Source organism: Paenibacillus sp. BIC5C1, assembly GCF_032399705.1.
Classification (GTDB): domain Bacteria; phylum Bacillota; class Bacilli; order Paenibacillales; family Paenibacillaceae; genus Paenibacillus; species Paenibacillus taichungensis_A.
Window position 1 is genome coordinate 4,267,695 of record NZ_CP135922.1, and the last position, 230,686, is coordinate 4,498,380.

At 45.0% G+C, this 230,686-nt stretch carries 206 protein-coding genes, 2 pseudogenes, 1 riboswitch and 1 other annotated feature (2 of these 210 only partly in view); of the genes and pseudogenes, 29 read left to right on the forward strand and 179 right to left on the reverse strand.

Annotated elements, in window-relative coordinates; genetic code table 11:
- Positions 1–608 carry the 3' portion of an HAD family hydrolase gene (locus RS891_RS18905; protein ID WP_113054501.1) on the forward strand. 160 nt of this gene lie to the left of the window's left edge, so the window shows 608 of its 768 coding nt (coding positions 161–768); its start codon lies off the left edge, out of view; the stop codon is at positions 606–608.
- A 91-nt stretch (positions 609–699) separates the two neighbouring features.
- On the opposite strand, the gene RS891_RS18910 is transcribed toward RS891_RS18905, so the two are convergent.
- The 9 genes from RS891_RS18910 to pdhA all read right to left on the reverse strand — a co-directional run bounded on the left by RS891_RS18910 (position 700) and on the right by pdhA (position 12,921).
- On the reverse strand, positions 700–3,051 hold the full coding sequence (locus tag RS891_RS18910; protein WP_315792867.1) for a type IA DNA topoisomerase: 2,352 nt from the start codon (positions 3,049–3,051) through the stop codon (positions 700–702).
- Between the two features lie 125 nt (positions 3,052–3,176).
- On the reverse strand, positions 3,177–3,644 hold the full coding sequence (locus RS891_RS18915; protein ID WP_024633997.1) for a ferric iron uptake transcriptional regulator: 468 nt from the start codon (positions 3,642–3,644) through the stop codon (positions 3,177–3,179).
- Between the two features lie 305 nt (positions 3,645–3,949).
- Entirely contained in the window at positions 3,950–5,437 is a 1,488-nt protein-coding gene (locus tag RS891_RS18920; RefSeq protein WP_315792868.1) for a glutamate synthase subunit beta, read from the reverse strand.
- A gap of 625 nt (positions 5,438–6,062) precedes the next feature.
- Complete coding sequence (locus RS891_RS18925; protein ID WP_315792869.1) at positions 6,063–6,551, reverse strand: dihydrofolate reductase; 489 nt, start codon at positions 6,549–6,551, stop codon at positions 6,063–6,065.
- A 25-nt stretch (positions 6,552–6,576) separates the two neighbouring features.
- On the reverse strand, positions 6,577–7,371 hold the full coding sequence (gene thyA, locus RS891_RS18930; protein ID WP_113054504.1) for a thymidylate synthase: 795 nt from the start codon (positions 7,369–7,371) through the stop codon (positions 6,577–6,579).
- A 491-nt stretch (positions 7,372–7,862) separates the two neighbouring features.
- Positions 7,863–9,278, reverse strand: coding sequence for a dihydrolipoyl dehydrogenase (gene lpdA, locus RS891_RS18935; RefSeq protein WP_024630356.1), 1,416 nt, complete (start codon positions 9,276–9,278; stop codon positions 7,863–7,865).
- 3 nt (positions 9,279–9,281) lie between these two features.
- Positions 9,282–10,595 (reverse strand): dihydrolipoamide acetyltransferase family protein, encoded by a 1,314-nt coding sequence (locus RS891_RS18940; RefSeq protein ID WP_163759972.1) that lies wholly within the window; start codon positions 10,593–10,595, stop codon positions 9,282–9,284.
- Between the two features lie 175 nt (positions 10,596–10,770).
- Complete coding sequence (locus RS891_RS18945) at positions 10,771–11,748, reverse strand: alpha-ketoacid dehydrogenase subunit beta (protein ID WP_062325380.1); 978 nt, start codon at positions 11,746–11,748, stop codon at positions 10,771–10,773.
- Between the two features lie 105 nt (positions 11,749–11,853).
- The gene (pdhA, locus tag RS891_RS18950; protein WP_062325382.1) at positions 11,854–12,921 is read right to left on the reverse strand and encodes a pyruvate dehydrogenase (acetyl-transferring) E1 component subunit alpha; all 1,068 of its coding nucleotides are present in this window, start codon (positions 12,919–12,921) and stop codon (positions 11,854–11,856) included.
- A gap of 255 nt (positions 12,922–13,176) precedes the next feature.
- On the opposite strand from pdhA, the gene RS891_RS18955 reads away from it, so the two are divergent.
- Positions 13,177–13,911, forward strand: coding sequence for an alpha/beta hydrolase (locus RS891_RS18955; RefSeq protein WP_113054506.1), 735 nt, complete (start codon positions 13,177–13,179; stop codon positions 13,909–13,911).
- 156 nt (positions 13,912–14,067) lie between these two features.
- Here the strand turns inward: RS891_RS18955 and RS891_RS18960 are convergent, their stop codons facing one another.
- Both RS891_RS18960 and RS891_RS18965 read right to left on the reverse strand, forming a co-directional pair.
- Positions 14,068–14,538, reverse strand: coding sequence for a low molecular weight protein-tyrosine-phosphatase (locus RS891_RS18960; RefSeq protein ID WP_113054507.1), 471 nt, complete (start codon positions 14,536–14,538; stop codon positions 14,068–14,070).
- A 1-nt stretch (position 14,539) separates the two neighbouring features.
- Positions 14,540–15,208 (reverse strand): trimeric intracellular cation channel family protein, encoded by a 669-nt coding sequence (locus tag RS891_RS18965; RefSeq protein WP_113054565.1) that lies wholly within the window; start codon positions 15,206–15,208, stop codon positions 14,540–14,542.
- A gap of 187 nt (positions 15,209–15,395) precedes the next feature.
- On the opposite strand from RS891_RS18965, the gene RS891_RS18970 reads away from it, so the two are divergent.
- Together RS891_RS18970 and RS891_RS18975 are read left to right on the forward strand one after the other, a co-directional pair.
- Positions 15,396–16,037 carry a thiamine diphosphokinase gene (locus tag RS891_RS18970; RefSeq protein WP_315792870.1) on the forward strand — a complete coding sequence of 214 codons (642 nt, stop codon included), beginning with the start codon at positions 15,396–15,398 and terminating at the stop codon, positions 16,035–16,037.
- 282 nt (positions 16,038–16,319) lie between these two features.
- Complete coding sequence (locus RS891_RS18975) at positions 16,320–16,820, forward strand: C40 family peptidase (protein WP_113054509.1); 501 nt, start codon at positions 16,320–16,322, stop codon at positions 16,818–16,820.
- 139 nt (positions 16,821–16,959) lie between these two features.
- On the opposite strand, the gene RS891_RS18980 is transcribed toward RS891_RS18975, so the two are convergent.
- The 26 genes from RS891_RS18980 to metH form a co-directional block, all read right to left on the reverse strand.
- A complete protein-coding gene (locus RS891_RS18980; protein ID WP_258530722.1) occupies positions 16,960–17,649 on the reverse strand; it encodes a winged helix-turn-helix domain-containing protein in 690 nt (229 codons plus the stop codon).
- A gap of 161 nt (positions 17,650–17,810) precedes the next feature.
- The gene (locus RS891_RS18985; RefSeq protein ID WP_315792871.1) at positions 17,811–18,860 is read right to left on the reverse strand and encodes a MoeB/ThiF family adenylyltransferase; all 1,050 of its coding nucleotides are present in this window, start codon (positions 18,858–18,860) and stop codon (positions 17,811–17,813) included.
- On the reverse strand, positions 18,857–19,624 hold the full coding sequence (locus RS891_RS18990; protein WP_315792872.1) for a thiazole synthase: 768 nt from the start codon (positions 19,622–19,624) through the stop codon (positions 18,857–18,859). The genes RS891_RS18985 and RS891_RS18990 overlap by 4 nt, the downstream gene beginning before the upstream one ends.
- A 3-nt stretch (positions 19,625–19,627) precedes the next feature.
- Positions 19,628–19,831, reverse strand: a complete 204-nt coding sequence (thiS, locus tag RS891_RS18995) for a sulfur carrier protein ThiS (protein ID WP_113054512.1) — start codon at positions 19,829–19,831, stop codon at positions 19,628–19,630.
- A complete protein-coding gene (gene thiO, locus RS891_RS19000) occupies positions 19,828–21,057 on the reverse strand; it encodes a glycine oxidase ThiO (RefSeq protein WP_315792873.1) in 1,230 nt (409 codons plus the stop codon). Before thiO ends, thiS begins: the two co-directional genes overlap by 4 nt.
- 4 nt (positions 21,058–21,061) lie before the next feature.
- On the reverse strand, positions 21,062–21,748 hold the full coding sequence (locus tag RS891_RS19005; RefSeq protein ID WP_315792874.1) for a thiamine phosphate synthase: 687 nt from the start codon (positions 21,746–21,748) through the stop codon (positions 21,062–21,064).
- 223 nt (positions 21,749–21,971) lie between these two features.
- Positions 21,972–22,081: riboswitch (TPP riboswitch) on the reverse strand.
- A 65-nt stretch (positions 22,082–22,146) separates the two neighbouring features.
- Positions 22,147–23,697 carry an ABC-F family ATP-binding cassette domain-containing protein gene (locus tag RS891_RS19010; protein ID WP_113054515.1) on the reverse strand — a complete coding sequence of 517 codons (1,551 nt, stop codon included), beginning with the start codon at positions 23,695–23,697 and terminating at the stop codon, positions 22,147–22,149.
- A 132-nt stretch (positions 23,698–23,829) separates the two neighbouring features.
- Entirely contained in the window at positions 23,830–24,813 is a 984-nt protein-coding gene (locus RS891_RS19015) for a hypothetical protein (protein ID WP_315792875.1), read from the reverse strand.
- Complete coding sequence (locus RS891_RS19020; RefSeq protein ID WP_315792876.1) at positions 24,800–25,351, reverse strand: hypothetical protein; 552 nt, start codon at positions 25,349–25,351, stop codon at positions 24,800–24,802. The genes RS891_RS19015 and RS891_RS19020 overlap by 14 nt, the downstream gene beginning before the upstream one ends.
- Positions 25,348–25,746: a hypothetical protein gene (locus RS891_RS19025; RefSeq protein WP_113054518.1), complete on the reverse strand. Its 399-nt coding sequence runs from the start codon at positions 25,744–25,746 to the stop codon at positions 25,348–25,350. Before RS891_RS19025 ends, RS891_RS19020 begins: the two co-directional genes overlap by 4 nt.
- Before the next feature lie 16 nt (positions 25,747–25,762).
- The gene (locus RS891_RS19030; RefSeq protein ID WP_111619553.1) at positions 25,763–26,248 is read right to left on the reverse strand and encodes an ABC transporter permease; all 486 of its coding nucleotides are present in this window, start codon (positions 26,246–26,248) and stop codon (positions 25,763–25,765) included.
- A 55-nt stretch (positions 26,249–26,303) separates the two neighbouring features.
- Entirely contained in the window at positions 26,304–28,370 is a 2,067-nt protein-coding gene (locus tag RS891_RS19035) for a hypothetical protein (protein WP_315792877.1), read from the reverse strand.
- Positions 28,360–30,186: an ATPase, T2SS/T4P/T4SS family gene (locus RS891_RS19040; protein ID WP_315792878.1), complete on the reverse strand. Its 1,827-nt coding sequence runs from the start codon at positions 30,184–30,186 to the stop codon at positions 28,360–28,362. The genes RS891_RS19035 and RS891_RS19040 overlap by 11 nt, the downstream gene beginning before the upstream one ends.
- A gap of 6 nt (positions 30,187–30,192) precedes the next feature.
- Positions 30,193–31,023, reverse strand: a complete 831-nt coding sequence (locus tag RS891_RS19045) for a CpaE/TadZ family protein (protein WP_315792879.1) — start codon at positions 31,021–31,023, stop codon at positions 30,193–30,195.
- Entirely contained in the window at positions 31,020–31,733 is a 714-nt protein-coding gene (locus tag RS891_RS19050) for a hypothetical protein (RefSeq protein ID WP_113052117.1), read from the reverse strand. The genes RS891_RS19045 and RS891_RS19050 overlap by 4 nt, the downstream gene beginning before the upstream one ends.
- A 67-nt stretch (positions 31,734–31,800) precedes the next feature.
- A complete protein-coding gene (locus RS891_RS19055; protein ID WP_113052116.1) occupies positions 31,801–32,823 on the reverse strand; it encodes an SAF domain-containing protein in 1,023 nt (340 codons plus the stop codon).
- 26 nt (positions 32,824–32,849) lie between these two features.
- Positions 32,850–34,328, reverse strand: coding sequence for a serine/threonine protein kinase (locus RS891_RS19060; RefSeq protein WP_315792880.1), 1,479 nt, complete (start codon positions 34,326–34,328; stop codon positions 32,850–32,852).
- Between the two features lie 179 nt (positions 34,329–34,507).
- Positions 34,508–35,557: an SAM-dependent methyltransferase gene (locus RS891_RS19065; RefSeq protein ID WP_315792881.1), complete on the reverse strand. Its 1,050-nt coding sequence runs from the start codon at positions 35,555–35,557 to the stop codon at positions 34,508–34,510.
- Between the two features lie 6 nt (positions 35,558–35,563).
- A complete protein-coding gene (locus RS891_RS19070) occupies positions 35,564–36,343 on the reverse strand; it encodes an ABC transporter ATP-binding protein (RefSeq protein ID WP_315792882.1) in 780 nt (259 codons plus the stop codon).
- Positions 36,340–36,657 (reverse strand): thioredoxin domain-containing protein, encoded by a 318-nt coding sequence (locus tag RS891_RS19075; RefSeq protein WP_315792883.1) that lies wholly within the window; start codon positions 36,655–36,657, stop codon positions 36,340–36,342. Before RS891_RS19075 ends, RS891_RS19070 begins: the two co-directional genes overlap by 4 nt.
- A complete protein-coding gene (locus RS891_RS19080) occupies positions 36,657–36,995 on the reverse strand; it encodes a cyclic-phosphate processing receiver domain-containing protein (protein ID WP_113052112.1) in 339 nt (112 codons plus the stop codon). The genes RS891_RS19075 and RS891_RS19080 overlap by 1 nt, the downstream gene beginning before the upstream one ends.
- A gap of 21 nt (positions 36,996–37,016) precedes the next feature.
- Positions 37,017–37,865, reverse strand: a complete 849-nt coding sequence (locus RS891_RS19085; RefSeq protein WP_315792884.1) for a deoxyribonuclease IV — start codon at positions 37,863–37,865, stop codon at positions 37,017–37,019.
- Positions 37,855–38,676, reverse strand: a complete 822-nt coding sequence (locus RS891_RS19090; RefSeq protein ID WP_113052110.1) for an Fpg/Nei family DNA glycosylase — start codon at positions 38,674–38,676, stop codon at positions 37,855–37,857. Before RS891_RS19090 ends, RS891_RS19085 begins: the two co-directional genes overlap by 11 nt.
- A 7-nt stretch (positions 38,677–38,683) precedes the next feature.
- The gene (locus RS891_RS19095) at positions 38,684–39,493 is read right to left on the reverse strand and encodes a TIGR01457 family HAD-type hydrolase (RefSeq protein WP_315792885.1); all 810 of its coding nucleotides are present in this window, start codon (positions 39,491–39,493) and stop codon (positions 38,684–38,686) included.
- A 354-nt stretch (positions 39,494–39,847) separates the two neighbouring features.
- A complete protein-coding gene (gene rnz, locus RS891_RS19100) occupies positions 39,848–40,786 on the reverse strand; it encodes a ribonuclease Z (protein ID WP_113052177.1) in 939 nt (312 codons plus the stop codon).
- A gap of 73 nt (positions 40,787–40,859) precedes the next feature.
- Entirely contained in the window at positions 40,860–44,300 is a 3,441-nt protein-coding gene (gene metH, locus RS891_RS19105) for a methionine synthase (protein ID WP_315792886.1), read from the reverse strand.
- A 178-nt stretch (positions 44,301–44,478) separates the two neighbouring features.
- On the opposite strand from metH, the gene RS891_RS19110 reads away from it, so the two are divergent.
- Positions 44,479–45,024, forward strand: coding sequence for an acireductone dioxygenase (locus tag RS891_RS19110; protein WP_315792887.1), 546 nt, complete (start codon positions 44,479–44,481; stop codon positions 45,022–45,024).
- A gap of 89 nt (positions 45,025–45,113) precedes the next feature.
- On the opposite strand, the gene RS891_RS19115 is transcribed toward RS891_RS19110, so the two are convergent.
- The 8 genes from RS891_RS19115 to RS891_RS19150 form a co-directional block, all read right to left on the reverse strand.
- On the reverse strand, positions 45,114–45,788 hold the full coding sequence (locus RS891_RS19115) for a GntR family transcriptional regulator (protein WP_076289099.1): 675 nt from the start codon (positions 45,786–45,788) through the stop codon (positions 45,114–45,116).
- Between the two features lie 104 nt (positions 45,789–45,892).
- Positions 45,893–47,524, reverse strand: coding sequence for an ABC transporter substrate-binding protein (locus RS891_RS19120; protein ID WP_113052106.1), 1,632 nt, complete (start codon positions 47,522–47,524; stop codon positions 45,893–45,895).
- Positions 47,525–47,593: 69 nt separating this feature from the next.
- Positions 47,594–48,463, reverse strand: coding sequence for a carbohydrate ABC transporter permease (locus RS891_RS19125; RefSeq protein WP_024630394.1), 870 nt, complete (start codon positions 48,461–48,463; stop codon positions 47,594–47,596).
- A gap of 12 nt (positions 48,464–48,475) precedes the next feature.
- Positions 48,476–49,405, reverse strand: coding sequence for an ABC transporter permease (locus RS891_RS19130; RefSeq protein ID WP_371121626.1), 930 nt, complete (start codon positions 49,403–49,405; stop codon positions 48,476–48,478).
- Between the two features lie 583 nt (positions 49,406–49,988).
- Positions 49,989–50,795: an HAD family hydrolase gene (locus RS891_RS19135; protein WP_113052105.1), complete on the reverse strand. Its 807-nt coding sequence runs from the start codon at positions 50,793–50,795 to the stop codon at positions 49,989–49,991.
- Between the two features lie 28 nt (positions 50,796–50,823).
- Positions 50,824–51,336, reverse strand: coding sequence for a hypothetical protein (locus tag RS891_RS19140; RefSeq protein ID WP_113052104.1), 513 nt, complete (start codon positions 51,334–51,336; stop codon positions 50,824–50,826).
- A gap of 126 nt (positions 51,337–51,462) precedes the next feature.
- Positions 51,463–51,672 (reverse strand): DUF896 domain-containing protein, encoded by a 210-nt coding sequence (locus tag RS891_RS19145; protein WP_062325454.1) that lies wholly within the window; start codon positions 51,670–51,672, stop codon positions 51,463–51,465.
- 96 nt (positions 51,673–51,768) lie between these two features.
- Positions 51,769–52,146, reverse strand: coding sequence for a LysM peptidoglycan-binding domain-containing protein (locus RS891_RS19150; RefSeq protein ID WP_113052103.1), 378 nt, complete (start codon positions 52,144–52,146; stop codon positions 51,769–51,771).
- 305 nt (positions 52,147–52,451) lie between these two features.
- Here RS891_RS19150 and lexA point away from each other — a divergent pair, with 305 nt between their 5' ends.
- Complete coding sequence (lexA, locus tag RS891_RS19155; RefSeq protein WP_024630400.1) at positions 52,452–53,078, forward strand: transcriptional repressor LexA; 627 nt, start codon at positions 52,452–52,454, stop codon at positions 53,076–53,078.
- A 112-nt stretch (positions 53,079–53,190) separates the two neighbouring features.
- Here lexA and RS891_RS19160 read toward each other — a convergent pair whose 3' ends face one another.
- Positions 53,191–54,492, reverse strand: a complete 1,302-nt coding sequence (locus RS891_RS19160; RefSeq protein ID WP_315792888.1) for an aldehyde dehydrogenase — start codon at positions 54,490–54,492, stop codon at positions 53,191–53,193.
- A 540-nt stretch (positions 54,493–55,032) separates the two neighbouring features.
- Between RS891_RS19160 and RS891_RS19165 the strand changes: the two genes are divergently transcribed.
- Positions 55,033–55,692 carry a CatB-related O-acetyltransferase gene (locus RS891_RS19165; protein ID WP_113052101.1) on the forward strand — a complete coding sequence of 220 codons (660 nt, stop codon included), beginning with the start codon at positions 55,033–55,035 and terminating at the stop codon, positions 55,690–55,692.
- 103 nt (positions 55,693–55,795) lie between these two features.
- Here the strand turns inward: RS891_RS19165 and RS891_RS19170 are convergent, their stop codons facing one another.
- The 77 genes and pseudogenes from RS891_RS19170 to RS891_RS19540 all read right to left on the reverse strand — a co-directional run bounded on the left by RS891_RS19170 (position 55,796) and on the right by RS891_RS19540 (position 150,858).
- Positions 55,796–56,815 carry an IS3 family transposase gene (locus tag RS891_RS19170; RefSeq protein ID WP_315792889.1) on the reverse strand — a complete coding sequence of 340 codons (1,020 nt, stop codon included), beginning with the start codon at positions 56,813–56,815 and terminating at the stop codon, positions 55,796–55,798.
- A 192-nt stretch (positions 56,816–57,007) separates the two neighbouring features.
- Positions 57,008–57,439: pseudogene (gene tnpA / locus RS891_RS19175) on the reverse strand (IS200/IS605 family transposase).
- Positions 57,440–57,771: 332 nt separating this feature from the next.
- The gene (locus tag RS891_RS31720) at positions 57,772–58,041 is read right to left on the reverse strand and encodes a thioredoxin family protein (protein WP_397386851.1); all 270 of its coding nucleotides are present in this window, start codon (positions 58,039–58,041) and stop codon (positions 57,772–57,774) included.
- A 288-nt stretch (positions 58,042–58,329) separates the two neighbouring features.
- Positions 58,330–58,500, reverse strand: coding sequence for a thioredoxin domain-containing protein (locus RS891_RS31725; RefSeq protein WP_397386852.1), 171 nt, complete (start codon positions 58,498–58,500; stop codon positions 58,330–58,332).
- 326 nt (positions 58,501–58,826) lie between these two features.
- The gene (locus RS891_RS19180; protein ID WP_315792890.1) at positions 58,827–59,069 is read right to left on the reverse strand and encodes a hypothetical protein; all 243 of its coding nucleotides are present in this window, start codon (positions 59,067–59,069) and stop codon (positions 58,827–58,829) included.
- Positions 59,070–59,171: 102 nt separating this feature from the next.
- Positions 59,172–60,035, reverse strand: a complete 864-nt coding sequence (locus tag RS891_RS19185) for a sigma-70 family RNA polymerase sigma factor (RefSeq protein WP_315792891.1) — start codon at positions 60,033–60,035, stop codon at positions 59,172–59,174.
- Positions 60,036–60,133: 98 nt separating this feature from the next.
- Entirely contained in the window at positions 60,134–60,415 is a 282-nt protein-coding gene (locus tag RS891_RS19190; protein WP_315792892.1) for a hypothetical protein, read from the reverse strand.
- Positions 60,416–60,790: 375 nt separating this feature from the next.
- Entirely contained in the window at positions 60,791–61,033 is a 243-nt protein-coding gene (locus tag RS891_RS19195; RefSeq protein ID WP_315792893.1) for a hypothetical protein, read from the reverse strand.
- A gap of 138 nt (positions 61,034–61,171) precedes the next feature.
- The gene (locus RS891_RS19200) at positions 61,172–61,414 is read right to left on the reverse strand and encodes a hypothetical protein (RefSeq protein WP_090807139.1); all 243 of its coding nucleotides are present in this window, start codon (positions 61,412–61,414) and stop codon (positions 61,172–61,174) included.
- On the reverse strand, positions 61,411–61,704 hold the full coding sequence (locus RS891_RS19205) for a hypothetical protein (RefSeq protein WP_315792894.1): 294 nt from the start codon (positions 61,702–61,704) through the stop codon (positions 61,411–61,413). The genes RS891_RS19200 and RS891_RS19205 overlap by 4 nt, the downstream gene beginning before the upstream one ends.
- Positions 61,705–61,868: 164 nt before the next feature.
- Positions 61,869–62,051 carry a hypothetical protein gene (locus tag RS891_RS19210; RefSeq protein WP_315792895.1) on the reverse strand — a complete coding sequence of 61 codons (183 nt, stop codon included), beginning with the start codon at positions 62,049–62,051 and terminating at the stop codon, positions 61,869–61,871.
- A gap of 214 nt (positions 62,052–62,265) precedes the next feature.
- Entirely contained in the window at positions 62,266–62,763 is a 498-nt protein-coding gene (locus RS891_RS19215; protein ID WP_315792896.1) for a hypothetical protein, read from the reverse strand.
- 101 nt (positions 62,764–62,864) lie between these two features.
- A complete protein-coding gene (locus tag RS891_RS19220) occupies positions 62,865–63,194 on the reverse strand; it encodes a hypothetical protein (protein ID WP_315792897.1) in 330 nt (109 codons plus the stop codon).
- Entirely contained in the window at positions 63,172–63,528 is a 357-nt protein-coding gene (locus RS891_RS19225; RefSeq protein WP_315792898.1) for a hypothetical protein, read from the reverse strand. The genes RS891_RS19220 and RS891_RS19225 overlap by 23 nt, the downstream gene beginning before the upstream one ends.
- Before the next feature lie 33 nt (positions 63,529–63,561).
- Entirely contained in the window at positions 63,562–63,927 is a 366-nt protein-coding gene (locus RS891_RS19230) for a hypothetical protein (protein ID WP_315792899.1), read from the reverse strand.
- A 410-nt stretch (positions 63,928–64,337) separates the two neighbouring features.
- The gene (locus RS891_RS19235) at positions 64,338–65,456 is read right to left on the reverse strand and encodes a hypothetical protein (protein WP_315792900.1); all 1,119 of its coding nucleotides are present in this window, start codon (positions 65,454–65,456) and stop codon (positions 64,338–64,340) included.
- Positions 65,456–65,950, reverse strand: coding sequence for a hypothetical protein (locus tag RS891_RS19240; RefSeq protein WP_315792901.1), 495 nt, complete (start codon positions 65,948–65,950; stop codon positions 65,456–65,458). The genes RS891_RS19235 and RS891_RS19240 overlap by 1 nt, the downstream gene beginning before the upstream one ends.
- Before the next feature lie 279 nt (positions 65,951–66,229).
- On the reverse strand, positions 66,230–66,433 hold the full coding sequence (locus tag RS891_RS19245; protein WP_315792902.1) for a hypothetical protein: 204 nt from the start codon (positions 66,431–66,433) through the stop codon (positions 66,230–66,232).
- 69 nt (positions 66,434–66,502) lie between these two features.
- On the reverse strand, positions 66,503–66,931 hold the full coding sequence (locus RS891_RS19250; RefSeq protein ID WP_315792903.1) for a hypothetical protein: 429 nt from the start codon (positions 66,929–66,931) through the stop codon (positions 66,503–66,505).
- Positions 66,932–66,992: 61 nt separating this feature from the next.
- Positions 66,993–67,427 carry a hypothetical protein gene (locus RS891_RS19255; protein ID WP_315792904.1) on the reverse strand — a complete coding sequence of 145 codons (435 nt, stop codon included), beginning with the start codon at positions 67,425–67,427 and terminating at the stop codon, positions 66,993–66,995.
- Positions 67,428–67,506: 79 nt separating this feature from the next.
- Positions 67,507–70,092 (reverse strand): DNA polymerase, encoded by a 2,586-nt coding sequence (locus tag RS891_RS19260; RefSeq protein WP_315792905.1) that lies wholly within the window; start codon positions 70,090–70,092, stop codon positions 67,507–67,509.
- Positions 70,093–70,203: 111 nt separating this feature from the next.
- The gene (locus tag RS891_RS19265) at positions 70,204–70,860 is read right to left on the reverse strand and encodes a hypothetical protein (protein ID WP_315792906.1); all 657 of its coding nucleotides are present in this window, start codon (positions 70,858–70,860) and stop codon (positions 70,204–70,206) included.
- A gap of 488 nt (positions 70,861–71,348) precedes the next feature.
- Positions 71,349–71,879: a sigma-70 family RNA polymerase sigma factor gene (locus tag RS891_RS19270; RefSeq protein ID WP_315792907.1), complete on the reverse strand. Its 531-nt coding sequence runs from the start codon at positions 71,877–71,879 to the stop codon at positions 71,349–71,351.
- 104 nt (positions 71,880–71,983) lie between these two features.
- Positions 71,984–73,072: a toprim domain-containing protein gene (locus RS891_RS19275; protein ID WP_315792908.1), complete on the reverse strand. Its 1,089-nt coding sequence runs from the start codon at positions 73,070–73,072 to the stop codon at positions 71,984–71,986.
- A gap of 191 nt (positions 73,073–73,263) precedes the next feature.
- Positions 73,264–74,547 carry a DnaB-like helicase C-terminal domain-containing protein gene (locus RS891_RS19280; RefSeq protein ID WP_315792909.1) on the reverse strand — a complete coding sequence of 428 codons (1,284 nt, stop codon included), beginning with the start codon at positions 74,545–74,547 and terminating at the stop codon, positions 73,264–73,266.
- A gap of 525 nt (positions 74,548–75,072) precedes the next feature.
- Positions 75,073–75,849, reverse strand: a complete 777-nt coding sequence (locus tag RS891_RS19285) for an ATP-binding protein (RefSeq protein WP_315792910.1) — start codon at positions 75,847–75,849, stop codon at positions 75,073–75,075.
- On the reverse strand, positions 75,849–76,931 hold the full coding sequence (locus RS891_RS19290) for a helix-turn-helix domain-containing protein (protein ID WP_315792911.1): 1,083 nt from the start codon (positions 76,929–76,931) through the stop codon (positions 75,849–75,851). Before RS891_RS19290 ends, RS891_RS19285 begins: the two co-directional genes overlap by 1 nt.
- A gap of 481 nt (positions 76,932–77,412) precedes the next feature.
- Positions 77,413–77,661, reverse strand: a complete 249-nt coding sequence (locus tag RS891_RS19295) for a DUF3846 domain-containing protein (protein ID WP_397386853.1) — start codon at positions 77,659–77,661, stop codon at positions 77,413–77,415.
- Between the two features lie 77 nt (positions 77,662–77,738).
- Positions 77,739–78,041 (reverse strand): hypothetical protein, encoded by a 303-nt coding sequence (locus RS891_RS19300; protein WP_315792913.1) that lies wholly within the window; start codon positions 78,039–78,041, stop codon positions 77,739–77,741.
- Positions 78,041–78,820, reverse strand: coding sequence for a peptidoglycan recognition protein family protein (locus RS891_RS19305; RefSeq protein WP_315792914.1), 780 nt, complete (start codon positions 78,818–78,820; stop codon positions 78,041–78,043). Before RS891_RS19305 ends, RS891_RS19300 begins: the two co-directional genes overlap by 1 nt.
- A gap of 17 nt (positions 78,821–78,837) precedes the next feature.
- Positions 78,838–79,179 (reverse strand): hypothetical protein, encoded by a 342-nt coding sequence (locus tag RS891_RS19310; protein WP_315792915.1) that lies wholly within the window; start codon positions 79,177–79,179, stop codon positions 78,838–78,840.
- A 1-nt stretch (position 79,180) separates the two neighbouring features.
- Positions 79,181–79,492: a hypothetical protein gene (locus tag RS891_RS19315; protein WP_109998317.1), complete on the reverse strand. Its 312-nt coding sequence runs from the start codon at positions 79,490–79,492 to the stop codon at positions 79,181–79,183.
- A gap of 409 nt (positions 79,493–79,901) precedes the next feature.
- Entirely contained in the window at positions 79,902–86,591 is a 6,690-nt protein-coding gene (locus tag RS891_RS19320; protein ID WP_315792916.1) for a DNRLRE domain-containing protein, read from the reverse strand.
- Positions 86,592–86,682: 91 nt separating this feature from the next.
- Entirely contained in the window at positions 86,683–89,001 is a 2,319-nt protein-coding gene (locus tag RS891_RS19325) for an RCC1 domain-containing protein (RefSeq protein WP_315792917.1), read from the reverse strand.
- A gap of 25 nt (positions 89,002–89,026) precedes the next feature.
- A complete protein-coding gene (locus RS891_RS19330) occupies positions 89,027–91,945 on the reverse strand; it encodes a LamG domain-containing protein (RefSeq protein WP_315792918.1) in 2,919 nt (972 codons plus the stop codon).
- A 17-nt stretch (positions 91,946–91,962) separates the two neighbouring features.
- A complete protein-coding gene (locus RS891_RS19335) occupies positions 91,963–94,002 on the reverse strand; it encodes a hypothetical protein (protein WP_315792919.1) in 2,040 nt (679 codons plus the stop codon).
- Between the two features lie 33 nt (positions 94,003–94,035).
- Positions 94,036–94,650 (reverse strand): hypothetical protein, encoded by a 615-nt coding sequence (locus RS891_RS19340; protein ID WP_315792920.1) that lies wholly within the window; start codon positions 94,648–94,650, stop codon positions 94,036–94,038.
- A 38-nt stretch (positions 94,651–94,688) separates the two neighbouring features.
- Positions 94,689–95,162 carry a hypothetical protein gene (locus tag RS891_RS19345; protein ID WP_315792921.1) on the reverse strand — a complete coding sequence of 158 codons (474 nt, stop codon included), beginning with the start codon at positions 95,160–95,162 and terminating at the stop codon, positions 94,689–94,691.
- A 175-nt stretch (positions 95,163–95,337) separates the two neighbouring features.
- Positions 95,338–96,570 (reverse strand): hypothetical protein, encoded by a 1,233-nt coding sequence (locus RS891_RS19350; RefSeq protein ID WP_315792922.1) that lies wholly within the window; start codon positions 96,568–96,570, stop codon positions 95,338–95,340.
- A 104-nt stretch (positions 96,571–96,674) separates the two neighbouring features.
- Entirely contained in the window at positions 96,675–97,514 is an 840-nt protein-coding gene (locus tag RS891_RS19355) for a hypothetical protein (protein WP_315792923.1), read from the reverse strand.
- Between the two features lie 14 nt (positions 97,515–97,528).
- The gene (locus RS891_RS19360; RefSeq protein WP_315792924.1) at positions 97,529–98,611 is read right to left on the reverse strand and encodes a cell adhesion protein; all 1,083 of its coding nucleotides are present in this window, start codon (positions 98,609–98,611) and stop codon (positions 97,529–97,531) included.
- A 10-nt stretch (positions 98,612–98,621) separates the two neighbouring features.
- A complete protein-coding gene (locus RS891_RS19365; RefSeq protein ID WP_315792925.1) occupies positions 98,622–102,488 on the reverse strand; it encodes a hypothetical protein in 3,867 nt (1,288 codons plus the stop codon).
- Positions 102,489–102,513: 25 nt separating this feature from the next.
- Positions 102,514–104,334 carry a hypothetical protein gene (locus RS891_RS19370; RefSeq protein WP_315792926.1) on the reverse strand — a complete coding sequence of 607 codons (1,821 nt, stop codon included), beginning with the start codon at positions 104,332–104,334 and terminating at the stop codon, positions 102,514–102,516.
- An 88-nt stretch (positions 104,335–104,422) separates the two neighbouring features.
- A complete protein-coding gene (locus RS891_RS19375; RefSeq protein ID WP_315792927.1) occupies positions 104,423–105,901 on the reverse strand; it encodes a hypothetical protein in 1,479 nt (492 codons plus the stop codon).
- Between the two features lie 48 nt (positions 105,902–105,949).
- A complete protein-coding gene (locus RS891_RS19380) occupies positions 105,950–108,610 on the reverse strand; it encodes a PKD domain-containing protein (RefSeq protein WP_315792928.1) in 2,661 nt (886 codons plus the stop codon).
- A 15-nt stretch (positions 108,611–108,625) separates the two neighbouring features.
- Positions 108,626–109,012: a hypothetical protein gene (locus RS891_RS19385; RefSeq protein WP_024630450.1), complete on the reverse strand. Its 387-nt coding sequence runs from the start codon at positions 109,010–109,012 to the stop codon at positions 108,626–108,628.
- Positions 109,013–109,015: 3 nt separating this feature from the next.
- On the reverse strand, positions 109,016–109,432 hold the full coding sequence (locus RS891_RS19390) for a hypothetical protein (protein ID WP_315792929.1): 417 nt from the start codon (positions 109,430–109,432) through the stop codon (positions 109,016–109,018).
- 85 nt (positions 109,433–109,517) lie between these two features.
- On the reverse strand, positions 109,518–113,006 hold the full coding sequence (locus tag RS891_RS19395; protein ID WP_315792930.1) for a peptidoglycan DD-metalloendopeptidase family protein: 3,489 nt from the start codon (positions 113,004–113,006) through the stop codon (positions 109,518–109,520).
- A gap of 14 nt (positions 113,007–113,020) precedes the next feature.
- Positions 113,021–114,064 carry an S-layer homology domain-containing protein gene (locus tag RS891_RS19400; protein WP_315792931.1) on the reverse strand — a complete coding sequence of 348 codons (1,044 nt, stop codon included), beginning with the start codon at positions 114,062–114,064 and terminating at the stop codon, positions 113,021–113,023.
- Between the two features lie 3 nt (positions 114,065–114,067).
- A complete protein-coding gene (locus RS891_RS19405) occupies positions 114,068–114,688 on the reverse strand; it encodes an S-layer homology domain-containing protein (protein ID WP_315792932.1) in 621 nt (206 codons plus the stop codon).
- A gap of 58 nt (positions 114,689–114,746) precedes the next feature.
- A complete protein-coding gene (locus RS891_RS19410; protein WP_315792933.1) occupies positions 114,747–119,942 on the reverse strand; it encodes a hypothetical protein in 5,196 nt (1,731 codons plus the stop codon).
- A gap of 64 nt (positions 119,943–120,006) precedes the next feature.
- A complete protein-coding gene (locus RS891_RS19415) occupies positions 120,007–120,375 on the reverse strand; it encodes a hypothetical protein (protein ID WP_315792934.1) in 369 nt (122 codons plus the stop codon).
- Positions 120,336–120,794 (reverse strand): DNA polymerase III subunit gamma/tau, encoded by a 459-nt coding sequence (locus RS891_RS19420; RefSeq protein ID WP_254790253.1) that lies wholly within the window; start codon positions 120,792–120,794, stop codon positions 120,336–120,338. The genes RS891_RS19415 and RS891_RS19420 overlap by 40 nt, the downstream gene beginning before the upstream one ends.
- A 159-nt stretch (positions 120,795–120,953) precedes the next feature.
- Positions 120,954–122,012, reverse strand: a complete 1,059-nt coding sequence (locus RS891_RS19425) for a hypothetical protein (RefSeq protein WP_315792935.1) — start codon at positions 122,010–122,012, stop codon at positions 120,954–120,956.
- Positions 122,013–122,474, reverse strand: a complete 462-nt coding sequence (locus RS891_RS19430) for a hypothetical protein (protein ID WP_315792936.1) — start codon at positions 122,472–122,474, stop codon at positions 122,013–122,015. It abuts the gene before it with no gap.
- 296 nt (positions 122,475–122,770) lie between these two features.
- Complete coding sequence (locus RS891_RS19435; protein WP_315792937.1) at positions 122,771–123,109, reverse strand: hypothetical protein; 339 nt, start codon at positions 123,107–123,109, stop codon at positions 122,771–122,773.
- Between the two features lie 1,202 nt (positions 123,110–124,311).
- Positions 124,312–124,836 carry a hypothetical protein gene (locus RS891_RS19440; RefSeq protein ID WP_315792938.1) on the reverse strand — a complete coding sequence of 175 codons (525 nt, stop codon included), beginning with the start codon at positions 124,834–124,836 and terminating at the stop codon, positions 124,312–124,314.
- A gap of 901 nt (positions 124,837–125,737) precedes the next feature.
- Positions 125,738–127,066: a type I glutamate--ammonia ligase gene (gene glnA, locus RS891_RS19445; protein WP_113052100.1), complete on the reverse strand. Its 1,329-nt coding sequence runs from the start codon at positions 127,064–127,066 to the stop codon at positions 125,738–125,740.
- A 129-nt stretch (positions 127,067–127,195) separates the two neighbouring features.
- Positions 127,196–127,609 carry a MerR family transcriptional regulator gene (locus RS891_RS19450; RefSeq protein ID WP_063563200.1) on the reverse strand — a complete coding sequence of 138 codons (414 nt, stop codon included), beginning with the start codon at positions 127,607–127,609 and terminating at the stop codon, positions 127,196–127,198.
- A gap of 83 nt (positions 127,610–127,692) precedes the next feature.
- On the reverse strand, positions 127,693–128,946 hold the full coding sequence (locus RS891_RS19455) for a methionine gamma-lyase family protein (RefSeq protein WP_315792939.1): 1,254 nt from the start codon (positions 128,944–128,946) through the stop codon (positions 127,693–127,695).
- Positions 128,947–129,030: 84 nt separating this feature from the next.
- Positions 129,031–130,317 carry a GTPase HflX gene (gene hflX, locus RS891_RS19460; RefSeq protein ID WP_315792940.1) on the reverse strand — a complete coding sequence of 429 codons (1,287 nt, stop codon included), beginning with the start codon at positions 130,315–130,317 and terminating at the stop codon, positions 129,031–129,033.
- Between the two features lie 119 nt (positions 130,318–130,436).
- Positions 130,437–131,408 (reverse strand): AAA family ATPase, encoded by a 972-nt coding sequence (locus RS891_RS19465; RefSeq protein WP_076289088.1) that lies wholly within the window; start codon positions 131,406–131,408, stop codon positions 130,437–130,439.
- A gap of 109 nt (positions 131,409–131,517) precedes the next feature.
- Positions 131,518–132,081, reverse strand: coding sequence for a ribonuclease FAU-1 family protein (locus tag RS891_RS19470; RefSeq protein WP_076289087.1), 564 nt, complete (start codon positions 132,079–132,081; stop codon positions 131,518–131,520).
- Positions 132,082–132,364: 283 nt separating this feature from the next.
- Positions 132,365–135,031 (reverse strand): transglycosylase domain-containing protein, encoded by a 2,667-nt coding sequence (locus RS891_RS19475; RefSeq protein WP_315792941.1) that lies wholly within the window; start codon positions 135,029–135,031, stop codon positions 132,365–132,367.
- A 168-nt stretch (positions 135,032–135,199) separates the two neighbouring features.
- Entirely contained in the window at positions 135,200–135,442 is a 243-nt protein-coding gene (gene hfq / locus RS891_RS19480) for an RNA chaperone Hfq (protein WP_017687918.1), read from the reverse strand.
- 234 nt (positions 135,443–135,676) lie between these two features.
- Positions 135,677–135,898 (reverse strand): hypothetical protein, encoded by a 222-nt coding sequence (locus RS891_RS19485; protein ID WP_315792942.1) that lies wholly within the window; start codon positions 135,896–135,898, stop codon positions 135,677–135,679.
- A 232-nt stretch (positions 135,899–136,130) separates the two neighbouring features.
- Positions 136,131–137,078: a tRNA (adenosine(37)-N6)-dimethylallyltransferase MiaA gene (miaA, locus tag RS891_RS19490; RefSeq protein ID WP_113052176.1), complete on the reverse strand. Its 948-nt coding sequence runs from the start codon at positions 137,076–137,078 to the stop codon at positions 136,131–136,133.
- Positions 137,062–137,847, reverse strand: a complete 786-nt coding sequence (locus RS891_RS19495) for a class I SAM-dependent methyltransferase (protein WP_315792943.1) — start codon at positions 137,845–137,847, stop codon at positions 137,062–137,064. The genes miaA and RS891_RS19495 overlap by 17 nt, the downstream gene beginning before the upstream one ends.
- 17 nt (positions 137,848–137,864) lie before the next feature.
- Entirely contained in the window at positions 137,865–140,087 is a 2,223-nt protein-coding gene (mutL, locus tag RS891_RS19500; protein ID WP_315792944.1) for a DNA mismatch repair endonuclease MutL, read from the reverse strand.
- A 21-nt stretch (positions 140,088–140,108) separates the two neighbouring features.
- Entirely contained in the window at positions 140,109–142,910 is a 2,802-nt protein-coding gene (mutS, locus tag RS891_RS19505; protein WP_315792945.1) for a DNA mismatch repair protein MutS, read from the reverse strand.
- Between the two features lie 199 nt (positions 142,911–143,109).
- A complete protein-coding gene (locus tag RS891_RS19510; RefSeq protein ID WP_315792946.1) occupies positions 143,110–144,360 on the reverse strand; it encodes a putative amidoligase domain-containing protein in 1,251 nt (416 codons plus the stop codon).
- Positions 144,361–144,473: 113 nt separating this feature from the next.
- On the reverse strand, positions 144,474–145,034 hold the full coding sequence (locus RS891_RS19515; protein ID WP_076289080.1) for an outer spore coat protein CotE: 561 nt from the start codon (positions 145,032–145,034) through the stop codon (positions 144,474–144,476).
- Between the two features lie 75 nt (positions 145,035–145,109).
- Complete coding sequence (locus tag RS891_RS19520; protein WP_113052092.1) at positions 145,110–146,087, reverse strand: aromatic acid exporter family protein; 978 nt, start codon at positions 146,085–146,087, stop codon at positions 145,110–145,112.
- Positions 146,088–146,539: 452 nt separating this feature from the next.
- Positions 146,540–147,331 (reverse strand): ABC transporter permease, encoded by a 792-nt coding sequence (locus RS891_RS19525; RefSeq protein ID WP_371121628.1) that lies wholly within the window; start codon positions 147,329–147,331, stop codon positions 146,540–146,542.
- Between the two features lie 38 nt (positions 147,332–147,369).
- Entirely contained in the window at positions 147,370–148,164 is a 795-nt protein-coding gene (locus RS891_RS19530) for an ABC transporter ATP-binding protein (RefSeq protein ID WP_113052091.1), read from the reverse strand.
- 30 nt (positions 148,165–148,194) lie between these two features.
- Positions 148,195–149,196 carry an ABC transporter substrate-binding protein gene (locus RS891_RS19535; protein WP_113052090.1) on the reverse strand — a complete coding sequence of 334 codons (1,002 nt, stop codon included), beginning with the start codon at positions 149,194–149,196 and terminating at the stop codon, positions 148,195–148,197.
- Between the two features lie 147 nt (positions 149,197–149,343).
- The gene (locus RS891_RS19540) at positions 149,344–150,858 is read right to left on the reverse strand and encodes a carboxypeptidase M32 (protein ID WP_315792947.1); all 1,515 of its coding nucleotides are present in this window, start codon (positions 150,856–150,858) and stop codon (positions 149,344–149,346) included.
- A gap of 225 nt (positions 150,859–151,083) precedes the next feature.
- Between RS891_RS19540 and RS891_RS19545 the strand changes: the two genes are divergently transcribed.
- The 4 genes from RS891_RS19545 to RS891_RS19560 all read left to right on the forward strand — a co-directional run bounded on the left by RS891_RS19545 (position 151,084) and on the right by RS891_RS19560 (position 153,290).
- Positions 151,084–151,647: a beta-class carbonic anhydrase gene (locus tag RS891_RS19545; protein WP_113052088.1), complete on the forward strand. Its 564-nt coding sequence runs from the start codon at positions 151,084–151,086 to the stop codon at positions 151,645–151,647.
- A 186-nt stretch (positions 151,648–151,833) separates the two neighbouring features.
- Positions 151,834–152,400, forward strand: a complete 567-nt coding sequence (locus RS891_RS19550) for a PadR family transcriptional regulator (protein ID WP_113052087.1) — start codon at positions 151,834–151,836, stop codon at positions 152,398–152,400.
- A 99-nt stretch (positions 152,401–152,499) separates the two neighbouring features.
- Positions 152,500–153,006, forward strand: a complete 507-nt coding sequence (locus RS891_RS19555; RefSeq protein WP_315792948.1) for a hypothetical protein — start codon at positions 152,500–152,502, stop codon at positions 153,004–153,006.
- A 5-nt stretch (positions 153,007–153,011) separates the two neighbouring features.
- Positions 153,012–153,290, forward strand: coding sequence for a YxcD family protein (locus tag RS891_RS19560; RefSeq protein ID WP_024630486.1), 279 nt, complete (start codon positions 153,012–153,014; stop codon positions 153,288–153,290).
- Positions 153,291–153,444: 154 nt separating this feature from the next.
- Here RS891_RS19560 and tyrS read toward each other — a convergent pair whose 3' ends face one another.
- The 8 genes from tyrS to RS891_RS19600 all read right to left on the reverse strand — a co-directional run bounded on the left by tyrS (position 153,445) and on the right by RS891_RS19600 (position 161,355).
- Positions 153,445–154,704 carry a tyrosine--tRNA ligase gene (tyrS, locus tag RS891_RS19565; RefSeq protein ID WP_315792949.1) on the reverse strand — a complete coding sequence of 420 codons (1,260 nt, stop codon included), beginning with the start codon at positions 154,702–154,704 and terminating at the stop codon, positions 153,445–153,447.
- Positions 154,705–154,824: 120 nt separating this feature from the next.
- Positions 154,825–155,046 (reverse strand) — a binding site (T-box leader).
- A gap of 60 nt (positions 155,047–155,106) precedes the next feature.
- Positions 155,107–155,565: an Imm63 family immunity protein gene (locus RS891_RS19570; RefSeq protein WP_315792950.1), complete on the reverse strand. Its 459-nt coding sequence runs from the start codon at positions 155,563–155,565 to the stop codon at positions 155,107–155,109.
- 67 nt (positions 155,566–155,632) lie between these two features.
- A complete protein-coding gene (locus RS891_RS19575) occupies positions 155,633–157,102 on the reverse strand; it encodes a protein adenylyltransferase SelO (protein WP_315792951.1) in 1,470 nt (489 codons plus the stop codon).
- A gap of 480 nt (positions 157,103–157,582) precedes the next feature.
- Positions 157,583–158,899 (reverse strand): nucleobase:cation symporter-2 family protein, encoded by a 1,317-nt coding sequence (locus tag RS891_RS19580; RefSeq protein WP_113052083.1) that lies wholly within the window; start codon positions 158,897–158,899, stop codon positions 157,583–157,585.
- Positions 158,900–159,248: 349 nt separating this feature from the next.
- Positions 159,249–159,548 carry a Dabb family protein gene (locus tag RS891_RS19585; RefSeq protein ID WP_315792952.1) on the reverse strand — a complete coding sequence of 100 codons (300 nt, stop codon included), beginning with the start codon at positions 159,546–159,548 and terminating at the stop codon, positions 159,249–159,251.
- Positions 159,549–159,581: 33 nt separating this feature from the next.
- Positions 159,582–160,127: a PadR family transcriptional regulator gene (locus RS891_RS19590; protein WP_315792953.1), complete on the reverse strand. Its 546-nt coding sequence runs from the start codon at positions 160,125–160,127 to the stop codon at positions 159,582–159,584.
- Positions 160,128–160,198: 71 nt separating this feature from the next.
- Positions 160,199–160,579, reverse strand: a complete 381-nt coding sequence (locus RS891_RS19595) for a hypothetical protein (protein WP_315792954.1) — start codon at positions 160,577–160,579, stop codon at positions 160,199–160,201.
- On the reverse strand, positions 160,576–161,355 hold the full coding sequence (locus RS891_RS19600; protein ID WP_315792955.1) for a YhgE/Pip domain-containing protein: 780 nt from the start codon (positions 161,353–161,355) through the stop codon (positions 160,576–160,578). The genes RS891_RS19595 and RS891_RS19600 overlap by 4 nt, the downstream gene beginning before the upstream one ends.
- 97 nt (positions 161,356–161,452) lie before the next feature.
- Here RS891_RS19600 and RS891_RS19605 point away from each other — a divergent pair, with 97 nt between their 5' ends.
- The 3 genes from RS891_RS19605 to RS891_RS19615 all read left to right on the forward strand — a co-directional run bounded on the left by RS891_RS19605 (position 161,453) and on the right by RS891_RS19615 (position 164,711).
- Positions 161,453–162,706 carry a cytochrome P450 gene (locus RS891_RS19605; RefSeq protein ID WP_315792956.1) on the forward strand — a complete coding sequence of 418 codons (1,254 nt, stop codon included), beginning with the start codon at positions 161,453–161,455 and terminating at the stop codon, positions 162,704–162,706.
- A 230-nt stretch (positions 162,707–162,936) separates the two neighbouring features.
- Positions 162,937–163,788, forward strand: coding sequence for an AraC family ligand binding domain-containing protein (locus RS891_RS19610; protein WP_315792957.1), 852 nt, complete (start codon positions 162,937–162,939; stop codon positions 163,786–163,788).
- A complete protein-coding gene (locus RS891_RS19615) occupies positions 163,785–164,711 on the forward strand; it encodes a DMT family transporter (protein WP_315792958.1) in 927 nt (308 codons plus the stop codon). The genes RS891_RS19610 and RS891_RS19615 overlap by 4 nt, the downstream gene beginning before the upstream one ends.
- Before the next feature lie 107 nt (positions 164,712–164,818).
- Here the strand turns inward: RS891_RS19615 and RS891_RS19620 are convergent, their stop codons facing one another.
- Positions 164,819–165,511: a pseudouridine synthase gene (locus RS891_RS19620; protein ID WP_113052076.1), complete on the reverse strand. Its 693-nt coding sequence runs from the start codon at positions 165,509–165,511 to the stop codon at positions 164,819–164,821.
- Positions 165,512–165,711: 200 nt separating this feature from the next.
- On the opposite strand from RS891_RS19620, the gene RS891_RS19625 reads away from it, so the two are divergent.
- The 6 genes from RS891_RS19625 to RS891_RS19650 all read left to right on the forward strand — a co-directional run bounded on the left by RS891_RS19625 (position 165,712) and on the right by RS891_RS19650 (position 172,240).
- Entirely contained in the window at positions 165,712–166,596 is an 885-nt protein-coding gene (locus RS891_RS19625) for a hypothetical protein (RefSeq protein ID WP_113052075.1), read from the forward strand.
- Positions 166,597–166,670: 74 nt separating this feature from the next.
- Positions 166,671–167,303, forward strand: coding sequence for a DUF1963 domain-containing protein (locus RS891_RS19630; protein ID WP_315792959.1), 633 nt, complete (start codon positions 166,671–166,673; stop codon positions 167,301–167,303).
- 262 nt (positions 167,304–167,565) lie between these two features.
- The gene (locus RS891_RS19635) at positions 167,566–168,774 is read left to right on the forward strand and encodes an MFS transporter (RefSeq protein ID WP_315792960.1); all 1,209 of its coding nucleotides are present in this window, start codon (positions 167,566–167,568) and stop codon (positions 168,772–168,774) included.
- A 90-nt stretch (positions 168,775–168,864) separates the two neighbouring features.
- Positions 168,865–170,103 (forward strand): aspartate aminotransferase family protein, encoded by a 1,239-nt coding sequence (locus tag RS891_RS19640; RefSeq protein ID WP_024630502.1) that lies wholly within the window; start codon positions 168,865–168,867, stop codon positions 170,101–170,103.
- 278 nt (positions 170,104–170,381) lie between these two features.
- Entirely contained in the window at positions 170,382–171,431 is a 1,050-nt protein-coding gene (locus RS891_RS19645) for a zinc-dependent alcohol dehydrogenase (RefSeq protein ID WP_315792961.1), read from the forward strand.
- Between the two features lie 71 nt (positions 171,432–171,502).
- Positions 171,503–172,240, forward strand: coding sequence for an HAD family hydrolase (locus RS891_RS19650; RefSeq protein ID WP_315792962.1), 738 nt, complete (start codon positions 171,503–171,505; stop codon positions 172,238–172,240).
- A gap of 102 nt (positions 172,241–172,342) precedes the next feature.
- Here RS891_RS19650 and RS891_RS19655 read toward each other — a convergent pair whose 3' ends face one another.
- From RS891_RS19655 to RS891_RS19675, 5 genes are all read right to left on the reverse strand, one after another.
- Entirely contained in the window at positions 172,343–172,525 is a 183-nt protein-coding gene (locus RS891_RS19655) for a YjfB family protein (RefSeq protein WP_315792963.1), read from the reverse strand.
- Positions 172,526–172,840: 315 nt separating this feature from the next.
- Complete coding sequence (locus RS891_RS19660) at positions 172,841–173,101, reverse strand: hypothetical protein (protein WP_113052070.1); 261 nt, start codon at positions 173,099–173,101, stop codon at positions 172,841–172,843.
- A 31-nt stretch (positions 173,102–173,132) separates the two neighbouring features.
- Positions 173,133–173,993, reverse strand: a complete 861-nt coding sequence (locus RS891_RS19665) for a Cof-type HAD-IIB family hydrolase (RefSeq protein WP_113052069.1) — start codon at positions 173,991–173,993, stop codon at positions 173,133–173,135.
- 210 nt (positions 173,994–174,203) lie between these two features.
- On the reverse strand, positions 174,204–174,659 hold the full coding sequence (locus RS891_RS19670; protein ID WP_113052068.1) for an SMI1/KNR4 family protein: 456 nt from the start codon (positions 174,657–174,659) through the stop codon (positions 174,204–174,206).
- Positions 174,660–174,758: 99 nt separating this feature from the next.
- A complete protein-coding gene (locus RS891_RS19675; protein WP_315792964.1) occupies positions 174,759–175,289 on the reverse strand; it encodes a GNAT family N-acetyltransferase in 531 nt (176 codons plus the stop codon).
- Positions 175,290–175,499: 210 nt separating this feature from the next.
- Here RS891_RS19675 and RS891_RS19680 point away from each other — a divergent pair, with 210 nt between their 5' ends.
- Positions 175,500–176,660, forward strand: a complete 1,161-nt coding sequence (locus RS891_RS19680; RefSeq protein WP_113052067.1) for a S8 family peptidase — start codon at positions 175,500–175,502, stop codon at positions 176,658–176,660.
- 121 nt (positions 176,661–176,781) lie between these two features.
- On the opposite strand, the gene RS891_RS19685 is transcribed toward RS891_RS19680, so the two are convergent.
- From RS891_RS19685 to RS891_RS19730, 10 genes are all read right to left on the reverse strand, one after another.
- Positions 176,782–177,180 (reverse strand): RidA family protein, encoded by a 399-nt coding sequence (locus tag RS891_RS19685; protein WP_113052066.1) that lies wholly within the window; start codon positions 177,178–177,180, stop codon positions 176,782–176,784.
- Between the two features lie 312 nt (positions 177,181–177,492).
- Complete coding sequence (locus tag RS891_RS19690) at positions 177,493–178,935, reverse strand: 6-phospho-beta-glucosidase (RefSeq protein WP_315792965.1); 1,443 nt, start codon at positions 178,933–178,935, stop codon at positions 177,493–177,495.
- A gap of 34 nt (positions 178,936–178,969) precedes the next feature.
- On the reverse strand, positions 178,970–180,880 hold the full coding sequence (locus tag RS891_RS19695) for a beta-glucoside-specific PTS transporter subunit IIABC (protein WP_315792966.1): 1,911 nt from the start codon (positions 180,878–180,880) through the stop codon (positions 178,970–178,972).
- A gap of 367 nt (positions 180,881–181,247) precedes the next feature.
- Positions 181,248–182,087: a BglG family transcription antiterminator LicT gene (licT, locus tag RS891_RS19700; RefSeq protein ID WP_315792967.1), complete on the reverse strand. Its 840-nt coding sequence runs from the start codon at positions 182,085–182,087 to the stop codon at positions 181,248–181,250.
- 698 nt (positions 182,088–182,785) lie between these two features.
- Entirely contained in the window at positions 182,786–183,091 is a 306-nt protein-coding gene (locus tag RS891_RS19705) for a DUF456 domain-containing protein (RefSeq protein WP_113052062.1), read from the reverse strand.
- 21 nt (positions 183,092–183,112) lie between these two features.
- Positions 183,113–183,673 carry a DEAD/DEAH box helicase family protein gene (locus RS891_RS19710; protein ID WP_113052061.1) on the reverse strand — a complete coding sequence of 187 codons (561 nt, stop codon included), beginning with the start codon at positions 183,671–183,673 and terminating at the stop codon, positions 183,113–183,115.
- Between the two features lie 178 nt (positions 183,674–183,851).
- Positions 183,852–184,940, reverse strand: a complete 1,089-nt coding sequence (locus RS891_RS19715; protein ID WP_113052060.1) for an acyltransferase — start codon at positions 184,938–184,940, stop codon at positions 183,852–183,854.
- Positions 184,941–185,078: 138 nt separating this feature from the next.
- Complete coding sequence (locus RS891_RS19720; RefSeq protein ID WP_113052059.1) at positions 185,079–185,612, reverse strand: GNAT family N-acetyltransferase; 534 nt, start codon at positions 185,610–185,612, stop codon at positions 185,079–185,081.
- 49 nt (positions 185,613–185,661) lie between these two features.
- Positions 185,662–186,057, reverse strand: coding sequence for a VOC family protein (locus RS891_RS19725; protein WP_315792968.1), 396 nt, complete (start codon positions 186,055–186,057; stop codon positions 185,662–185,664).
- Positions 186,058–186,235: 178 nt separating this feature from the next.
- A complete protein-coding gene (locus tag RS891_RS19730; protein WP_315792969.1) occupies positions 186,236–188,947 on the reverse strand; it encodes a family 78 glycoside hydrolase catalytic domain in 2,712 nt (903 codons plus the stop codon).
- A 137-nt stretch (positions 188,948–189,084) separates the two neighbouring features.
- On the opposite strand from RS891_RS19730, the gene RS891_RS19735 reads away from it, so the two are divergent.
- Positions 189,085–189,966 (forward strand): AraC family transcriptional regulator, encoded by an 882-nt coding sequence (locus RS891_RS19735; protein WP_315792970.1) that lies wholly within the window; start codon positions 189,085–189,087, stop codon positions 189,964–189,966.
- Positions 189,967–189,997: 31 nt separating this feature from the next.
- Here RS891_RS19735 and RS891_RS19740 read toward each other — a convergent pair whose 3' ends face one another.
- From RS891_RS19740 to licT (RS891_RS19755), 4 genes are all read right to left on the reverse strand, one after another.
- On the reverse strand, positions 189,998–190,591 hold the full coding sequence (locus RS891_RS19740; RefSeq protein ID WP_315792971.1) for a 5' nucleotidase, NT5C type: 594 nt from the start codon (positions 190,589–190,591) through the stop codon (positions 189,998–190,000).
- 124 nt (positions 190,592–190,715) lie between these two features.
- Entirely contained in the window at positions 190,716–192,179 is a 1,464-nt protein-coding gene (locus RS891_RS19745; RefSeq protein WP_315792972.1) for a glycoside hydrolase family 1 protein, read from the reverse strand.
- Between the two features lie 52 nt (positions 192,180–192,231).
- Complete coding sequence (locus RS891_RS19750) at positions 192,232–194,151, reverse strand: beta-glucoside-specific PTS transporter subunit IIABC (RefSeq protein WP_315792973.1); 1,920 nt, start codon at positions 194,149–194,151, stop codon at positions 192,232–192,234.
- 144 nt (positions 194,152–194,295) lie between these two features.
- Complete coding sequence (licT, locus tag RS891_RS19755; RefSeq protein WP_113052052.1) at positions 194,296–195,138, reverse strand: BglG family transcription antiterminator LicT; 843 nt, start codon at positions 195,136–195,138, stop codon at positions 194,296–194,298.
- 392 nt (positions 195,139–195,530) lie between these two features.
- On the opposite strand from licT (RS891_RS19755), the gene RS891_RS19760 reads away from it, so the two are divergent.
- Positions 195,531–196,028: a stalk domain-containing protein gene (locus tag RS891_RS19760; protein ID WP_315792974.1), complete on the forward strand. Its 498-nt coding sequence runs from the start codon at positions 195,531–195,533 to the stop codon at positions 196,026–196,028.
- Positions 196,029–196,062: 34 nt separating this feature from the next.
- Here the strand turns inward: RS891_RS19760 and RS891_RS19765 are convergent, their stop codons facing one another.
- The 4 genes from RS891_RS19765 to zwf form a co-directional block, all read right to left on the reverse strand.
- Positions 196,063–197,166, reverse strand: coding sequence for a metallophosphoesterase (locus tag RS891_RS19765; RefSeq protein WP_113052050.1), 1,104 nt, complete (start codon positions 197,164–197,166; stop codon positions 196,063–196,065).
- A gap of 285 nt (positions 197,167–197,451) precedes the next feature.
- Positions 197,452–198,870: an NADP-dependent phosphogluconate dehydrogenase gene (gndA, locus tag RS891_RS19770; protein WP_315792975.1), complete on the reverse strand. Its 1,419-nt coding sequence runs from the start codon at positions 198,868–198,870 to the stop codon at positions 197,452–197,454.
- A 58-nt stretch (positions 198,871–198,928) separates the two neighbouring features.
- Entirely contained in the window at positions 198,929–199,594 is a 666-nt protein-coding gene (gene fsa / locus RS891_RS19775) for a fructose-6-phosphate aldolase (protein WP_063563123.1), read from the reverse strand.
- A 43-nt stretch (positions 199,595–199,637) separates the two neighbouring features.
- A complete protein-coding gene (gene zwf, locus RS891_RS19780; RefSeq protein ID WP_113052048.1) occupies positions 199,638–201,155 on the reverse strand; it encodes a glucose-6-phosphate dehydrogenase in 1,518 nt (505 codons plus the stop codon).
- Positions 201,156–201,267: 112 nt separating this feature from the next.
- Here zwf and RS891_RS19785 point away from each other — a divergent pair, with 112 nt between their 5' ends.
- Positions 201,268–202,155, forward strand: coding sequence for a LysR family transcriptional regulator (locus RS891_RS19785; protein WP_113052047.1), 888 nt, complete (start codon positions 201,268–201,270; stop codon positions 202,153–202,155).
- 104 nt (positions 202,156–202,259) lie between these two features.
- Here the strand turns inward: RS891_RS19785 and RS891_RS19790 are convergent, their stop codons facing one another.
- The 7 genes and pseudogenes from RS891_RS19790 to RS891_RS19820 form a co-directional block, all read right to left on the reverse strand.
- A complete protein-coding gene (locus RS891_RS19790) occupies positions 202,260–202,931 on the reverse strand; it encodes a hypothetical protein (protein WP_113052046.1) in 672 nt (223 codons plus the stop codon).
- Positions 202,932–203,101: 170 nt separating this feature from the next.
- Positions 203,102–203,686: a cupin domain-containing protein gene (locus RS891_RS19795; RefSeq protein ID WP_063563127.1), complete on the reverse strand. Its 585-nt coding sequence runs from the start codon at positions 203,684–203,686 to the stop codon at positions 203,102–203,104.
- A gap of 95 nt (positions 203,687–203,781) precedes the next feature.
- Positions 203,782–204,324: pseudogene (locus RS891_RS19800) on the reverse strand (aldo/keto reductase); the annotation flags it as partial.
- Positions 204,325–204,392: 68 nt separating this feature from the next.
- The gene (locus RS891_RS19805; protein WP_315792976.1) at positions 204,393–205,466 is read right to left on the reverse strand and encodes an ankyrin repeat domain-containing protein; all 1,074 of its coding nucleotides are present in this window, start codon (positions 205,464–205,466) and stop codon (positions 204,393–204,395) included.
- Positions 205,467–205,670: 204 nt separating this feature from the next.
- Positions 205,671–206,996, reverse strand: a complete 1,326-nt coding sequence (locus tag RS891_RS19810) for an MFS transporter (RefSeq protein WP_315792977.1) — start codon at positions 206,994–206,996, stop codon at positions 205,671–205,673.
- Between the two features lie 28 nt (positions 206,997–207,024).
- Positions 207,025–207,789: an ABC transporter ATP-binding protein gene (locus tag RS891_RS19815; RefSeq protein ID WP_113052042.1), complete on the reverse strand. Its 765-nt coding sequence runs from the start codon at positions 207,787–207,789 to the stop codon at positions 207,025–207,027.
- 10 nt (positions 207,790–207,799) lie between these two features.
- Complete coding sequence (locus RS891_RS19820; protein WP_315792978.1) at positions 207,800–210,136, reverse strand: ABC transporter permease; 2,337 nt, start codon at positions 210,134–210,136, stop codon at positions 207,800–207,802.
- Between the two features lie 322 nt (positions 210,137–210,458).
- Between RS891_RS19820 and RS891_RS19825 the strand changes: the two genes are divergently transcribed.
- Positions 210,459–211,433 (forward strand): serine hydrolase domain-containing protein, encoded by a 975-nt coding sequence (locus tag RS891_RS19825; protein WP_113052040.1) that lies wholly within the window; start codon positions 210,459–210,461, stop codon positions 211,431–211,433.
- A 104-nt stretch (positions 211,434–211,537) separates the two neighbouring features.
- Here the strand turns inward: RS891_RS19825 and RS891_RS19830 are convergent, their stop codons facing one another.
- The 3 genes from RS891_RS19830 to RS891_RS19840 form a co-directional block, all read right to left on the reverse strand.
- Positions 211,538–212,566, reverse strand: a complete 1,029-nt coding sequence (locus tag RS891_RS19830; protein WP_113052039.1) for a serine hydrolase domain-containing protein — start codon at positions 212,564–212,566, stop codon at positions 211,538–211,540.
- Positions 212,567–212,647: 81 nt separating this feature from the next.
- On the reverse strand, positions 212,648–213,370 hold the full coding sequence (locus RS891_RS19835; protein WP_113052038.1) for a DUF1361 domain-containing protein: 723 nt from the start codon (positions 213,368–213,370) through the stop codon (positions 212,648–212,650).
- A 34-nt stretch (positions 213,371–213,404) separates the two neighbouring features.
- Complete coding sequence (locus RS891_RS19840; RefSeq protein ID WP_315792979.1) at positions 213,405–213,938, reverse strand: hypothetical protein; 534 nt, start codon at positions 213,936–213,938, stop codon at positions 213,405–213,407.
- A gap of 150 nt (positions 213,939–214,088) precedes the next feature.
- Here RS891_RS19840 and RS891_RS19845 point away from each other — a divergent pair, with 150 nt between their 5' ends.
- Both RS891_RS19845 and RS891_RS19850 read left to right on the forward strand, forming a co-directional pair.
- Positions 214,089–214,715, forward strand: coding sequence for a spore coat protein (locus RS891_RS19845; RefSeq protein ID WP_315796376.1), 627 nt, complete (start codon positions 214,089–214,091; stop codon positions 214,713–214,715).
- A 216-nt stretch (positions 214,716–214,931) separates the two neighbouring features.
- Positions 214,932–215,888 (forward strand): hypothetical protein, encoded by a 957-nt coding sequence (locus tag RS891_RS19850; protein ID WP_315792980.1) that lies wholly within the window; start codon positions 214,932–214,934, stop codon positions 215,886–215,888.
- Between the two features lie 147 nt (positions 215,889–216,035).
- Here the strand turns inward: RS891_RS19850 and RS891_RS19855 are convergent, their stop codons facing one another.
- Together RS891_RS19855 and RS891_RS19860 are read right to left on the reverse strand one after the other, a co-directional pair.
- Positions 216,036–216,962, reverse strand: a complete 927-nt coding sequence (locus RS891_RS19855; RefSeq protein WP_113052034.1) for a sigma-70 family RNA polymerase sigma factor — start codon at positions 216,960–216,962, stop codon at positions 216,036–216,038.
- Positions 216,963–216,995: 33 nt separating this feature from the next.
- Positions 216,996–217,445 carry a carboxymuconolactone decarboxylase family protein gene (locus tag RS891_RS19860; protein WP_315792981.1) on the reverse strand — a complete coding sequence of 150 codons (450 nt, stop codon included), beginning with the start codon at positions 217,443–217,445 and terminating at the stop codon, positions 216,996–216,998.
- 361 nt (positions 217,446–217,806) lie between these two features.
- Here RS891_RS19860 and RS891_RS19865 point away from each other — a divergent pair, with 361 nt between their 5' ends.
- A complete protein-coding gene (locus RS891_RS19865; RefSeq protein ID WP_113052032.1) occupies positions 217,807–218,853 on the forward strand; it encodes an aromatic ring-hydroxylating oxygenase subunit alpha in 1,047 nt (348 codons plus the stop codon).
- Between the two features lie 109 nt (positions 218,854–218,962).
- On the opposite strand, the gene RS891_RS19870 is transcribed toward RS891_RS19865, so the two are convergent.
- Complete coding sequence (locus tag RS891_RS19870) at positions 218,963–219,667, reverse strand: cupin domain-containing protein (protein WP_113052031.1); 705 nt, start codon at positions 219,665–219,667, stop codon at positions 218,963–218,965.
- 201 nt (positions 219,668–219,868) lie between these two features.
- The gene (locus RS891_RS19875) at positions 219,869–220,873 is read right to left on the reverse strand and encodes a leucine-rich repeat domain-containing protein (RefSeq protein ID WP_315792982.1); all 1,005 of its coding nucleotides are present in this window, start codon (positions 220,871–220,873) and stop codon (positions 219,869–219,871) included.
- Between the two features lie 104 nt (positions 220,874–220,977).
- Between RS891_RS19875 and RS891_RS19880 the strand changes: the two genes are divergently transcribed.
- A complete protein-coding gene (locus RS891_RS19880; RefSeq protein WP_146752104.1) occupies positions 220,978–221,280 on the forward strand; it encodes a hypothetical protein in 303 nt (100 codons plus the stop codon).
- Positions 221,281–221,377: 97 nt separating this feature from the next.
- Here the strand turns inward: RS891_RS19880 and RS891_RS19885 are convergent, their stop codons facing one another.
- From RS891_RS19885 to RS891_RS19930, 10 genes are all read right to left on the reverse strand, one after another.
- On the reverse strand, positions 221,378–221,989 hold the full coding sequence (locus RS891_RS19885) for an SMI1/KNR4 family protein (protein WP_315792983.1): 612 nt from the start codon (positions 221,987–221,989) through the stop codon (positions 221,378–221,380).
- A gap of 131 nt (positions 221,990–222,120) precedes the next feature.
- Positions 222,121–223,422: a hypothetical protein gene (locus tag RS891_RS19890; protein ID WP_315792984.1), complete on the reverse strand. Its 1,302-nt coding sequence runs from the start codon at positions 223,420–223,422 to the stop codon at positions 222,121–222,123.
- Between the two features lie 3 nt (positions 223,423–223,425).
- A complete protein-coding gene (locus RS891_RS19895; RefSeq protein ID WP_315792985.1) occupies positions 223,426–224,103 on the reverse strand; it encodes a hypothetical protein in 678 nt (225 codons plus the stop codon).
- Positions 224,104–224,181: 78 nt separating this feature from the next.
- Positions 224,182–224,739 carry a hypothetical protein gene (locus RS891_RS19900; protein ID WP_113052026.1) on the reverse strand — a complete coding sequence of 186 codons (558 nt, stop codon included), beginning with the start codon at positions 224,737–224,739 and terminating at the stop codon, positions 224,182–224,184.
- Positions 224,736–225,389, reverse strand: coding sequence for a hypothetical protein (locus RS891_RS19905; protein ID WP_113052025.1), 654 nt, complete (start codon positions 225,387–225,389; stop codon positions 224,736–224,738). Before RS891_RS19905 ends, RS891_RS19900 begins: the two co-directional genes overlap by 4 nt.
- A 34-nt stretch (positions 225,390–225,423) precedes the next feature.
- On the reverse strand, positions 225,424–226,032 hold the full coding sequence (locus tag RS891_RS19910; protein WP_315792986.1) for a hypothetical protein: 609 nt from the start codon (positions 226,030–226,032) through the stop codon (positions 225,424–225,426).
- Between the two features lie 187 nt (positions 226,033–226,219).
- The gene (locus RS891_RS19915) at positions 226,220–226,951 is read right to left on the reverse strand and encodes a ZIP family metal transporter (protein ID WP_113052023.1); all 732 of its coding nucleotides are present in this window, start codon (positions 226,949–226,951) and stop codon (positions 226,220–226,222) included.
- 105 nt (positions 226,952–227,056) lie between these two features.
- A complete protein-coding gene (locus RS891_RS19920; RefSeq protein WP_315792987.1) occupies positions 227,057–229,006 on the reverse strand; it encodes an FtsX-like permease family protein in 1,950 nt (649 codons plus the stop codon).
- The gene (locus tag RS891_RS19925; protein ID WP_113052021.1) at positions 228,981–229,751 is read right to left on the reverse strand and encodes an ABC transporter ATP-binding protein; all 771 of its coding nucleotides are present in this window, start codon (positions 229,749–229,751) and stop codon (positions 228,981–228,983) included. The genes RS891_RS19920 and RS891_RS19925 overlap by 26 nt, the downstream gene beginning before the upstream one ends.
- A 173-nt stretch (positions 229,752–229,924) precedes the next feature.
- Positions 229,925–230,686, reverse strand: the 3' portion of a protein-coding gene (locus RS891_RS19930) for a sensor histidine kinase (protein ID WP_315792988.1). It continues 231 nt past the right edge of the window; 762 of the gene's 993 nt are visible here — the last part of the coding sequence; the start codon falls outside the window, past its right edge — the gene reads right to left on this strand; the stop codon is at positions 229,925–229,927.

Below are 230,686 nucleotides of genomic sequence, written 5' to 3' on the forward strand. Positions count from 1 at the left end.
AGATTGATGTAACCGGGGTCAACAAACTGGGATTTGCAAGTCACCATTTCCCGCAGTCCCTAATTGATACCTACCGTTACTTCTCCCAGAAGTTCTCAAAACCCACCTCTCAACAAGAAGAATCTTACCTCACCAAATTGGGAATGAGTGTATACGACCAAGAGGTTGAGCCTTATCCTCATATGGTCGAAACGCTGGAGAATCTCAAATCAGCTGGACATGCCCTCTACCTGTACACAGGTGGAGAAACCGTAATTCAGCAGCGGAAGATTGACCAGATGAAGCTCTCGGCTTATTTCGATGACCGGATCTACATTCGGCAACATAAGAACATCGAAGCCCTTGAAGGTATTCTCTCTACTGGACCGTTTGAGCGTCGTGCGACTTGGATGATTGGAAACTCACTGCGTACAGACATTATGCCAGCAGTGACGGCCGGCATCCATAGCATATATATCAAACAGCCGAACGAATGGCAATACAATATGGTAGAGCTTCAACCTAATCCCGAGACATCGATGTATACCATTACTGCCCTGGAAGAGGTACCGAAGGTCATCCATGAAAATATACAACAACAGCAGCAACAAAAAAGGACCCTTGGATAGGGTCCTTTTCTTATTGGTGTAATTATCCTTTAAATGGAGGCTCGTATATCAGGCTTCACGTTCTTCTTACCACGGTTTGGAACAAATAAGCTTATGCTTCCTGCCTTTCCGCAGAAAGTTTGCCTGTTGCCTTATCTTGCAAAATAATACGCGCCTTCACCGTACTTCCGTCTTTTCGTTTAAAAGCGAGTACCTGGGTACTGCCCTTTTCAATCAACGCTTTTAACATCGTACTTGTAATTTTTTTGCCGACGTACTCTTTCCAAATGACAAACCCGCAGCCTTCCTTGAAACGTGTGCAGCCATAACCCTTCTTGCCTTCAATAATCTGACCGCTACAACCCGGTGACGGACAGGATGCCAACGTTTCACGAATAGCAGGCTGGCCCGAATTCGAAGATTGCTTTTGCGCCGCTGTCGCATTCGCAGCACTGGCCGTTCTGGATGAAGCTCCCGACGTTTGATGCGAAGTCTTCGAACCTGCACTGGTACCCGAGCCAGTACCTGATGTCTTGGCAGAAGTTGTTCTGGTGCTGGTTTTCTGGGTTTTGGCTCCCTTGTTTTTACCCCGCCCCCCACGTGTATCTTCCCCAAAAGCATCCGCTGGTGCCGGTGCCTGCACACGTACTTTATCAATAATGGACATCGTAAATTTTTTGACGTTCTCCATGAATTTGTCCTGACCCGCTTCACCTTTGGAAATTTGGTACAATCTTCTTTCCCACTGGCCTGTCATTTCAGGCGAGGTCAACAGGTCAACGCCTGCCTTACGGATCAACTCGATGGCTGTCCGACCCTTCAACGTCAGTTGCATCTTTTTGCCCTGCATCGTAATGTAACCCACGTTTTTGAGTCGTTCAATCGTTGCCGCACGAGTCGCCGGTGTACCCAGTCCACTGTCTTTCATTGCATCACGCAGCTCTTCATTTTCGATCTGTTTCCCTGCACTCTCCATTGCTTTTAGCAACGTTCCCTCAGTAAAACTCTTGGGAGGCTGTGTCGCCTTCTCCTTGAATTCACTCTTGGTACATTGAACAGGCAATTCAGGTTGAACAGCAAATGCCTTGTCTGTCCATTCCTCTGCTTCCTCTTCTTCGTTGCTATTTTTCTTTGTCTTTTTCTTGCCTGTCTGCTCCTGATCTGAAGATCCCAGCACCACCTTCCACCCCAGTGACAGCAGTTCTTTCACAGATGTCTTGAACTGGTGCTTCTCAACGTCAGTGAGCACGGTATGCTGTTTATACTCTGCTGGCGGATAGAAATGCGATAAGAAACGTCTTACGATCAGATCATAGATATTCTGTTCATCCTTAGATAACGTACCCGGTCGTTTCAATGTAGGTAAAATCGCATGGTGATCCTCAACTCTGGACGGGTTACATACACCCTTATTACCTTTATGAACAAGTTCGGGTTTCGCTCCTTGCGCCAGTTCACTATAGGGTCCATTTTTAAGCAGATTCAGCGTTTTGTGCATACCTTCAATATTCTGTTCCGTAACATAGTTTGAATTGGTCCGTGGATAAGAGATCACCTTATGTTTCTCGTAAAGCGCCTGTGCAATATCCAACGTTTTCTTCGCCCCATATCCATACTTGGCATTTGCTTCACGTTGCAATAGGGTCAAATCATACAACCGATATGGATACTCCTTGGTCTGTTTTGCTTCATACTTGGTAATCTGTCCTGTCTTCCCCTTCACGCTGGTAGCAATCGATTCAGCAACGACCGGGTCTGTCAGCTTGTCCCCTTGACGTAAACCTCTGTACTCCACTCCTTCTTGACGAAACCATGCGGCTACTTCATAAAAGGTTTGGGACTGGAACGCTTCAATCTCGATTTCCCGATCATAGATCAAGGCCAATACAGGAGTCTGCACCCTGCCTACAGATAGCAAGGCATTGTGCCGGGTAGTGAAAGCCCGGGACGCATTCATGCCAATTAGCCAATCCGCTTCGCTACGAGCTCTGGCAGCATGGGTCAAATTTTCGAATTCCGAGGCATCTTTCAAACCGTCAAAACCACGTTTAATACTCTCAGCGGTCAGATCCGATATCCACAGACGTTTGACAGGCTGACGCAGCTTCAACTGTTGTTGAATTAAGGCAAAAATATACTGCCCTTCACGCCCTGCATCACAAGCATTAACGATGGCCGATGCCCTTTTCGCAAGTTCTCCGATCATTTTCAGTTGATCTTTTGTTCTGGGATTGGGTACAATCTTGAACTGATCCGGAATGATCGGCAGGTCGCCGATATTCCAGCGCTTGTACTTTGAATCATAGGCATCCGGTTCAGCAAGTCCCAATAGATGACCAATCGCCCAGGTGATAATGTAATGCTCACCTTCCAAATAATTGCGATTGTTCTTGGCTCTTGGTTCTATGACGGCGGCAATGGTTCGGCCCATGTCGGGCTTTTCCGCAATAACCAGTGTCTTCATCCGTCCATCTCTCCTCCTTCACCGTCCAGATGACGGCAAAAAGGGGCCTTCCGCCCACGGAAGCCCCTTGCTTCTGAAACTTATTATATCAGATTTTGGTTGCGGGAGCATCCTCCCCATTGGATTTACCCTGCTGCCTGTTCATTCAAAGCCTGCTTCGCTCTGCACTCTTTGCATACGCCCTGAAAATCAAGCCGATGGTCTGTAACGGCAAAGCCATACTGACGCTCAATTTGTTGTTCCAAACGAAGCAAACCATCCTCCATAATCTCTTCTACAGTGCCACACTCTGTGCAGATCAAATGATGATGGTGATGTGAGCCATCCGTACTTCGCAGGTCGAAACGCGCGGCACCGTCCCCAAAGTTAATCTTTTCTACGACCTGAAGATCACTAAGCAGTTCAAGCGTACGATATACGGTAGCCAAGCCGATCTCAGGGAATTGCTCCTTCACCAGCAGAAATACTTCCTCTGCGCTAAAATGATCTTTCTCATGCTCAAGTAAAACACGTACTGTAACTTCTCGTTGCTGTGTCAGCTTATAACCTTTTGCAACCAACTGTTTTTTAATGTCATCGATCTGTTCTGAAATGGACTTGTCCCGGTAACTTGCCATAAAGATTGCACCTCCGGATATTATAATTTCACAATTTGTGTAGTTTTCAATTAAGTGTCATTACATTTCTCTTATTTATAATTATTATAATGTAATAATAAATCTTTATGAGATAAAAAGCAATGCTATACCTCACAGTTGTCTAAAATAATTGTAGCTGAACGTCTCATGTTATCATAAAAAACAACAAAAACCCCCGCTAATTGCGAGAGTTTTGCTGTATCAGTTATATATTTTATTCAAAATTGCAAATTCACATGCATATGCGGCTTATTAACTCGTTATACGAGAACTGTAGAACCCATCAAGTATTTGTCCACTTCACGGGCAGCTTCACGGCCTTCATTAATTGCCCATACAACCAAACTTTGACCACGACGCATGTCACCTGCTGCAAATACTTTATCCACATTGGTATTGTATTTGCCGTAACGTGCCTTTACGTTGGTACGACGGTCTGTTGCAAGTCCAAGTTGTTCCACCAAAGTCTGTTCCGGTCCGTCAAAACCGATAGCAATCATGGCCATTTGAGCTGGGAAGACACGCTCTGTACCCGGAATCGGCTGATAGATCTTACGTCCCGTCTCATCTACAATACGCTCGATTTGAACGGTGTGAAGTTCTTCGAGGTTCCCCTCGTCATCACCCACAAATTTGGTCGTCATGATGGAGAACTCACGCGGGTCGTCACCGAACAATGCTTTCGCTTCTTCCTGTGCATAATCAAGAGTATATACGTTCGGGAATTGCGGCCAAGGGTTGTTAATACGATCCCGTTCCATAGGAGCCTGAGTATGTGTACCAAATTGTGTAATGCTCCGACAACCATGACGAAGCGATGTAGCTACACAGTCGGAACCTGTATCCCCGCCACCGATGACAATAACATCCTTGTCCTGTGCTGACAGGTAATTACCATCCTCCAGATTGGAGTCCAGGTAACTTTTGATGCTACCATTCAGGAAATCCATAGCGTAATGTACGCCTTTCAAGTCACTGCCTTCAATATTGAACTCACGTGGTTTGGTTGCACCGCCGCACAGGACAACAGCATCATAATCATCCACCAGTTGCTGTGCAGCAATATCTTTACCGATCTCGGTGTTTGTTACAAATTGAATGCCTTCTGCTTCCAACAAATCAACACGACGCTGAACGACGTTTTTGTCCAATTTCATCGTAGGGATACCATACATCAGCAAACCGCCGACACGGTCGGAGCGCTCATATACCGTTACCGAGTGACCTGCTTTGTTCAACTGAGCTGCCGTAGCCAGTCCCGCAGGACCTGAACCAACAACTGCTACACGTTTACCCGTACGTTTCTCCGGAGGCTGGGGAACCACCCATCCTTCTTCAAAACCCTTTTCAATAATCGCTTCTTCAATCGTTTTGATGGTTACTGGTTCACCGATAAGTCCCACTGTACATGACCCTTCACAAGGAGCTGGACAGACACGACCTGTAAACTCAGGGAAATTATTCGTTTTGTGCAGACGATCAAGCGCTTCTCTCCACAAACCACGATACACCAGATTATTCCATTCTGGAATCAGGTTATGCACAGGGCAGCCCGACGTTCCGCCAGTCATATCTATACCTGTATGGCAATACGGGGTACCACAATCCATGCATCGTGCACCTTGTGTTCTGAGCTCTTCTTCAGCCATATGTTTATGAAACTCTTCCCAATCCTTAACCCGCTCCGCTGGTTGGCGGTCCGCAGGCAGCTGCCGTTTGTATTCCATAAATCCAGTAGGTGTAGACATCTTACGTTTTCCCCCATCCGTTCTTGTCTTAATCCCTTCATCTGCATGGTTCTATATGAAATGGATTACTCATGTTTGAGTTTTTGTATATTGTATCACAAAATCTTCTCGAAGATATTTCAATTATAGTAGCACTTTGCATGCTGAATATTAAATGGATTATCCGAATAATTATTTGTATTTTATACATCATATCGTCCAAGTCTCCCCATGGTCAATACCCTTAAAATGGTTATTTCTAAGGTGTGGCTACATGAAACCAGGCGTTTAATTAAAGAAAAAACGGACGAAACGTCATTTAAATGTGAGGTAATTTGTCATTAAAAACAACAATTTTTGTTGTTTTAGGCTTCCAAATCCGAACAATGACTGATTTTAGGGCTTTACAACGGTGAAACCCCACAATTTTTATACTTTTTTACCACAGAGTGTTTTAGAGGCTATGTATTTCATTCATTTTTCTGTTAATATAGCGTCACATTCATGTTATTTGTATGTCATTTCATAATTATTTCTTTTAAATTTTAAAAGGAAAGACGCTGTTCACGAATATTTCGTAAATCAGCGCCCTTATATTTCGTTTATAGCGTAAGTTTGGGCTCTCCTACTTCATCTTATGTCCCACTTACCGTTTTCGTTCGTAGAACTCAAACGTATATGCATAAACATTTTTTTCATCTTGCTCGCCTTCGATCTGTTCTGTTAGCTCCCACTCCGACCAATCCACTTCCGGGAAAAAGGTGTCCCCCTCAAAATTCTCATGGATTTTGGTCACCACCAGACGATCTGCGAGCGGCAAAAACTCACGATAGACCTGAGAACCGCCAATAACGCAAAGCTCTTCGCCTTTTGTCACTTCCAGACCCTCTTCAATCGTATGCACCACTTCAGCCTGATTTGCTTTGTAGTTTAGATCTCTTGTTACAACAATATTTCGACGTTGCGGAAGCGGCTTGCCCCCAAAGGACTCCCATGTATTGCGTCCCATAATAATCGTTTTGTTTAGCGTACGTTGCTTGAAAAAGGCCATATCTTTAGGCAAACGCCACGGAATGGAATTATTCAATCCAATGACACCATTCTCGCCCATCGCCCATACAAGTTCAATACTCAAAGATTACACACTCCTTCAATCCGTGTTATACCGCAATTGGGGCTTTAATACCCGGATGATGCTGATAGTTCTCAAACTCAAAATCATCAAACGTATAATCGAAAATGGAATCCGGCTTGCGCTTGATAACTAACTTAGGCAATGCGAATGGCTCACGCTCCAATTGGGTTTTCACTTGTTCCACATGGTTTGAGTAGATGTGTACATCCCCACCGGACCAAATAAACTCCCCAACTTCTAGATCACACTGTTGGGCAATCATATGTGTCAGCAGCGCATAGCTGGCAATGTTAAATGGCAGCCCGAGGAACGTATCTACAGAACGCATGGTGAGCATACACGATAGTTTACCCTCAGCCACGTAGAACTGAAACGCGAAATGACAAGGAGGTAATTTCATGTTGTTAATCTCTGCCACATTCCAAGCGCTAACGAGGTGGCGCCGCGAATCCGGATTATTTTTAATCGAATCAATAACAGCAGCAATCTGATCGATCTTGTCCCCGTTAGGTGCTTCCCAGGTACGCCATTGCGATCCATATACCGGGCCTAGGTCGCCATTCTCGTCTGCCCAATCGTCCCAGATCTTCACGCCGTTTTCCTTCAGATAGGATATATTTGTATCCCCGCTCAAAAACCACAACAACTCATGAATGACTGATTTCAGATGGATTCTTTTGGTTGTTACCAGTGGAAACCCTTCGGATAGGTCGTATCTGAGCTGTCTTCCAAATACCGATTGTGTTCCAGTTCCGGTGCGATCTCCCTTATGCACGCCTGTATCCAGAATATCCTGTAATAAATCGAGATAGTTTTTCAAATTATATTCCCCTCACTAAAGAATATTTACACTTACCACTCCGATGACAGAACAACCTTCCGATCGCTGTTATCCCCATATTTTTTAGATTTCCTTTTTCAAAAGTATAAAATCCGGGGATAAAGGCGAAGCGTATGCTTCCGATGCAGCTTTCCTTCAGAAAGCTTTTAGCTCCGCTTCTTCAGGTTTTTTCTGTCCTCTACGTTCTCGTGTAAAGGTTTAGTTTAACTAAATTAAACACTAAATAAATAGACCGTGATTGGCTTGGAGCCACATCATAACTGATCATTACTACAGTGTACCACAATTGAGTTGTTGGATAAAATCAATTCACTAAAACTTTTGAGTGTGTAACTTTTCATCACATCATATACACTCGTATCTTGAATTTCTCGGCTTTTGCTCAGAAAAAAGAGACGAACAACGCGTTAACGTCATTCGTCTCTTCTGATTTACGTATAATGCCGGACGAATCCGAAGCTTAGACGATATTAGCGGGAAATGATGTGGATCGGGTGACCCATAACCAGTTCCGCAGCTTCCATCACGATTTCGCCCAAAGTAGGGTGAGCGTGAATAGTCAGCGCCAAATCTTCCAGAGTAGCACCCATTTCAATTGCGAGACCAAGCTCAGCAATCAGGTTGGAAGCTTCCAGACCTACGATTTGGCAACCCAATACGAGGCCGCTTTCTTCGTCAGCTACGATTTTCACGAAGCCTTCAGCGTGGTTCAAAGATACAGCACGGCCATTACCCGCATAAGGGAATTTGCCAGCTTTTACTTTGTAACCTTTTTCTTTAGCTTCTTTCTCCGTGTAACCTACGCTGGAGCACTCAGGATCTGTGAACACAACTGCAGGCATACATTTGTAGTCAACTACAGATGGTTGTCCTGCGATCGCTTCAGCAGCCACTTTACCTTCATAAGAAGCTTTGTGGGCAAGTGCCAGACCGGATACGATATCACCGATTGCAAAGATGTGAGGAATGCTAGTACGGCCTTGGTGATCAACTTTAACGAATCCACGCTCGTCAACGTCTACGCCAATCAGGTCCAAACCAAGCTCTCCGTCTGTATTTGGACGACGTCCAACAGTAACCAGCAGGTAATCTGCAGTTACTTCTTTGGATTCACCATTTACGGAATATTTAACAGTTACATCTTTATCCGTTTGCTCAGCACTTTCAGCTTTTGCACCCGTTACGATTTCGATGCCTGTTTTCTTCATGTTTTTAGCTACGAGGCTAGTCATGTCTTTATCGAAACCTGGCAGTACAGTATCCAAACCTTCGATGATTGTTACTTTAGCACCGAATTTAGAGTACATTTGGCCAAGCTCAGCACCGATATAACCGCCACCGATAACGATCATGCTTTTTGGAACTTCAGGCAAGTTCAGAGCTTCTGTAGAAGACAGAATGCGTCCGCCAAACGGGAAAGGTTTCAACTCGATTGGACGGGAACCTGTTGCAATGATTGCATTTTTAAATTTGTAACGTGGAGACTCGTGATCGTTGAATACACGAGCTTCGTTTTCGTTGATGAACATGCACTCACCGTTGAAAACTTCAACTTTGTTGCCTTTGAGCAAACCAGCTACGCCGCCAGTCATTTTCTTAACAACGCCGTTTTTGAATTCTTGAGTTTTGCTGAAATCCACTTTTACGTTCTCAGCAGAGATACCAAAAGCTTCGCCGTGCAATGCAGACTCATATTGGTGTGCAGCCGAGATCAGGGCTTTGGATGGAATACATCCGCGGTTCAAACAAACGCCACCCAGTTCGGATTTGTCTACGATCAATACGCTTTGGCCCAGTTGAGCAGCACGGATGGCAGCTACATAGCCACCAGGACCCGCACCAATTACTAATGTGTCGATATTGAGAGAAGCGTCGCCTACTACCATATCTTACACCTCCATAACAAGCAGCTCAGGGTTAGCGAGCAGCTGTTTAATGTAGTTCATAAAGTTTTGTGCTGTTGCGCCATCGATGATACGGTGGTCGAAGCTCAAGGAAAGAGCCATTACAGGTGCTGCAACAACTTCGCCATTTTTGATAACGGCTTTTTCGCTGATGCGTCCAGTTCCAAGAATTGCAACTTCAGGGAAGTTGATGATCGGAGTGAAGAACATACCGCCAGCAGAACCGATGTTACTGATGGAGATTGTGCTTCCTCTCATTTCGTTCGCGCTCAATTTGCCATCGCGGCCACGAGCTGCCAGATCACGAATGGAATCAGCGATCATCCAGATGGATTTACGATCAGCATCTTTGATAACAGGAACGATCAAGCCGTTGTCTGTATCTGTAGCGATACCGATGTTGTAGTATTTTTTGTATACAATTTCATTAGCTTCTTCATCGATCATAGCGTTCAATGCTGGGAACTCACGGGAAGCTGCAACCAGAGCTTTAACGATGAATGGCAGATAAGTTACTTTTGTACCTTTTTTCTCAGCGATAGGTTTCATGCGAGTACGGAAAGCAACCAGTTCAGTTACGTCCACTTCGTCCATGATTGTAACGTGAGGTGCTGTGTAAGCCGATTTAACCATCGCATTGGAGATCGCTTTACGGATACCTTTGAATGGTACGCGCTCTTCTTCCACACGTTGATCAGCTGCAGCTGCTGCTGGTGCTGCGGATTTTTTCTCTTCTTGAGCCGGAGCTTCGGAAGATGCCGCTGCGGAAGAACCGCCACCGTTTTTGAAGGATTCAACATCTTCTTTAGTAACTTTACCGTTGTTGCCAGTACCGTTAACTTGAGCGATGTCTACGCCTTGTTCACGAGCAAATTTACGCACGCTTGGTGTTGCCAGAACGTCTTTGGCAGGTACTGCCGGAACGCTGTTGTTTCCGCCTTCTTTAGCTGCATCCGAGCTGGAAGCTGCTGCGGAAGAACCGCTTGTGTCAGCTCCGCCTTGAGCTGCATCTTTTTCTTGATCGTCTGCAGGAGCGTCGTCTTGCTCAGGAAGCTCGCCTTCAGCATCGATGATTGCAACAACTTCGCCAACGTGGCAAACTTGGCCATCTTTTGCGAATACTTCTGTTACTGTGCCGTTAACCGGGCAAGGTACTTCAACGACCGCTTTGTCATTCTGTACTTCCATGATGATGTCGTCGTCAGTTACTTTGTCACCGACTTTGATGTGCATCTTGATGATTTCGCCTTCGTGAAGGCCTTCGCCCAGTTCAGGGAATTTGTATTCAAATTTAGCCAACTGAAAAACCTCCTTGATTATGTCTCAATCCTGAAAACAACCCTTAACTCCAAGAAACAACCGTTACTGCTAGTGCAATAAACTGTTACTCAAGGGGCTAATGGCTGTTTACAGTGCAGCTTGCGCTGCGGTGTGGATCACCATACTGCGCCTTGCGGCATGTCAGATGATTAAATTAGAAATTTACGACTTTGTTAACCGCAGCAACGATACGTGCTGGGTTAGGAAGCCATGTATCTTCGATTTGTGCAAATGGATATACAGTATCCGGACCAGCTACACGCAGAACCGGTGCTTCCAAGTGCAGGATTGCTTTTTCATTGATTTGGGCAATGACTTCAGCTGCAACACCTGCGCTCTTTTGAGCTTCCTGTACAACAATTGCACGGTTTGTTTTCTTAATGGAAGCAACGATAGTATCGATGTCGATCGGGCTAACCGTACGAAGGTCGATAACTTCAACTTTGATTCCTTGTTTCTCGAGTTCTTCTGCTGCTTTCACAGATGTGTGAACCATCATACCGTAAGTAATGATAGTTACATCAGAACCTTCACGAACAACGTTCGCTTTGCCCAGCTCAACTGTGTAATCTTCTTCAGGTACTTCTGCACGGAATGCATGGTACAAGTTCAAGTGCTCCATGAAGAATACAGGGTCGTTGTCGCGAATAGAAGCGATCATCAGACCTTTTGCATCATAAGGGTTAGAAGGTACTACCACTTTGATACCCGGAGTTTGCGTAAGCAAACCTTCAAGGGAATCTGTGTGCAATTCTGCCGCTTTTACACCGCCACCGAATGGTGTACGGAATACGATTGGAGAATTATATTTACCGCCGGAGCGGAAACGCATACGAGCTGCTTGAACTACCATTTGGTCAAGGGCTTCGAAGATAAAACCAACGAATTGGATCTCGGCAACCGGACGGAAACCTTGAACACCCAAACCTACAGCCAGACCGCCAATAGCGGACTCAGCGAGTGGAGTATCAAATACACGCTCTTCGCCAAACTCTTTTTGCAGACCTTCCGTTACACGGAAAACGCCGCCTACATTACCTACGTCTTCACCGAAAAGCAGAACGTTAGGATCACGTTTCAACTCCACGCGAAGCGCATCACGGATTGCTTCTTTCATGTTCATTTGTGCCATTTGCTTCATTTCCTCCTTAAACATTGACAGTTCACATTTGAATTCATACATGTATACCGGGACACCGGAACCCGTCCCGGATGTTTATGCTTTATCGGAAAAAACTTATTGGAAATCAGCTTTTTGCTCTTCCAAGTGCTTAGGCGTTTGTTCGAACATGCTGTCGATCAAGCCTGAAATCGTCATTTTCTCGGTTTTTTCCGCTTTTTTGATCTCTTCGTTCACTTTTGCTTTTGCTTCTTCTTTCACACGTGCTGTATCTTCTTCAGTCCAAAGACCTTTTTTCTCCAGATATTTAGCAAAACGCGCGATTGGATCTTTAGCATTCCACTCAGCCTCTTCTTCTTTTGTACGATACTTGGAAGCATCGTCAGAAAGGGAGTGAGGACGGAAACGGTAAGTTACTGCTTCGATCAGAGTTGCGCCTTCGCCGTTACGACCACGTTCAGCAGCTTCCTGAACCGCTTTGATAACTGCAAAGATGTCCATACCGTCAACTTTAACACCTTTGATACCTGCCGCTACCGCTTTGTGAGCGATAGACAGAGCTGCCGTTTGTTTGGCAAAAGGAGTTGTGATGGCATAACCATTGTTTTGTACGAAGAAAATAACAGGCAATTTGTAAACACCAGCGTAGTTCAGACCTTCATAGAAGTCACCTTCTGAAGAACCACCATCACCTGTGTACGTAATTACAACTTGTTTTTGTTTCTTCAATTTGTAACCCATAGCAATACCCATTGCGTGCAGAATTTGTGCACCAATGATGATTTGCGGCATCAATACATTAACGCCATCCGGGATTTGTCCACCATGTTGGTGTCCACGGGAGTACAGGAACGCTTGATAAAGAGGAAGTCCATGCCACACGAGTTGCGGAATGTCACGATAGCCAGGACATACAAAGTCTTCTTTTTCAATTGCAAATTCACTACCAACCATTGTAGCTTCTTGACCAGATACTGGAGCATAGAAACCAAGACGACCTTGACGGCCCAGGTTTACTGCACGGTCATCCCAAGTACGGGTAAATACCATGCGGTACATAATTTCTTTTAATTGATCGTCGGAAAGTTTAGGCATCATGTCTTTGTTAACGATTTCGCCGTCAGGAGACAGCACGGACAGAGCTTCTACATCCTCCGTATATACTTCATAAGGAACCTTGCTCATTTTTTTCTTCACCTCAACAAAAAATTTGAATATCAAGTTCCGCTGTTATAATATTATTATACACCTGTTTCACTGCATACGTCAAAGATATCCGTAATTTTTTTATGTTTCCTTCCGGATTGTATGTATAACAGGGGCTTAATATTGGTATAACAGCATAATACATGTTTGCGTATTTGACCTATCCCCGCACAAGGTTAATCTTACCGTATTGCGCGGTCGAATGCAAAAATTAACCGAGAAAGGTGACGTTTTATGACGGATTCCCGCTATTTGAAACGCACGATTGTGAAGGAAGAGATTGAGAGCCGCTATCTCGGAGAGAAGCGCACACTACGAATTTATCTTCCCCCTGGCTATAACGAATTGTTATCCTACCCTGTCGTTTATTGTCAGGATGGTGAAGAATTTTTCAACTTTGGACGTATCGCCACCACTGCCAACCGTATCATTCTCGACGAAGGAGCCGAACCTTTCATTATAGTAGGAGTTCAGGTGGACGTGTCGGTAAGAACTCAGGAATATGCCCCTTTCGGGGATCGGTTCAAGGCATATACATCATGCTTCGCTGAAGAGATTATTCCCTATGTAGAAGAGAAATATCCTGTTCGCCGCTCTCCGCAGGAACGTGTTCTTGCCGGAGACTCGCTGGGTGGCAGCGTTTCGCTTCATCTTGCTCTGCTTTATCCGGACCTGTTCACACGTGTCATCAGCATGTCTGGAGCTTACTACTCCGCTTCCCAGGAGATCTACGCTGCAGCTGAAGACTTGTCCTGGTTGTCGATCTGGATGATTGTTGGTTTGCAGGAGACTGCATTTGAAGCCGACACCGGCACGTATGACTTTGTTCAATTAAACCGGGATACCCGTGATTTGCTGGAAAAACGAGGTGCGCTTGTCTCCTATCAGGAGAAAGATGGGCATCACCAATGGGGATTCTGGCAAAAGGAACTGCCGGAAGCATTGCTATACTTTCTTCAGGAAAATTAATATCATTGAACACGGCGGCTGAAATGCCGCTTTTGTTTTACAACTTTATGATACCGCTTACATTAACACTCAAAAAAGAAGCAGGTTCTCCTGCTTGTCCGTTCCAGCTTCTTCTCTTATAGCACACTTGTCATTCCAAGCAAATATAACTGATTGTTACATCAATGAATATTCCTTTTCAATCCGATCCAGCAAGACGTCGCAACCTGCATCAACCAGCCTGTAGACTTCTTCAAAATTGCCCGTATAATACGGGTCGGGTACTTCACGAAGCGTCTCGTCTGGCAGCAGATCCATCATTTTGATAATTTCCGCATCTTCACCGCCCGTTACACTTCTTACATTAGCTGCGTTGGAATCATCCATGCATATAATGTAATTAAATTGTGTGAAGTCTGCACTTTCAAATTGTCTTGCTGCCATATTGGCATAAGAAATTTGATATGAATCCAGCAAGGATCGAGTCCCCTCATGCGGAGGTTTGCCAACATGCCAATCTCCTGTTCCTGCCGAGTCCACAGAAATCTGATGGTCAAGCCCTCTTTCACTCACTTTATGACGGAGAACAGCCTCAGCCATCGGTGAGCGACAAATGTTACCCAAACATACAAATAAAACGTTAATCATGTTATTCCCCCTTACTCAAAGTGCGGTTAAGTGGCGCCGGTGCTGTCTGAGGTTTAACATTCTCCGTTTGTACCAGGGAACGACGGGGCAGCTTCCATTTATAATGAACAGAACACATCCGGAAGAATACAACTGCTGCGAAACATATTAACAGTCCGGCGTTAGTTGTAAACCATCCCATACCTATGGCAAAACCAGCTGTTATTGCCCACACGGCATAAATTTCATCGCGCAGCACCAATGGTTTCCTGCCAGCAAGCAGGTCACGAATGATACCTCCGCCTATACCGGTCATCACAGCAGCTACAATAACTGCACTAATGGGATGTCCCATATTGGTCGCATATAACGCCCCTTGAATCGCAAATGCTGCAAGTCCGATCGCATCGAACAGCGCTTCTGTCCGCTTCCAGTGACTAATCCACTTAAGAGGTAGTACAAATGCAATCGCTACAGAAATAAGGGCGAGCATAATCAGCATTCCCTGGCTCCACAGCATGGTTACGGGTACACCAATGAGTACATTACGAATGACTCCACCTCCAAATGCAGTCACGAGACCCAGCACAAGCACGCCCAAAATGTCATACTCCTCTTCCATTGCCACGAAAGCTCCGGACATTGCAAATGCGATGGTACCTATAATGCTGAATACTTCAAAAATGTGCAAGTCCAACCTGTTCAAACCTCACTTTTCAAGTCATCTCCATGTCGCTCTACCCATTGTATCCGCGCATGCCGAAATTGTGCAACCACATTTTGTAGATTATACTGGTTTTGTGAATGATTTTTGCATCATTCTAACACCTCATATAGAAGTGAATTGTTTCTTTATTGATTAGGAAGGATGAAATAGAATGACGAAGAAGCGAATTGTTATTTTTACAGGCGGGCACCTCTCTCCCCGATTTCTAAAAGAAATCGGTAAGGATGACATCATTATCGCAGCAGATCGCGGGGCATTATTCTTAATAGAAAACGGAATTCAGCCACACATCGCAGTAGGAGATTTTGATTCCATTACCGAGCAGGAACGGGAACGTGTACAAGATAACAGCGAACGGATAATCACCTGCGATCCTGTACATAAGGATTTGACAGATACCGAGATGGCATTTGAAACAGCATTGGATCTTGAGCCTACTGACATTCTTATGCTGGGCGCAACGGGCACTCGCATGGATCATACACTGGCTAACGTACATATTATGGTCCGCGCTATGCAGCATCATATTTCCTGTACTTTGCAGGATGAACACAATTATATGATGCTAACGACCTCCCAAGCTTTTGTGGAAGACCGTGGATATGAGTACATCTCTCTCCTCCCACTCACTAATGAAGTAACAGGTATTACACTGGAAGGTTTCATGTACCCGCTAGATCACGCAACTATACGCATGGGACAATCTTTGGGGATTAGCAACAAACTGCTCGGCAAATCTGGCACCGTCTCGATCGATAGTGGGTTATTACTCATTATTCAGAGCAAAGATTAACCTTTCGTCTAAACTTATTACGTTTTTGTAACCAATAATTTAGCCTGATAATAAACGTATAAAACAACAAATACCCTTGATATATCAAGGGTATTTTCTATGGTTGTAACAATAAAGATTCGTCAATGATTAATTTTTTGACATTTTTAATGGTATTTTAATAAACAAACCCAAACCATTGAGGCCCTAAGGATGATGAGGTTTCATCCAATTTCTAGGCTGTTACAAAGCTGTTATACTCGCTCTAGCAACTAAACGAAAACGAATTTTGGAGGTACTCACATGAAAACAAACATCTTTGTCCAAAAGGCCGTAACCGTCGGGTTGTGCGCTACACTAGGTTTTGGAGCTGTATTAATGACAAATGCACCTGTTGCACAGGCAGCAAGCGCTTCTGTATCCACAGGACAACAAATCGTGAATTATGGTAAAACCTTTACAGGAACTCCATATAAATTTGGCGCGTCAACTTCTACAACCAAAAATTTTGACTGCTCTTCTTTTATGAAATACATCTTTAAAAAGTATGGTGTTGATTTGCCGCGTACATCCGTTCAGCAATCCAAAGAAGGCGTAGCTGTGTCTAAAGCAAATCTACGCGTTGGAGATCTGGTCTTCTTTTCTAGCGGTAGTCGCTCTACAGGCTCCAATATTACTCACGTAGGCGTATATGCAGGCGACGGAAAAGTGCTGCACACGTACGGATCACCAGGTGTTACTCTTTCCGACTTGAACTCGGGCAACTGGAAAAAAACATATATTAAAGCTCGCCGCGTACTGTAGCTCATATTTTGAATACAACAAAGCGATTGGGGCCGGATCTAGTGATCCGGTCCTTTTATATTTACCCCATAAATTTCTCTGTCCAAACTGGAATTATATGGAGGAAGGGCAAGCGTTAGGCACAGCGATACAACCTCTTTTATTGGGTATGAAGCATATAACCGATGCCACGGACGGTATGAATTAATTTGATACTCCTCCCCTTATCCACCTTCACCCGTAAATGTTTGATATACACATCCACCACATTGGTATCCATTGCAAAATCATATCCCCATACTTCCCTTAAAATAACGCTCCGGGGACATGCCTCGTTCACATGACGGGCCAAAAATTCCAGCAATTCGTATTCTTTCGGAGTCAATATCAGATATTCGCCTGCACGACTTACACGACGTGAACGCAGATTGACCTTGAGATCATGCACTACAATGACTTCTTCGTCTTCTTGTGAAACATGCGAGAACACGCGTAATAAATTTCGAATTCTGGCCATCATCACATTACCGTGAATAGGTGCTTCCATCACATCATTAGCGCCGTAATCGAGTAATTCCACAATTAATTCAGGCGATATCTTGGGAGTTATCACAAGTAAAGGAGAAGTGACTCCTATGTGCACAAAAGACTCTAGTCCATGTTTCAGGGTATCTTCATGACATCCTTCATTCATTAAAATGATCATATTGAGATTCGTGAGCGTTAATTCAGAAAGACGGTTCAGATCTGCCCACTCCATTTGCTCGACCTGATACCCTTCAGCACACAATATGCCTTGAATAAAAGAAACCAGATCTCCCTTGCCAACCAGTAATATGGAAGTTTTCATTTTTTCACCCGGCCTGTCTCATACGCTGCTACATTTATTGGTTTAAACTACTTTTAATCCCCACATGTGCATCGCAGCATTGTTGTATGTTTATCATGCCGTAAAATGAAAAAGTCCATTCCCGGAAGGAACGGACTCAGAACACTCATTTGTTTTTTTCTTTAACCAAAGTACCGGTGAACCAGCGTACGCGCCTCTGCCGTGTCTTTTGTTCCATGAACAAGGACGCGCCCATCCTGAAAAATGACCATCCTGTGACCCCCAGTTGTAAAAGAAACCAAAAACGGATTAGCCTCCACGTGGCCTTCATCCAGCTTACCGAGGCGATCAGCCGTATGCTGTAGATCCAGATTCATTCGCCGTGAAGGGCGAATCTGTACCGTATCTCTACCGCATAACACGTCTGTTTTTTCCAAGTTTGAAGAAGAGAGGTACGGATAGCTAGCCTTTACTCCGCAGGAAGGACAGTCTTCTTTTCGGGCACCGTCGACGTTAATGGCTATGTATTCGTTTCTCCACACATCGAATGATAACAACTTGCGTCTCAGTGCACCTGCATTGCCACTAAGTAACTTCATCGCTTCCGCAGTCTGATTAGCCGTAACCATCTGCACTGCCTGAGGGATAATGCCTGACGTATCACATGTATCCCCACCTAAAGGAACCTCACCCAACAAACAGTTTAAACAAGGTGTTTCTCCAGGCAGAAACGTGTAGGTAATTCCATAACTGCCCACACATCCGCCGTAAATCCACGGAATACGATACTTTTGAGACATATCATTTATTAATAGCCGGGTATCAAAATTATCTGTGGCATCCATGATCAAGTCTGCGTTCTGAACCAGTTCCTCCAGCTCGTCTACTCTGACGTCCATCACTTTACCTACAACCTCAACGGTAGAATTAATGTCAGAAAGGCGCTTTTTTGCAGCCATCGCTTTGGGCATTCGCTGAATGGCGTCTTCCTCTATATATAATTGTTGTCGCTGTAGATTGCTCCATTCCACATAGTCACGATCTGCAATGGTAATATGGCCAATTCCTGAACGTACCAGTGTTTCAGCAATGCCCGTACCAAGCGCGCCCGCTCCAACAATTAATACTCTGCTGTTATTCAATCTATGCTGACCTTCCTTACCAATAGGTGCATACCGTTCCTGTCTGGAATAGCGGTCTCCCTGTTCAGAAGATTGTGTCTGATTAGTCATGTATGAACCATTCCTTCCGCGGGACTGCTCGCTGCTGCATAGCGCTTAACTGGAATCATGCCTGCCTCATAAGCCAGTCTGCCTGCTTCAACCCCCATCCGCATTGCCTTCGCCATCTTCACCGGATCTCCAGATCCAGAAACAGCCGTATTCAACAATACACCGTCAGCTCCCAGCTCCAGCGCATGAGCAGCATCTTTAGGTGCACGAAGTCCTGCATCCACAATAACAGGAACAACGGCTTGTTCAATAATGATCTCCAGGTTATAGGGATTAATAATCCCTCTTCCCGCCCCTATCGGTGAAGCCCCAGGCATAACAGCGTGTACGCCGAGTAGTTGTAATCGCTTGGCCAAAATAACATCGTCTGAAATATAAGGCAGTACCGTAAAGCCCTTTTCAAGCAGGATCTCGCAAGCTTTATATGTTTCAATCGGGTCAGGAAGCAGTGTGATTCCATCGCCGATAACTTCTACTTTTATCATATCACAAAGTCCTGATGCTCGAGCAAGCTCTGCGATTCGCACAGCTTCCTCTGCTGTTGAAGCACCCGCTGTATTGGGAAGCAGGGTATACTTTTTCAAATCCAGTGTGTCCAGAAAGTGCTGTTTGTGACGATCTTCCAGATTCAATCGCCGAACTGCAAACGTTAAAACTTCCGTGCCTGAGGCCTCAACCGCCTTGCTCTGCACTTCCAAGTCCGAAAATTTGCCCGTACCCAACAGCAATCTAGATTCAAACGCATAATTTCCAATCCTCAACATAATTCAACCGCCTCCCACAAAATGTACAATTTCAATTCGGTCTCCGTCTCTTAACGCCGTCGTTTCATGATATTCCCGCGTTAAAATTTGACGATTCAATTCAACCACGACGGTTTTTACTTGCAAATTAAATGAATGTAGCAATTTGTCCACACGATCTAAGCTATCTTCAATTTGCATGGTTTGTCCGTTGACAATGATGTTCACTGCAACATCTCCTTTCTGTTCAAACGTTCTGGACAAAGGTCCTGAATCCCCAGTTCTTCCGAGGTTTTGCCATAAATCAAGTCAGCCATGAGGCTGGCTGTAATCGCACTAAGCAATATTCCGTTACGATAATGTCCAAAAGCAGCGAATAAACCCGGAACACTTTCACAAGCGCCCACATACGGCAATCTATCCGGAGTCGAGGGACGAACACCAGCCCACGCTCGGATAAAATGCGCATCCTTCATGCCAGGCACCCAATTTGTCGCAGCTGTAAGCAGCTTCTGAATACCTTGCACCGAAACATTCATGTCTGTTCTTCCAGGCAGGCTTGTTGCACCGATCCACACTTCTCCATTGGCTTTAGGAACAATATATATATCCTCTGCATACACCGTTTTGTCAGGTCTGTAACCGACATAGTCGGGTGAAAACTGCACCGCTGCAATCTCCCCTTTCACAGGCAAAATAGGCGATTTCAGGCCAACATGTCTCATCAATTCATCACCTTGTAACCCTGAAGCAATAATCACATTTCTCGATGTCATTGTTCCTATTGAAGTCTCGATTCCTTGTACACCGTTTACATTCGTATGCAAACGGACATCCTGTACACCTTCCATCACCCTCGCACCCATAGCTTGAGCCGATCTGATATAAGCCTGTGTTAGATTGACGGGAAGGACCTCGCTCTCGGAGGGTCTGTAATATGCTCCATACGTATCCCTGTTTAACCATGAAGCTTCCTGTTGGACAGCGACACGATCCCACCAAATATGTTCTGTAGATAAGGTAGACGATCGATTATTTTTGTAACTGGTGACCTCACAGTATGAACGAAAAGGAGTAATAAAACCATGCTGTTGCAGTCCCATCTCCACTCCGCTAAGCGAACTGATTCGTTCCTTCTGCTCATGAAGCAAAGCTCTACTCTTCCGTGCAAGCTTCGCCATTACAGCATGAGTGAATGCCTCACTGTCAGCAGCAAGCATCCCGGCGGCTGCACAGGAAGTTCCCCCAGCAATTCGCGCCCGCTCAACCAGAAGAACATCATGTCCTCGGGTAGCGAGTTCATATGCGATGGCACAACCGATAACGCCTCCGCCTACAATAATGGTTTCTGCATGAATCTTGCCTCGAACTTCCGCTCCAACTTTACTTCCCGATACGATTCCTGGATGATAGCCTGAACGATTCCTGCTTCGACTTCTTGCTTCCTCTCTCATGATCTCATCTCCCTGGTTCGGCGTACTTCTCTGAATCTGTGATTGCCTGCCGTAATGATGCCGCGGCTAGTTTCGGCTCATCGTTCGCCCAAATCGTTGAAATCACAGCGGCCCCTCTGGCACCAGCAGTTCGAATGGCAGCAATATTATCAGCTCTAATCCCGCCAATTGCGATTATCGGAATCGAAACATTGGAGCATACCTCGGCCAATGCACTAAGCCCTTTGGGTTCGCAATTTGGTTTGCTATTTGAAGCATAGACATGCCCATAAAAGAGATAATCCGCTCCACGTTCTTCTGCAACTTTTGCTTCTTCCGGAGAATGAACCGATATGCCTACGCGCAGCCGCTCGACTCTCTTCAACTCATCCTTATCGTAACTGCGAATAACTGTTTGCCCCCAATGCACACCACCAAGCAACGTATGTTGATCCAGCCGATCTAAGCCATTCATAATGATTTGGTTAGATGGAACACCTTGTGTGTTCAGACTTTGCGCCCAATACATCTGTTGCTCAAAGGACAGCCTTTTTTCCCGAATGTGAATATAATCAACCCACTGCCATATATACTTAGCAATATTCAGAAAAGAGTCCATGTCTCCTGTACCTGGTGAAACCACATGCAGTTCGAAAGCTTTTGTTGTTACATGTTCGTGGAAGATTGCCGTCCTGTCCGCCTCCTCTTGCATGATATAAGCTGATATAAAACAAAAAAAAAGCCACTCCCGTAGGGGAGTGGCCACGAATTTAAAAATTCATGGATCAACTGAATGACTGCCGCATGCAATTATTCTATACATAACGGATAACAACTATAGAAACCATCCATAATCGCAACGCTGTATACATAGAGATGCATGATTCATCTTGCAGGCAATATCGCAAAAGTCATCGATAACGCTCTTTGTCATTAGTTGAAACGCGCCACTTCCCTACGCTGGTATGATCCAGATCAGGTACAAAGGGTCCGGAATCGCATTCTTCCATCTCAGCCGCATCGTGCGGCCCCCCTAGTGTTCATATGAAGCTGTAGCCTATGTTACCATAGACACCCTTTTTTGTCACCGTACAATTTCCATTTATTACGTTATTGTTTCTCGGACCAAGCTTCAACATCCCATGTTTTGGTAACCCAATCTTCATAAAAATCAGGTTCATGGGATACGAGCAGCACGGTACCCTTGAATTCTTGCAAGGCACGTTTCAGCTCTGCTTTAGCCGTAACATCCAAATGGTTTGTAGGCTCATCGAACAAAATCCAATTACTTTCACGCATCAGAAGTTTACATAAACGAACTTTGGCTTGTTCACCACCACTAAGCGCATTAAGCGGACGAGTGATATGCTCATTTTTCAATCCACAACGTGCGAGATGGCCCCGGACTTCATTCTGTGTCAGATGAGAAAATTCATTCCACACATCTTCAATCGGGGTAATGTTTCCTGCACGTACTTCCTGTTCGAAATAAGCTGTTTCCAGATAGTCACCCAGGAAAGTCTTACCGCTGATTGGTGGGATTTTTCCCAAGATAGTCTTAAGCAATGTGGATTTACCTACACCATTACAACCAACAATGGCAATTTTCTCCCCACGCTCAATCGTCATCGTCATCTTGGGCAATAATGCATATGAATATCCAATTTCAAAATCAATGCCTTCAAAGACGGTTTTACTACTCGCCCGGGCATCCTTGAATTTGAATGTGGGTTTGGCCGCTTCGTCTGGACGATCGATCCGTTCAATCTTACCGAGCTGCTTCTCTCGGCTCTTGGCACGACCAGAAGTAGAAGCACGGGCTTTGTTCCGTTGAATAAAATCTTCCTGCTTCTTGATATACTCCTGCTGTTTCTCATAAGCATCAATATGCTGCGCCTTATTCATATCAGCCATTTCAAGGAATTTGTTATAGTTTGCTGCGTAACGCGTCAATTTGGCAAATTCCAGATGATAAATAACGTTAACGACCTCATTCATAAATTCCGTATCATGCGAAATCAGAATGAATGCATACGGGTAGTCCTTCAAGTAACGCGTCAGCCATTCGATGTGTTCCACATCGAGATAGTTCGTCGGCTCATCCAACAGAAGAGCAGTTGGTTTCTCCAGTAAGAGCTTGGCAAGCAATACCTTCGTACGTTGACCACCACTAAGCGCGGCCACGTCACGATCCAGACCGATGGCGGACAAGCCCAGTCCATTTGCCATCTCTTCCACTTTCACATCAATCAGATAAAAATCACCTTGCTCCAATTGCTCTTGAATGTCTCCCATTTCTTCCAGCAACAATTCGAGCTTGTCCGGATCGGCGTCTGCCATCTGATCTGTGATGGACATCATTTCTTTTTCCAACTCAAGCAAGGGCAGGAACGCATCCTTAAGCACATCACGAATCGTTTTTCCAGGTGTGAGCTTGGTATGCTGGTCCAGATATCCATAACGAACTTTGGGGGTCCATTCGACCTTCCCTTCGTCCTTTAACAATTTCCCGGTAAGAATGTTCATCAGTGTGGACTTGCCCACACCATTTGCACCAACAAGACCTACACGCTCTCCGGCAAGTAAACGAAAAGATACATTTTTAAATAACGTGCGGTCTCCGAAATTGTGACTCACGTTCTCTACTGACAATAAACTCATAAGATGAGGTTGCTCCTATCTATTGGACATTACTATCGTTCCGAAACCCTATTTTAGCACAGGTGTCGCCTTTTCTGAAAGTAATGTAAACATCTCATGCAACCTCGCTTTTTTATTACAAACAAACCGCCTTTAATTTATGGAACAGTTATACTCAAAATAACCTTGTGCTGCCGCTTGTTTGGCATTTGTAAATACCTCTTCCGCTCTGTAACCATTGTTACATGTGGAAGGATAATAGTATTTAATTCCACTTACCGGATCAACTCCACCAACGATCGCTGTTTTCTTCACCAGTCTGCCACCACCAATGGCATAATTGTTTATCTTTTGGTTACCTACAGGTATTCCCTGAATAAAAGCCATAAGCCCCGTGTCATTAATCGAATTGTACCAATCTTCCTGAGAAATCAATGGCATGGTAAAGGTATAGGAAACACCATTCCTTCTTGCAAACTCATTATGCCGGTTAATAACATCTGCCAATTCTTCCTGCACACTTGTCACGATACGACTTCGTCTGATCTGCTCAAATGTTTCGGTATTCTGAAGCAGAGGGATTTGTGTGCTGGAGGCCAGTTCTTTCTGGAACCCTTCAACCCACATACCCAAGCCTGCATCGTAGGCATATATATACCCATCGAGTGTAAAATTAATACTGCTACCATTTGAATCAGAATATGTATAGGGCTTTTTGGGACTCCAAACTTGCCGGAATGAATCTTCAAGATTTCCGGTCACTTCTGTTTCGTTCGCCAAAATATAGTAACCATCATAATCCAGCACGACCACTGCAGGAATGTAATTAAACATGGCCCGTATAGCCGCAAGATCATCCTGAATCCCCATATTTAGCGCCATTGTTTGAGTAAACGTAGCTAAGGCAAGCTCTTTGTCCGCTTTAACAAATTTGGTCGAATCATACCCTGCTTCATCGTTTTGCTTCTCATTTTGATGCATCACGGCCCCTGCATCCAGTACAGCAGTCTGAAGTGCCATCTTATATCGATTGCTTAAATATTGAGCCTCCTGGGCATTGTCTGTATTGTGAGAAATAACCCAGAATATAGGTAAAAAGATAAGCACAAACACAATGGAAAGATCAGTAATCTTCATTGAGCACCATACCCCCATATGTGGTAAACACAGCTGCAGCTTGCGCAGACCCGTTTAACCACTCACGAATCAGCATGGCAGGTGTGCGATTGGTGTTTTTGACGGTTACTGTGAAGAAATCCCCCATTGCCAGTGTATATCTGCGCCCAGGATCGTCTAAAGCCAGCACACCAGACGAAGGAAACAACTTTGCTTTAATCTGGGCTGAATAATAACCATCCTGCACAGTTTCATAAGTACCAGAAAATGTGCTCTGATCCATCGGATCCGAGTAATGAGGAACATATTTTTTGTGCAAATGTTCCATAGAAATCTCATAGGCATTCCCCGTTCGGGCCATCTGTTCTTCGAACTCTGCATACATGGCAGGGGAAATGTATCCCTTTGTTCTGATTGCATCGACAAAACGGGTAACCGTCTGAACAACAGTCATGCGTGCCATGTCATCCTGTCGATTAGCAGTCTCTGCTGCCGGGTATACATAAAGCAAAATCACTGCCAGCAAAACAGAAAGCAGCTTGGATGCAGCATTAATCAAGGTGTACTGGCCTCCTTCCAAAATGCAATCTTTAGCAGTGCGCCAGCTTCACTTCTTATGAACTCAGGTCTATACGAAGCTGCAAGTTGCACAGGTATGGTTCCTCTTCTGTTTACAAGAGGATCAATGACATATGCAATCCCGTCCACCTCCACGCTGACCGTTGTCCCTGTCATTTGCCTCACAGTGTGTAAGACTTCAGCACCACTATAACGGATTGGCTGGCTTATACGTAGCGTGGTATTCACCCGTCCTTCCATGTCTGCTGTCGTCTTCACCAAATGATTTAATGCGTCTGATAGAACCCGAACATTCTGCTGCCCGTACAGGCAGGCTGTCACAAATAAGACAACCGCCGTACAGAACAACATAAGCTGCTGTGTATTCTGGGACATGTTAAACCAACTCCTGTCAGGATTGCTGGAAAATAAGCCCTCTTACCACATTAGATCTGTCTTTTACGATAATTGCTTTGAATTTACCACTTGGATTGACATATTGATTGTCTTTTTCACTCATGGTCTGGTTGATAACGCCCACTTTCTCGTCAGGTGTAATAACCGAACCATAATCTGCATTATTGAGATCCTGGGAGATGTTCAACTGATTACCGTACCATTGACCTCCCTTGTTTTTACCTGTTATAACTTGAATACCGAACTGATCCTTGTCCGCATATTTACGCAACGCGTTTGTAACCTGTGATCCACTAATGGTTGTTCCGTCATACACGGTAAATGCAGCTTGAGACAATTCGGTCTGGATATCGGCAAAATTGTTCTGTGCCGTTTTGGTCGCCTCCTGAGCCGAAATAAACAATAGAACTACAATCGTAATAAGGGCGATGGTCAGAAAGATGCCTGCTGCCACCTTTAAAGCGCTTGATGCATTGTTCATGATAAATCCTCCTATATTGTTTTTAATTTATTTCAGACTGTGACGTACATGGTCGTTACAGTTTCTGAATCTGTTCATAATAAATGTTCATTTGTAGGAAACTCATGCCTACCAGCGGAATGACCAGATAGAGGAAGATCAGGGCATACATCGGTGTAAACCCGATCATTCTCCCCCATGACGCTTTAACATCAATCATCTTGGTGTATTCCTGCTTCCGTTGTTCAAAATAAAAGGCCATCATGCTATCCAGATCATCAAATGCTTCTCGAATTGAAATTTTCCCGAGTGCAAGTTGCAGCTTTTCAACCAAACGTTGAAATTCAGGCAGCCCTGCATCTTCTTTTAATTGTTCAAGCGCATGCTCCGGCCCATGTTCAAAGTGCAACAGACATTTTTGCAATGGCCTTTTGAAAATAACAGCAAAGCGATTGAGCCATTCCAGTATCTCCTCTACGGACATACGATCCATCTCTCGCAAGATCGAGATAACCGTCTGAAACTGATAGATTTCATGCCTCATATCCATACTTCTCATTTTGCGCTGGAACATCATGAGCCATATCGGCATGTGATAACCCGCTATACCTATCATCATTGCAATAATTAACTCCCACCAGCGGAGGTATTGTTTGTTGTAACCTTCCAGCTTCTGCAGGATGCGTGCAATTGTTTCATTCTGTGTATCATGGTCCAGTTGAACGGGATTCACGGACTGCAGTGCATTGGAGATCTCATCAAAAGTGGCTCCTCGCTTCATTTCAATGCGCTCTAGTACAGCTTGATCCAGGCTTGCTTTTTCTGTAGCCTGCTTCAACTCCGCCTCTCCCATCGAGCCAAACATCCGGTCATCTCTCACGGGGTCATATAAAATATGATTTCGTTCAACCTGATGCAGCAGCAAAACACAGCCAATGGTCAGGACAAAACAACTTGCAAATAACATCAGCCTTCGTATAGAAAGCCATTCATATTTCAGTTCCGAGCTACTTTCCCGCATCAGTCTTACGGTTTGACTGTAATTGGTACTGCCAGGTTTTGCCGCGAACAACATCGCAAGTTTACGAATGAACGTCTGCTTGTATAAGAACTGATCCATTCTGGAGTGTTTGCGTCCTGTCCGATAACGGGTTTCATCATATTGCTGAAGTCTTTGCAAAAGCAGGTAGGCAAGTATGATGATGACGTAGATGGATATTTTGGTTATAAAGCCGATTTTGCTGCGATAGAACTCATCCATCGTCGGAAAACTTCCTCTGGCCCAACGTTCAATTGGAGCGGTGAACAGAACGGGGGCAAGGGCAATGATGTTCAACCCTTTTAACAAATAGTCCAATTTGTCCCGCCGCAAAATCTCCAGATGAATTTCCTGCGTCAGATTCCCCAAACCTTTCAAGTAAATCGAACCCTGTGCTCTGTCTTTATCCCCGAACTCCATCACCATATATGAAATACCGGCGAAACCTTTAAGAAAACGATTTAGCGCAATCTCGTAGTATCGTTCCAAAGCTTCGTTCGGATCTGGAGAAGTCAATGCTTCATAGATCAACAGCACTTGCTCGGCAGCCTCTCCTTTACCTGCTTCCGCTGCTTCATACAGTGCTTCCTCTACCATTCCATGCTGATGATACCGATGTCTCACGTCGGCAAACAGGTCCAGCATCTGTACCAACAGTCGTTTCTCCATACGATTCAGACACATATCCAGTACAAGGCTGTTTAGAACTACAGCACAGAGTACCGACAATATGACAAAGGCGATACCCGGCTGCATAAGAAAAAGGATTACACTAATACTCCCGTATCCTCCGAGGATCATTAAGACCACGCTCATCGCCATTCGTCTTAAGGATGGTTCGTCGCCAACATGCCGGAATGAAATTCGTTTCTGTACTTGCAGAATATAGGAAGAGAGAAGCGGCACTTTCATGCCCCAGCGATAAGACTGTAACAGGAACGATCCCCACCGCAGCGTACGATTTCCGTTTAGCGTAGCGATTCCGATAGATTTACTTGCATTGTCTCCTTCTTTGTGACGTAACAGGTTCAGTACAAGTAGCGTGATTATCAAGCCACCTGCACATATCCCCAGCACCAAGAGAAGAACAAACTTAACGGTCATAGGTATCACCCCAATGTTGCTTGATGAACTGTTCGAACAGCGCAGCGTCCTGCAGTGTCATCTGATCCCGCATATCCGTAATGCTCCCTATGGAGATCGGAGCTGTGATGACGTAATTGCCATCCCTGTACTCAATCACATTGCGAAACGTAAATCCCGCCCGTTCCTCCACGCTATCCCCTTTATTCGCGCGTGGCAGACACTCCGTAATTCGTTCGATATATCTTCGTCCCTCTGCGTCCTTTTTCATATGTACATCAAAATTAATGACACTTACGACCTGTTCCTCGGCAATATGTTCATGTTGGAACATACCTGTTTTGAGTAGTGAATTACGGAGGGAGAAGACCAGATCACGAAACGTTTTGGCGTGATGGGTAAACAGGGTGAACAGACTGGCAACCTGGGACATCTGAATCATCCATGCGGCTACTTCATCACTTGCGACCTCACCGAGAATATTTACAGTACCATCCGTCTTTTTCTGTAAGTCCAGTCCCTGTTGACCTGAGATGTGCTCCGTTTCCCGGAAACTTAGTATGTTACGGCGACTGTATATACGCCGCAGTTGTAGCTCGAAAGCCATCTCCTGTACACGCAGGGTATACGAAGCGTAAATATGCTTCACCATCGCCATAAGTAGGGTCGTTTTACCCGACCCCTGTGCTCCTGTTACAGCTGTAATTCGACTGCCTTTCATCAAAAATTGCAGCAAAGTGATTGGCAGACCTGCGTTGTTACCAGTAATCAACTGTTCCAGTGAAGCATTGGGAATATCGAATTTCCGGACAAAGAATGCCCATGATTCAGCAAAGGGAGGACGTACAACAACGACACGTGATCCATCCTTCATCTCGTTCACCTTGTACCCATTCGCCTCCGAAAGCTGTCCCGGATAGTTGTATTTATAAATATTCTGACATACCCTCTTCAGTTCACGGATACTGCCAAATGACAGGAAGGACAGATGAATGGACTTACCTTTATAGAAAATCCAGACACTTTCCATTCCACTAAGTGGTTCTTCGAGGGGAGCATCTTCAAGTCCATCCGTGAGCAGATCATTCCACGAAGCTGGCTGCCGTAGCCCCATATCCTGAAGGGCATCCAGCATGCCGCTTACACCACCACTAACGCCATCTATTCGTTGATCTCTTATTTCATCAACCACCGAGAAACCTTTATAATGTTGATAGATACGTTGAACGATGATATCCGTTTTTTCTCTGAATCCAAGCTCTCTATACTCACACTCAAACACATATCGGATGTCCTCCTCGGAGATATAGTAACTTCCTCCGTCGTCTGCACCTTCACTCAGCCTCAGTCTGCCCAGATCATAAGTGTCAATCATGCGCGACAAAGCATCAACACCAAATTGCTGCCGGTATAGATAAAACACAATTTCGAATTGATCCTGAACCGTCAGCAGCTCCGTTTCACCAAAATAAATGACCTCATCAATGTTCGACTTACTCAGTCCTATACTGCGAGTAAGAAGATCACCTATCAGATTTTTGACATATGTTTTGTCACTGATGCTTCCTGATACACAACCTTTAAGCGCCTTGCGCATTTCGGCACGTTGATTGATTCTCCGGCGATATTCTTCTTCATGCAATCCGGCATCAGCAAGTTGACTATGACTAAGCTCATGAAGCGAGTTCTTTACTTTCTCCGTCAGCACTTCAATTGTGAAGGATTCACGCTCAGGGGCACGATTATGCTTTTCACGATGGGAAGCTTTATATTTGAACCAAACATACGCAAGGCATAACAGCAAAATTAAAATTAACCATAGGGTATTCCAGAGCATCAGAGGTCAGGCTCCCCTTTCTAGCCTCTTTAGTACGGTTCGCATCCCTGCTCCGTCCATAATGAGGCGAGCAAGTTCAGTCATACTTGCGGCAAAGCTCCCTTTACGAATATCTTTATTGTTGCTCAGACCTTCCAGTTGCAAGTACGCAGCCGCATCACGACGATTGAAGGCATCCAGAAATCCGGTGGTATAAGGCAACACTGATATCGAGCCTTTGTATCGAAAACGCCGACGAATGTTGGTGATGGTTGCACGTGAATGAGGATCATACTTATTCAGCACGATGTGCAGCTTCTGATCACTCATACTCTCGGGTCTGATTTTTTCAAAAAAATACTCCAGATCCCTCATATTTTGATTCAGGTTCACCACAACATAGTCCGCTTGATCCACCAGAACCTTGTTATTAGTACCTGCGCGATCTGCATCGAGAAGAACCAGATCATAATATTCGTTGGCTACGTGCAGCAGCGTTTTTAATGTATCCACATGCTCTTCTGAGGAACGCTCCAGCCTGTTAATTCTGCCAGTCAACAAATCCAGACGATCTTTGAGCAGCGGCTTGGTGTAATCCCTCAAATTGTGCTTGTTCAGACTCCCGCTGATATGCAGCCGTTCCACAGCATCCCATCCCCCCTCCTCGAATGTAAATGCTGATCCCGTGTCCTCTATTTCTTTAGGTGGAAGGGCTGCTTCTGCGCTGCTACCGACTGGACCTGTATTTACAAGCAAAATTCTTGTCCTATATTGAAGGGCCATTGCATAGGCGCCGATTAACGCACTTGAGGTGCTGCCTGTTCCTGCAAAAGGACTCCAAAACGTAATGGTGCTCATGCCCTCATCCTTTCTGCTTCTTTAATAGCCCGGCGACTCTGGACATTTTCCCATCCGGTCAACTGCTCCACTAATCTGCATAGCGATCTTTTATAGTTCCGTGACAGTGGCCCCAGGCGAATACGGCGATGATGCTCGTTTTCCAGTTTGACTGCTGCAGTCAGTTCATCCCAAGGCAACATCAGCGATTCCCCTGTCCATACAAATGGACTACCTTCCAGATACGCCCACAAATATCGAGCTTCCAGTTTGCATTCAACGGCATTAATCAAAATGCGCTGGAACGGCAGTTCTGCTGGCAGGGACTGTTCTTCAAGCAAACGCTTGAGCCACCCTTTACCTCGTTCCAGATTGTAGCGTTCATAGTCACTGACCCAGACACGAGTATCTGCTGTGAGCCATAGATCACGTGACGCAAAGTGTGATGTTTCCATGTCGTAAAGGACATAATCATAACTCTCTAATTTCTCGCCATTCGCTTCAAGATGACTCTCTACCGCTGTTGAAGTTACGAACTGACAAGCGATATCAAAACCTTCAAATTCTGTAATACGCAGAGATTGCTGACTTTCCCCAACGCCGTATCCATATTTCTGTTGTAGTGTTCCATCAACAAGCAAGACACGTTTACCGGAGGACGCTAGTATTTTGCAAAGGTACAGCATCAGGTCATTCTTTTCGCATAACCCAGCAAAGATCCATGTTTGCATAGCTATCAAAGCTCCTTAAAGTTTCTTTATACGTTGTTAAATGCATAATAATTATATTTCCTACGTTTTACTCCCCGCCCGTTAGCAAGCTTTTCTGCTCATCCGTACTTGAAGTGGATGTTGAAAAATCATTGCTCTCTGTACCCGTCGTTCCGCTGCTACCTGAACCGTCATTCCAGATGACCCCATCAGTAGACGAAGAATTATTTGCTCCAGGGCGACTATTGTATGAAACGGAAGACTGTGCAACATCCTGCTCTACACCTTGGGATGGCGCTGACATGGATGCGGCGAGTGAACTTTCTAGCGAACTGCGTACTTGCCGCGCTAACTCCACTTCAGCCCGACGTACAAGATTAGGATCACTCTCCAGCAGTTTTAACACTTCATTGTTGGCAGGGTATGTCGGGATTGCTGGTGTCTGGAACTGGGGTTCTACATAGGTTAGGGCATAGATTGAAGCTTTATGTAAATAGGCATCTACAATTGCACTTGAAAGGGACAGGATCTCCTCCTCCGACATTGTAATCCATAGTGTAGCTGCATTTAACCTTTCAACTTTCTTTTTGGACAGGAGAATATAGTCTTGACCCGTTGGAAACTGAATACGAATATCAATGATGTCTCCCTTCGCAAGTGAAGAGGGTAATAACACAACCTGTAGTTCCCGGTTTCTTAAATCCGGCGGTGCCGGGGTATCCTCATACACCATTTCAGTTGTAATAGCAGTTCCCTTTTTTAATTCTATTTTCGCCACTTGACCATCCATCTGCTTGGAGCTGGACCACAGATTCCTTGGTGCCTGAGCATCTGGAACGGCTATCAGTTTGATATCCTCGGGCAATATCGGCTCTCCTGCTTCAACATCCCGTATAGTTACCCATCCCTGTGCCCCCGAGTTCCATTGTTGCATCAATTCAGCTTCTTTTTGTTCGTAGGCTGACGAGTAACGGGACTCCACTTCAGCTCTCGTATCACTCATGGTTTTGACATTGTAAATGACATATGCCCCAAACAATAAACCGATTGCTCCTGCTCCCGTCAATCCAGCGTAAATCAGTTGACGGCTTTGTTTTCTTAATTTAGACAAAAGAGGCTCTCCTTTCGCAATCTCTTCTAATCATGTGCTCTTTTTCTTGCAAAGAATGAACGTTTCTTGGGAAGCTGCCCCATCATATGAGTCAGAATATGTGCAAAAACCTTATCCATCTGCGGCTCCCGATCAAAGGGATCGATATGTAAAGGCAGGCCGTAGACACTGGAAGTATCCAATGTTTTTCGGATGCGCTGAACGGCATCAGATGCTGCCAGTGGCAGGCAGTAGATCCATTTGTCTTTCGGGTACCGGTTGTGTGAACGGACAAAAGATCCAATCTCAGCTTGTCTCCATTCGGCACCGGAACCTATAACAATGGGCAAGTCAGCTCTGAGAAACTCTTCAAGCCGGTTCTGATCCTGACCACTGCCCAGATCCATCACAATGAACTGATAGCTGCCTCCCAATAAAGACAGGATGTCTGCACGTCCAGATTGTTTCCAGTAATGTACACCATCCACTGCAAACTGTCTGCCTGCTGGCACGGGTTTACCTGCATGCGCCACTTGTTGAATCCGTGTAAACGATTGGGAACGTGGCGACATCTCGATTATGGCAACTTTGAAGTTCTGCCGCTCCAGATAGTGACTTATGGCTATGGCCGTATGCGTAACTCCAACACCGGATGATGCCCCTGTCAAAGCGATCACTCTTGTTCCTCCGCTTATCGTCACCGTCGTTTCTGAACCACCAGCAGCTATTCCCGGTCTGCGCAGCAGCTCCTTACGAACTTCATCAGCCGATTGAAAACGTTCATTCGGATTCAGTCGCAACAACCTTCTCGCAACAGGAATATAGGTACGTGGAACATCGCTGCGAATGGAACTCTCTACTCCCTGAATCCATTCGGTATAAGTCCCACAAGTCATGAGATAGAGCAGCAATGCTCCAAGCCCATAAAGGTCAGAACGCGCATCCGTCTGGCCTGAACCATATTGTTCTGGTGCAGCGAAGCCGGCCGTTCCCAATTTAACCGTATCATCAACTCTTTGTGCTTTATAGCTCCGTGCTATCCCAAAATCAATCAGTCTAACTTCATGTTCTGGTGTAATCATAATGTTGGATGGTTTCAAATCCCGGTAGATGACAGGCGGGTCCAGACTATGCAAATAACTCAATACATCCAGCAACTGAAGCACAAACTCCGTCATATGCTCAAGCGGAATCTTCCCCCGACATTGCTTGAAATAGTCACTAAGTGTCAATCCTTCAATGTACTCCATCACAAGATAGGTATAACCGTGCTCATCAGGAACAAAAAAATCTACGATTTGCGGCAATCTGGGATGCCTCAGAGATGTAAGAAGAGCAGCTTCTGACTCCATACTGCCTTCGTATGGCATCGCCGTCACGCTTTCTTTAATCGCCCAGGTTTTGCCTGGCAACTTCAAATCCTCTGCTTCATATACATGGCTCATACCACCTGAACCTAGAATGGACACAATACGATACCTTCCTCCCAGCAGGCTTCCACGCTCGAGCCTGGCCGGATGTCTCATATAGACTCCTCCTTGTATGCATAACAAAAAAGGGAAAGCTTCACCGAAGCGGAACAGACCGGATAGCCGGACTCTTCACTTCGGGATGCTTTCCCTCAACTTGTTATGGTTAATATTGGTATCATTATAGTATAGGCAATAAGGTGTTGTAAAGCATAAAATTTAATGCCTTTAATATCTTAATACTTAATCATATATAGCGTGATTTCTTCACGGTTATGAAACAACTGTTTGGAACGTTGAATCTGCATCCGGGAGCGCTCAAATGTATCGATGACTTCTTTTATCAACGCAAGCGGCTTCTTGTGCAGTAACTTCACTGTCACAACTGCTGTCCCCCCCGATTGAAGACTGTATAACAAGTCCGATATAAGACGGCTCATCAGCTTGGGACTCCAGCTCATATCACATACGAGCAGATCGAATTCCCCTTCGCGGAAACGTACATCACCAGCATTCTTTTTCAAAAACGTCAATTTGGGAGATTCCAGCAGGGTCGCATCCATCTTGGCAGGATCAACAGCTGTAACTTCAAGCCCGCGCTCTAGCAGGAAAGAGGTCCATCCACCAGGCGCAGCACCAATGTCCAATGCTTTGTGAAAAGAAGTAAAGTCGATGCCAAATGTCTGCTCCGCTTCAAGCAATTTGAATTTGGCACGAGAGATTTGTCCCTCTTCCTTCTGAAAACGAACTGCTCCGCCACTCCAGTCCGACAGATTTTGATCCGGTCTGGATACACCGGCATATAACATGTCATCGGCAACGAAGACTGATATAACATGATCCGCATCACGGACAACCCAATCACAACCAAGGTCATCCAACTTCTCGGTCAAGAGCTGTTTCAATGAAGCAGCGTTCTCCCTCCAGAAGGCCCCTTCGGTTTTACGAACTTGTAATGCAACTTTAGTGCCTGTTAACTCCGTATGGTTCAACACAAATGAAATCAATTTTTCCATTGCTTGCGCTGAATCTTCCGTATTTTCCTGAAATTGAACAGGTTGAATATGACGTAAAAACGTCGGGCTTTCTTCCAAAAGCTTGATCGCTACCTCTTCTTCCGCAATCGGAAGACCGGCAAGCAGAATCTCACCTGGTACGAGTACCGTGCTCTTTACTGCCCCAAATGTACGGCGCAATTCCTCCTGAGCATAGGGTGCAAAACCATGATTGGCTGTGCAGATAAAACGGGAGAAGTCTCCTTCACCCCAAGATGACTGTGTACTCAAAATGTGTTACCCTCCAGAACGTACGCGAATCCAGGGACGTCCATCTTCCCACTGGATATCAACCGGAACATCGTACGTATGCTTAATTGTATCTTGTGTTAAAACTTCCTGTTTGGGCCCTGCCGCAGCAATACGTCCATCGCGGATCAAGGCCACATGTGTGAACAAAGGTACGATCTCTTCCACGTGATGTGTTACATAAACGACAGTGATATTACGCTTACGTAGCCGATCAATTTCGGCCAACATTTTCTCACGTTCATACAGATCTAGTCCGGCACAAGGCTCGTCCATAATCAGCAATTTGGGATCTGCCATCAATGAACGAGCCAGCATTACTTTTTTGCGCTCCCCCTGAGAAAGGGTGCCGAGCGGATGATTAGCAAGTTTTGCAAAACCCATTTCATCAAGCAGGTTCAATGCTTTGGCCTTCACGTCATCCGGAATCGTTTGATAGAAACGCAAAAAAGCATAAGCTCCTGTTGCGACAACTTCCCATACAGGATCTCGATGTGTCAGTTTCTCAATCAATGTCTGACTGATATAACCAATTTCTTTCCGAACCTCCCGAACGTCACATTGACCATACAGATTGCCCAATACTTCAATACGCCCCTGACTTGGAAACATATATCCATTCATCATTTCCAGCAGCGTTGTTTTACCTGAACCATTGCGTCCAAGAATTACCCAATGTTCGCCTTCTTTAACATGCAGATGAACGTCATCCAGAATCTGATTGTCTTCCCTTCTAAGAGAGACATGCTCCATTGAGATTACACTCATTTCAGTACCGCCTTTCGGATTTCCCCTAACAGATGCTCGACAGAGTTCATCCGATAAACCATTCTGGGTACATCATGCTCTCCATCAAACAGCATAACAGCAGGCACACTCGAAATCTGAAACTGCTGCACAAGTTCCGGGATGTCGTGAATATTCATCTCGGTCAAAATCCCTTCGGGCAGCAAATGTTCCGCGATCTCGAGCATTCGACGTGCTGTTGCACAAGTTCCGCATAGCGGGGTATAGATAAATACAGCCTGAGGCATGCCTTCCCATACACCGCGCATTAACATTTTGGTCGTAATTGGCTTCATCAGCTTTCTTCTCCCGCAGCAACACGCAGCATAACTTCACCCGACATCGGACCATTATGGATGGTAACAGAGTCTGGTTTATTGCTGTACAACAATTCGTACATCTGACGTTTGCCATACATGCTGGACGTGTGCAAATAGATCTGTCGTGGAAACAAACCTTCCCGGACGATTGAAGCAGCAACTTCACCGCCATTCGGCGAATCTGGACCCAGTTCAAAATCCAGGGATAGAATGTCCACATCACCTTCTCTAAGCAGCATCAGGCATTCTTCTGCGTTGGTAGCCAGAACAAACCCTTTCGGACATGCCCGGTAATCATCCAAAAAAACATGCATTACATTCGCTCCTCTCCCCATTTAAAGCCAGGAACGCATGAGCTCAATGTCACCACGGTGTGTTCCATCTTCGCCTGATTCGGTTTCCAGCACAACTACCGCTTGCTGAAATTCAGGCGCACATAACAGTTCCTGCATCGCTTTTTTTCCTATATAACCTTGTCCAATCCGTGCATGTCTGTCCTTGCATGAACCAGAGGGATATTTCGAATCATTAAAGTGAACAGCCGCAAGAGCATCCCAGTATCCCAGCATTCTGCCTTTCTCCAGCATCGATGCCTCATTACCTGACGTCCACATGCCTGAAGCAAAAGCATGACACGTGTCAAAACAAAAAGCAATATGTTCAGGATACCGGCTTAGTTTACGAATCTGTATCAACTCTTCCATCGTCGTACCCATGGGACCATGATCTCCAGCTTGATTTTCAAGCAGAATCTTAGCCTGTCCATCCCAATCTGCTAAAGCGGTATCCAGACAGGATATGAGATTCTGATATCCTTCGAGTGGTTCATTGCTCTTGAGATGACCAAAATGAACTACAGTCCCTACTGAACCGCAAGCATCTGCAATATGCAAATCATTTTGTATCGATGCAATGGTTGCATGAAAACCCGCCTCTCCTCGGGTTTTGCCCAAAGCCGGATTCGTGGGATAGGGTGAGTGCGCAATGGAAGAAATCCCCTGCGTCTCACACCAGTCCCGACACTGTTCAGCATCTTTGAGGTCCAATTCTTTCAAGCCAAGACTCCGCGGGTTCTTCGGAAAATATTGAAATGCCGTAGAACCCATCTCATATGCCCGTTTGGCTGCCTGAAGAAATCCACCTCTGGTGCTAACATGTGCCCCGATTCCGCTTTTAGGCCTCATGCTGGCAATCCGGACAGAAGAAAGCCTTCTTTCCCGTAATTTCCACGCGCGCTATCGTTCCCCCACAACGAGGGCAAGTTTCCCCTTCACGATCATACACTCGGCACTGCTCGTCAAAACTTCCCGTCTTGGTATCTCCCTGCATCAACGGCATTTCCATATAACCGCCTTCCGAAGCAGCTTCCCGCAACACGGATTGCATAGAATGGTACAAACGTGCTGTGAGTTCAGGCGATGCAGCAATATTTTGAGTCTTAGAGCTTGGTCTCAGACCTGCTGCAAATGCAATCTCATCTGAATAACAATTTCCGATGCCTGCAATAATGTGCTGGTTAACCAGTGTAGTTTTGAGTGTACCTCGACGTCCTTTCAACAGAGCAGCAAAGCGTTCTGCATTCATGCGCCGATCAAGAGGTTCAGGTCCAAGATCAGACATAGCCTCTTCCGTCTCTTTGGAAGTAAGCAAATGTAGATATCCTAAACGGAGCCCAATAAAGTATAACGTATACTCTCCAAACTGAATTTCCACTTGCGTGGAACGATCAGGACGTTCAGCTTCCGTGCCCCAGAAAATCATTCCGCCCAGCATGAGATGAAGCACAAGCCGCTTGCCATTAGCCAAATGAAAGATCAGATGTTTGGCCCTACGCTCTACAAATATGATACGATTGCCTGTCAGTTCACGGGTAAACACATCAGGATCGGTATTAATCGACTTTTCACGGTTAACCACCACACTTGTAATCGGCAAATCGAGTATTTTCTCGGACAGCAAGGTCCGGTAGTTTTCCATTTCCGGCAATTCCGGCATCGTACATCTACCCCTTCTTGGATGCTTGGCCTGTCGTCTGCGACAGCCACTCAATCAGTTTATGCAAATCTTCAAACACATGATCAGGACGAACCTTGGTCGCTTGGATGTGGCTATCCATATTGTCCCGTGTCGTTATCCCCGTAAGAACCAGCAGAGTTTCGCATCCCGCCGCAGCGCCTGCGGCAATATCTGTACGCATATTGTCTCCGATTACAGCAACTTCATCAGACTTTAAGTTCAATCGGCTAATGGCAGACTTCATAATAATACTTGATGGTTTGCCAATGACGGTAGGATGAACTCCGGTTGCTGCTTCTATCGCTGCCCCAATCGTCCCTGCTCCCGGCGTAAGCCCATCATCAGAAGGTAGCTGCAAATCAGGATTGGTCATAACAGATTTAGAGCCACCATTGATCCAGCGAAGCGCTTTAGTCAATTTATGATAGGAAAATTCACGATCAATTCCTTGTATAACGTATTCAGGTTCATCGTCTGCTAGTGTAAGACCTGCTGCTTCAATCGCTTGCAACAGCCCTTCTTCCCCGATACAAGCCACTTTCGCACCCGGAGACTCTTGGGCCACGTATTCCGCAGCCGCCACCGCAGAAGTACATACCTGAGATGCATCGGCGGGGATGCCCATCCCATTCAGATGATCTGCCACACCTTGCGGTGTGCGCGAAGAATTATTAGTCACAAACAAATAAGGCATGCCTTGTTCATTCAATGTCCGAATAAGCTTATCGGCTCCTTCGATACGATGTCTGCCATGATAGAGCGTACCATCCAGGTCGATCAGATAGGCCTTAATCATATACAGCACTTCCTTTCTTTATTGCATTAACATTTCATGTCCTTAACCATTTGCATCGAACTACAATGCTAACCTATGTATACAGTACATAAAAATGGCTTGCTCGCATCTGCACGCAACACGTCGAACTGAATCGAACCTGGACGTTTAGCCCCGCGCGTCTTCTGTACAAGCTTGTCATTTCCTGCGCTTTCCCGGAAAATAATTGAATCATTTCCCTGCTCATATTGCCCATCCTACACGCTTTCCGGCCAGATTGCAAAAGGGACCTCGGGAGTAACTTCCCCTCAGTCCCGTGTAATTAACGGCTTGTTCTCCCGTCGTGTTTGGCTGTACTCTTTTGCACATCCACCATTAGGATTCGCTCTTACGGTGAACAACTGGAATAAGCTCGTGTTCAATCGCAAGTTTGGAATTCGGGAATATCGATTGCGCCTCCTCCAGAAGTGGCTGCAACTGATCCTCATCTTTGTAACGAGAGCTAAAATGGGTCATGATCAGCTGTCCCGCACCTGCCGCTCTCGCCGCCTCAGCCGCTTGCTTCGAAGTACTATGATAGTACTCATGTGCCGTATCAGCCAAATCATGCAGGAACGTAGCTTCGTGTACAAGAACATCCGCATTTAGAGCGAGCGGCTGCACATTGTCACACGGGCGTGTATCGCCCAAGATGGTAATGACCATACCTCGCTTGGGTGCACCCAACACATCTTCTGGACGAAGGAAGTCCCCGTTGTCGAGGGTAATCGTTTCTCCCCGTTTCAAGCGACCAAATAGCGGCCCCGGCTTCAAGCCATACTCAGCCAGTTTTGCAGGGTCCAGACTGCCTGGACGATCCTTTTCGGTAATCCGATATCCATAACTGTCGATACGATGTTCTAGCAACGCAGATTCTACAATGAAGCTCTCATCTTCGAAAAGCACTCCGCCTGTATGTTCCACAATGCTTAGTTCATAGTTTAGCCGTGATTGGCTCAGCTCCATGGTTGTCATGATCATTCGTTCAGTTCCTGGCGGTCCATACACCGTTAACGGTGTAGTGCCACCCTGATATGCTCTGCTGGAGAGCAGACCTGGTAGTCCAAATACATGATCTCCATGTAAATGGGTGATAAATATTTTCTCCAATTTGCTCAATTTAAGGGGAGAACTTAAAATCTGATGCTGGGTTCCTTCCCCGCAGTCAAACAACCACAATGCTCTGCGCTCATCCAACATGCGCAGCCCTATGGAAGTTACATTCCGCTGAAGCGTAGGTACACCAGCGTTAGTTCCCAGGAAATATAGTTCCATCTGGATCGCACCTCTTTCTGCTGCCAGCAAAAAGCCTCCGACAATGCGGAGGGCTTTGCCTGACCTTTTACTTTTAAGCCTTATCCACGTTAAAATACTTCGCTTGCGGATGGCTGAATACCATCGCCGATACCGATGCTTCAGGTTCCATCATGAAACCTTCAGTCAATTCCACACCAATATCCTCAGGCTGTAACAACTTGAACAGTGGGCCTTGGTCTTCCAAGTCGGGACAAGCCGGATATCCGAATGATACCCTGATTCCCTGATAGCGTGCTCCATGACGTTGCTTCATGGTCATCTGTGCTGGATCCGGGAATCCCCAGATATCTCTCATCATATGATGAACCCGCTCAGCTAATCCCTCTGCTACTTCAAGCGCTACGGATTGCAGAGCATGTGAACGAAGATAATCACCTTGCTCCTTCCAAGCTGTCGATAACTCCCGTACACCATGCCCAGCCGTTACGACCATGAAACCAACGTAATCCATTTGTCCGGATTCCACTGGCTTTAAGAAATCGGAAAGACACAGGTATGGTTCAACTTTTTGACGAGGGAACGTGAATGTATGCAAGATATTACTTGTATTCTCCGGGTCATAGATGATGACGCTGTTACCACTGGACTGAGCCGGGAAGAAACGATACATCGCATGCGCCTGAATAATCCCGTCACGAACAGCTTCCTGCATAATATCATCCACTACCGCTTTCAGGTCAGTGGCTTTCTGATCACCCGAAGCAAGCAACTGCTCTACTGAGCCACGCAAACCAAGATGGTGACCTAGCAACATCTGCATGTTCACATACGGTAATATGTGTGATAGCGGATAGTTGCGCATCACATGTCGTTCCAGATCCGGTGGAACGAGAACCGGATTGTCTACTGCGATATCCGAACGCTCTACCCGTGTAAGCTCGGGAAGTGATGTAACGGTTTCTGCGCCAGCTGCGTCCGCCTCTTTTTCAGCGTCCATCTCCAGCTGCATCACTTCACGAGTACTTGGATTCATCAGCTTGTTGGCCAAATCCAGGCCATCCATCGCATCTTTTGCATATACAACCATGCCGTTATATTCCGGGCGTATACGATTCTTGGTGAATTTGCGTGTCAATGCCGCTCCACCAACCATAATAGGCACATCAATACCTGCTGTGCGTAAGTCCTGAGCGGTTAGAATCATCTGTTGTGCCGATTTCACCAACAGACCGGATAAACCGATAGCATCGACTTTCTCTTCTCTGTATGCCTCGATAATTCGCTCTGGTGGTACTTTTATACCCAAATTAATGATCCGGTAACCGTTATTGGAAAGGATGATCTCCACCAGGTTTTTGCCGATGTCATGCACATCGCCTTTGACCGTCGCTAAAATAATCTTTCCTTTAACTGACGTCTCATTTTTCTCCATGAACTGTTCCAAATAAGCAACCGAAGCCTTCATAACTTCCGCGCTCTGAAGCACTTCTGCTACGATCAGCTCATTATTGTTAAACAGTCGCCCTACTTCTTCCATGCCCCGCATCAACGGGCCATTGATTACTTCAAGGGCTGTATATTTGGCGAGTGCCTGCTCCAGATCGGGCAGCAAACCTTCTTTGCTTCCTTCAACAACATACGATGCGAGACGTTCTTCCAACGACAGGTTCGAAATCTTTTCTTTTTTCTCAACCTTTTTGTTACGGAACGCGGCTACGAAAGCAGCCAGTGTTTCATCATTCGTATTATATAACAGCTCTTCCGAGAGTCTGCGCTCTTCTTCGGGAATGGATGCATAACGCTCCAGCTTCTCGGTGTTGACGATGGCATAATCGAGACCTGCTTTGGTACACTCATATAAAAATACAGAGTTCAGCACTTCACGCCCAGCTTCAGGCAATCCAAATGAAATGTTACTGATCCCCAGTATCGTATGACATTCAGGCATCGCTTCTTTAATGACACGAATACCTTCGATTGTTTCTTTCGCCGATCCGATATACTGTTCATCGCCCGTCCCTACTGGAAACACCAGGGTATCAAAAATCAGGTCTTCGGCTTTTAAGCCATATTTGTTCACCAGCAAATCGTAAGACCGCTTGGCTACCTCCAGCTTGTCCTCACGACTAATGGCTTGACCGCGTTCATCAATCGTTCCAACAACGACAGCACCGCCGTATTTATGCAAGAGCGGAGTGACCAGCTCGAACTTTTCCTCGCCGTCCTCAAGGTTAATGGAGTTAATTATCGCTTTACCCTGAGAGTATTGCAGTGCAAGGTCGATGACGGCTGCATCTGTCGTATCGATCATAAGTGGCACCTTTACTTTTTTGACAACAAGTTCAAGGAATTTCTCCATGTCTTCAGCTTCTTCACGGTCCGGGTCTTGAACACAAACGTCGACAACATGTGCCCCATTTTTCACCTGAGCCCGAGCAATTTCTGAAGCTTCTTCATATTTACCTTCAACAATAAGACGCTTGAATTTTCGTGATCCAAGTACGTTCGTACGTTCCCCAACCATGTAAGGGCGATTGTCCTGTTCGACGTAGACTGGATCTATTCCTGACAACGCTGGTGGATGTGTTCCGTTCATTTCTCTGGGAGGGTACTTGGCAAGTGTATCCCGCATTGCCCGAATATGTGCAGGTGTTGTTCCACAGCAGCCGCCCGCGATGTTCAACCAGCCTTGTTCGGCAAAAGCACCGATCTTCTGAGCAAGCGAATCCGGGGATTCATGGTAATTACCATTCTCATCCGGAAGACCTGCATTCGGATAACAACTTACTGCAACTGAAGCCATACCGGAAAGTGATCGAATATGGTCACGCATAAATTCCGGACCTGTAGCACAGTTTAGTCCCACTGAAATTGGGTTAAGGTGTTCTAAGGATATATAAAAAGACTCAATGTTCTGACCAGCTAGGGTTGTACCCATCGGTTCGATCGTTCCTGAGATCATCAGAGGAAGTTTGATGCCGCTTTGCTCGAATGCCTGTTGAATTCCAATGCTACCTGCTTTTACATTAAGCGTGTCTTGTGAGGTTTCGAGCAGCAACGCATCAACGCCTCCCTCAATTAAAGCAAGCGCTTGCTCGAAATAACTGTCGATGAGCTCTTGAAAAGTTACTCCACCCGTTACTGACAGCGTTTTGGTTGTAGGTCCCATTGCACCTACCACATAACGTGGAGACTCCGGTGTCGAAAATCGATCCACGGCAGCTTTTGCGATTCTGGCTGCTTCGAGATTAATTTCAATTGCACGGTCCTGAATGTCATATTCAGCAAGTACAACAGAAGTTGCACCAAACGTATTTGTTTCAATCAAGTCAGCACCGGCTTCCAGATATTCCTCATGAATACGCTGGATTAGATCCGGACGTGTAAGCACAAGCATTTCATTACATCCATCCAGGTCTTCTCCGCCAAAATCTGCGCCAGTGAGATCAACTTGTTGAATCATGGTCCCCATTGCACCGTCGAGGATCAATATTCGTTGTTTTAATGCATCATGTAGGCTAAGCTTGTCCAATATCGTCACCTCCGCAAAACGTTAAATCTTAGTTTAACAGAAACTAACTTAATGTGAAAGATCGGGTTTGATCAGTCCCCAGGCGGTTTTTATGAAGTCCGAATGAATTTGTGAATCGACAAAAATAGTGGAATCCGATATAATAGCGATTAAACCAAGTGGAAAAGAGGGAAAGAATATGGCTGAAATTGTAATCCGAAATACGAACGAACGTATCACTGGAGACGAAAATGTTCGAAATTTCTTAAACAAATATGAAGTATTATTTGAAAAATGGGACGCGTCCAAATTAAACACTGATCTGCAAAACAACTTTGGACTCACTGATGAACAAAAAGAAGAAGTACTAAAAACATTTGATTATGAAATCAGAGACTTGGCTGCACGTCGCGGGTACCAAATCTGGGATGTCATTACGCTGTCTGAACAAACACCAGATATTGAAGAGAAGCTTGCCAAATTCGAAGAGATTCATACTCATGCTGAAGATGAAATCCGTGCTATTGTAGCCGGCAAAGGAATCTTTGTTATCAAAGCTACAGATGATGTAGGTTACTTTAATGTAGAATTGTCTCCTGGAGACGTTATCTCGGTACCTGAGAACACCCCACACTTCTTCACATTGATGGAGAACAAACAAATCATTGCTGTACGTCTGTTCATTGAAAAAGATGGCTGGATCGCAGATCCTTACCCAGATCCAACGTTTATCAAACAAGCCTAATAAGCAAATTCTATTATTTGCTCAACAAACCCCTGTTCAATTCGAACAGGGGTTTCTTCATATTCAGATAGTATACAACATTAGATGTCCTATATAAAATAATGTGGATATTTTGCCTTCATCTTCTCTTGTTCAACAACAACTAGTCTGAGATGTGCTTCCATAACTTCAACAGCTCGCTCGGTTTCACGTTCCGTAATAAGCCGGTATATTTCTTTATGTTGTGAAATAATAACCTCTGCATCGGAATCTTCAGACAAACGTAATAAACGAAGGCGATTAAAGGGAATATTGAGCTGCTGCAGCATTTTCCAAGTTCTCATTTTTCCTGTGCCTTGAAACAATATCTGATGAAACTCTTCATCTAATTCAAAAAGCCGATAAAAATTATTTTTTCCTATACATACTTCCTGCATAGCAATATTGGTTTCAAGTCTGAATCTGAATTCTTCCGGAAAAGAAGCACAAGCCAGCGTAACAATTTCCTTCTCCATCTTCTCCCTCATAAACCGGCCTTCTTCAACATGCTCCAGATTAATATGGGAGACAATGGTACCACTCTGTGGAATGATATCCAGTAATTCTTCCTCGGCAAGCTTCATAAAAGCTTCACGTACTGGTGTTCTGCTTACTTGCAATTCATCCGCAATTTCCTTCTCGGAAATCTTGGTACCAGGCTCAAGTTCAAGGTGCAGAATCCGTTCCTTTATCAGATTGTATGAATAAGCCCGGGTCGAACCTCTAATCTTTTGATTAAGTGACATGCCTTAACCTCTTCCTCTCAGCCATATTCATCCATCTTAGCACAATTTGCCGTTCCACTAAAATTCCCTAAATGAAACGGCAACGGGCAAATTTCAGTTCAGAACTATTGTTGCTTGTTTTCTTTGTACTTCTTATATGTGTCATTGGAAAGCTGCATATACTGAGGCAAGCCTTGGCTCTCCAGCTCTTTTACAAATGCATCAAACTCGGAAAGATTACGTTCTCCCAGAATAAATTTAAGCGTATTTTGATCCGAGAAATCCTTGAGCGGTGTACTAAGCAGTGTCACCTGTTCACGATCAATATCTGAGTAAGGAATTGGCGGCTCGGCAGGGATCACTTCTTTGATATCTTTCATGTCTTGCTGGAATTTCAGCTCTTCCTCACTAAACATGGAGTGCAACAAGTCTGTCGTTCCTCCATAGGCAAACACACCACCGGAGAATCCGTAATCAATACGCAAGTCCTTCGTACCTTTTGGATTCAATCCGTTATAGTTCACATCTTCTACCAATTTACGAACGCCATCCTGTTTGGTGAAGGTTTCGCCTTCTACTCCCCATTTGGCAAATTCCTGACCTTCATCACTATAGTATAACCAGTCAATAAATTGCATGGTTGCTTTGAAATTCTCGTTGTCTTTAATTTTCCCGGAAATCATGACACCGTTTTCAAGTCTGGATCCGGACATCAATTGACCTTTTGGACCACCAGGAACTGTAATTTTGGCGATGGAGAAATTCCCTTCTCCCAACGTTTTGTTCATATCGTTACGATGAAGCACTACCGTTTGCGAGTTACCGTTAATAATAAAGGATTTTCCAGAAACAAACTTTTGAATAGCCTGGTCATCGTCCTGGGTGAAGCTTTCCTTATCCAGCAACCCTTCCGATACAAGCTTGTTAAAGTAAGTTAACATTTCCTTGTATTCCGGTGTAGTCGAAGTGTATACAAATTCATCCTGATCTTCTTTATACGTTAAACCATTTCCAAATCCCCACCCAGCTTTCGTTCCAAAACTGGTAGCAGCAATATTCAATGTACTGTTAAATTGGAAACGATCTGAGAACGGAGTTGAATCTGGATAGATTTCTTTCAGCTTTTTGGCTGCATCATACAATTCGTCCCAAGTTTTTGGAATGGCAATGTTATTTTTCTCAAAAATATCAGTTCTCACAATAAGGGTATAGTCCGGCCAAACCTCTTCATGTAAGCCTGGGAGTACATAATATTTTCCATCTTCTTGTCGAAGACCCTCAAGTTCATCTTGGAGTCCCCATTTCTCAACCTTATCTTTGAAATTTGGCATCAAATCAACATAGTCACTCACGGGCAAAATCGCACCAGAGGATACAAAAGCAGATTCTTCACCCGGATAGGTTTTCGGAATAACCAACGGGGCATCTCCAGAGCTGATTAGAAGAGATCTTTTCTGGGAATAGTCACTCATCGGAACGATGGTAGGTTCCAGCGTGACTCCGGTTTTTTCCGTGATTTTTTGAAACAGGAGCCAGTCTTTTTTGTACGGGTATGCTGGCTGGTCGCTGTACAGAATAGATAGATTAAATGGTTCAGCCGCTTTGAAGGTTTCTCCTACACCGTATGATTCCATGGCCCCCTTGGATTCTGGCTCAACTTTCTCTCCACCAGCACCACTGCTACATGCTGCCAGAACGACACTCATCATTGTTGCCAATACCATCTTGCCTACAAGCTTACGTGGTCTATGTTTCATTTAATTCTCCCCCTGCATGTGGTTTAGATTGGCCTTACAATCAAGATGTTGAACTATATCGGGTTAGGATTACTGTTTAACAGATCCCAACATGATACCGGTTACAAAATATCTTTGAACAAATGGATAAATCGTTAAAATAGGCAAAATGGTGAGTACCATCGTGACCGATTTGATATTTGCAGAAATTTGAGTCAGATTATCCGCTGAAGCACCAGCCGAAGCACCGCCAGTTGCACCTGCAATCATGTTGCGCAAGTAGATCGTAACGGGAAACAGTTCCTTTTTGTCGAGATACAGGAAGGCTGGAAACCAGGAGTTCCAATGTCCCACAGCGTAAAACAGAACCATTGTTGCCATGACAGCTTTACTCAGTGGTAGAATGATCCGCAACAAAATGCCATACGTATTCAAACCGTCAATAGCTGCCGCTTCCTCAAGCTCTTCAGGCATGTTTTCGAAAAATGATTTCATAATTAACATGTTATAGATACTGATTGCACCAGGCACAACCAATGCCCACATCGTATTATTGAAGCCCAGAGAGTTAATCAGAACATAGTTAGGAATCAAACCTCCACTGAAAAACATCGTGAACACGGCGAACATCGTCAAAAATTTACGTCCCATCAATCTTTTCTTGGATAAGGCATAAGCGAAGATGGTCGTCATGAACATGGAAATCAAAGTACCAACAACGGTATATATAATTGTATTTTTGTAGTTGGTCCAGAACATGCTATCGCGTGAGATGGTCTTGTAGGTTTCCACATTAAATCCTCTTGGGATAATGCTCACCTTGCCTGAATTGATATAAGCCTCGCTGCTGAAAGACTGGGCCACGACATTCAGAAACGGATAGAGCGTGATGAATACCACAAGCAGCAGAAAGATGGCATTGAAAACTTTAAATACTTTGTATGATTTTGATTCCAGCATATTGCTCCTCCTTTACCACAAGCTTCGTTGTGTCAGTCTGCGTGAAATTGCATTAACCGAGAATACCAGGATCAGTCCAATAATGGATTCGAACAAACCAATGGCGGTAGCATAGCTAAAATTGCTGGACTGCAAACCTACCCGGTACAGATAAGTAGAAATCACGTCAGATGTCTCGTAGATCAGCGGATTGTAAAGGAGCAAGATTTTCTCAAATCCAACCGCAAGGAAATTACCCATGTTCAAAATCAGCAATGTAACGATCGTTGGCAAAATGCCTGGTATGGTTATATGGAGGGTTTGCTTCCAACGGTTCGCACCATCAATCCGCGCAGCCTCATACAAAGAATCATCAATTGTTGTTAATGCAGCCAAATATAGAATGGCTCCCCACCCCATACCTTGCCAAACCTCAGAGGTGATATAGATTGTTCTGAACCATTCCGCACGTTGCATGAAAGGAATGCTGTCTCCAGTAAAGAATGATACCATTCCGTTAATGGAGCCATTAACTGCCGTTAATTGCAGAATCATTCCGGCAACGATAACGATGGACAAGAAGTGCGGAAGATACGATGCGGTCTGCACAAACTTTTTGAAACGTTTGCTTTTCACCTCATTCAGCAGCAAAGCAAAAATGATCGGGACTGGGAAGGTGAAAAGTAACGCAAGTCCACCGAGCATAAGTGTGTTCCCAAATACTTTCCAAAAGGTTGGGTCTTGAATGAACATCTGAAAATACCTGAATCCAACCCACGTCTCTCCAAAAATACTGCCTCCTGGTACAAATCGTCTAAATGCGATTACATTACCGAGCATGGGCCCATATTTGAAAATAATAAGATAGATAATTGGAAGAATTAACAGTGAGTACAGCTGCCAATCTTTGCGAAGCAGTGCTGTAACAGTTCTTAACCTGCTTTCTTTACGTAAAGATGTCATCGTTAGCGTGGTTTTAGCGGTTTCCGACTCCATATGTTATTTCACTCCGATCCTTAGCTTGATAAAATAAAAGCGTTTTCGATCATTTTTTATCATCTCTTCTTTTTGTAGAAGACAAGTAATCAGATGCACTTCACCCCCACCTGCAGAATAAACCAAACAAGAAAAATGTAAGCGATATCAATTCTAGGAATCACTAGAGATACATATCAGATAAGATGCTTACCCTCAATTTCTCACTAACTACTTCATGATGTATTTCCAGAACTAAATGGTTCACTTCGATTATGTAAAGCGCTTACAAACGATGTGAAAATTATAGCGAATAACTCCCGCTTCCACTTCATTCAAGTAAGTCAACAGATATTCACTGTATTCATTCGCATACTAGTCATACTAGTATGTTAGTTATATTCTAAATCAGCAGTTCTATAATTTCAATAACTTTTAGTAAAAAAAATTGTATTTTGTTATTATAATATGGTTCAAACTGCCCCAAAACAAAAAAACATTGTTAGGTTTTATGGATAAATTACATCTCATAAACCTAACAATGTTTGAGTAGTACATTAAAAACACGATTTTATGATGCACTCATTGAGAATTCAGCAATGATTCGTTCCAATTCGGATAAATGCTTGATTTGATGGTCAGGCACATACGATTCGGTATTCTCTTTATTCTCACGGTTAATCCAAACAGATTGAATACCTGCAGACAACGCTCCACGAATATCAGTCGTTAGCTTATCTCCAACCATCATACTTTCCTCAGGTTGAACTCCCAGCTTATTCAATGCGTGCTCGAAGATCGAAGGATCAGGTTTTCCTTTACCAAACGTACCCGAGATAATAATTTCATCAAAGAAAGGAGCCAATTCAGGAACGCCATCAAGCTTCTCTTGCTGTAAAGCAGGACAGCCGTTAGTTAAAAGCAAAAGCTTGAACTTCCCTTGTAGATGACTCAACGTTTCCATCGTTTCTTCATAGACATGGGGTCTTGATCTCCGCTCAGCCCCAAATTGTGAGGCAAGTCGTTCCGCCAGATCTTCACGATCAACACCCAGCTTTAACAAGCCACGATGCCATGATTCTTTTCGATATGCGGGTGCAAGCTGCTCCAACTGGCGAAACTCAGGTTGATCCCCACCCGTGAAGTTGGCCCAAAGACCTTCAAACGGGTTAATCCCAATCATTTTGGTAAACGTAAAAGTTTCATAGGATTCATACAGATTACGTGCCTCATTACGAACAGCTTCCTCAAGGTCTTCAGGTTTAACACCAGTCTCTTGAGCTGCAATCAGGCAAGTTTCATGAAAAGCCTCTCGAACACTGCGCTCATCCCACAGTAAAGTATCATCTAGGTCGAACAAAATCGCTTTTAACGCCATTTCGGTCATCTTCCCCTTTATGCAATAATTACTTTTTCTCGTATGTTTCCACGGTGATCTGATGTGCTTTGGCAAATTTCAGAAGACGTTCAGTGATTGCATCGGTATCATAACGATTAAGTAGTTTGGTAAATACCCATCTCTTACCTCGTGCATTATGCTCAATCACAACTGTACCTGGCTCAATTCTGAATTTCACAATATCGTCGACTCCAATTGAACGCTCACGGTTCCCTTTTGTCGTCAAAATCCGATTACTTCCTATTTTGACATAAGGGCGACGGAGCATGAAGATGACTGCCAAAAATACATATAGCAACATGGTCACCCAGTCCCAAGTGGTCATCGGAGCTTTGACAAGAAATGTACTCATAAAGAGATACAGAAATGCTAGTCCGATCAGGAAAATAGGAAACAGAAGGCTGCGTCCTTTAAATACGTCCTCACCTGGTGTACCGGAAACCGGTTGACCGCTCTTTTTACGTTGCTGATTCAACTGCTTAGAATTTTTCCGAACCGTTCTCTCGAACGAACGCGACATGAGAATCCCCCTTAGATGTTCTTTGTATCGGCTTACATAACTGTAAACCAACATTTCCCCCTATAATTTGCAACCTCTAGATAACAGGAAGAAACCTAAATATCATATTGATATCATTAGGTTTCCTTAATGTTTGAGTTTGCCTTGGTGGCCCTGATCGTTCTCGTCATCTACAATTTCAATTGAATCCAGTTGTTGTCTGAAATTGCTACGAATGTTATTCAAATAGATTTCTCTAAGCTTGGCACGTTCTGCGAGCTCTTCCTCTGTCAAGCCAGTGGATTTTTGCTTACGGGCCAATTCATTAATACGTGCTACCAGACTATCTATATCCAAGCTTGTCCCCTCCAAAAATACAAAGTCATATTAACTTTGACATGATAAGGGCAGCTTGTCAAGCTGACACGCATTAGTGCGTGTGGATGTGCAGTTTTATTCTGTGAATTGAGGCAGTATTAAGACTTGCCCCACCTGTATCGAAGTTGAATGAAGTTGATTCACTTTCTTGATTGCTTCTATATATACACGTGTATCCATTGTTTCAGGTTTGTGCTCCAATGATATACTCCATAGCGTATCTCCTTGTGAAACTGCCATCTTCCCTCCAGGCAACAAATCGTTCTCATTGCCAGCGAACACAGTGAGTACTGTACTGCATCCAACCAGTATAATTAAGCTTACGATTATTAATTTCAAGACCCAAGTTGGGACATTACCTTTTGCAAAAACCTTCTTAAAATTCCTTATGTTAGTTTCAACCACATCTGAATGCACCGGTTCGTAAATGCTTTGATAAGTAGAATATCTCATTAAATATCGACCTCCAAACGTTTGTTCCTATCCGTTGAAATCAATATAACACGAACACTTGTTTTGTACAATAACTTTTTAGAACAATTGTTCGCTTTTTTTGTTACATACTACATTCCATTATCTTTCTTCTATTGTAGGGGAACTGTCATTTGCAGTATTTGATTAGACGAAAAGAAAATTTTCATTTTTAATTTGCAAAAAAACATTGATTTTATAGCATTTTATTTAGAACTTATGTTTGTACGAACGGAGGTTCTATGTTATAATTTTCCCAAACGTTACTAAAATGGGGTTGATACGGTATGTCGAAGATATCCAGCAGGCAACAGGCTATTCTGGAGTTTATACGCAATGAAGTCCGGTTGAAGGGGTATCCTCCTTCCGTACGCGAAATTGGTGAAGCCGTTGGATTGGCCTCCAGCTCTACAGTTCATGGACATCTGGATCGTTTGGAGAAGAAAGGTCTGATTAGACGTGACCCAACCAAACCAAGAGCCATTGAACTACTTAGCCAGGAAGAGTCAGAGCATTCACATCAGTTTGCTCACAGCGTTGCTCGCATTCCTGTCGTGGGTAAAGTTACTGCAGGGGTTCCAATCACAGCAACAGAAAATATCGAAGATTACTTCCCTCTTCCTACTCATTATGTAGGCGAACAGAAAGTATTTATGCTTTCGGTCGTGGGAGACAGTATGGTTGAAGCAGGCATTGTTAACGGAGACTATGTTATCGTACGTCAGCAGCAAACTGCAGATAACGGCGATATCGTAGTAGCCATGACTGAAGACGATGAAGCAACGGTAAAAACGTTCTACAAAGAGAAAGATCATATTCGTCTTCAACCGGAAAATTCGACTTTTGAACCGTTGCGTTTGAAACACGTTAGCATCCTGGGCAAAGTCATTGGCCTTTTCCGTGATATTCATTAATATGTATTGAAGTTGTACAGTGGTCTCACAATAAGATACTTAAAGAGGTTGTCCCCTTGAACGGGACAACCTCTTTTTTCTTATACTACTTATATTGTTCTAAGTTAGTCGATTATTCGCTGCGTTTAAGAATGCTTTTATGATGAGAGAACACATCAAAACTCTGTTTACCATGGTAGGAACCCATTCCACTTTCCCCTACACCGCCAAACGGGAGATAATGTGATGTCATATGAGACAAAGTATCATTAATACAACCACCACCAAAAGATACTTGATTCAGAACCTGATTCTGCAGATCCTCATCCTGAGTGAAGAGATATAATGCCAGTGGTTTTGGACGACGAACAATCTCATCTAACATGGGAGCGAGGTCGGTATACTTAAATACAGGAAGAATTGGACCAAAGATCTCTTCTTGCATCACTGGGGATTTCCAATCCACTCCCCCCAGAACTGTTGGTTCAATGAGCAGCTGATCACGTTCAGAACGTCCACCGATCATTGCTTTGCCATCTTGGAGCAACACCGATAAACGATCAAAGTTACGTGCGTTGACAATGTGCGGAAAATCAGCATTTTTCATCACATCATCTCCAAATTTATCCTGAATTTCTGCACCGATCAATTCCATTAATTTGTCATGAACATCCTCATGTACAAGTAAATAATCCGGAGCGACACAGGTTTGACCAGCATTCAGAAATTTACCGCGAACAATGCGCTGAGCTGCCAGCTTCAAATCCGCATCCTGATGAACAACGACCGGGCTCTTACCACCTAGTTCTAACGTAACTGGAGTCAAATGCTCAGCAGCTGCCTTCATAACAATGCGGCCAACACCTGTACTGCCTGTAAAGAAAATATAATCTAACTTTTCTTTCAACAATGCCGTACTCGTCTCCACTTCCCCTTCCATAACTGCCATGTACTCACTAGGAAATATCTCATGAATCAGATCATAAGTTAGACGTGACACGGTTGGGGTTAATTCAGACGGCTTAATAATGGCACAGTTACCCGCAGCAATGGCTCCAATTAGAGGGCCGAAAGCTAATTGAAACGGATAGTTCCAAGGTGCAATAATAAGAGCAACTCCATAAGGTTCAGGATAAATTAAGCTTGTGCCATCAGGTATAGCAGAATTTGTAGGCACAGGTTTTGGTGTAGCCCATTCCTCCAAATGTTCCAATGCAAAATCCAGTTCACCCAACACGATCCGAATCTCAGAGCCATAAGCCTCTGTAGCTGATTTATTTAGATCCGCACGAAGTGCGTCTAGAATACGTTGCTGATACTTCTCAATTCCCTGTCTTAATTGCTGAAGAGCACGAATACGGTACTCAATAGACTTAGTTTGTCCTGTATAAAAAAATGTCCGCTGTGCGGCAACCAGTTGCTTCTCTTGTTCCATATTAACATCTCCAATTAATTGTTCAAAATTTAATTTCTAAAAATATAAATGAATTATAACGCATTTATATGAAACTATCAACATATAGATACTGTAAAAATAGAGCAAAGAATTAAAACATACTCTCGCTTCAACGATATGGTCATATTTTAATTAACCATTCTATTTCTTATTGACTACATAAAAAGCCTTAACACTAATATGCCAAAACTTATGCTACGAATGCCAGCTTCCTCTTAACATTCTTATTCCCTTCCCCGTTTTAGTCAAACATGATGTATCCATCCTTCCAAATGGTGGGCACGTGTTCTGTCTATATTTTCTCTTCCTGAATTTTTTCTTCATTATATGAGGGATCCACACTGACATCACTTTATTAAAATTGGATTGACAAATAAAGAGGGCATTGTTATAATCGCCCTCATATCTTATGGAAGGATGATTCAGATGATTCGTCGTTTAAAAAAACTAAAGAATGTGGCTACCGCATCACGCTTCTAAGTTGCCCAGAAATATAACTTTAGAAGCGAGGAAACTAAAATGAATATAAACCAATTGAATCACTGGTCTGAAATTAAGTATTTAAAGGACATTGTAACCAATCCATTAATCGAAGTTGGCGATTACTCTTATTACTCCGGTTATTATGATAACAGTTCATCTTTTGAAGACGGATGCGTGAGATATTTATGGGGAGATGACAAATCGAGGAGCTTATTCAACCCCATTGATGAATTCGGATGGCAAATAGACCGCTTAATTATTGGTAATTATGTATGTATTGCAGCTGGTGTCGTCATTCTTATGGGAGGAAATAACAATCATCATGCGGAGTGGATCACTGTCTATCCATTTGCTGATCAAATTAGCCGTTCCTTCTCACCCAAGGGAGATACCATTATAGAAAGCGATGCATGGATCGGTATGAATGCCATGATTATGCCGGGTGTTACCATTGGTGAAGGTGCGATTGTTGCAGCAGGCTCAGTTGTAACAAAAGATGTCGCCCCTTACACGATAATTGGTGGCAATCCTGCAAAAGAAATTAGGAAGCGTTTCTCCGAAGAAGAAATCATGAAGTTAAAAGAAATGCGCTGGTTTGATTGGAAAAGAAAATCGATTGAAGCAGTCACTCACTTACTTTCTAATTCTTCTATTGACGAGTTATATGAGTACTACTTATCAGAAATTAAGGACTGAGTTCCTATAGATATAAAGCTAGGTTGGATACTATCCTGCCTGGCTTTTTTAATCCCCTCACCACAAAAAGAAAAACCCCTCGGTGCTTTGGTCAAGACCCCATTTAGTAGACATTATAAAAAGACCCTAGGCTGAAGAAACTCTCCATAGAGGCATTGTCATAACAATTTCCTCGGCGAGACATGCTGATTCGGGCGCCAACCTTTGGCAGCATGTCGTGGTAAGCATGAGACGTGTACTGGAACTCTTGGTCGCTGTGAACGATCAGTCCGGTCACGTCTTTTTGCTTCGCAAACGCCTTACTAAATGTGCGGAGCACTAGTTCATTGTCGTTGCGTTCGCCTATTTCGTAAGCCACAATTTCGTTATTAAACAGATCCTTAATGGCTGAAAGATATACCCAGAGCTCTCCCACACTATACTGGGTAATATCGGTTACCCATTTCTGATTCGGCTTTTCCGCACGGAAGTCGCGCTTCAAGAGGTTCTCTGCTACACGCTGCGCAGGTGCATACGAGCTGCTGGAGCGTCGTTTACGACGGATTCGAGATTGAATACCGAGCCTTTGCATCAGGCGGAGCATCTTTTTGTGGTTCATCCAAATTCCTTGATCTCGCCAAAGGAATAACTGGAGCTGTCGATAACCATATTTGCCTTCATATCGTTGATACGTTTGAAGCACCTGTTTCTTCGCCCTTGCATCGCGATCGATTCGTTTACGTTTTACATAGGCATAAAACCCACTCCGGGACACGCCAAACACATGGCATAGTTTCTGGATATCACCGTATGCCGCTACTTTTTCCATGATCTGAAATCTCTCTTGTTTGCTTCCTCCTTCCAGGTTACCAAGCACTTTTTTTAGCAATTCATTCTCCCGTTTCAGGTTTTGCACATAGCTGTCTTGATTTATGTATTCTTTTCGGCGACCTCGCTGATCCATCAGTCCGAACTCGCCTTGCTCCCGGTATTTTCGCATCCATCTCTTCATTCGTCCCGGTTCATGAATCCCCAAATGTTCATTAATCTTTCGATAAGTCCATCCTTCAACAGTATGTAGACGAATGGCCTCTTTTTTAATCTTCTCCGAATAAGTATTAAACTTTTGTCCCTTTATCGCCATAAAAAATGCACCCCCTAGAATTTCATCGGTTAAACCTAGGGGGTTTTCCAATGTCTATTCTAAGGGGTGCACTTCACCTGTATAACGGGTGGTTTGTTCTGCGGCTGAAAGCCTTTGTTACTAGCCAGCCCTAAAAGGGCGTTGAAGGTTCGCCAAACGCACTACTTTTTCGGATACCCCTAAAGGGGTCCTCTATTTCTTCTTTCGTAGTTCCTTTGTTTCTTCTCCTATAAACGGATCAATATACTTCGCCATTGTTATTTGTTCCGCGACGATATCTTCCTGCAATTGGTATTGGACATATTCTTGTATCACTTTCTTGTTCCATTCAACGGTATCCACGTAAAATCCTTTACACCAGAACTTCCGATTCCCGTATCGATACTTTAAATTTGCATGTTAATCAAAGATCATCAAGCTGCTCTTTCCTTTTAAATATCAGATAAACGCCGATACACTAAGCTTCGGTAGGATGCTCACCAACATATGAATGTGGTCTTTGCATGCTTCCGCCTCAATAATCTCCACGTTTTTTCTCTCACATAGTTGTCTTCGTATTTTCCCAATATCCTGTATTGATTTCCCGTAAATAACCTGGCGTCTGTACTTTGGCGCAAACACGATATGATACTTACAATTCTATTTTGTATGTACTAAACTGTTCAAATCAGATGACATCTGTATTCCTCTTATTGTCGATAAATTCGGTTGGCGAACCAAATTTATTTTAACATTAGGAGGAATTTTTTTTTCATACATCGCTGAAAGCTATCCCGAACCATACGCATAGCGTATAGTTTTCTTTTCACAAAAAAAGCCTTGAGTATCAATACTTTTAATGCAAGCATTTTAAGTTCACCTTGCACTTAAGTGAATTTATTACATTACTTCTTATATTATATGGGGATTTATCTGGATGGCAACACTAGTACCTTTTTCATACAAAACATGTATTATTACCCTAAGTAAAATTTAATGTATTCTTCTAATTGGTCTAGCCAAGCGTCGATTGTCTTCTTTGCTAGAGCACTGCTAAAACGCCCTAGTTCTCTCTCTCCGTGGCTTACAACCACTGTCGGGATGAACTTTACTTCCGTGTGAATGGAAGGATCATACTCAATCCTAGAGACGCTGACCTGCTGTCGTTCCTGAGCAATCTTGTCGAGAGTCTTCTGGAAGCGTCGGCAGTGACCGCAGTCGTTGCTGTAATAAAGAGTCAGCTTCATTCGTCACCGTAATCATTCGGGAACTTATAGAACTTTCCGATAGTTACTGTCCATTTACCGAAGTACAAGCACACGTAGATATTTCTCTTGCCCATGTGGTCGTTAGTGTTGAAGTTAGCCCCTAAAAGGAAAGTTTGGTTGTCATATACCTCAATGTTCCAGCCGTGATAGTCTCGTTCTCTCATATTCGTTCCCCTTTCTATTAGGCGTGGATTGCTATTTCTACACAGGAAGTAATCACGTGCTCAGGCGCATTGCCAGTAAAACGCCCTACCTCTTTGCCTTCTTTTAAAGACCCACCGTAGGAACGCTCACAACCCCGATTTTGGAAGCAGCCTCAACACAGATAGTACAATCAACATCAATCCCACGCTCGACAGTAACCTTAGAGAGTGTTGGAGCAATTAATTTACATGGAACGCACCAAGGTGCATAAAATTTAATGATGTCATTTGACAATTCCTCCGATTATGGGTAAATAAATACGCCTCCTTACTTAGTAGTTTGTGAAGGCTTCAGTGAAGGCTTCGAGTGGTTGCAAGCCATGCGCCTTAACGTCCATTTGCATTTTCCGTGTTTGTTGGGGAGTAGACTTCAACCATGTATGTGATAATGTCGTTTCCAGCTTCATCAACATCAGGTAATATGTTCTTAATCGTCAGCACTTTCACGATGTATTAGACCATGTGGTTACTCGTCTCATTTCCGACGATAATCTTGTCACCTACAGCGTACTTCGCAGATACGATAATGTCTGCCATGTGGTTCTCACCTCCCTTCAGGGATTAGTTGAGACCCTCTTCGGGAGTCACCACAGCAGTCTTCAGACCGTCAACCAACTTAACTGCGGTCTCGACTTGGGCAACTTGTCCATGGAAGTCACTGCGGTGAGCTTTGGCTTTAGTTAGAAGCTCTTGGTGATGAGCAATGAGCAATGATTGCTTCCGCATCCTGGCGATATTTTCCATAGTCAGTACACCGTGTTGCAGTCGAAACTGAAGACCAAGTAAAGCATCCCTTCGTGTCACTTCATGTTCAGCCCAAGCCAGTTGTTCAACCAGTTCCTGTAAGTAGGTGCTTGCAGGGTTACCTTTTTACCGAAAATGCCTTTTACGATGTTTGCGATTGATTTAAGCATCTTGTTGGCTGGCTTTCTGACGGATATAATAGAGAACCCTTGTCGAGTAGGTGGAGGTGTCGTAACCACAGACCTCAAGCAGTTCCGTGATATCTTCGATGCAAAGGTTCTCATTACGCTCCTTAGTTTCCTGAGCGAGAATGGATATCTCCCGTTCATACTTGGAAGGAATCTTGGTTTTCTCTTCTTTTACGTCAGACTTACGACTCTCGATTTTACTTCTAATTCGAGCCAAGGTACGATTAATCGTCATCGGGTAAACGTTAAGACGTTCCGCAATCTGTGTATTGTTGTTGCTTGCGTCCTCCAAGACTAAACACATGACCTTCTTCTCGAAATCCGTGAACATGGGGTCTTCTAGTAATTGCTTTACATAGAGACGATTGGTAACCTCTTCTTCAATACTTCTCTCGTCCTTGTTGGCGAACTCGAAGTTTTCCATACCGTCGTAGTGCTCAAGTTCATCACTGAACATCGCAATCTCTCGATAGCGTTCGACAGTCACCTTAAGCAGTTCGGACATTTCATCCTCGGCGGGGCGATACCCAAGAGATTCCTCAATCTCGGCCATCCTCTTAATGAGGGCAACTGCACCACGACTTAACCGGACAGACTGAGAGTCACTATAAAGAAGTTGATTGATTTCCCAGAGGATAGGGCGCACGACAAAGGTCGTAAACTTAATGCCCCTATCAAAGTCAAAGTCTCTAATAGAAGTGAGTATGCCGATACACGCGTGTTGGTACAGTTCGTCCTCGGTGATACGAAACTTTGAAACAAGTTCCTCGATACTCCCTTTAAAATGCTTGATGATCGAGAAGATAAAGTCTCTATTCGCTTTCAAGAACTCGCCCATGAGTTCTCCATCTTCTTTACATGCTTTCAGGAGTCCTATATTGTGCATATCCTTCAAGTTGTCTTGCCTAAGATGTAGGTAGTTGGGACTCAGCACTATTACTTCACCTCGAACTTTCTGTCTTCTGCTTTCAAAAAGTTCACTACCTCACCATCTGCAGTAACCACGACACCATCCTCGTTGGCTGTAAGATTTTTTTTGAAATCGCTCCACTTCAATTTCGGTCCTTGAGGTGTTGCGAAGCCGTTTCTCTCCATAAATGCTTTGTACACAGTGTCATCCATCGTCTTGATTTTCTTGTGGTTGCCTGTGGCTTGGGCATCTGTTACCTCAATATCCAATTCGTTATCGGCTATCTCGGGGGTATTAACAACACTCATTTAGCCCATCTCCTTCCGGTATTAAACCGTGTTATTTGCTTCATACTCTAGTAGTCGGGCTATGTATGGTAGGAGATGCGAACAAAAAGAAAAGACCCCTTTCGGGGTCTTCAGGCTGTCGAGACTTTCTCGACAGCTATTTTTTTATACATTCAATTCAACACGACACTGCGTTAATATTGTATAATATTGGTAAATAAATGTGCGGAAGAGTGTACAAATATGTTGCGTTCTAATCGAAAAAAACAACGACTTGCACCGGAAGAATGTTTAATCCCATCAAGTAAGGCGTATACTGCTTGCATGCGCTGTGTACAAGATTTTGATGGGCGGTCACGAACTCGTTGTTCGTCATGTCTCTTACGTTAGTTGTCATTAGACAATGTTCCCTTCAGCTTCAAGAACTTCCAACAGGGTCTCGTAAGAAGGCAGGTTGATTACTGTCTCTTCAATCCAGTGTTGGAACATATCAAACTTATCTTCAGAGACCAATTTCTCTTCAGTGATGGAACTCAGGAAAATACTCTTCCCGTTCGCTTGGAAGTGAATCTCCTTCATGTGCTTCTCAGGAACTTCTTTAAGTAGCAAACCTGCGGCTATTCTGTGGTCAATGTTCATCTGTATCACTCTCCCTTTACTCTCAGTAGTAGAGTTATGTAGGGAGAAAGATGCGAAAGAAAAAGAGACCCGAAGGTCTCGAATTTCTTACAAGTTACCTCAATCATTGGAAGAGGATACTTTGGCGTAGTTGCGTAGCTAAATTAGGTCTAAACAGGCAAAACAGGAGTTAGCTTTTTTCCTGATAGCGTCGATATTTTCGTTCAATTTGATGTCCGAATTGTACAGGTCTCCGTAGCTTTCTTTCAGGGCATCCAGTTCCGCAGAGATAAGGCACTTGCCCTCCCCTTCAAGCACATTGGTATAATCCAGTCCCATATCAGAAACAGCCTTCCTGTTGTTCTGAAGAATTCCATAAACGTCCCTGAACTTAATTTTCATCGTCTTGTCCTCCTAATCGTGCTGAGACGGTTTGTGTAGTCTGCTGAGAAGCAGTCCTGAAGACACTGCTTGTTACCCTCAATAGAAGCCTGAAGCGCAGGGGTGGAAGATACGTTAGCATCCATGATGCGTTCTAGCAATGATTCAAGCTGATTCTTGTTCCTGCGAATTACGTCTACCGTGGCGGGCGACACATGCCGCATGGCTTGCTCCATATTCCGGATAGCACTCTCAATCATCTCTACTTGCTCTACTACAACTCCAAGAGTGTAAACATAAGCCCTTTCCATTTTATCCCTCCTGGTAAAATGCGTTTAAAGTGTCCTAGCATTTACGATTTACTCCACCGTTAATAGATGACTTCCATTTACCTTTTTGCCAAAACACGAAGTCATATATAGAGTCAGTTTTTAAAACACCATTCATGGCGTACCTGCATTTTTTTCTTATAGATCTAGTCCTTCGAGCGACGAATCATCTTCTTTGCTTGCTTCTCAGCGGTACGACGGGTGGCTCGGTTATAAGCCATAAATGGGATAGACTTGTCCAACTCCCCTGCTTTAATCAAAGAAGCCACATCAGATATCAACAGTGGACTATTTCCCAGAATCATTGCGTTTTCGTTTTTGACCATCATCAGTTTTACCTTCTTTCGTCTGAGGGTCTTTGTACCTTTACTTCTTGCCGTCCTTCTCACGATAGAACTTGCCACCTTCCATGCGGGGCTATCCTCACCACGGAGCACAATAGGTACGAGTTTAATGACGTACAGGTGGATCTACTTTTCTTACTTCTTGTTTCTTCTGTCCGTTCTCATTCACTTACCTCTCCATTAAGAGGGGTAGTGTAACCTAGATGGACGGAGCGAACTTAAAAATTTGGCAGATACAGTCGGGGTCATCGCATCCGTTAGCGTTAGTGTTCCGATCAGGAAGGATCTCTTGGTGCTCATAGTACCCTTGAGCTACGACCGTGATGATACGGTCTACATCGTGCATACGTATGATGGCTGAATCTCCTGCTCCGATGAAGTGGAACTTACCTGCTTCTAGTTCTGCCTGTGCAGCAGAAACCAGACCATCCTGAATCTCTCCGTCGGTAAGTTCTCCGGCATTTCCGAAGTATTCAAAACCCTGCGGGAACAAAGGGACTACGAAGGCTTCTTCTGACTTAAGCGTTTGTTCAGCTAAAGTGCTTTCTAATTCCTTGACACGTTTCGATAAGTCTTTATTTAACTTGACCGTCTCGTCATAGCGCGCGGCTTTTTGGATGATGGCAAGAAAGTCACCACCGTTCATGCTAGGCACTACAGGGAAACCGAAAGGCTTAAAGGAAATCTGTTTTGTCATTGTTGTTACCTCCGTTGTTTGTTTTACTGTCCCTATAGTGGTCGCTCCATACCAGTTGGTAGTTGCGATTGATTCTGTAACTTCGTCGTGCTCCGTTACTATTAAATAGTTGTGTTATTGATAGGCTCGGTTGCCTCCTCTTTCACTTCTTCCGCTTGTAATGTCCAGTATGCCACCTTTGTAAAGTGAACCCCTGATACCTCACCCAAGATGTTTTCTACGGCGAATACTTCACCTTCCTTTTGATACTTACGAAATATTTTCTTGTATTCTTCCTGCACATCTTTAGCCGCTTTGAGGATTATTTCCACAGGCTTATCTACGCCATCCTCGACAATCTTACCTTTAAGCTTAGGGTCAATCTCGAACCATTCCACCCTCTTAACTTCACCGTTGTCAAGGAAAAAATTAGCTGTTATCTGAACCTTCATTCTTAAAGTCACCCTCTTCGTCTGTATACTGGTAGTCTTTAAAGTCTTTAATGTGAATCTCAATGCTCTCCATCCATTCACCTTGCTCGTTAAACATCTGTTCGATCTCCATGAGTTTCTGAAGGTTGTACTTGCTGATCGGAGGAACGATAGATTCCTCACCCTCGTCGTACCGAACCCACCACCTGCGGATAGTCTCGATAGTAAGTGTCTGATTGATGAAGTTTCCACAGTGATTGCACCATAGCACCAACGCCTTATCACATTCCATCTCTTCAGGTGTAAAAGAAGAACGTGCCCCACAGTGGGGGCACTTGTTTAAGAATCCTATCATCCATGTCACCTCTCTATAATGGTCGGCTTATGATTAGCGGGAGTCTCGAAGTCCTGTCTTCAGGTCTTCAAAACTGGTTTTAACCTTTTCCTTATTTGCATGCTCGTCTGCTACACTGTGGGAAGGCTTAATAAAGGAAGCCAGCAATGCAATACCTGCGAAGATTTGCGGCAAAGCAGAAGCTGCAATTGCTGTGTGGAAAATCGCACTCAGCGCACCAGCAACGAATGAACCTGCAATGAGTTTTAATCCGAACCCGATAACCCAACCTACCAAGAGAGCAAACAAAGGTTTAAGTAGAATAGTAATAATAATAATTGCTACCGCTCCTGCAACCCCGACTGCTCCCGCCGCACCAACACCCACACCTGCCAATAACGCTCCGACTACTTTTTTCATTGTCGAATCTCTCCCTTAAAGTATTTGAAATAGTCATACTTTTCACTTAATGGCTCATACTTGATTCCGTTGTCGGCGGGATACGACTCAGTGTGAAGTACTTTTAATTCCTGAATCTCTTTAGGTATTCCATTAGGGTAAGCCGCACAGGTCATGTTCTCCCGTTCGTCCCTATTAAAGTGCTTGCAGAATATACAAGGAATTGTAATATCCATTATAAAAATCCCCTCTCCATTTCTGCCAATTCCATCTCTTTCATATACGTAACTGATTGAGTTTCTTCTATATAAAGGAGCTTCACTCAGACAGGCGAGGCTACATAAGACGCTATTAGGAAATTTGCTCCGTCTTACAGAGAAATAGTGCTCGTTATTAAAGAGAGGGTTTATGAAACACATGTTGGCACATCGTTACCACCCCTCACATTTGAATCCACCGTACTGCTCGTACCACTCCCATATCTTCGCATCAATAGGTACTCCGGTTATCTTGGCGGTGAATGTTTCAGGCATCAACTCAATAGGAAACCACTTGGTTGCATAGTTACAAAGGTGGTTCGCAATATACGTCGATTCCGCATTGGTGAGGATTGTCTTCGCTCCATAGTTGTCAGGGTCAAGGGCAGAGTACGTATAGAACTGTTGTGCTCCAATGTTGTGATAATGAAGCCAGTGACCAATCTCATGAATGACCGTCCTCAGTTTATTAGGAGAGGACTTCTGTCCAGTATCGTATTCCATTTGAGCAATGACATCAGCGTTGGCGTAGTCATACGTCTTACTTACGACAACCTTTCCAGAGGAAGGGTCAAAGTATCCATTCGCACCATTACCGTTCTCAATCTTAATTGTTAGCTTATGCTTCTGAATCATATCAGCGAAGCCGCCGCAGGTATTCAGGAGTAACGCCAATGCTTCGGTCACATAGTTAGCGGCATCAATCTTCTTAGCGAAGTTTACTGACACTCCTAAGTTACTTGCCCACTTCTCAGCTTCAACAACGGAAGTAAACGGTTGCCACGTAACAGGAAGCTGTATGCCACTTTCCGGTGCGTCCGGTGGTTGTTGGTCTTCGGCTGGCTCTTCGGGCGGGTCAGGGTAATTACCTAAGTCAGTTGTTCCGGTGAGTAGAAGGTTAACGTCAGGCTCCGTAAGGAAGTGGAACATCAACTCAAGGTTCTTTCCGTCTCCGTGTGGTGTGTGGTACTCGAACAGGAACTCTTTACCTGCCACCACTGGATGCGCTACCTGAAAGTACAAGCCTTCCTCGTAGTTCTTGCAATGAATGTTCTTGGCGAGTACCTTTCCGTCCACAGTTAAATTCCAGTAGTCTTCGACGGTATTCATGTTCGTTCTGATGGATACCGCATAGAACTCAAGGTCATGGGACATTGTAAAGGTATCTTTGATCATCCTATCCCCGTTCGCCTTAGCAGGAACCATGATTGCCCTGCCCACAAAATGAGGGTGAGGTTTGGTAGGGTAGTAGGGTGGGTCTAGTCGCCCACCAACAGCATAACGATCGAACATTACTGACCTCCCTCAGTCTTGGAATCCATTATCTCTGTAATCACCCTAAGACGGAACCCACAGGTTGCTTTGAGGTCCTGGAACTCTTCCATAAATGTATCCTTGTGATGTTTTACAAGTGCCAAGCGCCTAAAAGCATCCTTGTTTTCACGGTATCTGGCCTTCTTTCCAGCAAGATGCGTATCCCTGTGTTCGTGGTATTGCATAATCGCCCTTATTCTCCGGTCACAACAAGTGAATAGATGATTACTGCTACATTTTTTTTGGAATGTCTCACCGCTTTTCTTGCAAACAAAGCCCTGTTTTGCTCTAGGTTTGTAAGGCGCAACGGAGGTCATACCCCCTAGTTCTTTAAAGTCAGTTGTCAAGTTAGACCAATTAATAGTTGAAATTTTGGGTATCACTTTAACTACTCCCATCTGTCGGAGAACTTTGTATAGCAAGTACGGAGGGTGAAGATACCTTCTCTTTCCTATGGCTGGCTTTGTTCTCATATCTTTACGAATTCCTATGTAATCTCTGAGCATTCTCCAACCTTGACCAAGTTTCCGTAACGATAATACTTACTGAAGATGATTGAACTAATCGTCTTCACTGACACCCTTCTTCAGAAGAACACCGCCAACAGAGACGTATCTTGAACCAGCGTATTTTTCCTCAGCTACATCGTTCGAGTCATCCCAATGGGCATTCATCTTGTATGCTCAATCATGGTGTTACCGCCCATGGTAAGCAGAATCTCTTGCAATGGCTCATCACTCATGTGTTTCCTACTAGTGTAAAATAGTTGGTTCGCCGTTCATCTGCTCAACTTGATTCATGATTTGCTTCATCTCTTGAGCGAAGGTGATAATCATTGCTGCGGCTATATCAGAATCGACCTCCTCTTGCCGACCGCCATTCTTAGCGATGTTCTTTGCCGTGTGAGCAACCTTTCCCACAATGATTTCTGTGTATTGTTCTGTTGTCATCTTCATAGCTTGTCGCCTCTTTCTCTATAGTGGTCGCTACATAGTCTCGGATAGTTGCAAAATCAAATCCGATTTTCATACGCTGAATGTCCCCGCTTTACGTCCAACCTGAAGCTTGTTAGATTGCAGGATGTAAAGGAGTTGAGCAGTTGTCACAGAACCACCGAACTTACTTTCAATCTCACGAGTCAGAACATCTTGAGCACGTTCTGGTCTCGGCAGGATTGCGGCAGGTTCTTCGACCAAAGTGTAGCTGTGAATACCGTCACCCAAGTTGTCAACACGAATCTTGTAGCCTTGCTTGTACAGTTCTTGGAGACGTGCCGCCCAACGCTGGCTGATTTCGTACAGTTCGTAGTTAGCCAATCCTTTAGAAGCTGCGTTACGCAGCGCGTTCAGCACCATCGCTCGTTGAGAAGTACGCTTCTGCGTATTAGGGTTGAACTTTGCTGTTGTCATGTGTCCCTGGCTCCGTTTCGATTGTTTGTTTTGCATTACACTCACAGTAGTCAAGCCATCGACGTAAAAAGGTGCGATAAAATAAAAAGACCCCCGAAAGGATCTTTTACTTCTTGGCTTGAACTCTTGAGGTTAAGTTAACCATCGCCAGCGTAGGTACAGAAGCCGAAACGGGCGGCTGGACTTGGTATGCTTTGTCTCCTATAAAGGCAGTAGCGCCATTACCGGACACCGCTATTGTTACGTTTGCCTCCTTATCTACTGCTTCAATGACAAGCACCGTTCTTGGGTTATCGTCGTGGATACCGCCCACCTTGGCGTAAACAGGGCATCCTGCCGCTGTTAATCTACTTGCGATATGCTGAACCAGTTCGGAGGTTACATGCGTATGGCTGGTCTTATACTCCCCTACGTTTAATGTGATGGGGTAATCCGTTCCGTTGACAGTAACGACGATGTTGTCATTAGCTCCAGTTTTAATCTCTGTGTCTTGTGCAAGAGAAACGTTTCCCCACACCCTAATCCCTGAAGCTGTTGCCATGTTATCACTCCTTTCAGACTTGCTATCTTCAATATAAGGCACTTACCTTAGTTAGTAACAAATAACAAAGAAGCCGTTATTATGCAGCCTCCTCTTCTTCCTCTTCGTCATCCTTCTCAGCAAACATACCGACTTCATACTCGATACCGAACTTGGAAAGTTTCTTCTTAACCTCTTCCTCGAAGATATCTCTCCAATCCAAAGCACCTTCGTTCATAAGACGGATTTGCTCTTGCGAGAAGTTGCCGCCCCAATAAGGAGATACCTCAATATCCGATTTGAATTGGACTCCTGCATCGTTAGGGATAACATTAGCCATTGTATCTGTAATCGCCTTTAGTACGGCTAGGTCAACGGTCTCAGGGGCGTCGAAAATCAACTCGTCGTGTACCTGAAGGACAAGGTGGATATCATCCTTCTCAAGTTGAGACACATAGCCGTTAATTACCCACTCACGACGGTTTAAGCACGTAGTTCCGTCTGGTCGTTTAGGGTAGAACAGTTCCACCATCGCCTTCTTGGATTGATCAGCGCTTGAGCCCTGGATTTTGGCATTACAACTCTGCCGCTTGCACTTTTCAATTTTCCAGTGCCAACCAGAACGCTTCCACAGATCCTCCTGTTTAGCTTCAGCAATGGTCTCACCGAATCTGCGTTTGCGTCCAAGAACAGTCTCAATGTAGCCCTTCTCCATAACCTCTTTGTGGGTTGTTCCTTCCCACCTAAGGTAGTTAGGCATGGAGGACTTAAAGCCGTCAATCAGTTCCTTTGCTTCCTCTTTACTGGATTCAATTTGGTCACTTAAGCCCAAGTCCGTAATACCGTAAATTACACCGAATACTACGGACTTGGTTTTCTTACGAAGTAACTCAAAAAATGTGGAAAGACGTTCAATGGTCGGACGGGTAATCTCCGTAGTAGAAGAGTTAGTGCCCTGTTCTTTACTGTTCATATAAGTTATTGCATAGATAAGTTCATGAGAACCTGCATATTTCGTAATCGCTTCATCTACGTTAACGCTGGTCTCTTTTTCTGAATCCCCCTTGTAACCCCGAATCGTCTCGAACATATCATAGTCGAAGCTGTGAATCTGGCATGTTACCCGACTGTGCATATCAAGCCCTAGCTTGAAGATATCAATGAGGGTTTGTTCCTGAGTAAAGATAGCCAACCAGCGCAATTCCTGTTGCGAGAAGTCTCCGCTGACCAGTAGTCTCCCACTAGGGGCACGGAAGGCATAGCGAATCAGGTCAAATTTAGATGGAATTTGCTGAAGGTTTGGTGCTGAACAGGAAACACGTCCAGTCCTTACCAGTTGGTTGTAGGAACAGTGGATGATTCCTTCTACCGTATCGTCAGGAAGCTTATTACAGAAGGCATCAATGAGTTTCGACAGCCCACGGTATTCCAGAATATAGTCGATAATTTTGTGAGTCTTATCACCAAGGGTCACGGTTACCTTCTTATTTCTTGTAAGTACCTTCTTACTTGTAGACAGCTTAGGTACTTTACGCTTTAGGTCTTTGTCGTAAACCATTTCTGCCTCAAGAATCTTATGCTCTACATATAGTTTGCTGGCTAATTGTGCGGGAGAGCCTAGGTTAAACTCTTCCACCACTTCGTACTCTTCCTTAAACTTAATCCCTTGTCGCTGTCGGGTTCGTGACTTAATAAGAGTAATCGTTCCACCTAAGACGGCGAAAATATCTGCCTTAAGTTCGTCCAATTTCTCTTGTAGAACTTTACCAATAATATCTTTCAGAAACTTGGAGTCAAGCTCTACTCCCCGTCGCTCTGCTGTAGCAAAAACAGCCAGCAATGGCATCTCAACTTCTCGGAAAAGACGGTAAACGCCGTCAAGTCCAAAAGATGGAGTTTCCACAATGCTTTTTTGATATCTGAACACCCAATGAGTCATGAATACGTCATGGCAAGCATAGTAGTTAGCAAGCCTGTGAGGTATACTATCAAATGGAATCTTGTCGAACATGCTACCGAACCTAAAAGTTGGGCGGCTAAGTTCATCATGGCTCAATTTACCTTGCTCGATTAGCCAAGGAAGAGCGTAAGAGTTGTACCATTCTTTCAGACCTTTTGGTTTATTTTCGTTTAATAAACTGCCCATAATCATCGTGTCCCAATGAATATTAAACGTAATGTCAATATCTGCCCAATTCTTGAGTGCGTGAATGTCAAACTTTGCGTTTGCCATGACAATCATATCATCTTCTTCTAACAAGGGTTTAAGGGCGGTTGATACTGCATCAAAAGACAAACATTCAACATTTATCGACATTTCATGTAAAAAAGGGCGCATGGGTATATTAAAATACTCTTCTGATTCAAAACCTATGGAAATTGAGATTAGAGTGTCCCTCCAGCTGTTTAGTCCATAAGTCTCAGTGTCGAGATAGATATAGGCATCGCCTTGATACATCGTTTTATATGCTTTGTAGTAGTTGACTAATCGCTGAAGTAACTCAGGAGTATTGATGAGCGTGTAATTGTCAGGCATGACGATCGATGCTTCTACGTCTAAGATTTTCTGTTCTTTCTTAGTGAGTTTCTTCGCCTTTTTAACTATTTCTGTATTCTTAGTGCGTGTGGTTCGGGCAGACTTCTTTTCGCTTTTAGTTAAAATGTTGATGACTTCGTTATCTGACATACTGGCCCTCCCTATCGATATGAAAATAACGTTGTAATGAATATTATTGACTGTCGTGTTTAAATAGGGTATTTAATAAAAAGGCCATCTCAGCCCCTCACTCATTACAGATTAGAATGGAAGTTTGCGTTGTGTTGCAGGTACTCCTTGTTGCTCATTGGCTGGCTGAACACCTTGTGGTGCATGATTATAAACGTTAGATTGAGTCTGGGCACCTGCTATTAACGCTTGCATGAAATCTGCAATCTCGTCTGGGCTATGTGGTGTAACTTGCGGTGTAATATCAGGCATCTGGTCGATTAATTCTTGCGTCGGGAAGTCCAGAACAGGTTTTCCAGCTTCAGGGTTTGTCACATAGCGGCGGGCACTGTAGGCAGTGTCGGAAGCACCTCTACCAGTGCGGTAAAGGGTTACGAAGTTCTTAGTAGGGTCGCACTCGTCGAGATTAAATTCTTGGTTCAACTTTTGAACATGAGACTTAGCCAAAGAGACGAATTTGACTCTCTTCTCTACAGGGTCATACACACGGAACTTAATCCGCAATGCAGGATATTTAAAAGGGTTTGCTTTGCAAAGTGGGCAAATGTCTTTGCCGGGGCAACGAATGTATTTAGGTGTCAGACCGGATTCATAGTGCTCACGGATACCGAACAGGTCTTCAAACCAGTCGATGAAGAGCATAGTCATTGGCTTTCCTTCTTCAAAAGTAATGAATTCTGCACCGCCAGAGAGAATTGCTCCAAGACCATGAATGACTGTGTTAGACATAATGTGTTTCCTCCAATGTAATTTGTACTTGAGGTTCGCTGACCTCTTACTATTAGTCGTCGTTCCATCTTTTCAAAAAGGAGCGAATGACTTTTCAAGAATTGGATACGATATATTTCAAATAGATTTAATCTATCTTCTTTTAATATTTCTTCCTTAAATGTCAGTAGTGTATTTGTACCTTTGGAAATCTGCGTTATTCGCTTCAACTACTAAAAGATTGGCTAAATAATATGATCTGTAAAATAGATTAGTAACATAACCTATTTTAATTGCACTGTTTTGCAACATAGTGTATTGACACTACTCTAAGTGCAGTTGTAAAATGTTTCTATGAGAAATTTGAAACATATATAGGAACAGTTAAAGGTTTTTTAGGCAAGGTATGTTATACTTTAAAAGAGAGAAATATTGAAGCTAAGAAACTCCTAAGACACTCTTACTAATATCTATCTATGTATATTTTCTAAGGTAGGTAAATTAGGCTGTTACCCCTGGCATAACTTTTTCAACGTTTTCATCGCACGGGAAGCATGGGACTTGTTCAAGCCAAGTAAGTTAGAAATCTCTGTTGGCTTCATATCTATCCCTTCCTCTGTGAAGAGCATGAAATCAATGATTCGACGTTGTTGCGGTGTAAACATACAGAGGTTGTTCAAGTAATCCGTTTTTACGTCAGACAGTCCATAGCCTATCTCTTCAGTTGCGTACGAGAAGTAATCGATAGTTGAACCATGTTCTTCATCTGCCCCATCGCAAAAATTAACAGAGGTGCTGTTTTTGCTAATCATACGGTTGTTTTTGCGGTAGTAGTCAAATACTGCACGTTGAACGACAGTGTGAGAGAATGTGAAGATATCTTTCTTAACTTGTCCTTTGTCGATGGCTGTAAGAATACGAAGCACGGCTTCTGACTGAACTTCTTCACGGTCTTCGCTTCTCACGCCTTTCAGTATAAATTTGAAGATAGGTGTTAAGGACTTGATATCGAAGTTCGATATCGTTGTTTGAGTTGTCATGGTTAATATTCCTCCAATGGTTTCATGTGTAATGTGTTGCCAGTAATATCAGAGGTCGTTGCTTCGTCTGAGTAAGATGCGACTAAATTTGAATAGAATTTTGCTTACTGGAACATTGACCCGATTAGGTTCACGTTGTAGGTGTCGAGACGGTCTAGTAAACAAGCATTAAGCAGTTCATTGCTGTCTTTGAGCGCAGGAAAGCTAGGGTAGCGTACACGGTTCACAACGAACCCTGCCCTATCCAGTAAGATTGCGGCGTCTTGCATTCCCTTCTCACCCGCTTTATCGTTGTCTAGCATCAAATCAATTTCCTCGATGCCAGCCAACTGCAACTCCCGAATTTGATTCCTGAAAAGAATACGTCCGTTAATCGAGATTGCGGGTATATCCACCTGATAGTTGGACATACAGTCAATAGGTGATTCGACCATCCTGACTCGCCTAATTCGGTGTTTCGTGGTTCTAAGTGTGTTAATGAAATGGAGACCAAAAATAATATCTTTCTTTATCGCGCTGCCCTCATTAATGAACTTAGTACCGTGATAGCTGTTGCCTATCTTTCTCTTCTGCACAAAACGGAGTTCTCCGGATCTCGTCCTCTGAGGGAATACAACTGTCGCAGTTTCAGTGTCAACACAGATTTCGTAGGTTTCGAGGGTTCTGTCGTTAAATCCCCTAGAACGCATGTAATTTATGCCAGTCTGATAGAGTAGTTCATTACTAGCCCTCGAATCTTTCATGCTAGTAAGAACGCTCTCTTCGAGGTGGGGAATAACGTACTTGTTCCTACGATTATCTATGAAATCAACCATATCGAACGTTCTTCGTTTTTCTTCCTCGATGATATAGGTAGAAAGCAAAACTTTAATGCCCTCTCCTTCATTCAGGTCAAGAGCGTTCTCTATTAATATGTCTATTGTTCCTAAGTAGCCACAATAAAAGCAGTTACAGTGATAGGGCGGTTCTTTAGAGATGCCAAAAGATGCCCTTGTTTCGGAATGTAATGGACAGCAACTCATGACCCATTCCCCCGTATCATTCAGTCCTGTGAATGCTTTAGGGTTACTTAGAACCTTCGAGAGATGCTGATAAGAGAACCTGAGTTCATCTGTCAACTCTTCAGGATCAATGTACAAGGATTCAAGAATCTCAATATTGGGATCCTCTTGTTTGAGAGAGAGATTAATCACTTCCCTTTCCCCCTATCTGGGCGAAACCGGGAGAGCGGATTTCTATCTCGTCCTCATGAACATCGACGTGAACGTTGAAAAAGTTAGGGAAGTATTGGCAGTGAGCCGTTAACTCCTTACTCTCCCTATACGCTTCTAAGCTGATAGAGTTAAGGTACAGTTGTACCCACATGGGCTAGTCCCTCCCTCTCTTAGAAGTATTGTTCGTTAATGGAATCATCCAGGAGAGAGACGATACCAGAGTCGAAGTCGTAGCGCACAAGGAACGATTGTCCGCTTGCATTTTCACGATTTTTTATGACCAAGATTCTAAAGGTGTTGTCACTCACTTTTACGATAGAGATGCCCTTTGAAGCATCCTGTACGATGGCGAAGGTTTCCCCAATATCTCCGGCATCAACGTTCTCCGTAATGTCCTTCTTTACTTTTTTAAGGGCATCGCGGTTCGCTTGAGCGACAACTATTGCGGGCTTACCAGTATCGAGAATTAAGTCTCGAACTCCTGCCGAAACATCATACAGGCGCTGTCTAAGGTCGCCGCTCCCCCGTGAGGGAAGTCGTAACTTTGATAATTGGTCGAGTGTCCAACGATTGTGACCTTCTCGTTCGAGTATCCGGTGGATTTCGTCGAGCGTGTAAGGTTTGCCTCCATTACTCTTAAGGTCGTAAATTACCATGTCTTTCTTCTTCTGCTTAAGGCGGTCAATAAACTCCGCATAAGCATCTCTCTTTTCGTTAGAGAGCGTACCGCGTGTTAGAGCAAGCCGTGACACTTTGGCAAGTGTATTGTCCCAGTTATGGGCAATTTCTGACGCTCTTTGCTCCAAGGCGAAGTAGGCTGGATAGTCATCGTCTAATGTACTGTTCCATGCCGCTGACATCATAAAGGATGATATGAGGGTCTTCCCCATGTTTGTTGGCGCAAACACGAGAAAGTAATCGACCGCCCCATCTGTGTATTCAAGTCCGTTGGTCGCTAAATCTAGCGGCTTGAATCCAGTAGTCATTCCTATGATTTCATCTTTTGCCCTACCGTGGATTTTCTCATAAGCATCGAGACGTTGTTGTGCATTTTCGATGTAGGAGTAGCCCTGACCCCTTAAGCCGATAGACTTCAGAAATCTTCCTGCTTCCATCTGAAGTTGCTGAATAGCCGCTGTCGTTTCCTTTTTGGCGAAAGTCTCCGAAGCAGATACCAGTATCGGTTTGAACTCCCTATAAAGAAAGTCCTCCCTCACCGCTCGCACAACGTGGTCGATGTTCTCCAATTCCACCAACTCAAACGTATCAAACTTGTTCATTACCGTTTCTATTGTTGGCAAGTATCCGTTTTTCTTTTTGAAGCCTTTGACGTACTCGAAGGTTTCTTTGTGTACCTGAAAGTAGTCCTCAGTAATACCTGCATCCTCGACAACGCCCCACTCTTTAACGTTTAGGATGTGGTTGAGTAGCTGAAGTTCTTCGATTGCCGCCATTGTGTTCCCTCCCAATTTCCGATTACACTCTTAGTAGTCGAGTCATCTACGGAAAAAGGTGCGGCGTGATTCCAGCTAAGGCTCTATGTGACTTCATTTCCCTCATCGATTATGTACAAGTCAGACTTGTCCTCCTGACCAATAACACCACCCTTTATGGGGATCTCCCCCCCCCCCCCCTAATTTCAGGATAAAACATAATATTTCTTCCGCCGGCAAATTTAATCCTATATTATGGAAATAGAAAAGGACTCACCGAATACAATTAGAAAAGTAATTGTATTCGGTGAATCCTTACGGGTTTTCATGTAGCGATAGTGCTTGAGGTAGGGCATGCGATCAACGCAACTAAGTTGTCTGATCAATGCTCCTTTTGGCTGTTTTCGCTTGCCTCTCTAAGTTTGTATCGAGCTGTTATGAGCTGTATCACAACATATATAGAGTCTCTTTCAACGATGTTGTTCACAAATAGCTCGACAATAGGTATATCTTCACTAAACACGCCAACAAACGCTCCACTTAAATTTAGTATTTGTAGGTATTATCTTCTCTTCTGTCTCTGCCACCCAATGGAATGACCATCGTATTGTAAAGCATTCGAGATACAACCATGTCTCCAAGCATGTCATCTTGACGTAATATCGAATCAGGGAAATTGCTAGTAAAGATTGTACTTTTCTGTTCTTCTTTACGGAAGTCAATAACATCATAGATCAGGTCTCGAATGATTGGGGTGATTCGACCGCTCCCGATATCATCTAGTATTAGTAGCGGAACGTCATTCATCTGGTTGAGTTCTCGGTGAGCTTCATAGGTAAACTTCTCGTCATTACGAGTGTAAATATCCCGCTGACGGTTAGCCCACGCTCCAAATTTTACATACATTCCCACAGGGGTTTCATAATCAAACCATTGTGGGTCACGACAAACTTTGTAAATAAATTCATTAAGAACGGCATTCGCTGTCCATGATTTACCTGTACCTTTGCCCCTGTTAATCAAGGCAAGGTTCGTACCTGAAGTGACAAAGCCTACCGAATTAGATAACAAGTCCTTCAGAATTGTTGCAAAGTCAGCGTTGTCCGCATCCTCAACGTAGTTGTGCAGGTTGGCAGTACGGTACTCCTTGGGGATTTTAGCCAAGCCGATAGCCTTTTCCAGTTTGTCGTAGCCCACACAGTAGTTAAGCGTATGCTCGGGCGGCAACTTCACTTCACCGCTACGAAGTTTGCACCAGTCCTTTACCACACAGGTTTCACATGTGCTAAACAGTTCTGTCTTTGTTTCAGTCAAAATACTCATTAGTTACCTCCTTTAATCCTCTTCAGGAAGTCTTCAGCAGACATGCCGCTCTTTGTCTGTACGGTAGTCTCAACCATTTCCTTCTTCTCTTGCGCCGCGATATAGAACGGTTTCTTGCCTTTCTCGACGAACAAATCAATCTCTGCCGCCCGTCCTGAGGTACAGAACCACTCAAGGGATTGATTGTCGTATCCAATTTCGAAAAAGGCATTAATTCTTAGCTTAATTAGCGCCTTGTTGCCGTCAACCTTCTTGAGCAAGCGCCCAATCATTCCACGGTGTTTACTTCGGGCGGTTTCGTGTGTTCTGCCTGTAGCGTCAATAAACTTCTCGTAGAAGTATTGAACGAAGTTGTCGTTCTTCCATCGGTCAATGTCATCAGGCAGGGAGAACCTGCTTTTCCCTTCCCCTAAGTTGCCCGCTTTTTCAACAGTGCCACCTAGAACGTTTCTCATTACTTCCTTTGTCGCAGGTTGGTCGGAGATATCAGGCTTCGCCTTTCTAGCGTACGGTGGGTTGAACATATCGTCACCTTCCTTCTTCACCCTGCTTAAAAGGGTCTCACGTATATGTGATTCAGTCTCAGCATCGACAGGAATCTCCCGAAAGATGATTCCCTCTTTGTTAAGCTTCTCAAGCATCTTAATGAAGCATTCGTATACATCTTCGTATAGGCATACCTCAACTTCTTTGTACACGGAATTTACAGTCCACCAGAACATTTCGGATACATGTAGATGGTCAATCTTGTCTATGTCCATCAGATAGTAGGAGTTCGTCTTCCGATTACCGTTACGTTCCTTCAGGATGAACCCCTTCTCGCAGAGTTCGTCAATGTACTTGATTGCCGTTTTCTTGGTGCAGTTGCAAGCCATAGCAATTCGTGATACGGCAGGAAATGCTTCTCTTCCGTTCTCAAAAACGTACTTGGATATCACGCCGTAGGCTATCTTAGACGTGTCCGATAATTCCAAACAAGAAACCACCATGTTCGGCAGTTGCACATGCCCTCTGTTTTCAGAGTCACGGTAAACGAATTGCTTTTCGCTAGATACTATCACCTGTCCTTTGTATTGCCCCATTGTTAAATCATCTCCCTGCTATAAGTGGTCGGCGCAAGTATTGACAAAGTTGCGGGAGATGTTACGTCCAGCCCCTTCCCTGAAGGACTTCGGCGGGCGACTCTTAGGCGTAAACTTGCTGATAATACTTGTGGTATTCAGTAACAAGATTGGACATATTGACTTGCCTCACCTGGCTTCCTTTAGAGAAGGGGATGTCACGTTGTTCACGTGTATGACTCCGTTGATAGCACAGTGGATAAGGCATATAGCTGTATGTCGCATATGTCTCAACCCCTCTGTTATCATATTCGATCTAATACTATGGAAAAAGATGTTCGCTTGAAGGCGGGACTTTATTAACCGATTACGTGGACTCCTATTGCTCGAAGTTCTTTAATGAATTTGGAGTACGTTGTGTTAGTGAAGGTAAAGAGTTCGGTCGCCTTCTTGATTTCCTCATTGGTCAGATCTCAAAGGTTGCCTTCGCTGTCGCCCATGCTTACAAAGATCTGTCCAGCCAGGACTTCGACCTTTTGCCGTCTTCGTCGTACAGTGAGCGGTTGAGCATTAGCCCGTCCAGCTTTCCATTTTCATTGCAGAAGATATCGAAGTCGTGATAACGAACCAACTCGATGTACCCGCCGGCAATCGCTTGCAGTTCACTTAGTTCGTTCTTGATCGTCTTCACGTATGAGTGAACCTTATCCGGTGCGACCACCACCATCCTGATTAAATGTTGCTTTGCCATGTACCCATTTCTTTCGCAAGCTCTTTAACACTGGGTATACCGTTCTCCTCCAGACGATGCAAAGAGAGCTGCCAATCCTATTCTCTTTTAATTCCTAGTTTCTTCAGCCAATCACTCAGATAGTTAGCCCCACGGGACGCTAGTAAGCCAGCGGCTACTGTAGATGAGTATGCGGCAATTCCGGTAAGTCCGAATGGATTAAGTCCGAATGCAAATGCCAGTCCTACGCCTACTATAATAGAAACTGCATACGTGCCTGTATCCTTAATAGGCATTACTTTCTTGATGACTTCCGTGATTGCTTCTGTTAAGCCTGCCACAAGAATCCACAGACCGATTGCACCTACTGCTGTAGCCAATACTCCAGTTAAAGATACCATTATTTCTTCACCGCCCTAGCAATTAGGATTGTGTTCAGGAACGCCAGTTCAGAAGCAGTCAGCGTACCATTCTTGGCTTTGGTAATCCAAGCTTCGTCCGTAAAGAACCCTTTATCCTTAAAGTCTGTCAGGTTCTTTACAAGCATGTCTAATGCCCACTTATCAAGCTTCATAGGTTCATCGTCCTCCGATACTTCAGTTTTAGTTGGTGATTCAGGCGTACTGCAATCCTTCAGTTCAGCCGCCACATCGTTTAGGAATTGAGCCTTACTGATTCCCATAATTTTCAAAGCATTCTTGTACGGGTCGGACTTGCGGTTCGGATCAAGCTCATTGTGGCCTGAAATCCGCTTCATGGGATTCAATCCGTACTTGTTACATAGATACGCCATATACCACACGTACCGTTTGTAAGCTTCTTGATTATTAATGCTCCCCTTCTTATTGGAGTAACACAGTTCTACGCCGATTGCGTGGTCATTGGAGTCAAAGCCGTAAAGGTCATTGTCTGTAGTGACGTTATACAACACGTGCCAAGCCTTCTCAGTGAGTGGCACACACTCAATGATGACCTCATCATCAATAAAGGTATGCGCAGAAGCACTCTCGACGTTGGCAGAGTTCGTATAGTAGTTCACGTTACCCACCGCTGTACTGCCGTCATTGCCCGTGTCATGAGCCACGATAAATACAATTCCTCGGTTCTTTAGGCCGGAACGTCTCTTCGTATTGACTGGTATGTATTTCTGTACAATGGAATACTTCATCTTGAAAGCCATCTAGTTCACCCTTTCTATTAAATCTTTGGGGTGCTATCCCCTACCTTTTCCTCCGAGATACTATAGACACTTTCTACTTGAGAATTACCAGGAACGGTCATGGTAGTTTCTGTATTGGTAGTTTTGAACTCCCTCACTGTCTGTACTGCGAATACCCCGCCCACGATGGTCATAACGACAGGGCTAAGGCTTCCTATCATCTCAATCGAGACAGAGCTGACCGCTACCCCGAAGAAAGGTGCAAAGAATATAATCAGCAGGAACAGTGCAAACAGACCGCCAAACAGTACCATTAGAAAATCCTTAGCGGAGAAGCCGTCATTGTCGTTCCAGAATGCGTTCTTCACAAACTTCACCATCTTAGCGCACGTCTCCCCTCCGTCTTGAGAGTTGAGCCACTAATTGCTCTACCTTGATATTCAGCAGCCTGTTCTCACTAATCAGTTCCATGTTTTCCTGACGAAGCGTGATGACTTCGTTGCTTAGTCTCTCAATCTTTTCTTCCGAAGCTGTGAGACGTTCAATCAGTCTTTCACGGAAGGCCTGCTCGTCCTTGGAGAGCAATTCTCTATCCGTTACCTTGTTATTGTTTTTGCCGCTGGCGTAGCCGATTACACCGGATACAGCAGTACCAACGAGGCCAGCGATTGCTGTAATTACACCTACGTCCATATCGATCACCTGACCTTTTCATTCTCTTGTGTGCACGTTGATAAGTCACATAATAATCCGGTGTATATTGTGTGACTATAGACAACGGGATGTGATGTAATAATGAATGTGTTGGGACGTTCCTACTCTACCTGCAAAAAGATAAGAACTCGTCCGAATTGACCATAGAAACCTCTACTCCCACATCTTCCTTCACAACTTTCGCCACCCACATGCATAACACTAGTTGTGACATGGCTCTTGTTCGGAATTATCTCGTTCACACAGAAATAGCCGCAACCAAGATTTATGCCAAGGTATCTCAGAAAAATGAGTAGGAAAAATAAGAAAGTTTCATCCTCTTGCAACTACAATATAGGTAATTTTGGGCAAAAAATAACCCCTACCAAGTAAGGTAGGGGCTTCATAATTACATAATGAAGCAATATCCGTAGTCAGCAACTACATCAATTGTGGATTCAAGGTCGTTCCGGTACAGTACATAAAGTTTCGATGGGACTGTAAGGAATTGCCATGTCTCAATGAAGGAAGGGAGGTCTAATTTATCGCTCCGTCTTGCTACGATTCTACCATTGAGGTCTTTGACAGCACTTCGTCTTATGATTATTGTAGCCTTCAGGTCAGCATTTTCAGATTTCCTTACCGTGATGCTGCAGTTTAGTAGGTCGCTCTTCTCCAAGATTTCAAACCGCATAGGGATTTCAGAGAAAGCACTTCTGCGGACAGTGATTTTGGAGTTCAGGACTTTCCATTGGATGGTGTTAATGCTACCTCCAATGTCACTGTTGTCTCTTCTTCTTACTGTAATCTTGCAGGTCTTTTCGGTCATGCTCGAACGCTTTACGGCTAGTTTCGAGTTCAGGTTAGTACTGAAGAGAACGTAAATGCTGGAATCGAGGTCAGCATCAGCAACAGGAATAATGAATACCTTGCCTGTCATTTTATTTAATGCTGGTACACCTAAAGTAGTCGGCAAATCTTCGTTCTTTCTGTAGATGATGCTTACTTTCGCAGGAAGGTCGCTCTCTCCTTTAGCGCGTACTTTCAAGCTAGAAGGAATGTTGTACTTAGCGTTCAGTACAACTTGGATGTTTCCTCCAATATCGGATGCAGGTGAGATTTCAATTCTTCCGTCAAGGTCGGTCTGTCCAACAGGGATGAAGTCAACGTGACCTGTCATCGTGTTGTCGAATCGTACACCGATTGTCGAAGGGATCGTATATCTCATTACAGGGACGATGACGGACACTAGGTCACTGACTCCGTGTCTAAAGACCGTCAGGCTACCGGCCACAACGTGGTCTGCCCAATTCCTTACTCCGATAGTTCCGACGAACTGTGACCATTCTTGAACTTGCAGAGTAGTTGGAATCTCAGAGATGAAACGATTCTTTACTCCGATTGTACCTTTCAGGTCTTTGTTTCCGTAAGCAGGTACGGCGATTACCGAAGCCAAGTTACCCGATATTACTTGAATGCTGGAAGGAATTATGCTTGCCCCTACTACATCTAGGGTCACAACGATATCATCCATATACTTAACGAATACCTTAGAACCTAAGTTTTTACTATCCTTGAACATTACATTAATGGTTGACCGTAGGTCTTTGTTAAGCACTACGTTAACTACGCCCGCAAGTTCAGGTCTGCTTACAATCAAGCCGCCGCCAAGGGATTGCTCTGCATCGACTTTGACCTTAACAGTAGAAGTAACGTCTGAGCGGTCAGTGACTTCAATGCTTGATTGAAGTACGTCCCTACTTACCGTAATGCCCGCCGCTAGTTCACCTTGACCGAATGCGTTGACCGTAATAGAAGCGCCAATGTCGGCAGGAAGAGTAACTTCAAGGCTAGAAGGTAAATCAGGTCTGCTTACTTCGAGAGTCACAGGGAAGAACTCGAACCAAGTCGGATTGACCGTTAGTTTCGATGACAGGACTTCCGCATTAGATACGTAAAGCGTAGTGCCCAAGCTGTAACCTACTACGACGAGCGCAGAAGGGATTTCAGCTTGTCCTATACCCATTACCATTACTTCAGAGTAAAGGTCTCTGTTGACCCCTACGTTGACCGTAACGCTTCCGTCTATGCCCTCTTCCACGTTGTGACGAACTGTGATGCTGGAAGGAAGGTCGCCATTCTCAGAAGGTTTGGCTGTTATCGAGCCGCCCAGGTTCGGTCTGGAAACCGTTACCTGAGTGGTTAAGTCTTCAGCATTCTCCCCACGAACCGTAAATCGCAATTCAATATCGTTGTGCGGGAGGACGGTCAGGGATGCAGGTCTCTCTTTCACATTGACTACCAGCCAAGAGAAGAAGTCTTGCTCCGTCCAAACTCTTACGCCGACCGTCGAAGGGAGGTCTACTCTGTTTTTAATGTAAAAGCTGATTGGGAGGTCAGGCTTGCTCACTACCATTCTGCCGTCAATCTTACTAAGAGACTTGTTAGATACTCCCAAGCTGGATGGAATATCAAGCTGGCCACGGTACATGACAGTGATACTCGAAAGCATATCAGGTCTGCTCACGTTTGCTACGCCTGAGAACTCATTGTTACGAGTTACCTCAATGGATGCAGGAATGCCTACCTCCAACCAAGCTGGTTTTCTAACTCTAATCCTAGACGACAAGTTCTTACGGGAAGGCACTCGAACGCTAGAGTCGACGTTAGAACGTCCAAAACTCCATACAGCAGGGTCAAAGTATGTGACCACTAACTGAGGGGCTAGGCTTGCTTCTTTGGAGAAGAAATACTCGTAGTTAGGTTCAGATTCATCAACCGCTACCAAGTAGAAGTCAACGAAGTTGTTTCCTATAATATATTGTTGTTCGATGAAGTCTGTCACATTGAATGTTACGTATCCATCTAAAGTGTTTACCATGTAGGAGTTGGAGATTTCATTCCCGATATTCGGACGGTTGTTCCATGTTACGCCTGTTTCCGACCAGTTTCCGTCTACTGCGAACAGCTTCAGGTTCTTAGTTGGTACTTGACCGTAAACCATACGGAGTTCAACCTTGTCGATATCATAGCTTTCTTTAAGGCTAGAGATATCAAATCCTAACAGGGAGCGAAGCACCTTGTCCCTGTAACTACCTACTGCGAAAGTTGTCTCTTCCCCATAGTTAAGAGTCGGAACGTCTTCCCTCACATAAGCGTCTCTGACAGTATTCAGAACTACTTCTTCACGGATTGGCAAAGTGATATCCACAATACCTGTCATTTTGTTCGTAGGTGTGACTCCCATGATACTAAGGAGGTCTTTAGCCCCGCCCTTCGCTACGTCGATTTCGGATTCGAGGTCGCTGTGAACACGAATCTTAGCAAGGATTTTAGCAGGGAGTTCGCTTTGTGCAGGGTACATGACTTTGATTTTACTGTTCAGGTCTGTGCGACTTGGGACAATAACGCTACCCTCTAGGTTATCGTGCCACAAAATGAACATGCTAGAATCAATACCGGACTGTGCTTCTCTACGGACGGAGATTCTACCGTTCAGGTTTCTTACAATCCAAACATTGACTTTACCTGTCAGTTCTTCGTTTTGGGTTCTCTTTACCGTAATCTTAGATTCTATGGACTTTTCAAAGAACTGACGTACTGTAATACTTCCGTCAATCGTGTCGTATTGAACAACTTCGATGGCAGAGTCAATGTCACTTGCCATACGCACCCTAACGGTAAACTCACCGTCAATATCGACGTTCCCGTAGGCAGGGACTTCAATCCTGCTAAACAGGTATCCAGAGTTTACTTGGATGCTGGATTGCAACATGCTTGCCCCTACAATGTCCATCTCAGCCAAGATGTCTTTTCTGAACCGTACGATGATTTTGGATTTAAGGTCCTTATCAACGGTACGTCTGACTGTGATACTTCCTGTGATATCACTGTGGATAATCGGGAAGATTATACCTTTCAAGTCAGGTCTGGATACTGCCGCCTGTCCTGTTAGTTCACTTCTGTCAGCCCGTCTTGCTGTAACCATACCATCCAAATCACTGCGGAATCTGACGTAAACTGAAGAGTTAAGGTCAGGTCTGGATACCGTCAGGCTAGAATCCTTTGTGCTGTCGTTCGTGTGCCTTACAGAGATGCTACCCTTGTAGTCGATGTAAGGGTTGACCTCAATCGTACCGAGTAACTGGTACTGGTTGGCAACGATGCTTGAAACAATGTCAGTGTCTTCGCCGCCCCTTGCAATCATCACAGAGTCTAGGTCACTACGATTCAGGACTTCAATCGTACCAAGTTTATTACGCTCACTTACAATGAACTGCCCTGTCAGGTCTTCGTCCACTGTACGCATTACCTTGATTGTACCAACTTTGTCGATGTACGGTCTTACGTAGACGGTGGCAGAACGCTCTTTAACAGTTACAATTGCCCACCCGTAGAGGTTGTCCTCACCCCATACTCGAACACCTAACTTCGACGGAGTGTCTTTTCTGTTGGCTACGTAAAGAGTCTGTTTCAAGTTTGGTCTGGACACCGTAATACTACAGTTCTCAAGGTCGTTCAGGTCTGCTTCCCGTACTGCCACTTCGGAAGTCAGATCGCTCCAAGTCCCTACTCTTATGATACCTTTACCTTGCAGGTTTGGTCTGGAAAGCATCAAACGGGAAGGAAGGTTCTCGAACCGATTGCCTGAAGGTGTGACCGTTATTTTTGAGGACATGTCGTTCTTATCGGATTTCTTGAATACGTTAATCTTGGATAGCCTATCTTTTGTACGTGGGTACATTACCAAGATGCTTGTATCAATTCCAGAACGTCCCGTGCTTCGGATTACTTCATCAAAGTACGTGTATTCGATGGACGGTGCTAAAGATACACCTGCGTCCATTGAGAAGAACTGAGACGATTCGTCAGCTTCATTTATCGCCCGAACGTAGAAGTCTACGATATTTTTACCTTCAACCTTAGCTTTCAGGATGTATTCGGTGATATCGAAGGTGATGAAGCCTTTCTCAACGTCTGCTGTAAAGTCTCCTTGGCTTACTACATCCCCCGCATTGGGTTGGTTGTTCCAAGTTACTCCTAACTCTGCCCACTCACCTGTTACGGCTCTTAGTTCAAGTGGATATGTTGGAGTACGCCCGATGGAATGCTTAAGCTTCATTGAGACTTTTTCAATCTTGTAATCGTTGGACATGCCCAAAATATTCGTAATATCAAAACCTACAAGACTTCGGAATATCTCTGTACGTGCGACACTGTACCCTGCAACCAACGTCTGTTCCCCGCCATAGTTCAGCTTAGGGTACGCTTCACGAATGAATGCGTCTCGCTTGGCAGTTAGTGTGTCTGTAACTCTCGTAGGCTGTTGGATGTCTACGATTGCGGTCATCTTATTGGAAGGAGTTACACCCAAGGTCATCGGCAGGTCAGAGACTTGATTTACGTTCACCTCAGAGGTTACGTCACTATCCCACGTGCCCCAAATGTCAGTATGACCCGTCATCGAGTTCCGTAAGCGTACACCAATTCTGCCATTAATAGTGGACTCACTGATACCCATTGCGAAAATACTGCCGCCGATTTCCTCTGTTCCCTGACCGAAAATATCGACCGTGCCTTCCATTGTGTTCGACTCTCGAATGGCAATCTTAGATTTAAGGTAGCTGTTACCGATTCTCTTGATGCTCATTTTCGAGTCCAGATCAGCTTCCCTTACGCCCCATATAAACGACGTACCGTCCATGGTGTTGTTCTCGGTTACGGAAATCTTAGAAGGTAGATAGGAATGACTAGGCACGGCTAGTATACTCTCTAGGTCACCATCCCTTACGCCCCATATAAACGATGTACCGTCCATGGTGTTATTCTCAGTTACGGAAATCTTAGAAGGTAGATAGGAATGACTAGGCACGGCTAATGTACTCTCTAGGCTAGAGCTTACGACAGGCTGTATAACCCCTGCCATGTCACTGCTACCACTTTCACTGACTGTAAAGAAGGCACTAAATTCATTCCGGTAAGGTACGTTAAGCGAAGACATAACGTCAGATACCTGCTTGACATTTATAGAACTTGCTAAATTACTTACGGGAATTATGCCCTCCCATGTGTCTCCACTTAAACCACTACTATTCATTACATCAATAGTGATGGAATGGATAAGGGAAGTGTAATTACTCTCAGGCACAGTGTATGAAAAGTTGTAAGGCGTTGCTTGCAGTTTGCTCCAATCCATTACTACCACGCCGTTGACAGAAATCCTGTATTTGGAGTTGCTGTTAGCGGGGTCTGTTACTGAGCCGCTTACGTTACCTTCGTTGTCCACTGTTGATGACACAACAGGCGGGAGTTTCAGGAATGTAAGGACTGCCTCACCACTACCTAAGTTACTACCTGTTGCTGATGTACTGCCAAAAAGCGTAAGGTCAATGTAGTTGCGACCACCTGCACCGCCACCACCTCCACCGCCCGATGCGGCGTACCAGTCTCCGGGAGTAGCAGAAGCACCGCCACCGCCACCTGCACCGCCACCGCCATCATAATCAGTCGCACCGTTGTTTCCAACCGAACCTGTACCGCCCTTGCCGTTGTAGTAGGATTCAGAACCACCTACACCGCCAGAACCGCCACCATGTGGAAATACGCCACTTGCTCCACCTGCACCTGCTGAACCTCTATATGATATGCTACCGCCGATTCCGTTTGTCCCACCAGAGCCAGCGTTACCTCCCGTGCCGCCAGTACCACCTGCGGCAGTTCCTCCACTGTGCCCTGCCGCCCCTCCGTTACCTCCACGTCCACCGCCACCACCTGCGGCAATTATGACGGAACTACCTCTCTTGACATAAGTCCCACCTGCGCCGTTTGTGCCGCTACTCCCGGGACTAGCAGTACCGCCACTAGCTTTACCTGAGCCGCCACTACCGCCGCTACCACCATTAGATTGACTGCCTACTGTAATAGCTAAGACTTCACCTTTGGTGAGGTTTATTTCCCCTTTTACGTAACCGCCGCTCCCGCCATTCGTACTACCTGCTCCGCTTAACTCTATTAAGTAACGTCCGCTATTAGGTACTGTCCAAGATGACGTAGAGGACGTAAAATTAAATTTATCACCGACGACTGCCAATTTTTTCACATCCGTTCCCATTGTATTGAGAAGTTACCTGCCCATTGTATTGAGACACAGAAAAACCCTTACCACCATTATATGATAGTAAGGGCTTTTTCTAGCTTTTTCCTGGGTCAGCTTTGACTAGGATATTGAACATCCCGCCCCACATTGCTTGCCGATTAGTAGCTATACGAACATAGAAACTAATCTTTGCATTATGCTCTAACTGCTCTACATAGACAAGCTGAGGACGTGGCTCAAAGGGAGCGTCTAGCTTACTTACTTCAGCCTTAGCGTTGACTCCATCAAGTTCCCTTTGGTCAACCCAAAGCCTGACATTCTCTACGGGATACCCAAGAGTGTTCTTGACATACACCCTCTCTGCCGCCGTCGTCTGCCCTGCTACCATTGTGCCGAAGTCTAGGTACTTTAGCACATCCCCGAAGTCATCTGAATAGAACGACTCTGCCGCATCGCAGAACAACAGTCCTGAATACACACCCGTGAAGATAATATCTATCGACTTCGAGCCGCCCAATTCATCCAACGTTTCAATGCGGACAGTGTTGTTCTTGCCCTTATTTACTTTCGTTTTCGGGATGACGTACTGGATTGCCAATGGTACAGGATTGTAGCCCGTGTATCCATTCTCAGGGTAAAGCTGTGATCCGTTCAGAAGGATTCGATACTGCACTTTATCTGAGTCCGGATCTGTGACCTGAGCGTTGATAAAGTTACCAAGAACTGTACCTGTGATTGTAGGTGCGGTGTTTGTCTTGATGATTATCTGCGTCCACGTGGTTAGGGAGCCTAAGTCGTCCTGCACCTCAATCTTGAGGGTGTTCGCCCCCACGTTGAAGTCTGCGTTGTTGATGACTAGCCCAATGTCAACAGGTGGAGGGGTTAGTTCTGTGAATCCTGCAATCGGATACTTCTGTACATTGTTCAGTAACACACGGTACTGTACTCTATCCCCTTCAGGATCGGATACTGTACCGCCAATCATGACATTATCTTTATGAATCTGAGCCGCAGATAATTCAGGAGAAGCTACAGGGGCAACATTAGTCTTCGTTGTAGACCAAGCGATGGAGTCCGTAAGCCCTTGTGAGTCCTGTACCTCTAACATCACACTGTTACTTCCGAGATTAAAGTACGTATGTGATAAATCCTTAGTAAGAATGAAGTCCGTCAACTGCGAAGAAGTCCATCCAGATGAAGGAAATCTCTGCGTACCATTAACCAAAACCCGATACGACACTAGGTCATTGTCCACATGTCCGATGGTAGTAACAAGTTGGCAGTCTTCCTTATGAAATGACGGTGTGATACTTGAGTCTGAGAAAGTGAATGAAACCTCACCGCCGCCCATAAGCCTACGAACGTCACTAGCCACATTCTGCCAAGCCACTACACCTGTGCTACTGTTGTTGTTCGTAGCAGTTCCCAACATACCGTAATAGTTGTACCCTACGCCCCTTACTTTACCTTCGTTGTCCAGTACAAGAGTATAGTAGTAACCCATAGCTACTTGCCTAACATTGGTTGTGGCAAGCCTTGGAGTGTAGTTTATACTTCCAGATACATACCCCATCCCTAACTGTGCATAGTCATCGTTTCCGAATGTGTAGAGCTTTGAATCGTTTGTTATCACACCTGAGAAGTAGCCGCCGCATACGACAGAGCGGCAGTTATCCATAATCTTGTGTGGTACTCCATAGAAGTTGTTTGTACCATTTCCTAGACTTCTGCCTGTCTGCCCGTAGTAGTTATACCCCGTACCCCACACAGAACCGTCAGTTTTCAGGAATAGCGAGTGGTATATGCCGCCATCTGCCTGTCGAACGTCATCCATTACAAATGTGAACGAAAGCTTACTGCTTGAGTTATTAATCCCCAAACCACCGTACCCATTGTACCCTGTTGCGTATAGCTTGTTTTGTTGGTCTATGATGAACGAGTGGGTATACCCTGTCCCTATCTTCCGAATACCAGTTGCGACCTTCTGAGGGGTGTATGTGTCTGAAGTCCCACCATTGCCTAACTCCCCGTGAGAATTGTACCCGAACGTGTATACATCACCGTTGTTCTTTAGGGCAACGGTGTGCAGATAGCCGCAAGCGACTTCTTTAACATCTGACATGACCCTTACAGGCGTATAGTTAGAATTATTGTTCCTCCAACCTCTGGCATCCCCTAACTGCCCGTAGTACCCGTATCCGAACGTGTACAAGTCACCGTTCATTAGAAGTACTGCTGTATGGTAGTACCCTTCAGCGACCATCTTCACGTTGGACAGTGAAATTAATCTCGTCTGCGTAGGGTAGACGGAAGAACTAGTGAATCCTAGCTGACCGTGGCTGTTATACCCGAAGGTATAAACATCACCGTTGTTCTTGATATACGATGAATGGAAAGCCGACTGTGTACTCATTATTTAACCTCCCAATGACCGCCTATTAAGCGGGGTCTCCTACGACTCTGACATCAAAGAAGCCGCCGCCAATGGCTTTTCTTGAAGTGCTTATTCTTACGTAAAACGTAGCTTGTTCACCGTGCTCAAGAGAACCTAATTCCAGCATGTGCGTTGGTGTGAACGGTTTGTCTGTCAGGCTCAACTGCACTTTTTCGTCTACGGGGTCTAAGTCCTTCTGTGCCGTGGTCAGTATAATATTCTTGACCTTGTACCCTACCGTATTTTTTAGGAATACCTTGAAAGTACCTGAGGCGTTACCCGCCACGACAGTACCGACTTCAAGATAACGAAGAACCTCTCCGATATCGGTAGAGTAGAATTGGTTATTCTCAGAGACGAACATCAAACCCGCATATTCAATCAGAGGATTAGTCACCCAACTAGACGTGACCCCCATGTCGTCTTCCATGACAATTTTCACCTCATGCACGTTACCAAAAATAATTGATTCTTTTGGCAGTCTATACTGCACATTAATTGGTGTTGGGAGGTATTGAGTCATCGTCCCAAGTGTAGGAGGGTATACTTGATTCCCGTTCACTAGAATCTTGTACCTTACAGCATCTCCGTCACCGTCAGTAATATTGGCATATAACATCTGCCCCCTGACCGCTGCTTCTTCAGCTTTGGCTTCTGCATTGAACTTCTTGATCGTAAAGGATTTTGTTACAGTAGAGCCGAACTCGTCCACGACATTGACCGTTACTAAGTTGTCACCAATGGAGAGTCTGCTGTTCCTGATGGTGTGAACGTATGTGTAAGGAGTCTTGAGGTTTTCAGTGAGACCTGACTCTGGATATTCAGCCGCCCCGTTTATCAAAATCTGAAACTTTGTCATATCCCTCTCTGCGTCAAACACAGCAACCTCTATGGTCACATTTTCCTTATGGCAGGTCAGAGTCGAAGCTGTCAGGTTCAGACTAGTATCCGTGTTTACCTTGGCGATGTTTAATACAAATACAGAAATGCTCCCGCTAGAATCAAGTGCTTCCACGGTCACGGTGTTGATTCCAATTTCTAAATCTTTGTTCATTAGTAGATGATTTACTGCGATTGGAGAAGGCAGTGTAGTTACGGATACCTTCTCCACCCCGTTCACGAAGACTTTATAAGACATTGGCTTATTGTCGATATGGGATATACTACCTGTAAGGGCGTAGTCCTGCCTAGCCACTGTAGCAGGAGTTACCTTCATGTTGTTGAGAGTTGGCTTCCTGTTTCCAATTTCCAGTTGGGTCAGAGCGTACTGGTAGCCGTTAGCCGTTACAAAGGTTTCCCCGTCATAGTTATAACTTGAAGCGTTGAAGTAGCTGTTAACGTTATTTGCAATCGGGTAGGCATTAGCTAAATGCCCATCTTTAACTCCAAACGCTCCTACGTGTGTCCCTGTTGAAGTAGGAAGAAACACATAGTCATCTGTCACCGCAAAGCTACAAAGGTTGTTTGGGTAATACCAAGGAATATCTGTAACGAACTCAGGTACAACATTGTTTGTATCGAGTTTAATCCTATACAGCTTGGCGATACTCCCCGCAGATTGGTAGTTAGCTAATACGTATGCGTACCCGTCATTTTTCTGCTTATTGAAGGCAAACTTTACGCCCGCCCAACTATTTAACGTATCGCCACTAGCTACCTTATTAGCGATGGTATACGACTTAACAAGGGAAACACTCCAAGACATGCCGCTCTTATTGATTAGGTACTTGTGCATCGTGAACGGGTCTTCATTATGGACGGCGTAGAGGTGTCCATTAAAGGGATTGTAATCAAAGCAGTCAGGGTGAGATGTGGTTTGTTGCCATCCCGTTACTTGGTAAGACCTTACACTCTGAACAGAGCCGCCAATATTGGTAGCCCTAGTCATGTGCCAGACATCATTACCGCCGTGCCCCGTATCCCCAATCACGTCCAGCGTATTGTCAATCTGAACCAATTGCATATTGTACGTATACCAAGCAGGAATACTCCCCACTCTTTTAATAGAGCTGTCAACCCCCCTGCTTAGAACGTCTCCGTAGAACTCCACTTGCTGAATCGTTTGGTCTTTACTGGCCCCTTTCCTGACAAGGGTTACACTCTTTCCGTACCAATTACCATTTAACGTAGTGTAAGTCCCTGTAATAGTTATGTTGTCCGCTACCTTGAGGTTATCTATATATATGGAGGTATTATACATAGGGAAGTTTACGTGAGACCTGAACTTCAGTTGAGTAAACCTAATTGGCGTGTCCCACTGGAACATGAACCCTGCGTACAGGTCTCCGTTATCGTCAAACGGGTAAGAGGTACTTCCAGTCATTAAGGCGGTAGGATTCCACCCACTGTATCCACTGGCAAATGCGTAGTCGTACTGAGGGGCAACATTCTCAATAGAATCTGTGTACCATTGCCCGATAAGTCCATTACCTGCGGGCAGTCCTTCTGGCGTGGTCATTGCTAACGAGACTTCTGCCGCAGATAACTTTCTGTTCCAAATACGAAAATTGCGTATATAGCCATTAAACAAGTAACCACCACTAGCCCCAAAGCCACCAATCCAAGCAACATTAGTGACTGAACGGTTAGCGTTGGATGCGTTTCGGTTGGATATGACTTGCTTCACTCCGTCGATGTATAGTTCCACGTTCGTTGGGTTGGGTACTCCATTGTAGAATACTCCCGCCACGTGTACCCATCTGTTGGCCAGGGAAGCGCTGGGGATTCCCAATACATCGCTGTTGTTTGTGTTAAATCCAAAACCGCCACTAGAAAAATAGAGGTCATAGTTACTCCAACCAAACGGCATAACGCCTTCTACTCCACGCCAGTACATCCAAAATTCAACTGTGTTTTGCGCACCTGCCGCCAGGTTAACCCCTGTCGCATCAATCTGGACACGCTGACCTTTTAGATTAGCCACTATATTGACCTCTCTTCCTACAGGGCATTGCCTGTTACTTTAATCTTGAAGTTGCCGCCGCCAACCGCATCATCGTTCATAGTCAATCGAACGTAAAACTTCAGTGTGTCTCCTGTGTCGTATGAGTCAGGGTAAAGAAGCTCACTCTCAGGAGAAAACGGTGCATTACTTCGGCTTATTTCAACTTTCTCTGATACAGGATCAAGGTCTCCTTGAATCGGTGTCAGCTTAATGTTCTTCACAGGATATCCCAAGGTGTTCTCTACAGTAATTTCATAGATTCCTGACTGCTCTCTTGCGTAAAGGACTCCAACGTTTAGGTACTTAAGAAGAGTACCGAAGTCGGTCGTGTAGAAGTTGCTTTCCGCGTCCTTAAACATTAATCCGCTGTACCCTAGTGCTCCAGTACTTGCCCACATGTCTGTATCGCCCGCCGAATCGACCACCTCCACAACAACCGTGTTGGATTGGTTAGTGATTACTTCTTTCTTGGGTAATGTGTACATAGTTGACGTTGGAGAAGGGAAGGGAATGGAGTACCCTGATTCTGGAAGTACCTGCTTCCCATTCAGTAACACTCTGAATCTTACTTGGTCTCCGTCAGGGTCATTAAAGTCCATGTATAGCGTGTTACCTTTCATGACTACATCGACCACTGGTTTCTTGTTAAGTTTTGTGATGGTGCTTTGACCGGACACTACGGTAGTGTTGGTCTTAAAGTTATCTTTCACTTCAATCTTGACTTCGTTAGCCCCCATGTTTAATTGGTCAGACCTGAACGAACGTCTGACAATAAGCGGGGAGTTGTACCCCGATACTGTCCAATCGTCCAGAGGAACGTCGTTCAAGAGAATCCTGTAAGTCATTAAGTCTGTCGGTTCATCCGTCACTATGGCTTCAAAAACAACGTTCTCTTTGTGGGTAGTGGCACTGGATACGGAAGTCAATATACTAGGCTGGTCATTGGTTACGGTGATAGTAAATACCTTTCTGTTTATGCCGCCGTAGTTATCCTTCAACTCTAAGGTTAATGTGTTCGCCCCAATGTTCATGAGTGAGATTGGAACTGTCACACTATTATTAGTCACTGGAAGTGGTAGTAAAGGTGCAAAGGTATTTAACTCAGTCCCGTTTATTAAGGCACGGAACGTCGCAGAAGTGGTACTTCCCCTTGAGTCACTAGTAATATCGAACATTATGGTAAGGTCGTTCGCGTGAGCCGTAGTAGGGATGGTTGTATTAGCCACGTCAAGAGTCGTGAGGAATAGTGTCTTGAGTGTAGTCCCGAAGGTAAAGTAGTAAGCTATGCTAGGTTGTGTAGGGTTAGGCTGAATACATCCCGCAGCTCCGTTGATTGCTGTTACTCCGAACGAGGGTAGGTTGGAGTGTGTCATCTTGCTTCCTACGAGTGCCCCTGTATTCACATCAAAGCAACCAAGGAGACCATCGGTTTCGTTTGAGCCTGAACCCCAATAAGCCTTGTCTCCCGCAACGTACAGACCGCTACCAGTATAGCTTGAGTCTAACGAGTAACCGCTACCTGCTATGGTGCATGTTCTTACCATAGCCTCTGTCTTGTTGTTTAAGTCCCACTTATAAAGACCATAATCGTTCCTGTTCCAGAACCATACGTACTGCCCGCCATCCCAACCACCACGACCATAACCGGCCATAGATGCGGGGGCGTTGTACTGAACACGGCCTACAACTGCTTGGTCACTCTGTCTAATAGTCCACATAAACAAAAGGCTGTGGCTACTCGACCACCCAACAATGTAGTCCTGACCATTCTCGGTGAACACGGCGTATCCGTAAGGGACAGAATTTCCACTGGCACAGATGTACGTAATATAACTGTCATTGCTGACCCAATTGCGACTTCTGACATATGAACCGAGAGTGCCGTCAGAGTTTTTATTGTAAACATATACGGTGTTCAAGTTTTGGTATGCAACGTATATGTGTTTATCTCCAACCATAACGTCAGCAATGTTCCCCGCAAGTGTTTGGGAAGTCGCCTGACCTGTAAAAACTAAGTCACCAATTTGATATGGCATGAACGTTTCCTCCTTATATAGAAAAAGACTGTCTTAGGAAGACAGTCCGAAATTGACTTCGCCGCCCACGCCTTTTCTGAGTGGTGCTTTGAGTTCTGTAGCAATGCGATTATTCTTCTTGATCAGGAACACACCGTCCATCTTTTGGTCTGCGACTAGCCAGAAGTTAATGTGTAATGGTTCACCGAATGGGATTTTACAAGTAGCCTTGAACTGGAATGTTATTCCGTCAATTTCAATAACGGCCTTATACCCGAAGTTATATTGAGTTATAGTGGTTTCAGTGATTGTGCCGCCCCGACCACTTGCAAAGTTTACAGTTGATTCAGCATCTTTGTAGGTGATGACATCATTAAACTTTCCTGAGTGACCCGTAAGGTTATACTCCTTGTCTCCGTCCTTGTAAATAACTTCTATACCGATGCCGTCAAGGTTGAATACACCGTCACTCTCGAAGAAAAACTTGCTACCGTGACCCATGACACCAAATCGAACCAGCCTGTCCCGTTGAATATCGTAGAAGCTGTTTTCTTCTTTTGTGTCAAAGTTAAATTCAGATAGGTAAGTACCGTCATCGTACTCACCCACCCATATGAAGTCTTGTCCTACAGGAGAGACCCCGTTGTGCTCATTGAAAATCGAAAGCATGATACAGTTTCCTCCTTCATTGTATTGAAGTCAATTTCTTACACGTACTGGTAGGACACACGTGTCAGGAATGTTACCAAACCTGCTGTAGCCGTTGGTGGTACGTTTGCACGAAGAGTGATCTTCGAGAAGTTTGCAGTTGTGTTAGTTGTATTGACATTGCCGTCGTTAGCCGCCCCTTTGATCGTCTTTGCGGCAGTATCCGACTTGGTTGCACGAATATCTTTTGTAACTGTGCCGCCGACAGCCGTAAACGCCGTTTCAGACAGAGAGTCAACTTTGACCTCAATCCAGGTATTTGTTACGAGTTCACCTGTGTTACCGCCCGAACTATCCTTAGTTGTAAGTGTGCAGTTCTGCATGTCGGAAACTGCTGTTGAACCGCCACGGTTATTCCAAATCAGTACCGTAAAGGTAGTGGACAACGAACCTGCGTCAACTGTACCGATATCCCACTGAGTTACTTGCGAAGAGTTATCGGATGTATACCAAGAAACTATTGGTGCTGGCATTGTATTTCCTCCCTTAATTGCTTAGTTCTAGAATTGTTCTTATCAAGCTATAAACAATATAAGTTGGGCAGGTGAAACCTTAACAATTGTCGTGTAAAGTATTACTTCTATATTGGTCTTTTTATAGTAGAGTAATGGTGCAAATAAAAAGACCCCCGATTAAGGGGTCTAACTACTAGAGAATTTTCTTGTACTTGACGTACAGAACATCAGGGATTCCATCAGTAACCTTGAGAGTTTCAGGTGTGAAGTTCACACCACGGATTGCTCCGTTTCTGTCCACAAGGTACTCGAAATTGATAGCAGGTGTCTGTACTTGACCGTTGATGGACAGAAGGACAGTCTTAGGTTTAGCCAAGCCGTTAAGGAACACGTACTCCGTTTCGCCGCCAGCCGCTTCAAACACTTCTTCTTCTTCTTCAGTTTCAAGTTTCACCAAGCGGTCGTTCTGAGCCTTAAACTCAGCATCAGCGACAGTCTCAAGGTTAACAATACGCCCCTCAGCAGTGCCGAAGTCTCCTGCTTTAAAGTAACCATTAGCCGAGTCAGCGTCACGGTCAGCAATACCAGCAGTTAGTGATTCAACGTCAACCACACGCTGTGCAAGGTCAGCTAGGACAGCCTGTACATTAGCGCCATCGTAGTTAGGGTCAACGACTACGCCGACAAGGCTTGCGCCTTTAGTCGCCGCTGTGGATGCCAAGTCGTTACGGATAGCTATATCAGCCTCAGTACGTGCTTGAATCTCGTTGGCAATTTGTTGTACGATGTTAGTCGCAAGATTAGCATTACCATCATTGTCCAGTGTTCCAGAGCCGCCGTAAATATCCTTCATCAACTGGTTAAGGTTCATGTAGGCTTTAGCGTCAACAGCATCGGCTACAAGACCAGCCCCACCGCTAACAATAGCGTCAACAGGGATTACAGACAAGTTAGTACGAGTGATGTACTTGTAGTCAATTGTTACAGCATCTACGAACGTGTAAGGGGTTTCTGCTCCTGCGACCTCACTGAAGAAGTCGAGGTAGAAATCTCCTGCATCCTCACGAACTTTAGCGTAAACTCGATCGCCGTCTTCATCAATGAACGGGAAGTCTTGCGTCCCATTCTTACGTATTTGGAGTTCCTTACCGATCACCGTTCCTTCGGTGTTGGAATCTACTGCTACGACAGTGTTCAGAATGTCAGACGTGATTGTGATGGAGTTGAGACCCGCACCTACTGCAACTGCATTCTTTTGAACGAATACGTCGATTTTGGTATCTTCAAGGGATTCACGGTGAGCGTGGAAATCAATATCTAAGTACTTCTCATTGATTTTGTTAGCAACGTCGAAGTGGTTGTTACGCATCAACTTGTTGTTTAACTGCTCGCCACGGAATCTAGCAATACCTCTAGTTCCTGCCATATTTGTCACCTATCTTATTATTATTTTGCGGTGTCTTCCTTTACCGCAGATACATTATAAGCAAGAAATCTAATATTTTACCTGATAGATGGTAGACTGAGCTACTACCTCAGCCGAATCACTAGTTCTATAGTGACACCTTCAACGCCTTCGCCCCGTTCGATAACATTAATGCGGAAATGGTCATCCTTGTTGATTCGAGGAACGGATACAGCGTAAGGTCTTTTTGACGTTCTACTAGAACGCTCATCCCCATCAACAACAAGGTTGCTATGGAAGATTGTCTCCCACACAGGGGTTGCGCTGTCGTAGCTTTCCTGAGAACACTTTTCAATCTGGAATGCGGTGTCTGCTATCCCTTCATGTGATGTAGAAGCATAAACCTCAGTGATATCTCCCTCATACGGGAATCTCATGACTAGCTTGGCTATACCATCAAATACCCGACTCAGGACGAACACCATTGTCTTTGATTCAGCCCGCCGCTCAATAGAATCGAGACGCTCGTCAAGGCTATTGTGGGGAGCATCTCCATCCTTGTATTGCCTAGCCTTACGTACCTCTTCCTCCAGAGCCAAGAACCTGAGCCCATCAATGTTCCCGTTCCCTTGGCGGTACTCCGATTTCCATGTCCTGATAAGGATTTCATCGCCAACCTGTAGCTGTACAGTGTGTCCAGCATACGGCGTGTCTCCTTCATAATGGCCCAAGTCCAGACGGATAGTTGTCGAGTCAATCTCTTCGTAGCCGCCGCCTTCCAGCAAGTGTGCTCCGTTAAAGTAAACATCCAACTGCTTTGTGCCCATCCGGTATTCATGGTCAAGGTAAAGGAATAGTCCACGCTCTAACGTAAGGTACTGCTCGTCCACAATGATTTCCTGCTCGTCCCAATACTGAAACTCCCCGCCACCGTAGCGGCGAAGGGTCATCTTAGTTCCTGCCATCCACGCTCACCTCCTTACGTGTGGTTAATGTCCAGAATGAAGTGCAGGGGTTTAATCTGGAATCGGTCTTCCATTCTCTCTACTTTCATCCAGAACTTGCGCTCTCCTAGCGGTGGCAAGTTACCCATATCCAATAACTTCGAGAACTCTCCTGTCGGCGTATCCGCCCCATCATCGTGACAAATGTCAACCCACTCATACCCAAACATCTCCAAGTACCTCAAGATGCCTAACGATATCGTGTTTGCAGGCTTCTCTTTGGAAGGATTCTGTAGCACCATCTGGACTAGAATCTGATTGTCATACATCGTGCCGAGATATGTGTCGGTCTCCTTATTAAGTTCTCTACCATTCCAGACGACCTTCAGTTCTGTACCGAACAGGTAAATGTCGCCACCGTAGATATCGAAAACACCAAGGCTTGACAGGAGCGTCCCTTGGGTATCATAGACTCTAATAAGGCCGTTGTACGGGACAGCGGGTAGTTCAATCTCGCACCCCGTCCAGTTTGGTTCGACTACAGCCGAAGCCACCGAATTACCATCAGGGTCACAAAGGTAAACGGAGTACCCCGTTGGTAGATTACCTACTGTAATCTTGTCACTCTTGCAGACTACGACTCTATCAAGATTGATCGTATCGAAGTTATCCTGCTCACGGTTCTTCAGGATGACTCCCATCTTCTCAGCTACCATAGGAGCGGTGTCGAATATCTCCCACCCACTTCCGCGATCTGCATAGAACGTCCACTTATTTCCTTTCTTCAAAGCCCGCCATTTGCTGTACTCTCTTGTGGTTGTGTCCTTACTCTCAAGAAACTCCAGGCGGTGGTACCCATCCTGCCATATGATAATACCGCCTTCATCGAGAAGTTCCGTCGGCACATAGTCTGCTGTCACTTCCATTAAAACGGTCTGCTCTTCAGGAACGTCAAACATGATAGAAGTGTCGTTGTCTGTGTGCGGCATAATGACCTGACCCAAAGTATTGTCGATTGAAATAGCATCACTAGGTGAAAGGGTATAGCGGGAATGGATGCTCCCGCTATCGAACCTATCATCGAAGATTAAGCCACTCGACTTTTTATAGATTCCCAATTATTATCACCTACCTTGTTTTCTTCCAGTTCCAGATACTCCAAGAAGTTATCTTACCAAGAATGAGCCAGATGCGGGGTTTCTTTGGTTCTTCAGGAGTCTTCAGGATGCCGCCCTCCGGTCTCTCAATCGTCGTCTCAATTTCACGTTTAGGTCGTGTCGCGCCTTCCGCTTTTTCAATATCGACTTCAAAGACACGCTTAGGTCTGTCGGCTTCTTCTGACTTCTCAATACCGACCTCTACTGCCTTGGTTGGTCTAGCGGCTTCTTCCGGTTCAGCGATGTGCGTCTCGATAGGTTCACGGTAATTCACAGATTCAGTGTCATCATGGATTTCGGTCACAATCTGTTTCCTCTTCCTTGTGGCAGAATCCAGTTCCTCAATGACCGATTCGTTTTGATACGAACTATAGTCAGCGAGTTCTTCTTCCTGAATTACTGCGTTCATCTCCTTGCCGCTCGTAGCTTGCTCAGATTTATGGACGATGGCTTCCGCATTGGTTGTCGATGTTGCTGTCTCCATTTCCGAGATAGTTCCGACTTTCCTGCTATCATCAAGATAAGCCGACTCAACCTCATGAATAACGCCCTCTGTAGAACCGTCAGGGTAATCTGCGGATTCTAACCCGAGAACGCCAGCTTCCTCTGAAGTAAAGGATGTTGCCCCTTCAATCTCAGACAGCACTGCATCTGCAGACTTGTTCTGCGTTGCCCCTTCCAGTTTGGTCTCTTCCATCTCGTACTCTCTGTCACCGTAGGTTACTGATTCCAGTTCGTGTAAAACGGACTCTCTTGCCGCATCGCTCTGCCAAGCACCTTCAATTTCATGGAGGATAGATGGAGAGTTTCCGTCACTAATTCGAGCGCCTTCGATTTCATGTTTCACGCCTTCTTTGTCCGCCCGCTGTTCAGCTAACTCAATGCCGAACCATACTCCGTCTCTGCCTGATTCATTGACTGCGGTCTCCGGTTTGTGCTCATAGCCGACCTGCTTGGCATCTGACTGCTCTGCTGTCACCGTCTCCTGCATGACACCTTTAGCACTGGTCATATGGTCAGCCGTTTCCGGTCTTTCCATCACCCCGTCATACTCCATGCCCGCCGAACCTGTCTCAATCCCTGCGACCACGCCTTCAGCGGCTGGGTCGGATACTGCTGTCTCAGGGAAATGTACTACAACGTTTTTGGTAATGTCGGACTCTGCGGCAGTCAACGTGTTCGGTCTCAGCCCTTCTCCGAATGTGGTCTGCTCTGCCGATTCAATCGTCTGCATAATGCCGATGTGCTTGTTCGCTTCAGAGATAGCCCGACCAATCTCAGACACGTCTGCTGTCCGGTGGAAGTCGAATAAAGATGCTCCTGACATTTCCTGCGGCATCGTTCCTTTCGGTTCGTTGATGTACCGTCCAGTAGAAGGATTTTCTACAGCAAGTTCTGCCCCTTTGTTATGCTCTGCCTTTACTTCATCCTGATTGGTGGCGACGACTGTCACACCTGCGCCCGCCTGTTTCATTCTTTCAATCACAGCTTGTGTGATGGCAGGGAAGCCGGCTTGAGTAAAGCCTTGAGTGATGCTGTCTTGGATGATGTTCTCCATGCCAGCTTCGATTAAATCGACAGCTTTCGAGCCATACATAATCTCCATGAGCCGCACAGCCTTAAGGATTTCAGGAGACTCCGCAATCACGCCTTGTATCTGCTCGAACGTAACCAAGGATTGGACTTCAGCTTGCATACGCTCCGTGACTTCTGCATCCGTCATCTCTTCTAGCTCTGCGTCAGTCCGGTCGCTGACATTATCTGCGCCCATGAATCTATCTACCAGCGGGTCGCTTCCCACATAAATCTCAGCGTTGGTCACAATCTGGATATCACTACTGCTACTTATAAAGTATTCGGCATCTGATGATTTCCCTACGTCAGCGGCGTACTCCTGGTTGACTACTGCCTGTGAAGAGAACTCTATTTTACCTTTCGCTTCAGAGTCGCTAGAAGCGTCTGTAAGACTCTCATTTCCCCAAGCGTCCGAAGTGTACTCTGCCGACTCAAGACGATTCTCAGCGCCGTTTGAAATGCTCTCTGCCCCTGTAAAGAAGGAGATTATACCGCCCTTGTCGAAGTAGCGCGATTGCTCTAATCCATCTGTTCTTACATTGTAGTCCATCTCTACCTTGCCACTTTCCATTGCAGGGATGACCCCTCCTTCCTGCAGAGTGTCAACATTGCTTATCCGGTCAATTGTCAGAAACGAACCTGACTGGCTGTCAGTTACTTCAATGGTCTCAAGCTGCCCATCCTTCCTTGTTTCATACGTAAGGAACTCCTGAAGGTCTGCTGTTGCCCTTTTGTCCACGGTCTGCGTGGATTCGATTCTAGCATCCTTGACATGCTTGGTAGCTTGACTGTACGACTCAATGGTGTAAACATCCTCACGGGTTGTCGATTCGGTATACACGTCAAGGAGTGCAGGCGCATGAACCAACGTCTCGTAGGCAATGCTCTCATGTAAAGTAGAATCGTGTACGGTCTCACCTTGAGTGAGCACCCCATCAATACCCCCGTCATAGACGGGTTGAATGAGGTCGCCTGTCATCGTATCCTGCTGGCTGGCTTGCATGACCGTATCTGTCTGCACGAACTCCTGCACGTCAACATTCTGATAGGTGTACACTTGGGTAAAAGTCTCAAGGTGCGTATCCTTGTGCGTGTCTACCATGATAAATTCACTCAGCATCGTTGGGTCATGGTAAAGAGTCTCTGTTACAGTGCGCTCGTTTACCTCTGCATCCCCACCGCCGTAAGTGTCTGCCAGCGTAGTTAATGTCAGGTCTGCTTCATTCTGCTTCTCTGCATGAATATACGCTACGTCTTGTGCATCAAAAGCCATGTCGGATACTGCGTTCTCTGTCTGTGACAGAAATGCGTCCTCCGTGACTTCCAGTCGCCGTGCTTCTTCTATATTTTCAAGAGATCCCTCTTGCCTTGTCTCGGCCAATTCATACCCTTTAAGGGAAGAATCCTTGGTACTCATCTCAGCAAGTTCGTAACCGAGCTCCTTACCTTCACTCACAATGATTGCATACTCAACCGGATAGGATTTTCCGTCTGCCCTGTACATCCCAAAGTCTGCGGACTCGAAATGGGCAATTTCTCCTTGCATCGTGATGTTAGGGTCATGGCTAGCAGTGCTTAGTAAAGCAATCTCCCCGTCCAAGATGTTTCTGACAATGTTCGACAAAACCGCCCGACCTTTTTCCGCATTAAGGCGAACCCCATTCTCAGCCGTGTCGAAGCCTGACATTTGAGCGTCCGCTGATATCCCTGAAGTATAGGACTCCAAGGCATGGATAACACTCTGCTTGTTAGATAGTGAAATGGATACTCTGTTCCCTTCCTCAATGGAGACCTTCACGTCATAAAGATCACCGGAGGATAATTCGTCAAGAAGTGCCAGATGGTCTGTTCGACTGCCTTCGCTCACCGCCGCACCTTCAGCATCAAGTACCTGCTCTAGCCTGCGTACGCTCTGTTGCTCTCCAATTGCGTCCGTGACTGTTTCGCCGTTAAAATACTTATGTATGCCCGACAAGTACGATACGATAGATGCGACTACAGTCTCCACCTCAAAGCCGTCATACTGAGTGACGTACTCAGCACTCCCTAGACGCCCGAATAATCCAGTAGCCGAGTGAGGTACTTTATTTGCGCTCTTCATGGTATCTTCAATCAGTGTTCGATAGGTACTGTTAACGGGAGCGGTCAGGTGATATTGATTGTTAGCATTGATAATCTGCTCAAACCCAATTGTCAGTTCATAGCCCTTTTTAGAAAAAAGGGCGGTGAAGCTGATCAGGTAAGATTTCTTACCGTTCATCATTCACCGCCAACCTCCCTTGCTATTATTACGAGTTCTTCTTCAACGTTTCTTTCAGGATGCCGAGACCGATTGGAGCAAACGGCGACATGTTAGCCAGTGTGAACGGGCTGACAGGTGTGTCTGCCAACGTGTAGCGGTAAAGTTGCTTGTACTCGTAAGTAGCGAGGACTTCCGATTCAGCCGCAGGTGCTTTTCCTTCAAGAAAGTTAATTGTCTTCGTCTCGATATCAACCGTGTAGTCTGTGCCGAGCACTTGGTCTACGCAATCCACCTGAACTTCCAACTTAAACGGAGTTCCGTCATCCTTCAGTGAAGGTGAGTGCGCCATATGGAATACTTTGTTAAAACCTGTACCCTTGCCTACTTCCTCATGGTCGGATGTCTCCACTACCTCAAGTTCATCGAGTTGGGAAATGTTCTTAGGGTGTACGGCGTAACATTCGTCGAGCTTACCTACAAAACCATCATTCGGGTGAACAATGTACATCGGGGAGATGTGGTATTTACCACTATAAACCGATGGATTAAATCGGGACTCACCCGCATCAACGTTTTTATCGTGCGTTATGAATGCGAGGTAATGCTGTTGGTAGTATGTACCACCGATGGACTGCTGAAGCTGTACCCCGCGGTTTCCGTTGGATGTGTTGTTACCGTAGTCGACGTAAATCGCACCCAACTTCATGTCTTTCTTCCATACAACTTCGTCTGCTTCCCGACAACCGGAGATAATGACGTTGTTTTTGCGAGGGGACTTACCAAGAGTCGTTAGCCGCCCAATGTACAACGGAGCGAAGTAAGTATTCTCAGCGCCCGGAGTAGGATCTGGACGGAAAAACATTACGATTCGGTCTTTGGTCACATTCCCCCAATAGTACATCGTACTATCACGTTGCCATCCTCTATCAAAGTTCTGCAACGGAGTGAAGGACAGAGCCGTTGGCAGGGATGGATAGATGTAATAAATGGATGAGTAAACAGCATTCATTAGATCATTCGGTTTATCGGGGTCAAAGTTCTTGACTGAGATATCACCGTAATTCAGCGTTTGGTTTCCTGTGGCGTTCAGAATTCTGATGTAGGATGCGTGTAATTCTGCCCCTGCGTCCGGTGCTTTGCCAACGAACGTTACACTATTATTAGTGTAGTCAACTGTGTATAACGTTGAATCCTGTTCTACCTGATTCACATAAACCCTTATAGTGTCCGCTTTAATCGTCGCCACCGTTGGGATTTGGAACAACTTACGAGTTCCATCACCATCCGGTAAAATGGATTCAGGGTCACCAATTACTACAGAACCACTAACGCCTTGTACGATTCTTTCGCCCCGCACATCATCGAATGTGAAGAAGTACATGCGCTTCACTGGCTGAGGTGCGATTGGAGATGGGGAGTAGTTTGCTGTAATTGCATCAGTCGGCAACGGTGCGGACGTGAATGTGATGATACCGTTCGTTTCATCGAGAACGTAGTCTGTCGAAGCAACAGCGTTACCGTTCTTATAGACGATGACAGAATCTTTGAGTACAGGGAACACTTGGAAGTGGAACTTCGTGTTTAATGTCTCGTTTACAATCAACGCACCAAGTACGGAGTTCTGAGAAATAAACTCTTGCTCGCCCAAGGTTGGATTGCTTTTCTTGCCGTATCCGTAAACCATGCCGAAGTTCCGCATTTGGTTGTCCGAGCCGAGAGACCGGAACAAGCGGACATCTGCGAACTTCTGACCGTCTTGAGATACGGAGCGGTACTTTATGAATGTATCCCATCCCTTGGAGTTAAACAGTGCTTCAAGGTCTTTAGGGAATAACTGAATCGTTGAATCTCCATCAAACCAACTCACGATAAATCACCTCTCGTTTGGAATTACCCTGCCGGTTATCCTGACTAAATATACTTATTTAATAGGAATTAATGCCAGGGCTATATTGTTATGGGGTTGTAGGCTGTGTCGGTGCAGGTGTCGGAGTGACCTCCACGCCTTCATCATCTACAGTATTTAAGTACAATCCAATACCCGCTGGACGGTACTGAGTTCCCGGCTTACTTGTCAGTGGGGACACACCCTCAACCAAGAAGTAACGGAATACATCGAATTCATCTGGGCAGTGATCCTTCTTCACACGCAGTTTGTTTGCATTAAAGGACAGCGCCGATAATGCGATGGTGTCTTTCAGTGCTCCCCGCACCCCTTCTTCTGGATGAACCACGTACAGCTTGGAAGTGTGAACCTTACCGCTGTATCGGGAAGGGTTAAAGGAATACTTGTAAAGAGGATTCTCAGCGTTGTTCCAAGCCCGCGGATAGTCTCGCTTGCCATCCTGCGAGGTACGCATTGGAGGGATGGCATTGGCTGGTGCGTTCCAAGACAGGTAGTACGCCTGATATCGAGCACCGAGTTTACCACGGCTGACCATAACGTTGTCCAAACCGTTCGCAGGATTCTTAGGGTAGGTTTTCATTAGCGGCATGATGTTCGGTTGTCTCTTCGTCGTATCATCGAAGTCGTACTCAGCGATAGCAGTCAACCCCGCTGAACCTGTCTGTGTCACGATAGGTACACTACCTGCGAACATTGCGTAGGCATCATCACCTTCTTCAATGGCATCCAGCTTACCGAAGTAGAGAGGAATGATTGGAACAAGGTTTCCTTCCGGTGCAGGTACGTTGTCACATTGGATGATGAAGAACAGGCTATCTCCGTTCAAGTGACCTTTAATAGAGATTTCTGAGTCAGCCCACCAGTTCGTATTTTGAATCGCATAGTTGATATCGTCGTCGTGGTATTTTTCCAAAAGGTTGGTGCGAAGACCAGCTTGCATGATTGGAGACTGCATCCGATTCCCTTCAGCTTTAGATACAGTGAAGGTAGCCGTCGAGCCTGTGCCTACCCAACCTGCCGCTTCTACTTCGATATCCAGAGCCGCCCGTTTAAGGTCGCCCGAGTTAATCCAAGGCAGTGTTACGTCAGAGTAGTTGGGCATAAGTCCCGCCAAATTCTCGACCATGTAGAAGTACAGAGTCTGAGGGGAACGATACTTACGGAACTCGTTTGTAGCCCATTCTGAGAACACCGCAAGTGTTGCAGGAGCCGGCGCTTTTGAATCAGGTGACTTGTTTAGCTTCCGAAGTTGACCAAGGTTCTGATTCCATGTACCAAGAACAGCAACGCCAAACATCTTGTCTGCAGTGTTCTTGTAAATGAAGTGCTCCGCCACGTAGATTGGAATGTCGGCCGAATCAAGACCGGTGTACGTGCTTCGCATAATACCTGCATCAAAAACCACTTTCTTAAAATTAGCGACCGTATCCCATCCTTGAGTAGCAAGTAGGTCTCCTAACCGAGGTTGAATATCCTGTTCCGTTACTTTCGGGGTAAACGATGCAGGAGTTGTGTCGATAAATGGCATTTAAATAGCACCCCTTTACTTATTAGCTTTATATGGCAAGTCCTGCTGTTACACAGGACAGTTTACCAGGTATTCCCACGACGAACTTGACCCCGAACTGGAGGACATGACCACCTTTATTTGTGTTACGCCGCCAACTGGGCTGTACTGGAATTGGAGTGAACCTCCGTTAGATACTTCCATGTTGGTGCTGGCAAGCAACTGGTTCTGATAGTAAACATCCATACGGTCAGCTACCCCATACATGTTGTAGGTGATGACGACTCGCCCAGATGAATTGCCCATCTCATGCAGTTTCTCCGTATAAGCTCCGCCGCCAGAATCGTTCAGCTTACCGCACTGCAATGTATTAGCCGGTGGGGGTGGTGGAGGGGGTGGGGGCACGTACTTGGCAGTTACCGTTATGGTTGCCGTAGCCGTTGCCTGCTGACCTATTTCATTCCACACCGTAAGATTGACCGAATACGTGCCGACATTGCTGAACGTAAACGTTGCATTATCGACTGTATACAAGCCCTTTTTCACGTCACTCGTCACTTCCCACTTGTAATTCGTAATAGGGGAATGCTTGCTGTACAGCGATGTGAACTTGATTGACGTGTCCTCTTCTATACTTGAATAACCAGGGTCGATTGACAGAATCAGAGCTGGTGGCTCAGGCGGTGCAGGAGGAATCTCAGGAAGAGTGTACCCCGCCTTCAGGATGCCGAGAGCGGCAGGTCTGTATGGCGTTGCAGGTCTCTTTGTCAGTGGTGAGATTCCTTCGACCAAATAGTAAGAGTAGACCTCATACCTGTTCTCGTCGTCACAGTAATCTCTCACAGCCTTTAACTCGTCGCCATTCATTATAGTTAAGGGAGAGGTTAAAATAACGTTTCGCAGTGTTCCGAACGTACCATCTTCAGGATGAACCAGAAGTGCACGGGATGAATGGGCTTTCCCGCTATACCTTGACGGACTAAACTGGTACTTGTATTGCTCGTTCATGTAATCTTTCCAAGCCCTTGGGTGCTTATGGTTGTCAGCATTTCCCCTTAACGGTGGCATAGAATTAGATGGGACATTCCAAGACAGGTAGTGCGCCTGATACCTTGCACCGAACTTATTTCGCTTGACCATAATGGAGTCAATCCCGTTACTTGGGAAGTGTGGATACTCCTTCATAACAGGAAGCAAAACCTCTTGCTTGATGCTCACATCGTCATAATCGAACTGACCGGACTGCTTGAGAGCGGCTTCTACGGTAGCCCCGTCCTTGTTGTATGCCGTCCCTGAGAATAAGGCAGACGGTGCGCCTTCAGTATTCCGATTAGTCTCAATATGAACCTCAAGAAACATCCGACCGGATACCGGGGTGTAGCCACTCACTCCATCTCCACTCACTGCTTCAATGGTCACAGAGGACATGCCCTCGATCCCCGTTATATCGAACTGCCCCATCAACTGAGCATCATTCCTGTTACTTGTCGGCTCTACCGCCCCAATGGTATTGAACTTTCCAATCTCTTGACCTGCGATGGTCAGCGTGACAGCTTCGTCAGGCATGTCGCCGTCCGTGTCACCCATTAGCCATACCTTTACATACGACCCTGCATTGACCATCGGTTTACCTGAGATGATTGTGGACGTTTTCGTTTGCTTCCGGTAGAAGTCGAACGTGATATCCCGATTAATAACCTCTTCTGTCAAGCCGTTAACATCGAAGTCTCCCATGTAGAGAGGAATCGCAGGTACGGCGTTGTCATCCCAAACGGGAGCAGTGTCCGCAACGATAATCAGCATGAGCGACTTACCGTCCACGAATCCTTTGACGAACACCTTACTGTCATCCCACCAGTTCGTAAATTTCACGTCAACGAAGGCAATCTTCTCTGTGTGCTCAAGCTGAGGGATTCTTGTACGGGACGTGACTATTGGCGACTGGTACATCTGAGGGAAGGAATCAGTAATTCGTGACTGAAGAGCGTTCGTATTATCGTCCAGCCCCCACATGCTTGTTTGCACTTCAACATCCAAAGCCACCCGCTTCAGTTCATTGACGTTCTCCCACCCAACCAACATCTTCCCGTTTCCAATCCACTTCTCAAGCTGGTAGAAGTAAAGCGTATGCCGCTCAAAGAGGGCATCTTCGTTAGCCTTCTGAATCGCCCAAGAGAATACGCCGCTGTCCTGCGGTGTTAACTGAGTACCGTAATCGGCATTTTTGTCATAGATTGCGAATGGTACTTTACAGTCCGTCCGTCCAATCTGCTCATTAATGTGAGCCAGCATTGCCATGCCAAACAGGTTTCCCGATATATTTTTGACGACGATGTGCTTGGTCACATAGAAGTCGAAGGTGTCCGCTGACCCGACCGTGCTGTAGTAAATCGCTACCTGACCGGATACCCCTGCTTCAAAGGTAATCGTGGTGGTTTCGTCAGTGTTCTTGACCGCTGTGTAATAGGATGTTGGAGCAATCTCTCCATCAAGGAAGATGTAGTAATCATCGTTCAGTACCTTAGGCAAGTCTATTTCAGGGTTAGCCATCGGAAGGTAGAAACGCTTGATTGTTGGCTTGGTCAGCTTGTTGGAGTAGGTTACCTTAGTAAACTCAGCTACCTTTGACCAGCCGTTGGTTGTCATGATACCAGCAAGCCCTTCTAGCAGGAACTCTTCATTTATGGTCGTGTCGAGCCAAGGCGTTGGCTGGTATGACGTATCTGCCATTTCATCACCTCCTTTCTATTTGAGCGTTTGGTAGTTTGCCCATACTACCTTAGGCTTGCCGCCCTCATTGAAGAACTCAAAGTGAAGTTGTGTTCCCTGCTTACATGGAATAATCGCCGTCAGGTACATACCCTCCGGTAAATCCTTCGTGTAAATGTTCTTACACACCAGCCGTTCCCCTACGTACAAGTTCCAATAATCCCTTGCTTCGTAGTTGGATACGCCGACTGCAACGGAAAGCAACTCACAATCCTCTTGAATGGTCAGCTTGTGTTCGACCTTGCCCGCCATTGGGGACTCTATCATAATCCCTTCAATGTACGGGTTCGTTTTGGTAGGCATAAAAGGAGGGTCGAGTCTACCGCCAACCAGATAACTTGCAAAATTTGCTCCGCTAGACATTCACTACACCGCCTTAATATATTCGAGTTCCAGATTTTTAAATAATCCGTTCTCTCTAATAATAGTCCCTCTAACAGTGCTAAAAGATGCGATATCCGTTTCCTCTTCTAATTCCTCATTGACCAAGGAAGGATATGTAATCTCTATGAGGAAGCCTTCCACGATTAAATTCGCATCCCTCTCAAGCGTCAGAACTTCGATTACACCGTTATCGTATGTGTATATTACAGAAGTTACGAGAGTAGAATAACCTGCCAATTCTCTGCGGGCTTCCACGTTAATTACATTCGGTTCTACCAGTGCATTCATGACAGTTAAATCATCGCCGCCAGTGTAAAGACCGGACTTCTTCATCTCCCTACGAATTAAATCGAGTATGGGATAGATTTCATTCGAGTTTACAAAGTTTCTAGTGTCCAAAGTATACACCTCACCTTCTATAGCATTATAAGAAAAAGCAGGGAACAATTAGCGCCTCAAGCGTAAGTGCTCCCTGCCTATGTGGTTATCCTACTTGTGATATAGACTGCCACGTCAACTCCAGGTAGTTGAGGATGCCATCGCTGTTTCCGACGATTCTGTTCCCCTTAATCAAGAAATAATTGGCAGTGAACGTCTTGGAATCGTATACGTAAACAGAGTCAAGCAGTTCGATTAACGGATTACCTTTGACTACTATATTCTTCGTCCTTGCCTGACGTTTGTAATCGAAGAAAATCTTATTGGCAACGTCCTCCTTCAAGTCTCTCAAGGAGTTTCCATCTATCTCTTCAATCCAATCCAACTGAGCGCCCGCCGTGCGGATATTACCCTTAGTTGCGATGATGAGAGATTTGTCGAAGAAGTGTTCCACGATACCCGCTGTTCCGGAAATCATCAAGTGATTTCTGACACGGGAGTAATCCGTAGAGGAAGTAACTTCCAGTAGATTCTCTCCATCAATGAACTCCCACTTCATGCCGGCTACCATAGCCCAGTCTGGTGAATCGAGGAAGTCCATCTTCTCCATTCGGAACGTCCCATACCTGTCACAGTAGGTACGGTAAGGAATATCTTGGATAAGGGACTGTACGGCATCTGAAGCGTTCGTACCTATTGGGAAGGATACACTTGCCACGAACGGATTCTGCCAGCCGCCCACTTCCATAATATTCTCCTGAGTCACGGCCTCAAGTTCTCCGCTCTCCTTGTTGAATTTCATGAAGGTGTTCTTCCCTTTGTTTACGTCGATGTATACTGTGTCTTCAATTACGTAGTCAGGGTTGCTCATATCCTCCGAATGAAACTTCCAAGTGCTCATTCCTGCATGGACAACAATGTCTTCTACAATGCTTGATTTAATCCAGGAGAACGCCCCACCATCTCCTGCATAAGCTTCTTCTGGTGGGTACTGCATAGGCTTGTAGAAGATAAATTCCTCAAGCATGTCGTACCTGTCCACACAGCTAAACGAGACGGTCTTCTCGTCAGAGTTCTCCGTAATTTCGCCTTTAATCATTCCAGTGAATACACGGACAACTTCTTCCCCGTATCCCGCATAAATCCTGATTGGAGTGTACTCGCTAATAACATGTCGCAGTTCCCCTTCTTCGTAATAACTTAAAGGAGACTTATCAGTCTTAAATGAGTCAGGGAACTCTGGTCTACGCTCCCAGGATGGAGAATAAATACCGGAAGAGTTGTCCAGCGTTAGCCGTGCGGTACTAATAGTTGTATCGAGGTGGGTGTTGATTTCCCAACTCATGACGTCCTTGTCGATGGAGTACATGTCCTCATAAACAAAATCTCCGACTTCGTACCACTTCTCGTCATACGTGTCACCGATGGCAGTAGCTAGTTGCTCGATGGCGTAGTCGTTGGAAGCGTACTTCACACTGTCGAGATACATCGCTCCATCCGTCACTGCAAACAGGATTCTGCTTTGGTACGGATAGTCGAATGCCGCCCCGCGGATTCCGGTATTGACCCAGATATCATTTATCTTCACATACACGTCGATATCCGTTTGGTCGTGGCAGACTACTGTGTACTCGATAAAATCAGAAGTCGTATTTAGCTTATACGTGCCGCCACCAGAAGTATAAATTTGGTCATCCTTGATGTTCAGAAGGAAACCCTTCGTTCCATCACTTATAACTAACTTACCGCTGGTACCTTCCACTGTCTTCAGGCTAAAGTTAATCGTAAACGGAAACTTCTTGATTTTACCTAGCCGCTCGATACCTGCTTCACCTCCGCTAGTCGAGATTGCTTGGTAATCTCCTTTGTCCTTCTGTACGACTGTACTGTAGGGAGTCCATTGGTTGGCGCTATTCATTTCATCTTCAAAATCCCACATCGCCTTCGTCTCAACAGTCTCTATATCGAACTCTTTCGCTCTGAGCCACAAGATACCGAACTTTCCTCTCGATGCTTTTGAGGAATTGGCGAACGTGAATTTCACCACGTTATGTCCTTTGGGCATTGGGATGGAAGGTGGGTATGCCACTCCGTTTTTAGCGCTCACCCCGTTGATACGCACTACCTCGTAATCATTAACTGTGACGATCATCGTGTCATCTAGTTCAAGGTCAGAGAAGTATGCCCAGCCAAGGTTTCCTGCCTTAAACCAATCGTGCTCGAAAACCAGAGTCTTTGCCTGGCCCGCCCCGCCCGTTCCGTTAAATCCGAGAACGTTCATTGAAGTTTTGTCATCAACAACGGTCATCTGCACTGCACCGTTTGTCTCTGTGTACTTCTTGACATCAAGTGTAGTCTTCTTGGTTGTAAAATCCTTGAAGTAAGTTTGTTTAGTGGTTGTCCTGTTGTACTGGTACGTGACGATTTCCTTGTCAATGCTGGCATCTCCCGCCGAGTCTGCCGATCTTGGTTTACCATCGCCCCAGGACTTGACTCTTACAACAACGGGCTGCCTTCCAAACTTGAGGGCATTCGCCTTCGTATCATAAAGAATGTCAATCCGGTTGCCTTTGATAGCTCCGCCCGTGTCATCCGCAAGATACTCTCCCCAACTCGTTCCATTGACAATCAGTTCCACTGTACTCTTCAAAGGGATAACAGAGGGATCTACCGCGATAATCTTCCAGTTCTTCCATGTTTGGACGTTAGTTCCGCCCTTTGTGATTCCAATACAGCCGGGACAGTCTGCTACATATGCCGTTGCTTCCATGTTGTATTCCACGTAGGAGGTCGAATCTGACATTACTCCTGAAGCGCCCATTAAGACAGAAGCATCCTGAATGTTCCTTTTGTCAATTTTCTTGCTTGCTGTCTGGATCGTTCTCTTGCCCCGCAGGTACGGTTCAGGATTTTGTGGTACCTTGTTAAATCGTACTTCAAAGTGTAAGTGTGTTCCGTCACCTCCACCACTGGAGATGGAGTGTCCGGTATTGCCGCCAAGACCTACAAGGCTACCTGCGTTAACCTTATCCCCCACACTTACACTGATTTTGTTTAAGTGGGCATACCTTGTCTCCCACCCGTTTCCATGATTGACGTAGACGACTTTACCATATCCTCTCAAGGTTCTGGCGATGGTTACTGTACCTGCCCACACAGCATATACTGGGTCGTTCATCGCAAGGTCAAGGTCAATTCCTTTATGCTCCTTCCGGGAACAGCGAGGGTCTGTCTCAAACCAGTCGGTGATATACATCCCGTTGATGGTACGCTCCCCATTCTCCTTCCCGTGCATCGTTGAACTTGCTTTTATTGGCATGGAGAAGTCTGCGTTTCTCAGGTCGGTGCTGGTATCAATCAACGTACCGTCAACGTAGTTCGTAATCTTCTCCGCTTTGTCGATAGACAGCATATCATTCACAGCACTGTCTACCACGTACTGAACTGCATCATATTTTCTACGGAATCCCCGCACGTATGATGTTTTGTCCAACTCTACGATTACCTTCGGCTCGTTCCCTAGCGCGTTTACACGCTCCATGATGCCTTGTAGCAACTGCCTTGAAGGGTAATTAACGTTAGATACATAAGCCACTTCAGCCACCTACCTTATCTATATTTCTCCGTAATCCACTCGATTAATCTGTTAAGGAAGGTTACGGCTTCTGCTCTTGTAATACATGCTTCCGGTTCAAACTGACCATCTTCATAAAGCGGGAACACATAACACCCGTCATGGAATTTTTCATCCAACAGGGTCAGTACGTCGTTCGAGTACCATTTGGAAAGGATAACATCCTTATCCACAATCGGTCTCAGCGGCGTATCATTGTATGTGAACGCACGGTCGGTGTACCGATTATGCAGATTTTCGTAAATACGGCTCATAAGTGCGAAGAAGTCTCCGCGACGAATACGAACGTCTCCGAAAAATCGGTCGTTGTACGTCACTCGCCCTGATTCCACGACGACCGTTTCACTTGTACGTCTACTCACCCCTTTAATTACGGCGTTATACCCTATGACAGCAGGGAAGCCATTGTACATGTATGGCAAGTAAACTTCACCCTTATGAATGACAAACACGTCACGCTGAAATCCGATCGCGTTCCGGATGACCACGCCCGCATCACTTCCTGCCCCAACGGTGACGAGAAGTCTCTTCAGCTTCACGCCAAGGACTGTACAAGACTCAGGTTGGTTGCTGTAGCTGAAATGGTATGTCGAAGCATACTTCAGGGTTGCGTGTGGCATCCGGTAGTCACCTGATTCATTGTATGGGGTATTGACACACCCGATATCTTTCCGGTCAGGGATGCCATAAGCAATAACCACGACTTCGATGCCCGCCGACAGCGGGTTGGTCATGGTCACTTTTCCGTTCTCTACCTTCTCAGGAAGAACCTCCACCCCGTTCACGATGACGAACACCGGATTGTTCACGTGGTATTTGTAATCAGGTACAAGAAACTCTTGCTGTCCGCTTACGGTCACGAACCGCTTGACCATTCGCTCGTACCCTTCTTTGAACACGTTGTACGTCATACCACTTAAGACTTCTACGTCACCCGTCAAATCTGTTCTCATACGGGTAATCTCAAGCGTGTCACGGTAATACCAATCCAGCGGATCTACGTCAATCCATCTTTTCATTTCTTAGTACCCCCTCAACAACTTGTCTACGTGTCGATATGTCCGCATAAGGAACGTAATGGATTCTGCTCTTGTAGCCGCTTCGTCCGGGCGGAAGTAAACAACAGATTCCCCGTCCGCTTCCCAGTTCGTGGCGATTAGTCCAAGCTGTTGCATATTGTCGATATACTTGTTTGCCCAATGATTTTCGATATCAATGAACTCTGTCATGTACTTGTACTCAAAATCTTGCTTGCGGACGAGAGACATACCGATGGTTACGATGTACTTCGTTTCCATCTCAGCGGTTTTAATATCGGGTTCTCCAGTCACGATGCCGATGTAAACTGTACCTTTCTCGTCGTAATACTTATGTTGAGAGCCGATGAACTGAAGCCAGTCGGCATATTCCTTCTTAGAATAAAACAGCATGGTCAGGGTAGCGTTATAATGAGACGTTCCGTTCTGCACAAGTCCCGCAGAAGATGCCAAGGTCTGGTTGACATGGGTCTTCAGGTAAGGCGTCGGCGGTTTGTACTCCGTAATTAGCTTTGCCTTGACCTGATTAAACTGGATTCCATTGTCGTAAAACAGTTTCTTCTTATATACCGAATCCTCTGACAAGAGGTTATTTTGTTGTGTCATGACCGTACCTCCTTATAAAATAACTCCCCATCTCATTATAAGACGGGGAGTGGTTTCGCTAACTTCTATAGTTGCTAGGATTCATCGCCTGTTGGCTACGAAGGTTTCCTACCCGACCGACAGACAAGCCTTGTCCAATGGATTGTCCGACTTGTTGCAACTGGCGGTTTGTCATACCGTTGGTGATGTTAGGAAGCGTGATGTTGACGGTGACATCCCCTGTACCAATGGTTGTCGTGTTGTGAGTGTTGCCACGGGTAAGGTACTCGTAGCGGCTCATAGCACTTACTCCATTAGGCATGTTGAACGTTCCTGCTGTGGATTTCATTTCATCCAGGATGCCCAACTGAGCCTGTAAAGATTGCTTTTGCAAGTCACGGATTTCGGCGTTAATCTTAGTTGTTTCATCCGCTCCCGCCGAAGGAAGTTTAGCTCTCAGATCGGCAATGACCTGGTTGATTTCAGATACCTCTTCCTTGGCATTGGCAATCCGCTTGTTACGAAGAATAGACGAGGAGTCGTCAGGGTTTCCACTCCGTAACTTGAGTTCCAGCAACTCATTCTCACGTTCAGAACTGTTGTCCTGAATCTTAGCCCTGCCAATGCCAATGGAAGCAAGATTGTATTCCTTAATAAGCGCTTGCTCATTGGCGATCGTATTCTGAAGCTGTAAAACCTGCATTGCTTGCTCATCGGAGAGATCTCCGATGGCTTGGATTGCTTGTAGATTCGCCAACTCATTTTTCATCTGAGATAGCTTATTCAGTGTAATCTTCTTCATGGTGTCCAAGTATTCTTGAGACTGAGTGTCCATACTGTACGCCGCCGCCAATTCTTTTGCTTGAGCAATAAGGTCAATGCGAGACAAGCTGTTGTTAACCTTTCGAACCTGACCTTGATACGTTTCTTGTTTTGTGTTCCACTCTTGCTGAAGAATGTCAACTTCCCCTTCAGATGCCACTTTATCTCTTGTCGAAGTAAGGTTATCATAAGCAGTTTTGGCATCGGCGTACTCTTGCGACTCAGGGTCAGCGCTGTCCATGACCGCCTTGGCGTTGGCGATATACTTGTCAATGATAGCCAGTTCTTCATTCAATACCTGTCGCATGGATTCGGTCTGATTCTTACGAAGTGCAATGTACTCGTCGGAATCAGTCTTCATTCCGCTCATTAGGGCACGAAGCGTGTCAATCTGACTGGTGTCCTTAATCTCATTGATACGGTCAGAGACACGGCTTAGAACAGAGCCAGAGTCGATGGAAGAGAACTCGGCTGCACCTTCCTTGTACTTCTCGTCATATTCCTTCTCCGCATTCTCTTTGAGTCTCTTGTCCTCTGCCTCTTTAAGCTTTGTTGCTTCGTACTGCTTGGTAATGGCTTTCTGTCGCATCTTTTCTGTTTCTGCAGCACGTCCAGAATTTGCATTAAACTCAGCAACGGCTTCCTCTACTGTCTGTCCACCGCTGGCTTCCCGTTGTTTGAGCCATTTTGAAAATTCTTCACCAGTTCCTGAGAAATTGTAATAATTCATTATCTCGCCCATAATGCCAAGTTCCTCCGGTTTGTATCCTTTAGTCTTGAAAGGATTGGAAGGTCCACCTTGGGCTTCAAAGACACCGAGGTCGGATGGAGTTCCACCGAAAAAGGATGATATTCCGTTCTTTGCAGAGTAGAAAAGCCCCATCAAGTTATTCCGATTCTTAGCCCAACCGCCTTCAGCAAGCGCGTTAAACGTGTTAGCCATGCCTTTCAGGTCGTTGTCACGGTCGTCAGCCTGAGCAAGTAACCTTTCGTCATCTGTTGACAGGTAAGACTCTGTCAATCCTTTGGCCGCTTGAGCGAGACCGATTGCCCCGGCAATCTCCATAGCCATCTTAGCGATACCTCCCGCCAAGTTTTTAACAGAAGCCAGAGCCCCCTTGCCCAAGTCTGGAATATCCTTCAAGAACTGTTTGAACCCATTCTTGAGGGACCCCGTAGAAGACATTGAGGAGTTCATGCCTCGTACAGCATTGGACAGATCTCCGAAGGCAGGGGATGCTTGTCGAGCAGAAGCAGCGGCTTCCCGCTGGGTCTTCTCGTAATCATCCATCGCAGTACTCAGCTTTTGAATATCGTCAATCGGGGGTAAGCCGTTTCGCTGTCTGTCCACCAAGTGGTCTTCAAATCCCTGAAAGTCTCCTTGTGACATTTGGGACATCCTATCGGACAATTTAGAGTAATTGCTATCGCTTGCTCTATGAGTATCAAACACTCCCCGACTGGCGGTGCTGCTGTTCAGGGTGGTCAGGAGGGTAGGGGTAAGGACGGAAGCCAATTCAGTTCGGGTACTTAGGCGGCTGTTGTACTGCTTCGTCCGGTCGAATTTTTCATCATCCGTCAACTCCTTGCCCGGATTCCAATTTTTGGATTCATCCATCGTGCTAAATAGAGTTGGCAAGTCTTTAACCTCTATATTATTAGACTTCAGGTAGCTCTTAAAATGGTCGCTTTGCTCTTTCGTCATCCCGTTTAGTTCACGTAGATAACCGTCTAGCAATGGGTCTTTCTGCATCACACCTACCTGCTTACGCGTCATGTTCTTGATAGAATTATCAACACCATCCATGTCCGATACGTTCTCCAGGAATGCAGTGCGTGCAGTCTCTCTCTCGAAGTTGGGTCTAAAGGCAGCATCAACCTTCCCAGCTCCCCACTTGATCCCCTTAAGCAGCATCATGCCAAGCAATACGTTAGATAACACGTCTCCTAACTTGACGAACAATTGCGCATTTTTCGCCACGTGTTCTGCCATGTTCATAAGTGCGTAGGACACTTTATTAATGGTAGGGGTCATCTCCTGAACAAGAGCATCAAAGGCAATCGTTATGCTTTGCCCTGCCCGTTTAGTATTGACGAGTGGGTTGTCTACTGATGACTTAACCATGTCCTCATATTTAGATTTATCAAAGTTTCCACTAACCTCGATGACCTTAACGAACGTGTTCATGATTTCGTGCATCGTAGCCGCTCCTTTGGAGGATTGGTACGAACCAAACAAAGCATCGTTGGTATTGCGGACGGTAGAGCTGTCTGCACCGGACAACTTCTCGGCAATTGACTTAAACAGTTCTTCCGCTGGAACAAGAATTTTCGCTCCAGTGTCATCTACGTTTGCTAGACCAAGTTCCTGCAATTTTTTCATAGCTTCAGGAGACTGTAATCTGTTCAGGATGGAGTTGTAGAAGTTACCGACATTCCCTCCTTCAAGTGCAGTTGCTTTGAGGGTCGTACCCGCCATAACGATGGCCGTTTCAGGGTCAACTTTTGCATTATTGATTGTCGGACCTGAACTTTTCAGTGCATCAATAATTTGCTCAATACTTGTTTTAGTCACGTCAGATACAACCGCCAAAGGTTGTGCGATTCTATCCTCCAGGTCAGCCACCCCAAGTCCAAACTGAGCCTTCGTTGAGGCAAGACCATTGGCAATATTGCCAGGGCTACTTCCAGGGGCTAGTGCATTCAACTGTGCAGTTACGCGGACAAACTCCTTCATCTCTACAGGGTCATCAAGCAAACCAGAAGCCATGCCCCCTACTTGATAAAGCTGTTTGTAATCCGTGCCGTAAAACATGGACTGCTGTCTTATAAAGTTTTGCAGATCACTAACTGCACTCTCCACGCCAGCCATGTTCGTCGTTCCAAGAGGGTTGCCGTCTTTGTCTTGGTTATATTCGTCCTTCTGCTTCAAGTTCTGCATCATTTTAAGCTTTTCAGGCTGAATATTTTTAAACGCCTCAACCGCTTTAGACATCGCCATCATTAGAGCATTATCGAAGGCTCCCGAAATTCTTTGACGTATGATGTTGATGATTGCCCCTTGTACAGCTTCGGCGTTAACCGCTCCCGACCCACTATCCTTTTCACTGCTACTGCTTCCTTTGGCTGCAGTTCCTCCAACGTTGTTTTGACTGTCAGAAGAAGATGAACCAGAACGAGGAGTAGAAGGACCAAGTCCTCCTGCATTCCGAATCTGAGTATCACTGTAAAGTCCACCTGGTCCGAATTGAACCTTATTAATCTCTTGGATGATCGACTGCACCTGAACGTTTACCTGCTCACGGATTTTGTTAATCAGCGCATTGTTGATGCGATTAATCTGATTCACGAGGTGATGTTTCAGCTTAGGTTCAGGGGTGATTTGCACATCATTTATTGCCGTTATTAATTGGTCAATCTCTTCCTGAACATTGTTGCTCAATTTCTTGTCAAGAGTCTTTGCCACTCGTTCAAGTTGAGCCTTCAATCCAGCGCCACGAATAGAGCCTAAATCGACCGTGCCGAGCGCTTCCAGCTTGTCCACCGTAGTGTCAAGTTCCTGAGCAAGAATCTTCTTGACCTTCTTGCTCAGGTCGCCTAACGGAATCTGCATCTTGCCCGCCATTGCAGTGTTAATGCCTGCAACGGTTTTGTTGACGTATTCATTCAGGCTTTGTTCAAGTTCGTTAGGGATTCTCTTTACCTTGTCCGCAACTTCCATTCCGCTCATGTCAGGAACTTCAACATCTATTGCCTTCAACAATTTTTCCTTAGCTTCCTTGATTACCTTGTTCAAGTCTGCCTTGGAAATTTTCATGTCGCTGGCATCGGCTACGTCAGGGTTCTGAAGCATACTCACAATCTTTTGTTTGATTTTATTGACGAAAGCGATGACCGTTTCCTTGCCAATCGTAATCTGTAAACGGTCAAGAGTTTCCGATTTCATCAGATTGGATTTTTGCTTCTGGATAGCACTGACAAGGTTGCGAATTTGCAGATTGATGACCTTGGCTACTTCTTTATTAATCTCGTCAAATCCATCTTTAGTGATAGGAAGCTTCTGTCCGCTGGCGTAGTTAGGGTCAATTTCAATGTGCAAGTTACGAACGTGCGTCCGCAACTCTTCGTTGACTTCATTTTCTACTTTGCCCAAGATACCTTGAAGAGTCTCAGGTTTAACCGTGAGCCCAGCCGAACCTAACTGCTCAAGAACAACCCCATTCCCTGAGATGAGATTGTTGAGTTCATTTGTCAACGACTGACGGAGATTGCTTCCAGCCCCACGTGATACCTGCGATTGCAAACCGGACAGGGACGAACGCATTGCGTCAATCCGCTGCTCCAATCTACCAAAACGAGAATCGAGAGTTTCCATCTCCTGCCCATATCGAGCCATATGATCTATGGATTTCTGCAACTCTAAAATCACGTCAGTTTGGATTTTGTTATTCATAGTCTCACCACCCTCATAAAATAAAACTCCTGCCCCTCCCTAGAAGGAAGCAGAGCAGGAGGATTTATAATAGCTGTGCAAGGAAATTCATGTCTTCCGCATCGGCTACTTTATAACCATTCACGTATTTACCGTCAGTTGTTGCTTCCCCTTCACTGGTTGAATCACCAGCAGAAACGCTTCCGCCGAACAGGCCGCCAAGCGACATAGTAGATACCTTGATAGTAAACTGAATGTGTTCGTTGCATTGTTCCAAGTAGTAACCTAACTGAGGTAAGGTTAACTGCCACACATCATGCTTTTTCAAGTGGCAGTAGTGGGCAAGTTTGAAGAAGATGTTAGCCCAATCGACAGGCGGCTGACTGTCATAGTCTTCTTCCTCTTCCAGAGTGGTTACATGGACTTTTTTAGCCCATTGAGACCAATCATGCAATCGATAATCTGTTTAGCCGTCTCCAAATCAACGTACTCTCCAAGATGCTCGACCGTCATGTGTTTGTAATATGGCTTAAATGCCATAAGGAGCACTTCAAGCAATTCTTCAAATCTATCTTCCTCATCTTCAGGGATAAGGTTAGCGATGATTACACCGGAATCAATCGTATTAAGTCTCTTCATCAATCTTCGAGCATCAAGCAACCCTAGTGGTGGGATGTAATAAGTCTTACCGTCACGTAAACGAACCTGTTCATCTGTCTCGAAGAATACTTTCTCACGAATGTCAGCTTCCTCTTGGGTCAGTGGCTTCTTCTCTTCTTCAGCTGTTACCTGTGGAGTCTGCTCTTCTACTTGACTGGCCACTTCTTCAGCGATGCCACCAGCTTTTGGAATAACTAAATCTCGTTCACTCATTTTAATAGCCCCCTTTATAATTCTCCCCCAAGAAAAGTGAATCGAATTGACCACAGAGCGGGGGAAGTCCCTGCAATCAACTCACAGAACATTCTAAGGAAGTAAACCTAGACTCTAACATTAGGTATGTAAAAAGACTCCCCGAAGGGAGTCTAGTGATTAGCAATCTTCCGCAGAAACAGAACCAACTTCGTAGCGCTTGATAGAACCAAGCTTACCGTCCGGACGTTCAGGGTCGATTACCGTCAGCGTTACGCTATGCGTGGACGCTTGTTGACGTTGTGCGTCAAGCGTGAAGTTGGACTTCACACGGCATTGGAACAATTCGGTTTGATAACCTTGGATTGTACCGTCCTTCTGCTCGAACTGACCATCGTGAACAACGTGTACTGTAAGCGGCATGTCCTTGGTTGTGATATCGAGGATATCAACAACTTCGTTCCGCTTGTAGTTGACGTAAATGTTTACGTCCTTGAGGGCCGAGTTGAACTTCAGAATGCCGCCACTTACTACGTACTGGTCTTCCGTAGGAGTAGAGCTAGTCGTTTTCTTAAGTAATTTGTTACCTTGCAGAGTACGAACAGAAATCTGAGGGTCAACGTTCAGGGATGCTCCGTACACAAGATCAACAGTAAAGTCTGAGCCGTTCTGTTTAACCGTGTGCTTTTCTTCCAGCACCCACACGAAGCCGTCAGGGTCTGGTGTAATCCCAGCCAGTGCCGCAGCGTAAACGATAACAACCGTTTTACCTGCCAGCGCCATATCGAATACGACATCCTGACCCGTTACCGTAACATCTGCACTCAGGTCAGCGCCGCCCACTGCACCCTCGAAAGACTTAGGTGTTGGAGAAGCAAGAGCGACTTGAGTAAGTTTCGCTTGATACGGAGAAGCGGAAGGGACTACAAAGGTCTCAGTGACCATGCTGTACGCCGAACCAGAAATTCCTTCACGGAGTTTCGAGCCAGTAGCCAAACGTACAAGGTTAAGGTCAAACTTAGCGGACTCCGCCGTGATATCAATTGTCTTCTTACGAAGCAACGTATCCAGTGCTACGCTAGAGTCACCGCCCTCAATGTCCTGCATGTCCAGCTGAATATCCAGACGCATGTTGTTTAGCGTACCGATTGTAACGAGGTCGTCACAGTTCGGGATTTTCGCCATGAACTTACCAGCGCCCTTAATCAACATTTTTTTGTTCTTAGTAATCTTACTCATTCAGAAAACCTCCTTATATTCATCTATCCCAATGGTGAAGCATATTTGGGTGAAATACTTGTAGGTGTTCTCTAGGTCGATGTCGTCTTCAGCACTTGTGACATACTCACCCTTGAACACACTTCCTTTTGGCATCCAAAAGTATTGGACGTCGAAAATTTGGCAAATACGGTCAGCGATGTTCACTGCCAGTTCCACGTCATCCTGTGTATAGATATCGAAGTCAACAGTGAACCTATACTCAAGGTGATTTTCGCCTCTTGCGCCGGGATTTTTGTAGAACGTAATCAAGGGCAAGTTGTGCTGAACTAAGTCCTTCGGCTTCTTCCTCTTCTGAATCTTCGTTCCCAAATCTTCCAGAGAAGTGTCTGCCGCCAGCCCTAGCATGGCAAAAATCTCAGGGTCATGACGAAGCGTGGAATGAATATAGTCGTAAACATCAGAGACGCTGATCTTTCCCATATCATCACATCCTCTTATGAATGCTTCGTATACCAATATAAGTTGAAACGGGTATATTTCTAACCACCCTGCGTACTGCGTTGTCCAACATCGATATGGACTCATTAAGGCTATATTCGAACAGTGAGACAGTGTGGAATCTCTACCTAAACGATTGTTTTTTATCCTCTCAGGAGCGCTCCTGACGTTGAACTCATGGATGTTGTCGCCAAGTCTACCCACTGCCCATAGGGTTTTTAGAAGCTAAGTGGCTGGTGTGTGTTCTATCGAGGACCTTCCATCCCAAGCGTACTTCTTTACTTGATTTCGATAATGGATGCCACAGGCTGGCTACCCGAAGTCATAAATAGCTTCCGAGACTTGAAAGCCTTTTGCTCCTTGAAAAGCACACGTTGCTCTTCATTGCCCACTCGGAGATTCGGCTTGTCACTAACATAGATATCTCCGAAGCCCAAGTTCTCGACAATCAAGGTGGAATCTTTCTCTTGAGCGTTATAAATGAACTGACCGAAGATTGAAAGTTGTTGGGTGAACTCTGCAACCACATCACCTTCCAATCCATCCACGCTAACTATCTCGGTCTCTTTCTCAGGGGCTTTAGGAGTCCTCTTCCGTTTGTTTGTTGTTCCTGCCATTGTTAAAATGCTCCCCTCATTGTGATATGTAATATTTCAAACCAAGTAAAAAGTCGTCCACTAATTTCTGACCAGACTTGTGTTCAGATGGGTAAACATGTTCTTTCAGCATCCCAAATTTACCTGCTGTAAGTACATTATAGGTAGGTAGAGTCTCGCTATAACCGAAAGCTTTTAAAAACAAACAGCGTGACCCGCAGGGTAACGCCACGCTTTGCCATAGTTTTACTCAGTCTGTATTTTCACTACCCCTTGCCTATGTTTTATTATTCTATATATCTTTTATTTTATATCTCTTAATCTTTTATATCTCTTTATACGGTGTAAACTTTACAATACAGAACTCACAACAAATGCACTTTTTACACTTCATAGGGGTCAGTATGGTAAACCGTACACTTCAGACCTGAATGGTAAACTGTACACTTCAGACATAACATGCAGTACGTATCTGGCGGCTGACCTATTCGAGAGAGAGTTGAATGCTTCGGCTATTACCACATACCTTGCGGTGACGAAGCTTCTGAGCGATGGTAGGACGGAGTTCCCGTTGCAAGATGAAATCGTAAAGCTGACTAAACTGAGCGGGAAAACAGTTGTCATATCGTTACAGGCTTTGGAGGATTGCGGACTACTGGTCTACGTTTATACCAAAAGAAACAGAGCCACGGCGTAAGTTGCCTGTGGCTTTGTCTCTAGTTTCCGAATGCCTCCATGAGGGAAGGCATTGGCCAGTGTTCAGTTCTTCAGGGTCTTGTCCCTGCTTGTACTTGTACATCTCTTCCGAATCGGCAAATCCAGCTAAATCAATCCATCCCTTCTAAGTGCATATCAAACGTTCAATCATAAACTCGAAAACGGCAGACATGTTTCCCTCAAAATAGTGGTCAGCCACCTCCTGCAGATACTTTTTATTCTCGGGAGTTGTTCTCAAGTAGATTCTCTCTGTTTTCATCACGATAACCCTCTCTTCTTCATACACGGTCTACAGCCAGTGAGTGTTTTGGGCAGAACTTGCATTCGTTGGTTAGAATCATCTAACTCTTCAGGCAAGACCAAGTAGCCGTATCGGTTCATGACTTTTCCCATAATTTTACCGATACAATGGAGACAAAGCAGGGGTTCTCCTTGAAGCCCTTCGGCAACAAAGTTCTCCCTTGCTTTATCTGTGACGTACCTGAACTCGCACTTAATACACTTGATTAGCAAATCCACTTTACATCAGTCCCTTTAATCGACTTCTTACCGGAAAGAGTCAAGTTTGCTTGAGATGGGAACGATTCTTCAAAGTCGTCACGCACCTCGTACTCCGCAGTGTTGACATTCGTATTTCGGCAAACTAGCCAACGCTTCTCTTCTCGAACCAATCCATTGTACGGGTCAATAGCGTATCTTTTGATTGGCTTACTAAATTCCTTGTGCCAATGTTCACAATATGTAACGTTCAAAGGTTTTACAGACTCCAGCTTGTCCTTTACAAAATAAATTGGTTCTCTTGGATACATATATTGTATATATGTTCCACCTTTACTGGGTTTTTTGACTCCTTCAATATAGGCATCGTTCAGTAGAATACGAAAGTTATGTTCATTAGTCTTGGCGAAGTCAATCGCTCTATCAATCAACCTAATAACGGCGGTTTCAGACCCGATATGCAAATCATTAAGTAATAGTACATTCAAGTTCTTCACCAATGGGGCGGTAAAACCTGATTTCAGGCATTTCATTGTTATCCTCCTAGTCCAAGTAATTTTCTCCGTATCTCCGCTTTCTTCTTATCTTGAGCACAAGGTCGGCACTCGTAAATTCCCATGTACCTATCCACTAATTCTTGATAAGGAACATTCAAGGTATCCGATAGACAGTGGATACATTTACTGCCTTCCGTCTCATAGATAGTGGCTAGAGCCTTTGCATTCTGCGTAATAAACCTTCCGCAACCGCATTTCAATATGACCACCTCATTTACCAATATAGGTAGGTTTGTGCGTACTTAAACTTTTTGTACGTACTAGACGCAACCTTTCACGTAGATGGCTCGACTACTGAAATGTAAGGAACAACCTAGTGAAATACTTGAAAAAGTTTTTTTAACTAGACAGTATACTCCTAGACGTACATATCAATCATGTGCAAGCCAACTGACGATTCTCGAAATTGACTAGCGTGAAAGATTTGGTATTCGTGGCGAAATAGTAAACGTTCAAGGCTGTGAACTTATGTGGGGTTGCTAGACGGTGAGCACAGACGGACCCGTGCCAATGCGGGGGCGAGTGTTGATTCTCAGAGCGGTCTCATACGCCGCTTCTCAAGGTTTCAATTCCAGTAAAGACCAGCATATCAGGTGGAGAAGTTTGGAGTTCTCGCTTGCCTTGGAAGCAAGGGATCGCAGGTTCAAGTCCTGCCATTCCGACCATCGGGAAGTAGCTGAAATAGATTAGCGGCGGCGTGAAATACCTTAGATGTTGGTGCGTTACCAACCTTTTAGACCGTATGCTCACTTAATTTAATGGAATTTTATGTTCATTTTTAAGTTATGCACTATTCTTAACTTCATTTATTTTGTGAAGTAAAGATTAGTGCATAAAGAAAAAACCCTCACGCCATGTGGCGCAAGGGATTGGGGAATTAGTACAACGTGATATATTGATCGCGTTCCCATTGGTGGACTTGTGTACGGTACATGTCCCACTCAATTTCTTTCAGCTCATAGAAGTGAGCCAGGGCGTGGTCGCCGAGAGCATCACAGATAACTTCGCTGCGGATCAATTCGTTCAATGCTTCTTTCAGGTCAGCTGGCAAGCTTGGAATGCCTTCTTCCACACGCTCTTCTTCTGACATGATGTAGATGTTACGGTCAATTGGTGCTGGTAAGGACAGCTCACGTTTGATTCCGTCCAAACCTGCTTTCAATAAAACAGACAAAGCCAAGTAAGGGTTAGCAGCCGGATCCGGATTACGAACCTCAACACGTGTACTCAGACCACGGGAAGCTGGAATACGGATCATTGGGCTACGGTTACTGGCAGACCATGCTACATAACAAGGGGCTTCATAACCTGGTACAAGACGTTTGTATGAGTTCACAGTTGGGTTCGTAATTGCTGCAAACGCACGCGCATGCTTCAAAGTTCCAGCCATGAAGTGACGTGCAGTTTTGCTCAGACCCAGCTCGTCAGACTCGTCTACGAATGCGTTCACTTTGCCTTGGAACAAGGATTGGTTACAGTGCATACCTGAACCGTTCATGCCAAACAGCGGTTTCGGCATAAAGGTAGCATGTAGACCATGCTGACGTGCAATCGTTTTAACAACGAGTTTGAACGTTTGGATCTGGTCTGCTGCTTTTAGAGCATCAGCATATTTAAAGTCGATCTCATGCTGACCTGGAGCTACCTCATGGTGGGAAGCTTCGATCTCAAAGCCCATTTCCTCAAGTGTGATAACGATGTCACGACGACAGTTTTCACCAAGATCCGTAGGCGCAAGGTCAAAATATCCACCTTGGTCATTCAGTTCGTTAGTCGGGTTTCCTTTTTCGTCTGTTTTGAACAAGAAGAACTCTGGTTCAGGACCGACGTTGAAGGAAGTAAATCCCATTTCTTCGGCTTCTTTCAGGTTTCGTTTCAAGATGCCACGCGGATCTCCTGGAAACGGATTACCATCCGGAAGATATACGTCGCAAATCAGTCGAGCAACACGGTTCTCGGCTACCCAAGGGAAAATCAGCCAAGAATCAAGATCCGGATAGAGGTACATGTCGGACTCTTCAATACGTACATAACCTTCAATGGAAGATCCATCAAACATCATTTTATTGTCCAGAGCCTTGGTAAGCTGGCTCACAGGGATCTCAACGTTTTTGATTGCTCCAAGTAAATCGGTAAATTGCAAACGAATGAATCGTACATTTTCTTCTTTTGAGATGCGTAGTATGTCTTCTTTAGTAAAACTCACGATACCCTCTCCCTTTCTTCTCTGCATATTTGGCTTGCCTGTTATATTTGTACATTAGAATATAGCATGGGTCAAGGAGTCCTCCTACCCAAAAGCAGGATTTCCCCTGACCTACGAGGTTATACGAACTTATTTTTTATTAAAGAAACGGGAAAGCTCTCCCTGGATGAGAGATACTTGTCCAGGTCTCTTACCTGACACCAGTTGTTGTTTAAGCAGACGATGCAGTTGGGAATCCGACAGCTCTCTACGTTTCACTTCCGTATCGGCCGTAATAACCGTTGCTTCTTCTGACTCTTTGGAAACAGGATTCATCACTTGTTTAATACCTGCAATGTTAACTCCTTTTTCAATTAGAGCCTTGATTTCCAGCAATCGTTCTACGTCATTGAAAGAGAACAAACGCTGATTACCTGACGTTCTCGCAGGAACAATCAAACTGTGCTGCTCATAATAACGAATCTGACGCGCGGACAGATCCGTAAGTTTCATTACAATACCTATCGGGAATAAGGCCATATTTCTGCGAATTTCGTCACCCATCATTCATCAACCTTCCAGTCATCTATTCTTCACTCTATTGTACATTTAGTTATTACCAAGTGTCAATGATGTGTTAGATAAACTCACAATAATTTACGTTCTTTCATCGTCTGTAATGCCATCAAAACGCCATATTTAACATGAGAGTATGTTAAACCACCCTGCATATAGCCAATATAAGGCTCACGGATAGGCGCATCTGCAGATAATTCAAGGCTCCCACCCTGTATAAACGTACCTGCCGCCATGATGACAGGATGCTCGTAACCCGGCATATCCCACGGTTCAGGAACAACATGGCTATCTACTGCAGCAGCCCGCTGTATTCCTTGTACAAAGGCAATTAAATGTTCGGCCGAGCTGAATTGAACAGCCTGAATCAGATCTGTACGTATCTCGTTCCATGCCGGTTTGGTTACAAATCCAGATGCAGCAAACATCGCCGCAGCGAATGTGCTTCCTTTAATGGCTTGTCCCACAATTGTCGGAGCCATGTAAAGTCCTTGGTAGATGCCACGAGTTGTTCCCAACATCGCGCCAACCTCACCGCCAATTCCGGGAGCTGTCAAACGATAGGCAGCTAATTGTACGTACTTTCCCTTCCCGCATATGTATCCACCGGTTTCCGCCAGACCTCCACCGGGATTTTTAATCAGTGAACCTGCCATCAGGTCTACCCCGATTTCGGTTGGTTCACGTTCCTCCGTGAATTCACCATAACAGTTATCCACAAATACGATGACATCTTCCTTGATCGCCTTTACACGTGCAACCATATCAGCGATTTCTTCAATACAGAAGGAAGATCTCCAATCATATCCTCTGGAGCGTTGAATACCAATGACTTTTGTCGCTGCATTGATACTTTTTTCTACTGCCGTCCAATCTACTCCGCCATCTTCTAACAGAGCCGTCTCTTGATAGCCAATGCCGAAATCCCGTAACGATCCTGTTCCATCACCAGGCTTGCCAATGACCTTATGCAATGTGTCATAGGGCTTACCCGTAATGTACAATAACTCGTCACCTGGACGGAGCACACCGAACAAAGCTGTTGCAATGGTATGTGTACCAGACGCAAAATGGGGACGTACCAGTGCCGCCTCTGCACCAAACACATCGGCATATACTTCATCAAGCACCTCACGCCCCCGATCGTTATACGCGTAACCCGTTGAACCCGCAAAGTGAAAATCGCTGACTTTTCTACGTTGAAAAGCATTGATTACTTTCCATTGGTTATGATCGGTGATCCGGTCAATCTGTTGCAATTGCCCCGCAATCTGACTTTCAACTTGTCGTTGAAGTTCAATAATCTCTGAATCAAAGCTTGCCATCTTACTTCATTCCCCTTCATAGCACGAATCTGACGTCAAACATCAATTATCGTGTCAACTTATCATACAAATATGTCATCGATGTTACAGTTGTATGAAATCTTCAAGTAAATAACCGAATTTCTCATATTCGCCTTTTTGCAGTTCCACTTCATAAATTACATCATTATCTTCAAATGTGGTCTCAACTACATCACCAATTTTGTAAAGTACAGATGTAAGATCACCACGCTCAGCCGGAATACGGAACCGTTTCGTGTCACCAGTCAACTCAGCCTGGATAAGCTCCCGAATTTTCAGCAAGTCGTCCGCATCCAGAGCACTCACTTTAATATGCTCTTTATCCAAAGGTAGCATTTCAAGCTGCTCCGGTGTACAAGCATCCTTTTTGTTATACAATACCAATTGAGGCTTGTCCCCTGAACCCAGCTGCTGCAAAATGGTGTGTACCGTTTTCATCTGATCTTCACGCATGGCAGACGATGCATCGACCACATGTAATATAAGGTCCGCTTCATTTACTTCCTCCAGCGTTGCACGGAAAGCCGCAATCAGATCATGAGGAAGGTTCTGGATAAACCCAACCGTATCTGTGAGTACGATTTCTTTACCACTTGGCAGTTCCATCGTCCGAGAGGTTGGATCCAGTGTGGCAAACAGCTGGTCTTGAATATACACATCTGCCGCCGTTAATTGTTTAAGCAAGGTGGATTTACCCGCATTCGTATAACCTACAAGGGCTACCTGAATGATACCCGTCTTTTTGCGACGCTCCCGGTGCAGCTTGCGATGACGTGTCACTTCTTCCAAATGACGCTTCAAGTCATCAATGCGGCCACGAATATGTCGACGATCCGTCTCCAGTTTACTTTCACCTGGACCCCGCGTTCCAATTCCCCCGCCAAGTCTGGACAAATTCTTCCCGTGACCCGACAAACGTGGTAACAAATAGCTCAACTGAGCCAATTCAACCTGAATAATACCTTCTCTCGTGTTGGCGCGCTGCGCAAAGATATCCAGGATCAGCTGGGTGCGATCAATAATTTTGAGATCCAACGCTTCTTCCAGGTTACGAACCTGAGCACCAGACAGCTCCTGGTCAAAAATAGCTGTTGTTGCTCCCATTTCCTCAGCTATTGCACGAAGTTCTTCCACTTTCCCCTTACCAATGAACCATTTGGTGTCCCGGGTTTTCAGGTTCTGTGACAATACACTCAGCACTTCCACGCCTGCTGTCTCGGCGAGTTTTACCAACTCCTCAAGGGAGTACTCCGGGTTAATACCCGAGCGTTTGACCTCATCGGTAACCAGACTCACCAACACGGCGCGATCCTTCTTCACCATATCTGTATCATGTGTGCCATTTGTCATCGTGTATATTCACTCCTTCTAATACGTTTCCGCATATATTCTGTGCCACCATGGTTTCATGGCATGCTTTAAGCCGAACCGGTTAACCCGGCCGGCTGCTTTAAAAATTATATTATCGCTTACTTTTGATCAAACTTCAAATCCTCTGTGCGGATAGTCATCAGCTCCAGTTTTCCCGGATTTCCTTGGGTATACTGTTCCAATAGTCGAACTGCCTGATGACGAATCGATCGTTCAATGGCATTTCGGACATATCGGGCGTTGCTAAACGCATGAAGAGACTCATTTTTTTCCTGAAGCAGATGCTGCTTTAGTTTGAGTATGGTCTGTGGCATGAGAATATAGTCACGTTCCTTGGCCATAATTTCGGAGATTTGTATCAATTGATCAATGCTATAGTCTGGAAATTCAACCTGGATTGGAAAACGGGAAGGTAATCCGGGATTCGTCTGCAGAAAAAAATCAATTTCTTCCGAGTAGCCCGCCAGGATGAGTATAAATTGATTCTTATTATCTTCCATTGATTTTACAAGTGTATCGATAGCTTCCTTTCCAAAATCCTTCTCGCCCCCGCGAGCCAGACTGTACGCCTCGTCAATAAACAAAATTCCACCCAATGCCTTTTTGACCAAGTCTCTGGTTTTCTGTGCCGTATGCCCAATGTATTCCCCGACCAAGTCTGCACGTTCCACTTCAATTAAGTGCCCCTTACTCAATACACCCATCTTCTGAAAAAGCTTCGCAACAATTCGTGCTACCGTTGTTTTTCCGGTTCCCGGATTGCCTTTGAAAATCATATGATACACGTGCGCCCCACTTATCAGACCAGCTTCGGTACGCATCTGGGCAATCTGTAAGAAAGCATAGATTTCAAATACTAAATCTTTGATATTTTCAAGTCCAACCAGTTGCTCTAACTCGCCTTGAATTTCCTGAAAATGCGCATGTTTGGCTAAGCCTTTTGCTGCTTGTATTGCTGTCTCTTCTTCTTTGACCAACATCTGAGGTTCCTGGTTACGTAAAACAACATTAATTTGTCTGGATGGTCTGCCTCCCGGTTGCCCTCCTGCAGCCATGACCCGTCCGTTCATTCGCCATCACCTCTATTTTATCGGGCTGAACTCTCCTGATTATTAATGTATTCTATCAGGTGCTCTAATATTAGAAGGATGGCGAAGAATTATGGGACTTTTCCATGACTCAAATCTGAATATTTTTTCTAAACTCCCCATTCTCAAACAGGGTTTGTCTATGCTTCAGAGACAGTTGGAAATATGGAAACACATGTGCATCAATAGCATGCAACAATTCCTTTGCTGTCCGGTTAGCCAGATCATAATCCCCCGTCGTAATGTGCTTACGAGAAAGAGCATCTTCAAGTTCATCCTCGTCCAGCAAAAATATTTCTCCATCTTTCAGGACAACGACATCCAGATACAGATCATCAAACCACGGAACACCCTGATCGGTTATGCCCTGGCTACGGCATGTATCAATGTACCATTCAACAATCCGCTCCTGATCATCAAACATGGCCGTAACAACAAAGTGCTCGCCTTTCGGATAATACTGCAACCATGAATAACCTTTATCCGCAATGCAGAAGGTACTTCCTCCATAGGTCTTCCACAAAGGCTCTTTCAAATCTTGTATCGTATACAGCGTAATGTAACCCGTAAAAATTTTGGATTGAACGAACCGGCATGTAAATTGTCGGTTCGTAATCCGGCGCCAGTTCGCGCGGTCCCCGAATTTCCGTTTCATACGAACCCCTCTTTGCCGACCACAGGTCCGTGACCTGCTGATATTGGTGAACAGCGAATAACGTCCGCATTACCGATTCCACAAGTGCCTGAATCCGCTTTGCACAACGTATTACGAATAGTTACAGCTTACCATATTTAAGTTATACACTCAAAATCAAGCTTTACCCCATCTATTGGAGAGCTATGGTTCCATGCCAAACATTACACAAACCAAAAAACCTGCTTCCCCAACATCAGGGAGCAGGTTTTAGGCTGTAATTAATTAATGCGGCTTATTCTTGTTAACCGCCAGTTCCAGCTTGAGAATCAGTAGGTGTATCCGTTTCTCCTGTGTTACCGTTGTTTCCACTATCTGGTGGCGTGACCACTTCGCCTGGTGTCGTTACAGATCCATCATTGGAACCCCCACCCGTACCTCCAGGCTCTGTCGTTCCCTGTCCAGGCGGTGTGTTTCCTTCTCCGGTCTGTCCGTTCCCTTGACCTGTCCCGCCATTGTTTCCATTTCCATTATTGCCGTTACCATTATTACCATTTTCATTTCCGTTACCGTTGCCATTGCCATTGTTACCCTCAGAACTTCCATTCCCCGGGGAACCGTTGTCTGGATTTTCGGTTCCAGGCTGTTCTGTACCTGGTTCAGTTCCTGGCTCCGTGCCCGTATCTGGCTGTTCCGGTTCCAATTCTTCCGCTTCTATCATCAGCGATATGATATTGGACGGATCCGTTTCCTGTCCGGAAGCCAAATCATATGCTGTTACATAATACTCATAAGTGAGACCAGGGAGCGCACTTAGATCCTGCGCACTGGTCGAACCAACAGCATCAATGAGGTGAGTGAACTGTCCCTCAGATGTTTCTTTTCTGTAAATCCGATACTGTGTAGAGGAATCCCCCGTTGCAGTCCAATTTAACGATACAGTTTGCGTAGATGGATCATAAGCACCATTCAAACCACTCACTGAAAGCGTTGGTTGCTCTGGTTCTTTTTCCGGTGGAGGTGTCTGGGCACCTGCTGGAGCTTTGAAGTCCTTCACAGGAACTCCTTTCAAAGCATCCCCCATAACTTTGGCAAAGAACGCCGCTGACAGCTTACTGCTATTTTTGAGCATATGGTTTGCATCTGGATTGTCGTAACCCATCCATACTGCCGCAGTCCATTCCGGCGTGTATCCGACGAACCAAACATCACGGTTGGCGCTGTTGCCGGAAATACCACTTTGAACGGTCCCCGTCTTACCAGCAACTGGTCGATCCAGACGTGCTGAACGACCTGTACCGTCATTCACGACATTTTGCAGCATCTTAGTCAGGGAATAAGCATTTTGCTCACTCATGACACGTGTTGTTTCCGATTTATCGTGTTTATAGGTCGTTTTCCCCGCGCTATCCTTAATTTCCTTAATGGAATACGCCTGCTGGTACTCTCCCAGATTAGCGAACGCACTATAGGCTTGCGCCATTTCCAGCGTATTCGTCCCTTTGCTAAGACCACCCAGCGCGATCGCCAGGTTTTTGTCTTCATCCGTAAGTTGGATACCTACGCTTTTTGCAAACTGAACACCTGTATTCACACCAATTTTGTTTAGGAGCCATACTGCCGGGATATTCTCCGATTTTGTAATGGCATCCGTCATGCTAATGGTTGAAGAGTATCCATGCAAGTTACCCGGACAGTAATTGCCGAAACATTGCTTTTCATTACTGAGAGCTGAGTTTGCATTGTAATTACCTGATTCAAGAGCCGGTGCATAAGTCACAATCGGTTTAAATGCCGATCCAGGTTGTCTGCGGCTTTGTGTTACCCGGCTGTAGCCCTTTGTTTGATAATCCCTGCCGCCCATCAAGGCGACGAGACTGCCGTTTTCATGGTTCATAATTACCATGGAGCCTTGAACGGGCTGATCATCTTTACTTGACTCAAACAAACTATCATCCGAGAAAGCACTTTCCATGGCTGTTTGTGCCTGAGCATCCATCGTCGTGTAAATTTTGTACCCGCCGATATTCAGATCATCCTCCGTTTTACCAGTCACTTTTTCTGCTTCACGAAGAACATAGTCGATAAAGGCTTGATACTTTTGATCTTTCTCAGGCGGTGTATAGTCATAATCAACTGCTTTGGCTTCATCCATTTGCGCCTTCGTGATGTAACCTTGCTCATACATGAGCTGCAATACGACAGCGCGACGTGCCTTGGAATCGTTGGGATTGCTCAGCGGGTTATAAGCTGATGGCCCTTTCGGCATCGCTGCCAGTGTCGCAATTTCCCATAATTCAAGCTTGTTTAAATCTTTTTTTCCAAAATAAAATTCAGAGGCAGCCTTAATTCCATAACGCTGATGACCAAAGAAAATCCGGTTCAGATACATCGTCAGAATTTCGTCTTTTGTGTACTTGCGCTCCAATGCCATTGCAATGGAAACCTCCGTCGCTTTACGGAAGAAGGTTTTGTCACGGGACAAGAACATATTTTTCGCAAGCTGCTGAGTCAGTGTACTACCACCCTCCACCATGGAGCGGGCCATGACGTCTTTAACCGCCGCCCGTCCGATGGACCAGATATCCACGCCCTGATGCTCGTAGAATCGTCTGTCCTCCGTAGCAACAAAAGCTTCCTTTACCAAATCCGGGATATCTTCTTCATTGACCGGCTCCAGCTTTTGAATGGACAACTCGCCCATTAACTGACCGTTACGATCATATACTTTCGAAGTTTCATTGATTGTTGTTTTGTCCTTGTTGGCTTTGAGCAGATTTTCACCACTCACCATAATAAATAAATATCCACCCAGTGCACAGAATATGGCGATTGCCATGGTGAAAAACAGTGTCCATCCAACGCGTTTACCCGTAATTTTTTTCTTTTTAGAGGTCTTTGGCTTCGCTTTTTTGGTTGACTTGTTATTGTTGTTGCGATTGTTAGACCTCGACAACGGATCGTTTGGCATGTTACCTCCTGACTCCCTTTCAGTTGCATGATTTCTATTCGTCTGCTGGCTCAAACTCCTATAGAGCTTATTTTGCCCGGAATGAAAAGAACAACCCTTATTCAGGTTGCTCTGTTTCAATTCCTATACATGTAGACGAAATGGTTGATAAAAAGGTTTCGTAATTTTTTAAGCTTCGCCGCTATTATCTTGCTGCATCAGCGATACGCTGCGTTGCGGCGTGAACGTGGAGATGGCGTGCTTGTAGACCATTTGCTGGCGTCCGTCGCTGTCAATGACGATCGTAAAATTGTCAAATGCCTTGATCGTTCCGCGGATTTGAAAGCCATTAGTCAAATAGACTGTAGCTGGAATGTTTTCTTTCCGCAGTTGGTTCAAGAACGTATCTTGGATGTTGATGGACTTGTTCATTAGCCGTACCCCCATTGGTTCATTTGAATTCGTGTTATAAGTAATATTCAATATCGCTGAGTAGCTTTCGTGCTATTATATCATGAACGGATTCATATAATCCACAAAAACCCCTTGTCTGCTATTTTGCACCTATGCCTGAGCTTCGCTTGCAACTAGAAGACTTATCCATTATACACCGCTTGTCAGAATTGCAAAAGAGGGACAAATTCTACCTTTTTCCACGCTTCCCTTCTACCTTTCTTGATTTGTATACGGTTTCTCTTCTTCTCTGACTAGCGTAATATTTTTCCGATTCTTTCTATCATTGATCAAGAGTTTCAGGTATGTATTGGTATTGATTAGAACAATAATTAACCAAATTAAGGCTACAAGACCTCCAATGGCGAAACCAATTCCAATCAATCCTGAGAAAAAGAGATATAAACTCGCCACTCCGCTCGGTTCTGTACTCATAAAATCTCCCCCTCACCTTAGAAATAAAACCAAATAAACTGTCATGTGAATTCATTTTAATATTTATGTTATTTTTTTACAATGAATTTCTCTGCTTAAATCTGTAGTCACCACCGATTATCCCCTCTTTTAATAATGTCATTTCATATAAAAAAAGTAAAACCTCTACCTTTTATTTCTAAAAGATAGAGGTTCAAAAGTCCTAATAGGTGGCAAATTCCACCTTCGATATTCAGTCAAACTTGCGTTTTATCATCTCACATACATGGGCATAATTCCCTGCAAAATCTTCCGTATCCGTCATATCCACCCATTCAATGTCTTTCATATGCCGGAACCAGGACAATTGCCGCTTGGCAAAACGACGCGTATCCCTTTTCAGCCACTCCACCGCAGCATCCCAGCTTACTTCACCCTGTAGATAAGCCGCAATTTCCTTATAGCCGAGTCCCTGCATGGAGATATGTCCTCTCGCTACGCCACGCTCCAGTAAAGACTTAACCTCATCTACCAGTCCCTGCTCGATCATAAGATCAATTCGCTCTTCCACTCGGGCATACAACTTCTGACGATCCATTGTCAACCCCACAATAAGCAGGTCATATGGGGACTCTTTTTTCTGGGAAGCCAGCTGCTCGGACAGCTTCTCACCTGTGAGGTGATAGATCTCCAGTGCACGGACAATTCGGCGCTGGTCATTCGGATGCAGTCGCTCTGCGCTAACCGGATCGATGACCCTCAGCTTATCATGTAACGCCTGCGGGCCATGTTGCTCTGCATAACGGAACTGTTCATCCCGGAACGCTTCATCTGAACCGCTGTCCGAGAATTGAAAGCCGTAACATACCGATTCCACATACAGACCAGTACCACCAACAATAAAAGGCAACTTGCCACGCTCATGGATTTCCCCAATCAGACGTGTGCAGCTCTCCTGAAATTCCGCCACGGAATAGGGGTATTCCGGTTCGTGGATGTCGATAAGGTGATGGGGAACACCCTTCATTTCATCGCGAGTAATTTTGGCCGTTCCGATATCCATTTCGCGATATACCTGCATCGAATCCCCCGAAATAATCTCGCAATTGAACGCCTGTGCAAGCTCAATACTCATTCTTGTTTTGCCTACAGCTGTTGGTCCAACCAGCACAAGCAGCTTCGGTTTAGCTTCCGCTTTCAACATTAATCACTCCGTACAGTGTTTTTGCATTGCCCCGGTCATGTACTTCAAAACCGAGTCTTGTAAACTCCGCGCTGCCGCGCTTCTCTTTCATAACTACCCGCTTGCGGGCAACTCTTTTCGCTTCAATAATACTCTGTTCATCCAAAGCGCTTGGATTCGCATAATCTCGCAAAGGCTGAATGGCGCTTGAATCAAGCATCGGTTCACGGAACATCGGATCGAAATATACCGTGTCACAGCTTCGGTCTGGCAAGGAACGCAGCAAATCGAGATGATTCGCATGCCGTAGCTCAATGCGCCGAAAAGCTTCGTTTACCGCAGGCTTAATGCTCTCATACTGAGACATGCCTTCTACTAATAACGTGTACAGTGGCAGGGAGCTTTCACAGGCGATGACCTTACCAGTTTTGCCTACAGCAACCGAGAATACCAGTGCATCGGTGCCCAATCCTGCTGTACAATCGATAACGGTATCCCCTTCAAGGATCGCCCCCGCGTCCAGCATCGGATCAGCTTCTCCGTTTAACACACGTTTGGCCCGAACAAATCCCATACTGGGGTGAAACTCAAGCAGCGGTGAATCGGGACGAAACAAACGAACTTTCCCCTGAAGCACAACTACAATTTCATCTATCCCATAATGTGCAATCAGTGCAGGCAAAGACATTTTTTTGCGCGGTACATAGGTCCCTCCTGTTGTTTCCGCCAGGTTTCGTGCACGTTCCACAAGGTGGCCTGCTTCCTTTTCACCGGTTGTAATATACATAACTTCCTCCTAAATAGCTACATGACCCGTTTGAACAATTTCTCCAGATCATAGGTTGAAAATGACACCACAATCGGTCTCCCGTGTGGACAAGTATATGGTTGACGGCAAGAACCTAGTCGCTGAATCAACACTTCCGCCTCCTGATCCGTCAATTTCTGATTGGCTTTGATAGAAGCCTTGCAGGAGCACATAATGGACGCCGCTTCTCGCATCTTGGCAACATCAATACTACGTTCACTCAGCACCCATTCTGACATCTCTTCAATAATGTCTTTCTCATCCCCCTTAGGGAACCAAAACGGATGGGATCTCACCCGGAAAGTCTGCCCACCGAAATGTTCCAAATAGACACCTGCCTGCTCGAACCAAGCCAGTCTTGTTTTGAGCTTTTCGGTCTCGGATGGTGTGAACTCCAGTGTAATGGGCAGCAGCAACTCCTGCGAAGCCTGAGCCGGATTGCCAAACTGCTCGTAGTAATATTCATAATTCACCCGTTCATGGGCTGCATGCTGATCAATCAGATATAGACCATCTTGATTTTGTGCAATCAAGTACGTCCCGTGGTGCTGCCCAATCAGACTTAGCTCGGGAAACGCAGGCATGGAAACATCCGACTTAATGGCGGATGCCAGCCTTGCCGGGTCCGGTAAACTTGGAGCCTTCCAGCTCCGCTCTCCTTTTGCAGCCACTACAGATGAATTATATGATGAACGCCCTTCTCTAACCGGAGAATTCACCGAATTAGAACGATACGCAGAAGCCTGAGCCTGTGAAGTAGATAACCCCTTATCTTCAGTTGGAGGTAATGCATCTTTCGCAGCACGATCTGCGTTAGCACCCGTACTTCCACTCACAGTAGAAGCAGCTGGATCGCTATGGGAGTTTTCGTCAGGACCATAATTTTGCTCCAGGACATTAGATCCTAGATCTCCGATCAACATCCCGAACGGATCATAGGATGGTGGTATCTCGGGTGGGGCTTCAGGCAACGGCAGCGTCTGACCCTCACCGGCTCCATCAGGAACTGATTGCACATTAGACGGAGCCACATCAGCCGGAGCATCCAGATCATCGTCCTCTGAAGTCGTTTTATCGAGGCCAGCAGTTTTCCCTAATGGACCCTGTTGCCCATACCCTGCAGATTCCGATTCGTCCTTTAAAGGACCTCTTGGGAACAGAAACTGTTCCTGAATAAAGGAACTGTTATCTCCACGTCTGATTTGCTGCTTGGTTACCTGGGGAATGAGCACTTCCTTACGTAAGATTCCACGCAGTGTCGTTTCCACAAACTCGTACAGCTCCGCTTCCTTGCTAAAACGAACCTCCAGCTTCGCCGGATGCACGTTCACATCGACCAGGGATGGATGCATTTCCAATTGCACCACGACAAGTGGGAAGCGATTAATGGGCAGCAGCGTATGATACGCTTTTAGAATAGCCTGGTTGAGTCCGTAATTCCGAATAAATCGTCCATTCACAATGGTTGACATGCCTCCACGATTGGCACGAGTCCATTCCGGCAAACTGATCAGCCCACTCACACGATAGTCTAGACTTTCCCCCTCAATGGGAAGCATCGCTTTCGCGGCACTGGTTCCATAGATCGCTGCAACCACTTGCAGTAAATCCCCATTGCCCAACGTTTGAAGTAGCGTGTTTTCATTATGTCGCAGCGTGAACGAGATATTAGGATGAGACATCGCCATGCGATAAAGAACATCCGAGATATGTCCCAGCTCAGTCTGGATCGTTTTCATATATTTAAGTCTAGCCGGCGTATTGAAAAATAGTTCTTTTACCTCAAAGTCAGTGCCTTGAGGTGATGCCTCATCCTCATGTGAAAGAAGTTTGCCACCCTCAATCACGATTCGGCGTCCTCGCCCGTCATTCCCACTGGCCGATAATACTTCCACTTTGGAGACAGCCGCAATACTCGCCAAGGCCTCCCCCCGGAATCCAAGACTTGTGATCTGGAACAGATCGCGGCCATGAGCTATTTTACTGGTTGCATGACGATAGAAGGCCTTCTCCATATCCTCCGGCTCGATACCGGAACCATTGTCTTTGACCCGAATGCGGAGCAGTCCGCCTTCTTCCACCGTAACATCAATTTTGGAGGCGCCTGCATCCACCGAGTTTTCGAGCAGCTCCTTAACGACTGAAGCTGGCCGTTCAACCACCTCACCTGCCGCAATCTGGTTGGCAATATGTTCATCAAGCACGTGAATTTTCGCCACAGGTTTTCCCCTCCCCTATACTCAGGATAATTGCTGTGCCTTTAATTTGAGATCATTTAGTATTTGCATCGCCTGAAGTGGCGTCATATTCATTACATCAATATCTTTCATATTACGAATAAACTCCCTTGCAGGCTTGTCAAGAGCAACTACCTCCGTTTTCGGAGTTACACTTGGTTCTTCATCCCCAAAGATGGACAGTTGAACCACATCGGCATGTTTGGAGACTGAATGCTGCTTGCTGGTTGGTTTATTAACGTGTTGTTTCCGTGCTGGATCTTCAGTCGCCACAGCCGATTCAATAGTTTCAACAGACTCCCCCTCACGGATTAATGAAGAATGATCTGTCGACTGGAACTGCACGCGCTGAACATGGTCATCACGTTGCTGCTTATCATTCCCGACAAATTCGCTGCCAACCGCCACCTGAGCCGCCGCATGCTCAAAACCGTGCAGCAAGCCATTCGCACGTTCAATAATGCTGTCCGGCAGACCTGCAAGCCGCGCGCAATAGATTCCGTAGCTGCTGCTGGCAGCCCCGGCGATCAATTTACGCAGGAAATTAACCTTGTCCCCGCTCTCCTGAACGGCCATCGAGTAATTCGCCAACTTGTCCAAACTCTCTTCCAAATGAGCAAGCTCATGGAAATGAGTTGATACCAGCGCTTTGCACCCAATGATATCGTGCACATATTCAATGACAGACTGGGCAATCGCCATTCCCTCACTGGTAGACGTTCCCCGGCCCAATTCATCAATAATAATCAGGCTGCGTGGTGTTGCTTTATCCGTCATGACCTGAATGTCGGCCATCTCCACCATAAACGTACTTTGTCCGCCGATGAGATCGTCTGCCGCACCAATCCGTGTGAAAATACGATCCATTATCGGTACTTCAGCTTGCCCAGCTGGCACGAAACAGCCAATCTGCGCCAGAATCGAAATCAGTGCCACCTGCCGCATATACGTACTTTTCCCTGCCATATTTGGGCCGGTAATCAGCAGAATACGCGCCTCATCCTTCTGCATCGCAGTATTGTTGGCAATGAAAGCTCCATCTCGCATCACTGCTTCAACTACCGGATGGCGCCCTTGTTCTAGGACCAGATCGTAACCATCGGTCAATGTAGGTCGTACGAAATTGCGCTCTGCACTGATGACGGCAAAGGATTGATACACATCAATCTCCGCGACCAGCTCAGCCAGTTTTTGCAGTCTGGCGATCTCCTGATTAAGCCGTTCCCGCAATTCCGCGAACAGGCCGTACTCAATATCAACCATCTTGTCCTGTGCTTCCAGAATCAGCGTCTCTTTTTCTTTCAGCTCCGGTGTAATATAACGTTCAGCATTGGCAAGGGTTTGTTTCCGCTCGTAACGGCCTTCTGGCAGAGAAGCCAGATTCGACTTTGTAATTTCAATATAGTATCCAAACACCTTGTTGTAGCCAATTTTCAGCGAGCGAATGCCTGTAGCTTCACGCTCTCTGGCTTCCAGTTCAGCAATCCACTGCTTGCCATTCACCGAGGCTTCCCGGAGCTCATCCAGCCGCTCGTGGTACCCTTCACGAATTAAGCCGCCATCACGCACGGAAACCGGCGGCTCATCCACGATAGCCTGACCAATTGCATCTCGCAAATCACTGCAATCATCCATAATACCAGCAATGTGCTGTAGCGTCGTGGAAGGCGAAGCTGCACAATACTGACGTAGCCCCGGAATTTTGTCCAGTGACACCTTCAGTGCATTCAGATCCCGGCCGTTGGCGTTACCGAAGGCAATCCGACCCACCAGGCGTTCCAGATCGTAGATGTCTTTGAGTTCTGCACGCAGGTCTTCACGCAATATAAACTGGTTATACAGCGTATCTACTGCTTCCAAACGTTCATTGATTTTGCCTTTTTGCAGCAATGGTTTATCGACCCAACGACGCAGCATCCGGGCACCCATGGACGTCTCTGTGCGGTCCAGGAGCCAGAGCAGTGAACCTTTTTTCGAACGCTCACGTACCGTTTCCACCAGTTCCAGATTGCGCCGAGTAAAGGGGTCCAGAATCATAAAGTGATCGGGCTCATACGTTGAAACCTGTGTCAATTGGCCAAGTGAACGCTTCTGAGTCTCACTTAAATAGGAGAAAAGACGCGCTATACAGGCTTGACGTTCAGGCTCCAGACGTGCCCATACCGCTTCGCCGAATTGCTGACGCACCAAATCTTCTTTGCTCTTCGTCCATGGTGTATACACCACAGGTCGGCCAATTGGAGATGCCTGGGTAGCCACCGTATCCAGCAAGGCAGCATCCCCCACCAGTTCCGAAGGTTCATAGATCCCAATCTCATCCTTGAGCCACTCTTGCGAGTACGGAACTGACGTCACATAGAGCTCTCCTGTGGACAAGTCACAGGCAGCCAGTGCAAGTGTGTTCTGGTTCCCTGTCAGGCAAACCATATAGTTGTTGGACTTGTCCCCCAATGTCTTACCTTCCATTACCGTACCGGGTGTTATAACTCGTACAATTTCACGCCGTACCATGCCTTTGGTTACTGTTGGATCTTCCATCTGTTCGCAGATGGCTACTTTGTATCCTTTTTCAATCAAGCGCTGTATGTAATTGTCAGCCGAATGATAAGGCACACCGCACATCGGGATTTTATCTTCTCCCCCACCTGCGCGTGCTGTTAAAGTAATTTCTAGTTCACGGGAAGCATTAACTGCATCCTCAAAGAACATTTCATAGAAATCACCTAATCTAAAAAAAAGAAAAGCGTCCTGCGCTTCGGCCTTCACTTGCAAATATTGTTGAATCATTGGCGTATACTGAGCCATGAGTATCCTCCATCCGTTCCATTGTTGTCAGGAAGAGAAGCTGTCCCGGAAGGAGCAATAAGGCGGTTAGGCACCTTAATCGTGCCGCCGCCTCATGTTTCGGCATCCGCCGCTTCCCTCACAGGTTGCTGTTCCATTTCTTCCGTAACGATGATCAAAATCGACTTACTTCTCATTATAACAAAAAAGTGCCCACTCTTCATGAACCTGCTCGAATATTCCAGAGTTTACGTATATCCCGACTCTCGTCCCATGTCCTACCCTGTCTTAACTGGCTAATTAATGGAGCAGCGTAAAGTTCATAACGTTCATAACCATCCATTTGTGTCAGGTCATCCAGCAGTGCCGGAATATGCGCTTGCATCACATCACGGTTGCCTTCATAAAAAGCAGTATGAATAACAGCCTTCGCCAATGGACGTTGACGCAATTGATGGTACCCTCTCGCGATAAGACCAGCCAAAGCAACAACTCCTTTTGCAACGAGAGGAGATACCAGAAAACTGGGTAACGTACGGTATTCGAATCCACCGTAAGATTTCAGTCGAAAATCACCTAGTGCCCCATAACGTGGACGCCGGCCTGATCCTCGCGGATCCTGAAGAACGGCAAGCGGCAGCGCCAGATAATTGTCAAGTGCGCGCAGCAAGTCCCCGTTTAGTGTAACACCACTGAAATGAACATGTCCGCCCAGTGGCAAGCCACGCTGGGGCATTCCCCCTGCCTGCCAGATCAGCGAGTGATCACTAATGCTGCGGGATGCGGCCGCAAAGGCTCTCATCAGATGAGCCAATAACTCGCGCGGCTCAGAGCTGGGGGCAGGTCGCAGTTCGGCTACAGGATATATTCTTCGTCCATTAATCGTCACGGAATCACAGCCAGCTACACCTGTTCGTTCGAGAAATCTGGAGGCGGGCACGATTTTGGATTCCGGCATTTGCACAAGCAGGAATTCAGGGTCCATTCCAAGTATGGGGGGTGCATTACGATGCCGCTCTTCATTCAGTTCGGACTGAAGCTGTTTCCAGCCTGCACGGTACATGGCAGAGAGATCCGTCATGCCCTTCCATGGCCTTGGGTCAATCGAGATGACAGCACATCCACTCTTACCTGACGCTTCCAGTTTTACAGCGCCGTGATCCAATCCAACCGTATACAATGTTTTGGTGGCAAGCCGTTCAATGCGTTTGAATAACGATGATGCCGCTTCACGATCCAAAACACTTTCTTGTGCTCCACCCATGCCACTGGTGTCCCTACGTTTGATGCGAATCGCTTGCAGACAGCATATTTCTACTTCGTAACGTACACGCAGACCCAACTCCCGGTCACGCCTGCCCTGCGATGCCAGCACTTCAATCCCGGATCGTTTTAGGCGATCTGCCCGTTCACGAGGGAGCATGCGTTCATATCGGCGCACCGCCTCCTCGGCCTCATCGATCACATTCATCCTGTCCCACCTCCCGATACTCGCCCAAAAATGAAAAAAGAGGGCTTACGCCCTCTTCACTGCCGCTTGCGGCGCATATGATACCTTAAGTTTATGAATCCGGATCGCTGAGCTTACAGCTCATCGTCAAGCAGGTCGGGATCGAGATCGTCATAATCTCCATCGCCACTGCCGTAGTCATAATCCTTGTCTTCGTAATCCCCACAGCCATCCGTGCACACTTTCACACATACTTTGGTCTCGGCGACCAGTTCAACAGCGAATTCCCGTTCTACCCGGATAATTACGCTGCCTCCACCTGCCGACACCGTGGCTTCCACACAGCTAGGTTCCTGCGTTGCATCCGCAGATACCTCTACGGTGGCGGCCCGGTGTTTCGGGTCCAGATAGGACAAAGGCACATGTTCTACATACGACACCGTTTCTTTGGCTACATCCGTCTGTGAATTTTTGTCATAGGAATACCAAATGTTGATATCGTAAGTACCAATAACTTCAATTCCGTCCCCCGCTGATACGGCTTCATATTGGTGGTTGATAATCCAAGCCCCCAAAATACTGGTCGGACCATGTGGCGGAGTCACGGTATGTGTTACGGTAGAGAACTTACGACCTTTGCCGCAGATCGCCTTCGTGATGATCTCTCTACATTGATGTTTATGACTCAATGACATCTTTAAACCTCCTCCATACAATCATTCTTTACAAGTGTATGCAGGGCATCCGTCTAGGGTGACAACTATTTTCTATTATTCATTTGTAGATTGGGACCGGTCCGATACCGGAGATGGTGCTTTGTCCTTCTTGGCTATTTTCAGATACAGCGCGAGTTCCCGGCACAGCTGGAGAATCGCGGAACGAATCTCGAATTCTTCCCTTGTATCCGGCAACTCCATTCGCTTGAATTCTTCTTGCACATCTGCGAGAAGTTTTTCTGTACGTCCGGTGTAAGATTCAGTGAGAACATCCTGACTGAGCTGGTCGAACAGCTCCGATACCATTTCCGCATGCGGCATCTTCTGATAGATCTGGGATACCAGATGCATCATATGCTGGATGGAATCCAATTGCGTTTTGCGCATATAAAAGTAAACACTCCATCCCTCGTTCGGGTGGATGACCTGATTCTCCAATGAACGTTTGGCTGCTTCAATGCCGCCCAGCACAGCCTTGTCGGCTTCAATCAGTTCTTTCCCTGCCCATACTTCATTCGGATTGCGCAGCGTGGCTGCAAACTCCTGGAAGATAACCGAGAATAATTCATCAATTCTTTTGCGAATACGCAGCATCTGCGGGTCCGCTGCCGGCATATAGGCCAGATTGACAACCATCGCGGAACCGAGACCAATCAGCAACAGCCCAATTTGGATCAAAACCACATGTACGTCCATTTCGCCGCCGCCAAATACCCGGAAAACCACGACAGAACCCGTCACAATGCCTTCCTTGAATCCGGCCCGAACTATCACCGGAAATGCAATCAGTATGTAGACCGCCAGCACCCAATAATGGAAGCCAAGAAAGTGAAAAAGTACACTTGCAAATAAAAGCCCCACTACGGAAGCGAAAAATCTCGCAGATATGGTGCGAATACTTCTTTTTCGTGTCACATCAACGCCGAGTATGGCTAACAAGCCCGCCGATGTTGGTCCGGGCAAGCCGCACCAGTCTGCAATCAGCACGGCCATCAGCGCGGCTATTGCGGTTTTAATTACCCTAAAACCCATCTAACTTCCTCTCCCCTAAGCTGCAAAAATGTCAAAGCCAGCGAGCCATACCTATCCGGGTAAGCACTTGTCCAAGGCCTGATAGCGTGTATTGCCATATGTCATATCCCTAGTATTACACATCCTGCCAAAAACCATTTCTTATATATTCAAAAGAATCATTCTGGAAGAACCATATATCAATTTCGCTGCTGCACTCATAAACGGCATCAACCGACATGCCTATGCATGTCGGTCACAATAACGCGCCCCGGATGAGGGACGCTGGCAATTTGATTGATGCGACGGAAGCCTCTAGGCCCTCTTCTCCAATCGTCGCATTCATTCCGGACTCGCGGAATATTCGTATTAGTATGGTACTTGATTTTACGGGTTCCGGCAACGTGACACCTCTTGTGAAATTGTATACATATCATGAAGCATTCTATTTTGCACAAGCATATTTTGCAGAATTACCTGCGTCCTGCCAGCAGCTTGCGTTCCACATATACAACGAGCTGGTACATCGCTGTAGCTACAGCCGCAATGATCAACAGGCTCGATAAAACAAGGGTAAAGTTGAATACTTGAAATCCATAGATGATCAGATAGCCCAATCCCTGCTTGGCGACCAGAAATTCACCCACAATCACACCGACCCAAGCCATGCCAACGTTTACTTTCAAGGTAGAGACAATGGCAGGAAAGGAAGCGGGTAATACCACTTTGCTGAAAATCTCGGAACGATCCCCACCAAACGTACGGATAACCTTAATGTAGTTCTGATCTACTTCATTAAAACTGTTATACACGACCAGTGTGGTAATAATGACTGTAATGGATAACGTCGTCATGACAATAGCCGTAAACCCTGCACCAAACATGACAATAAAGATTGGACCCAGCGCTACTTTGGGCATGCTGTTGAACACAACCATATAGGGATCAAGCACTTTGGATAAAAAAGGAGACCACCAGATCAGAACCGCAAGCAGTGTTCCGACGAGTGTCCCCAGCAAAAAGCCGACTGCCGTTTCCCCAACGGTTACCCCAACATGCGCCCATAGTTCTCCACTGACGATGTCCTTCCAGATCTGATTGAAAATTTTGCTGGGATAACTGAACAAAAGCACATCAATCCAGCGCAATCTTCCCGCCAGTTCCCACAGCAAAAACATAAACACCAGCATGGACAGCTGCACCGCCAGCACTTTATGTCGCCATCTGGCAACCTGCTGAATATGACTTTGGTGCAGCTGTCTCATCCAATCATCACGCATTTCCTGCTTCTGATTCGTCTGATTCACCCGTTCTTCTCACCTCCTCCGGACTGATCCAGTTCACTCCATAACGCCTGGAACAACTCATTGAACCCTGGCTGCTCCCTCGCGTGAAAAGGCTGTGCGTTTCGCAAATCTTCGGGAATGATAAACTCCTTTCGAATGCGGCCCGGATTACGATCAAGCACAATGACGCGGTCACTGACGGCGATGGCTTCGGACAGATCATGGGTGACAAGCACCGAGGTTTTGCCGGATTTCTTCAATGTGTCCGAGACCAGATCCTCCAGTTGCAGCTTGGTTTGATAATCGAGTGCGGAAAAGGGTTCATCCAGCAACAGTATCCCAGGGTCCGTAGCCAGTGTACGCACCAAAGCTACCCGTTGCCTCATTCCTCCGGACAACTCAGAAGGATACTGGGCTTCGGTTCCAGCTAGACCCATACCTGCCAGCAGCTCACGTGTGCGCTCGCGACTCTCTTCATTGAGCGCACCTGTCAGTTCAAGTCCGATCAGGACATTATCCAAAATGGTACGCCATGGAAACAGATAATCCTGTTGCAGCATATAGCCAATCTGGGCAGACGGACCTTCAATGCGTTTTCCTTTAACCTTGACCTCGCCTGCGGTCGGTGTGAGCAGCCCGGCGATGATCGACAGCAATGTCGTTTTACCACATCCGCTTGGGCCAACAAGACTAACGAACTCTCCTTGGTCGACCTGAAGATTCAAATTTTCGATAACCAGTGATGCTTCACGCTCGCTGACATAGACTTGCGAAATCCCTTCCAGTCTGATCACCGTTTCGGATTCAGGCATACATGCTCACGTCCTTTCCCGAATACCTGGTTACTTCGTTGCTGCTTGTTCTGCATAGGAATTATCGACAATCGTATGAGAATCCACACGCTGTTTCAGTTCTCCCGCAGCACTCATGACGTCCAACAAATTATTCCATTCGTCCTCATCAATAATTGGATCGGTTGCATATGTGCCCTGTTCCTTGTAACGGTTCACACTGCTTACCAGAATGGCCGGATCGATATCTTTAAAATAAGGTTTGATGACTTCAGCGATCTCTTCAGCGGTGTGGGAATCCACCCAAACTTGTGCTTTGTGCAAGCCGTCAGTGAACTTCTGAACGATGTCTTTGTTATCGTTGATATAGCTTTGTTTAGTCATGAAGACCGTATAAGGCAGATGACCACTTTCCGATCCAAACGAGGCTACCACCTTGCCGCGACCCTCTTTCTCAAAGATGGAGGCCTGAGGTTCAAATAGCTGCACATAATCCCCCGTACCTGAAGCAAATGCAGAGGCGATGTTGGCAAAATCCACATTTTGAATCAATTCCAGATCATTCTGCGGATCAATGCCATGCTTTTTCAGCGTGAATTCGCCTGCCATTTGAGGCATGCCGCCTTTTCTTTGTCCGAGGAATGTACTCTGTTTCAGTTGATCCCAATTGAATTCACCTTCGGGATTGCGGGCAAACAGAAACGTTCCGTCCGTCTGTGTAAGCTGGGCAAAGTTAATGACGGGATCTTCTGCGCCTTGTTGATAGACATAAATGGACGTCTCTGCTCCGACCAACGCGATGTCTACTGAACCTGCAAGCAATGCAGCCATCGTTTTGTCTCCGCCAGCCGTCGTCTGAATGTCCACTTCAAGCCCCTGTTCCTCAAAAAAACCTTGGGCCACGGCCACATACTCAGGTGCGTAAAACACTGAACGTGTGACCTCACCAATCGTAATTTTGGTCTCATCCTTATCTTTATTGCAGCTGGTGAGAGCCACGATGATAATGAGCAAAATGACGATGGCCCGGATGAACCAGGGCGTGTATTTCATGATATTTCCCTCCTTCACTGGTTTCAGCTGTTCTCTCTACTATGGATATGCTGATGCCCAGCAAAAGGTTAAGAACTTGCATGCAAAAGAAGAGCCAGGCAATGATGCCCCGCTCTTCAAGAGTTTGATGATGATGTTATAGCTGTTCTACAGCTTGTAAATCTCGGTATATTTCGCTTCCAGATAATCGGCCAAATAGTCCGGGTTCAACTCTTCACCCGTTACGGCCACAATCAGTTCGGAAGGTGTACGGCTTTTGCCATAACGATAAATTTTGTCAGTCAACCATTCCTTGATGGGAATCAGGTTACCTTCGGCGATATAGGCATCGAACTCCGGCATTTCTTTGCGCAGTGTATGTAGAATCTGTGCAGCATACATATTGCCGAGCGAGTATGATGCGAAGTAACCAAAGTCTCCACCCGACCAGTGAACATCCTGAAGCACACCCAGACCATCATTCGGCGGCACAACACCAAGATATTCCTTGTATTTAGCATTCCAGGTTTCCGGCAGTTCCTTAACTTCCAGACCTTCGTTAAAGAGCATTTTCTCAATTTCATAACGAATGATGATGTGCAGATTGTACGTCAGCTCATCAGCTTCAATCCGGATCAGAGAGCTTTCAACTCGGTTAATTGCCCGATAAAATTCTTCCAGCTCAACCTCGTTTAATTGTGGGAAGTGCTGCTGCAGATCTTTATAATATCGTGTCCAGAACGGAAGACTGCGGCCAATCATATTTTCCCAAAGACGCGACTGGGATTCGTGGATACCCATCGACGTTCCTTCGGCAAGAAGGGTACCAGCCAGGCTGTCGTCAATATTTTGCTCATACAGGGCGTGTCCGCCTTCGTGTAGAGAACTGAAGACCGCACTCGTCACATCATCCTGCAAATAATTTGTCGTGATCCGCACATCTCCTGGATTCAGGCCCGTTGCAAATGGGTGAACACTCTCATCGAGTCTGCCGGCTTCAAAGTCGTAACCCATTTGTCCCAGAATAAACAGACTGAATTTTTCCTGTTGATCCTTGTCAAACAACTGGTTCAGGAACTCTGTCTCTGGCTTGTTGGCCGACGCGTTGATCTTCTCTTGCAGGGGTACCAAACGGGCTTTGAGCCGGGCAAATACCGCATCCACCTTCTCTACCGTCAGTTCAGGCTCATACATGTCCAGAAGGGTATCATAACGCGTATCTTTCACACCCCAGTAGTCAATAAACTCTTGTTTTAGCTTTACAATATCGGTGAGGTAGGGCGAGAAACCTGCAAAATCGCTATTATGTTTGGCATCTTCCCAAGCTGTTTCCGATTTGGCGGTAAGTACAGTATAGGCTTGTACTTTTTCCGGTGGTACGGACTGACTGCGATTATATTCTTTCTGGCAATCTTCCACCTGACGACGATCGATATCTTCCAGCTGTTCCAACACCGCTGGTGTTGTTAATGTATCCAGGTAGGATTTCATGTCAGCCGAGGTTTGCAGTTTGAATGCTTCGGTCGACAGCATGCCAAGTGTTTCCGAACGTGTCGGGACACCTTTTTTGGGAGCACCTGTGCGCAAATCCCAGTGAAGCAAACCAATGGCTTCATGATAACTCTTAATTTTGCGAGCCAGATTACGGAAGGATTCCAGCTGTTCCTGTGTTTGTTGTTCCATGGTTAATGTTCACCTCTTCAAAAAAAATATTGGACTCCCTATTGATGATACTTTTTGCAATGCGTATAATCAACTTTTAACAGATGCAAATTGCATTATTCCTCCAAACCGAGGAATAATGCAATTTGCTGACCGTAGTATAATAAAAAACCAAAGGGCGTAGGACAAGCTGCATTTGATGCAAGTGGCCGTGCTCATCGTATTGGATAACAGGAGGCAATAGACATGAACAACATTCAAGAGATTCTGGCTTACAACAAATCATTTGTCGAGACTAAAGAATACGAAAAGTATACGGCAGGCAAGTTTCCAACCAAAAAGATGGTCATCATCACTTGTATGGACACTCGTCTGGTGGAAATGCTGCCCAAGGCCATGAACCTGAAAAATGGCGATGTGAAAATCATCAAAAACGCTGGCGCAATCATTTCTCAACCTTTCGGGTCTGTTATGCGTAGTGTTCTCGTAGCCATCTATGAGCTTGGTGCCGATGAAGTACTGGTTGTTGGACATACGGAATGCGGTATGGCCTCCCTGCACGCGGAGACCATGATTGGACATATGGTTGAACGGGGTGTTTCCGAGGAAGTCATGAGCACATTGGAGAACTCGGGCATACGTTTACAAAAGTGGCTGCGTGGGTTTGACAGTGTTGAAGAAGGGGTAAAAGGTACTGTGGACGTAATCAAGAAACATCCATTGCTTCCACCCAATGTACCCGTTCACGGTATGGTCATCGACTCCTACACGGGCGAACTTGATCTTGTCGCAGATGGGTATGCGCAATAGACATCTCTCTAAATGGTTTTGGGTGCGGACCTCAGGGTCCGCACTCTTTTTTTGTCTAAATTGAGGCAGTTGTTCTGTCAGGTTGTCAAACCATACAGTTTCAGTGTACACTTTTATGAAAGCGGTCAATGAGAACAATTTGCATTGTTTTCGCTGACCCAGCCCTAATATTAAGGAGACATGTGCATGAACATACTTTCCTACGGATTGCTCGGGCTTCTTACCCGCGAGGAGTCATCAGGTTATGATCTAATGCTGAGAATTCAGCCACATTGGCAGGCCAAACACAGTCAGATCTATCCCCTCCTCTCCAAAATGGAAAACGATGAGCTTTTAGCCTCCCGCTGGGTACAACAGTCTGACAAACCAGACAAGAAAATGTATGCAGTCACGGAGAAAGGTATTGAAAAACTGCTGGGATGGATGATCACTCCCGTTACCGCTCCGGTTACGCGCGACGAGTTCAATCTACGCATTTTATGTGTCGGCATTGCGGAAGACGGAAGCATGAGACGCATTCTGAATGAGCGCAAAAACTGGTTTATGGAACGCATCCGTTATTTCGAGGATTTGAAGTCCCGTATCCCTCAGGATAATTTGCGAGTAGGCAGCCGGGAATTCGGAAGTTACATTCTGGTACAAAAAGGGTTAATGAACGCACAAACAGGCATCGAATGGTGTAACTGGGTAACCCAACTACTCGATGGCCAAGCCGCAATTCAGGACCCTTGTCCAAGTATTTCAGAAAAATAAACAAAATTTGAAACGTTCCTGCAAGTTGACCGTATTACTTGAGTAAGGCCCATTTTTGGGCGAATCAAACAAATTAATCGGGGGGTTACGATCTTTACAATGAAGAAAAAATTCGGAATTAAACATCTCATGATGGTTTTCATGGCCTTTACATTGCTGTTCGCAACAGTCGGAGTCGCAAATCCGGATTCTGCTGACGCTAGACGTGGTGGCGGTTTCAAATCGGGAACAAAAAGCTATACCAACACTCCTAAGAAATCCGATTCCAACAGTAATGTGAGCAAATCAAATACAAATAATAACTCCAGCAATGGAGCAGCTACTACCAACCGTGGCGGATTCTTCGGCGGTGGCGGTGGATTTATGAAAGGTATGATGCTGGGCGGTCTTGCTGGTATGATGTTCGGCGGATTGTTCGGTGGCATGGGCGCTCTGGGTAACATTCTTGGATTGCTCGTAAACGTAGCTGCAATTATGCTGATCGTGATGCTAGCAATGGCCCTGTTCAGAGCCATTACGAATCGTCGTAAACCAGCTGCAGATGGTCGTTATGACCGCCGTAATGATCGTGAAGATGATGACCGTAACAGAAACGGACGGTACTAATCTCTATGGTTCTGAGCATGGATGAAATTGTAAACGCGATCTGTATTCACATGGCTGAACGCAAGGGTGTTCGCCCAACCGATGTCAACGTGGAACTGAGCTGGGAAGAAGATACGGGTTATTCGGCTGAAGTCTGGATTCAAGGCCGCAGTCAGTACCTGGTTGAATCTAACATGATCGAAGCGATCCTGCGCTACCTGCACAGTGAATACGACATTCGGGCTTACCGTGAGAATGTAAGACTGGATCTGGATGAAGAGATCACAGCGATTGTGAATCAATAAATGAATAACTAATAAGCCATTTGCGGATGGCATGTAGAAAAGGACCATCTCCATGATGTCAATGACATGATTGGGGACGGTCCTTTTTTTGTGTTGCTTGGGAAGATACAACTTTCTCTACGATCTTCCCAAGCTTCATACTGCACTCCTATGACTACTTCAATTTAACCAGACTGTAGTTTTTCTTGCCTTTGCGGATAATGATGAATTTACCACCGATGGCGTGCTCTGCAGAGACCGTGAATTCCAGCTCTATCACTTTCTCACCATTCATGGAGATGGCTCCTTTGGTGACATCCTCACGCGCCTGACGTTTGGATGGCTCCAGACCAAGATCCACAAGCCAGTCTACAATATTTTTCGCTTCACCATCGGTTTCGAAGGTCGGCATTTCTTTAAACCCCTGCTCGATTTCGTCCGCTGTAAGCGACCGAATGTCTCCGCTGAACAGTGCTGCAGTAATGCGCTTTGCCTGCTCCAGCATTTCGTCGCCATGAACAAATTTCGTCATTTCTTCAGCAAGTGCCTTTTGTGCTTCACGCTTGTGCGGCTCCGTTTCTACCTTCTCAGCCAAAGCTTCAATCTCATCTTTGCTAAGGAACGTGAAGTATTTCAGGTATTTGATTACATCACGGTCATCCGTATTCGCCCAGAATTGGTAGAATTCGAATGGAGTCGTTTTATTCGGATCAAGCCAGATAGCCCCGCCCGCAGATTTACCGAATTTCGTTCCATCTGCTTTGAGCATAAGCGGGATCGTCAGACCATAAGCTTTGGCTTCTGGTCCTTCTTTTTTACGGATCAGGTCTAGACCGCTTGTAATGTTGCCCCATTGATCGGAACCCCCGATTTGCAGCTGTACATCCTCATGTTGGAACAGGTGCAGGTAATCGAGCGATTGGAGAATCTGGTAGGAAAATTCGGTAAACGATATTCCGTCTTCCAGTCTGCTTGCAACCACATCTTTAGCCAGCATCGTGTTGAGGTTAAAGTTTTTGCCGTAGTCACGCAAAAATTCAATCACATTGATTTTGTGTGTCCAGTCGTAGTTGTTGACCATACGTACCTGATTGTCGCCATCCGTTACAAACAGCTTTTTCATTTGTGCAGTCAGAGCGTCCACATTGGCCTGTACTTCTTCCAACGTTTGCAGGGAACGTTCCGATTGACGACCACTTGGATCACCAATAGTACCTGTTGCCCCACCAATCAGAATCACTGGACGGTGGCCAGCCAGTTGGAAACGTTTCAGCATCATGAACGGAATCAAATGTCCGATGTGCATGCTGTCTCCGGTAGGGTCAACCCCGCAGTACAAGGAAACCGACGTTGTCTCGGTCAGCTCACGCAGACCCTCCGCATCCGTCTGTTGGTTAATGGCATCGCGCCACTTCAGTTCATCAATAATATTCATCACAAACAACCCCTTCTCTATGCATTGGTATTAGGCCATGATCTACGTTAATTCACAAGCAGCTACACCGGGTGAGGCTTTTTTTGGACACAAAAAAATCGCCGCCTTGTCTTCAATAGACATAGGGACGATTATCATAACCGTGGTACCACCCAACTTGCACAGACAACAGCTCACACGCTGTCCATACCGCTTTAAGCAAAATATCGTTTGCCATTCCGCTTGGCATTACCCAAGTACTCCAGAGTGTAATTCGCAGCCCTTGTATGTATCAGGTTCCATCAACCCCTGACTTTCTGTAACAGGGACAAAGCCGCTACTGCGCTCTATCAACGTAATTCATGTATTCAATTTATAGCCAGTATAGCCGAACGTTAATATCATTGCAAGGGCAAGTATGCATTACCTCTTCTTCCTTGGTTCCAACCTCTCCAGATCCTGCCGTTTACCCGTCTGATGCCAATACAAGTAAGGATCACCAAGCTGTTGGAAAGCCTTCTCAACACTTTGGGTCAATTCTTGTGTCACTGCGTTTGTGTAATTCAAGTGTGTCTGTTTATTATCCACACCATATCGTTTCAGCAATTCCACATGCGCCGCCGTAAAAATGATATCCTCCAGCAGCCAGTAAATTACTTCTTCCGTCTCTTTCATTCTTTTTTCCAGCATGACCATGCCACGCTCGTATATACGAACTATATATGCATCATCTTCACTCTCTACATATGGAACGCCTTCCCATTTAAAGCTCTCAAACAAACGGTTAATATAGTTCTCTGTCTGCTGCCTGCCGAAGGATGTCTGTTCAAGCAACTGAAAAAGAGTTTTTGCAATATCTGGTTTACTTAGTATGTTGGGCATAAAATCTCCTTTTGACATGTTAATGAAAAAGCTGCCAATGGCAGCCTCTTCATAACAAATGTTCAATTCAGGTTCCACAAAAAGTCCGGTAGGAGGTATCGCATTGCGTAGGCAGTTCCGCGTACTCAGCCTGTTCGGGAGAATGTGCAAATGGGTTTGATAGGACAGCGAGAAGCTTTTCCATCACACTAAGATTTCCGTGATTCTCCGCTTGGTCCAGTGCTTCTTCCACCCGATGATTACGAGGAATCACCGCCGGATTGTTCGATTTCATCAATCGTTGCGATTCTTCTTTCCCTTCCTGCTGTCTGCCTAATCTTGCCTGGCGACGCTCATTCCATTCCGCAAACTCAGAAGTGTCGAACAAGGGAGCTCCCTTAACCGTATCAAAGGTAAGTGCGAGAAACGTATTCGTATAATCTGCACTATGCTTCTCCATCAGTTCAAGAAGATCCCTGATTAGCGCTTCATCCTCAGCCTCTTCATTAAACAAGCCCAGCTTGCTCCGCATTCCCGAGAGCCAGTGGTGATGATACAATTCTGAGAATTGTGCAATAGCATCCTGGGCGATTTGTACAGCCTGTTCTTCATCCTCATGCAGCAGTGGCAGAAGTGTCTCGGCAAACCGAGCCAGATTCCAGCCGCCAATATACGGTTGATTTCCATAAGCATACCGACCTTGCGTGTCGATCGAGCTAAATACCGTCGCTGGATTGTAGGCATCCATAAATGCACACGGCCCATAATCGATGGTTTCACCGCAGATGGACATATTATCCGTATTCATTACGCCATGAATGAAACCAACCTGCTGCCACTTAGCAATAAGTGAAGCCTGCCGCCGGATGACTTCCTGAAGCAACTGAAGATAACGGTTATCCGGTGAGGAGATTTCAGGAAAATGCCGTTCTATCGTATAATCAGCCAGTGCCCGGAGATCATTCGTTGATGCACCACTGGCTGCGTATTGGAAGGTTGCCACACGTAGATGACTTGAAGCCACTCGCGTCAGGATTGCACCAGGTCGCTCTGTTTCTCGTGTAATGTTTTCTCCAGTAGATACGACCGCCAGACTTCGCGTTGTAGGAATGCCGAGTGCATGCATCGCTTCACTAATAATATACTCACGCAGCATGGGCCCCACGGCAGCACGTCCATCCCCTCCGCGAGAGTATGGTGTTCTTCCCGATCCTTTCAGCTGAATATCCACTCGCTCGCCTTGTGGCGTGATCTGTTCTCCCAGCAGTAAAGCACGTCCATCACCAAGCATGTTAAAATTACCGAATTGATGACCCGCATAGGCCTGAGCCAGAGGCTCGGCACCTTTCGGTATCAGGTTGCCTGCAAACACCTCCGCTCCTTCATCACTGTTGAGAACCTCCACATTCAGTCCCAGGCTGGCTGCAAGCGATGAATTGAAGATGATCATCTTCGGTGATTGAACGGGTACCGCTCCCTGAACCGTGAAAAAGGTCTGCGGCAAACGTGCATAACTGTTATCGAAATGCCATCCTTCTATTCGTGTATCTTGTTGCATGTGATCACAACTCCTTTTCTGTAACCAAGCGATATCAGGATATCCCTTCGTTTATTCTAGCCTTGTGAACCAATGCTCATTTATGTAGTCGCATGGAAATTCAACGGAAAGAACATGTGGCATGTTCATGATGAAACTTTAGCATATTTATCTCCCTTTTGCATTCATCCTGTTGTAACTTTCATACCCTGGGCGCCGTTTAAGTTTCAAGGGGTTATGAGCACTGAAAGCAAACCTGCTTATGTTCAATTAACTAAGGAGAAATCTGCCAAACTTTTCGAACTTATCACTGGTAAAAAAGCTTCCAGGGTATGTTGAATAAAAATATCCGATTTTACTCTAAAGACTCTGCAGTTTACCCAGCATAAAGACCCAAGAGATTCATTGGCGAGGGGAGTCATTCCGATCATTCCACCTCATTCAATATCATCTTGGGTCTGTTCCTTTTATCCAGATCGTATGCCAGTTAATCAGACAATCTTACGTATGTGCTTCTTGAGCCTGTGCGGGCTGTACGGGCAGACTCTCTTTTTTGAATCCGAGATTAAAGAAGATATTGAGCAGAATGGCGCACAGACTGCCTGTGATAATACCATCACCAACAATAATGCGGATACTTTGAGGCAGCTGGGCAAACAGATCAGGCACAGCCGTGACGCCAAGACCGAGTGAAACCGAACAAGCAACGATTAACAGATTGGATTGCTTGCTGAAATCCACATGTTGCAGCATTTTAACCCCAGATGAGACCACCATGCCGAACAGAACCACCGTTGCCCCTCCGAGTACCGCGCTGGGGATAATCGTTGCGAATGCCGCAACTTTGGGGATGAGTCCGAGAAAAATCAGAATACCTCCGGCTGCAACAACCACATTGGTTGTTTTCACTTTGGAGAGCTGAACCAAACCGACATTCTGGGCAAATGTGTTATAAGGAAAAGCATTGAAGATGCCACCAAGCACAAATGCCAGACCTTCTGCGCGGTATCCTCGTGCCAGATCCTTTTCATTAATTGGTTGATCACAGATTTTGCTCAAGGCCATAAACACACCTGTAGACTCAATAATGACAACCGTGCCGACAATAATCATGGTAATGATCGGACCGATTTCGAAGGTAGGCCATCCAAAGTAAAAGGGCTGGGGCAAATGGAACCAGGAGGCTTCCTGTACAGAACTGAAATTCACTTTTCCCATGAGGGCAGCCACGAGGGTACCCACAATAATACCGAGGAGAACCGCAAGGGATTTGACAAAGCCGCGAGCATATCGATTCAGCACCAGAATAAAAAGCAATACCCCGAATGAGAGAGCCAGATTATCTAAGCTTCCGAAATTTTCGCTGTTTGCCCCGCCTGCCATGTTTTTGATGCCCGTTGGAATCAATGCCAAACCAATAATGGTTACAACTGTTCCAATCACGACGGGAGGGAACAGCTTGACAATTTTACTAAAGAAGACAGCACATATAACGATGAATATGCCTGCTGCTATGATGGAACCGTAAATGGCTGGAATTCCATATTGTGATCCAATCGCAATCATCGGAGTCACAGCAACAAATGAGCTTCCAAGAACCGCTGGCAAGCCAATTCCCAAATACTTCCCTTTGCGTGCCTGAAGCCATGTCGCGATACCACAGGTTAACAGGTCAATTGATACCAGGTACGCCAATTGTTCTGCAGTCAGGTTTAAAGCCCTTCCCACAAGCAGCGGAACCAAAATGGCCCCGGCATACATCGCCAATACGTGCTGAATTCCCAGTGAAAAAATCCTCATTCTCTTGGTTTCTCTCATCCCTATCTGCCCCCTGTAATTTAGAATCACTTTACCGCTGCAAAATCGTGTTATGTTGATTCACATTATATAAACTATTCAGGGAAGTTCCATGATTCATAACATAGAATTGTTGAAGGTTATAAAGAGAACTCATTATTTTGGGCACTTTGTACAAAAGGGAATGAGCACAACCTCTTTCCTTGTCATATTATCTCACACGAAAAACAAATCAGCTTCGCTTCTCACGATTCCATCCCAATCGAAAACATAAAAAAGGCCAGCCAGAAATTTCTGGCTAACCTAATCATTTGAGAACCACCGGAATGGCGACCTCATATGCATACTATATTATGGACAATGCTCATGCTCAGATCGGATAATCGACAACAATCACATTCTCCACCCACTCATTCAAGGAAGTTACAAAAGACTGATGAGCAGGATGCGGGCCATAAGCTCGCAGCGCTTCCTGATCTTCAAACGTCACTCTCAGGCCAAGTGTGAAGCCCTGAATATGATCTGTCTCCTCTGTTACATTAATGCCTGCGGTAAGATCCACAATTCCAGGGATCTGTTCCTGTAACGCGAGCAGTTGAGCCACCAATTCCTGCTGTTTGACCGGAGTGATTGTATCGATTAATTTGAATACGACCAAATGTTCATACATTATCTTCTCATCCTCATTCCATTAAAGAGTTATTTAGCTTTTTAATACTCTGCTCTGAACATGATGCAGCAGCTTCTGAAGCCAGATCATATCACTTTGAATGGAGTGGTAAGCGTGATCTCGCATCAACAACAGTGCATCTTTCAGATCCTCCTGCACATCAATCTCCTGAGGTGTATGAGAATCAATATATTCCAGTTTCTTATTCATCTTCTCAATAATATCCTCAATCAAATAAGCGATCTTCTGATTATCCACCTTATCCAAATGGACCAAAGCAGCATATAAGGACTGTATGTTCGTAAACTTCTGGAACACCTTATATATGCTCTCTTCAAGGGACTGACGTCCTTTTTCGGTGATGCCATATGTCGTTTTGTCCGGTCGATTTTCTGTTTGAATCGTTTCTACCTTCTCGATCAGGCCCTTCTTCAGCAACACTTCAAAATTATAATAAATGGTGCCTTCCGTAATCTTGGCATCCGTTTGATCCAGATGTTTCCCTATTCGTTTCTTAATATCATAGGGGTAATAGTTCCCCTCACTTAGTGCACCGAGTATAAATATTTGAATCGACATTGTGACTGCCCCCATTCTGCTCTTCCAAGGGTACAGCTTCTTCCTCATCGCCTACCCTCATAACTTCTATTTTATATCATAACGGGCTGTTGTACAGACTCCTGTGTCGTATCGGTCTGTTTGGCTTTTTTGAAATGATGAATGGCCGTATTGATCACGAAGGCTCCCAAGCCCACCAATGCCAGTCCGACCGCATATTCTACCGTTTTCCCTCCGCCGAAGAGAATATTATAATCCAGATGCGTTGAATAGAACATCGGTGTGATCTGACTCACGAATTTGAAGTATCCTGGCATCATCTCTGGGGACATGGACGTCCCGTTTGCAATGGACTGACTGAGTACGAATATCATATTGATCAGCATTCCGCCTTGACCGAGAAGCATGATAAAGATGCTGGTGAACTCAATGGACACAAACAGTTGCAGGCTGTGTACCATCCACATTTTCAAAACACTTCCACTCCATACCCCTGCACCATAAAATAAATGCCAATCCCTACAAGTGGAGCAAGGATGGAAACAAGCAGGTTCGTACCTCGCATTGCAAAGAATGCTCTCCATTTCCCCATCTCTCCTTGCAGTTGCTTCATTCCGCCAATACTTTGCATCGCGTAGATCATGGCTCCAACATAGAGCGCCATCGTGATAAACATCGGTGCCATCTGATTCTGCATGCCTGCTGGCTGAGGGTTGCTCAGAACAATGTCCGATGACACTTTGCCCATAGTAGACTCCACAATCTGTTTCGATTGCTCTGCAGGAACCTGCATGCTGCTCAGCACACCCTCGAAGCTCTGTGCCTGAACCTGTGCGCCCATCTGCGCAGTAATTTCAGCTGCAACATTTTTCATGGAGCTCGTGATTGTTGTTGGGTTCGATTCATTAATCAGATACTGGAGCTGAGCTTTACCGCCCTGTTCAGACAGTTTCTCCGTAAAATCACCCGGTATACGTATGATCATATGGATTTCCCGGTCTTCAAGCCCCGTCTTTGCCTGTTCCAATGATTCGTTGGTTACTACCGTAAATGGCAATTGTTCCTGCAATTGTTGTACAAATTCAGTACCGGATTGCTGGTCCTCGTTGACAATGGCAACGGTAAGATTGGTTACATTTTTGGGGATTGCGCTATACCCTGACATAAAAACGGTCAACATTACAATTTGGTAAAAAACGATCATAAATATGCCTGCCTTGACTCCGCCATGCTTCAGTATGTTCTTCACTCTCTACTCCACCTTGTTATCTCAATTTAAACTACTTGAATTAAAGTACTCTCATTTGTTATATTTGTCAATGAGACCAACCAAGGAGGCGAAACGAATGACGAAGAGCTCTATTATTTCTCTGTCAGAAATCACGAATTTCCAATCGAAAGAAGAAGAATTCAGTCCCTACCGTTGGTATAGCAGCATGTTGAATCAGGAACCTGTCATCTACAATGAAGAGACCGATTCCTGGCATGTATTCAGGTATGATCTTGTCAAAACCGTGCTTAATGATCACGAGCACTTCTCCAGTGTGAGAAAGAGATCAATTGTTAATGTGGGATATTCAAGCGAAGAAGAAGGTTCGGACAGCGAGCATCACATGCCGGACAAGCTGGATATTCACAACGTAGATCCGCCGGAACATCGCAAGCGGAGATCATTGCTGGCAAGTGCATTTACACCCCGAAGTCTCAAGCTCTGGGAACCAAGAATAGAGGCAGTGGCCGAAGAGCTGATCAGAGAATTTGAAGATCAATCGGAAGTGGACATTGTTGAAGCTTATACGAGCATGTTTCCTGTCATTATCATGTCCGACCTTCTCGGCATTCCTTCCAAAGATCGTCATTTGTTCAAGGATTGGGTGGACACCATGTTTATGCCTACTACCGATGCCACTTTTGATCAAATTAACGAAATGAAAAAAATTGCCGGGGAAGAATATTTCAAATACTTGTATCCCTTCGTTGTGTCCAAAAGATCCAATCTGGGAGAAGATATCATATCAGACCTGATCCAGGTTGAGCTCGATGGCGAGCACTTTACGGATGAAGAGATTGTGCGAACCACCATGTTTATTCTGGGCGCCGGCATAGAAACCACAAGCAACCTGCTGGCCAACTCGTTCTACGCCCTTCTATATGACCAACCGGAATTGTATGCCGAACTCAGGGATAATCTGGAGCTTGTTCCGGCCGCAGTAGAGGAAATGCTGAGATATCGCTTTCACATCAGTAAAATGGACCGCATGGTCAAAGAGGATAACAGTGTCCTTGGTGTTGAGCTGAAAAAGGGAGACGCTATCGTGGCGTGGATGAGTGCAGCCAATATGGATGAGAACATGTTTGAAGATCCGTTCACCTTAAATATTCATCGATCAAACAATAATAAACAGCTTGCGTTTGGTTTTGGTACTCACTTCTGTCTGGGGGCTCCTCTGGCCCGTTTGGAGGGTAAAATTGTGCTGAGCACCTTCCTGAAAACGTTCACCAAAATTGAACCCGTGGCAGGATTCAATCTGGAGGATAACCTGACTCCTTCTGCGGCAGGACAGTCTTTAACAAGTCTGCCTTTGAAGCTGTATAAGTAAATACATCTGACGTAAAGTCAATATAAGGTTAATTTAGGTCCGAATTCATATTGTTATCCGTTGAATGAGCTATAATTGAACCAAAATACTCGTCATCCATTTAGTTAGGGATAGCGGGTATTTTGGTTTTTTATATGTTTAAACAAAACGAAACGAGCAATATCGTCCAAGAAAGTCCCTTCTTTTCATATTATAATGACATTTAACTTACCAGAAAGAAGGTGCAGCAGGTGACTCGCGAAGTGCGAACCGTCGTGTTCGATACCGATCTACAGCTTGAAGCTTATCAATTCGAAGGCATTATGCAGAAATTCCCCAATCATTTTCATGACTATTACGTCATTGGATTTATTGAGCAAGGCAAGCGACATCTTGTATGTAATAACGAAGAATATATCCTGAACACTGGGGACATGATTATTTTTAATCCGCATGATCCCCATGCCTGCGAACAGGTGGACGGCAGAACCCTGGATTATCGTTGCATCAACATTCAACCTGAGGTCATGCGCCAATATGTACAGGAAATTACCGGACAAGATTACTTGCCACGGTTTGCTTCCCCTGTCCTCTATCAGAGCGAACATGTTACTTCTTTGCATGAGCTGCATCAGATGATTTTGGAAGAGCAAGCTGACTTTCACAAAGAAGAACTGCTGCTCTTTCTGCTGGAACAGCTGATGAGAGAATATGCAGATGCCGAACCGCCTATTTCCGCCCAGGACGTCACCATCGAGATTAGACGCATATGCGAGTACATAGAGACTCATTATATGGAGAGCATTACGCTGAACCAGTTAGTCGAGTTAACAGGGCTGAGCAAGTACCATCTGTTGCGTTTATTTACTCGTCAAAAAGGGATATCTCCCTACCGCTACCTGGAAACGATTCGCATCAATCAGGCCAAAAGGCTATTGGAACAAGGCCAACTCCCAATAGAGGTCGCCGCGCAAACAGGTTTCAGTGACCAGAGTCACTTTACGAATTTTTTCAAAAAACTAATTGGCTTGACGCCCAAGCAATACAGACGCATCTTCAACCATGAAGTGGATTCAAAGCGCACAGCGGATGATCAGTCATGACAAGTCAGAACAAAATCTCTACTGGACATCCGCTGGCCTTACTTACGATCCTGATCTGGGGAACAACGTTTATCTCCACCAAGGTGCTGTTGATCGATTTCACCCCGGTGGAGATTCTCTTTTTCCGTTTCGTGATTGGCTATGTAGTGCTCTTCCTGATCTATCCGCGGTTGATGCGAATTACCTCACTCCGAGAAGAAATGCTGTTTATCGGTGCTGGATTATGCGGGGTTACGTTATATTTTCTCATTGAAAATATTGCACTGGTGTACACCCTCGCTTCCAATGTAGGTGTTATTGTTTCGATTGCTCCTTTCTTTACCGCAGTCCTTGCTCATTTCTTCCTGGATGGAGAGAGATTGCACAAGCGGTTTATCGTGGGCTTCACCATTGCCTTGTCTGGCATTATCCTTATTGGATTCAACGGCAGTTTCATTCTGCAACTGAATCCGCTGGGGGATCTGCTTGCTTTCGTGGCACCTGCTGTGTGGGCGGTCTACTCCATACTCATGCGCAAAATAGGTGAACTCCCCTATCACACCATCGGTGCTACACGCAAAGTATTCTTTTATGGACTATTATTCATGCTTCCGGCTTTGTTCCTATTCGAATTCCACTTCGATCTTGGGCGCTTCGCCAATATGGCCAACCTCTCGAACTTTCTCTTTCTCGGGCTGGGTGCCTCGGCCTTATGTTTTGTAACCTGGAACCGGGCAGTGAATCTTCTGGGAGCCGTCAAAACAAGTGTGTACATTTATTTGGTGCCTGTCATTACTGTCGTCGCTTCTGCACTGATTCTACATGAACGGATTACCAGGATAACGCTGCTCGGAGCTCTATTAACGTTGCTCGGATCATTTATTTCAGAGAAGAAAGTACAAAGAAAAGACGACTACCGTAGTAAGTTGTCAGAAATTCAATAATATATTTATGGCTTCATCCATCGTCCAGAACTCAAAAAAGAAGCATTAATCCCTATGGGAATAGTGCCTCTCTTCATTTTGCCGGGACATCGCAACGATGCCTTTCTCTAATTCAACATGGATAGAAGTTTCTCCAACTCTTGCCTCTCCAGATGTCTCCATTGCCCACGCTCCAGTCCTTCCAGCGTAACATTCATAATTCGGATGCGCTCCAGCTTGAGCACTCTGTAACCCAAGGCTTTACACATTCTGCGGATTTGCAGATTAAGTCCCTGCGTCAAAATGATACGAAATACGTTCTCACTATGCTTATATACCTCACATGGCTTCGTCACCACATTCAAAATCTCAACCCCTTGCGACATCGCCCGTACGAATTCGTCTGTCACTGGTTTGTCTACGGTTACTACGTATTCTTTGTCGTGGTTATGCTCCGAACGCATCATCTTGTTCACAATATCTCCGTCATTCGTCAGAAAGATCAAACCCTCGGACGCCTTATCCAACCTGCCAATCGCAAAGATACGCGAGGGATAATTCACATACTGAATGATGTTTCCCTCTACCTGTTCTGCTGCGGTGCAGACAATGCCGATGGGTTTATTCAAAGCAAGGTAAACAGGCTCGCGATCATTGAAAGGAATCTCCTCACCATCAATGAGTACGATATCCTCGGGCTCTACGTCTGCACCTTTTTCACACACGTTACCATTAATCGTGATGCGCCCGGCTGCAATTAATCGGTTCGTTTCCCTGCGGGAGCAGTATCCCGTTTCACTTATGTATTTGTTAATTCGCATGTTCCACCACTTCTCATCTGTAATATTGCCACTTGTTCATTAGCGAGCTTATGTTGCCAGTTCATCGGCTTCGTTCAATAGGTTAGTACCTTGTACTGATTTTCATCCCACATCATCTCACTTATAATGAAACGAAGCAAATGAATTGTTATACGTTAGTACATAGGAAATTCAACATAAACTTCGGAAAGGAGTTAGGCATGGACAAAAAGTGTATGAGAGTGCTTAAAAAATTATATCTACACGGTAATGGTGAGTATGACAGAGCACGAGGAGTAATGATCTATCAAACGGATACATTAACTGCTGCCCAACAGGAGCTACTGACTACACAAGGCTGGGTGGCTAATGATCTGGAGTTAATCCACCATGATAATATCCTTCAACAACTAATCGCATTCCAGCAGAATGAACGTCTTTCCTGGTCGACGATTACCCAAGCATTTATTGCAGGTGTAGGGGGCAGTTATCCACGAGGCATATCTACGCTTACAAGCTATCATATGATGATTCACTCGCAGATGCATGCTTATGAGGAGACTGAACAGTTCCTTGCTTGCAAAGTTTGCGGATTCAGTCATAGAGATGAGGGCTGGGAGAATCTATCCAATATCCGTTACGCCCTGCACCAGGGTTATGATTACAGTGGGTCAAGCGTAGGTGCATACGCCGATCTGACAGAATTCATCAATTTACTTGAGAAGGAACCTATTAAACCAACTCCCGAGGATATCACTATATTTAATCAACTGCTTTATATGCTGGATCAAGCTGAAGACGAAGAATCTCCGGGAAAATTTGAGAAACGACTCACTGCAGAGAAATTGGTCAAAGGACATGCCGGAATTCGCAGAAGTATTCTTCAAGCGCTGTCCAGGGTAGGTGTGCTGCCCAATCAGGTTCTCTCCCTAAGTACAGACCATTGGACCAACAACGAACATCTCCTGAACGGTGAGTTGCAGCTTAATAATACCAAAGGCCGATCTGATATGGAGATGCCTTGGGCCGGCTGGCAAGGTAAACTTGGCGTCGATTGGGACAAAGCGCGCAAGCTGTTCGGACATGTGATTCAAGTCAAAGATTAAACCCACCAGCCTGTCATATTTATTGGTTATTGTTTGTCTAAACAGCTTAATCCAGATACAAAGAGGAGTTTACCATGCACAAAGTTAACCAACTTTCAATTGACCCTGACGTTCCGAACCACAATACTGGCATTTGGATTGGCGGAGAAATTGCATATGTTACAGAATGGCCGCTTAATCAGGAGAGTCAGCCCTTGTTGCATTTGTTCTCCATTGATTGCAATACACTTTTACAACAGCTGCATATCCCTTCGTTGCCCCCTGGGAAGTATATTTCGGTCTTCTCCACCTATTCCGCTTCGGAATACTTTTTGGATCAGGTGTCCTATACGGGGGATGAGCTGGAATGGAAGGAAAATATTCTAGCTGGATGTACATATGTATCCGTATCTTCAGAGCCACTAACTTCCGTATGTCCCATTCAATCCATTCCTTTATGCGGAGTAGGATTGACCGAAATACAAATAGAGGAACAGGATTTCCCTGCCTTTTCATTTTTCTCTTCCATACTACCAAACGGTGCGAAAGGAATTAGCCATCTACTAGAGGACTATCAATTCGTTTGTCAGATTTATTCCGGGGATTTCCCCCATCCCTATCAGGATATACTGGGACTTTCTGATGCTAATGGATATTTGTTATTACGAAATGGCCTTGCGTCTGCTCATGCACCCTTGGATGGAATTTTCTTTGTGCAGACCGCCTAGTGGGGACGATAGCCTAGGTTTATTCATAAGGATCTGATCATCAAAAAGTTTCCTGTCTATTACAGACAAGGAAACTTTTTTCGCTTCGACACGAAACCGTTTTAGGTTGAACATTGTGTGAGAAAGATCATTCATTCGTCAAAAGTTAACATTATTTTACAATAAAAAGCATGTACAATTGCATAATTATGGTATAAGTTATATACGAAAGAAACATTATTTACATAATATAAAATTTATATCCATCTTAGGAGGACAACTTATGAGAAGAATTTTCGCTTTAAGCTGCGGTTTTTATCTGTTAATCGGCATAACCAGCGTTGTACTCGGTGCACTTCTCCCCGTTTTATTGACACATTATGAGCGTGGTTATAGTGATGGCGGATTTTTGTTGTTTCTGCAGTTCCTCGGTTTTCTTGTCGGGGTGCTCGTTGCTCCTTCCATGACTGCCCGCATCGGCAGAAAATCCATGTTAACCATCGCACTGATCTGTATTGTGGCCGCCTATGCCGTTCTCGGATTCTTGCCATCCTGGACAGTTGTTCTTCTTCTAACCATTATTGTCGGGTTTGGGTCTGGTATCATTGAGCCCTCCGTTGGTGCGTTTACGATAGAATTTACGGAAAATCAGAAAGCAGTCGCAATGTCCAAGCTTGATGTGTACTTTGCCCTTGGAGCACTTCTCATCCCGGCAGTCGCTGCCTTATACATTTGGCTGGATCTTTGGCATCTTACGTTTTATACCGTTTCCGCGTTATCCCTTATTCTCATGCTGTTATGGGTGACCATGCCCACCTCCGCCGCTTCTTATCTGAAAAAAGCTGGTGAGAATACCGTTGGACATGCAACGGGCAGGGCCCAGTATTCCAGAAAACATATAGGGGTGCTCACAATCTTCGTCATTTTTTTCTTCGTTTACATGGGTCTGGAGTTAGGCCTGATGAACTTCCTGCCCTCCATCCTGGTCGAACGATTGCAGCTACAGGAGTCTGTCGCTTCATTAAGTGTATCCATCCTATGGATTGCCATGATTATCGGTCGTCTTTTTTCCGGAAAAATTGCTGAAGCTGTCAACTACATGCCTTTCCTGATCTGGAGTACGGTAGGTACACTTCTGTTCGCCGTTGCCATGGTGTTCGTAACAGGCCAATGGGCAACATACCTGCTAATCTTCGGAACCGGATTGTTCATGTCAGGGCTGTTCTGTATCGCACTGGTCTATGCCAACATTTTAATTCCGGGCATGACTGAGCGCACAACCAGCATCCTGATTGCATCAGGCGGGATCGGTGGCGCCATTCTGCAGTATGTAACCGGATGGAGCATGAGTGCTTGGCCTGTAGTGAACACGATCTGGATTTTGGCCGGATTTTGCTTGATTCTGCTCCTCACTCTCGTACTCTCTCATCTCTGGAATGTAAGGAACAGCACCGTAAGTGGAACTCTCGCACATCAGAGTAAAGAGATTTAAACGTTGCTTCTTGAGAGGGGTGATGCCTGCGTAATCCGGAATTTTTGATCTTCGTTCAGGCTAGTACATTACATTTATGGAGGGAATCGTATGCAAACCTTAACCAAAAACCGTTTTAGAACCGGACAAGGGATTAAGTTGATTGACGATGCAGGCGTTGAATATCTGGATGGTGTATCCGGTACGTTCAACCTGTCACTGGGCTACAATCACCCGCATGTCGTGAGCAAAATTCAGGAACAAGTCGGCAATCTGACGCATATGTCTTCCTCCTTCACAGAACCGTATGTGGATGAAGTGCTCGATCATCTGATTGAATATGCTCCAAACGATATTAATGCCGGTTGGATGCGGGATATTACGGGCTCAACCGCCAATGAATGTGCCACCAAAATTGCACAGAAATACACGCAATCCACAGACATTATCAGCCTGTACCTGTCCCATCATGGTCAGACCCAGTTTGCAACAGGGATTTCGGGAAATGCCTTCCGGCGGAAACGGTTTCCAAATTCGGCTGTTGCCAACTCCGTTCATGTACCTGCACCATACTGCTATCGTTGCCCATTCAAATCCTCAAGCGGAGACTGCGGATATCAATGCGTTGAAGCTATCTCTGATGCTATAGAATATGCGAGCTCCGGCTCAGTCGCCTGCATGATCATCGAACCGATCCTCGGCAATGGCGGCAATATCATTCCTCCTGCTGGTTACTTCAAGCGCCTGCGTAAACTGTGTGATGAGTACAACATCATTCTCATTGCCGACGAAGTACAGACGGGAATCGGACGTACCGGGTATATGTTCGCCAGCGAACTGTTCGATATCCAGCCTGACATGATTACTCTTGCCAAAGGTCTCGGTGGTATCGGTGTGCCTGTTGCTGCGGTATTGATGCAGTCCCGATTGAATGTCCTGGAAAAGCATGAACATTCCTTCACCTCAGGAAGCAATCTGATCTCTGTAACCGCAGCCAAATCTACCCTGGAGGTTGTATCCGAACCCGGTTTCCTGGATGACGTGAAACGCAAAGGTGAAATTTTAGGTGGATTACTGCAAGATTTGGCCATGAAATATCCAAGCATTGGTGAAGCTCGCGGAGTCGGCCTGATGTGGGGATTGGAAATGGTGGGTGACAATAATGAACCAGATACGGATAAAACTAACGCCATTATCGACCGTGCCTTCACGGATGAGCATCTGATTTTAAGAGGATCACGTTACGGCTTCGGGAACGTAGTTAAGGTCAGACCATCGCTTACCACAACAGAAGATGAGTTGGTTGAAATTGTAGAGCGACTCGATTCGGTGCTTGCCAGCGTGCATTAAAACATTTCAATGCCATTGCTCGAAGTGGTTGTTTCGGTTACGAATCGTTCTTCTGACCGCTGTTATCCCCGGAATTTATTTGATTTCCCTTTTCCGAGGGGAAAATCCGTTGATAGCATATGCTTCCGAAGTAGCTTTCTTCCAGAAAGCTTTTAGGCGAACGCTCCGTTTCTCCAGAATCGATTTCGTCCCCTCCACTACTTTCGTATCTTGTCAGAAACTGTTTTTAAAATGAATCGCTATAGTTACATTTCATATTATTATAAGGAGGTTTTAACATGTTAGCATTGGTATACAAATCGGCTTGGGATGTAGCGCTTGAGGAACGGCCTGTTCCGGAAATCGTAAGAGACAATCAGGTGTTGGTTCGAATCCGGGCAACGGGTGTGTGCGGTACCGACCTCGGTATTGTCAGTGGTAAATATCATGCGGTTCCTTCCGTCATTCTTGGTCATGAGTCTGCCGGGGAAGTCATTGCCGTGGGCTCAGCTGTAACGACACTGCAGCCGGGCGACCGGGTTGTCATCGATCCTACCTATTATTGCGGGCAATGCGACATGTGCAGAACAGGCAGACAAAATCACTGCACACATAAATCGGTTACAGAGACAGGTGTGAGTGCTGACGGTACATTTACGGATTATTATGTAACCGAGGATCGCTTTTTGTATAAATTGAAGGACCATGTGAGCTATGAGGAAGCGACCCTGACTGAACCACTGAGTTGCATGCTTACAGGTATTAATCAAATCCATCTGCTGCCGAATTTTAGAACAATTATCCTCGGTGCGGGCCCGATTGGCATTCTATACAGCTATGCCCTCGCTTCCAAAGGCGTTACTGGCTGTCTCGTCGATATCTCCGAAGAACGCCTGGCTATTGCTGGTTCGATTGCACCGGACCGCTGGGAGGTTCACTCATCCTTTGAAAATGCGATAGAATCGCTCGCACCCACAACGAATCAGGTTGATATGATTGTGGATACGACAGGCGTCGTGGGCACTCAAGTGCTTTCGCAACTCGCCAGCGGCGGTTATCTCATGCTGGTTGGTCTGAGAGATGGAAACACTTCGTTTAATCCCAAGGAAGTTGTGGACCGCAGTCTGAAAATCATTGGCTCCATCGACTCCCTGGGCACATTCGCAACAGCACATTACATGATTGAGCAACAGATTATCCCGGCGAAAAAAATTATCACCCACTCGTTCCCTCTGGAGGATTACGAAGAGGCATTCCGCACGCTTGGCTGCGATATTCAGGGACGTACACTTCAAGCTTCTTCCCATGCCATCAAAGTGGTGCTGCAATCCAGCGGCTCCAGCATCTAATGTAGCAAGTTAATCATGATTGAGATAAATTAGAGATAATTGCTTACAGAATTCTGGAGGAGGAATACAACATGGTAGCAAACAAGGAGTTTGACGGGCTGGGAGAGTCGAAGGATGACAGCATTCAGGCGGTCATTTTTGACATGGATGGCGTACTGATTGACAGCGAACCGATTTATTTCGAGATTGAGCGCAGTTCTTTTGCCCATTTTGGAGCAAAGATGACGGAGGCGGAACATCACACCTATGTTGGAGTTACGCTGGAATCGATGTGGCGGCAAGTGTTGGATAAGCACCAGTTGACGGCTACCGTGGAAGAAGCCCTCGCCTACCATCAACATAATGTGATGCAGACGATGCTGGCTCACCCGAAGCTGACAGCCATGCCTTCTGTGGAACGCTGGTTAAGCTGGCTGCATGAGCAGCGCATTCCGATAGCCGTTGCTTCTTCATCTCCACGTGCACTGATCGATCTGATCATGGACAAGACCGGACTTGGAAAATACTTTGAGGTCCGAATGACAGGTGAGGAAGTCACGAACGGCAAACCGGCTCCGGATATTTTCCTGACTACAGCTGAAATGATTGGAGCATCCCCTTCGAACTGTCTTGTCATTGAGGATTCGCGCAATGGTGTTCAGGCCGCCAAAAGTGCAGGCATGCGCTGCATCGGATACCGTAATCCGGGATCAGGTGACCAGGACTTATCCAAAGCCGATCTTCAGATTTCCAGTTACGATGAGTTATGGACGTTGAAAGATACACTTCCGTTGGAAGGCAGATCGCCAAGCTTGTCAGAAATAAAATAAGACGAAAATAAACAACCCAAACGGCTTCAATTCAATGGAATTGGAGCCGTTTGGGTTTTGCTTGCTGCAAATTTAACACAATAACGCAAACTTGAATATCGTCTAGACCGAAATATCCAGACTTCCACCCAAATTAGGATGAGCAGCCGGAACCGACTTTAACATTTCTGTTAGTTGTTGACCTTGCTGCTCTGCCATGTCTTTCGACATTGACATGACTTGCAAGCTCGCCGACTGCGCCACTGAGACTTGACTCATAGCCATTGATAATGCTGCAATATCCATGTTCTGCACTCCTTTCGTTTTCTAGTCAATAAGCATACCTACTTTATATCGGTCAGATGGGAGAAAATATGTAATTCTCTCCTTCATGTTCAAAAGCTTAACATTCGCCCTCCCGCAATCCTTTTGAAGATGCTATAACAAAACAAAACATCAACAAATACGTATATATTAAAATCAAGAGGGAGGGTAGCTTATGAACGGGAAAAAATTTGTTATCCTTTTTTCAGTCATTGCCGGAATTTGCATCGGGTTATTTGGTGGATTTATCTATTGGATCCTGTCAGGAGTCTAGAACATTACTATGACAAATAGTCTCTAACCTAAGTATTTCAATACCCCATCTGTTTCCTTGGCTCTCAGGGTGACTTTGGCTAATAACTGTTCCGGTTGATGAAAATCCTCTTTGATCTCTGCCATCAATTCCTTTACCATCTCTTCCAGTTGCGCTAATGTTGTTTCTTTAGGTAAAATACGAGTTCTTGCGATCTCATGTTTACGAAAAGAATCATCGTACAATGGTACTGTTTCCTGACCGAATGCACTAATTTCCAGCTCAACTTTTATTCCTTCCGACATTGGTTTCACCTCTTCACTCGTTTAAGGCTGATTAGGCCTCAATCAATCCATATTTCACAAAACTGTGGTACAACCCATCTTCTTCAATAGTTCCAGTTATATCATCTGCAATGACTTTGAGACCTGGCTTGGCATTACCCATCGCAATCCCTACACCACAATACTCCAGCATCTCCGCATCATTCATGCCGTCCCCAATGGCAAGTGTATCTTCACGTGACATACCCAGATGCTCCAATAAATCTGCAATAGCAATGGCTTTATGAATGCCCGGGATCATCAGTTCACCGCTTCCTTCACCAAAGATAGGTACCGTACACTGAATGACTTCGAATTTGCCTTCAAACTCCTGCTTGATTCGATCGAACGGAATCGTGGAGCTTTCCAGAAAACAAACTTTGTTTACGTCGTCCTTGTATAAATCGGCTTCACCATATGTCAAACCAGCAATAAACGGATGTGGCTTTTGTTCTTTTTTTGCTCTGGCATCGGGATCATTCTCTATATCACCATAGATGCGGCGTTCCAGATGAGATTGAAGATGGCTACTCGCGTACAAGGCCGAATTGGATTCCAAATAGAAGTCAATCTGGTGTTCATTGAAAAAATCGACCATATGCCGTACATCTTCTGCCGTTACCCTTTTGTGATACAGCACATCCTGACCGAACTCAACATAGCCACCACCGGCACCGATCAGACCGTCAAATCCTACGTCCCATATAGAATCGTAGATTTCCGCCTTCGATCGTCCTGTACATAAATAAAGCAGATGTCCATTTTCACGTGCCTGTTTGCACGCCTGTTGTGCGGACACCGGAATGTTGCCGTCATCATCTACCAATGTGCCATCAATATCTATAAAAACAATCTTTCGATTCGTTGTGTTCATCTTCGTTTGCCCCCATCATGTATATTGCCTGCGTTAAATGGACATTCTCACCATGCCGACGGGCATTGTTCCAGAGTCATGTCCACAGGCTGAATAAGCTCTGCTTTGGCACCCACGTGAATCTCTTCCGTTATTATATTCACCGTAGGCTGCTCCCCTTGCTTGCTCCCAAATTCGGCCTGTGGTATCACAAATCAGCAATCAATATTATTAATTTCGAGGTGTTCGCTGATCGATCAATTTTTCCAAAAAGCCAGCAAAGGAGTCCGCATACACTTCAGGTTCCCCATTAAAGTAATCCAAACGCATCACCTTGTATTCCCCAAGGTTATCAGCCGTCCGCGTATCAAAATAGTAATATTCATCTTCGTCTGGTACAAACAGTTCCAATTTCCCTTCCTTCTTCGTGTCTTCATCGGCAAGTCGGTATCTATATAGAATGTCCGTGTCCGTATACTCTCGGTGTTCCGGAGGCGCAATGGTCAGAATTTCTGTTCCACTCAACATCGCTTCACCATAATTCAGAAGCCACCAGCGATAGGACGGAGGTAATGAAAAACCCAACTCCTGTTCCACTTCGGTAATCCAGCTCTCCTGAACTTGATGATTCGGGAACCAGCGTACAGCCTCGGTATGCTCCAGTTTCTCGATTAGACTTGTATACATAGATACACCTCTCCTATCTCAACGTTTTAGGTTGGTCCGTTTCCAGTTGCAGTCTCTTGCTTAGGCTAGGCGCTTCCCATTCTCCAATAAATACAATGGTCACTTACATACCAACTTATCCATATGCACCGTCAGCCAATCATCGTCCTGCTCCACAACAACCACATATCCCTGACGTTTCCAAAAATCCACGGCACCAGGCAAAAAGCGATGTGTATGCAAATACAACGTTGTGTAGTGCAGTTCTGCCACCACTTTCTCCAGTTCTCTTACGAGAAGTGAACCAATGCCGTATCTGCGATATTTAGAATCCACATAACATTTCACAATTTCGGCGGCAGACTGCTCAGGATATCGTCCATTCACAACTTCGATGCGTCCATCATAAGGCAGTATGCCAATGGAACCCACAACTTCTTCATCTTCGGTAAGAGCAACTAGAAATACAGCATCAGCTGAATCCAGATAATGTTCTTTGAATTGCTCCAGATCTACAGGTAACTCCTCGTGATCCAGCATTGGAAATACTTCTTGGCGGACACCCATGGCAAAATCAATTGCATCATTGATTTGGTGCTCTTGAATAGCTATCACTTTCGGTACGGCATGAAGCTGTGTCACAAATTCCACATTCCTTACCCTTAGATTCGAGCCCTTTTTCAGCTCCGTATACGAACCAAACTAAGCGCAAGTTCGCTCTCTGCTTACAATTCTACCGAAATAAACTCTTTCTATCAATCTATCTAAACGATTAACCAAAATAGAAGAAAGCCCTCGCAATTTGATAGGGATCGCATACGATAAGGCGTGTCATCAATCAACTTTGAGGGGGAAGAACATATGTGGTTATCGCTTGGAATCTCTGCTGCAGCTCTGCTGGCAATTGGATTCGTCTATCGTTATGTGGAAGATAAACTTGCAGCCAAAAAGTTTCATCCCCACGCACCCAAACAGCTGTTAATCAAGTTCAAGGAAGGTACGACAGCCGACGAGATGCACACTCTGCATAAAAAAGCAAAATGCAACGTAGCCGAAACGTATGAAGATCTGGGATGGTATCGCATTGAATCAAGAAAGAAAATGCAACGTATGTTAAAGCACTACAAGGACCATGTGCTCATCGAGCACGCTGAACCGAACTACTACCTTCAGTCATCGTTTACGCCAAATGACCCGTTTTTTCCTTACCAGTACAACCTGCCAAAAATCAATGCTCCTGCTGCCTGGGATATTTCCCAGAGTAACAGCTCGGTGAAAATCGCTATCATTGACACTGGCGTGCAGTTAAACCACCCTGAGCTTGCTGGCAAGCTCCTTCCCGGATACGATTACGTTGATTATGATAATATTCCCGAAGACGGTAACGGGCACGGCACCCATGTAGCTGGAATTGCAGCTTCTATAACCAATAATGGAGTTGGCATTGCAGGTGTGGCACCGCTCGCTTCGATTGTCCCGCTACGTGTATTGGATAACAATGGACAAGGTACAACGGGTAACGTCGGAAACGGACTTGTTTACGCAGCCAACAACGGTATTCAAGTCGTTAACCTGAGTCTTGGTGGGCCAACGGGAGAAGCTTTTCTTCAGGCTGCCGTACAATATGCATGGGATCGGGGCGCTGTCATCATCGCGGCAGCAGGTAATGATAATACTTCGTATCCGATTGTACCTGCATCTTATCCGAACGTCATTGCGGTAGCTTCAACCAATCCTTCCGACCTCAAATCAAATTTCTCAAACTATGGATCGTGGGTTGATATGGCTGCACCAGGTGATACTATTCTATCCACCTACCTGGGTGGCTCCTATGCCTATCTAAGCGGAACGTCCATGGCGGCTCCCCATGTAGCGGGAGTAGCTGCATTACTCGCTGCACGTGGGAAAACTAATGCGCAGATTCGTGATGCCCTCTGCTTCGCATCCGATCCCGTATCCGGATCTGGTGTCTACTGGACGTATGGGCGACTGAATGCCTATCAGAGTCTGCAAGTGCCATAACACATTTACATTTAATCATAATGGCATGGACTATCTCCATTTCCATTTCTCACGAATAAAGAAACCAAAAAACCATGGTGCTTCTTTCGAAGCTCCATGGTTTAAATACGTTTATTTGGTTCTACACTTTTGCTGCCCATATTTCGATCTCAATTTTAATTTCGGGTAAACCTAACTCCGTAATATACCCAATTGTCATCGCAGGATAATCATGACTGAATAATTGTCCCCACTCAGCGTATAAGAAATCCCAATCGATTTTCTCCGTCGCCCATACGTTAACTTTAATAATATGTTCAGCATCTAAATGCTCGGATTTGAGCACTGTTTTAATATTACTGAATGTATTCGTAACTTGCTCATTCAGACTGTCCGGAAAATGTCCGCTACCATCTGCTCCAATTTGACCCGATGTCACGAACAACTCTGCATTCCTCGGAATTCTTGTAATATGCGTGTACTGTCCTACAGGAGCTGGCATATTAGCTGGATTTTTTCTAGTAATTTTATCAGTTTCCATGTTGATTACCTCGTCATTCTTAAGATTTTTCTGCGATATTTCCTAGTTTTCTTCCTAATTTGGGCACACTTCTCCCTTGGAATAGATTCTAGAAAAAGACAGCAGTGGAGTATCCATATCCCGGAGATATAAATGCAAGTGATTTTTTCTTCATGATTGGATGCTCCTCCCTTCTTAAGTGACAAGATTCTCTTGATCTCTTTATTATATATATGAAACAAATCATGAGTCAAATTCACTCTTCATAAGCAAAGAGCAATCCCGTGTCAACGAGACTGCTCTTTGTATATACACAAGGGGCTACACCTGGAGTTAAAAATATTGCGCTCCATTATTGGAAATAACCTCTTTGTACCAATGGAAACTTTTCTTTTTCACTCTGAGAAGTGTGCCGCTACCGTCATTGTTCCGGTCTACATAAATGTAACCGTACCGTTTCTTCATCTCCCCGGTACCTGCGCTGACCAGATCAATCGGTCCCCAGCTCGTGTAACCCAGAAGCTCAACGCCGTCCTGAATAGCTTCAGCCATCTCGGCAAAATGACGATTCAGATAATCAATGCGGTAGTCGTCTTCAACGGTGTCATTATCCAGCAACACATCCGTTGCACCAAGTCCATTTTCCACAATAAACAATGGTTTGCCATAGCGGTCATACAGCTGGTTACAGGTAATTCGAAGACCCTTCGGATCAATCGTCCAGCCCCATTCGGATGCTTGAAGATATGGGTTCTTCACTGAACCAAAAACATTACCTTCGGTCGAATCCTTCAAAATCTCGGGGTCGGTACTTGTACAACGGCTGGCGTAATAACTGAATCCGATATAGTCAACTGTATTCTGCATGAGAATATCTGCATCTTCCGGCTGCATATCAATGACGATCTCGTGTTCCCTGAAGAAGCGCTTCGTATACCCAGGATAAGCTCCTTTAGACTGAACATCGATAAAGAAGAACGATTCCCGATCCTGCTCCATGGCTTTCCATACATCATCCGGGTTGGAAGTGTACGGATAGACCATGCCAGCTGCGAGCATACAACCAATCTGTGCGCCCGGAATGATCTCGTGACAGGCCTTCACAGCCAGAGCACTGGCAACCAATTCATGGTGCGCTGCCTGATAGAGAACCTGCTCTTTATTCTCACCTTCCTGAAGAACGATACCCGCACCAATGTACGGAAGATGCAGCAGCATATTGATTTCATTAAACGTCATCCAGTATTTGACCTTGTCCTTGTAACGATTGAACAATGTCTTTGCATAAGTCTCAAAGAAATCAATCATCTTACGATTCTTCCATCCGCCATACGTTTCGACCAGATGTACAGGGACATCAAAGTGACAGATTGTGACCACAGGTTCAATATTATATTTCAACAGTTCGTCGAAGACATCATCGTAAAACTGCAGTCCCGCCTCGTTCGGCTCAGCGTCATCGCCATTAGGGAAAATCCGTGCCCAGGCTACAGAGAGCCTAAAGCACTTGAATCCCATTTCCGCAAATAGTGCGATATCTTCTTTGTATCGATGATAGAAATCAATCGCTTCATGCGAAGGATAAAACTCTCCATCTTTGGGCTCATATGAATCGAGATTTCCCAAAGCAATAGGGAAGCGATTAGCCCCCGTGGGAATCAGGTCAACCGTAGTTAACCCTTTGCCACCTTCAAGATAAGCTCCCTCTAGCTGGTTCGCTGCCGTTGCTCCTCCCCAGAGAAAATTCTCCGGGAAGGCTGTTAATTTTTCATACATTCACGTCTGCCTCCCATCCATAATGAACGTTCAATTAACCGAGCACTGTGAGCAATTTGTCTTTCTCTTTCACAGATGCATCCTTCGTGCCCACTACATCCAGATAATTGGATGTGTTTGTAATAATAATCGGTGTAACCGTCTCGTATCCGGCATCCTTGATCGCTTGCAGATCAAATTCCATGATCAGATCGCCCACATTAACGCGGTCGCCATCTTTGACATGAGCGGTGAAATGTTGACCTTTCAATTGCACCGTATCCTGTCCGATATGAATCAGCATCTCAACACCATCATCAGTGACAAGTCCAATGGCGTGTTTGGTGCGATATACCGTTTGTACGACACCCGTTATTGGAGATACTACTCTGCCGCTGGTTGGACGAATCGCAATCCCTTTACCCATATGCTCTCCTGCAAAGGTAACATCATTGATCTCTTTCAGTTCAACCACTTCACCAGCCATTGGGCTGAAAATTTCATATCTGTTGTTCGGGTTTGGATCAAGCACAGGTGTTGGTGCTGGAACTGCATCTGCCTTGTCTTTGAAACCAACAACATACGTAAGAACAAAACCAAGAATAAACGCAACCGCTGTAGCTACAAGAGCCATGTAAAATCCGGAATCAACGCCTGTTTTTGAGTTGATGAAGGTCGGATAGCCGAATACGCCAAGTCCGCCAAACATGTACATTTTCGATCCGAATAACCCTAGAATTCCGCCTCCAATACCACCTGCGATACAGCTCATGATAAATGGTTTTTTCAGTGGAAGTGTCACACCATAGATGGCTGGCTCAGTTACACCAAAGATTCCCGAGATGAAGGCTGGAATGCTCAACGATTTCAATTTGGCATTTTTGGTTTTTAACATAACGGCGAGCACTGCACCAATTTGGGCAAAGGAAGCGGCGAAAGACATCGCAACCACCGGGTCAGAACCGGACGTACTCAAGTTAAGAAGCATGACTGGTACGAGTCCCCAGTGAAGACCAAACAATACAAACACTTGCCACAAACCGCCGATGACCAAACCTGTAACAAGTGGGCTTAATTCATAGATGCCTGTTGCTCCAGCACCAATCAATTGACCCGCCCATGTGGATATTGGACCAATTACAAGGAACGTTGCAGGAACGATAACCAACAATGTGAAGAATGGAACCAGGAATGTACTAACCACTTTAGGAATAACATTTTTGAAGAATTTCTCTACTTTCACTGCAAAGAATGTAGCGATAATGATCGGAATAACCGATGATGAGTAATTCATCAGGATTACAGGAATCCCCAAGAACGTAATGTGAATTGGTGATTCAAATAATGTACCTGTGAACAACGTATACAGTGGATCACCCGCAGTCAAACCGGACAGCGTAGGATATACGAGTGTAGCTCCAATCGCCATACCCAGGAACGGTGAGCCGCCAAATTTTTTGATAGCTGTATAACCAAGGAATACCGGGAAGAAGTAGAACAGACAATCGCCCGTTGCATTCAGCAGATGGTACGTACCTGATGTGTCCGCTATCCATCCGAAGGATAAAAACATAGCTGTAAAACCTTTAATCATCCCTGTTGCAGCCAGTAGGCCAAGCAGCGGGGTGAAGACACCAGAGATCATATCGATAAAACGACCGAACAAACTCCCCTTGTTACCAGAACTTTCCTGATCTTCTGGAACCTGACCCTCAGCAGGCAGATTACCTACCTTTACAACGGCTTTATATACATCCGGCACTTCATTGCCGATTACAACCTGATACTGTCCACCACTCTGCATGACGGTGATGACACCTGGCAGATTTTTAAGCTCTTCTGTTTTAGCAACGCTTTCATCTTTGAGTTTAAAGCGTAATCTCGTTACGCAATGGAATACACTGTTTACGTTTTTAGCTCCGCCTACACCAGACAAGATGTCTTTGGCCAATTGATCATAGTTCATAGTAATTCTTCCTCTCTAAGTAGACTCCCGATGCTTGTGAAACAAAGAAAACCTGAACTACTGAACATACACAACGTACCGGAAAATCCGGAAACAAGTCGTGATATTCAGCAATTCAGGTTTTGCCCTTAACGGTTGCAACCCTGTAAGGCTGTACACAGCGATATTCAGTTGTAGCATTAACAACTTCATCTTAAAGTAAGTTGCAACCCATCTTTACGGACCCAGAGTGGTCGGAAGTATCGGAATTGCCTGATTGAACAGTTACAATCCGATTGATGTATGCGCTTACTTTATGGATTCATAATATAATAACTTCTAACCTTTTGCAAGCGTTTTTTTTAAGAATCTTTATTTTGTAATATCGTTACTCTGAAGTGGCATGCACTACGCGCTCAATATGAATGGTTAAATACATCATTTCTTCGTTAGTCAGTTGATAGGTGTAGTTATTTTCAATGAATTTTCTAATCTTCTCCGAGCACTTGTGCGCTTCAGGATACTTTTTCTGTATCATCTCAAATAACTCATCGTCGTTGTTGCTCTTATAATGCTTGCCTTTAACCAGCCTTTGGGCGAAAAATTTCAGATGAGTCACAAATCGATAATAATTCAATGAGTTCTCGTCAAAGTCCATTTTGAAATGATATTTGATGATCGTCAAAATCTCCTGCATGACCTGAGTCATGCTTCGGATGTTTGGCATCTCTTCGTTAAGTGCTGCATTTACAAAATGAAGTGCCATGAACCCCGCCTCATCTTCAGGCAAAAGCACACCAAACTGATCACAAATCATATTTAACGCTTCCATCCCTACCTCATATTCGTCTTTGTAGAGCTGCTTGGTCTCCCACAGCAGTCCATTACGGATAGGCAGATTGTTACGATAACGTTCAATGGCAAAATGAATATGATCCGTCAGATGCAGATAGATGCTCTCGTTTAGCTTTTTCCCAAGTTTCAGCTTGGCATAGGCAATAATCTCTTCAGACACTTTCATGTATTCCAGTGGTATGCTTGCGATTAATGCCTTGAAATTTTCCTGAATATTTTCATTCTGTAAAGTAAATATCTTATCAATATGCTGCTCCGACACCTCATCGCCTGCTCGCTTCTGAAAAGCAATTCCCCGGCCAATAACGATGACTTCACGTTCATCTTTAATCGCAACTACAGCATTATTGTTTAACACCTTCTCGATCTTCACTTTATCCACTCCAATATACAGAAAAAGGCAAACCGTGCCTTCCATGAGGTCACTGGCCTTGCCCATTTCACTTCAATGTTAACTATATGTGCGTTCATGGTATTACATTTTTCTACAATGTGCAACAAAAAAATCGTTGATGCTTTTCAGCTAACAAATCACTCCATGAACGCATAAATGAATCTGTTTATCTGCTTTGTATTTTTTTCTGTTTGGAAGTAATCATTCTGAATCTATCCACCTTCTCAATAAGCACTCCCTTAGCATGACGCCTTATCCATGGAATTATACTTGCACCCAGAGCTCCAAATCCAGAATTTCAATCCCTGTCTGTATCAGATCTGTATTAGAAAGCTTCTTACTCGCCTTACGTTTCATCCATTTATAACCAAAATTAATAATTACGTTCATGAGCGCATCCGTGTCATTGCAGGCGAAAAGTGTTTGCACTTATTTACTATATTTTTGCTTATATTCTTCTTAAAATCCTGTGGAATTCAGATCATGAACAAACAAAAAAAGCCCTCCATAGAGAAGAACTTAATGTGTCCGAATGATGAAAAATTTCATACAAAAAAATTAATTATTTTTATTTTGTCACGCTTTTCTCACTTTTTTGCAGACATATATCATCTCAACACTTTCATCAGTCAACGGCAAACCATGGTCAATTTCTTCATTTTCATGTAGTCGGTTCATCATGATTTATTCTTTTTGCTTTCCTTCTCCAGCTCTGCTTCGATTCTTCGATTAATGATCTTCAACTGGTCCGAATCCAAGTGTTCGATATCCGTTAACTGTTTATCGATCTGGTACTCTTCCGCTTCACCCTTGTGCATCAGTCCCAGATGATGCTTAATGGAACGAATATCCTCGCGCATACTCATGGTCTGACGATAATTGTCTGCAACAAGTGCAAATATAATCGCGCCTGCGAGAATCGTACCATATGGGATCAGAAGACAAAGTACAAATCCTACTATTAAAGCCAAAATGATATACATGCTTTTCCCCTCCACTTTCAATTACAGTTTGAATCGTTCTTGGATCAGGTGCGCCACGTCATTGGCACTCTTGTTGGTGTTATTAATCCGAATATAAAGCTTATGCGTAATTTCTCCGGGCTCTGAGTTCAATCGATATTTCTCCATGCTCGAAAGCAGATCCTGCTCGGACCATTCGACATTACGCTTCGTTGCTTTGTGCAGCAGCCGATGCGGGCTCTTGTTACGCTCCAGTCGTTCCACCGGGTCAGCCTCCAGTTCAACATAACATACCTCTGCGCCTCTGGACTCAAACAACGCACTGACTTTGTTAATGTACTCCCAATCCTCTTTCATATCGAATGCCCACACAAATGTAAAAATCAAACCGGGCAGCTCGCTCCTCGCCACTTCTTCAAAAATCTCCTGACGGAACAGATTAACCAGTCTTCTTCCTTGAGGTGTACCATAACTGAAATAAGGTGACACCAGTTCAATTGTCATATGATTGTGAAACAATTTCAGATCGGTGATCTTCTCCAATTCCTGACCCACCGTCATTTTCCCCACAGCCTGTGGACCAAAAATAATGATGAATTTCATCCAACCACTCCTGACATCTACGATATGTATCCATTACTTGAATTTTATGGACATTAGTCCATAATAACGCCTGTTGGACAAATAAAAAAGAGATTTCAAGCCATCCGCTGAATGTTCAGGGCTTGAAATCTCTTCTTCGGTTTTATTTTATATTCATCGTTTCATAGTCTGCTCAACGTTAACGCCCGATCAGTACCCATCCCCACTTCATTCGCCGAAGACCCATGGCAATCATCCATGAGAGCAAAATCGCCACCACATAAGACAGCATAATGCCAAGGCTGAAGTGTGGAGCGAGTTCCACGGAAAGTTCTCTTCTCCAGAACAGTAGTACTAATGGATGTATTAAAAATACGCCAAAGGCCACCGTACCCAAAGAGTTCAGAATACGAGTTGTCCGATTAAATCCATTTTGTTTCCATGCACCTATTCGTTCACAAGCAATCAGCAAGAGCAAGCAGGCCGAGAGGGTAAACAGATTACGGAATAGAAATAGCAGCGTATAGGTTAGTGCAGGAGTTGCGGCAAAAGCCGTTTTAACATAAGTATTACCATAAATAAAGATAGCTCCACCGCTTAACAATGCAGCGAACAGCACATAACGGTACGAGAACAATTTCTTCAATGCAGTATCAAAGTTCAACCCAATCCATGCGCCGAATCCAATTACAATCAGATAACTTGGCAGCAAACTCCCCATCCGAGAGAAATGAAACTGCAAATGCAACGCGTAGAAAACAGCCTGCGCCGCAATAAAGAACAACGGTAAATATCGATTAAACAAACGATAACGAGTTAACGAAAGAAGTAGTGGAAAAACCACATAAAATTGCAAAATAATCAGAAAAAAATATAAATGCGTGTGTGCCGTACCGGTTAACAATTGCTCCGAGAATTGCTTCACATGTGCCAGGGGCTCTTTGCCTCCTAGCCATTGTTTGATAATAAAATAAATGAGTGACCATGCCAGATAAGGCACGAAAACATAAAATAATCGCTTTTTATAAAACGCGGGCATCCAGCCCTTTTCCTTCAACTTAGAGCTGTAATTGTAAAACAACACCAATGAGGATAGGAAAAGAAATGCAGGTACCGCGAATTGCAGAAAGCTGTTCCAAAAATAATAAAAGTTATGATCCAACGTGTGCTTGGGATAATGTGCAACTGCTGTTGACGTCGCATGTATGGCGACCACTGCCATAATTGCAAAAGCACGATAGAAATCCAGATACTCAATACGCCGGGGCCGATTAACCGGTTGATTCATAATAAAACCTCACTTATGCCTGATAGAATGATAGTTTCCGGCCGCAATCCAGATTCTAAGCTTTATTTTAATCAGCAGACGTTAGTAATACAATCATGATCTATATTATTTTCTTGAAAATCACTCCAACTTTCAACATTATTCGACATTACTTATCCAAAACCGCTCAACGATATTCCCATCAGGCTCCACATAGTCTTGATCCTGGACGCCCCCGTTACGAAGAATAACTCTTCTGGAAGCCTCATTATGTGCGTCACATACGACAAGTACTTTGGTAATCCCGAGATCTTTGGTAATACCCAAGGAAAGCTTGAGGATCTCAGCACCGTATCCATTTTGTCGTTCGCCTGGACGAATTCCATAACCAATATGCCCACCGCTATGGAACAGCTTCTCGGTCAACTCATGTCGTATATTTACGGCTCCAACAACTCGATCACTCTCCGTCACAAGCCAGTATGTACTGTCCCTAACCCAGCCTTCAGGGATATCGATGCCTTGTTCGCTGCGTTCCAAAAAAGCTAACATCTCTTCAAAAGGATAGGGCTCTTTCGAAACGACCCACGGCACCATGGATTCTCCGCTTGCAACCCAATCTTCATAAAATGCTACATACGTTTCTTTATATTGCGCTGAAGGTTTAACCAGTCTAACTTTTTCTTTGCTCATTCTAAATACGTCCTCCTTACTCATATTGATATTGCCATGCTCCTTCACCCTAATATACTAATTCACAGTCGTGATGCTCCCAGACGTCGAACAGATTACCGTCCAGATCCTCGAAAGTAAAAAATTTTCCGTATATGCCCTCATCATTGACTTTACCAACACGGACATGACCAGCAGTGAGCTCAGTATGGAGCACATAGATATCGTCCGTGAAAAAGGTGATCACCCATCTCTTTTTCTGCTTCACTTGAAATACGGCTCTGGAATCATGATCACTTTCAATCAGATCGAGAATTGGCCTATTGTCTCTAAAAAGACTAATATAACCTTCTCTTGGCTGTCTAATATTAAATCCAAAATGACTCACAAACCATGCTGCTGACTGCTCTACATTTGTTACAGGAATGACATTGTATGCAATACCCAGTATTTTTCCAGTCGTCAAATCTATCCTTCTCCCTTCATTGCATTTATACGTTGTGATTTTGGTATTGAAATGAAAAATAATAGATATGTCCAAGTACAAAAAGAGAATCTGCGTGTGCAGATCCTCTACTCAGGTCCAGCTTTCGCTATTATATTAGTTCATGATCCTGCTCGCGAATTCCTCTAATGCACACCAGTTATACTGACTCCACCTGTTGTGCATGCAATTCCTGCTCTGTTTTAACTACTTTGTATGTGAATTGGTAGCTTCCTGATCCCAGAACAATTCGTACATCTGTTCCCTGCGTTTGAATTTCGTGAATGTCCGCTACTTGGTCCACAGCTTTTCCATTCTCCAGAACTGTCTGTACATCTGCTCCAGGAAGAAGGACCGTGCCCGTCGTATTGGCAGGAATGGTCACACGAACCTCCATCTCGTTATTATCGTGACGATACCAATTGGATGTGACCGTGCCATACATACTTTCAAAACTCGCTTCCACCCACTCCAGTCCTGGTCCTGGTTTGGGCTCGATGTGTACGATGCGGAACCCGGGCTGTTGCTCATCTGTGTTAATTCCGGCAACATAACGATATAACCACTCCCCTATGGCGCCATAAGCATAATGGTTGAATGAATTCATATCTGCACTCCACAGACTGCCATCCTCCCTAATTCCGTCCCAATGTTCCCATACCGTAGTTGCACCTTGTGTCACTTGATATAACCAGGATGGATAGTCTTCCTGAAAGAGCAGCGTATAGGCCAGATCATGATGTCCCGTATCACTCAATACCGGATTCAGATAGGGTGTTCCAACAAATCCGGTGGTCAAGTGGTTTCCAGCGTCCGCAACCAGTTTTCCCAACTGATCAATGGTACGTTTCCGAGCTGCAGAATCCAAAAGGTCAAAATGCAAAGCAAGAACATGCGCGGTCTGAGTGGGGACTGCAAGTTTGCCCGCAGGTGTCACAAATTCATTCTGAAATGCAGCAACAATGTTCTCATGCAGATTATCATAATAAGTTACATCTTCCGCCTGCCCTAACACCTCAGCAGCCTTCCGTGTTAGAGAAACAGAATAGGCATAGAATGCAGTTGCTACAAAATCCTTGTCTGTGGCCCCAATATAGCTGTCCGGTTTGGAATCCAGCCCGAGCCAATCCCCGAAGTGGAAGCCCGTATTCCACAAGTAAGGATTCTCTCCTTGAGTATGAATGTAATGAATCCAGCGCTTCATGCTGTCATATTGCTCGGCCAACAGCCTGACATCACCGTACATCTCATAGATCGTCCATGGACAGATCACTGCCGCATCTCCCCAGGCAGCGGAAGAATGATTCGTATCCGCCCATCCGTCTGACGTCGAACTTCTCAAATCAGGAACGTAAAAAGGAATGCCTCCATCCTCTCCCTGATCCGCCTGCAGATCCCTCAGCCATTTGGTGAAAAAAGGCGCCGTGTTCATTAGGTACGAGGATGTTCGTATAAACATCTGCGCGTCTCCCGTCCAGCCCAGCCGCTCATCACGCTGCGGACAATCTGTCGGTACGTCAACGAAATTCCCTTTTTGACCCCACAATATATTGTGATGAAGCTGATTCACGAGTGGACTGGAGCTTATAAAATCACCGGTTCGCTCCATATTGGAATGCAGAACTACACCTGTGAAATCCTCGAGCCGAATCTCGTCCGGGAATCCAATCAACTTCACATAACGGAATCCCTGAAATGTGAAACGTGGCTCATACGTCTCTACTCCATCGCCTTTTAGGGTATAACGAATGCACTGCGTTGCACCACGCAAGTTTTCAGTGTAGAAATTGCCCTGATGATCCAATATTTCGGCATGCCGCAACTCAACCGTATGCCCCGTCTCACCCTGAATGCTGAATCTCATCCAACCGACCATGTTCTGTCCCATGTCCAGCACACGCTCACCCAGTGGAGTTGTAAGCAAGGCAATAGGTTTAATGTGCTCTATTGGCGTAACGGGAACGTTCTCTTGTGCAATGATGATCTCCTTCGAGTAATCCAGCACACGTACCGGCGACCATTGGACTGAGGATGAATCCTGCCATTCAGATTCCATACGTGCATCATACGTTTCGCCCATATAAATGTCCGAGCTGCGAATGGCGCTGGGGGAACTCTTCCAGTTTCGATCCGAAATAATACATTCTTCTGAACCATCGGTATAATGAATATGAAGTTCCAGCAGCAAGCCTGCGTCCGTACCATATATCTTCTGCTTTTTCTCCCATCCCAAATGTCCTTTGTACCAGCCATCTCCCAGATAAGCACCCAGTATATTCTGTCCATTCTGAAGTTGATCGGTAACATCATAAACCTGATATTGCAACCGCTTACCATAACTGGTCCAGCCCGGGGTGAAGTATGCTTCGCCCACTCGCTGATTATTCAGATGAAGTTCGTACAATCCAAGTGCAGTCACATATATTCTTGCTGAAGCTACAGGCTTTTTCAGTTCAAACAATGTACGCAGTCGTGGGCAAGACTCATCCTGCTGAGAGGAAGAATCCACTGTGATCCATTCCGCCTGCCAGGCTTCTTCACTACCCATGAACCCCGTCTCGAAATACGCTGTTTCCGACCAGTCCGATTCATCTCCTGTACGATCCCATGCACGAATGCGATAATAGTAGCGGGTTCGTGCTTCGGGCACCCAGTTCTCCAGTTCAACATGAATGGACTGATCAGAGCTTTTTTTCCCCGAATCCCATTCAATCTGAGCAAACTCTTCCGTCCGTGACAACTGAATTTGATAAGCTGACTGTACACAATTTCTGTGATCGGATTGCAAATGCCAGCTTAATCTGGGCGAAGTGATATCTAGTCCAATCGGATTGATTCTATACTCACAACGCAGATGACTTACGGTTAACATCAGAGAAACATCCCTTTCCATCGTGGTTTCCAATTCAAGGTTACGATATAATTATATGGATTCTGTAATCGGAAATACCCGGCAACGAGGACAGTTTAACCCGGTAATCTGGTCATTCCAACCAAGGAGGCTATTCCGTGAATCCAACCGTACAACTGTTCAAGAGTGAATCCTTTTTCCAGAATAATCTGAAGCTGTTCGTGAACCGATGTTCCGAGGATTTTGTAGTTCCCTTTCACGCACATGAATTTGTTGAGTATAGTTACGTGGCAGAAGGAAAGGGCTTTCATCACATTGGCGAAGATATTATACCGGTACACAAAGGCATGTTATTTGTCATTCCGGTCGGCGTTCCTCATGTATTCCGCCCAGCAACTGCGAAGATATCAGAGCATCCACTCATTATCTATAACTGTCTTTTCAATTCCGAACTGATCCATACCCTGTCCATTATTATTCAGGAGGAGGAGATTCGAAACCATCTGACAGACCTGGAAAAGAACCGGGTTCCATATGTGTCCATCACAGATTACAGCCAGCGGATGGAAGAATTAATGGTAAAGCTGTACCGCGAAACTGCCGTTCCGGGAATCGGTTCTTCCACGATCCTGTATACGCTTGTTAGCCAACTCGTCGTGACAACGTACAGACAGATTCATCAAGTTGCCTGCAATGAGAAGGAAAATGCGACTGATATGGAACATATCATTCATTACCTGGAGCAACATGTTAACGAACGAATCCGTCTAAGCGAACTGGTGAAACTTTCTGGTTGGAGCGAAAGACATCTTGGACGCATGTTCGTAACCCATACTGGGCGGACGTTTGGTGCTTATCTACAACATTTGCGCATACAAAAAAGCTGTGAATTGCTGAAGAATTCACAACATAAAGTCAGTTTAATTGCTGAACTTGTAGGTTACCGGGATGTAGATTCATTTTACGCCGTCTTTAAACGAATTACGGGAGAAACCCCTCAGGGCTATCGCAGGAACTTCAGAGCTGAACAATTAAATTAAATGTTCCTGCCTTCCGTTCCTTTTCCAGGAATCATCTCTTTATAGGATCAAACTTGCTCTCTGCAGGTTCTGTTTCAAGCAAACGATCCACATAAGCCTTTGCCCCTTTCCATGAGGTCATCAACGGAAACTGATGCTGCTCCCGTTCGTTTATATTCCATGGTTGAGGGATACAGATGACTTTTTTTCCGTCATTCATCGCGGGTATCAGATTATGTGCTCCATCATCAATTAACAGATCGAAGTTAATCAAGTTTTTCCGTTTACAGGTTATAAACTGTTCTGGAGATATGTATGGCATATGATTCTGGAGCCAATTCCACTTCTCAACAACCGTTTTGGGCTCAGCCGCCGTTAGGATCAGCAAATCATAGGCATGATGGAGCTTTTCCACCTCTTCTACTACATATTCATCGTAAATCTCCAGTTCCTCAAACAACCCTGGCCGACCGTAAAATACATCATGCGTACATTCCGGATGGCGCAAATGAGATGTATCCCAATGTATCATATCCTCATATCGTAACGGATGGGTTGGGAAGTTGATGTTGTTATGATAGATGGCTCGCTTGACCAGATGACATATTGTATCATCCATATCTACAGCAATAATAGGTTTCTTCATCTTTATCCCCTCCAATAGGAACACAGTATATCATCATCGTTGTAACAGCGCTATCCTTTTTGAGCTCAAAATAAAAAGCGGCCCCTGCGCCGCAATAATTGCTGCGCAAGGACTGCCCCCAAAATCAACCTAAATCTTCGCCATTCGTAGCAATGACGTTCTGATACCAACCAAAGCTCTTTTTCTTATATCGATTCAATGTGCCTTCTCCATTGTCGTCCTGATCGACATAGATCACGCCATAACGCTTGGACATTTCCGAAGTTGACGCACTGATGATATCAATCGCACCCCAGTTGGTATAACCCATAAGGTCTACCCCATCCATGACTGCTTCTTTCATTTGTGTAATATGTTTTCTCAGATAATCAATCCGATAATCATCATGAATAGAACCATCGGCCTCTACCGTATCTTTTGCACCAAGTCCGTTTTCCACGACAAACAAGGGCAATTGATAACGATCATACAGCTCTTTCAACGCCACACGAAGTCCGATCGGATCAAGCTGCCAGCCCCATTCTGTACGCTCCAGATTCGGATTCTTAATCGTGCTGTACAGGTTGCCTCCAGTTACTCCATATTCCTCCGGATTCACTGCGGATACCAGCGATGTGTAATAGCTGAACGAGATGAAATCAACCGTATGCTCTTTCATAATTGCTGCGTCTCCTGCTTCCATCTCAATGGATATGCCATGCTCAGCCCAATAACGAGCCATAAAGGTTGGATAACTGCCTCGCACCTGTACGTCGGTGTGCAGCAGGTTCAGCTGATTATCGATCTGAGCTTGCAGTACATCCTCCGGCTTCGACGTTGCCGGGTAGTGAATCATGCGTGCAAGCATACAGCCAATCTGGAAGTCCGGGTTAATCTGACGTGCCTTCTGCGTTACCAGACTGCTGGCAACAAACTGATGGTGAAGTGCTTGATAGGAAGCTTGCATCACGTTATCGACACGATCTTCAATGATGCCTCCACCCGTGAATGGCTCAATAATGGTTGTATTGATCTCATTAAACGTCAGCCAGTATTTCACCTTGTCTTTGTAGCGATTCATGACAGTCTCGGCGTATCTTACAAAATGTCCGATAACTTCCCGTCCTGCCCAGCCATTGTACTTCAATACCAATGACATCGGCATTTCATAGTGAGATAGTGTCACGAGTGGTTCGATATTGTGCTTCCGCAATTCATCGAACAATTCATCATAGAAACGCAATCCTTCTTCATTCGGCTCAGCATCGTACCCGTTCGGGAAAATACGCGGCCAGTTGATGGAAAGACGGAATGTCTTGAAACCAAGCTCAGCGAATAACGCAATGTCCTCTTTGAAGCGGTGATAGAAATCAATACCATAACGCTTCGGGTAACCCTTCGAACTGTGGTGAGCCATCGCTTTCTCAACCGTTGCACTGGTCACGTGCATCAGTTCTCTAAGGTTGGTGTAATCCTTCTTCTCAAAATAAGGAACCATATCCGCCGTGGACCAGCCTTTGCCCCCTGCATCAAATCCACCTTCAGCCTGGTTGGCGGCAATTGCGCCGCCCCACAGAAAACCTTCTGGAAACCCTTGTCGATTGATCATGCGTCTCTCTCCTCTTCTTATCAAAATATCGTCTTTATTTCGTCTTCATCCATTAAATTTCAGCCTTCAAGACTTCTTCACCTGTCGTAATTGCTCCCAATTTCACAGGCAGAACCTGCTTGTAATCTGCTGTATTCGTAACGACCATCGCCGTTGTAATGTCATATTCCTTGGCAATTTGGTCAAGTTCAAATGTGAGTAACTTGTCTCCGGCCTGTACACGTGCTCCCGTAGCGACATGGGCTTCAAAATACTGACCTCGCAGTTTCACAGTGTTAATCCCCACATGGATCAGAAGCTCCATTCCGTTATCACTGCGTACTACGATCGCGTGTTTCGTTTTGAACACATTCATGATGGTACCTGTAACTGGTGACACCAGTTCGCCAACCGTTGGAACAACTGCTACACCTTTACCCATCAATTCATCGCCAAACGTGGGATCATTGACTTCTTTGAGTGCGATCGCTTGACCCGTCATCGGTGCAATGGCTACCGCATCACTTGTTGGTGTTGGAGCACCCATATCGTCCACATCCACGGTTGCCACATTACTGGAAGGTGCTGCCGCTGGTGCCGCAGAAGTTCCTGGTGAGAATTGAGCCAACGCCTCGGCATCGCCCTCTTCTTCCTTGATCCCGAACACAGTAGACATAATTGCACCCACAACAAAGGCAAGAATCATACCGCCAAAGGAGTACCAGAAGGTTTGTCCAATCAGGGATGGCAGACCCGGAAGACCACCGTTACCTGCAAGCACATAAGCTTTGGCTCCAAAAGCAAGAGCGAATCCGCCACCTACTGCACTACCAATCATCGCAGCGGCAAACGGTTTTTTATATTTCATGTTTACGCCGTACATTGCTGGCTCGGTTACACCCATCAGAGCTGTAAAGCTGGTGGACAATGCAACGGTTTTGAGCTTTTTGTCTTTTGCACGGAAGAATACACCTAACGTCGCTCCAGCCTGTCCCATATTGGAGATGAACGTCAGTGGCAAGAATTTATCGAAGCCCAGTGTAGCAATATTACTGAGGATGATCGGTACGAGCGCATAGTGCATACCTGTCATAATAATGAGCGCCATCGCGCCGCCAAGAACAATACCTGCAATCAATCCGCCTTCATTCAACAGCCAGTTAATACCGCCAGACAAGCCACTACCTACAAATGTTCCCAGAGGACCAATCGCAATTAGTGTTACCGGAACCATAACAAGCAAGGTAATCAGTGGCACAAGCAGCAGCTTCAATGCTGCCGGAATAACGCGGTCAACCCATTTCTCAACAAAGGACATCAACCATACGGCAAGCAAAATCGGAATAACAGATGAGGCATAGCTGACAGCCGTTACCGGGATGCCAATAAACGCAACCGATTCACCGCTGGATAACAGTGCGCCCATATCGGGATACATCAGCGCAGTACTTAGCGCAATGGCTACAAACGGATTACTGCCGAATTTACGAGCGGCACTGACAGCGATCAGCAATGGAAGGAAGTAGAATACGCCATCCCCAATAGCGGAAAGGATACGGTACGTGTCAGTACCTGCTGACATCCACTCCAGGGATACGAATAATGCAAGCAATCCTTTAAGCATACCCGCAGCTGTAATCGCTGGCAGCATGGGTGCGAAGACACCCGCAATCGTCTCAAAAATATTAAGAATTACATTTTTATTTTTTTCCGGTTTGGCCTGTTTATTTTCTGAACTTTGCTGTATTGCCGGATGTTCTTTCACCATCGCATCAAATACTTTGGACACGTCATTCCCGATAATCACCTGGAATTGATCTCCTGAGATATTCGTACCCATGACTTTATCCAGTTTTTTGAGTGAATTATTATCTACTTTATCGTTATTTTTCAGATCAAATCTCAGTCGTGTGACGCAATGATATACCGAGTTGATATTGTTTGTTCCCCCAACGGCTTTGATGATTTCCTGTGCCGTTTCCTGATGTTTCATGATCGTTTCCTCCTCATTTTTCCAATAAAAAATACCCGAACAAATAGCCACGTCTTCTACGTGTCATTCATTCGGGTATTGCCTGATTGAACAGTAACAAGCCCATTTGATATTTACTTAGGTTCTGGTTCATGTGCTGATAGTTCATTGCTCACGCTTCGGTTTCATTAACCGCTCCAAATGAAGGGTCAGATACAACTGTTCCGAATGCGTCATATCATATTGATAGTTCTTATGGATAAAAGTCTCAATTTTGCCGATACATTTGAAGGTTTCGGGATAGTTTTTCCGTACGACCTCGTATAAATACTCCTCCGCATCGTCATGTGACGAGTGAGTAATTACCCGTTGGCAGAAATACTTCAAATGAGTAATGAAACGGAAATAGTTGACGCTATCTTCATCCAATTCGACATTGAAGTGATATTTGATAATGTTCATGATCTCCTGAAGCAGCTGCATCAAATGAGTAACATCGTTCATGGAATCATTAACTTCCGCATTGATGAAATGCAGTGCTATGTTGCATATTTCATCCTTCGGAAACTCCACATCCAGTCTTTCCTTCAGCAAGGTGAGCGCTTCCCTGGCCACGTCATACTCGGCCTTGTAGAAATGCTGCACTTCCCAGGAGAGCGGATTGCGTGTAATCATTCCCTTTTCCAGACGCTGGACAGCAAAATGAATGTGATCCGACAGTGAGACATAAATCCCGTCACTGATCGTTTTGTTCAATTGCGTACGTGCCAATGTCACAATATCATCTGTCGCCTGCAGAATTTCAATCGGCACTTCCGTGACGATGGACTTGAACTTCTCATAGATCGATGCATCCTGAAGCCGGAATACCTTCTCAATCCGTTCTTCATCAATCTCATCGCCCGCCTTGAACTTAAATCCGATACCCCGGCCGAGGATCAGCAGTTCCTGTTTCTTGTCATCCACGGTACTGACAATATTGTTATTAAATATCTGTTTAATAATCATTATGGACCCACCTGTTTTTTTTGAGGATTAAAAAAGGGCAAAACCAAAATAGAAATAATAAAATCATTTCCATAGTGGTTTTGCCCGCATTACCGGTAACAAGCCTCGGATCTAATTTATCATAACCTGAAAACGGTGTCAACCCAAAATGCTACCACTGATCTTCCACTTCATTCCCTCAATTGAGTCATTTCCCTATGATTCCACGTTTAAGTGTGCATATGTTTTAATATTCACATTTGGGAGCAGATTCAAACGAAACATTCCCAACGACTCATCGCTTGAATCCAATGAGATTGTAACTAAAGTAAATGTTTTGAAGGATTTTCACCTTAAATAGAGAAAATAATTTAATTGTAAGAAGTAATTTTAGAAAAAAAGGGGATTTATTCGTGAGGGACAAAGTAAAAGGATTACTCATTGGTATCACAATTGGATCAATGCTTACAGGAGTTACAGCTTATGCAGCATCAGGAACGCCAATAAAAGCTTTACTGCAGAAAGTAAATATTTATGTAGACGGAACAAAGAAGTCGACCACTAATGCAATAACCTATAACAACACTACATATGTACCAGTTAGAAGTATAAGTACTGCACTCGGTGAGAACGTAGCTTTGAAGTCAAACAATCTGTATATCGGCAAACAACCAGAAATTAAATTAACCGGGGATCAAGCGTTTGAACTGTTATATAAAAAAATTAAAAAAGAAATCGAAATGTATAGCCTAACTGTTGGAGAGGAACCAAAAGACGGAGATTATTATGTAATGCGTTCATACTCTGACAGAGAAACACATGAAGTAACTTATGGCCTTTACTATATACATATGTACACAGGGGAAGTCTACGAATGGAACTTCAAATCCAAGAAAATGGTTAAACTATAGTTATTGAAAGGCCCTTCTTTCGAAGGGCCTTTCATTATTGTTGGAACGTCACATTAATCTGTACAATCTCCGAACGACTGCTTGTGCGAATTGGAGGTCCCCAGAAGCCAAATCCTGAGGTTACGATGGAGTGCATAGACCCTTTTTGCAAATAACCCCAATCATTCTCGTAGATGGCCTTAGTAATAAACTGAGCGGGTGCGATCTGACCACGATGGGTGTGACCAGACACAACCAAATCTACATGATTTTGCTCCGCAATATCCAAATCATAAGGCTGGTGATCCATCATGAGCACTGGCTTGCTCAAATCGGTATCCTGCATCAATGTCGCTACTTCTGCACGATCCTTCTCTGTCCGGTCTTTCCGTCCAATCAGCGTAATCTTATCGTCTAATGTAATTTTATCATCATACAGAACTTGCATATTACTCTTTTCCAGAGCTGCAATCAGATCCTCGATCGGACCATTATACTTGTCGTGATTGCCCAGTGAGGCGTATACTCCGTAAGGGGCCTGAATACTGCTGATAATTTCCGCAATTCCACTCTTGAGATACATATCTAGGTTGTCATCGATAATATCACCAGGATAGAGAACCAGATCCGGCTTCAGTGCGTTAATTTCTTCCACCATGCGTTTAGCGTGAGCAGGACCGGACAGCAGGCCAAAGTGCATATCCGCAGCCATAACAATGTTGAGGCTGTCGACACCTTCCACTTTTTTATCAATCTGAATGCTGTATTGTCTTACGACTGGACTATAGGCGTTATAGAGACCATAGCCCAACGTGGACAACAACAGCACGAGAGTGACCACACCTGCCCATTTATGAGCGTAATGTCTTGGAATACGGGTTAGTCTAAGTAACCATAGCGTTAGATGAACCACTGGCAGAATTAATAACAGCAAAGAAAAGATTGCAAGCCAGTAAGAACCAATAACACTCAGAAAAGAAACACTTCCAAACAACCTCGCCAGTATGAACGAAATTGCAAGAAATACAAGCGCAACGATGTAAAACCAACGAAATCTTGCAGATACAACCGGCTTCATCCAGTTCCATCCGCTCCGTCCTATGTAAAACACTAATAAACCATACACAACCAAAAACAAGATGCCAGCAAGTACGAACATGCTTCCGTTAACCTCCACGTCAATAAGTTGATTGCTGAATTTTCTCTTAACCAAATTCTAGTCCATCTGAACAAGTATAACGTAGTTAAAGCGGTGAGGACATCTGTTTCCATTCCTCAGATGCGTACATTTTATTACAATTTGGAACACTTAAATTTCAATCATTATTTAGACGATACGCCTACCATAGCCTGTCATCTGCATAAAAAAGCATTCCTGCGTCCGCTCATGACTGACTAACATCATGAACAAGCACAGGAATGCTGAATGATCTCGAATTACATATTACTCGTTGGTGTCCATCCATTGGAAGTGGAATGAACCTTCTTTGTCCACACGTTTGAATGTGTGAGCACCAAAGTAGTCACGTTGTGCTTGCAACAGGTTTGCAGGCAAACGCTCAGTGCGGTAGCTGTCATAGTAAGACAACGCGCTGGAGAATCCAGGAACCGGAATTCCTTGCGTTACCGCAGCTGCAACAACTTCACGCCATGCACCTTGGTAGGATTCAACAATGTTTTGGAAGTATGGGTCCAGAAGCAGGTTTTTCAGTGCTGCATCTTTGTCATACGCTTCTTTGATGTTTTGCAGGAACTGCGAACGAATGATGCAGCCACCGCGGAAGATCATGGCGATGTTGCCGTATTTCAGATCCCAGCCGTATTCGTCTGAAGCTGCACGCATTTGAGCAAAACCTTGTGCGTAAGATACGATTTTACTTGCGAACAGCGCTTTGCGCACATTCTCGATGAACGCTTTTTTGTCGCCAGAGAATGCCTCAACCGCAGGTCCATTCAAGATTTTGCTTGCTGCCACGCGTTCGTCTTTCATTGCAGACAGGAAGCGAGAGAATACGGATTCTGTGATCATGGACAATGGTACGCCGAGATCCAGCGCGCTTTGGCTTGTCCATTTACCTGTTCCTTTTTGTCCAGCTGCATCCAGAATGACATCAACCATTGGTTTGCCGGTTTCTGGATCGTATTTGGAGAAGATGTCTGCCGTGATTTCAATCAGGTAGCTATCCAGCTCGCCTTGGTTCCATTCGGAGAAGATGGCATGCAATTCTTCAACGGAAACATTCAGCACGGATTTGAGCAAATGATACGCTTCTCCGATCAGCTGCATATCACCGTATTCGATACCATTGTGCACCATTTTCACGTAGTGTCCAGCACCGTCTGGTCCAATATATGTGCTGCAAGCATCGTCGCCAACTTTAGCGGAGATCGCTGTCAGGATCGGTTCTACCAACTGATAAGCACTTTCTTGTCCGCCTGGCATGATTGCCGGGCCTTTAAGTGCGCCTTCTTCACCACCGGATACACCAGCACCAATGAAGCGGAAACCTTTGGCTTCCAGATCTTTGCTGCGGCGTTGGGTGTCAGGGAAGTATGCGTTCCCTCCATCAATGATGATGTCGCCTTCGTCCAAGTGTGGCAGCAGTTGTTCAATGGTAGCGTCCGTTGCTTTACCCGCTTGAACCATGATCAGGATTTTGCGTGGGGATTCCAGGGAAGCTACGAACTCTTCAATCGAGAACGCGCCTGTCAGGTTTTTGCCTTCGGCTTCTTTGAGAAGATCATTCGTTTTCTCCGGGGAACGGTTAAATACCGATACCGAGAATCCTTTGCTTTCAATATTAAGGGCAAGGTTTTTACCCATTACTGCAAGTCCGATGACACCGATCTGTTGTTTACTCATTATGTCCTCCCAATACTCTTTATATATAGTAGGTTAAAATTCGAGATCAACAATCTTATTACTGAACTGTTTTTTTCCAGTCTGCTGCGAATTTCTCCATGCCTTGATCTGTCAGTGGGTGTTTGGAGATTTGTTCAATGACGGAGAATGGAACAGTAGCGATATGTGCTCCTGCCATTGCTACACGTGTAACGTGGTCCGGATGTCTTACAGAAGCCGCAATGATCTGTGCATCCAGGTTATGTGTACGGAACAGCTCAGCAACTTTGGCAACCAATTGCACGCCATCTTCGGAGATGTCATCAAGACGTCCCAGGAACGGGGATACATATGTTGCACCTGCACGAGCAGCAAGCAGCGCCTGGTTCACTGTGAAGATCAACGTTACGTTGGTTTTCACACCTTTTTTGGTCAGGTAACGGCAAGCTTCAAGTCCTGCAAGTGTCATTGGCAGCTTGATTGTGATGTTTTTGTCGTTGTTATTGATTTTGATCAGTTCGTCTGCTTGAGCAATCATCTCTTCAGCCGTGATTGCATCTGGTGTTACTTCTGCAGATACGGATTCAACTTCAGGTACCTCACGCAAAATTTCTTCAATACGATCTTCAAATTTCACGCCTTCTTTGGCTACCAATGACGGGTTTGTTGTTACACCGGACAGTACACCGATTTTGTATGCTTTTTTGATGTCTACCAAGTTTGCTGTATCGATGAAAAATTTCATATTCAATTACCTCCAAGGGATATGTTTTTTTTGTTTTTTTATGTTACAGATTTGCATTAACAGCCAGAGGAACTTCAATATCATCTTCAGCCAGCTGATCGGCAGGTTGGTCAAACCACCAGTGGTGCCCTTCCGCAGCGAGCATCGCATCCGACTCTGCTGGTCCATAACTTCCAGCCGGGTACAGATGAAGTGGGAGCAAATTCTCCTGGAATGCATCCAGAATAGGTTGTACCCAAGCCCAAGACAGTTCTACTTCATCCCAATGGGCAAAGAACGTTGGATCGCCATGCAATGCGTCATGAATTAAGTTCTCATAAGCCTCAGCCAGGTCCTCACGATCTGGTGACAGATCGATATGAACAGGTTTGAACTCCCCTTTGTTTTGAGGGTCGCTTGCATTCAGCTGCAGCGTCATGCTCTGATCAGGACTCATCTCAATCACAAGCAGGTTCGGTTTGGAACCGTTAACCACGTTAGCCTGTCCGGATGGTTCCTTGAATTCGATAACAATGCGAGTTGATTTCTCCTTCATTCGTTTGCCGGTACGGATATAGAAAGGTACTCCGCGCCAGAAGAAGTCATCAATCTGCAATTTGGCAGCAATAAAAGTATCATTCATCGTATTCTCGGCAACACCCGGTTCAGCTGCATATCCGTTAACGGATTTGCCTTGAATGTTTCCTTCAGCATACTGTCCGCGAATGACGCTTGCACCCACGTTTTGCTTTTGCAGTGGCTGGATCGATTCCATGATGTGTTTTTTCTTCAAACCGACTTTTTCCGAGGTGCTGTTATATGGAAGCTGGATCGCCATCATCATAAGCAATTGCAGCATATGATTTTGGAACATGTCACGCACAGCGCCTACATGATCATAATAGGATGCCCGTTCTTCCACGCCAACAGTCTCATTAGCGGTGATCTGCACATTGGAGATATAACGGTTGTTCCACAACGCCTTCATGATCGGATTGCTCTGATGCAAGGTTTCAAGACGTTGTACCATTGGTTTGCCCAAATAGTGGTCAATCCGATAAATTTCCTCTTCGGTGAACGCTTCGCTTAATTTGCGATTCAGGTCACGAGCTGATTGTAGATCATGTCCAAATGGCTTTTCGATCACAAGGCGTTTCCAGCCCTCAGTTGATCCAAGTCCACTACCCTGAATGTTCTCTGCAATGGGTTCGAAGAATTCTGGCCCAACCGAAAGGTAGAACAGACGATTGGATGGAATGCCAAGTTCAGCCTCTCTTTGTTCCACTAAATTTAACAGCTCTATATAATCTTCCTTATGGCTTATATTCAATACACTGTAACGGAAAGCCTGTACGAATGATTTTACAACTTCAGGATCAGCAGGGCGTCTGGAAAATTCATTTAATGATTTTTCCACTTGTGCCTGAAAGAATTCATCAGACCATTCTCTGCGTCCCAAGCCAATCAGCGAGAAGGATGCCGGAAGTTTTTGCTCAATGTATAAATTATATAAGGCTGGATATATTTTTCTTTTGGCTAAATCGCCAGTCGCACCAAATAAAATAATGCTCGTTGGTTCCATCTCACTATTCTCCTTCCAAGTAACTCTGGTTTCTTTGCTGTAGTTACACTATAATACGTTTCATAGCCATACAAGTAATTAATATATTTCACAGGAGCTATAGACGATATCTATGACAACAAATTATGAATTATATAAGGTATTCTATTGGGCTGCCAAAACAGGCAGTTTGACCCAAGCCGCCAAAGCGCTATATATTACTCAACCAAGTGTCAGTCATGCCATTAAACAGTTGGAAGAAAGCTTTGGCCTCACGTTGTTTTACCGAAATTCCAAGGGGGTTGCGTTAACACAGGAAGGTGTAAGTCTGTATTCCTATATTGAACAATCCCAGATTCTGATCTCTCTGGCCGAGGAGAAAATGGCTGCTTTGAAGAATTTAGACAACGGGGAACTAAGGATTGGTGGCAGTGATTCGCTGTTCAAGCATTACATGCTGTCCTATCTGGAAGAATTTCATGTGCTTTACCCTAACATCAAGCTGCATCTAAGTCATGGGACAACGCCGGAAGTCATTACATTTCTTAAAGAAGGCAAAATTGATCTGGGTGTTGTGCGGATGCCCATTGTCGATCCCCAACTTGAGGTCAGGGAAAGTATCCAGCTCAAAGACTGCTTTGTCGCGGGCGAACGTTATGCCCAACTGAAGGATAAAGTTATGACATTAGAAATGCTGCTGGAACATCAACTGATTCTTTTCTCCAGAAACAGCCGGGTTCGGATGGCAATTACGGAGCTGTTCAACAGCTATGGCTACACACTCAAACCTGAAATTGAGGTCGGCAGTGTGGATTTGTTAATCGAGTTTGCTCGGAGGGGATTGGGCATATCGTATGTTACCCGTGAATTTATTTCCAAAGAGCTGGAAGAAGGCTCTCTCTTTGAAATTCAGCTGGATGTTGCCCTGCCCCCTTCACATGTGGGCATCATGACAAAGCGTAATATGCCAATTTCCCTGGCAGCCAACCGGTTTATGGATCTCATTTTCAAGGCAGATTAAGATTCATTAGTCTACAGGTCTACAAAAAAAAGTGCCTCGTCATTCCAAAAGGATGATGAAGCACTTTTTTATATTCATTTTCCAAGTAAACAACTAACCAATTCTTATCTTAAATCAAGTTCTCTCAATCTGCTCTCAATTCTCTCAGGAATCATAGCAAACAGTTGCTGCCAGGACATGAATAGACTTGGCTCAAGCAAAAACTCTTCAAACTCCATAGAGGGAACAAACGCCTTAGTCTGCAGGAAACTACGCACGCTGGCATCAATCTCTTCATTGGTCTGGAAATAACCTTTGAACATCTCGTTCACGAGCAGGCCGTCACAACCCGCATTGGCGCCTGCTGCACTATACAAATCCGGCAACAGTTCAAACACTACAGGGATCGGAGAAAAAGCATGTTTACCTGGCTGCGAGTATAGACACACATGGCGTCCAACCACATTCACTCGATCCTTCAGCAATCCCCGAAGTACTCTGCCATGGAAGCTGGCTTCACAATCCACGACTTCACCGTCATGGCCCACATATATCCACACATGCTCCATTTCGTACAAGTGCCCAATTTCATAATCCCACCAAATCGAAAATTCAATCACATATTGGACTGCCTCAACCGGAAAATGAATTTCCCGCTGGAATGACGGTGAAGGTCCTGATTGATCCAGAATGGAAACGCCTACATAATCCGGGTAAAAGGGTTCATTTCGATCAAACATCAATACTGGTGCATAACTCATCGCGGTTTCCAGCATTTCTTGCTCAGTCATGGTCATGGATCGTCCCTCCACATTCTTTGAGTGCTACTACTGTAACAAACCAATGTTATGCCTATCTTAACAGAGAATTCGGAATGTGTTAATTGGAACGAAACTTAAGCCCGTAATCGGAAAATTTTCCGATCACGGGCCTGAAATCGTTCATTTGATAGGAGAACGAGATAACGTTACCCCTTTGAGTTTTTGGATGATTTGGAAGCTTTGATCGCCTGATCGGAAACAGAATCTACACATCCAATCGGAGGTCCCAAAATAGCGTCATTTTTGATGGATGCCACTGCCGTCCTGTAAGCCTCCTCATCAATACAGTACGCACGATGGGCAACTTCAGGCGGTGTTGCAGCCAGGAAGTCAGCCCCCAGCACAATGTCCGGTGTAGGTTGATCAAAAATCGTCAACAAGTGCACATCATCGGTCTCCGCCACAAACCAGTGAAACCATCCTTGTGGGAATATCGAAACCTGACCTGGCTTCAAGTGATAACTTATCCGCTCCCGCTTAAACGGATCGTAGACAGAGGTGGTAATTTCCCCGTTAATCAGAACGACCATCTCGGTCACATTTGTATGCCAGTGTGGCTGAACAATAATACCTTTGCTCATGTGTACATTGAAGAATCCATTTTTGATCGTAGGCAGCTGCGGTCCAAACAACTGGGTAATATAATTGCGCGAATCACGCTGATAATTCAACACCGCTGTCGAATCGGCCGCCAGTTGAACGTTCGGGGCTTGTAGGATCGGATTAGTCATACCGCTGTTTCCTCCTTATAGGCATACATCTCATTGTTGTACTGTATGCGCTAATTAGCGGAGATAATACCGGGGACACGGTTCCATCGCAATTTTTATCCGATCGGGTATCTGCCGCCTGCGGCAAATCCTTTGGGAGTTATCCGTTCAACCTCAGCCAATTCATCATTGGTAAAAGAAACCTGTAAGGCACCAAGATTCTCGTGGACTCTCTCCAAACTGCGAGTACCTGGAATCGGAACGATATGTTCCCCCTTTTCGAGTAACCAGGCGAGTGCGAGCTGAGAAGCAGTGCATCCTTTTTGCATAGCCAGCTCTTGGATCAGGTGCACTACCTCCAGATTTTTCTCGAAATTCTCACCCTGGAAACGTGGATAATGACGACGATAATCGTCCTCTGGGAGGTCGTCTATCGATCGGATCTGACCTGTTAGGAAGCCGCGCCCCAATGGACTGTAGGGTACAAGCCCAATGTTCAACTCGCCAAGCAAAGGCAATATCTCATCCTCAAGCTCACGACTCCACAATGAATACTCTGTTTGGAGTGCTGTGATGGGATGAACGGCATTCGCACGACGAATTGTCTCTGCAGACGCTTCCGACAGACCTATATAACGGATCTTACCCTGCTGTACCAGGCTCTTTCTTGTTAATTTACGTATACATTCGTGAATAAATATTTAATAATTGCATTATCAATCCTTAGTTATATTTGATCGAAAAATTCTGTGAGCTTCTTACTCGGGTCAGCTAGAAATTCAGGGATCGTACATATATTTCCAATCTCCTGATGTTCAATATCTGCGTAGCCAATCATTTTTTTGCTTGGATTCCAGACGATCAGGATATAGGAGTACTGATCCGCGTTAGAGGATATGCGCAGTAGTTTCTGTCTGCCCAGCTTCATCTCTACGGTATCGATCAGATGGAAGAATTCGATGTATCCCACGCTGGACGAATTGTCTGGCAAGTCGATTCTTCGCGGACCTTCCGATAGAAAACGGATTAATGCATTAGGCAGCTTGTACGATTTGAGTACATGCAATTTATTGCTCAGATTGTGAAAGTCTTGCGGCTCATGAGCTTTCAAATACTCTGCCATTTCCGCATTCTTCTGACTAATCGCAATCGTGTATGCTCGTTCTCCGTCCTTCTCCTGAATGGTCACATCCGCCCCCTGTTCCACCAGAAATTGAACCATCTTCATATTGTTGTTGCGAGCTGCTACCGTAAGCGGTGTTGCCTTATATGGATACACCATATCGGACTCGTTGTAATTGATGTCCACGCCCTCGTCCAGCAAATACTGGACCATCTTCATATCGTGATTCGAAACGGCTTTTCGTAACGTTTTTCCACCATATTTTTGAATATCCAGTCCGAGGCCCTTCAGCACTGCGATATTCTTTTTGTTACCGTAATAGGCTTCATCATACGCATTTGACTTCACCTTGCTCAAACCGTTCAATTTGGCACCCTTCTGATGCAAATATGAGATGATCTCTTCCCCGCCATATCTGACCGCCTTAAGGATCGCTGGATTATCCTTTACATTCAAGTTTACTCCATTATCCACCAAAAGCTTGACCACTGCCTGTTGATTGGTGATTAGGGCAATATCCAATGGCGTCAATGCTATGTATTTGCTGAGCGTAATCTCTTTTTCGAGATCCATGCCCTGTTTAATGAATTCTTCTACAGCAATAACATCTCCCTTATAAATCGCCATGGCGTGATCAGGCAACGTTTCAAACGTACCTTGGTTTCCGATTTTGAACAAAGCTATAACCTCCCACGGGTTAAATATCTACACGACTAAAAGCCCCTGATGCTCATTATTATTAGTATACCTGCTATCCTTTTGATTTGTACAAACCTCTACCAAAATCATGATTCCAGTCCTAAAGCCTTTCAAACAAACCATCCCCGAAACATAAAGTTCCGGGGCCGATATCATCCTTTAAACTACATCACATCGACTCAATTAATCATGCGCTAAATTCGTGGGGTCTGTTGACACAACATCGCTCCCCTTCTCTAACCCCTTAATGGATTTAAGTTGAGAAGTGATGGCTGCAATAACGATTACAAATACCCCTGCAATAATAAACAACAGCGCAATGCCTCTTCCTGGGCCAACGCCGATATATGATCCTACGGTCGAAGCGAGTGATCCACCTTCCACCAACATCGGGTTAAAGACACGGTCTGCCAAAAATCCTGCGAGACTATAGGACACAATAAAACCTAATTGCGATAAAATGCCAATGATGCCCCACACCCTGCCTTGTTTCTCGTTGGATATGTTATTACGCACTAATACATCTGCACTCATGTTGACAAAAGGAAGTGAGGCCAAAAACAGGAAGCCTGCAAAGATAATGAAATAAATATTGGTGGAAAATCCCAAGAGGGAGAATGATAGTCCGGATATAACCAGACCCAGAACAAGTATTTTTGAATATTTTTTACTTAGAATGAACATGCCAATACATAAACTACTGATCAGCATACCGATCGCGCTCACAGATTGGAACGTTCCAAGCGTCCTTGAATCCGAGAACGATAAGATCATAGGACCAATGAGCGTCTCAAGAAATCCCAAATAAAATGTGATGATTGAAATAATGATAACAAGCAGAAGCACGCCTTTATTCGTAGTGACTTCAATCCAGCCTTCGTTAAGCTCAGCAAGCCAGGGTTTCCTCTCAGCATTACTTCGCTCTGCTTTAATGCTTTTGCGGATAACAAGTACCGCCAGGATCGCAACCAGATACGTTAACATATTAATGATCAGAATGACTTCAATGGTTGTTATACTGAGCAGAATGCCCGCTATAATGGGCGAAAATAAAAACTTGGATGATTCGGCCAGCTGCATCAGGCCACTACCCTTTGAATATTGATCTTTATCGAGCAAATCGGTGGCTGAAGCCTTATAGGCTGGACTTTGAATAGCCGAGAACATGGAACTGAAAGTGACGCCAACATAGAGATACCATAGTTCAATATTTCCGATCAGGATCATGACCCAGATAAAAACGAGACCAGCGGCAGAACCAAGATCACCTATGACCATCATCATACGTCGGTCAAAACGATCTGCAAGGACTCCACCTATAGGCCGCAACAAGATATTAGGCAAAAAGGTAAACAGTGTAATCAGCGCCACAACTGTCGCCATATGGGTTTTCTCAAATGCGTACACTCCAAGGGAGAATGCTGTCATTCCGATCCCAATTGTAGATATGAGCTGTCCAAACCATACCAACAGAAATTTGCCAAATGACCTGTTCTCCATCTGTTTCATTGGATAAACCCCTCTCCAATTAACCGTGTTAGAACCCGTGATCCGTTAGCCACTTACCCAAGCTGCTCTCTCTCGCTTTAAGGTCATGCTGTTTGTTAAACTTGCCCATGTTGCGATCTGCCACCAGTTTACCGTCTATCATGAATAAAACCCGTTCAGATCGAGCTGCGACTTTGACGTCATGAGTAACGATTAATATAGTTGTTCCAGAAGCATTAATGTCTAAGAGAATATCCATAATTTCATTGGTTGAACGTGAATTCAGTGCCCCTGTGGGTTCGTCACCAAACAGAATATCAGGCTGATTGATCAATGCCCTACAGATAGCAATCCGTTGCAATTGTCCACCCGATGCTTGAGTGATATTGTGGTTGGCCAGTTCATTAATCCCCATTTTTTTCATTAAATTGTGTGCTCGTGTATTAATGGAATCCCTACTGCTTTTTTTGGCCTGATAAGCAGACAGAATGATATTGTCGAGTAGATTCAGATTTTTCAACAGATGGATGTTCTGAAATATAAATCCCATCTTGTTCAAGCGAAGCTGTGCCAATTCTTTCTCCGATAGATCCGAAATTTTCTTTCCACCAAAATAAACACTTCCGCTACTTACTTGATCCATGCCGCTGACATTGTATAGCAAGGTTGATTTTCCTGATCCCGACGGGCCCATAATGCAGACAAATTCGCCCTTCTTCAATTGAAAATTAATATCCTTCAAAATAGGATGTTTCTCACGCTCACCAGTACTGTACGATTTGTTCACGTTTTTGGCTTCCAGGATCGTAGTCATGGTCATCCCCCTATTCGACAATCATTTTGGAAATGCTGGATTCTTTGATAGATTGAATACTGATAAGAGCGGTACAGACAATACTTGCTGCCAGCAGCAGCGGACAAAGTACGTACGCTTGTAACGGGTCAATGACAAAGACCATATGGGACGCTCCGAAAGAAGCCATTATTGTACTGATCAGCCACTCGCCTGCCGTATTGGATAATATGGTTCCTACAAGGACCCCTACACCCAAAACAATAAGGGACATCGATACATATTTGAATTTAATAGTGGAGATGGCAAATCCCAAACTTCTGAAAACCGCGATATCACCGCTATCCTTTGTGACAAGCATTTTCAAGAATAATGAAGTGATCAGGATAGTAACCAATACTGCCACAATAAACGCCAACACCGTAACCAACTTAAGCTGATGAATTGTTCCTCCAAGCGTTTGATATAAGTAACCTTTTAAATCAGTCACCTTTGCAGGTGAGAACGCCTGCTCATATTCCGCAATTTTATCTGAGATTTTACTACCGTCATCTTTTAAATCAAGACTTACGACATACCAGAGCACACGATCTTTGTTATAAGGCAGCCGTGCTTTTGCAGTCTTTCCACCATTGGTCACATCCTGATATACACCACTGACGGTCATTGTTTTTTCCTGTCCATTTACGATTAGTACCAAGGTATCTCCCTTCTTCTTCTCCATGTCACTACTGTTCGCATCAGACAAAGCAATTTCATTTTCATTTTTCGGTGCCGCGCCGTTTACGTAAGACAAAGGAAAAACATCAAAGTCACCTGTCTCTACGCTTAAATGATCGTAGCTACCTTCACTGTTCAACACTTTGAATTGGCTTGTGACAAGAGGTGAGTATCGAAGTACGTTCTTATCCTTTTGAACATAATCAATTAATTCAGCGTAACGCTGTTCGATATCTTCAGAGTGCCTTAGATCAATACGCATATCACTTTGACCTACACCCATGTAAGAAATGAAGCTAGGAGCTTGTAACGTATGGAGGAAATTTATAGGTACGATCATAATAAATGAACTTATAATAAATACAAACAACAGCAAACGGAACATTTTCATTCGTTGGATGACTTCTCTTAAACCCAGAAAAACTGGAACCGATAACCACCGATTTTGGGACAAGTTTAGTGTGTTTTGACTTATTTTTGTCTCACCCATACTGCCCGAACGTAATGCTTCAACGACTGAAATGTGATTAAAACGCCGAAGTACACGGTTGCAGAAAAATACCACGATGGCAAAAATGAAGACAGCAGCAAACAAGGTTATGCCGTAGTGCAACCATGTTTTGGGAGCTTCCCCCATATAGAGCATCATATTGGACATGAACAAACGGTTAACCCATAGTGATGCAAGAAAGCCAGCGATGGAGCCCAATCCTGCCATAACAACATATTTGCTCAAGTAGAGTTTCTTAATATCATTCTCGGATATGCCAATAGCTTTCATGACGCTAATCTCTCGATAATCTTCTTCAATGGTGGCGAGCATGGTGAAACGAATGCAGAGTACAGCGATCACAATCAAGATCAAACTGACCAGAATGACTACAGCTGCGACTACCCCATCAGTCAATGCATTCAACAACTGAAACAGATTGTAGTTCACCACAGGACCAGCGTTTGGCAAACTCGTATTTTGATAGGCTTGGGTAAAGTCGCTGATCATCTTGGAATCTCTAAGACGAAATTCAATCAGATACTCCGACTCTCCCGTATGTTGCTTCAAGGTTTGGAATTCAGCCTGACTGATGACAAAACGTTTGGAGTGAATGATCGATGGATTCATTTGAGCATCACGTACAAATTCCACGATCTTGTATGTTCTGCTGAAAGAACCATCTTTAATATGAATACGGTCACCAATGCCCAATTTCTTCTGCTGCAAGTAATAAACGGGAACCGCAATTTCTCCATCATTCACCCGCACAATCTCACTATCCAGATTCAGCAGAAAATCAAAATCCTGATTTTGTACAACAAAATCAAGATCCATAATGCTGTTTTTCTCCGCCTCCGCTCCAAAAAACAAATGAGCACCGTCTATGTTAATCATTTCTACGATCTGGTGTTTATCTACCATCTCATTGGCCTGTGCCCATTCATTCACCTTCATTTTATCCAATTTACCTGCATGCATTTGCACAACATGAGGTGTCTTGGATTCTGTAAATAAATAGTGAATTGAACTTGTTAACTCCATAATCATTCGTGTACCTGAAGAAACAAGTAAAGCCGCCAGTAAAATAAAAACAAATAGAGCGATGTTGATTCCTTTTTTCCTCATAAGATCATTTTTCAACATACGTAATAGCATGAATAACCACTAGCTCCTTTGTATGGAACACTACTTTGGAATAATCAGGTACACTTTATGTAATTACGTTTACCGATATGTCAAACCCTATGGACCAAAGCTCATGTTCCTCATTTCCTGTAAAATAACCCCATTTATTTTGTATCCCGATTGTATCAATAAATATGAACTACAGAATCAGTCTGCGGTCCAGTTCTTACTAATCCCGAAGTCTGATGAGAATGAATTGAGAACTTATTTATTCATATGCTAAGATAATGATCCAAACCTTTTCTAATGAACACTCAATTTATGGGATAATTCCCCAATAAGAAAGGAAACTATGAATCCTTCATCCATACCATCCATGTTGCATCAAATCATCCCGCCACTGGATCTGCGCAGTTGTTTAGTTAGCATGCGTGGTGAGATCATATACGAGCACTACCGCAATCAAGAAGCAGGCACCCATATTGCCAAAATCAATTCATGTACCAAAAGTGTGCTGTCCGCACTCATCTGTATTGCGATGGATCACGGATGGCTGCCCGAAGCGTCTACTCCAATCTCCACCTTTTTCCCGCAACTGGTGTCAGATCCTGACCCACGTAAATCGGAGATTACGTTAGAGCAGTTATTAACCATGACGGCCGGATTTAACTGGGACGAATTCGGAGGACAGAATTCTTTTCCGCGTATGACTCGTACAGATCACTGGGTGAATTTTGCGTTGGAGCAGCGCTTAAGTCATGTACCAGGTACATATATGGAATACAATTCAGGGGTATCACAGATACTGTCTGCCATCCTCATGCAAAGTACAGGTATATCCGTAGCCGAGTTTGCGGAACGTTATCTGTTTGGCCCCTTGGGAATCCAACAGTACGAATGGGAAAGCGACCCACAGGGTGTACATACCGGGGGTTTTGGCTTAAAGCTGTTGCCGGAGGATTTGCTGAAATTCGGACAACTGTTTTTGCAGCAGGGCATGTGGAACGGGCAGTCGATGATTTCGAGTGATCATGTTAGCCGCTCTACAAAACCTGCCATTACGGTTACTCCACCCAATCATGGTAGTTACGCTTGGCATTGGTGGGTGGATGCTTATACTAACGAAACTGCAGAAGCTAAGTTTACAGAACAGCCCACTTCCATACTTCACTATTATTACGCCCGTGGATTTGGCGGACAATTTGTATATATCGTCCCGGCTTTGGAACTCGTTGTCGTGCTCACCAATGACAAACGAAAGAAGGAAAAACCTCCGCTGGATGTATTCCCCAAACAGATTGCACCTCAATTGGCGAAACTCTTATAAAACTTCTCTTTGAGTTGTGAAACATACAAAATAACCCCATAGCTTACCCGGCATTCACCGGTAACTATAGGGTTATTCAATTACTTTTTAACATCAATCCTCAGCTAAGGTCTCACCAAAGCCTCTTCCACAGCCTTTGTTATGTGATAAGGACCAGAATCTTTGTTGGAGAGAACAACAACCTGCACGTTGTGATCTGGATATACAGAAGACATGAACGACACACCAGGATCGAAACCCATCACATGATATTTAAATAACTCTCCCCCTCTCCGATCAATCCAGATCCCCTGCCCATAATAGGTTTCATCATCCTCATGGACATATGGCGTGATTAACTTTGCTGTTGTTTCTTTACCCAACAGTTCATTTCTGAATAACGCATTCCAAAAACGAATCATATCCGGCGCTGTTGTATAAGCTCCACCATCAGCCCCACCCTTAACAGGAATGGAAAAAATGTTACTTGTCCACGAGTCGTCCTCCTGATCCATATATCCGATCGCAGTATTACGGGGAAGACGATCTGTCTCAAAATAACCCGAATCCGACATGCCGCACTTTTTGAAAATATATTGTTCTACATAATCCGTAAACGACTGCCCCGTGTGCTCTTCAACAATGAGGCCCAATACGATAAATGCAGCATTATTATAATGGAACCGTTCACCCGGAGCAGATTTCATGGGCTGATGCTGAAACATCGACAGAAAATCATTCAATTTGCGCATTGAATAGACGGGCCGTTCCTTCCACAACTCAGCGAAATCCTCCATCACTTCTTCATCAAAATAGTCCGGGATACCTGAGGTGTGTGTTAACAGCTGCTGAATTGTGACTCCTTGATCCCATAGAGGAAACTTAATGCTCAAGACATCTGCCAATCTGGAATCATACGATATTTTTCCTTGTTCAATCAATTGGCATATACTCACTGCCGTAAAAATCTTGCATCCAGATGCAATGCCAAACCGTGTATCTGGCTGATTCAAACGTTCATCACTTCGATTGGCATATGCACGAGTCGTACTTAATAGGGTATGCTCGTTTTGTTTTATCAAAACTACGCCCGAAAAATCAACATTCTCCATCACTTCTGTTATTCTGCGTGTCAGATCCGTTATACGCTTCATTTATCGTTCACCTAAATTCTTCTAATAATTTCCATGCTCAGATGCTATTCAATCACGTTATTATCCAATTTAAACGTCCCATTACCGCAAGCCTTGCAGATCCGCCTCGGAACTTCCCAGCTCCGCCTTCCTACGATGTGTATTTATTAAATAATAAAGCGTTGCGTAGATCGTAAGTATAAACGTGCCAAAGAACATACAGAAAGCCAGCGATGGACGACTTACACTCTCATGCATAAGTTCAACCAGCGTCTCGCGATTGGTTAAGGCATCCCAGCTGTTCAAACGATATACACGTCCTAGCAGAACACCGTAACTCCCCAGTGCACAACCCCCTAGCACAAAGATCCATGAAAACCATCGTCCCAGTTTGTGATGGATCACTTCCTGAAGCTGATACATCGAAAGGAAACCTAGCAATAATCCCGTCCAAACGAACATCAAGACCACAATTAAGTCATACCAGTACTTGTAATCCAATCCATTGGCTCCACCATAATAGCGGGAACTGCGTGCAGTCAGATGAACAAGATCCGTTACAATGTAGGAAGAGTTTGGGAAGAACAACAACCAGAGCAGTCCGCTTGCAACGGCAAACCATGATGCCCCTTTCCATTTAACATGGCTAAAACCATAGGCCACATATGAGAATACAAAAGGAATCCAGCCCAAAAACAGATTCCAGATAAGGAAGCGAAAATAGCGCTGATCCAGCCAATCCGCAGCCGCGTAATACAAACCTAGGGTCACCACTGTGACCACACTAAGGAAAATAAATATTTTGATATAATTCAGTTTTCTCAATGATATTTACCTCACTTGATCCAATGAAATACATTCAGTTCCGAAAATAACGGATAATCTCTTCCTTGTTCTTTTCCACACGCAGATTCAGTCCACGTTTATCCTTCAACCCATATTGCTGTAGTTCATGTCCTGGATCAAGCACCAACGGTTTCGTTACTACATCTTCCAACAAGTTCATTGTCAGTTGATAGGTTTCACGCAACTTATCCACCCGAATAATCGATTCATATCGCTTGATCAACTCAATAAGATGTTCCGCATACACTAGACGCACCATACTGTCCGCACTCGTCAGTTGTCTTGATGCGAATGCTGTGACTGCAGCAATAATTAGCGGATTTGCATGATATCTGGAAATCGACGTAAGCTCATCAACCGCGTCCCAGTTCATGATGGATAATTCAGAGGTTAACTGACCTATTCTTTCTTCCATCCATGTCTGCTCCAGCTCTTGCGGCACATCCCATTGCTTATATTCTGTATAAACACCACCACGATGCATCTGAACAGCGCTCCCATAATGTTTAACGAATAACGCTTTGGGAACACTCCAGTCGGTTTCCATCCAACCACCACCATACCTGTCTCTATTTTTCGCTTATAACCATCACACATTACATAAATTTACTGTTGAAGATCATAATAGGATCATACCATTTCCCAAAGGAGAATCAAATTCACAATGAATCCAAATTCAATGCAGCCTCCAAACCGAATGCAACCTGCTAACAAACCAAATTCAGACTTCACACTCCACTTGAACCATGGGGGGCATGAAATGTTTGATATGCATGAAATTTTGTCAGGAGCCATCAATGTATTGGATCAATACATGATCTTCAGAACGTTTGTACAAGATACCGAACTTCTTAATATTCTTGATCGTCAGTACAACTTCATGTTATCTCAATACAATCTGACTGCAGAATGTTTTTCAACTGGACATAAGCCTCATCAGGAGACAGCAACTTACATGATCCCAAATATCGTTCCGCCTGTATATGGCCTCAAACCGTCCGCACCAAAAAAGCCAAATCAATCCCTCACCGATGTCAAAGATGCTGGAATCAGCGGTCATATGCTGGGGTTAATTAAGTCTCACGCCTCTTTGCTGGCTATGTCTGCACCTGAAATTACGAATGGAGCCGTACGCCGGGTCATCGCTTCGCAGGTTCAACAGTTTATCGAGATGGCTTACGAAATTTTTATGTATCAAAATCACCACGCCTATTATCAAGTGCCTCAGCTAAATGCAAATGATACTACACAGATGCTTCAGGCATACGTTCCAGCAAATGGGGCCCCTCAGATGCCACAGAACAATAAACCACCTCTGCATTAATCTAATATAAGCCTGATCAACAAAGAACAGTATCTTCAACCCACTCAAGGTTGAAAGATGCTGTTCTTTGTTATTTCCATAATCATCTCATGTATGCAACATATCTTGAATAACACATTCTATTTTTAAGTAATTCAATCTTGATTCGATTACCAGAAACTGGTTTAATCAGAATGTGGTCACAACTACTCATTATGTAACATGGGAGGTTTTTGAATGCGGTTGAATCCATCGATTAAACTTGGTTTTCTAGCCATTACATTAAGCTTTACCGCCATCTGTGCAACTCTGATAACATCCCAAACTACACTGGCTGCACCTGTCCCAGCTTCCAAAGCCGTATATCATCAATTTCAAATGTATTCAAAAAACGCAGTGAAATCCACGTCCAGCCTGGTTCATGCACGTAAATATCTATTGAATCATATCGATGAAGTCGGGCCTTGGCAGGCCACCTTGATGACCCTTCAACTGGAGAATTTGCAAAAGATCAGACTGGCTGACTTGGATCAAAAAATGTATACGGAACTGTTTCAAAACGTTCTCTATGAAGCCCATACCAACATAGGTTATGAACAAAAGCTTACATATAGCAGTCTGCTCAAAGTGATTAAAGATCCGACGGTTCGCAAGCTCTTGCAGGAAGCTTCCGATCTGGGATTCAAACTGGAAACCAGTGAAGGTCTATACTATCCCATCATCAATTATGAGGTGTACAAAAAGTTTCAGCCCTACGTGAAACCTGACATTATTGCTTATATTGATATTATGGCAGCGGAATCCAACCAGGCCACGACTTCCGATGCGGCCTTTATCATAACCTGGGATGAACTCATCCGGCGTACTCTAGAGAAGGAAGCTTTCCTGAATAACTTTCCAAGCTCAAATCGTGCGTCAGCAGTCAAGAATTCACTGTTCGTTGGATACCTGTTTTATGGAAGCGATAACTCTCCCGCCTATGACTGGTACACGGAAGAAGAAATTCGTACTATCGATCCAGAAGTGAAAAAAGCATATGAAAAGGCGGTGGCAAATAGGAAGCCTAACACGAAGAGTGTACTTCTGGATACAGTGGATAAGATTTTGCATCTTCTCGATAAGAGTAACGACGAACTTACCCCAGAAATCAAAGAAATCACTGACCATGTTGAGAGCCTGTTTGCCAATGATTAATAAATAATAACCGGTCCAAAATGGATGTTGTTAGTTCACAATAAAATTAACTACAGTTTCGAACCTAAAAAAAGAAGCGGTACTCCTCTTTACAGGATGTGCCGCTTTAGCATGCCTTGAGCGCTTCTTATTCCATTCAGAAAAGTATTATCTCGATACCGATGTAAGTTTGTCTGGATTCACAACGAGATAGACCCCCTCAATTCGCTCTCCAAGAGTGTCCAGTTCCAAACACAGAACTTCAGACAACTGTCCGTTTTCCAGTAACGCAAAGTGCTGCTCTCCGTTGATCAATGTGGGCACCCACTCTCGTTCTCGCAATCGGGTAAGCACTCGGCGAGAGGTCAACAAAGCGAGCACACCTTTACGAACTCTCATCGTTCTCATGACCGTATGCACACGTCCACCACCATCTGCCGTAAAAACGGGTTGTTCGGCAAGCAGCTCAAGCATCTCGGAGACATCATAATTTAGAAAAGCGGTTGTAAAACGAGCCAGCAATTGCTCTTTTGCAGCAAAATCCGCAGAACTTTGTTCCACCAGCGGAAGTCTATCGGGAAGCTTGCGTCTGGCCCGACTAAAGATCTGACGACAGTTGCTCTCCGATTTGCCCAGCCAATCCGCTATTTCCGTATATTCATACCGGAAAGCCTCACGAAGTACAAAAACGGCACGCTCTATCGGGGAAAGCTGTTCCAGCATAACCAGATAAGCATAGGAGATCATCTCCTTCTGCTGCACGGTTTCTTCCGGAATATTTCCCATTTCGCCATAACTCATCGGCTCCGGAAGCCATTCTCCAACATAACTTTCCCTTTGATTGCGGGCAGAGTTTAGCAGATTCAGACTTCGGTTTACGATTAGTTTAGCAATATAGGACTTGGCATTACGGATATCATCAAGAGACTTGCTCTGAAGCTCTGCAAAACAATCCTGCACAATATCTTCAGCTTCCACAACACTGCCAAGCATGCGGTAAGCAATGGAAAAGGCATAGGCTTTGTAACGAATATACAATTCACCAACTTCCAGAGAAGACACTTCCGGCTCATTGGTGAGGGGATTGAATTTCATGAGAATGGCCTCCTCTGGCAGATGGTCGAATGTTTACTTATTAAAGCAGCCTGGATACATCCCTGTTGTAATGGCAATCCGGTTCCAGCTATTAATCGTGTTGATCGCCATAATCAGATCCACCACTTCGGCCTCACTGAAATGTTCTCTAACTTTTTCATACAATTCAAGTGGTACCCCTTGTTTCGAGATAAGTGTTACGGCCTCAGCCAGCTCCAGCATAACACGTTCCTTTTCCGTAAACAAAGGCACCTCGCGCCACACGCTCAGCAGCAAAATGTGATCGGCATAATCTCCAAGCTTCAAGAGATCCTTGGCATGCATATCAAGACAGAACGCACAACCATTGATTTGGGATACTCGGATTTTCAGCAGCTCATATAACGGTTTGTCTTCAAACTGACCTGAAATGTGCTGCTCCAATGCCATCATTGCTTTGAAAGCACCCTGGTTAGCCACTCTATAATTCACTCTTAAACTCATTGCATTCGCCTCCGTATTTTGGTCTACAACCTTAAGACAAACCAAGGCTCACATTTGTGACATTTATCTATAAAAAAATTTCTAACGCATATTCAGACACAGATTTAGCTTGAAAACGTTATAAGTTTATTAATCTGCGTGGAGCTTGCCCGACATGAATATAGTTCACCTAAGGCGTTATGTATAAACAGGGTTTTCAGTATTTATGTTAGCTGTTTGATGTGTTGTTTGTAATTTTGAACAAATAATTCTTATACATATTGATACGCAAAATAAAAAAGTAGTAACATACGGCTACTAAGTAAACTTTCCTGACACGAAAAAAATGAACGAATCATTATCCTAGCAAGGAGTGACTTCCATGATAACTTCTAATTCTAATTCTCAACTTACTTCCGAACTGCCTCGCGGCTGCACGTTCTCCGCTGAAGACTGGCATGTATTATCTCAATATTGGTATCCGATTGCCCAGGTAAGTGAAGTGACAGATAAACCACTGGCCGCCCAATTGCTTGATGTCCGCTTGGTCCTGTATCGCAGCAATGACAAAGTAGTAGTTGCCAAGGATCTTTGTTTTCACCGTGGCGCTCCGCTCAGTAAAGGTTGGGTAGAAGATGGGGAAATTGTGTGCCCGTATCATGGTTTCCGTTACAACTGTGAGGGTAAATGTACCGCCGTACCTGCACACCCCGCCTCCAAAATCTCTCCCAAACTGAAACTTATCGTATATCCTGCGGTTGAACGTTATGGCCTGATCTGGACTTCACTTGCGGGTACCGACGAGCAGATTCCTGCATTCCCGGGATGGGATGATCCAGATTATATTAATATCCTCCCCCCAAACTTTGATATCGCAGGTTCTGCTGGACGTCAAATGGAAGGATTTCTCGATGTTTCCCATTTTGCCTACGTACACACCGAGACGTTCGGGGACCGAAACAACACGGAAGTTCCACAGTACAAAGTAAAACGCGAAGGCAATGAACTGCTCGCTGAATACTGGAGTTCTGTTAGCAACTATGGTAAAGGACAGGATAATGTAGCACCCGAGGGTTTTCAGTGGCTGCGTGAATTCCGCGTATTTCCTCCCTTCGCCGCATCACTTACGGTTCACTTCCCAGAGAACGACAAGCTGAATATTCTGAACTGCGCCTCTCCCATCTCAGCACGTTTTACAAGGTTATTCTGTCCGATTACCCGTAACTTTGACAAGGATGCTCCGATTGAAGATACAATTAAGTTTAATTTGCAAGTATTTGAAGAAGATCGGGAAATGGTGGAATCACAAAAGCCAGAGGATTTGCCACTGGATCTACATGCAGAAGCGCACATTCCCGCAGACCGTACCTCTATCGCTTATCGTCAGTTATTGACAGAACTCGGTTTGGGACGAAATTACACATCATAAATTGAAAACAAATGAACAAAAAAGAAGCGTTCCTATGAACGCTTCTTTTTCTATAATTGCTACATGTATTGGGATTACCCCCGCTTATAATAAGCCTTACATCTATGACTTACCCTTGATTATTCGTGTTCACAGGAGGTTCTGTATAATACGGACAGCCAGGTTCATGAATAATACGGGGATCAACCCATGTTCCCCAATATGGAAGGCGATTTACATACGGTTGCGCGTTAGGCTGGCTATTTGGGTGCGGCATATTAGAAGCCGGGGAAACTTGAGTAACACAGTCCACAGGCGGACCAACGATTACCGTTTTTTGAATTGGAGCAAGCGTTTCCTTCACCTTGTTCTCATCTAAACAATACGTATGGGCCAGAACACTCGCAGGCGTCAGTCGTAAAATATCCGAACCAAATATAGCTTCAGGAACAGGGGCATCGAAAATAGCCAGCAGATGGGTCTGATCTACTGTTGCAATTTCATAGTGCCACCAGCCTTGCGGAACATTCGCTACTTGCCCCGGGGTAATCGTAAAGTTTAACAACTCATTAGTAAACGGATTGATGAGGGAAACGACGGCGGAACCACTGATGCAATACACCAGCTCGGATGCATTCTGATGAATATGAGGTTCAACCACATTACCTGTGCTAAGAAAAATGTCCAACAAGGATACGTTTCCCAATGTGTTTAATTGATGAATGGAGAGAAAGTTAATATAGTTGTTTCCGTCTTTTTTGAAGAAAGGATTCTGGTTCACATCAAATGTAAATTGAGTGGTTGGTAAGGTATAGTCCATATAGGAAGTTGCCAAAATAAAACGCCTGCCCTTCGCTCTCGGTTTAGGTGATAACCTATACGCCAGCATATGCTCTGGGCTTCTACGCGTGAGCCCATTTCTGAGGAAGATACATTTACAGAACAAACCAATCCTGACACAGGAAGCCTGGTCAGGATTGGTTTGTTGTTATTCATCATCTTTTTTTGGCAAAATCTCTTCCGAACTGATGCCTATTCATGTACTGGACAAGTCCACATGCTGCAACCAAGTCATCCGTGACACAAATTCAGGAGTCTCTTCAATTAAGCTATTCGTCACACCCAGATAACGCAGCTTCTCCAGCCTCTCCAGCTCAGGAGGAAGCTCGCGTATGCCAGAATAACTAATGTTTAAACTCACTAATTCAGTCAGTTCTCCGATTTCCTCAGGAAGGGAATCAAAACAGAGCTCTGACTTGGGCTTCGGTCTCCACCCCGGCACCACATGATGCGAACTTCCACAACAAACTGTGAGCCTTTGTAACTGCTTTAGTTGGCTGATCCCCTTCGGAATGCCTTCCAGATCCGCCGTCATAATCTCCAGTTCTTCCAGCGTTTTCAGTTCAAACAAAGCCGGAGGAAGCCTAAATATATCCTGCTCAAAAATCTCAAGTTTCTTCACATGTGTCAATTCACGAAATCGTTCAGGAATCTCGGTCAGATGATAGGAGCTGATCTGGAGAACATCCGTCTGATGTCTGATTGCATCGTCCAGATAACGTTCAAATTCACGATGCCTGTCCAGCCTAAAAAACAAGCCAGGTATCCGCTCCATCAGCTCAATTGCTTCTGCTTGCGTAATCTTCATTCCGTAAATCTCCTCATGTACCACGGAGAAGAAATAATCACTTCCATCCTCTTTCAAAAAACAAAGATCATCCGGCAATAATGGATACAACCAGTCTTGAAAACGATTTGCTACTTCCTTAAGGATCTGCCCTGATTCCGGTGTGCAGCGATATATGTAATAAACTCCCTTTGAATACATGGCACCACTTTGCATCATCATTTCTTCCATCGTGCAGCTTTCAATAAGGTAAGGCTTCAGTTTCCGTAATACTTTTGAAACCCCTGGTACTTCGTCGTCATTGTACCTTCGTCTGTCCACCAGCAAAAAAAGATTTGTTTTCACAATCAACTCATCAATTAACTGTTCATAGGCAGAGCCTCTTGGATCAGTATGAAACGATACAGCTACCAAATCATATCCCCTTTCACCCTTACCACGTTCTAATCCATCTTGTATCACTCCATTGCATCGCAGCATAGGCTAATATCATCAATTAAACACTGGAGGCATGCATCATGGCATACGGACCTGGTCCAGTTTCTATCCCCCCAACAGCGGGTTATCCTTACCCTTATTATCCACCCCCACCCTATCCATACCCCTACCCTTATCCATATCCCTATCCACCCATCGTACCGTTTCCGCTGCCCTTCCCCATCGGACATATCGGAGGCCCAGGATGGCATGGCGGTTACCCGGGAGGTCCACACGGTCCATTCCCTGGAGGCGGTTATCCGGGCGGACCGCATGGAGGACCCGGGGGTCCTGGTGGACCGCATGGAGGAGGTTTCCACGGCCATCGTTTCTTCGAATGGTAAAATAGCAATGCAGGAGCTGCACGGGCAGCTCCTGTCTTTGTTTAACTTTCTTTTAATACATCCAATAATGTGCTTCTGTTGAACAGATTCAACCTGCTCAATACTCAATCTCATCCATAATCTTCAGATTACGGTTGGACACTTCCAGCAAATCAGTGAACGTCTCAGACACATAATAGACAAAGTCCGGATCATGCACATACATAATCACTTGCCCGTAGGTTCCTTTCTCTGTCGGATCAAAATCAAGCATTAAATACAGGGAGCCTCCTGCCATCGTTGCAAAAGGAATCCACGCTTTATGGAATAAATAGGGTTTAATCTCCGGGTCCAGTTTGCTAATCTCTTCCGCAGAATAATACTCGTCCAACTTCTCATCCACTTCACAGAAGTATTGTTTGGTTTCCTGAATTTCCTTCAATGACATTAGATAAAAGGGATTACATTCCTCTGCTTCCGCATCACCCGGATACAAGATATGAAATGCATAACCACTGCCATCCTTAAGCTTATAGAAGGTACGAAAATCCTCCGGCAACCGGACGCCATACTCCGTTTCTAATGCGGTTAGGCTGTGCTCGGAGACACCCTCCCGATGCAGATATCCCTCGTATAACTGCCGAATTTCATCATCTTGGATTTTTTCGTTCAGGAGCTCATTCAACGCATTAAACAAATCATTCCATTTCGCGTTCATCTCAGATGTCATACACATGCCTCCCTTTTCAACTCGGTTCTACCCGTTCCCGCACATATTCCTGATATCCCCAGAACGCCTCTTCTTCCCCTCCGCCTTCGATCAGGACCTTAGTACCTTACCCAATCTTCAATCATTGGTGTTCACCAACGTAAAGGTTCTTCTCCACGCCATAACACGAAGCGCTCAATTTCACGGAGGGTGCCTGTGCCTATGGCATACTCATCCATCTGATCAGAGTGCAGATCGAGAATATGCAGCATGCCACCGAACGTACCCACTGCAAGTTTGGACTGGTCAGGAGAGCTCGCCAAGGAATAGATGGTGCTGCCTACAAAATGTCTCCACACTTCCTGCCCATCACCATTCACACAATATAAATAGCCGTACGCGTCACCAAGCACTATACCTGCATCCAATTCTACTGCAGCGTAAACACGGGCACTCTCATCCATTACTGGCCAATCTTCCTTACTCTCATTACCATCGATCATTTCCAGCTGAACTTGTATTGTAGCGCCATTATAAAAATGACAGGCATTAAACCATACCTTCAAGCTGTCTGCGGTGAATACCGCATAATGAGGATAGCTGGATTCAGGATAAAGCGAATACGTCTTATTCTGTTCTCGATCCAGAACCATATGGTTGCTCACCTGGCTGCCGTAGGCAATCCAGCGGCCGTCACGTGAGACTGCTGCATGACCCATATCAATCTGTGTATCTTCCAACTCGTATTCTTCGATCTCTGCAAGATCCGGGTGCAGCAGGGATACCTGATCTTGCTCCACCAGGTAGATTCCATAATTGGAGAAGATAAGAACCGATCTCCCATCATTGAATGGAATAAGTCCTTCAAGTGTACGTTCCGGATGCTCACAGTCAGCAAGGGATTCAATGCGTGGCAAAGCCTTCTGAATACTGGATTGAATATCTTCCCAGCGATACACCGCAAGCTCTTTTCCTTCCAGTTGACGATCTGGTTGTCTGATGATGCGAATACCTTCCGATCCGGCCAGCGCATAATCTACACCGTCTGACGAACAACCTGCGAAGGAATAATGAGAGAATGGCAAACATCCGTTTGGATCAGCCGTATATACACAGCCATTCTCCGTGAAGGTGCCAGTTGTGAATACTATTGTTTCTGTGTTCAGATAACCTACTACCCGAACGGCCTGCATGGCAGATTGAAAATGTTCGTTCATTGGCCATGTTGCAGCAGGCAGTTCAAGCCGGAGCCGTTCCAAATCCCCTTGAAGATTGGCTTGCTCCACCATCTCCCACACTTCAGTGCTGATCTGCGTTCTGGCATCCTCCGCAAGCTCCGATTCATCCTGTTGCTCTCCTGCCATGCCTCTGCGTACAAATGCATTGACATCTTTTGCGTATCGTTTGCCTTCACTTCGCCACGTTTCTGCAATATTTTCTTTCAACCAATTCAATTGTTATTCCTCCACTCCGCCTCTATTGATGACTGTACAGTGATGTTCCCGCAAAAATTGATCCAGTTCGTGATCCCTCGCACCTTCTGTCCCATGCATCTCTTCGTAGAAAAGGGCAATTTCTCTGCCATTCGCATAATTAAAACGTAAATATCCGCCCATGGAGAGCATAAAAAGCTTACATGTGTACTCATTTTCCATCACTGCATCCCACTTGAATTTACTCTTACACAAATCGGCCAGTGCTTTCATGGAGCCTTCCCGCTCAACGTTAACCAAGTGATAGAACGTGTGGTTTCGCACTTCGTTCCAGGGTTCAAAATACGCCGGAGTCAGCGGTTTATCCTGATGGTAATATCCGCAATAGATCCGGTCCAAAGTCTCTCCAAAGTCTGCTTCAGAGCACGTCCACAGGACAATATGCTCATCATGACGAGGGAGCCATAACAACCCCTTCACATCTGGATGAATGGCCAGGAAATCACCATCCACCGAACTGCCGATACTGATACACTCCTGTAGCTGAACCTGAGTAACCGGTGTATCCTCCGTGTGCATCCAAAAATCATATTCAGCAAAAGGTTTCAATACCTCATAATCCGGCCGCTGTACATTCATCCAGCCCGTGTATGTTCCTTCGCCGGTACGGGCTTCAACGCACGAGTTACTATATACATTCACGACATCTCCCTACGATCGTCTCGTTCAATCACGACATTTCATTTCATTCAGTCAGTCCGTAATTCAAACAGGTTAAAGCTAAGCCAGTTCTTCCTGCACAATCTCGGTTAGTACACCCTTGCGGTTTACAATGCTAATGGCAAATGCATCATAGCCATCACGTTTCACCAGCTCAAAATCCATGCGCTCTCCCGTAATTAATTCGTAGGTTCCGTCTTCATCCACATCTTCTCCGAACTCTTCATCCCACGGCACGTTGTAAAAGGCAGATAACTGTACTTCAAATATGTCTTCTCCTTCGACGTCCAGGTATGGGCGTAGCGACCTGTTATTCAATTCTTCCTCCGGATATGTCTCACACAACATGGCATCATAACCGTGCTTGGCTGAATCTATGAGTAAGTAACGCTCTCCTGTTAAGGTATGCTCCGCATATACGATGAGTGGTGTCGAATCATGCCAGGTTATCAGATCATCTTCGGTTAAGTCACCATAATAAAAGATATGGAACTTGTCATGACCATCGCTCGTTTGCAACTTGCATTTCCATTCAATTTCATGAGTCTGAGCATCTGAAATCTCCCGAACCAAACCTTCCAAATATGTAGGTCCTTTATGTACACCAAATAAATTCATGATCTCGCCTCCGCTTTATTCATTCGAATGGTTACAACTTTATGTTCTTCATCCACTTCCAGCTTCACATCGATGTCTAACTTATCATGGAACAAAGCCGTAATGTTGATATAAGGATCACGAGCAGCTTCGCTGCCTCCATTGCTAGAACGACTCATCCCCTGATGAATGATGGATTGGACCAGCTGTCCATCGCCTTTTCCAGTATTTTGATAAGTATAAATCACCTCTTTGTCCTTATTATAAAAATTCAACACCGTTGTAAAATCTTTGGCATTGGTATATTGCTTTTCGGATTTTACATATTCATTTTGTGTGGAATGATAGCTTACTGTACCCGCCAGATAGGGATTATCTTCATTCGGTCGAACATCAAACTCCTGATAAGCGATGTGAAAAAGATATTGAATATGATTCATATCTACCCGATAATATAACTGCCTGTTGTCCTCCTCTTTATCCATGGCAGCGAAACTGTTGATGAGTGGCCAAGCTTCATAGGATTTGCCATTCACGTCGACAGCAAGAGCATAATCAGAGAGTACCTTCTCTTTTTGAAACACACCATACGTCTGTAAAATGAAATAGGTTGGAATGAGTAATACGCCTATTATCACAGCAAATATCGTAATCTTTAAACGGAATTTCATGATCATCCTCCTTTACGACTCGCGTTCTGCTGGTTTATTCAGTTTTATGCTGAAGTTTGGTCAATGTGCGGACAACCAGCTCCCTGTTCTTGGCGTTCTTAATATAAGCGGGGATGGAATGTGAAGCCGTCTTCAAAGGTGCATTTCCAGGTTTCACGCGCAAATCAGCCGAAATATATGAAATCAGATAGTTTAAATGCTCCCGATTAACAGCCCATACCACCTTACCTCTGACATCGTCCAGAAAATACAATTCCATATCAAAAACAGGGTCGCGCCCATCCCGTATATCGGGATAATACCCTCGGTATGCTGGCTTTTTATGTAATTCGACCTCATTAATTGTCCCGCAGTGCGGGCATTCGATATGTGACGATTTGTGATTTATCTTTTTCTCATCCGTCACTTCAACATTGAACCAGCGCTCACACCGGATGCAATTGCTCTTGGCATTGTACTGATACTCTGTCTCTTGAATTCCATGAGCGTAACATTGCGAACATTTCCATGCTAGATGATCTTCTTCAGTGACAATAAAGGCGTGCCCGCCGCATGGTTTACATTTCACATCGATCTGCTCTCCCCGGTGAAGAACAGCGTAGAAGCTGTATTTATAAGCCCCTTCATCCTCGAAACGTTTCATTTTCAGTCCCTGCCTTTTCCCTGCATGATGACAATCGCTAAAAGCAATCACTCAACATTTCCCAGTTGTTCTACCTAAAATTATATGTAACTCCAGGGATTAGCACAAGAAAACATAACGTAAAAAAGAGCACCTTACTCCAGATCATCATCTGAAAGGTACTCTTTCCCCTATTAAACTGAATGAATCAAAGGTCAAGCAAAAGGGATACAAGCAATCCCATGGAAGCGATAAAACCCACTACCGGCCCACCTTCTTCGAACGCTTCCGGCATCATGGTGGAGCAGATCATCGCAATAATGCCTCCTCCGGCAAATGCCCCAATAGCCGCGGCCATCTCATCGGGGAGCTGCTCCAGGAACATATATCCTCCCAATGCAGCAAGTGCAGAGATGATCAGTACACCCAGCCACATGAGGATAATCCTGGAGCGGGAGTATTTATTGTGTTGTAATCCAACCGTACTGGACAGGCCTTCAGGAATATTGCTGACAAAGATAGAAACAACCAACACCACACTGACACCGTTCCCGGCGAGCAGACTGGCCCCCAACATGATTGATTCGGGAATGGCATCCATGACCGTCCCTGCAAATATGCCAAGTCCGCTCTGGCTGGAATCTCCGTTCCCGGCCTTTTCCGAACGCTTGCGCCCCGCTCCCCCTTTACTGGAAATGAGCAAATCGAACAGCGTGTACACTACGGCCCCAGAGGTAAATCCAATCGCCGTCGGCACAATCCCCCCATCATTGAGCGCATCCCCAATTAATTCAAATGCGGCTGCACCAATCAGGGTCCCTGTACCAAAAGCCATGATCCAGCCAATAACTCGTTTCGGAATTTTTAGAAACAGCGCAGCAAGTGCTCCTATGACAACAGCCGAGGCGGAGATGCCGCCCCACATGAATGCAGTCCACATCCGGGATGACCCCTCTCATGTTCATATATGATCTATCACTCCATTAACCGGAGCATAGACAACAAAAACAGGGGACATGACCAGGTTAATAAAAAACCGCTAACTCTAAACCATCATTTTGCGTAGTGAAGATATATATCTTGAACGAATGACGAAGAAATAGAAGGTCTGTGCCAGCAGAAATGCACCAAATACGGTTAATACCGGAACAGTATAATTCGTAATACCGAATTCAGTCAGAAACGGCTTAACAACAACGAGCGTTTCAAAAATTGAGATCAGAATCGGGAAGAAAAAAAGAATGGCAATCTGGATCGTCGATGATCGTTTCATCTCTTGAAAGCTAAGCCCCATTTTCGAGAGAGAGTGCACCATTTTCCCATCTGCCTCCAGATCCGTATGCAGTCTGAAATACAGAAAACTGGCTGAAGAGATGGAGAAAATCAGTCCAATGAATATCCCCAAAAAGGTAAAAAGTGCCGTTGTCTGTCTGAATGCTTCGAAATCGGCATATCGCGTCGTGAAAAAGCCGGAAAAGTCTTTATCATTAGAGTTATTTCTAATGATCTCATCCATGCCCTCCAAACGATCGCTCACCATCACTTCCGATGATTGCCGACCAGGCACTGATCCCCCCCATGAAGGGATATGATAAAGATATTTACCGGAAACAGCATCTTTGTCCAATTGTCCGGCAAGAGCCTTAAACTCTTTATCACTTACAATAACTAGGGCTGAGGTATACAGAAGCCCGTAGAATTCCGGTTCAATTTCAGTGTATTTAATATCGAGTGTAACAGGCCCTGAATTCATAGCCAACGTTAACTGATCACCCTTGGCATAAGCACGAAATCTTTCTTCGTGTCGTGGCTTCTCCGCATTGCGTGAATCAATGAATATACTGTCATGATCTGCGAGAGTATATATCGGTTTGTTCTGGATTGTGTTGAACTGGTTGAAATCACTTATAGACATCACACTGATGCCATTGTCATCCGTACTTGTCCAAAAATATTCCAGATAAGCTTCCTGATATTGAAGACCCGCAGCATCAAGAACCTCATTGACGGGTGCCATGTTAGGCTCTTCCGATGCACTGTACACGTTATAACGAATCGGAAACTGGTTATCTCTAAATACTTGTCGATTCTGTTGATCCAGAGACAAAATGACTACTGCACTCATGGAAGCAATCGCAATAACTACCGTCACCATAAACAGCATGCGTGCGTTATCTTTTATTTTATAACTCATCTCGGAAATCCACAGCAAGCGTGTACCATGCCACACCCGTTTGCGATTACGCTTCAACAGACGAATGGCCAGCACGGAAAGCTGCGAATAGAAAAAATACGTACCGGCAATGCCTGTCACAGCAGCGATCAGAATGCTCTCACCCGACAAACTGCCGTAAAGCACAATGAATCCCGTAGCCAGAAGCGCAAGCCCAAGAATAGAGAATACCCAAGATGCTTTAGGTTCCTTTTTGGGTTTGTTCGTACCCGTTAGCAGCTCCAATGTCCGCTTATTTCCGATAAAGACCAGTGTGAATAGAGAAATGCAAAAGAACAGTACTAAAAAAGCAATCACCGTAATCAACATGGCCTTCACAGGGAAATAAAAAGGCAGATCTTCCATACCGATAAATCGGGTGGTTAACATGAGGAACAGCTTGGATAATAACATACCTCCACCTATTCCAGCCACAATGGACAGACATCCGATAAACATATTTTCCAGAATGACCAGTCTTCGAATCTGTCCCGGTTCTGCGCCCAAGATGGTTAGAATACCGAACTCCTTGTTCCGTGATTTCAGAAAAGCACTAATGGAATACATAACGAAGAAGATCGCGAAAACGTATACGATGACGGAGGCAACCTGCATTCCCGCTGCGGTGGTCTTGCCAATTGGCAATTTCTCAACAAACGGATGGTAGATAAACATCGCATACGCGAAGAATATCATGACCATAAATGCACTGCTTAGGAAAAAGGCAATGTACGCTCGCCCGTTCCGGCGAATGTTGTTAAAGGCGAACTGAGGAAAGCTCATGCGAATTCCCTCCCCAGAAGGATAATGTATCAATAATCCGTTGAAAAAACGTCTGGCGGTTATCACCACGATGCACCTCGGCTGCGAGCTTGCCATCCTTGATAAACACAATTCGATGGCAATAACTTGCGGCAAGTGGATCATGTGTGACCAACATAATCGTTGTTTTCTCTTGCTGGTTGATCTGTTCAAGTGATTCCATTACCGCTTGAGATGACGTGGAGTCCAGTGCACCTGTCGGTTCATCGGCAAGTACGATGGATGGCATATTAATCATGGCCCTGGCAATGGCTGTACGCTGCCGCTGTCCGCCCGAGATTTCATAAACGCGTTTATCCAGAATGTGATCAATTCCAAGGTGAGTGGTAATCCGATCGAGTCTGCTCTCCATCTCCTTCAGCTTGACCTTGTCCAGCGTCAACGGGAGTACTATATTTTCAGCAACGGTCAAGGTATCGAGCAGATTAAAATCCTGAAATACAAACCCGAGTTCCCGGCGTCGGAACATGGCGAGTTCTTTCTTTTTCATATCAAACGGATTCATGCCATTAATCATCACCTTGCCTGAACTTGGCTCATCAATGGTCGAGACCATATTGAGCAACGTCGTTTTCCCACTGCCCGATGGTCCCATAATCCCTACAAATTCACCCTGCTTGATGGTCAGATGAATATCACTAAGGGCTTGAGTCTGCACTTTGCCCTGATACACTTTGTTTAGTGCCGAAACTTGCAACATTTCCATAGGTGTTTCCCCTCCAACTAAACTATGCTTTGTTTTCATATCCTTATCCTAAACGACCTCCTACAGCCCTGCTATCGATTAACCTTAAACTTTCCTTACAAAGCGTTTAAGGTTATGTTCCCCCTTCTTCCTATTCCATAAAAAAAAGCACCTCACCCATAGGCAAAGCACCTCTATTTTCGATTGATCCAGCTGAATCGGACCAATGTTCCTTCATCCGGCTTGGAGAACAATTCAATCTGGTTACCCAAACGGCTACTGATCTCACGGACCAGATACAGTCCCATACCCGTAGATTCATGATACTGTCTTCCCCGTTCTCCGGTGAAGTAAGGATTAAACACACGTTGAATATCTTCAGCCGATATGCCGATACCCTGATCCTGAATATCTAATACGATTCGTTCTTCCTCAACATAGCCAGTAATCATGACTTTTTTACCTGCTTTGCTATCTGAGTAATTGACGGCATTGGTCAAAATCTGGGTAAACATGAACCGCAGCCATTTGGAGTCACTATAGACTTGAAGCTCGTTGTCCATTCGGATATCCGGCGTAATTCCTCTGCGAATAAACAAACGTCGATTCTCGGCTACGCTGCTTCGAACCACCTCGGGTAGAGACAGAAGCTCTACGCGAAAATCCCCTTCGAACTGTTCCAGGCGTGAAGAATGAAGTACCATTTCCAACCCTTTGCGCATTTTATCCAGCTCATCCTGTATGCTGCCTGCCGTTTTATCATCATCCACATCTTCCAGGGTCAACTGAATAATGGACAAGGGGGTCTTCATCTGATGGACCCAACGGTTCATAAATACAACCTGCTGCTCACTATGAATACGCAATTGACCCATCTCATTCTGACGGTTACGCTCCAGTTCATGCATCAATTCCTGTAAAGAATTAGCCACAGGGGCATTACCGAGTGATTGGAA

Excerpts from the sequence above, each read along its gene's own strand:
- RS891_RS18910 (WP_315792867.1), bottom strand. The coding sequence starts at position 3,051 with ATGAAGACACTGGTTATTGCGGAAAAGCCCGACATGGGCCGAACCATT.
- RS891_RS18920 (WP_315792868.1), bottom strand. The coding sequence starts at position 5,437 with ATGTCTACACCTACTGGATTTATGGAATACAAACGGCAGCTGCCTGCG.
- lpdA (WP_024630356.1), bottom strand. The coding sequence starts at position 9,278 with ATGGTAGTAGGCGACGCTTCTCTCAATATCGACACATTAGTAATTGGT.
- RS891_RS18945 (WP_062325380.1), bottom strand. The coding sequence starts at position 11,748 with ATGGCACAAATGAACATGAAAGAAGCAATCCGTGATGCGCTTCGCGTG.
- pdhA (WP_062325382.1), bottom strand. The coding sequence starts at position 12,921 with ATGAGCAAGGTTCCTTATGAAGTATATACGGAGGATGTAGAAGCTCTG.
- RS891_RS18955 (WP_113054506.1), top strand. The coding sequence starts at position 13,177 with ATGACGGATTCCCGCTATTTGAAACGCACGATTGTGAAGGAAGAGATT.
- RS891_RS18960 (WP_113054507.1), bottom strand. The coding sequence starts at position 14,538 with ATGATTAACGTTTTATTTGTATGTTTGGGTAACATTTGTCGCTCACCG.
- RS891_RS18970 (WP_315792870.1), top strand. The coding sequence starts at position 15,396 with ATGACGAAGAAGCGAATTGTTATTTTTACAGGCGGGCACCTCTCTCCC.
- RS891_RS18975 (WP_113054509.1), top strand. The coding sequence starts at position 16,320 with ATGAAAACAAACATCTTTGTCCAAAAGGCCGTAACCGTCGGGTTGTGC.
- RS891_RS18980 (WP_258530722.1), bottom strand. The coding sequence starts at position 17,649 with ATGAAAACTTCCATATTACTGGTTGGCAAGGGAGATCTGGTTTCTTTT.
- RS891_RS18985 (WP_315792871.1), bottom strand. The coding sequence starts at position 18,860 with ATGACTAATCAGACACAATCTTCTGAACAGGGAGACCGCTATTCCAGA.
- RS891_RS18990 (WP_315792872.1), bottom strand. The coding sequence starts at position 19,624 with ATGTTGAGGATTGGAAATTATGCGTTTGAATCTAGATTGCTGTTGGGT.
- thiO (WP_315792873.1), bottom strand. The coding sequence starts at position 21,057 with ATGAGAGAGGAAGCAAGAAGTCGAAGCAGGAATCGTTCAGGCTATCAT.
- RS891_RS19005 (WP_315792874.1), bottom strand. The coding sequence starts at position 21,748 with ATGCAAGAGGAGGCGGACAGGACGGCAATCTTCCACGAACATGTAACA.
- RS891_RS19010 (WP_113054515.1), bottom strand. The coding sequence starts at position 23,697 with ATGAGTTTATTGTCAGTAGAGAACGTGAGTCACAATTTCGGAGACCGC.
- RS891_RS19015 (WP_315792875.1), bottom strand. The coding sequence starts at position 24,813 with ATGAAGATTACTGATCTTTCCATTGTGTTTGTGCTTATCTTTTTACCT.
- RS891_RS19025 (WP_113054518.1), bottom strand. The coding sequence starts at position 25,746 with ATGTCCCAGAATACACAGCAGCTTATGTTGTTCTGTACGGCGGTTGTC.
- RS891_RS19030 (WP_111619553.1), bottom strand. The coding sequence starts at position 26,248 with ATGAACAATGCATCAAGCGCTTTAAAGGTGGCAGCAGGCATCTTTCTG.
- RS891_RS19035 (WP_315792877.1), bottom strand. The coding sequence starts at position 28,370 with ATGACCGTTAAGTTTGTTCTTCTCTTGGTGCTGGGGATATGTGCAGGT.
- RS891_RS19040 (WP_315792878.1), bottom strand. The coding sequence starts at position 30,186 with ATGCTCTGGAATACCCTATGGTTAATTTTAATTTTGCTGTTATGCCTT.
- RS891_RS19045 (WP_315792879.1), bottom strand. The coding sequence starts at position 31,023 with ATGAGCACCATTACGTTTTGGAGTCCTTTTGCAGGAACAGGCAGCACC.
- RS891_RS19050 (WP_113052117.1), bottom strand. The coding sequence starts at position 31,733 with ATGCAAACATGGATCTTTGCTGGGTTATGCGAAAAGAATGACCTGATG.
- RS891_RS19060 (WP_315792880.1), bottom strand. The coding sequence starts at position 34,328 with ATGAGACATCCGGCCAGGCTCGAGCGTGGAAGCCTGCTGGGAGGAAGG.
- RS891_RS19070 (WP_315792882.1), bottom strand. The coding sequence starts at position 36,343 with ATGAGTGTAATCTCAATGGAGCATGTCTCTCTTAGAAGGGAAGACAAT.
- RS891_RS19075 (WP_315792883.1), bottom strand. The coding sequence starts at position 36,657 with ATGAAGCCAATTACGACCAAAATGTTAATGCGCGGTGTATGGGAAGGC.
- RS891_RS19080 (WP_113052112.1), bottom strand. The coding sequence starts at position 36,995 with ATGCATGTTTTTTTGGATGATTACCGGGCATGTCCGAAAGGGTTTGTT.
- RS891_RS19085 (WP_315792884.1), bottom strand. The coding sequence starts at position 37,865 with ATGAGGCCTAAAAGCGGAATCGGGGCACATGTTAGCACCAGAGGTGGA.
- RS891_RS19090 (WP_113052110.1), bottom strand. The coding sequence starts at position 38,676 with ATGCCGGAATTGCCGGAAATGGAAAACTACCGGACCTTGCTGTCCGAG.
- RS891_RS19095 (WP_315792885.1), bottom strand. The coding sequence starts at position 39,493 with ATGATTAAGGCCTATCTGATCGACCTGGATGGTACGCTCTATCATGGC.
- rnz (WP_113052177.1), bottom strand. The coding sequence starts at position 40,786 with ATGGAACTATATTTCCTGGGAACTAACGCTGGTGTACCTACGCTTCAG.
- RS891_RS19110 (WP_315792887.1), top strand. The coding sequence starts at position 44,479 with ATGGCTGAAATTGTAATCCGAAATACGAACGAACGTATCACTGGAGAC.
- RS891_RS19115 (WP_076289099.1), bottom strand. The coding sequence starts at position 45,788 with ATGTCACTTAATCAAAAGATTAGAGGTTCGACCCGGGCTTATTCATAC.
- RS891_RS19120 (WP_113052106.1), bottom strand. The coding sequence starts at position 47,524 with ATGAAACATAGACCACGTAAGCTTGTAGGCAAGATGGTATTGGCAACA.
- RS891_RS19125 (WP_024630394.1), bottom strand. The coding sequence starts at position 48,463 with ATGCTGGAATCAAAATCATACAAAGTATTTAAAGTTTTCAATGCCATC.
- RS891_RS19130 (WP_371121626.1), bottom strand. The coding sequence starts at position 49,405 with ATGACATCTTTACGTAAAGAAAGCAGGTTAAGAACTGTTACAGCACTG.
- RS891_RS19135 (WP_113052105.1), bottom strand. The coding sequence starts at position 50,795 with ATGGCGTTAAAAGCGATTTTGTTCGACCTAGATGATACTTTACTGTGG.
- RS891_RS19140 (WP_113052104.1), bottom strand. The coding sequence starts at position 51,336 with ATGTCGCGTTCGTTCGAGAGAACGGTTCGGAAAAATTCTAAGCAGTTG.
- RS891_RS19150 (WP_113052103.1), bottom strand. The coding sequence starts at position 52,146 with ATGAGATATTCTACTTATCAAAGCATTTACGAACCGGTGCATTCAGAT.
- lexA (WP_024630400.1), top strand. The coding sequence starts at position 52,452 with ATGTCGAAGATATCCAGCAGGCAACAGGCTATTCTGGAGTTTATACGC.
- RS891_RS19160 (WP_315792888.1), bottom strand. The coding sequence starts at position 54,492 with ATGGAACAAGAGAAGCAACTGGTTGCCGCACAGCGGACATTTTTTTAT.
- RS891_RS19165 (WP_113052101.1), top strand. The coding sequence starts at position 55,033 with ATGAATATAAACCAATTGAATCACTGGTCTGAAATTAAGTATTTAAAG.
- RS891_RS19170 (WP_315792889.1), bottom strand. The coding sequence starts at position 56,815 with ATGGCGATAAAGGGACAAAAGTTTAATACTTATTCGGAGAAGATTAAA.
- RS891_RS31720 (WP_397386851.1), bottom strand. The coding sequence starts at position 58,041 with ATGAAGCTGACTCTTTATTACAGCAACGACTGCGGTCACTGCCGACGC.
- RS891_RS19185 (WP_315792891.1), bottom strand. The coding sequence starts at position 60,035 with ATGGGCGAGTTCTTGAAAGCGAATAGAGACTTTATCTTCTCGATCATC.
- RS891_RS19190 (WP_315792892.1), bottom strand. The coding sequence starts at position 60,415 with ATGAGTGTTGTTAATACCCCCGAGATAGCCGATAACGAATTGGATATT.
- RS891_RS19195 (WP_315792893.1), bottom strand. The coding sequence starts at position 61,033 with ATGAACATTGACCACAGAATAGCCGCAGGTTTGCTACTTAAAGAAGTT.
- RS891_RS19200 (WP_090807139.1), bottom strand. The coding sequence starts at position 61,414 with ATGAAAATTAAGTTCAGGGACGTTTATGGAATTCTTCAGAACAACAGG.
- RS891_RS19205 (WP_315792894.1), bottom strand. The coding sequence starts at position 61,704 with ATGGAAAGGGCTTATGTTTACACTCTTGGAGTTGTAGTAGAGCAAGTA.
- RS891_RS19210 (WP_315792895.1), bottom strand. The coding sequence starts at position 62,051 with ATGATGGTCAAAAACGAAAACGCAATGATTCTGGGAAATAGTCCACTG.
- RS891_RS19215 (WP_315792896.1), bottom strand. The coding sequence starts at position 62,763 with ATGACAAAACAGATTTCCTTTAAGCCTTTCGGTTTCCCTGTAGTGCCT.
- RS891_RS19220 (WP_315792897.1), bottom strand. The coding sequence starts at position 63,194 with ATGAAGGTTCAGATAACAGCTAATTTTTTCCTTGACAACGGTGAAGTT.
- RS891_RS19225 (WP_315792898.1), bottom strand. The coding sequence starts at position 63,528 with ATGATAGGATTCTTAAACAAGTGCCCCCACTGTGGGGCACGTTCTTCT.
- RS891_RS19230 (WP_315792899.1), bottom strand. The coding sequence starts at position 63,927 with ATGAAAAAAGTAGTCGGAGCGTTATTGGCAGGTGTGGGTGTTGGTGCG.
- RS891_RS19235 (WP_315792900.1), bottom strand. The coding sequence starts at position 65,456 with ATGTTCGATCGTTATGCTGTTGGTGGGCGACTAGACCCACCCTACTAC.
- RS891_RS19240 (WP_315792901.1), bottom strand. The coding sequence starts at position 65,950 with ATGAGAACAAAGCCAGCCATAGGAAAGAGAAGGTATCTTCACCCTCCG.
- RS891_RS19245 (WP_315792902.1), bottom strand. The coding sequence starts at position 66,433 with ATGAAGATGACAACAGAACAATACACAGAAATCATTGTGGGAAAGGTT.
- RS891_RS19255 (WP_315792904.1), bottom strand. The coding sequence starts at position 67,427 with ATGGCAACAGCTTCAGGGATTAGGGTGTGGGGAAACGTTTCTCTTGCA.
- RS891_RS19260 (WP_315792905.1), bottom strand. The coding sequence starts at position 70,092 with ATGTCAGATAACGAAGTCATCAACATTTTAACTAAAAGCGAAAAGAAG.
- RS891_RS19265 (WP_315792906.1), bottom strand. The coding sequence starts at position 70,860 with ATGTCTAACACAGTCATTCATGGTCTTGGAGCAATTCTCTCTGGCGGT.
- RS891_RS19270 (WP_315792907.1), bottom strand. The coding sequence starts at position 71,879 with ATGACAACTCAAACAACGATATCGAACTTCGATATCAAGTCCTTAACA.
- RS891_RS19280 (WP_315792909.1), bottom strand. The coding sequence starts at position 74,547 with ATGGCGGCAATCGAAGAACTTCAGCTACTCAACCACATCCTAAACGTT.
- RS891_RS19285 (WP_315792910.1), bottom strand. The coding sequence starts at position 75,849 with ATGAGTATTTTGACTGAAACAAAGACAGAACTGTTTAGCACATGTGAA.
- RS891_RS19290 (WP_315792911.1), bottom strand. The coding sequence starts at position 76,931 with ATGGGGCAATACAAAGGACAGGTGATAGTATCTAGCGAAAAGCAATTC.
- RS891_RS19295 (WP_397386853.1), bottom strand. The coding sequence starts at position 77,661 with ATGGCAAAGCAACATTTAATCAGGATGGTGGTGGTCGCACCGGATAAG.
- RS891_RS19300 (WP_315792913.1), bottom strand. The coding sequence starts at position 78,041 with ATGGTATCTTTAACTGGAGTATTGGCTACAGCAGTAGGTGCAATCGGT.
- RS891_RS19305 (WP_315792914.1), bottom strand. The coding sequence starts at position 78,820 with ATGGCTTTCAAGATGAAGTATTCCATTGTACAGAAATACATACCAGTC.
- RS891_RS19310 (WP_315792915.1), bottom strand. The coding sequence starts at position 79,179 with ATGGTGAAGTTTGTGAAGAACGCATTCTGGAACGACAATGACGGCTTC.
- RS891_RS19315 (WP_109998317.1), bottom strand. The coding sequence starts at position 79,492 with ATGGACGTAGGTGTAATTACAGCAATCGCTGGCCTCGTTGGTACTGCT.
- RS891_RS19325 (WP_315792917.1), bottom strand. The coding sequence starts at position 89,001 with ATGAGTACACAGTCGGCTTTCCATTCATCGTATATCAAGAACAACGGT.
- RS891_RS19335 (WP_315792919.1), bottom strand. The coding sequence starts at position 94,002 with ATGCCATATCAAATTGGTGACTTAGTTTTTACAGGTCAGGCGACTTCC.
- RS891_RS19340 (WP_315792920.1), bottom strand. The coding sequence starts at position 94,650 with ATGCTTTCGATTTTCAATGAGCACAACGGGGTCTCTCCTGTAGGACAA.
- RS891_RS19345 (WP_315792921.1), bottom strand. The coding sequence starts at position 95,162 with ATGCCAGCACCAATAGTTTCTTGGTATACATCCGATAACTCTTCGCAA.
- RS891_RS19350 (WP_315792922.1), bottom strand. The coding sequence starts at position 96,570 with ATGGCAGGAACTAGAGGTATTGCTAGATTCCGTGGCGAGCAGTTAAAC.
- RS891_RS19355 (WP_315792923.1), bottom strand. The coding sequence starts at position 97,514 with ATGGCAGGAACTAAGATGACCCTTCGCCGCTACGGTGGCGGGGAGTTT.
- RS891_RS19365 (WP_315792925.1), bottom strand. The coding sequence starts at position 102,488 with ATGATGAACGGTAAGAAATCTTACCTGATCAGCTTCACCGCCCTTTTT.
- RS891_RS19375 (WP_315792927.1), bottom strand. The coding sequence starts at position 105,901 with ATGCCATTTATCGACACAACTCCTGCATCGTTTACCCCGAAAGTAACG.
- RS891_RS19380 (WP_315792928.1), bottom strand. The coding sequence starts at position 108,610 with ATGGCAGATACGTCATACCAGCCAACGCCTTGGCTCGACACGACCATA.
- RS891_RS19385 (WP_024630450.1), bottom strand. The coding sequence starts at position 109,012 with ATGTCTAGCGGAGCAAATTTTGCAAGTTATCTGGTTGGCGGTAGACTC.
- RS891_RS19400 (WP_315792931.1), bottom strand. The coding sequence starts at position 114,064 with ATGAAAAGATGGATTGACGTAGATCCGCTGGATTGGTATTACCGTGAC.
- RS891_RS19405 (WP_315792932.1), bottom strand. The coding sequence starts at position 114,688 with ATGACACAACAAAATAACCTCTTGTCAGAGGATTCGGTATATAAGAAG.
- RS891_RS19410 (WP_315792933.1), bottom strand. The coding sequence starts at position 119,942 with ATGAATAACAAAATCCAAACTGACGTGATTTTAGAGTTGCAGAAATCC.
- RS891_RS19420 (WP_254790253.1), bottom strand. The coding sequence starts at position 120,794 with ATGAGTGAACGAGATTTAGTTATTCCAAAAGCTGGTGGCATCGCTGAA.
- RS891_RS19425 (WP_315792935.1), bottom strand. The coding sequence starts at position 122,012 with ATGAGTAAGATTACTAAGAACAAAAAAATGTTGATTAAGGGCGCTGGT.
- RS891_RS19430 (WP_315792936.1), bottom strand. The coding sequence starts at position 122,474 with ATGGGAAAGATCAGCGTCTCTGATGTTTACGACTATATTCATTCCACG.
- RS891_RS19435 (WP_315792937.1), bottom strand. The coding sequence starts at position 123,109 with ATGGCAGGAACAACAAACAAACGGAAGAGGACTCCTAAAGCCCCTGAG.
- RS891_RS19440 (WP_315792938.1), bottom strand. The coding sequence starts at position 124,836 with ATGAAATGCCTGAAATCAGGTTTTACCGCCCCATTGGTGAAGAACTTG.
- RS891_RS19450 (WP_063563200.1), bottom strand. The coding sequence starts at position 127,609 with ATGGGTGACGAAATTCGCAGAAATATGGCCTTATTCCCGATAGGTATT.
- RS891_RS19455 (WP_315792939.1), bottom strand. The coding sequence starts at position 128,946 with ATGGCAAGCTTTGATTCAGAGATTATTGAACTTCAACGACAAGTTGAA.
- hflX (WP_315792940.1), bottom strand. The coding sequence starts at position 130,317 with ATGACAAATGGCACACATGATACAGATATGGTGAAGAAGGATCGCGCC.
- RS891_RS19465 (WP_076289088.1), bottom strand. The coding sequence starts at position 131,408 with ATGAACGGACGGGTCATGGCTGCAGGAGGGCAACCGGGAGGCAGACCA.
- RS891_RS19470 (WP_076289087.1), bottom strand. The coding sequence starts at position 132,081 with ATGAAACGGAAATTCGGGGACCGCGCGAACTGGCGCCGGATTACGAAC.
- RS891_RS19475 (WP_315792941.1), bottom strand. The coding sequence starts at position 135,031 with ATGCCAAACGATCCGTTGTCGAGGTCTAACAATCGCAACAACAATAAC.
- hfq (WP_017687918.1), bottom strand. The coding sequence starts at position 135,442 with ATGAACAAGTCCATCAACATCCAAGATACGTTCTTGAACCAACTGCGG.
- RS891_RS19485 (WP_315792942.1), bottom strand. The coding sequence starts at position 135,898 with ATGAGTACAGAACCGAGCGGAGTGGCGAGTTTATATCTCTTTTTCTCA.
- RS891_RS19495 (WP_315792943.1), bottom strand. The coding sequence starts at position 137,847 with ATGTATATTACAACCGGTGAAAAGGAAGCAGGCCACCTTGTGGAACGT.
- mutS (WP_315792945.1), bottom strand. The coding sequence starts at position 142,910 with ATGGCTCAGTATACGCCAATGATTCAACAATATTTGCAAGTGAAGGCC.
- RS891_RS19510 (WP_315792946.1), bottom strand. The coding sequence starts at position 144,360 with ATGAATGTGATCGATGAGGCCGAGGAGGCGGTGCGCCGATATGAACGC.
- RS891_RS19515 (WP_076289080.1), bottom strand. The coding sequence starts at position 145,034 with ATGTCATTGAGTCATAAACATCAATGTAGAGAGATCATCACGAAGGCG.
- RS891_RS19520 (WP_113052092.1), bottom strand. The coding sequence starts at position 146,087 with ATGGGTTTTAGGGTAATTAAAACCGCAATAGCCGCGCTGATGGCCGTG.
- RS891_RS19525 (WP_371121628.1), bottom strand. The coding sequence starts at position 147,331 with ATGAGACAGCTGCACCAAAGTCATATTCAGCAGGTTGCCAGATGGCGA.
- RS891_RS19530 (WP_113052091.1), bottom strand. The coding sequence starts at position 148,164 with ATGCCTGAATCCGAAACGGTGATCAGACTGGAAGGGATTTCGCAAGTC.
- RS891_RS19535 (WP_113052090.1), bottom strand. The coding sequence starts at position 149,196 with ATGAAATACACGCCCTGGTTCATCCGGGCCATCGTCATTTTGCTCATT.
- RS891_RS19540 (WP_315792947.1), bottom strand. The coding sequence starts at position 150,858 with ATGGAACAACAAACACAGGAACAGCTGGAATCCTTCCGTAATCTGGCT.
- RS891_RS19545 (WP_113052088.1), top strand. The coding sequence starts at position 151,084 with ATGAACAACATTCAAGAGATTCTGGCTTACAACAAATCATTTGTCGAG.
- RS891_RS19550 (WP_113052087.1), top strand. The coding sequence starts at position 151,834 with ATGAACATACTTTCCTACGGATTGCTCGGGCTTCTTACCCGCGAGGAG.
- RS891_RS19555 (WP_315792948.1), top strand. The coding sequence starts at position 152,500 with ATGAAGAAAAAATTCGGAATTAAACATCTCATGATGGTTTTCATGGCC.
- RS891_RS19560 (WP_024630486.1), top strand. The coding sequence starts at position 153,012 with ATGGTTCTGAGCATGGATGAAATTGTAAACGCGATCTGTATTCACATG.
- tyrS (WP_315792949.1), bottom strand. The coding sequence starts at position 154,704 with ATGAATATTATTGATGAACTGAAGTGGCGCGATGCCATTAACCAACAG.
- RS891_RS19570 (WP_315792950.1), bottom strand. The coding sequence starts at position 155,565 with ATGCCCAACATACTAAGTAAACCAGATATTGCAAAAACTCTTTTTCAG.
- RS891_RS19575 (WP_315792951.1), bottom strand. The coding sequence starts at position 157,102 with ATGCAACAAGATACACGAATAGAAGGATGGCATTTCGATAACAGTTAT.
- RS891_RS19580 (WP_113052083.1), bottom strand. The coding sequence starts at position 158,899 with ATGAGAGAAACCAAGAGAATGAGGATTTTTTCACTGGGAATTCAGCAC.
- RS891_RS19585 (WP_315792952.1), bottom strand. The coding sequence starts at position 159,548 with ATGTATGAACATTTGGTCGTATTCAAATTAATCGATACAATCACTCCG.
- RS891_RS19590 (WP_315792953.1), bottom strand. The coding sequence starts at position 160,127 with ATGTCGATTCAAATATTTATACTCGGTGCACTAAGTGAGGGGAACTAT.
- RS891_RS19605 (WP_315792956.1), top strand. The coding sequence starts at position 161,453 with ATGACGAAGAGCTCTATTATTTCTCTGTCAGAAATCACGAATTTCCAA.
- RS891_RS19615 (WP_315792958.1), top strand. The coding sequence starts at position 163,785 with ATGACAAGTCAGAACAAAATCTCTACTGGACATCCGCTGGCCTTACTT.
- RS891_RS19620 (WP_113052076.1), bottom strand. The coding sequence starts at position 165,511 with ATGCGAATTAACAAATACATAAGTGAAACGGGATACTGCTCCCGCAGG.
- RS891_RS19625 (WP_113052075.1), top strand. The coding sequence starts at position 165,712 with ATGGACAAAAAGTGTATGAGAGTGCTTAAAAAATTATATCTACACGGT.
- RS891_RS19630 (WP_315792959.1), top strand. The coding sequence starts at position 166,671 with ATGCACAAAGTTAACCAACTTTCAATTGACCCTGACGTTCCGAACCAC.
- RS891_RS19635 (WP_315792960.1), top strand. The coding sequence starts at position 167,566 with ATGAGAAGAATTTTCGCTTTAAGCTGCGGTTTTTATCTGTTAATCGGC.
- RS891_RS19640 (WP_024630502.1), top strand. The coding sequence starts at position 168,865 with ATGCAAACCTTAACCAAAAACCGTTTTAGAACCGGACAAGGGATTAAG.
- RS891_RS19645 (WP_315792961.1), top strand. The coding sequence starts at position 170,382 with ATGTTAGCATTGGTATACAAATCGGCTTGGGATGTAGCGCTTGAGGAA.
- RS891_RS19650 (WP_315792962.1), top strand. The coding sequence starts at position 171,503 with ATGGTAGCAAACAAGGAGTTTGACGGGCTGGGAGAGTCGAAGGATGAC.
- RS891_RS19655 (WP_315792963.1), bottom strand. The coding sequence starts at position 172,525 with ATGGATATTGCAGCATTATCAATGGCTATGAGTCAAGTCTCAGTGGCG.
- RS891_RS19660 (WP_113052070.1), bottom strand. The coding sequence starts at position 173,101 with ATGTCGGAAGGAATAAAAGTTGAGCTGGAAATTAGTGCATTCGGTCAG.
- RS891_RS19665 (WP_113052069.1), bottom strand. The coding sequence starts at position 173,993 with ATGAACACAACGAATCGAAAGATTGTTTTTATAGATATTGATGGCACA.
- RS891_RS19670 (WP_113052068.1), bottom strand. The coding sequence starts at position 174,659 with ATGTATACAAGTCTAATCGAGAAACTGGAGCATACCGAGGCTGTACGC.
- RS891_RS19680 (WP_113052067.1), top strand. The coding sequence starts at position 175,500 with ATGTGGTTATCGCTTGGAATCTCTGCTGCAGCTCTGCTGGCAATTGGA.
- RS891_RS19685 (WP_113052066.1), bottom strand. The coding sequence starts at position 177,180 with ATGGAAACTGATAAAATTACTAGAAAAAATCCAGCTAATATGCCAGCT.
- RS891_RS19690 (WP_315792965.1), bottom strand. The coding sequence starts at position 178,935 with ATGTATGAAAAATTAACAGCCTTCCCGGAGAATTTTCTCTGGGGAGGA.
- RS891_RS19695 (WP_315792966.1), bottom strand. The coding sequence starts at position 180,880 with ATGAACTATGATCAATTGGCCAAAGACATCTTGTCTGGTGTAGGCGGA.
- RS891_RS19705 (WP_113052062.1), bottom strand. The coding sequence starts at position 183,091 with ATGTATATCATTTTGGCTTTAATAGTAGGATTTGTACTTTGTCTTCTG.
- RS891_RS19710 (WP_113052061.1), bottom strand. The coding sequence starts at position 183,673 with ATGAAATTCATCATTATTTTTGGTCCACAGGCTGTGGGGAAAATGACG.
- RS891_RS19715 (WP_113052060.1), bottom strand. The coding sequence starts at position 184,940 with ATGAATCAACCGGTTAATCGGCCCCGGCGTATTGAGTATCTGGATTTC.
- RS891_RS19720 (WP_113052059.1), bottom strand. The coding sequence starts at position 185,612 with ATGAGCAAAGAAAAAGTTAGACTGGTTAAACCTTCAGCGCAATATAAA.
- RS891_RS19730 (WP_315792969.1), bottom strand. The coding sequence starts at position 188,947 with ATGTTAACCGTAAGTCATCTGCGTTGTGAGTATAGAATCAATCCGATT.
- RS891_RS19740 (WP_315792971.1), bottom strand. The coding sequence starts at position 190,591 with ATGAAGAAACCTATTATTGCTGTAGATATGGATGATACAATATGTCAT.
- RS891_RS19745 (WP_315792972.1), bottom strand. The coding sequence starts at position 192,179 with ATGATCAATCGACAAGGGTTTCCAGAAGGTTTTCTGTGGGGCGGCGCA.
- RS891_RS19750 (WP_315792973.1), bottom strand. The coding sequence starts at position 194,151 with ATGAAACATCAGGAAACGGCACAGGAAATCATCAAAGCCGTTGGGGGA.
- licT (WP_113052052.1), bottom strand. The coding sequence starts at position 195,138 with ATGATTATTAAACAGATATTTAATAACAATATTGTCAGTACCGTGGAT.
- RS891_RS19765 (WP_113052050.1), bottom strand. The coding sequence starts at position 197,166 with ATGTTCGTACTTGCTGGCATCTTGTTTTTGGTTGTGTATGGTTTATTA.
- gndA (WP_315792975.1), bottom strand. The coding sequence starts at position 198,870 with ATGAGTAAACAACAGATCGGTGTCATCGGACTTGCAGTAATGGGTAAA.
- fsa (WP_063563123.1), bottom strand. The coding sequence starts at position 199,594 with ATGAAATTTTTCATCGATACAGCAAACTTGGTAGACATCAAAAAAGCA.
- zwf (WP_113052048.1), bottom strand. The coding sequence starts at position 201,155 with ATGGAACCAACGAGCATTATTTTATTTGGTGCGACTGGCGATTTAGCC.
- RS891_RS19785 (WP_113052047.1), top strand. The coding sequence starts at position 201,268 with ATGACAACAAATTATGAATTATATAAGGTATTCTATTGGGCTGCCAAA.
- RS891_RS19790 (WP_113052046.1), bottom strand. The coding sequence starts at position 202,931 with ATGACCATGACTGAGCAAGAAATGCTGGAAACCGCGATGAGTTATGCA.
- RS891_RS19795 (WP_063563127.1), bottom strand. The coding sequence starts at position 203,686 with ATGACTAATCCGATCCTACAAGCCCCGAACGTTCAACTGGCGGCCGAT.
- RS891_RS19810 (WP_315792977.1), bottom strand. The coding sequence starts at position 206,996 with ATGAAACAGATGGAGAACAGGTCATTTGGCAAATTTCTGTTGGTATGG.
- RS891_RS19815 (WP_113052042.1), bottom strand. The coding sequence starts at position 207,789 with ATGACTACGATCCTGGAAGCCAAAAACGTGAACAAATCGTACAGTACT.
- RS891_RS19820 (WP_315792978.1), bottom strand. The coding sequence starts at position 210,136 with ATGCTATTACGTATGTTGAAAAATGATCTTATGAGGAAAAAAGGAATC.
- RS891_RS19825 (WP_113052040.1), top strand. The coding sequence starts at position 210,459 with ATGAATCCTTCATCCATACCATCCATGTTGCATCAAATCATCCCGCCA.
- RS891_RS19830 (WP_113052039.1), bottom strand. The coding sequence starts at position 212,566 with ATGAAGCGTATAACGGATCTGACACGCAGAATAACAGAAGTGATGGAG.
- RS891_RS19840 (WP_315792979.1), bottom strand. The coding sequence starts at position 213,938 with ATGGAAACCGACTGGAGTGTTCCCAAAGCGTTATTCGTTAAACATTAT.
- RS891_RS19845 (WP_315796376.1), top strand. The coding sequence starts at position 214,089 with ATGCAACCTGCTAACAAACCAAATTCAGACTTCACACTCCACTTGAAC.
- RS891_RS19850 (WP_315792980.1), top strand. The coding sequence starts at position 214,932 with ATGCGGTTGAATCCATCGATTAAACTTGGTTTTCTAGCCATTACATTA.
- RS891_RS19855 (WP_113052034.1), bottom strand. The coding sequence starts at position 216,962 with ATGAAATTCAATCCCCTCACCAATGAGCCGGAAGTGTCTTCTCTGGAA.
- RS891_RS19860 (WP_315792981.1), bottom strand. The coding sequence starts at position 217,445 with ATGAGTTTAAGAGTGAATTATAGAGTGGCTAACCAGGGTGCTTTCAAA.
- RS891_RS19865 (WP_113052032.1), top strand. The coding sequence starts at position 217,807 with ATGATAACTTCTAATTCTAATTCTCAACTTACTTCCGAACTGCCTCGC.
- RS891_RS19880 (WP_146752104.1), top strand. The coding sequence starts at position 220,978 with ATGGCATACGGACCTGGTCCAGTTTCTATCCCCCCAACAGCGGGTTAT.
- RS891_RS19885 (WP_315792983.1), bottom strand. The coding sequence starts at position 221,989 with ATGACATCTGAGATGAACGCGAAATGGAATGATTTGTTTAATGCGTTG.
- RS891_RS19900 (WP_113052026.1), bottom strand. The coding sequence starts at position 224,739 with ATGAATTTATTTGGTGTACATAAAGGACCTACATATTTGGAAGGTTTG.
- RS891_RS19905 (WP_113052025.1), bottom strand. The coding sequence starts at position 225,389 with ATGAAATTCCGTTTAAAGATTACGATATTTGCTGTGATAATAGGCGTA.
- RS891_RS19910 (WP_315792986.1), bottom strand. The coding sequence starts at position 226,032 with ATGAAACGTTTCGAGGATGAAGGGGCTTATAAATACAGCTTCTACGCT.
- RS891_RS19915 (WP_113052023.1), bottom strand. The coding sequence starts at position 226,951 with ATGTGGACTGCATTCATGTGGGGCGGCATCTCCGCCTCGGCTGTTGTC.
- RS891_RS19920 (WP_315792987.1), bottom strand. The coding sequence starts at position 229,006 with ATGAGCTTTCCTCAGTTCGCCTTTAACAACATTCGCCGGAACGGGCGA.
- RS891_RS19925 (WP_113052021.1), bottom strand. The coding sequence starts at position 229,751 with ATGGAAATGTTGCAAGTTTCGGCACTAAACAAAGTGTATCAGGGCAAA.